The organism is Psychrosphaera sp. 1_MG-2023, from assembly GCF_030548245.1.
Lineage (GTDB): Bacteria > Pseudomonadota > Gammaproteobacteria > Enterobacterales > Alteromonadaceae > Psychrosphaera > Psychrosphaera algicola.
The window spans coordinates 115344-295858 of record NZ_JAUORW010000005.1 but is presented as its reverse complement, the minus strand read 5'-3'; the positions used below and the strand labels follow the sequence as shown (position 1 = coordinate 295858).

General features: G+C 40.4%; 149 protein-coding genes, 2 tRNA genes and 1 pseudogene (1 of these 152 only partly in view). 70 read left to right on the top strand and 82 right to left on the bottom strand.

Translation table 11 applies throughout. From position 1 onward, the window contains the following. Window positions 1-468 precede the first annotated feature (468 nt). The 10 genes from Q4575_RS06875 to Q4575_RS06830 form a co-directional block, all read right to left on the bottom strand. Entirely contained in the window at window positions 469-1368 is a 900-nt protein-coding gene (locus Q4575_RS06875; protein ID WP_303521836.1) for a tetratricopeptide repeat protein, read from the bottom strand. 307 nt (window positions 1369-1675) lie between these two features. Continuing rightward, entirely contained in the window at window positions 1676-3793 is a 2118-nt protein-coding gene (locus Q4575_RS06870) for a hypothetical protein (protein ID WP_303521834.1), read from the bottom strand. Window positions 3794-3939: 146 nt separating this feature from the next. After that, the gene (locus tag Q4575_RS06865) at window positions 3940-5172 is read right to left on the bottom strand and encodes a PAS domain-containing sensor histidine kinase (protein WP_303521832.1); all 1233 of its coding nucleotides are present in this window, start codon (window positions 5170-5172) and stop codon (window positions 3940-3942) included. A 62-nt stretch (window positions 5173-5234) separates the two neighbouring features. Next, the gene (locus Q4575_RS06860; protein WP_303521830.1) at window positions 5235-6581 is read right to left on the bottom strand and encodes a sigma-54 dependent transcriptional regulator; all 1347 of its coding nucleotides are present in this window, start codon (window positions 6579-6581) and stop codon (window positions 5235-5237) included. A 63-nt stretch (window positions 6582-6644) separates the two neighbouring features. Beyond that, window positions 6645-7850, bottom strand: coding sequence for an ABC transporter permease (locus Q4575_RS06855; RefSeq protein ID WP_215963189.1), 1206 nt, complete (start codon window positions 7848-7850; stop codon window positions 6645-6647). 8 nt (window positions 7851-7858) lie between these two features. After that, on the bottom strand, window positions 7859-9172 hold the full coding sequence (locus tag Q4575_RS06850) for an ABC transporter permease (protein WP_303521827.1): 1314 nt from the start codon (window positions 9170-9172) through the stop codon (window positions 7859-7861). Between the two features lies 1 nt (window position 9173). Beyond that, the gene (locus Q4575_RS06845; protein WP_215963187.1) at window positions 9174-9905 is read right to left on the bottom strand and encodes an ABC transporter ATP-binding protein; all 732 of its coding nucleotides are present in this window, start codon (window positions 9903-9905) and stop codon (window positions 9174-9176) included. Window positions 9906-9975: 70 nt separating this feature from the next. After that, a complete protein-coding gene (locus Q4575_RS06840; RefSeq protein WP_303521859.1) occupies window positions 9976-11232 on the bottom strand; it encodes an efflux RND transporter periplasmic adaptor subunit in 1257 nt (418 codons plus the stop codon). A 1266-nt stretch (window positions 11233-12498) separates the two neighbouring features. Further along, complete coding sequence (locus Q4575_RS06835) at window positions 12499-14877, bottom strand: DUF4238 domain-containing protein (RefSeq protein WP_303521825.1); 2379 nt, start codon at window positions 14875-14877, stop codon at window positions 12499-12501. A 224-nt stretch (window positions 14878-15101) separates the two neighbouring features. Continuing rightward, a complete protein-coding gene (locus Q4575_RS06830; RefSeq protein WP_272181495.1) occupies window positions 15102-15491 on the bottom strand; it encodes a Cd(II)/Pb(II)-responsive transcriptional regulator in 390 nt (129 codons plus the stop codon). An 80-nt stretch (window positions 15492-15571) separates the two neighbouring features. On the opposite strand from Q4575_RS06830, the gene Q4575_RS06825 reads away from it, so the two are divergent. The 8 genes from Q4575_RS06825 (at window position 15572) to Q4575_RS06790 (ending at window position 26620) form a co-directional block, all read left to right on the top strand. Then, window positions 15572-16291: a transglutaminase family protein gene (locus Q4575_RS06825; protein WP_303521822.1), complete on the top strand. Its 720-nt coding sequence runs from the start codon at window positions 15572-15574 to the stop codon at window positions 16289-16291. A 1-nt stretch (window position 16292) separates the two neighbouring features. Then, complete coding sequence (locus Q4575_RS06820; RefSeq protein WP_303521821.1) at window positions 16293-17180, top strand: cation diffusion facilitator family transporter; 888 nt, start codon at window positions 16293-16295, stop codon at window positions 17178-17180. 79 nt (window positions 17181-17259) lie between these two features. Beyond that, window positions 17260-17601, top strand: coding sequence for a hypothetical protein (locus tag Q4575_RS06815; protein ID WP_215963183.1), 342 nt, complete (start codon window positions 17260-17262; stop codon window positions 17599-17601). A 64-nt stretch (window positions 17602-17665) separates the two neighbouring features. After that, complete coding sequence (locus Q4575_RS06810) at window positions 17666-18895, top strand: efflux RND transporter periplasmic adaptor subunit (protein WP_303521819.1); 1230 nt, start codon at window positions 17666-17668, stop codon at window positions 18893-18895. 10 nt (window positions 18896-18905) lie between these two features. Further along, on the top strand, window positions 18906-22055 hold the full coding sequence (locus Q4575_RS06805) for an efflux RND transporter permease subunit (RefSeq protein ID WP_303521817.1): 3150 nt from the start codon (window positions 18906-18908) through the stop codon (window positions 22053-22055). A gap of 247 nt (window positions 22056-22302) precedes the next feature. After that, window positions 22303-22980, top strand: a complete 678-nt coding sequence (locus Q4575_RS06800; protein ID WP_215963180.1) for a response regulator transcription factor — start codon at window positions 22303-22305, stop codon at window positions 22978-22980. Continuing rightward, the gene (locus Q4575_RS06795; RefSeq protein WP_303521815.1) at window positions 22977-24395 is read left to right on the top strand and encodes a HAMP domain-containing sensor histidine kinase; all 1419 of its coding nucleotides are present in this window, start codon (window positions 22977-22979) and stop codon (window positions 24393-24395) included. Before Q4575_RS06800 ends, Q4575_RS06795 begins: the two co-directional genes overlap by 4 nt. Further along, window positions 24395-26620, top strand: coding sequence for a DUF5916 domain-containing protein (locus tag Q4575_RS06790; protein WP_303521813.1), 2226 nt, complete (start codon window positions 24395-24397; stop codon window positions 26618-26620). Before Q4575_RS06795 ends, Q4575_RS06790 begins: the two co-directional genes overlap by 1 nt. A gap of 37 nt (window positions 26621-26657) precedes the next feature. Here Q4575_RS06790 and Q4575_RS06785 read toward each other — a convergent pair whose 3' ends face one another. Together Q4575_RS06785 and Q4575_RS06780 are read right to left on the bottom strand one after the other, a co-directional pair. Then, a complete protein-coding gene (locus Q4575_RS06785) occupies window positions 26658-26981 on the bottom strand; it encodes a DUF3108 domain-containing protein (protein ID WP_303521809.1) in 324 nt (107 codons plus the stop codon). Between the two features lie 134 nt (window positions 26982-27115). Then, window positions 27116-27403 carry a hypothetical protein gene (locus tag Q4575_RS06780; protein WP_272181506.1) on the bottom strand — a complete coding sequence of 96 codons (288 nt, stop codon included), beginning with the start codon at window positions 27401-27403 and terminating at the stop codon, window positions 27116-27118. A gap of 168 nt (window positions 27404-27571) precedes the next feature. Here Q4575_RS06780 and Q4575_RS06775 point away from each other — a divergent pair, with 168 nt between their 5' ends. From Q4575_RS06775 to Q4575_RS06745, 7 genes are all read left to right on the top strand, one after another. Then, a complete protein-coding gene (locus Q4575_RS06775) occupies window positions 27572-28423 on the top strand; it encodes a phosphatase PAP2 family protein (protein WP_215964987.1) in 852 nt (283 codons plus the stop codon). After that, on the top strand, window positions 28420-30012 hold the full coding sequence (gene eptA, locus Q4575_RS06770; RefSeq protein ID WP_368392859.1) for a phosphoethanolamine--lipid A transferase EptA: 1593 nt from the start codon (window positions 28420-28422) through the stop codon (window positions 30010-30012). The genes Q4575_RS06775 and eptA overlap by 4 nt, the downstream gene beginning before the upstream one ends. A 90-nt stretch (window positions 30013-30102) precedes the next feature. Further along, window positions 30103-31707, top strand: a complete 1605-nt coding sequence (locus Q4575_RS06765; protein WP_303521806.1) for a hypothetical protein — start codon at window positions 30103-30105, stop codon at window positions 31705-31707. A 10-nt stretch (window positions 31708-31717) separates the two neighbouring features. After that, a complete protein-coding gene (locus Q4575_RS06760) occupies window positions 31718-33400 on the top strand; it encodes a phosphoethanolamine transferase (RefSeq protein ID WP_303521804.1) in 1683 nt (560 codons plus the stop codon). A gap of 3 nt (window positions 33401-33403) precedes the next feature. After that, entirely contained in the window at window positions 33404-33769 is a 366-nt protein-coding gene (locus Q4575_RS06755) for a diacylglycerol kinase (protein ID WP_215964983.1), read from the top strand. Between the two features lie 13 nt (window positions 33770-33782). Continuing rightward, complete coding sequence (locus tag Q4575_RS06750; RefSeq protein WP_215964982.1) at window positions 33783-33929, top strand: hypothetical protein; 147 nt, start codon at window positions 33783-33785, stop codon at window positions 33927-33929. Window positions 33930-34112: 183 nt separating this feature from the next. Continuing rightward, a complete protein-coding gene (locus tag Q4575_RS06745) occupies window positions 34113-36074 on the top strand; it encodes an LTA synthase family protein (protein ID WP_303521802.1) in 1962 nt (653 codons plus the stop codon). A 712-nt stretch (window positions 36075-36786) separates the two neighbouring features. Here Q4575_RS06745 and Q4575_RS06740 read toward each other — a convergent pair. Continuing rightward, complete coding sequence (locus Q4575_RS06740; protein WP_303521801.1) at window positions 36787-37977, bottom strand: NAD(P)/FAD-dependent oxidoreductase; 1191 nt, start codon at window positions 37975-37977, stop codon at window positions 36787-36789. A 216-nt stretch (window positions 37978-38193) separates the two neighbouring features. Between Q4575_RS06740 and Q4575_RS06735 the strand changes: the two genes are divergently transcribed. After that, a complete protein-coding gene (locus tag Q4575_RS06735; RefSeq protein ID WP_215964959.1) occupies window positions 38194-38982 on the top strand; it encodes a YdiY family protein in 789 nt (262 codons plus the stop codon). Window positions 38983-39130: 148 nt separating this feature from the next. Then, window positions 39131-39886: a YdiY family protein gene (locus Q4575_RS06730; protein ID WP_215964958.1), complete on the top strand. Its 756-nt coding sequence runs from the start codon at window positions 39131-39133 to the stop codon at window positions 39884-39886. 141 nt (window positions 39887-40027) lie between these two features. On the opposite strand, the gene Q4575_RS06725 is transcribed toward Q4575_RS06730, so the two are convergent. After that, a complete protein-coding gene (locus Q4575_RS06725; protein ID WP_303521800.1) occupies window positions 40028-40930 on the bottom strand; it encodes a diacylglycerol kinase family protein in 903 nt (300 codons plus the stop codon). Window positions 40931-41173: 243 nt separating this feature from the next. Here Q4575_RS06725 and Q4575_RS06720 point away from each other — a divergent pair, with 243 nt between their 5' ends. The 5 genes from Q4575_RS06720 (at window position 41174) to Q4575_RS06700 (ending at window position 48146) form a co-directional block, all read left to right on the top strand. Beyond that, on the top strand, window positions 41174-43003 hold the full coding sequence (locus Q4575_RS06720; protein WP_303521799.1) for an assimilatory sulfite reductase (NADPH) flavoprotein subunit: 1830 nt from the start codon (window positions 41174-41176) through the stop codon (window positions 43001-43003). 33 nt (window positions 43004-43036) lie between these two features. Then, window positions 43037-44764: an assimilatory sulfite reductase (NADPH) hemoprotein subunit gene (gene cysI, locus Q4575_RS06715; RefSeq protein ID WP_303521855.1), complete on the top strand. Its 1728-nt coding sequence runs from the start codon at window positions 43037-43039 to the stop codon at window positions 44762-44764. A 38-nt stretch (window positions 44765-44802) separates the two neighbouring features. Further along, window positions 44803-45576, top strand: a complete 774-nt coding sequence (locus Q4575_RS06710) for a phosphoadenylyl-sulfate reductase (protein WP_215964955.1) — start codon at window positions 44803-44805, stop codon at window positions 45574-45576. Further along, on the top strand, window positions 45576-47036 hold the full coding sequence (gene cysG / locus Q4575_RS06705; protein WP_303521853.1) for a siroheme synthase CysG: 1461 nt from the start codon (window positions 45576-45578) through the stop codon (window positions 47034-47036). Before Q4575_RS06710 ends, cysG begins: the two co-directional genes overlap by 1 nt. A 234-nt stretch (window positions 47037-47270) precedes the next feature. After that, window positions 47271-48146: a hypothetical protein gene (locus Q4575_RS06700; protein WP_303521798.1), complete on the top strand. Its 876-nt coding sequence runs from the start codon at window positions 47271-47273 to the stop codon at window positions 48144-48146. A 12-nt stretch (window positions 48147-48158) separates the two neighbouring features. Here the strand turns inward: Q4575_RS06700 and Q4575_RS06695 are convergent, their stop codons facing one another. After that, a complete protein-coding gene (locus tag Q4575_RS06695) occupies window positions 48159-49805 on the bottom strand; it encodes a DUF342 domain-containing protein (protein WP_303521797.1) in 1647 nt (548 codons plus the stop codon). 377 nt (window positions 49806-50182) lie between these two features. Here Q4575_RS06695 and Q4575_RS06690 point away from each other — a divergent pair, with 377 nt between their 5' ends. The 3 genes from Q4575_RS06690 to Q4575_RS06680 all read left to right on the top strand — a co-directional run bounded on the left by Q4575_RS06690 (window position 50183) and on the right by Q4575_RS06680 (window position 55914). Further along, window positions 50183-52972: a choice-of-anchor B family protein gene (locus tag Q4575_RS06690; RefSeq protein ID WP_303521796.1), complete on the top strand. Its 2790-nt coding sequence runs from the start codon at window positions 50183-50185 to the stop codon at window positions 52970-52972. 97 nt (window positions 52973-53069) lie between these two features. Continuing rightward, window positions 53070-53146 (top strand) — tRNA-Ile (locus Q4575_RS06685). Between the two features lie 317 nt (window positions 53147-53463). Beyond that, complete coding sequence (locus tag Q4575_RS06680) at window positions 53464-55914, top strand: hypothetical protein (protein WP_303521795.1); 2451 nt, start codon at window positions 53464-53466, stop codon at window positions 55912-55914. Between the two features lie 220 nt (window positions 55915-56134). On the opposite strand, the pseudogene Q4575_RS06675 reads toward Q4575_RS06680, so the two are convergent. The 3 genes and pseudogenes from Q4575_RS06675 to Q4575_RS06660 all read right to left on the bottom strand — a co-directional run. After that, window positions 56135-56548 (bottom strand): annotated as a pseudogene (locus tag Q4575_RS06675) (integrase core domain-containing protein); the annotation flags it as partial. A 328-nt stretch (window positions 56549-56876) separates the two neighbouring features. Beyond that, window positions 56877-57707 carry an ATP-binding protein gene (locus tag Q4575_RS19810; protein WP_368392854.1) on the bottom strand — a complete coding sequence of 277 codons (831 nt, stop codon included), beginning with the start codon at window positions 57705-57707 and terminating at the stop codon, window positions 56877-56879. 627 nt (window positions 57708-58334) lie between these two features. After that, window positions 58335-58643, bottom strand: a complete 309-nt coding sequence (locus tag Q4575_RS06660) for a hypothetical protein (RefSeq protein WP_303521794.1) — start codon at window positions 58641-58643, stop codon at window positions 58335-58337. Between the two features lie 936 nt (window positions 58644-59579). Between Q4575_RS06660 and Q4575_RS06655 the strand changes: the two genes are divergently transcribed. From Q4575_RS06655 to Q4575_RS06640, 4 genes are all read left to right on the top strand, one after another. Further along, window positions 59580-60830 carry a cytochrome C gene (locus tag Q4575_RS06655; protein ID WP_303521793.1) on the top strand — a complete coding sequence of 417 codons (1251 nt, stop codon included), beginning with the start codon at window positions 59580-59582 and terminating at the stop codon, window positions 60828-60830. A 179-nt stretch (window positions 60831-61009) separates the two neighbouring features. Further along, window positions 61010-61477, top strand: coding sequence for a hypothetical protein (locus Q4575_RS06650; protein ID WP_215964949.1), 468 nt, complete (start codon window positions 61010-61012; stop codon window positions 61475-61477). 897 nt (window positions 61478-62374) lie between these two features. Next, the gene (locus Q4575_RS06645) at window positions 62375-62752 is read left to right on the top strand and encodes a hypothetical protein (RefSeq protein ID WP_303521792.1); all 378 of its coding nucleotides are present in this window, start codon (window positions 62375-62377) and stop codon (window positions 62750-62752) included. A 95-nt stretch (window positions 62753-62847) separates the two neighbouring features. After that, window positions 62848-64866, top strand: coding sequence for a TonB-dependent siderophore receptor (locus Q4575_RS06640; RefSeq protein WP_303521791.1), 2019 nt, complete (start codon window positions 62848-62850; stop codon window positions 64864-64866). Between the two features lie 159 nt (window positions 64867-65025). On the opposite strand, the gene Q4575_RS06635 is transcribed toward Q4575_RS06640, so the two are convergent. Then, complete coding sequence (locus tag Q4575_RS06635; RefSeq protein ID WP_215964415.1) at window positions 65026-65682, bottom strand: Bax inhibitor-1 family protein; 657 nt, start codon at window positions 65680-65682, stop codon at window positions 65026-65028. A 251-nt stretch (window positions 65683-65933) separates the two neighbouring features. After that, complete coding sequence (locus tag Q4575_RS06630) at window positions 65934-67601, bottom strand: hypothetical protein (RefSeq protein WP_303521790.1); 1668 nt, start codon at window positions 67599-67601, stop codon at window positions 65934-65936. Between the two features lie 507 nt (window positions 67602-68108). On the opposite strand from Q4575_RS06630, the gene Q4575_RS06625 reads away from it, so the two are divergent. Then, a complete protein-coding gene (locus Q4575_RS06625) occupies window positions 68109-68303 on the top strand; it encodes a YwbE family protein (RefSeq protein WP_215964417.1) in 195 nt (64 codons plus the stop codon). 191 nt (window positions 68304-68494) lie between these two features. Here Q4575_RS06625 and Q4575_RS06620 read toward each other — a convergent pair whose 3' ends face one another. Next, complete coding sequence (locus Q4575_RS06620) at window positions 68495-69712, bottom strand: sensor domain-containing diguanylate cyclase (protein WP_303521789.1); 1218 nt, start codon at window positions 69710-69712, stop codon at window positions 68495-68497. A 471-nt stretch (window positions 69713-70183) separates the two neighbouring features. On the opposite strand from Q4575_RS06620, the gene Q4575_RS06615 reads away from it, so the two are divergent. Beyond that, window positions 70184-70798 (top strand): hypothetical protein, encoded by a 615-nt coding sequence (locus Q4575_RS06615; RefSeq protein ID WP_303521788.1) that lies wholly within the window; start codon window positions 70184-70186, stop codon window positions 70796-70798. 74 nt (window positions 70799-70872) lie between these two features. Beyond that, window positions 70873-74586, top strand: coding sequence for a hypothetical protein (locus tag Q4575_RS06610; protein WP_303521787.1), 3714 nt, complete (start codon window positions 70873-70875; stop codon window positions 74584-74586). Between the two features lie 187 nt (window positions 74587-74773). Here the strand turns inward: Q4575_RS06610 and Q4575_RS06605 are convergent, their stop codons facing one another. After that, window positions 74774-75469, bottom strand: coding sequence for a 2OG-Fe(II) oxygenase (locus Q4575_RS06605; protein WP_303521786.1), 696 nt, complete (start codon window positions 75467-75469; stop codon window positions 74774-74776). Between the two features lie 226 nt (window positions 75470-75695). Beyond that, on the bottom strand, window positions 75696-76286 hold the full coding sequence (locus Q4575_RS06600; protein ID WP_303521785.1) for a paraquat-inducible protein A: 591 nt from the start codon (window positions 76284-76286) through the stop codon (window positions 75696-75698). Between the two features lie 283 nt (window positions 76287-76569). Here Q4575_RS06600 and Q4575_RS06595 point away from each other — a divergent pair, with 283 nt between their 5' ends. Next, the gene (locus Q4575_RS06595) at window positions 76570-77034 is read left to right on the top strand and encodes a GntR family transcriptional regulator (protein ID WP_303521784.1); all 465 of its coding nucleotides are present in this window, start codon (window positions 76570-76572) and stop codon (window positions 77032-77034) included. Window position 77035: 1 nt separating this feature from the next. Beyond that, the gene (locus Q4575_RS06590) at window positions 77036-77923 is read left to right on the top strand and encodes a hypothetical protein (protein ID WP_303521783.1); all 888 of its coding nucleotides are present in this window, start codon (window positions 77036-77038) and stop codon (window positions 77921-77923) included. 65 nt (window positions 77924-77988) lie between these two features. On the opposite strand, the gene Q4575_RS06585 is transcribed toward Q4575_RS06590, so the two are convergent. Then, the gene (locus Q4575_RS06585; RefSeq protein ID WP_303521782.1) at window positions 77989-79293 is read right to left on the bottom strand and encodes a PAS domain-containing methyl-accepting chemotaxis protein; all 1305 of its coding nucleotides are present in this window, start codon (window positions 79291-79293) and stop codon (window positions 77989-77991) included. Window positions 79294-79924: 631 nt separating this feature from the next. Here Q4575_RS06585 and Q4575_RS06580 point away from each other — a divergent pair. The 3 genes from Q4575_RS06580 to Q4575_RS06570 all read left to right on the top strand — a co-directional run bounded on the left by Q4575_RS06580 (window position 79925) and on the right by Q4575_RS06570 (window position 81441). Next, on the top strand, window positions 79925-80413 hold the full coding sequence (locus tag Q4575_RS06580; RefSeq protein ID WP_215964423.1) for an arsinothricin resistance N-acetyltransferase ArsN1 family B: 489 nt from the start codon (window positions 79925-79927) through the stop codon (window positions 80411-80413). A 156-nt stretch (window positions 80414-80569) separates the two neighbouring features. Continuing rightward, window positions 80570-80803, top strand: coding sequence for a hypothetical protein (locus Q4575_RS06575; RefSeq protein ID WP_215964424.1), 234 nt, complete (start codon window positions 80570-80572; stop codon window positions 80801-80803). Window positions 80804-80826: 23 nt separating this feature from the next. After that, window positions 80827-81441: a YdeI family protein gene (locus Q4575_RS06570; RefSeq protein ID WP_303521780.1), complete on the top strand. Its 615-nt coding sequence runs from the start codon at window positions 80827-80829 to the stop codon at window positions 81439-81441. A gap of 95 nt (window positions 81442-81536) precedes the next feature. Here Q4575_RS06570 and traF read toward each other — a convergent pair whose 3' ends face one another. Further along, the gene (gene traF, locus Q4575_RS06565; RefSeq protein WP_303521778.1) at window positions 81537-83147 is read right to left on the bottom strand and encodes a conjugal transfer protein TraF; all 1611 of its coding nucleotides are present in this window, start codon (window positions 83145-83147) and stop codon (window positions 81537-81539) included. A gap of 191 nt (window positions 83148-83338) precedes the next feature. Between traF and Q4575_RS06560 the strand changes: the two genes are divergently transcribed. Then, window positions 83339-84145: a hypothetical protein gene (locus Q4575_RS06560; protein ID WP_303521777.1), complete on the top strand. Its 807-nt coding sequence runs from the start codon at window positions 83339-83341 to the stop codon at window positions 84143-84145. Window positions 84146-84188: 43 nt separating this feature from the next. On the opposite strand, the gene Q4575_RS06555 is transcribed toward Q4575_RS06560, so the two are convergent. The 6 genes from Q4575_RS06555 to Q4575_RS06530 all read right to left on the bottom strand — a co-directional run bounded on the left by Q4575_RS06555 (window position 84189) and on the right by Q4575_RS06530 (window position 91265). Then, window positions 84189-87137 (bottom strand): esterase, encoded by a 2949-nt coding sequence (locus tag Q4575_RS06555; protein WP_303521776.1) that lies wholly within the window; start codon window positions 87135-87137, stop codon window positions 84189-84191. A 132-nt stretch (window positions 87138-87269) separates the two neighbouring features. After that, complete coding sequence (locus tag Q4575_RS06550; protein ID WP_303521775.1) at window positions 87270-88094, bottom strand: hypothetical protein; 825 nt, start codon at window positions 88092-88094, stop codon at window positions 87270-87272. After that, the gene (locus Q4575_RS06545) at window positions 88087-89124 is read right to left on the bottom strand and encodes an MlaD family protein (RefSeq protein WP_215964430.1); all 1038 of its coding nucleotides are present in this window, start codon (window positions 89122-89124) and stop codon (window positions 88087-88089) included. The genes Q4575_RS06550 and Q4575_RS06545 overlap by 8 nt, the downstream gene beginning before the upstream one ends. Further along, window positions 89114-89785, bottom strand: coding sequence for an ATP-binding cassette domain-containing protein (locus Q4575_RS06540; RefSeq protein ID WP_215964431.1), 672 nt, complete (start codon window positions 89783-89785; stop codon window positions 89114-89116). The genes Q4575_RS06545 and Q4575_RS06540 overlap by 11 nt, the downstream gene beginning before the upstream one ends. Further along, window positions 89785-90531 carry an ABC transporter permease gene (locus tag Q4575_RS06535; RefSeq protein ID WP_215964432.1) on the bottom strand — a complete coding sequence of 249 codons (747 nt, stop codon included), beginning with the start codon at window positions 90529-90531 and terminating at the stop codon, window positions 89785-89787. Before Q4575_RS06535 ends, Q4575_RS06540 begins: the two co-directional genes overlap by 1 nt. Window positions 90532-90653: 122 nt before the next feature. Then, entirely contained in the window at window positions 90654-91265 is a 612-nt protein-coding gene (locus Q4575_RS06530) for a TetR/AcrR family transcriptional regulator (RefSeq protein ID WP_215964433.1), read from the bottom strand. 118 nt (window positions 91266-91383) lie between these two features. Between Q4575_RS06530 and Q4575_RS06525 the strand changes: the two genes are divergently transcribed. The 4 genes from Q4575_RS06525 to Q4575_RS06510 all read left to right on the top strand — a co-directional run bounded on the left by Q4575_RS06525 (window position 91384) and on the right by Q4575_RS06510 (window position 97473). Continuing rightward, window positions 91384-92499, top strand: coding sequence for an MBL fold metallo-hydrolase (locus Q4575_RS06525; RefSeq protein ID WP_303521774.1), 1116 nt, complete (start codon window positions 91384-91386; stop codon window positions 92497-92499). 29 nt (window positions 92500-92528) lie between these two features. After that, window positions 92529-93623 carry an efflux RND transporter periplasmic adaptor subunit gene (locus tag Q4575_RS06520; RefSeq protein WP_303521773.1) on the top strand — a complete coding sequence of 365 codons (1095 nt, stop codon included), beginning with the start codon at window positions 92529-92531 and terminating at the stop codon, window positions 93621-93623. Window positions 93624-93625: 2 nt separating this feature from the next. Continuing rightward, window positions 93626-96667, top strand: coding sequence for an efflux RND transporter permease subunit (locus Q4575_RS06515; RefSeq protein ID WP_303521772.1), 3042 nt, complete (start codon window positions 93626-93628; stop codon window positions 96665-96667). A gap of 101 nt (window positions 96668-96768) precedes the next feature. Further along, complete coding sequence (locus tag Q4575_RS06510) at window positions 96769-97473, top strand: SOS response-associated peptidase family protein (protein WP_303521770.1); 705 nt, start codon at window positions 96769-96771, stop codon at window positions 97471-97473. Between the two features lie 61 nt (window positions 97474-97534). Here Q4575_RS06510 and Q4575_RS06505 read toward each other — a convergent pair whose 3' ends face one another. From Q4575_RS06505 to gdhA, 9 genes are all read right to left on the bottom strand, one after another. Continuing rightward, window positions 97535-99268 carry a GMC oxidoreductase gene (locus Q4575_RS06505; RefSeq protein ID WP_303521769.1) on the bottom strand — a complete coding sequence of 578 codons (1734 nt, stop codon included), beginning with the start codon at window positions 99266-99268 and terminating at the stop codon, window positions 97535-97537. A 24-nt stretch (window positions 99269-99292) separates the two neighbouring features. Beyond that, window positions 99293-99910 carry a gluconate 2-dehydrogenase subunit 3 family protein gene (locus tag Q4575_RS06500; protein WP_272181090.1) on the bottom strand — a complete coding sequence of 206 codons (618 nt, stop codon included), beginning with the start codon at window positions 99908-99910 and terminating at the stop codon, window positions 99293-99295. Next, entirely contained in the window at window positions 99897-101177 is a 1281-nt protein-coding gene (locus Q4575_RS06495) for a sugar MFS transporter (protein WP_303521762.1), read from the bottom strand. The genes Q4575_RS06500 and Q4575_RS06495 overlap by 14 nt, the downstream gene beginning before the upstream one ends. Before the next feature lie 47 nt (window positions 101178-101224). Continuing rightward, window positions 101225-102280: a sugar phosphate isomerase/epimerase gene (locus tag Q4575_RS06490; RefSeq protein WP_303521761.1), complete on the bottom strand. Its 1056-nt coding sequence runs from the start codon at window positions 102278-102280 to the stop codon at window positions 101225-101227. Further along, the gene (locus Q4575_RS06485) at window positions 102280-103464 is read right to left on the bottom strand and encodes a Gfo/Idh/MocA family protein (RefSeq protein WP_303521851.1); all 1185 of its coding nucleotides are present in this window, start codon (window positions 103462-103464) and stop codon (window positions 102280-102282) included. Before Q4575_RS06485 ends, Q4575_RS06490 begins: the two co-directional genes overlap by 1 nt. 295 nt (window positions 103465-103759) lie before the next feature. Further along, window positions 103760-105607, bottom strand: a complete 1848-nt coding sequence (locus tag Q4575_RS06480) for a hypothetical protein (protein WP_303521760.1) — start codon at window positions 105605-105607, stop codon at window positions 103760-103762. A gap of 23 nt (window positions 105608-105630) precedes the next feature. Next, window positions 105631-106923, bottom strand: coding sequence for a transglycosylase SLT domain-containing protein (locus tag Q4575_RS06475; RefSeq protein ID WP_303521758.1), 1293 nt, complete (start codon window positions 106921-106923; stop codon window positions 105631-105633). Between the two features lie 315 nt (window positions 106924-107238). Next, window positions 107239-107553, bottom strand: a complete 315-nt coding sequence (locus Q4575_RS06470; protein ID WP_215964444.1) for a hypothetical protein — start codon at window positions 107551-107553, stop codon at window positions 107239-107241. A 261-nt stretch (window positions 107554-107814) separates the two neighbouring features. Then, a complete protein-coding gene (gene gdhA / locus Q4575_RS06465) occupies window positions 107815-109167 on the bottom strand; it encodes an NADP-specific glutamate dehydrogenase (protein WP_303521757.1) in 1353 nt (450 codons plus the stop codon). Window positions 109168-109718: 551 nt separating this feature from the next. Here gdhA and Q4575_RS06460 point away from each other — a divergent pair. Beyond that, window positions 109719-109949, top strand: coding sequence for a hypothetical protein (locus tag Q4575_RS06460; RefSeq protein ID WP_215964448.1), 231 nt, complete (start codon window positions 109719-109721; stop codon window positions 109947-109949). A gap of 426 nt (window positions 109950-110375) precedes the next feature. Here Q4575_RS06460 and Q4575_RS06455 read toward each other — a convergent pair whose 3' ends face one another. Further along, entirely contained in the window at window positions 110376-111650 is a 1275-nt protein-coding gene (locus tag Q4575_RS06455; protein WP_303521756.1) for a sugar phosphate isomerase/epimerase, read from the bottom strand. Between the two features lie 862 nt (window positions 111651-112512). Continuing rightward, window positions 112513-112587, bottom strand: a tRNA-Arg gene (locus tag Q4575_RS06450). A gap of 392 nt (window positions 112588-112979) precedes the next feature. On the opposite strand from Q4575_RS06450, the gene Q4575_RS06445 reads away from it, so the two are divergent. Beyond that, entirely contained in the window at window positions 112980-113162 is a 183-nt protein-coding gene (locus tag Q4575_RS06445) for a helix-turn-helix domain-containing protein (protein ID WP_215964451.1), read from the top strand. A gap of 15 nt (window positions 113163-113177) precedes the next feature. Here the strand turns inward: Q4575_RS06445 and Q4575_RS06440 are convergent, their stop codons facing one another. From Q4575_RS06440 to Q4575_RS06420, 5 genes are all read right to left on the bottom strand, one after another. After that, on the bottom strand, window positions 113178-114059 hold the full coding sequence (locus Q4575_RS06440) for an aminoglycoside phosphotransferase family protein (RefSeq protein ID WP_303521755.1): 882 nt from the start codon (window positions 114057-114059) through the stop codon (window positions 113178-113180). Next, window positions 114052-114711: a nicotinamide riboside transporter PnuC gene (pnuC, locus tag Q4575_RS06435; RefSeq protein WP_303521753.1), complete on the bottom strand. Its 660-nt coding sequence runs from the start codon at window positions 114709-114711 to the stop codon at window positions 114052-114054. The genes Q4575_RS06440 and pnuC overlap by 8 nt, the downstream gene beginning before the upstream one ends. A gap of 7 nt (window positions 114712-114718) precedes the next feature. Further along, the gene (locus tag Q4575_RS06430) at window positions 114719-114985 is read right to left on the bottom strand and encodes a YkoF family thiamine/hydroxymethylpyrimidine-binding protein (RefSeq protein WP_215964454.1); all 267 of its coding nucleotides are present in this window, start codon (window positions 114983-114985) and stop codon (window positions 114719-114721) included. An 84-nt stretch (window positions 114986-115069) separates the two neighbouring features. Next, window positions 115070-117193, bottom strand: a complete 2124-nt coding sequence (locus tag Q4575_RS06425; RefSeq protein WP_303521752.1) for a TonB-dependent receptor — start codon at window positions 117191-117193, stop codon at window positions 115070-115072. 210 nt (window positions 117194-117403) lie between these two features. Beyond that, complete coding sequence (locus Q4575_RS06420) at window positions 117404-117868, bottom strand: GNAT family N-acetyltransferase (RefSeq protein ID WP_215964456.1); 465 nt, start codon at window positions 117866-117868, stop codon at window positions 117404-117406. A gap of 121 nt (window positions 117869-117989) precedes the next feature. Here Q4575_RS06420 and Q4575_RS06415 point away from each other — a divergent pair, with 121 nt between their 5' ends. Next, the gene (locus Q4575_RS06415; RefSeq protein ID WP_215964457.1) at window positions 117990-118466 is read left to right on the top strand and encodes a DUF3299 domain-containing protein; all 477 of its coding nucleotides are present in this window, start codon (window positions 117990-117992) and stop codon (window positions 118464-118466) included. Here the strand turns inward: Q4575_RS06415 and Q4575_RS06410 are convergent. Continuing rightward, window positions 118463-118831: a hypothetical protein gene (locus tag Q4575_RS06410; protein ID WP_215964458.1), complete on the bottom strand. Its 369-nt coding sequence runs from the start codon at window positions 118829-118831 to the stop codon at window positions 118463-118465. The two genes, Q4575_RS06415 and Q4575_RS06410, sit on opposite strands and share 4 nt — an antisense overlap. Window positions 118832-119094: 263 nt before the next feature. Between Q4575_RS06410 and ccoG the strand changes: the two genes are divergently transcribed. From ccoG to Q4575_RS06390, 4 genes are all read left to right on the top strand, one after another. After that, complete coding sequence (ccoG, locus tag Q4575_RS06405) at window positions 119095-120513, top strand: cytochrome c oxidase accessory protein CcoG (protein WP_215964459.1); 1419 nt, start codon at window positions 119095-119097, stop codon at window positions 120511-120513. Next, entirely contained in the window at window positions 120513-121511 is a 999-nt protein-coding gene (locus tag Q4575_RS06400) for a serine/threonine protein kinase (RefSeq protein WP_215964460.1), read from the top strand. The genes ccoG and Q4575_RS06400 overlap by 1 nt, the downstream gene beginning before the upstream one ends. A 94-nt stretch (window positions 121512-121605) precedes the next feature. Beyond that, window positions 121606-122247 (top strand): thiol:disulfide interchange protein DsbA/DsbL, encoded by a 642-nt coding sequence (locus Q4575_RS06395; RefSeq protein ID WP_215964461.1) that lies wholly within the window; start codon window positions 121606-121608, stop codon window positions 122245-122247. Window positions 122248-122279: 32 nt separating this feature from the next. Beyond that, entirely contained in the window at window positions 122280-123062 is a 783-nt protein-coding gene (locus Q4575_RS06390; RefSeq protein ID WP_303521751.1) for a M48 family metallopeptidase, read from the top strand. A gap of 29 nt (window positions 123063-123091) precedes the next feature. Here Q4575_RS06390 and Q4575_RS06385 read toward each other — a convergent pair whose 3' ends face one another. The 3 genes from Q4575_RS06385 to bioH form a co-directional block, all read right to left on the bottom strand. Further along, a complete protein-coding gene (locus Q4575_RS06385) occupies window positions 123092-124111 on the bottom strand; it encodes a putative metalloprotease CJM1_0395 family protein (protein WP_303521750.1) in 1020 nt (339 codons plus the stop codon). A 21-nt stretch (window positions 124112-124132) separates the two neighbouring features. Beyond that, complete coding sequence (locus tag Q4575_RS06380) at window positions 124133-124438, bottom strand: hypothetical protein (protein WP_215964464.1); 306 nt, start codon at window positions 124436-124438, stop codon at window positions 124133-124135. Window positions 124439-124555: 117 nt separating this feature from the next. After that, window positions 124556-125290 carry a pimeloyl-ACP methyl ester esterase BioH gene (bioH, locus tag Q4575_RS06375; protein WP_303521748.1) on the bottom strand — a complete coding sequence of 245 codons (735 nt, stop codon included), beginning with the start codon at window positions 125288-125290 and terminating at the stop codon, window positions 124556-124558. A gap of 117 nt (window positions 125291-125407) precedes the next feature. Between bioH and Q4575_RS06370 the strand changes: the two genes are divergently transcribed. Then, the gene (locus Q4575_RS06370; RefSeq protein ID WP_303521747.1) at window positions 125408-126112 is read left to right on the top strand and encodes a ComF family protein; all 705 of its coding nucleotides are present in this window, start codon (window positions 125408-125410) and stop codon (window positions 126110-126112) included. Here the strand turns inward: Q4575_RS06370 and Q4575_RS06365 are convergent. Continuing rightward, window positions 126109-128652, bottom strand: a complete 2544-nt coding sequence (locus tag Q4575_RS06365) for a M14 metallopeptidase family protein (protein ID WP_215964467.1) — start codon at window positions 128650-128652, stop codon at window positions 126109-126111. The genes Q4575_RS06370 and Q4575_RS06365 overlap by 4 nt on opposite strands. A gap of 199 nt (window positions 128653-128851) precedes the next feature. Here Q4575_RS06365 and nfuA point away from each other — a divergent pair, with 199 nt between their 5' ends. After that, on the top strand, window positions 128852-129430 hold the full coding sequence (gene nfuA / locus Q4575_RS06360) for a Fe-S biogenesis protein NfuA (RefSeq protein WP_215964468.1): 579 nt from the start codon (window positions 128852-128854) through the stop codon (window positions 129428-129430). A 60-nt stretch (window positions 129431-129490) separates the two neighbouring features. Continuing rightward, window positions 129491-129772 carry a hypothetical protein gene (locus Q4575_RS06355; protein WP_303521744.1) on the top strand — a complete coding sequence of 94 codons (282 nt, stop codon included), beginning with the start codon at window positions 129491-129493 and terminating at the stop codon, window positions 129770-129772. Window positions 129773-129850: 78 nt separating this feature from the next. Here Q4575_RS06355 and Q4575_RS06350 read toward each other — a convergent pair whose 3' ends face one another. Continuing rightward, window positions 129851-131206, bottom strand: coding sequence for an MATE family efflux transporter (locus Q4575_RS06350; protein ID WP_303521743.1), 1356 nt, complete (start codon window positions 131204-131206; stop codon window positions 129851-129853). Between Q4575_RS06350 and Q4575_RS06345 the strand changes: the two genes are divergently transcribed. Beyond that, complete coding sequence (locus Q4575_RS06345; RefSeq protein WP_303521742.1) at window positions 131198-132232, top strand: polysaccharide deacetylase family protein; 1035 nt, start codon at window positions 131198-131200, stop codon at window positions 132230-132232. The two genes, Q4575_RS06350 and Q4575_RS06345, sit on opposite strands and share 9 nt — an antisense overlap. Before the next feature lie 107 nt (window positions 132233-132339). Here Q4575_RS06345 and Q4575_RS06340 read toward each other — a convergent pair whose 3' ends face one another. The 5 genes from Q4575_RS06340 to Q4575_RS06320 are packed head-to-tail and all read right to left on the bottom strand — an operon-like array spanning window position 132340 to window position 136226. After that, window positions 132340-132969 carry an SCO family protein gene (locus Q4575_RS06340; protein ID WP_303521741.1) on the bottom strand — a complete coding sequence of 210 codons (630 nt, stop codon included), beginning with the start codon at window positions 132967-132969 and terminating at the stop codon, window positions 132340-132342. A gap of 8 nt (window positions 132970-132977) precedes the next feature. Further along, window positions 132978-133877 carry a heme o synthase gene (gene cyoE / locus Q4575_RS06335; protein WP_215964473.1) on the bottom strand — a complete coding sequence of 300 codons (900 nt, stop codon included), beginning with the start codon at window positions 133875-133877 and terminating at the stop codon, window positions 132978-132980. Window position 133878: 1 nt separating this feature from the next. Continuing rightward, window positions 133879-134940 carry a heme A synthase gene (locus Q4575_RS06330; RefSeq protein ID WP_303521740.1) on the bottom strand — a complete coding sequence of 354 codons (1062 nt, stop codon included), beginning with the start codon at window positions 134938-134940 and terminating at the stop codon, window positions 133879-133881. A 46-nt stretch (window positions 134941-134986) separates the two neighbouring features. After that, window positions 134987-135487 (bottom strand): hypothetical protein, encoded by a 501-nt coding sequence (locus Q4575_RS06325; RefSeq protein WP_303521739.1) that lies wholly within the window; start codon window positions 135485-135487, stop codon window positions 134987-134989. A 13-nt stretch (window positions 135488-135500) separates the two neighbouring features. Then, entirely contained in the window at window positions 135501-136226 is a 726-nt protein-coding gene (locus Q4575_RS06320; protein WP_303521737.1) for an SURF1 family protein, read from the bottom strand. A 28-nt stretch (window positions 136227-136254) separates the two neighbouring features. Here Q4575_RS06320 and Q4575_RS06315 point away from each other — a divergent pair, with 28 nt between their 5' ends. Continuing rightward, a complete protein-coding gene (locus Q4575_RS06315) occupies window positions 136255-136470 on the top strand; it encodes a DUF2909 domain-containing protein (RefSeq protein WP_256448325.1) in 216 nt (71 codons plus the stop codon). A 3-nt stretch (window positions 136471-136473) separates the two neighbouring features. Here the strand turns inward: Q4575_RS06315 and Q4575_RS06310 are convergent, their stop codons facing one another. The 9 genes from Q4575_RS06310 to hemN form a co-directional block, all read right to left on the bottom strand. Beyond that, window positions 136474-137355: a cytochrome c oxidase subunit 3 gene (locus Q4575_RS06310; protein WP_215964476.1), complete on the bottom strand. Its 882-nt coding sequence runs from the start codon at window positions 137353-137355 to the stop codon at window positions 136474-136476. 11 nt (window positions 137356-137366) lie between these two features. Then, the gene (locus Q4575_RS06305; RefSeq protein WP_303521736.1) at window positions 137367-137951 is read right to left on the bottom strand and encodes a cytochrome c oxidase assembly protein; all 585 of its coding nucleotides are present in this window, start codon (window positions 137949-137951) and stop codon (window positions 137367-137369) included. Window positions 137952-137963: 12 nt separating this feature from the next. Next, window positions 137964-139565, bottom strand: a complete 1602-nt coding sequence (gene ctaD, locus Q4575_RS06300; RefSeq protein WP_215964478.1) for a cytochrome c oxidase subunit I — start codon at window positions 139563-139565, stop codon at window positions 137964-137966. 11 nt (window positions 139566-139576) lie between these two features. Then, entirely contained in the window at window positions 139577-140641 is a 1065-nt protein-coding gene (coxB, locus tag Q4575_RS06295) for a cytochrome c oxidase subunit II (RefSeq protein ID WP_215964616.1), read from the bottom strand. A gap of 449 nt (window positions 140642-141090) precedes the next feature. Next, window positions 141091-142317, bottom strand: coding sequence for a threonine/serine exporter ThrE family protein (locus Q4575_RS06290; protein WP_215964479.1), 1227 nt, complete (start codon window positions 142315-142317; stop codon window positions 141091-141093). A gap of 14 nt (window positions 142318-142331) precedes the next feature. Next, window positions 142332-142919 (bottom strand): hypothetical protein, encoded by a 588-nt coding sequence (locus tag Q4575_RS06285; protein ID WP_303521848.1) that lies wholly within the window; start codon window positions 142917-142919, stop codon window positions 142332-142334. Window positions 142920-142970: 51 nt separating this feature from the next. Next, window positions 142971-144032, bottom strand: coding sequence for a hypothetical protein (locus tag Q4575_RS06280; RefSeq protein ID WP_215964480.1), 1062 nt, complete (start codon window positions 144030-144032; stop codon window positions 142971-142973). 30 nt (window positions 144033-144062) lie between these two features. Further along, a complete protein-coding gene (rmuC, locus tag Q4575_RS06275) occupies window positions 144063-145679 on the bottom strand; it encodes a DNA recombination protein RmuC (RefSeq protein WP_215964481.1) in 1617 nt (538 codons plus the stop codon). Between the two features lie 158 nt (window positions 145680-145837). After that, complete coding sequence (gene hemN / locus Q4575_RS06270) at window positions 145838-147178, bottom strand: oxygen-independent coproporphyrinogen III oxidase (RefSeq protein ID WP_303521846.1); 1341 nt, start codon at window positions 147176-147178, stop codon at window positions 145838-145840. A 250-nt stretch (window positions 147179-147428) separates the two neighbouring features. Between hemN and Q4575_RS06265 the strand changes: the two genes are divergently transcribed. Continuing rightward, complete coding sequence (locus tag Q4575_RS06265; RefSeq protein WP_303521735.1) at window positions 147429-148139, top strand: DNA alkylation repair protein; 711 nt, start codon at window positions 147429-147431, stop codon at window positions 148137-148139. Window positions 148140-148196: 57 nt separating this feature from the next. On the opposite strand, the gene Q4575_RS06260 is transcribed toward Q4575_RS06265, so the two are convergent. From Q4575_RS06260 to Q4575_RS06240, 5 genes are all read right to left on the bottom strand, one after another. Then, window positions 148197-149390, bottom strand: coding sequence for an NRAMP family divalent metal transporter (locus Q4575_RS06260; RefSeq protein ID WP_303521734.1), 1194 nt, complete (start codon window positions 149388-149390; stop codon window positions 148197-148199). Window positions 149391-149421: 31 nt separating this feature from the next. Then, on the bottom strand, window positions 149422-151362 hold the full coding sequence (locus tag Q4575_RS06255) for a S9 family peptidase (RefSeq protein WP_303521733.1): 1941 nt from the start codon (window positions 151360-151362) through the stop codon (window positions 149422-149424). Window positions 151363-151491: 129 nt separating this feature from the next. Continuing rightward, on the bottom strand, window positions 151492-153741 hold the full coding sequence (locus tag Q4575_RS06250) for a GNAT family N-acetyltransferase (RefSeq protein WP_303521732.1): 2250 nt from the start codon (window positions 153739-153741) through the stop codon (window positions 151492-151494). Between the two features lie 32 nt (window positions 153742-153773). Beyond that, complete coding sequence (gene uvrD / locus Q4575_RS06245; protein WP_303521731.1) at window positions 153774-156134, bottom strand: DNA helicase II; 2361 nt, start codon at window positions 156132-156134, stop codon at window positions 153774-153776. A 58-nt stretch (window positions 156135-156192) separates the two neighbouring features. Beyond that, window positions 156193-156909, bottom strand: a complete 717-nt coding sequence (locus tag Q4575_RS06240) for an HAD-IA family hydrolase (protein WP_303521730.1) — start codon at window positions 156907-156909, stop codon at window positions 156193-156195. A gap of 313 nt (window positions 156910-157222) precedes the next feature. Between Q4575_RS06240 and Q4575_RS06235 the strand changes: the two genes are divergently transcribed. From Q4575_RS06235 to Q4575_RS06220, 4 genes are read left to right on the top strand one after another with little or no spacing between them, the layout of a single operon-like run. Next, window positions 157223-158110, top strand: coding sequence for a kinase (locus Q4575_RS06235; RefSeq protein ID WP_252736810.1), 888 nt, complete (start codon window positions 157223-157225; stop codon window positions 158108-158110). Window positions 158111-158112: 2 nt separating this feature from the next. Further along, entirely contained in the window at window positions 158113-158943 is an 831-nt protein-coding gene (locus Q4575_RS06230) for a mannosyl-3-phosphoglycerate phosphatase (RefSeq protein WP_215964488.1), read from the top strand. Window positions 158944-158955: 12 nt separating this feature from the next. Further along, window positions 158956-160200 (top strand): glycosyl transferase, encoded by a 1245-nt coding sequence (locus tag Q4575_RS06225; RefSeq protein WP_215964489.1) that lies wholly within the window; start codon window positions 158956-158958, stop codon window positions 160198-160200. 12 nt (window positions 160201-160212) lie between these two features. Continuing rightward, window positions 160213-161973, top strand: coding sequence for an alpha-amylase family glycosyl hydrolase (locus Q4575_RS06220; protein WP_303521729.1), 1761 nt, complete (start codon window positions 160213-160215; stop codon window positions 161971-161973). Between the two features lie 81 nt (window positions 161974-162054). Here the strand turns inward: Q4575_RS06220 and Q4575_RS06215 are convergent, their stop codons facing one another. The 5 genes from Q4575_RS06215 to Q4575_RS06195 all read right to left on the bottom strand — a co-directional run bounded on the left by Q4575_RS06215 (window position 162055) and on the right by Q4575_RS06195 (window position 166366). Further along, the gene (locus Q4575_RS06215; RefSeq protein WP_303521728.1) at window positions 162055-162519 is read right to left on the bottom strand and encodes an isoprenylcysteine carboxylmethyltransferase family protein; all 465 of its coding nucleotides are present in this window, start codon (window positions 162517-162519) and stop codon (window positions 162055-162057) included. A gap of 61 nt (window positions 162520-162580) precedes the next feature. Next, the gene (locus Q4575_RS06210; protein ID WP_303521844.1) at window positions 162581-162766 is read right to left on the bottom strand and encodes a DUF1272 domain-containing protein; all 186 of its coding nucleotides are present in this window, start codon (window positions 162764-162766) and stop codon (window positions 162581-162583) included. Between the two features lie 24 nt (window positions 162767-162790). Beyond that, a complete protein-coding gene (locus Q4575_RS06205) occupies window positions 162791-163315 on the bottom strand; it encodes a DUF1439 domain-containing protein (protein ID WP_215964493.1) in 525 nt (174 codons plus the stop codon). Continuing rightward, window positions 163312-163971 (bottom strand): HD domain-containing protein, encoded by a 660-nt coding sequence (locus Q4575_RS06200; RefSeq protein ID WP_303521727.1) that lies wholly within the window; start codon window positions 163969-163971, stop codon window positions 163312-163314. The genes Q4575_RS06205 and Q4575_RS06200 overlap by 4 nt, the downstream gene beginning before the upstream one ends. A 136-nt stretch (window positions 163972-164107) precedes the next feature. Beyond that, entirely contained in the window at window positions 164108-166366 is a 2259-nt protein-coding gene (locus Q4575_RS06195) for a S9 family peptidase (RefSeq protein WP_303521726.1), read from the bottom strand. A gap of 527 nt (window positions 166367-166893) precedes the next feature. Between Q4575_RS06195 and leuA the strand changes: the two genes are divergently transcribed. The 6 genes from leuA to glpG all read left to right on the top strand — a co-directional run bounded on the left by leuA (window position 166894) and on the right by glpG (window position 172923). After that, window positions 166894-168456, top strand: a complete 1563-nt coding sequence (gene leuA / locus Q4575_RS06190; RefSeq protein WP_303521725.1) for a 2-isopropylmalate synthase — start codon at window positions 166894-166896, stop codon at window positions 168454-168456. Window positions 168457-168480: 24 nt separating this feature from the next. Next, a complete protein-coding gene (gene leuB, locus Q4575_RS06185; RefSeq protein ID WP_303521724.1) occupies window positions 168481-169545 on the top strand; it encodes a 3-isopropylmalate dehydrogenase in 1065 nt (354 codons plus the stop codon). A 14-nt stretch (window positions 169546-169559) separates the two neighbouring features. Next, window positions 169560-170957, top strand: a complete 1398-nt coding sequence (gene leuC, locus Q4575_RS06180; protein WP_303521723.1) for a 3-isopropylmalate dehydratase large subunit — start codon at window positions 169560-169562, stop codon at window positions 170955-170957. An 11-nt stretch (window positions 170958-170968) separates the two neighbouring features. Further along, window positions 170969-171574: a 3-isopropylmalate dehydratase small subunit gene (leuD, locus tag Q4575_RS06175; RefSeq protein WP_215964498.1), complete on the top strand. Its 606-nt coding sequence runs from the start codon at window positions 170969-170971 to the stop codon at window positions 171572-171574. A gap of 187 nt (window positions 171575-171761) precedes the next feature. After that, entirely contained in the window at window positions 171762-172085 is a 324-nt protein-coding gene (glpE, locus tag Q4575_RS06170) for a thiosulfate sulfurtransferase GlpE (protein WP_215964499.1), read from the top strand. Window positions 172086-172092: 7 nt separating this feature from the next. After that, window positions 172093-172923, top strand: a complete 831-nt coding sequence (gene glpG / locus Q4575_RS06165) for a rhomboid family intramembrane serine protease GlpG (RefSeq protein ID WP_215964500.1) — start codon at window positions 172093-172095, stop codon at window positions 172921-172923. A 101-nt stretch (window positions 172924-173024) separates the two neighbouring features. Here the strand turns inward: glpG and Q4575_RS06160 are convergent, their stop codons facing one another. Beyond that, the gene (locus Q4575_RS06160) at window positions 173025-173420 is read right to left on the bottom strand and encodes a flagellar basal body-associated protein FliL (RefSeq protein WP_215964501.1); all 396 of its coding nucleotides are present in this window, start codon (window positions 173418-173420) and stop codon (window positions 173025-173027) included. A 167-nt stretch (window positions 173421-173587) separates the two neighbouring features. Here Q4575_RS06160 and Q4575_RS06155 point away from each other — a divergent pair, with 167 nt between their 5' ends. Then, the gene (locus Q4575_RS06155) at window positions 173588-174136 is read left to right on the top strand and encodes a chorismate lyase (RefSeq protein WP_303521721.1); all 549 of its coding nucleotides are present in this window, start codon (window positions 173588-173590) and stop codon (window positions 174134-174136) included. A gap of 3 nt (window positions 174137-174139) precedes the next feature. Continuing rightward, the gene (ubiA, locus tag Q4575_RS06150) at window positions 174140-175027 is read left to right on the top strand and encodes a 4-hydroxybenzoate octaprenyltransferase (RefSeq protein ID WP_303521720.1); all 888 of its coding nucleotides are present in this window, start codon (window positions 174140-174142) and stop codon (window positions 175025-175027) included. 10 nt (window positions 175028-175037) lie between these two features. On the opposite strand, the gene Q4575_RS06145 is transcribed toward ubiA, so the two are convergent. From Q4575_RS06145 to Q4575_RS06130, 4 genes are all read right to left on the bottom strand, one after another. Beyond that, entirely contained in the window at window positions 175038-175457 is a 420-nt protein-coding gene (locus tag Q4575_RS06145; protein WP_303521719.1) for an ACT domain-containing protein, read from the bottom strand. 85 nt (window positions 175458-175542) lie between these two features. Then, window positions 175543-175914, bottom strand: a complete 372-nt coding sequence (locus Q4575_RS06140; RefSeq protein ID WP_303521718.1) for a VOC family protein — start codon at window positions 175912-175914, stop codon at window positions 175543-175545. 9 nt (window positions 175915-175923) lie between these two features. After that, window positions 175924-177741 carry a PAS domain-containing sensor histidine kinase gene (locus Q4575_RS06135; protein WP_303521717.1) on the bottom strand — a complete coding sequence of 606 codons (1818 nt, stop codon included), beginning with the start codon at window positions 177739-177741 and terminating at the stop codon, window positions 175924-175926. 94 nt (window positions 177742-177835) lie between these two features. Continuing rightward, window positions 177836-178048, bottom strand: a complete 213-nt coding sequence (locus tag Q4575_RS06130; protein ID WP_215964507.1) for a hypothetical protein — start codon at window positions 178046-178048, stop codon at window positions 177836-177838. Window positions 178049-178254: 206 nt separating this feature from the next. On the opposite strand from Q4575_RS06130, the gene Q4575_RS06125 reads away from it, so the two are divergent. The 3 genes from Q4575_RS06125 to Q4575_RS06115 all read left to right on the top strand — a co-directional run. Then, a complete protein-coding gene (locus Q4575_RS06125; RefSeq protein WP_215964508.1) occupies window positions 178255-178947 on the top strand; it encodes a tetratricopeptide repeat protein in 693 nt (230 codons plus the stop codon). Window positions 178948-179106: 159 nt separating this feature from the next. Then, a complete protein-coding gene (locus tag Q4575_RS06120) occupies window positions 179107-180258 on the top strand; it encodes a sensor histidine kinase (RefSeq protein WP_303521715.1) in 1152 nt (383 codons plus the stop codon). Between the two features lie 5 nt (window positions 180259-180263). Continuing rightward, window positions 180264-180515: the 5' portion of a DNA-binding response regulator gene (locus Q4575_RS06115; protein WP_215964621.1), read on the top strand. Its footprint extends 351 nt past the window's final position; the window shows 252 of its 603 coding nt (coding positions 1-252); the start codon lies at window positions 180264-180266; the stop codon falls past the right edge of the window.

The following is a 180515-nucleotide window of genomic DNA, read 5'->3' as shown; positions in this document are numbered from 1 at the left end:
TATTTGGAATGACGGTTTTTTTGTTGATTTCCGACCTGTGGGGTCAGAGTCGCTGATTTTATTACTTCCTCTGCACTTGGTTGGAGATCCCTAATATCGCTGTGGCTCGACTCATATTACAAGCTAGGGGATGACGGTTTTTCCTGGGTATTTGGAATGACGGTTTTTTTGTTGATTTCCGACCTGTGGGGTCAGAGTCGCTGATTTTATTACTTCCTCTGCACTCGGTTGGAGATCCCTAATATCGCTGTGGCTCTTTTGGGATGACGGTTTTTCCTGGGTATTTGGAATGACGTTTTTGTTCTGGTTATTGTGAACCAATTTAGGGCGAATTATGAACTTCCTCTGCACTTGGTTGGAGATTCCAAATATCGCTAATGCTCTTTTGGAATGACGTTTTTTGTTCTGTTTAATTATTGCTTAAAATTGACGTTTTTCTGTTCTGATAATTTTATCGAATCAAAATCATTACAAGCGTTTTTGTAATTTATGAAACAATTCAATGTCGTGTGCCATAAAACGTTTTGTTTCAATGCGATTGAGTGACTCTCTCAAGCCTTCTACGTCATTCATTTCATTTGCAATTTCCGCCAGTCTTAAGTAGCTAAGACTTTGATATGAAATTTCTTTTATTAACGATGCTTGTTCAATCACTTCTCTCAATCTAATCTTAGCTTCATCAAATCGTCCTTGAAAATGTAAAGCTCGTGCCACGTTATAACTTGTCATCAATTGATAATGAATACCCACATCTTTATGTGCAAAATCATAAGCTAACGAAACATAGTTCAAGGTCGCATCACGGTCGTTTAAACGGTGGGAAAGATGACCAAGTATCGTATAAATCTGCTTCTTAATGTAATAGTTATTGTGACTCAAAAATTTTCGTTCTAACTCTAAAAGTAATGCTCGCCCTTTTGTGTAGTCACCGGTATAAATTTGAAAGGTAGCATAGTCGATAATGCTTTGTGGCGCGCTACTCGTTAAATTGGAAAACGCGTCATCTACACGTTTTATATAAGGAGTGAGATCTTCATCACCGTTGAGCTTACCCATTTTTACTTTGTACATCAGAGAATTGATTTCAACTCGGTGCGGCAACGATGGCAGCGATAACAAAGCGTTAGTTTCTTTTAGTACTGCAGGGTAATCTTGGGCTTGGAATAATAAATCTAATAAATTCAATTTACGATGAAACCACAAATGTGAAGCAACAGGAGTTTTTTCAATTCTCTGAGTTAAGTCATCAATGCATAGGGCCAAATTTTTATCACACACAGTACGTTTTGAGTCGTTCGCTTTGACCGGTAACGTGGCAACAAACAACACTAGAAATATTAACTGATGTAATCCGAGATATTTATACATGACCAACTTCAACAAACTCATTTCTATAATTGACTAATTATTTGCAGAATAGCAACAAAAACCGCGCATAAAAAGAAGCTTTTTAATCGGGATAGATTATCCATCTAAGCGCACGCCAACCCCTGCTCAACTCATAATAGCCGAAATTTTTGAGAACCTGTGGGCGAATTGTTTTTTTTAAATACTTACTAAAAAATAACTGACCGCAAACACATAAAACCTTGTGTATTTATTTATACTTAAACCCACAAAAATGTAACTTTGATCGCAAGAAAACAATTCCCATTGAAAAACCTCACGAGACAAATTATGGATGTTCAGAAACCAAGTCTGGATTCCATTTCCTGAATGTTTTATCCAGAATTTCATTCGCTCGTTTTTTGAAGTCGGGGTCATTGCCCATACCTATCAAACTAGGAAAAGTCAGTAGGTTCTTTTCAATTCCAATACTATAGCCGTCAAACAAAACGTTGCGGTTTAGCATGTTACGTATATTTTCAGATGACTCTCCGTCACGTAAATAAAAATAAATCGCACATGGCCAACCAGCACCACTTATTGCCTTGCCACACAAAATATTTGATTTGTTTAATATAGGTAAAACCGCCTGGGCATAACGGTCATCACCCTTCGATTTTTTTAACGCGGCATATAAATAGGGTTCATATGTGTTCAGTTCGACCTTATGTACAAACTCCTTTGCACTTAATCCAGTTAGGTCGTTTTGTATTTCATAATGCGTCTCGTCCCCCACTAACAGTTTGTTTAGAGCCAACAGTGTTAATTTTGTCGTTTTGGTGATTGGTAATTTGTCAAAAGAAAGACGCTGATTTTGATCCATTTTGCCATTCATATACAGCTCTTGTAGCAACAACAAAGAAAAATACAATTGTTCTTCATAATCGGCATTTTCTCGCAATTCCTTTGCAACATAAGTCAACGACGCATCTATATCGCCAATTAATACATAGAACGCTGCAATCGAATTTCTAACATCATAATTCACCGGACCATTGTATTGTTTCATGATACTAATCATAGCTGGTAAATTTTTGTCGTATCCATAAGTGTTAAAAATATTGTTCCCATAATTTAAAGGCGAATCTGGAAATTGTTGATTGGTCATCTCAACCAAATCTTTAGCCTCTTTTATGCGCCCTGATATAAAATAACCGTAAATAAGGTTCGAAATATTAACTTCACTTTGAGGGTTTGTTCTTAATATTTGCTCCCTAAGCTCAAGCCCTACATTAATATCATCCAACGCCAAAAGGCTGATGTTTTGAATTAATGGATCATTAGGTGCCTGATTGAAGGCCAGCATATAAGCCGAGTTTGCAATATCATACTTGCTATTATTTTCAGCTTGTTTAGCGATGACTAACGTCTTTAAAGGAAAACTAGGAGCAGTTAACAACTCCCAAAAGAGGCGTTCTTGTTCCAACTCAATTTGCTCTATTGCAAATCCACCATAAAATTGAGCCAATGAATAAACAAAATACAATTGAGCCTTGGCAAGATGAAAGTTTTCATCAAGTCCTATTGCTTCATTGAGCAATCTTGCCGCTTGTTGAAGTGAATCCGTGGTACGATGGTAAGAGTTTTCACGTCCTTGAAGAAATAATTCATACGCTTTGGAGCTTGAAGTCATTCCCGTTTCAACAGCGAGCTCGTCGGGTAATAAATTGAGTTTAAGGGCTTGGGTAATCGCATAGGTGAGTTCGTCTTGCAGAGCAAAAATGTTTGTTAATTCTCGGTCGTAAGTTTGCGACCAAATGTGAGCTCCTGAATCGACTTCAATTAATTGAGCGGTTATTCTCACGTTATCTTTATCTTTTCGAACACTTCCTTCTAGCACATAATTAACATTCAAAAGACGACCAATTTCACGGATATCTGCTTTTGAATCTCTAAAATTAAAAGACGAAGTCCGAGCAATAACCACAAGCTGTTTTAAACGCGCAAGTGTATTTAAGATCTCTTCAGAAATACCATCACCAAAATACCCCTGAGATTTATCTGAACTCATGTCCTGAAACGGAAGCACCGCAATTGAACGTTCTAGACTATCGTCAGCACTTGAGTCATTCCACTTATCGTATGAAATGAACCCCAGAGCAAGCAAAAGTGCCACTGCCAACATATAATTTATTTTGCTGCCTGTTTCATGTCGAATAGACTCCGCTTCGTCAACTTCATGAGAATATTTCAGCCCCTCTGGCGTTAGCTCAAATGCCCAGGCAAAAATGCAGGCTACAGGAAATCCGATCGCCAGCAACACAGTAATGATGGTGCTAAATACAGTGGGTAGATGTAATGCGGGGGAAATAACAGAAACAATTTGCAGAATTAGCCAGCTCGTTATTAGATAAACCGTAGCAACTTTAAATACGTTCCGTCGTTTGAGTTCGCTAATAAAGCTCATGCAACCTACTCCATTCGATTAGAGTAAATAACAATAACTAAGTTACCCAAACGGTGCAATTATTAATCAGATAAATGCAAACCGACAGCTATATGAATTTACAGCCTAAAGCTCGTGATGAATAGAACGGAAAAATCGCTGGCAGGTTACTGAAAAGGTAGTACAACCCTTACCGTCAATCCACCTTCATCACGGTTAAAAAGTCCGATGTGACCATGATGCGCATCAGCAATTTCTCGGCACAAAGCAAGTCCAAGTCCGCTGCCACTAGGTTTGGTAGAATAAAAAGGAATTAGTGCGTTTGCCATCACGGCTTCTGAGATGCCTTTTCCTTTATCCATAACAGAGATACAAGATTCGTTTTGGCGTTGTTCAAGTTTGATACACACATCCGCCGCTAGAGAACCAGACTCATGTGCATTTTTTAACAGATTAATTAGCAATTGTTCTAATTGCACAGGATCTGCATAGACAATTTGTCCGGGCTCAGATAAATCGACAAACTGCCATTGAGACTTCAACATCGCTATAATCTGTCCCCAGTCATTTGCTTGCACTTTGGGTTCAGGAAGTTTAGCGAATTTACCGTACCCCTGCACAAAGTCGCTCAAGTGCTGAATACGCTCATCAATGGTAGAAAAAACGCGAGCCAAACGAGCCTCTTTGATGTTTTCACTTAAAATTTGTCCACTGTGTAACATAGAGGAGATGGGGCCAAGTGAATTATTTAGCTCATGGCTTATTACTCGAATAACCTTTTTCCATACCGCCACTTCTTGACGACTTAACTCACGTGTCATTTGCTTTAAAATAAAAAGTGTATGACCTTGATTATTTAACGAAAAATATCCTGTAGACATGTGCCATGTTTGCGGCTCATCATCATCAAACGTAATAGAAAAAAGTCCCTCTCTTTTTTCTTCAATCGCAACTTCAACACCTTTGGGAGCTGACTTTAATAATGACGAGATTCGATTACCATCCAGCCCTTTTGAAGAATTAAAAAAACGTCTAGCCGCGATATTGCTAAAAATCACTTGCTGCTGATCATTTACAAGAAATAACACTTCTGGAGAACTTTGGGTTATTTTATCTAACAGCAATTCTCGCTGATATAACCAATGCTTTTCTTCGCGAAGATTCAGCGCTGTGCTGTTATACAACGAGCATAATTTGCCGAGTTCATCGTCATTTTGATAGGACAACGTTGTCGAGTATTCGCCATCTTTAAGATTTAATAAGCCTAGCTCTAGTGCAGATAGGCCCTCTCGGATATCCCTTAACAAATAACGTGCTAATAAAACACTTCCGATAACCACCGCGATTGCGCTTATTATTTTCGTATTTAAAGAAAGGTCGTCTAAAAAAAACAGTGGCATAGTGCAAATGCTGCTCACAATAACAACGACGGCTATAATTCTAGGAAGCACATTGGCAAACATCAGTAGGGTATCTCAAACTTATCTAAGCGCCGATATAGAGCTTGTCTACTTAAGTTAAAGTGACGAGCGACGCGCGCAATCACCCCTTTGTGCTCTCGCATTGCAATTTCTAATTGTTGTTTTGTAGGTCCCGCATTGGCTTGTTTTGCTACAGTTGGTTCAAGTCTGTTATTCACTTGCTCACTAAGCGCAAAATCTTCAGCTTCAATCACACCGGTTGGCTTTAAGACAGCGACCCTTTTACAGCCATTTTCAAGCTCTCTTACATTCCCTTGCCAAAGATGACTTTTAAGCGCATTTTCTGCAGATAAACTTAGCTCTCGATTTGGCAAAAAATGATGCACCAGAGGCATGATATCGTCTACTCTGTTGGCTAGTGAAGGCACGTGCAATTCAATTACATTCAGTCTGTAAAACAGATCTTCCCTAAATTCGCCAGTTGCAATGGCGTCTAGAAGATTACTGTTTGTTGCTGAAATAACTCTAACGTTGGTTTTTATTGTATTTACCGAACCGAGACGTTGAAACTCGCCCGTTTGAATAACCCGCAACAACTTTGTTTGCCCAGAGTAGGGAAGATTGCCAATTTCATCTAAGAACAAGGTTCCGCCATCGGCGGCTTCAAATAAACCAATTCGCTTTTTGTTTGCGCCAGTATAGGCACCCGCTTCAGCCCCAAATAATTCGGCCTCAATTAAGTCAGCAGGTAACGCACCACAGTTCACTTTGATAAAAGGCGCGTCAGGTATAAGGGAGTTAGCTTGCACGACTTCTGCTATTTTTTCTTTCCCGCTCCCGTTAGCACCTGTAATTAATACTGAAATGTCTGATTTTGCGACCTGAACCGCCATGTCAACAACACGCTGCATTGCAGGGCTCGCATATACGAGACCGACATTGTTCGCAATTGACTTTGTGCTTTCAGTTATCGCTTGTTGACGTTGTAGCTTCTCACTTGCCTGATTTGCTTTACCTAATGCCACTAAATTTACAATTGTATTTAGTAGCTTTTGGTCATCCCAAGGTTTTGCTATATAGTCCACCGCACCGGCTTTAACTAATTCAATTGCTTGCTCTAAATCAGTCCAAGCTGTGATTAGAATAACAGGCAGATGGGGATCTAAATGGCGCAGTTGGTAAAATAACTCTTTACCTTCATCGCCGGAAGTCGTGTCTCCGGTGAAATTCATATCTTGAATAACAAGGGAGACACGCAATTGATTCGCGTATTGTAAAGCCTGGACAGGTGATGTTGTTGTAATAACATCGTAACCATGAATTTCAAGCAATAACGACAGAGCTTGGAGAACTGCCGGTGTATCATCAACGATTAATATCTTATCCATTGCCTGCTCATTGCTTGAATATATCCTTTTTGGAATAAGCATATAGCCTACCAATTATGACCATTAAATACTACGAGTCGCAATGCTCGGAGATATGTTAGCAGCTTTAGTTGCCGGCATGACGACCGAAAGTAGACTCGCAATAAAAACAAATAGTGCGGTCATTAATACATAGAATGTATCAAGCGCTGGCATGGAATAATTTTCTAATAGCAACTGACCCATAAATATTGCAGCAATCGAACCAAGCACAAGCCCGAACACACAAATAATGGCGTTCTCAATTAAAAAGTAACGCACAATCGCTGACTTTCTAGCCCCTAATGCGCGCCGCGTTCCTATTTGTTTGGTACGTTTATTAATATTAAACACCGTGAGGCCAAATATTCCAAGACCCGTTATCAGCACAAGGACAATGATAAGAGTGATGAGCATACGTAACATTAAAATATCTGAAGCGTTATTATCTCGTTTATCTTCATCCATGCCTTGTAAGCCAATAATTACTCGCTTGTTGTGATCTTGGATCATCAAGTCTTCAATCTGGCGCATGATGGCAGTTCGTTGCTCAGGCTCGGTACGGACAATTATTTTCTGAAATATCGAGGCACCGACAAACGGTATGATGGATACGTTATCAGGACGACTGTCTTTCAACCAAGCACTCTTCATCGGCTCCGCAATACCGATAATTTTCAGTGGTGCAACGCCAAAATAAACGGTTTTTCCAAGTGCATCCCCGGTTGGAAATAGCTCTAAACCTAGTGCTTGTGTAATGATGGTAACTTCAGGGAAGACATCTCTACTTGCAGACATAATCACTTCATCTGGACGGAAATTTCGCCCTTCAAGTAAGTTTACACCAAGCGTATCTAATGCGTTTTCATCCGCTAAAAAATAGGCGGCTCGAACATCTGGGCCCTCTTCAGTCGCAGGTTTTAGGCTTAAACCACCCGCTGAACCACTGCCAGATAAAGGAACTGCGTTAAACAAACTTGCATTCTTAACGCCAGGAATATTCCGCAACATCGTTTCGGTTTCTTCAAATTTTTGCACTATGTCGAGTTCTTTATCAAACGTCATAGTGGTAAAACTAAATATCTCATCTTCTGGATAGCCAGTTTCTTGCGATAAAAAGTCTATTCGATCTTTTGCGATAAAAGCCGCGTTGCTCACAATAGCGGTTGTAATAGCGATTTGGATAAGCAACATTATTGCACCCGCTTTGGAGCGAAGCAGTGAATTAAATATAGGTTTAATTTCTAACATGATAGCTCCTATTGCGTTTTTAAGTAGATGGCAGGTTGCGTCTTACATACAAGCCAAGCGGGATAAAGACCGGCGATTATACAAGCGCCTATCGCTATTGCTGGCGCGGTTAAAACCATGGTCAGATCCATACCAGCAAGATCAGCATATTGGCTACTCGTCACTCGCACTCCCCATAAACCAAGCTGGGCGATACCAATACCAATAACTCCACCGAGTAAACCAAGTACCGAGACTTCCACAAGGTGCTGAAGAAAAATTTGACGCTTGTTTGCACCTAACGCTCTTCGTACTCCAATTTCAGGCGCTCTACGAATAAACTTACCAAGCAGCAGTCCCAAAATGTTAGCTAAACAGACTGCTAAGAACATAAAGCTGAGTCCGACCAATATTTTATTATCTTCCGATACCACTTTGTTGTATTCCATCCATTCGTTGACATCTTGTAAATTGAACTCTGGTTTTTCACGTGTATATCGGCCTTTAGTGCCTTGTTCAGTTAAATAGGAAAACAGAAAGTCATGATATTGTTTCACATCATTTTCTGTTGGTAATTCTGCCCAAAACTGCACCCAAAACATTTCAGACTGCAGTTGGCCTTCGAACGTAGTCACATTCTCATGTTTCCAGCCATTGGTATTGCCACGACTGACAAGTTGCATAGGTTCCCACAAAGAGATAGGGATAAAGATAGGCTCCGGCGCATTAAACGATCCGTTATTTAAGTCGTAGTACTTAATATGAATGTCCCACTGTTTAATTACACCTACCACCGTAAAAATGGTGTCATCAAGATACATTTGTTTACCAACGGAGTTTTCGCCGCCAAACAACTTATCGTTTATTTCTTCATTAATAACAACAACAGCTTCAGCGGTTTTTTCCTGCGCTGAACTCCAAGGTGAGCCATAAACAAAGTCTAAGTCAAACATGGTAAAGAAGTGACTTCCTGACGCCCTAACTGACGATAAGAAAGGTTTTACGTCTTGATTATTCATATGAACGGTAAAGGCAGTGCGAATAGACGCCGTTTTACGAACTGGCGTGTCAGCATTGTGCAAATACATTGCGTCTTTGTAGGTCAGCTGTAACGGCACATTGTCAGACGTCATCCACTCATTTCCGTCGTCCGTTGTATTAAGTTGCACCGCAAAAAGTTGGTCGCTCTTATGCGGAATAGGGTCCATCGACATCATGTGGTAAACCGACAAACTGGTCATCGTTATGCCAATGCCTATCGCAATGGCCATGACCATTAGGGCCGATACTAATGGTGTGCGCTTTAAGCTGCGCCAGCTTAAATCGATATAATGAAGAAACATGTTACACCTCTGCCATAGACTGTTGTACGCGCTCTGCAACAGAGTCCGAGGATTTGTTTTGATACAAGGTAAAATCCGCCAACTGCCCATCAACAACTTGAATATTACGTGGCGCTCGACGAGCGAGCTCTTGGTCGTGCGTCACCATAATGATGGTTGAGCCTTCACTGTTAATATTCTCTAACAGTTCCATCACTTGACGCGCCATTAGGCTATCTAAGTTACCGGTTGGCTCATCGGCAAGTAAAAACCTCGGTTTGCCGGCTAATGCTCTTGCAATTGCAACCCGCTGTTGTTGACCGCCTGACAATTGTTGAGGTAAGTGTTTTGCTCTGCTGGCTAATCCAACTTTCTCTAAACACTCTTCGATACGAAGTTTACGTTCCGCTGCCTTAATACCTCGATAGCGCAACGGAACTTCAATGTTTTCATATAAGCTTAAGTCGGGTATTAGGTTAAAGCCCTGAAAAATAAAACCTATTTTTTGGTTTCTTAGGTCCGCTCTTTCATTGTCACTAAGAGAACCAACATTCACGTTATCAAGCATAAATTCGCCACCAGAAAAGGGTTCTAACATGCCCGCTATATTTAAAAATGTTGTTTTTCCCGAACCCGATGGTCCTGTCACAGCGATGAATTCGCCTTCTTTAACTTCTAAATTAAAATCTCGTAACGCGTGGGTTTGAACTTTTTCCGTTTGATATACTTTGCTGATATTTTTCATGCTTAACATGGTTGTGTTCCTTTCTATGTTTAACTGGTTTGCTGCGCAAATTTTGTTTTATTCTTTATTAATCCGCTTCTTAATTTAATAAGAAGGAGTCGGTTTTACTGTATTCGTCATAGTTCGAAATAATAATTTGATCACTAGGGTTTAAACCGGACAGTATTTCTACCTCTCTCATGCTTTTAGCCCCAAGTTGGATCTCAACTTTTTTAGCAATGTCGCCCTCGACCTTAAATGCATAAAAACCGCCTGATTGCATAAAGCTGCCGCGGCGAACTTTCATTACGTTCGTTTTGCTTTCAAGCAGAACTCTTGCGGAAACTTGTTGATTCTGGCGAATACCGGTAAGTTGTTGCTGATCAAAACGCACTCTGGCAGTAACTTGTCGATTTTTTACTTCCGGCGATATGGCTGATAATTTGCCCAAGAAGGTAGTTCCCGCAATGTTAATTTCTGCCTGCATTCCAATTCCAAGATCATTGGCATAGCTTTCTGCTACGTTCAGCTCAACCTCATATGCACTTAAATCGACAAGAGTCATCAACGCGTCATTCTTTTTAACCAATGCACGCTGTTGAACTAATAAATTTCCCACTACGCCTTTTACCGTCGCGAGTATATTTAAGTCATTAATCTTACGTTTTAGTTCTTCCAACACTAAGGCCTGACGCGAGACGGTACTTTTGGCACTCGCCAATTCGAAAGCTAAACGCTCTTTTGCAACACTCACTTCTTCTTTTGCATGTTTATAAGTCAATTCTGCTCTAGCCAAATCATCAACCGCCATTTCAAAGTCGATTTCACTGATAAGGTTACTTTTCATAGATGCATGAGCACGTCGGCTTTCTCGTTCTGCCGCTTCTAAATCCACTTGTGCTATATCAAGCAACTTAGTCAATTGTAGTGTTTGGCTACGAGCATCTAGCTCCTTGCGTGCTAACTCACCTTCAAGGCGTTCTATTTCCGACGTTTCTTGTTTTAACAGATTGGCTAGTTCGGGGCTGTCCACTGTAGCAACGATCTGGCCGAGATTTACGGTATCGCCTGCTTTAACTTTGAGCGACACAAACCCTTGCTCAGGGCTGTAAACTTGTGGGGCGTTAGCAGCGACAATACGACCATTAGAAACGATATCACGCACTAACTCCCCCATTTCAACACGAGCGATTTGCATCGAAGCGCGATCAAATGAATGGCTAACTGCGGATTTGTTCATTAATGTTTTAACTGTAAAAGTAATCACAATTAGCGCTATGAGAATGATAATCGCTATTTTTTTAATGTTCGGTTTTGATTCAATAGCAACATCCTGCGCACTTGTATCCTTAATCATCTTCTCAACTCCATCGACCATGAATGCAGTCATTCATATGCCTTTTTAATAATTTAATACTCTGGTTAAAGCGAGGACCATGCCAACAGGTAAGTGACTGATTAATATGGGTATAAGAAAAATCACAATAAGAATAAAGTGTCCGCGGACAGTTTAAAGTGTCCGAGCGGACACTTTTGATTTAAGGACTAAGCTATGTTTATAGTTTTGAGTAAATACGCGCCATGGGGAGGAATTAGAGTGCTTTGTTTTCACTTGATGCTCTGGCATGCAAAATATCAACCCCCACAAAAATGAGAAGATTAGGGCAAGAAATTTAATTGGGTTTGTAACATTTAGAAATAACGCGGTACTGGGCAATTATGAGTTAGTATCAAAGGTTGGCTCTGTGCTATCAGCGGACCTTCAAGCGTAACTCCTTTCTGCCCCAAAGTTTGTTAGTGCATTTACTCATTCAAAACCTGTTCACGACAATTTGCCATACATTTTATTATTCATCTTGAACTCGTTATTTTAAGCAATAATATCTCTAACGACGTCTCCAGTTAAAGTATTCCGTTACACACTTTCATGCTATGATACATCGATTAGAGTGCATTGGCATGAAGGCGGTAACGGCGTCTGCCTAGCGTACAGCGTAGAAACACCAACGCCAATAAGCTTAGAGTTAGAAGCATGTATACTTGGAAGTTCAAATCTTCCTGAAACGACATCTGCCCGCAAGGGTAAAACAACTGTTCTGGAAACACCAACTGAGAGGAGTAAGCCTATGAAAAATAGTCTGAAAAACAAAATGTTGCGTTGGGTCAAGGCGACCGTTATTGCTGTTTCAATGGGGTTATCTGGTTCACCCAGCCTTCAACCCAATGCACTTTAATTAATCACACTAACCTGTACGAGTTCCGCCATCATATGCTCACGATTGACCAGATTGAAACTCAAAGTATAGTGAGGCCAAACGATTGTAATTAGTAGGGTCAGAGTAAAATTTATCAGGACTGGGCAGATTGTGCGGTTCAAAAAAGGATTTTTGGATAAATTAAGATACTTTTATAATCAGCATTAGGCCAATTAGAACTTACGTTCTAACCAATTTCTGTCCATAGGAGAGTTACAATCATACTGATTTTTGCCCTATGACGAGTTAGTGCCAAAAAAGTTTAAAGGGCAGCTTTGCTCTTGCAGTACAAATGTAATCTTTATCTCGTAATTGAATCAAATAGATAAAGTTATCATGTTTATAGGGATTAATTTGTATTCCTATTATTATATCTTTTTATTCAACTCAACCTTTACAAAGTAAACTGAACGAACGCTAGAGTCATAGTTGATACATCCTGACCTCACTAGTAACCTTTGAACATTACTATCAATTAACCCTCCTTCAGGTGACAAAACTTTTAATTCGGCGCTGACAAAAGAACTTGTGTCGAATTCAATGTCAATTTCACTAGCTTGAGCAATTAAATTGTTAATCCTTACTGCGTTATTTATTTTTTCCAATATTAAATTGTCCACAGATCTAAGCATTGTTCTGTATTTTTCAATAGAGCCTTCAGATTTAGTTAAGGTTTCAACCATTTGGTAATCCATTGGAATGGTATCCAAAATGTTGTAAATACCACTCCATGGGTGCGACGCTACTCCTAGATTACGACATTGTGCCTGTTCAAATTCTTTCCATCGTGTTTCACTATCTGTAACGATAACTGCTCCGGTGATCTGAGCTATAAACAATGCCATTTCATAATTAGGCCCCATACTTGATAGCATTAATTGGCTACCTTCAGGCGGTTGTAACATTGTGAGGGGAGAGGCTTCTGCATTTGCTTCTAAAGCATTGATAAGTTCTGTTGCTTGCTGCTCTGAAATATTAAACTGCTCTTTTACAGTTCTAATTTTCAAAGGGCGTGGCAACATATGCATGGAGTTCAATAAATCTTGAATTACTAGGTTAAAATGGATTTTCTTATCACTTTCACTGACGATATTTGTACCATCGCCCCTATTCCTAGCCATCCCCAACATCTCTCTCATTAGATGATTATCAAAGTTGCCTGGATCTGGAATAAGGTTGACCAAGCCATGACCTATATATGGTTCTAACTCCAGCATAAAAGCAAAGTCCTTTAGAGCTTGGTACTTGTATTGTTCCGGTGACTCAATGGGACTGAATTCTGGGTTAACATTATTCGGGTTAACTATTGGGTTTTGGATTAGAAATTCATCAAAATAAGAGGCCATGGGCAATGCATGGATGCCTATTTGTCTTGTGTCTAATGGGCCACTGTATAAACCTCGAAATTTTTCGTCAGATTTCGGTAATAATGAATAAATATCAGTATTTCTTGGCCACAAGAATCCGTAAAAACTATAAATTTGTACAATCTGCTCATTTGATAGTTCGCGCCTAACATCAAGCCACGTTTTTCCTTTATCAATATTTAGTACATCCTTGATACAGTTGCAGAACGCCAAATTTCGTTCCCTTATGCTCGCTACAGACCACGTAGTGCGGTATTCCGTGGGAACATTCAAACAACATTTTTTATATTTTCTTCCACTACCACAGCCACAAAAATCATTCCGGCTTAAGGTGGATTCATCAATGTTTTTACTCAGAGCATCGTGTTGCGGGCTTGTCCTACCGAATGCGTCTTGGTAATAAGTTGAGCCATCTTCAAATCCAGCAAACATTTCTCCACCAAATCGATGTAGTTCATTCAAGGGAGGTAGCAGTATGTGCCTAAGTTCAGCCCAATCTGTATCGATGTTTTTTTCTGGCTCAAGCCACTCATCTTTTCCAGCTGCAATAGATTCATTAGACCTAGATTTAATGATGAAATTAATTTTTTCGACTTCTTCCTCTGAAAGTTCGCGGCTGTTAATAAATTCAATAGTTTTCACCATGCTTTGGCGAACTTTAGTTGCATTTGTTCTCTGTTCTAATGGGTTTGCGTTATCAGGGTCTTTAGCATATTCAAGATTTGTTAGAATTAAACAGCGATTTTTGTCTAGTGGGTAAATTGTCTGAGTGCCCTTTAAGGCTATATCAGGATCATTAGGGTATTTACATATCTCCGAGTTAGGAGGACAAGCGTAATTATAAATTGTGACAGGATGGTCAGAGAGAATAAATTTTACAGTGGAATTCGTCGCAGAGACTAGCTCTCGTGCCCCTTCGCTCCAAAGGGTACAATGAATCGTTCGCAAAGCTTGCATTTCAGTCATCAATTGCAATTGGCTGAGCTCTGGATATTTAGTCTTAATCCAGTCTAAACCTTTAGGTGTTCTTAGTTTCTGTGCATCCAAATATGTAAAGAAATCTTGGAAGTTATGGTGCCACTTTGCCTGATCATCAGTTAAGAAAGCTCTTACCGCAGTAGAGCCATTTTCATCTATCGGGCCGAATAATTTCTTTTCTATGGCATCATTAACTTCCGAACCAAAAAATGTTGTGTATAAATCTTTCTGGTAAAGGGCTTGAGCTGGGCTATACCATTTTTTGGGTGTTAAAGTCTTTGACGTTCCATTTGGTAGGCTAATTACCTTTTTTTTGAGGTGACGAAGTTCATTATCGCGATCTTCCATGAAGCCAGTTTGATACCATTGTGGTACATAGTGATTATCCCTTGTAGTTGACATAAATCCCTCCAAAATATCTATATATAATCTGAGGGCAAAGACACTATTTATCAATGAGCTAAAGTAATTATGTCGTCATTAAGCATGAGTTTACTTTGTATAGGTGCTCCGAATTTAAACTCGTTTCTGTCCAAATGCGAGTTACAAACTAACTCGCCTTTGCCCCGTTATGAGTTAACGCAAATACTCTAAGGGCCCCATTAAACGGTCAACCGACCGTTCAATTACACCTCTAGCGTTTTCATTATCCCGCACCTTTCAACTGTACTGTCTGAAGAACAGGCTTTCTTCATTATTTGAAGTTCTGATTTTAATGCTTTTAACTCCTTTATTCGCTGGTTAACTAAATCGAGCTGTTTTGCAATCAAGTCATTTATCGAGGAGCAACTTTCCTCTGGTCTGTGCTTAAGGTCAATCAATGTCTTAATATCTAACAAAGGAATATCAAGGTTTCGACAATGTTTTACGAATTCTAGTTCTTTCAAAGATTTTTCATCATATAGCCGAAAATTTCCTTCGCTGCGGCTGGGTCGATTAAGCAACCCTTCCTTTTCGTAATATCTAATTGTCTGTATGGAGCATCCAGAAACCTTAGATAGTTGGCCTATTTTCATATTTTTTAACCCTTGCTTGACTCTATAGTTACTATAGGTTTTATAGTTGTGCAAAGCAAAACTAACTAAGTGATAATGATATGAACAAGAGCTATTTAGTTGAAACAAAAATACTAAATTTTAGTCACGATGCGATTCAACGATTGATTAAAGAACGAGGTTGGCAGAATTTAGACGATTACAATAAGGTTGGTGCCGCCTACACTTTTGTTAAAGACGAGATTCAGTTCGGATATAACCGCAGCGATGACATAGCCGCAAATGAAGTTTTGGCTGATGGATATGGACAGTGCAATACCAAAGGAAACTTGTTAATGGCCCTATTAAGGGCACTTAGCATTGAGTGCCGATTTCATGGCTTTACGATTGACCAGCAACTTCAAAAAGGCGCAATACCTTCATATGTATTTTGGCTTGCGCCTAAATATATTATCCATAGTTGGGTTGAAATATTCTTAGATGGTGAGTGGATCAATTTAGAAGGCTTTATTCTGGATGATACATATCTAACTTCAATCAAGTCTAAGTTTAGCCAAATTAAAGATAGTTTCTGTGGATATGGAATCGCTACAACATGTTTGTCAAATCCTGAGACCGAGTGGACTGGAAAAGATACATACATTCAAAAAGAAGGCATTCATGATGACTTTGGTTTATACAACTCGCCAGATGAATTTTACAGCCAGAAAGGGACTAATTTATCAGGAGTAAAACGTTGGTTATATCAATTAATGATTCGTCATCTTATCAATATGAATGTCAATCGACTGAGAAAGACTAGCAACCAAAGCAGAGGTTAGAATGCACAGCCACAATCATAGTCACCACCATGCGCATGATAAAAATGAGCGCATTGGTTGGACGTTTTTTCTTAATGTCACTTTTACCATCATTGAATTTATTGGTGGTTGGCTAACCAATAGTACTGCAATCATGGCTGACGCGGTTCATGATTTAGGTGACAGCATATCTATCGGTTTTGCTTGGTTGTTGAGTCACTTTTCAGATAAACAAGCGTCTTCAACGTACAGTTACGGTTATAAGCGTTTATCACTGTTTGGTGCTTTAATAAATAGCGTAGTTTTAATTGTTGGCTCTATCTTTATATTAGTTGAAGCTATCCCTAGGTTAGCTCATCCTGAAATGCCGATGGTAGGGGGGATGTTAGGATTGGCACTACTCGGTGTTACAGTCAATGGTTATGCCGTATATAAACTTAAGGCAGGAACTACGTTAAATGAAAAAGTATTATCGTGGCATCTCTTAGAAGACGCTCTTGGCTGGGTGGCAGTCCTAATTGTTTCTATTATCTTGATGTTTGTGGATTGGCCTATTTTAGACCCGTTATTATCGATAGCCTTCACACTGTATATTTTGTTTAACGTGGTCAAAAACTTAAAATCGACCTTAGCACTATTTTTACAAGCGTCACCTGATGAAGAAACACAAACCAAGATAACGGATGCCTTGTTATCTAATTCTGAGGTGAAAGAGATTCATCACATACACTATTGGTCTTTAGACGGGGAAAGCCATGTGTTAACTGCACATTTGCTATTAAAAGAACAATTTGATGTATCTACTATAAAATTGCTCAAAAAGACCATAGCTGAAGATTTAGCCACTTTTGACTTGTCTCATACAACCATCGAGTTTGAGTTTCCTGACGAAGTTTGCCGAGATGACTAACATAAATGCTATACAACGAATTTAGATTTGTACTCATAAATTTGTTATCTTACAGCCGTCTAACGAAGAGAATTTAATTTTGAACACTAACGTTGCTTTAAAAATACTGCTGATAATATTGATTGTTTTACAATCGTTTGTCACCGTATCTGCGAGTATGGAAACTCACCAGTTAGACGTTGAGCATCTACAAGTCATTCATGACCACGAAACAGATCACTTTTCTCAACTAGATATTGGTAACGAGCACGATATAGACGACTGCCACCATTGCGGACACTGTAGTGGCAAACATACCAGTTGGATTTTGATAAAAGCGCTTACACCAAACCTATCTTTAAATCACTCAGACAACTTTAACAAGTTAATTTTGTTGCCTCTAGGTACTTCAACTAGGCTCTATCGACCACCGATCAGTTAACTTTACTCCATGCAGTGCGCTTTTGCGCAAACACAATTTGGTTTAATAAAAGTTAAGAGTCATTATGAATAATATTTTTCGAATCACGGGCATTGCCTTAGTGATCATTATTGGCGTGTTTTCAATAAACACAACACTGGCTAATGAAAGTCAAAACATCACAACACCCGATGAACATTCACATGAGCATGAAAAGCCCACTAAGGAGCTTGCTCATGACCACGATCATGCTAACGACAAAGGAAATAACCCTGAAAATCTTGCAGTAGTTGAAGATGAGCATGAAGTTGGGGTTACCTTAAGTACTGAAAAAATTAATTTAGCAGGCATTAAAGTTAATGCTGTTTTCCCAAGGGCACATCTAAATACGGTGTACGCCCCCGGAGAAGTGAAAGCAAATGGCTATAAGAGCTATATAGTTTCACCTCGTACCGATTCTGTGGTTATTAATCGCCATGCGAGCTTGGGAGACCACGTCAAATTTGGACAACAATTGGTTACCTTGTTCAGTGAAACTATGGCTCAAACTCAAGCTGACTTTTTAATTGCGTCTTCTAACTGGAAGCGAACAAAAAAGCTAGGTACTAATAATATAAGCGAACGTGCACTTGTTGAAGCAGAAAACATCTACAAAGGTGTATTCGGCAAGTTGGTGGCTTTTGGTTTAACAAAGCAGGCAATCGAAACAATATCCCAACAAGATAGCGCTACGTTTGGACAGTATGATCTCGTTGCTGAGCGAGAGGGCGTTGTTTTACAAGATGATTTCATGCAAGGCCAACGTATTGAGGCGGGTGAAACCATCATGTTACTTGCTGATGAAAAAGACCTATGGGTAGAAGCGAATGTTCCCCCAAATAAAGAACTAAATTTATCATTAGGTAGTCCTGCATTAATTGATTTGAATGGTTTTAAATACCAAGCCAACGTTATACAAGAAGCTCACACAATTGACCCTATCACTCGAACCCGAATTGTTAGACTGTCGATTACTAACCCTGAACATAAACTTCATTCCGGTATGTTTGTGAAGGTCTATTTTCAGTTCGAGTCGAGTAATGAAGTCATTGCCGTACCAGAAGAAGCACTAATAAGAAGTAGCGATGGTGACTGGACAGTGTTTATTGAAGATCACCCAAATGAATTTAAAGCGGTTGAAGTAACAAGAGGTCGGTCTTTTGGCGATTATTGCGAAGTTTTGGGTATTGAAGCCGGAACGAAAGTCGTTACACGCGGTGCTTTTTTTGTCGCGTCTGAGATAGCGAAGGGCGGATTTGATCCGCACAATCACTAAGGAGGCCAGCATGTTTAATCGAATTATAGATTGGTCTATTAACAACAGATTGCTTGTATTGATCTCAGTAGTTGCTCTGATAGCAAGTGCTTCGTTCACTATACCTAAGTTGAATTTAGACGCGTTTCCAGACGTTACAAACGTACAAGTAGCCGTTAATACTGAAGCGCCGGGGTTAGCTGCTGAAGAAGTAGAGCAACTTATTACCTATCCAATTGAAGCTGTGATGTACGCATTACCAGATGTAGAACAAGTCCGCTCTATATCAAAAACAGGTTTGTCGGGTGTTACCGTAGTATTTAAAGAAGGGACAGATATATATTTTGCTAGGCAATTGGTTTTTGAACGCCTACAGGCTGCCAAGGAGCTTATACCTGTTGGAGTTGGAACCCCTGAAATGGGGCCTAACACTTCAGGCTTAGGGCAAGTATTTCAATATTTGCTGATTTCGGATGACACAAGCAAGTACGATTCAATGGCGCTTAGAAGTCTGAACGACTGGATCATTAAATTACTAATAATGCCTGTAGACGGTGTAACAGATGTGCTGTCATTCGGTGGTAACGTTCGTCAATATCAAGTTAATGTCGATCCTTCCATATTATTGTCCTACGAGTTAACTCAAGAGGATGTGGTATCAGCGCTTGAAAATAACAACGCCAATGTCGGTGGTTGGTATTTGAATCGTGGGCAAGAACAGCTAGTCATTCGAGGCACAGGTTGGTTTGAAAGTGGTGATAAAGGTATTGCTAATATTCAGCAAGTGCCTGTGAAAACACTTAATGGTGTCGTAGTTACAGTGTCTGATGTTGCTAAAGTAGAACTCGGTGCCGAGATTAGACAAGGTGCTGTCACGATGACACGTAAAGCTGACAATGGCGCTGTTGAAAACTTAGGTGAAGTGGTCTCTGGCATTGTTTTAAAACGCATGGGTTCGAATACCAAAGCGACGATAGATGGTATTAATGCCAGAACTAAGCTTATCAATCAGGCTTTACCTGAAGGTGTAAGGTTTGAGCCTTTTTATGACCAAGCTGACTTAATTGAAAAAGCGGTGGCAACTGTAGTTGAAGCCCTTACTTTAGCTTTTATCTTGATTACTATTGTACTGGCGCTCTTTTTAATGAATTTAAGAGCCACATTTTTAGTACTGATTTCTATTCCAATTTCTATTGGTATTGCATTAATGGTAATGGCTTGGTTGGGTATTTCAGCCAACTTAATGTCGCTTGGCGGTATCGCTGTGGCTATTGGTATGTTAGTCGATGGTTCAGTTGTTATGGTTGAAAACATGTTTAAACACCTAAATAGGCAACTAGAAAGCGACAGTGATGAAGCAAGAATTGAAACTAAGCAAAAGTTAAAATTGGCAGGTAAAGAGGTAGCTCGCCCGATCTTTTTTGCGGCTTCAATTATTCTCGTTGTTTTTACGCCATTGTTTAGTTTCGAAGGTGTAGAAGCAAAGTTATTTCAGCCAATGGCTATCAGCATTATGCTAGCAGTGGTGTCAGCTATTGTCGTTGCTTTATTTATTGTTCCTGCACTTGCCACTTTCATGTTTAAAAAAGGAGTCAAAGAAAGGGAAAGTTTGATTTTAAAGCCTATCGATATTTTGTATCGAAAGTCTTTAAAAATCGCGTTAAAGCAAACCAAGTCTGTTGTTTTTGTATCACTAGCATTCTTTGGATCGGCAGTGGTTGTTCTTCCACAAATTGGTACTGAGTTCGTGCCAGAATTAGAAGAAGGAACGATTAACCTGAGAGTTACGTTAGCGCCTTCTTCTAGCTTGGAAACGGCACTTTCTGTTACCCCAATATTGGAAGAGAAGTTGATGGCATTTCCTGAAGTGACTTATGCACTTAGCCGAATTGGTAGAGCAGAAATTGGTGGCGATCCCGAACCTTTGAACAACATTGAAATCTACATTGGCCTTAAGCCTGTTTCAGAATGGACAAGCGCCTCTAATCGTTACGAGCTACAAGACAAAATGGAACGCTCATTGGAAGAGTTTCCGGGGCTGTTACTAAATTTCTCTCAGCCTATCGCTACTCGTGTCGATGAGTTGTTATCAGGAGTTAAAGCACAGCTTGCCATTAAATTATTTGGCTCTGATTTACAGGTGCTTGCAAACAAAGGGCGAGAAATAGAAGCTGCCATTAAGTCAATTGACGGTGCCAAAGACGTTGCACTAGAGCAGATTGCAGGTGAAGCACAACTTGTTATTGCTCCAAATCGACTTGAGCTTTCTAGATTTGGCCTATCTGTTGGCGATGTCATGGAAGTGGTTCAAGATGGGATTGGAGGCGTTGAAGCAGGTCAAATTATTAACGGCAACGAACGCTATAACATATATGTGCGCCTAGATGAGGAATTTAGAGCGAACAGTGAAGCAATAGCCGATATAAGGCTTCAATCTCCTACTGGGGCATGGGTGCGAATTGGTGATGTAGCATCTGTCACTTTTGAGTCTGGACCTCCACAGGTTAGACGAGATGATGTGCAGCGTAGAGTGGTAATTCAAGCCAACGTCCAAGGCCGTGACATGGGAAGTGTAGTTGAAGATATTCAAGCAAGGATAACCTCTGAAGTAGAGTTGCCAGCAGGTTATTCAGTATTGATTGGTGGACAATTCGAAAGCCAGCAACGAGCGCAACAACGTCTTTCTATAGTCGTACCGCTATCATTGGCTTTGATTGCACTACTCCTTTATTTTGCATTTGGTTCAGTAGGACAGGCTATTTTGATCCTGCTAAATGTTCCACTAGCCGTTATCGGTGGTGTATTTTCACTTTACTTTTCGGGTCAGTACCTATCGGTTCCAAGCTCTGTTGGCTTTATTACCTTGTTTGGCGTGGCTGTGCTTAATGGAGTTGTCATGGTGGAAAGTATTAACCAACGAGTCAAAGATGGATTTGAAACCACTGAAGCAGTATTTGACGGTGCGACTTCGAGGCTACGCCCTGTGCTTATGACTGCAATTACATCCGCACTAGGCTTGATACCAATGCTGTTATCAAATGGAGTTGGTTCGGAAATTCAAAGGCCACTTGCTAGTGTCATTGTTGGAGGCTTAATTACAGCAACATTACTCACGTTATTTGTTGTACCAAGCCTATATCAGTTATTTTCTAAAGGAAAATTAAAAGATATTAGGTCTTAGCAACTCGATATAGCCCCATTCATCCTTTGCGCGGGGCTATTCAAAAGGTCATTATTTAATTTTGAATAAATATAGGATTAAGTCGAAGGTACAATCGCCCCCTACCGAGATAGAGCTAATCTTCACTCTTGCCGAGTTTATGAGCTAAACCAGTTCTCAAAATTAATAGAATTAAGGATAAATTCAGTTAATCTTAAGGTTTATGGGTTAACTTACGAGATATTTTATTTGTTAGGTAATACAGACTTTGAAAGTTTTAATTATAGAAGACTCAATCCCGCTAAGAAGAAGTTTAAGAGTTGGCCTATCCAACCTTGGTTTCACCGTTGACGACACAGGTGATGGTTCTGAGGGGCTAAGTATGGCGTTAGCAGGTAATTATTCATTGCTGATACTCGACCTTATGCTTCCTACCCTTAACGGTACTGCGATCTTAAAGGCAATTCGTCAAGCAAATAAAGATATTAGGGTATTAATATTATCTGCTAAAGATCTAACCGAAGACAAAGTGGACGGCTTACTTAATGGCGCTGATGATTATTTAACTAAACCTTTTTCTTTTGATGAACTTCATGTTCGTTTGCTGTGCCTAATGCGACGCGGCAGTTTAAACGTTAATGATAGTAGTATAAATATTGGTGCTATTTCATTAGACCTTCATTTAAAGCAGCTAAAGTGCGGAGGGACTGACGCTAATTTGACACCCAATGAATATAAAGTTGTTGAGTGCCTTTTTTCTAATCAAGGTAAAGTTATCTCACCAGAAAAGCTTAGCGAATATCTAGCGGGACAATATGATGCTGTAGCTAAAAATTCTATCGAAGCACATTTATCGTCAGCAAGAAAAAAAGTGAAAGCTCTGGGGTTCGAGTTACCTATTAAAACTAAACGCGGATTTGGTTATTTCGTAGAGAGTGATTTGTGATTTCTATTAAAAAGAAGCTCAGCCGCTACTTATCAATTTCGATATCAATACTCTTGGTTTCTATTCTTCTAGCAACAGATATAAGCGTTGACACGTGGATCAGTAGTGAATTTGATCGTGCTATGACTAACAAAGCTAGTTTACTCGAAACATTAGTCGAAGAAGACGAGCAAGAGGTTGATTTTGATTTTGCGGGTGAATTTATGCCTGAGTTTGAAGGTAAAGAAAATCCTGAATATTATCAGCTATGGCACAGAAATAAGGTATTTGAAAAATCTGATACTTTAGAGCTTTTTGAGGTCAATGAGCTACCCAGATTAACAGTTAACCTTGGGGGATCTAAGTTTAAAAATATTACTTTGCCTGATGGACGGCAAGGTAGGATGATTTTTACCAAATTCCTACCTCAAATTGACTCGGAATTGAGGAAAAAGCTTGGGGTAACTAGAGCTGAATTTGCAAAAACACAACAACCTATGGAATTTGCTTATGCCCTTAGTACAGAAGAGTTAGACTATATACTTTGGTACGTGGATATTATTTTTATTCTTGTTTCTCTACTTGCGGTATTCACAATAAAAAAAATAGTCTCAGTAGTTGTCGATAAAAGCTTAAAGCCAATCGATAATTTTAATAGTCAATTAGGAGAAATTAATCTTAACTCCGAGCAAATAAAAGTGCCTACCGACCAACTTCCAGAAGAATTACTACCTACGGCTAGCGCGGTAAATCAATTTATTATGGAAACTCACGAACTTTATAAACGTGAAAAACGGGTAACATCAGATATCGCACATGAACTCAAAACCCCTATTGCGGAGTTACTCAGCTTGAGTGAAGTTGCCATTAAGTTTCCACATGAAGAGCAAATCACCAGCCAGTTAGCCTCTGATGTGCAACAAATATCCAATAGGCTCAAAAATATAGTTAATGGAATTTTACTACTTCAAAAAAGCAGTACGACAACGGCTCTAGAAAAATCAGATATCAATCTAGTGCAACTAATTGAAAATACATTAAAAAGAGAAAACCTAAATAATAGAGAAATATCTTTCATAAAAAACCAAAATGGCTACACGGTAAAAACAAATAACGTTGCCCTTGATACTATATTATCAAACCTGATTAATAATGCTTTTTACTATAGTCCAGACAACTCACCTGTAACCGTTGATATTTCAGAAGATAAAGACAATACGGTAGTTCAAATTTCTAATCTCTGCACTAATGGTTGTAACGAGGAAGATCTTAACCGATTTTTTGAACCTCTTTGGCAGCAAGATTCATCAAGAACTTCTACACAAAGATATGGCCTAGGGTTGGCAATAGTTAAGTCTTATTGTGAAAGGTTAGGCGCTTCTATCTCTGTGTCACTTGGTCCAGACAAACAAATAACTTTCACCCTCGTTATTTAATGAAAGCGCTTATCTATCTATTTGTTTTATTAATGCTACCGGTGAGTTTCCCTAGTAAAGGAGCTGTTCGCGATATTGGAGTCGATGGTTTACTCGACGAAGAGTTATGGCAAAAAGCGACTAATCATGATGAAACTTACCAAGTATCGCCTCAAACATTTAGAAAATTAAATAACAACTTTTCTTATAAATTTATTACTTCTGAGCAAGGAATATATTTAGCTTTAACGGCAATTATAAAAAATAAACTGAGGTTAAGAACCCAGGAAAATGACAAACTTTTTACCAATGATCACTTCCAAGTAATGCTCGATATGGATAATTCAGGCCAGACTAGCTATGTATTTTCAGTTAACCATCAGGGCAACTATTTTGACGGTATTTATAAACAAGACAAAGAATTAGATCTGGACTGGAGTGCCCAATGGCAATATGCCGTTAATGTTACTGATGATTTTTGGACAGCAGAAATATTTATTCCTTGGTCATCAATGTCTTTTAGCATTCAAAAGCAAAACCAATTTGGCTTAGCAATTAGCCGCTTAGATGAAGCTAGTAATTCCACTTATGCATCTATTCCCGCCAATTCGACTATGAATAGTTTTTTACAACTTTTTTCCAAACACAATGTTGTTGTAAAAAGTCATTCAGGCTTTGATATTTACCCTCATATTTCACTTAATCGAGATATTATTAACAACGATGAATCTGCGGATATTGGCGCTGAAATATTTTGGAAACCCACAAAAAATCAACAAATAAGCGCCACGCTTAACCCAGACTTTGGACAAGTAGAATCCGATGAACTCGTTGTTAACTTTTCCGCTATCGAAAGTTTTTTCACCGAGAAAAGACCTTTTTTTAATGAAAATCAGAGCATCTTTGATGTATCAGGGCCTGAAACACTCAGAATAGTGCATACGCCAAGAATTGGCGGGGATGCATATTATGATGACGATTATTCCAGCGACCTTGATGCCGCACTTAAATACACCTATGCCAATGATAACTTTGCGTTAGGGCTAATGTCAGCTTTTGAAAGTTCGTTAGATAAAAACTCTACCGGGCGAGATTTTTGGTTAATGCGGGGGCAATATTATTTTGGCGAGAATAAATTAGGTATTTCTTTAAATAACGTTTCAACTCCCAGCGTAGAACGTCAAGCACAGATATTATCTACCGACTTTATATACACGCTTTCAGACAGTACAGAGTTTAATGTCGGTATTATAAATTCGAGAGTTGAGCAGCAAACTTTACCTATAGATGGCGTTGGTTGGTGGATTACAGGCAGCTCTGAGTTTTCAATAAATCATAGCCATGAGTTTAGCTTGTTTAGCTACGGTGAGAACCTACAGCTTAATGATATAGGTTACGTCAAACGAGTAAATAGAAAACAGTTTGAATATGAGTATCAATATCAAATTCCAGACTTAAACCTATGGTCAATTAGAGACATGGCCTTTTCCTTAGAGTCAGAAATAAAAACCAACTTTCAAGATAAAAAGTTACCACTTCTCTTTGGGTTTGGTATTGAATTTGTCACAGAAGATGAATTCGAATATCAGTTTTCTATTGAACATGGCTCATCAGGTTATGATGACTTCCTAACTCGCGGTTATAATTCATTATGGTTGCCCTCATTTTACATAACCGAATTAGAAGTTAGCTCACCAGAATACCTTTGGGGGAAATTTGGTTTCCAATTTGAATTAGGCACAGAAGGGTTTTCTGGTCGCTTTTACAATATACAAAGCAGTATTGAACAACAGTTCAATGATAATCTCTATGTTTCTTTTACTATGTCGCAATACAATAGTGACAGTTGGCTAGAGTGGGATGAAGGAAACATTATTGATGAGTTTGATTTTACTGAGCAAGGGTTTGAGATCAGCGTAAATTACCAAATAACGGATAATCATGAAATTAGAATAAAGTTAGAATCAGTGATTGGTAAAGCAAAGCACCTTGCAAATTATCAAGTTGATTCTAATGGCAAGGCTATACAAACCAATGAATCAGGTGATTTCTCTTTTGCAGAAAATGAGTTTCAACTGCGATACAAGTATTCATTTAGTAAGCTCACCGCCTTTTATTTAAGCTATGGTTTTGGCGGAGAATTCGAAGATGAGATTGCTAAGTTTGGTAAAAGAAATCTCTACAAAAAAGCGATTGAATCAAAAGAAGCACATAATATCTTCGCGAAGTTAAGGCTACATTTTTAAATTACTTGAATCACACTAGACTTTACTAATTGAGTGATTATTTTAACTCTATCGAGTCTATAATCATTGTTGCGACTTCATCACCATCTTTTTTCTGCAATACTTTAACGGGAACAAAATTATACTTTTCACTAAACCAAAACGTTGTTTTTCTAGTACTATTTTTGCGTACTCTTGTTACCTTCACGCACTCTGGCTCGCTAACATTAGTACTAATCACTTCTGTTCCTTCGTTAACGAAAAGGTAATCTTTAATTTTTGCGTCATCGTATACTTGATAACTGGTGTCAAAATTTTTACTGCTCAGATTTAACCTTAATATTTCAAAAACTAAAAGTGGGTCATACGTATTAGCTTGCAAGTTTTTTTACCAACCATTTCCTTTGCTATCGCCAACAACAATATTTTTTATGATCAAAAAGCATTATTTGCCGTTTCGCTTTTTTAAAACTTCAATCGTCTATGATTTTACAACTTATTTGTTAAAAATCATTGTCATACAAAGAGAATTTCCTCTTTTTTGTTTAGTGCAAATATTGTAAAAAATGCCGATAGTTTGGAAGTCAATTCTAATTTATATACTCCATTTGTATGAATTAGGGTTCGAGTAGCTTTACCATACTCTTTCCCTTTACGAAGTATTTTATAGTTTGCTGTGTACTGTGCTAATTGATTACCTCCAGCTATTGCATTTGGATTTATATTTTCTTTTGCTACTACAACCGATAGGCATAAAGTGAACATTATCAAGGAGAAAAACACACGCTTTACTGGCAGATTCATTATATTTTCTTCCTAAAACACTACTTAACGTCACGACTTGTATCACTTTTATCCGCAACATGTGTGCTTGGTCAAATTAAAAGTGCATCTATTGCCAAATTTCAGTTTTCACTAAGCGATTCTTAAGTTTCAGTTCATAAAATCAGCTCATCAAACTAGAGGTGATTTATGTTAATTAAGCCTGAACTTTGCAAAATAAATGTTCATTCCAACAAATCCTTTTATTGGAAGCCATTCGCTCTTTTTCTATTATTTTCGGCATTAGTTTCAAGCATTGCGTTGAACAAAGACCAATATATAGCCAGCCAACTAAAGGTATTTATTTTTGGTAATCAAACATTCCAGTTTTTACCTCAATACTTTTGGCATAACGTTACTTATTTAGGCGATGCGTTAATTCTCGTTCCTTTGCTTTCATTCATTTGTTTATTTAGCGTTAAAGCATGGGCTGCAATGTTTGGCTCAGTACCGCCTGCATTTATTATAAGTCATGCAGGAAAAGCATTTTTCGCTATTCCCCGACCAGCAGCAGTATTGGAGCATGACCAGTTTACTATTATTGGTCGTACTTTAGCCGCACACACAAGCTTTCCTTCTGGGCATACCATTACAATTTTCACTGCTATGTCAGCACTTATTTTTGTATATTTGAAGCAGGATAAACATCATTCGAATTTAAGAAACTCTGTAATAGCAATGCTACTGTTTATTGCAACCATCACTGCTATTTCAAGAGTTGCCGTTGGTGCTCATTGGCCTGCCGATTTACTCTTAGGCGCTCTTTTGGGTGGTATGGCAGGGATGAGTGGTGAGTATTTAAGTCGTCATTACTCAAAATGGTGGAACTGGGCAGTGACTAAGCCTATTTATCTAGGATACTTTATTCTTAATTTTTGTGCGCTATTACTTTATTTAACAATTAGCGGCGAAACCCCTGCATTATTTATAGTGTGGGTAGCGATAATTGTTAGCGGCACGGTCGGCACATACATTTCACTTAAAGCTATCCTATTAAAATGATATTAAAACTAAATTCATTATTCTTAATGATGAAAGCCAGTCATTATGTGCTAATAACTAGCATAATAAATACAATTTTTTTCAATCTAATTTTGTTCTCTTTTGTTGTAGAAAATACCGATGTATTAAGTGCCAGTGGTGCTGTCATTTTGTTGTCTGTGTTCCTCATCGCTTTTACCTTTACTTTTACATTCGCTTCCATTGTTACATTAATTTCCCCTATCTTACTTAAAATATTTCTTGGAGTGACCGCGATAATTAATGCCATGGCAATTTACTATATGGCTAATTACCAAGTGGTTTTAGATAAAACCATGATGGGCAATATATTTAATACTGAGTACTCTGAATCATCTGAACTTATTACCTTTAAGCTTTTATTATTTATAGTATTTATCGGCTTAATTCCGGCTTATTTTTATATAAAGCTTAAAATAAATCGACTAGATAGAGGAAAGGTCGCGATAAATGGAGTTATTGGATTAATTACTTCAATCCTTATCCTCTATTTAAACGCCTCAAGCTGGCTATGGATAGACAAATACGCAAGCTTGCTTGGGGGGAAAATATTGCCTTGGTCTTACATCATTAACACCAATCGATATTACGCTTCACTGAATAACTCAACTGACGGACAAATGCCCTTACCTGATGGGCAATTTAGCAATACTAAAAAGATGGTCTTTGTCTTAGTGATAGGTGAAACCGCTCGCTCAGACAATTTTTCTTTATATGGTTACCCGAAAAATACAAACCCTAAATTGCAACAAACGCCTAATTTACTTGTGTTTAAAAACACACAGTCATGCACCACGTATACTACAGGTTCACTAGCTTGCATGTTATCTCACACTGAAAAAGTCGCCAATTTTGAAGCATTACCAACTTATTTAGCTAGGCATGGGGCTGACGTGATATGGAGAACAAACAACTGGGGAGAGCCAGCAATCGACGTAAGCAGTTATGTTAAAGCTAGTGATTTACGTTCAAGTTGTCAGGGAGAAGGCTGTAGATTGGATGAGGCTCTATTAACAAACTTAATTGAAACTATTGAATCATCAACAAAACAAAAAATATTTATTGTTTTGCATACTAAAGGAAGCCACGGCCCTAGTTATTACTCTAGATATACAGCAAGTTTCAACCAATTTAAGCCAGTTTGTCGAGATGAGGAAATTAGTAAATGCACTTCACAAGAGCTGATTAATGCCTATGATAATACGATTTTATATACGGATCATTTTTTAGCAACTTTGATCGCCAAGCTTGAGAGTTTGCAGAGCATTCCATCAGCCATGATGTATATTTCAGATCACGGTGAGTCATTAGGAGAGCAAGGACTTTATTTGCACGGAACACCTTATTCATTTGCCCCTGACTATCAAAAAAACATCCCCTTTTTGTTATGGGCTTCAGATTCGATGCAATCGCATAAGCAAATAGACCTGGAGTTTATACAACAAGGCGAGAGTCATACACACTTCAATGTATTTCATACTGTATTAGGTGCGTTTGATTTTCAATCACCTATCTATAAAAAAGAACTAGATGTATTAAACCAAAATATTTCACCTAACCTGAGAGAATAATCAGTGTAATTTAGGTCAAATATCAGTTTACACTAAGCCGATCTTAAGGTTACCTCATTACTATAAAGTCACATTGAACGAGGTGACTTTATGTATAGAATTATTACTTCCACCGTATTAGTCAGCACATTACTAAATATTAGCTTTACATCTAAAGCTTCCGACCAAAAGCAAGTCTGTAACCAAACAAAAAATCTTGAACTGACCACTAACGATATTTTTGACCTAGAAGATCCTGACACTATTTTCCTCCATCGATGGGGGAATTTTCTACACATAAAAACCAAAAGTACAACCCTAATAAATGAAGCCGCATTTTTCATAAAAAAATGTGAAATTGATGAGCAAGACTTACAAGAGTTAGAGCGCCACCTTAGAAGCAAAAAGTATCTCAAAGATGCACGAGTTACCACTAACGAAAACTCATCCAAGATAAAGGTTGAAACGTGGGATAATTGGTCATTAATGCCTACGGTCGATTTTGGCAGAAAAGGCGGAAAAAATAAGTATGCCATTGGTATTAAAGATAGAAATTTTCTTGGCTTAGGCATTAATGCGGAAATTGAATCGTTTACCAATGATCAGCGCAGTGGATATAAATTTAAGTCAAGTTTCCCTCTGTTTTTAAACAACAACATCAATGCAAATATTCGCTTCACAAGCAATGATGACGGCACATCAGAAGCAATATCAATAGACAAAGACTTTGTAAGTTTCGACACAAATAATGCCTTTAATATTGGTTTCAATAATTTTAATCAAATTGATACTCAATACAAAAATGGTGAGGAATTTGACCGATACAACCATAAACAAAAGCTTTCTACCGCACGCTGGCAGTGGCTGTATAAAGATACGACTGCCAATACGCTAAGGTTTGGTATTGGCTATACCAGTGAAGAACATCAGTTTTCAAACGATGATATTACCCATTTAACCGCACCAGAATTCCTGCCTGAAAATAGAGAGTTTAACTACCCATTTCTAAGCGTTGAATTTTTACAAAAAGATTATAGAAAACTCACCAACGTCAATTTAATTAATCAGATTGAAGATTTTAACTTAGGTTGGCACCTAACAGGTAATGTTGGCTCCGATATCAGTGGGTCAAATACCTCACCAATACTCATCTGGCAGTCGAGTGTTTCCAAAGGCATAGATATTTTTGAGAACTCCTTTTGGTTTTTTACAGCTACTTTTGAAGGGGAAGCGTATAGCTTGTCAGGTAAAGAATCTAGAACTCTTCTAAATATTAGCAATGAGTACTTTCACAAATTCAATAACAATTGGGGCGGCTATTTTAAGAATGTAAGCCAAATTAGTCAGAACCAATTTAAAGACTCTCCCATCGTATTGGGCGGCGAAACTGGGTTGCGAGGCTACCCTCTTCAATATCAACATGGCGACCACAGTACGCTTTTCACTCTTGAAGCGAGGTATTACCCTCATATCAATATTTACAAACTTATAGAAGTAGGTGGTGCTGCGTTTATCGATGTAGGAAAGATTTTTAACCAGCAAGAAGCAACCTCAGAAAAAAACTCATGGATGAAATCAATAGGACTAGGTGCTCGATTTTATTCAACCCAAACGAGTGAGGCACGAGTCATTCATGTTGACGTTATTAAACCAATAAGCTCCGATGCCAATGTCAATGGCGTTGAGTTTCGCATAACAACTAAACATTCATTTTAAGGCCATAAAAGTGAACCGCGTTATTCCCTTTATCAAAAACCTCAAACTCACAACAAATCAACTAGTAATCTATACCTGCCTATATATTACTTTTATTGTGAATATCCCGTTTTTAACCAAAACGGTAACTGTCATTACAGCCTTAGATCAATATAACCTATTATTTTTAATTTCTGTGCCTTTTTTCTTATTGTCGTTATCAATCATAGTACAAAGCTTTTTCGCTTTTAGATGGATAACTAAGCCGCTCTTAATCTTAATAGTTTTATTATCATCAATACTATTCTATGCGACTCTTAATTACGGCATCGTTTTTGATTACGGCATGATTCAGAACACTGCTGAAATCGATACTGCTGAAGCGTTTTCATATTTCAATTTGTCTGCTATTTTCTTCTTTCTATTTTTTGGGGTTGTACCTTCTATACTCATCGCAAAAGTGCAGTTAACCTATAACTCATTTATAGGGGAATTGTTCACTCGTTTAAAACTACTCAGTGGTAGTATTGGTGTACTATTATTAATAGCGATAGTTTTCTATTCTAGCTATGCATCTGTCGGCAGAAATAACCGCGACCTTGTAGGCTATTTAACACCTTATGCTTTAATTGATTCAACAGCCAAATATATTAGGAAGAACTACTTATATCCTCCATTAAAATTTAGCCTATTAGACACCAAACCTGAAATTGTTAAGCCTACACAAAACAAACACGTAACTGTCATGGTATTAGGCGAGACAGCTCGCGCTCAAAACTTTTCGCTTAATGGTTATGATAAACCTACCAATCAGTATACCGACAAGTTGAATGTTGTTTCATTTGCAAACGTTAGTTCTTGTGGAACTGCAACAGCCGTTTCTGTTCCTTGTTTGTTTTCAAGATTAAATAAAGAAAACTATGACAAACGAATAGCAATTTCGCAGCAAAATGCTATTGATATTATTCATTTAGCAGGTGCGGACGTATTATGGATTAGTAACAATAACGGTAGCTGTAAAGATGTATGCAACCGGGTAAAAACACTAAAGATTGCAACTGAAAAGGCAAGTCCATTATGTGATGGAGAGTATTGTTTTGACGAAGCACTACTTCCCCCACTAAGACAGAAGCTGACTTCGTTAACACATGAAAACACGTTAATTGTGCTTCACATGATTGGCTCTCACGGTCCAACGTATTACAAAAGATATCCAGAAAAAAAACGTATTTTCACACCTGACTGCCAACGTAGCGATATTCAAAATTGTACGCTAGATGAGTTGGTGAATACTTACGATAATACAATAGCGTATACTGATTACGTGCTATCTAAAGTTATAGGTGAATTGAGTTCCTTAAGTGAACTAAATGATGTTGAAACCTCTATGCTTTATATCTCAGATCATGGAGAGTCATTGGGTGAAAGTGGCGTTTTCCTGCATGGCTTACCTTATGCTTTTGCTCCAAGAGAACAAACCCACGTACCTTTTATCTATTGGGCCGATTCATTACACTTGAAAGGTAAAGCAGATTGTTTAAAAGAAGCAAGAAATGTCGACCTTTCCCACGACAATATATTTGATATTTTACTCAATGAAATGTCGGTAAAGTCCGGCACCTACAAAGAACAAAACAATCCATTAAACCAATGTAAGCTATCGAGTTTAATAGCTCAATCAGCATACCAATCTACTTCTATTGGAGCCAAATAAGTCATGTTTGATAATAAAAATAAACCGAAAGGTTTAAAAAGAGTTTACTTAGCAACCTTAAACTCGTTAAGAGCTTTTAACTGGTTAGTAAAAAACGAAGCTGCGTTTAGACAAGAACTTGTACTCTTAATCGTAGTTATCCCAATTACCTTTTTATTTGATATTACAAATAAAGAGCAACTGATATTAATTATAGTGACTTTGTTCATCCTTTTTACAGAAGTACTCAATACTGCGATTGAATCTGTTGTTGATAGAGTAGGGTTAGAAATTCACCCTTTATCAGGCTTAGCTAAAGATTTAGGCTCTGCGGCAGTTTTTATAAGCCTAGTTATCGCAGTATGTACTTGGGCTGCGGTTTTGATTTAATAACGAGAAGAATATGAACCAAAACTTAAAAGATATAGTGGTTAAAGTACTTCAAGTTACCCTAGGTTTTTGGGTTATTAAAGTGCTTGCCACCACATTAGGCGAAACAGGTGGATTAGAATTGAGTAGGTACACTGCAAACTTAGGCATTACTGTTTGATATAATAGTTTTAGTTGTACCTCTACGGCCAGCCTTAACACAACGTTGAGAATTAATTTTCATTAATTCATAGAAAATTTCAGTAGAAATCTACTTACCTAGTTAAATATCAGTTTAAATTAAGCAAATTTTAAGCTTCATAAAATAAGGTAAACATCGTTTTATTAAGAGAGTTTTTCAACGATGTTTGCTCCTGTCTATAGTGTTTTAAGACCATTTGTTATTTTTTCTGCTGCATTGCTTATATTTCTTACGGCAACAAGATTTGGTTTAGCTATGTGGCAAGTTCAACGATTTGATACGGCTTCTAGCCTTATTCAGCTCTTCGTAAATGGTCTACGTATTGACTTAAGTCTGCTCGGCTACCTATGTGCATTACCAGCTTTACTTCACCCTTGGCTAGTAGCGACTAAATTCAGATTAATCTGGTTAAACTGTTTGAAAATTTGGTTTTTCATTGCCGCTTTTGCTGTCTTATTTTTTGAATTAGCAACACCTGCTTTCATAATCGAATACGGTTTTAGACCTAATCGTTTATTTATTGAGTATCTAGCTTATCCTGATGAAGTAACAAAAATGCTAGTTAATGGTCATTCACTGACGTTAATCGTAGTTTTTACCGCCTTAATTGTTGCTAGTAAATTTATATGGAAGTACTTAGGGAAATTCCTACCAGCAGGTACAAATACCAATTTAAAAATCTCTATCGTTTCGTTCTTTACGCTTTTTATCGTTTTGTTTTTGTGTGCAAGAGGTACTGTTGGTCATCGCCCAATTAATCCTGCATTGGTCTATTTTTCAACAGACCCATTAATAAACTCACTGACCTTAAACTCAACCTACAGCGTTGCCTATGCACTTAATCAGTTTGGCGATGAAAAAAATGCTGCCAAGCTTTACGGCAAAATGAGTGATGAGCGAATTATCGAATTGGTTAGACACCAAACGCAACAACCTAAAAGTAGCTTTAATAATAGCGAGTATCCAACTCTAACTAAACGTTCACCTTCTTACCAAGGCAAACCCAAAAATCTTGTGATCATTTTAGAAGAAAGTTTAGGCGCACAATATGTTTCATCATTAGGCGGAATACCAATAACGCCTGAAATAGACAAACTCAATGCACAAGGATGGGCGTTTAATCGATTATATGCCACAGGTACACGCTCAGTTCGCGGTATCGAAGCGGTCATCACTGGGTTTACTCCGACCCCATCAAGAGCGGTAGTCAAACTAGATAAGTCTCAAAAAGACTTCTTTACCATTGCATCATTATTAAAACGTAATGGCTATGAAACCCAATTCATTTACGGTGGCGAAAGTCATTTTGACAATATGAAAAGCTTTTTTCTGGGGAATGGGTTTACTGACATCGTTGATTTTGATGATATTGAAAACCCTCAATTTATCGCATCTTGGGGAGCTAGTGATGAAGATTTATTTAGTCAAGCTGATATAGAGTTAACTAAATTACACAAATCTAATAAACCTTTTTTTAGTTTTGTGTTTACCTCTAGTAATCACGACCCTTTTGAAATCCCAGAGGGTGTCATAAGCCCTATAGAATATACCAAAGAACAATTACAACGATATGATTCTAAAGAATTACTTCGCCATAAAGCAATTCAATATGCTGACTATGCTCTTGGAAAATTTATAGCCAAAGCTAAAACACAACCATATTGGGAAGATACCGTATTCCTTGTTGTCGCTGATCATGATGCTAGAGCAACAGGCAGTGACTTAGTGCCAATCAATAACTTTCATATACCCGGTGTCATTTTAAATTCAGGAAACAGCCCTCAGTCAGATGAGCGAATTGTCAGTCAAATTGACTTAGCACCAACATTGTTATCGTTAATGGGCGTAGAAAATCATTCACCTATGTTAGGGCAAGATCTTACCGAACCAAACTCATCAGGCAGAGCAATGATGCAATACGCAGAAAATTTTGCATATATGATCGATGATGAAGTAACCATATTACAACCAAGTAAACCTGCTTTAAATTTTGAATATAATATTAATGAAAATCAATTAAACCCAAAAGCAGAAAACGTTTATTTATCTGAAGTAGCTTTAGCTCATGTTCTATGGGGCAGTTTAGCGTATAAAAATGGCTGGTATTTTTCTTTGTATGACTAAAAATACAACCTATTCATTTTAGTGAGCTCTAGTTATTAAGTCCTACATTAATCAATCACAGAACTTTAAATACTGTGATTGATTACGAGCCTATTGCCTATACAGCCAACACAATTAATAGATAAGTTATTGCTTGAGCTAAAGCATCTATTTAGATCTCGCTTTGTTCACATTCAGGCTGAACTTTTGTACTGAACCTTATGTTTTAGAGTACTCATACTTTGTAATAAGTGCACGTAAACCCTATGGCGTAATGTGCCCGAAAGCATCAAAGAATCACAAAAATTTAATACCTAAAATCATCTTAATTGAATGTCCACTTCTTTTAGGTAACTTCTTTATCTAACGCTGGGAGAGTTGTATCGATTCAAATATCGTGAGAAATAACAAGGCTTATGTCCGCTACCGTATAATTGTTGCCTTAATCGTTAAGTGTCTCAAGGCTTGTTATTGGCACAAAGCACGCATTCGTTCTAACTCACAAGTGTCCAGAAATGAGTTTGAACGACCGTCCGCTTTTCGCTCAAAACTGCCTGTCGTCGGTTAATCAAAGTGTTATAGCAGATGTGAACCACGACACTTTAGGACGAATAAATTTTGAGCGGTAAGTGCAGCGCAGTATTAATGCGCACGATTCATTTTGTAACCTATTTGTCTATAATTGTCGCACTGCGATTATAATTATCTCAAGCTATAATGTTCGTATACTAACTTAACAATCTTGCCCGCACGCCCATCCACAGGCCCAGGCCCACTGGAAGTTATAGCCGCCTAACCAACCCGTTACATCTGTAACCTCGCCAATAAAATACAAGCCTTTTACTGATTTACATTCCATCGTTTTTGACGACAGTTGGTTGGTGTCTACGCCGCCTAAAGTGACTTCGGCGGTTCGGTAACCTTCAGTGCCGTTTGGTTTTACTTGCCACTGATGAATGGTGGCGATGGTGTTGTCTAAGTCTTTATGCTGGAGCTGCTTTATTGGCTTGTCAACGAGTTGTTTTGACTCGATTAATGCTTCGATAAACCGTTTTGGTAACCACTGCGCTAACGTATTTTTTAGGCTTTGATTTGACGACTGTTGTTTTAAATTATCCAGTTCTTGTTTTAAGTCGATATGAGGCAGCAAATCGATTGAAACCGCTTCGCCTGGTAACCAATAATTGGAGATTTGTAAAATCGATGGACCAGACAAACCTCGGTGGGTAAATAACATGTCGGCGGGGAACGAAGTGCCGTCTTTTGATTCCACTCGAATCGGGAGCGATACGCCAGATAAATCAGCATAAATCGCTTTGTCATGGTCATGCAGGGTAAATGGCACAAGGCCAGCGCGTGTTGGCAATACCGTTAACCCAAACTGCTCAGCCACTTTATAACCAAATGGTGTAGCCCCCAATTTAGGCATAGACAGCCCGCCTGTTGCGATAACAACAGACTCACATTGATAGTTAAGGCCAGATGTTTGCACCTCAAAACCTGAGTCGGTTTTTGTTACGTTTGTAATTTCGGTTCTAAGCTGAACTTTAACGCCGGCTTCGTTGCATTCGCCCATTAATAGTCGCACGATATCTTTGGCACTGTCGTCACAAAAAAGCTGACCAAAGTCGCGTTCGTGGTAAGCAATCTCATATTTGGCAATCAGACTTAAAAAGTCCCACTGGGTATAACGAGACAACGCCGATTTAACAAAGTGCTCATTGCTGCATAAATAGTTGCTAGGCTCGACATCCATATTAGTAAAATTACAGCGGCCGCCGCCAGAAATTAATATCTTTTTCCCGGCTTGCTTTGCGTGATCAAGCAATAATACACGACGTCCCCGATAACCCGCTTGTGCTGCACACATCAATCCGGCTGCACCCGCTCCGATAACGATTACGTCAAACTGCTGACCTGCCATAACTTACTCCAAAATTTTAAAGGCGCATTTTCCAATAAGCAGATCATTAAAACAACTGAATTCCTTATTCCGCCGAAATTTCGTTCAATAACAAAAATAAATAGCCCATTATTAAAAATATTTAGTGTTAATACTCGATTTGCTCTCGAAAAGTGGTGATTAATTAGTATACAATACGCGGCTTGTTAACAATTTAATATTTGCGTAGGAAAGTTCGTGACCTATAGAGTCTTTTTATTTTTTATTTTAGTTTTTTTGCCAATTGGAGCCGAAGCTCGCATGATGATGCTCGCATCACCTGGCAACTATAAACTTGAACCTATGTTCAAAGATAAAGAATGGGATATGTCGGCCGAACTTGGTGTCCTCCTCACATCTGGTAATACAAATTCAACGTCGTTTTTAAGTAAAATAACCGCTTCACACGAGATATTAAAATGGCGGTTCAAGTACGATTTAAATGCCTTATTAAAACAAGACGAAAAGTTTGATTCAGAAAAAAATAGAGAAGTACTAACGACTACTGCTGAAAAGTATTCATTTGATGCTCAAGGAAACTATGAGCTAACGCGAACCAATGGTGTCTTTGCATTGATTTCACACACCGACGATCGATTTGCTTCTTTTACTAAATACTCGATGATAGTTGCGGGTTATGCTTTCCGCGGCATCAACAAATCAAACATGTTTCTAGATCTAAACTTAGGTCCTGGATACGCAAGAGGCGTATTGAAAGCTGACGGGGCTGTTGAAGAAGGTCCTGTTGTACGCGCTTCAGCGGCCTATTCTTGGGTAATATCTAAAAGCGCTAAATTTGTTCAAAATGTAAGTGTGCAAACAGCTGGCTTTAATAACAGAAGCATCTCAGAAACATCAATCGTCACTAAAATTAGTGACTCAATGCAGATGAAAGTTGGTTTTCGAGCGATTCATAACAGTGAAGTGGCCACTAATCTAAAAAATTTAGATACTCAAACGTCTGTCACTCTAGTTGTTAACATTTAAAAAGACCCATTTGTCATGAATATGTAATTTATTCGATTTTATCGCGTGATAAATTGGACATATTCGAAAAGTCTTCTACTTTAATTAACAAATTCAAAATTTATATTTTATTAGTAACCACAAAAAACTTAACACGGAAATTTTATACATGAATAATTACTTGGTACTTGGCGCTGTTGCATCAGCATTGTTTTCAAATATTGCAACTGCTGCTGAGCCAGCAAAAACATCTAACTTTGACATAACTGCAGAGCTTGGTGTTCTATTAACATCTGGTAATACTGATACATCTTCATTCTTCACTAAGATTGTTGCTAAGCAACAACTAGAAAAGTGGACAAACAAATATACTTTCGACATGTTGAAAAAAGAAGCTGAAATCAAAGATTCTGACGGCAACAAAATGACTCAGGAAACTGACGACCGTTGGAATGCTTCTGCAAAAGGTAGCTACAAAGTTAGCGGTAAATCTTCAGCGTTTGTTTTAGGTAGTTATGCTGACACTCAATACGGTGCTTATGCTACATACGCAACTGTATCTGGTGGTTATAGCTTCCGTGCTCTTGAAAAAGAAAACCTATTTTTAGACTTAGATGTTGGTGCCGGTTTTGTTGACGCTAAAGTACAAGGTACTGACGACAGCGATGACAGTGAATTATACCGTGGTTCTGCCGCTCTAGAGTGGAAAATTAACGACATGACTAAGTTTGTTCAAAACGTAAGTATTGAGCACGCTCCTGGTTTAGACAATACTCAAACAATTACTGAAACGGGTGTTTCTGCATCTTTCAGTTCTTCTATGCAAATGAAATTTGGCTTTAAAACAATTTCAAATACCAATGTTGCTGAAGGCTTTGAAAAAACAGACACTGAAACAAGTGTTACTGTTGTTGTAAACTTCTAATATATCGTTGGTTTTTGGCCAACTAAATATTAGATATCAACCAATACGAAATAAGGGTGCTTTTGCGCCCTTTTTTGTGCCCGTCTTTTAATGAACATCACTTTGTTTTTATAGTGTCCCGCTAGCGTCATACCAATGGTATTACTGCTTTAAACGTAGCACTTGTTTTGAAACACCAATTTTACAGGGGCTTTGCCCTAGATACTCTCCGTCTGCTTCAATATCTAAGCCTGTTGTTTCAACCACAAGAGGTTGTGACATCGACTTAATTTCAACATGATCCGACCCAGAGTGTTTTGCAAACAGCAACTTTACTAATAAAGCTAACTTGGTCCATAAGTCTTGTTTTGCCAACTTGACCATTTGCACACTATTGTCCTCGGGGTTGGCCTTAGGCGCGATTGGTAAACCGCTTCCAAAAAAGCGACTGTTAGCAAAGGCCGTCATAAAGTTAAAATAGGTTTCCGTTTTATTGTCATACGAAATGGTACATTCGGGTTCCCGGTAAAGCGGGATATACCACAAAGCCGCGATAAGATAACTTAAACTCGGAACTGTCCCTTTGTTGTGTCTTAACGCCTTGGCGATAGCGGCGTCAAAACCAATACCTAATACATTATGGTAATACACCAACTCCGCTGTTTTAGAGCCTAGAAATTCACAATAGCCAAGGTGGATGGTTTTGTTTTCCTCGCCGGTGACGACGTTCAAAAGGTAATCAAGATTATTTCGGTTTTTCCCGTACCAGGCTCGGGCAAAGTCATTCCCCGTGCCGGCTGGCATTAACGCCACATTAAAGTTGTAATCAATCAGTACATTAATCATTAAGTTAAATGTACCGTCACCCCCCACAACAATAACATCGGTGTATTCGGTGTGGTGCTTAGCAAAAAATATTCTATTGGCACTAACGGTTGGCGCCGTTGGATAAAGCGTATAGTCAAACTGCATTTGACCAAGCTTCGCTACAAGTTTATTTAACCGGCGCGTTCGACGACGATTTGGTAGGGGATTAAAAACCACCAAATATTTTCTTGCTGTCATTCATTCTCTCGGGTACTTTAGGCCGTCAGTTGGCACTTTTGTTACAGCCTATCAGGTTAAACAAAAAAAGATCTATGTCATAGTAAAAAGTAATATCATCACCTAGTCTGACCACATCCAGTAAAAACAGCCACTTGCGGACCTTTATATCAAAAAGTAATAAACAGTATACTATTGATACTTTATCGTAGTAGTGATCCTTTTCTACAATCCCCCTCTGTAATCCATAAATCCGAGATCGTTATGAGTCCAACACAACTTGTACAACAATTGAATCAAGCTTCGTCGCCATTGTCGGCGCAGCAAGTGGCAGACCTGCAAACTTTGGTCAGCGCTTTAAACCCAATCCAACAGGCATGGGTAAGCGGCTATTTAGCAGCTACGGCCAATGCAGCTATGCCAGCGGCACAACCTGCGGGCGTTGCTACACAAACCAACGAAGCCTCAGTGCTAACTATTTTATATGGTTCGCAAACAGGTAACGCTAAAGGTGTTGCTAATCAATTGAAAGAACAAGCTGAATCTCGTGGTTTAGCAGTTAAATTGGTAAACATGGCTGACTACAAGCCTAACCAACTTAAAAAAGAAAAATATATCGCGATTGCTGTTTCTACCTACGGTGAAGGTGAACCACCTGAAGACGCAGAAGCATTACACGAATTCTTAGCGTCTAAAAAAGCGCCTAAATTAGCTGGCGTGAAAGTCGCGGTTATCGGCTTAGGCGATTCAAGCTATGAATTTTTCTGCAAAACAGCCATCGACTTTGAAGAACGCTTTAAAGCATTAGGTGCTGAAACGGTTGTTACTCGTGCCGAGTTAGACGTTGATTATGAAGACCAAGTACCAGCCTGGATTACTGGTGCCGTGGACGCATTTGAACCTGAACTCAAAGCAAGCTCACAAGGTAGCGCACAAGTGATACCAATGGCTGGATTTGGTGCGCCTGCACCTCAAGCGAGCCAGTACACAAAACAAAACCCATTTGCCGCTGAATTATCAGTTTCACAAAAAATTACCGGCCGTGACTCTACAAAAGATGTTCGCCACGTTGAAATCTCGCTTGAAGAGTCAGGATTAACGTATCAGCCTGGTGACGCACTAGGCATGTTCTTCTTAAACGACGAGACGCTTGTAGATGCACTGTTAACTCAAGTTGAATTAACAGGCGAAGAGCAAGTTAAGTTAGGCGAAGAGTCACTCACTGTGCGCCAAGCACTAATTGAAAAGTTAGAATTAACGCAATCTTACCCAGGATTTGTCGACAAGTATGCCCATGCAACAAATAATGCAGAGCTACTAAAGCTTGTTGAAGACAAAGCCGCATTGCGTGAATACATCGAAGCACGTCAAATATTTGATGTTGTCGCTCAAAACCCAGCTAAATTAGACGCTCAAACGTTAGTTGATTGTGCCCGTAAGTTACAAGCACGTTTATACTCAATCGCGTCAAGCCAAGCTGAAGTTGAAGATGAAGTTCATTTAACGGTTGGACTTGTCGAATTCGACGCGTTTGACAGCGAACATTTAGGCGGTTGTTCTGGTTATTTAGCACGTCGTGCTGAAGAAGGTGCATCGATAAAAGTCTTTATCGAGCACAACAACAATTTCCGCTTACCAAGTGACGACAATACTCCAGTGATCATGGTTGGTCCAGGTACGGGTATTGCGCCATTTAGAGCATTTTTACAAGAACGTGATGCACGTGACGCCGAAGGTGAAAACTGGTTGTTCTTTGGCAACCCTAACTTTACCCAAGACTTCTTGTATCAAGTTGAAATCCAAGGCTACGTTAAATCTGGCCTATTATCTAAAGTCGACCTAGCGTTTAGCCGTGACCAAGCCGAAAAAATCTATGTTCAAGACAGATTACGCGAGCAAGGCAAAGACGTATTTGCATGGTTAGAAAAAGGCGCGCATTTTTATATTTGTGGTGACGCAAACCGTATGGCAAAAGACGTACATCAAACCCTCCTTGATATTGTTAAAACTCATGGCGGTAAAGATGACGAACAAGCAGAGCTATACCTTAAAGAGTTGCGTAGCACCCATCGTTATCAAAAAGACGTGTATTAATAGTCGAACAGAATTTTAGGAATTAACGTGAGCATAGATTTAGAAAACAATGACATTAAGCCAAACAGCAAGCACGATGCCAATGCAAAGTTTGCTGATAACGAGCGCTTAAAGACACAGAGTAATTTTTTACGCGGCACAATTGAAGCCGATCTTACTGACCAACTCACTGGTGGATTCACTGCAGACAACTTCCAGTTGATCCGCTTCCACGGTATGTATCAGCAAGACGACCGCGATATTCGTGCAGAACGTTCTAAACAAAAATTAGAACCGTTACATAATGTAATGCTTCGTGCCCGTATGCCTGGCGGTATTATTCAACCAGCGCAATGGTTAGCCATCGACAAATTTGCAGATGACAAAACCATGTATGGCAGCATTCGCTTAACCACACGTCAAACGTTTCAGTTTCATGGGGTATTAAAGCCACATATCAGAGGCATGCACCAAATGTTAGACAGTGTTGGTATCGACTCGATAGCAACGGCTGGCGACGTTAACCGTAACGTGTTGTGCACAACTAATCCTGTTGAATCTGAGTTACATCAAGAAGCCTATGATTGGGCGACTAAAATTTCAGAGCATTTGTTACCAAAAACGAAAGCGTACGCTGAAATTTGGTTAGATGGCGAAAAACAAGCAACTACAGAAGAACCAATTTTAGGGTCAACTTACTTACCACGTAAGTTTAAAACCACAGTGACTATCCCACCAAACAACGAAGTGGATATTCACGCGAATGACTTAAACTTTGTTGCGATTGCAGAAGACGGCAAGTTAATTGGTTTTAACGTGCTTGTAGGCGGCGGTTTAGCAATGACTCACGGCGACGTAAACACCTATCCGCGTAAAGCAGATGACTTTGGGTATATTCCGGCTGAGCATACTTTGTTAATTGCAGAACATGTCGTAGGCGTTCAACGTGACTGGGGTAACCGAGCTAATCGTAAAAATGCCAAAACAAAATATACATTAGATAACTTTGGTGCAGACGCATTTAAAGCTGAAGTTGAAAAACGTGCTGGCATTAAGTTTGAAGCAAGCCGCCCTTACGAATTCACTCATCGTGGTGATCGTATCGGTTGGGTAGAGGGCATTGATGGCAAACACCATTTAACGCTATTTATCCAAAGTGGTCGTATTTTAGATTACCCAGAAAAAACCCTTAAAACAGGTTGTCGCAAAATTGCTGAAATTCACCAAGGTGATTTCCGCATGACAGCAAATCAAAACTTAATTATTGCCGGTGTCCCAGCTGATCAAAAAGCCATTATCGAGAAAATTGCTCGCGAACATGGACTTATTGACGACAACGATACTGAACAGCGCAAAAATTCTATGGCCTGCGTAGCAATGCCAACGTGTCCATTAGCCATGGCGGAAGCTGAGCGTTATTTACCAAGTTTAATAGAAAAAACTGAGGCGATATTAGCCAAGCACAACATTGCAGAAGACGACATCATCATGCGTGTTGTTGGTTGTCCAAACGGTTGTGGACGCGCTTTATTAGCAGAAATCGGTTTAGTTGGTAAAGGACCAGGTAAATACAATGTGTATTTAGGTGGTAACCGTGAAGGAACTCGTGTTCCTAAATTGTATTTAGAAAATGTTTCAGAAGACGTTTACTTGCCTGCTTTTGACGAACTCATCGGGTCGTGGGCAAAAGAACGTAATGACGGCGAATGTTTTGGTGACTTTGTTATCCGTAAAGGAATCGTCGCTGAAGTGAAAGTATCTAAAACAGACTTTCACGCCTAACAAATTTGGGCTCCTTTGAGCCCCATTGGGAAAAAATTATGACTAGTGCTACAGCTATCAATGAAAAAAATTCAGGACAAGGTTCTGAATTGATTACAGATCTTGCGCAAATTAATCGCGATCTGTCATCTTTAAATGCTGAAAAACGTGTTGAGTGGGCCTTAGAGAATTTGCCACAACAAGCGATGTTGTCGTCTAGCTTTGGGATCCAATCTGCGGTTATGCTGCACTTAGTAACCCAACAGATGCCAGATATTCCAGTTGTATTGACCGATACAGGTTATTTATTTCCTGAAACGTATCAGTTTATCGATCAACTTGCAGAACGTTTAAACCTTAACCTACAGATTTATCGGTCTGACCTTTCACCTGCATGGCAGGAAGCTCGATTTGGTAAATTGTGGGAAAAAGGTGCCAGCGGTATTAAGCAATACAACCAAATGAATAAAGTTGAGCCGATGCGCCGTGCGCTGCAAGAACTAAATGTAAATACATGGTTCAGTGGTATCCGTCAGGGGCAATCACAAAGTCGTGCGGAAAAACCAGTCGCAGAGTACAGTTTCATCCGTGGTGAAAGTCAGCCGGTTGTAAAACTTCACCCTATACTGGAATGGACAAATCGTGATATATATCAGTACTTACAAAAACACGACTTACCTTACCACCCGCTTTGGGAAGAAGGTTATGTCTCGGTAGGTGATATGCAAACAACACAAAAACTCGAAGCTGGCATGACCGAAGAAGAAACGCGTTTCTTTGGTCTTACACGCGAATGTGGTTTACACGAAGTAAGCGACGGCAGCGGCATTTAGTGCAAAGCTTACCGCTATTTTTTAATTTAGAAAACAAAGCCGTACTCGTTGTCGGTGGCGGTGATGTTGCGTTGCGTAAAGTGCAGTCGTTATTGCAGGCTGGGGCACAGGTAACTGTTGTCTCACCTGAATTTCATCACGCTTTAGAAGAAATAGCGGACTCAAAGCTCAATCGAGTCTTTAAAGAATATCAATCAACAGATGTTGAACAAAAACAACTGGTTATCGCCGCTACAGACCATTTAACATTAAACAAACGTGTTAAAGATGATTGTGACGCTGCGAACATTTGGGTCAATGTTGTCGACCAACCAGATCTCTGTGGTTTTACGTTTCCATCTATCATTGACCGCTCACCGCTTGTTATTGCCATTTCTACCAACGGCAAAGCGCCGGTTTTAGGCCGGTTATTAAAAGAAAAACTCGAGAAGATCATACCTCGCTGGACAGGCCAATTTGCCAAGCTCGCCGGCGAATTTCGAGCGCAAGCAAAACAGCAAATCAACGATTTTAAATCTCGTCGCCATTTTTGGGAACGTGTGTTCCGCGGTAAAGCATCACAATATGCCGCAGGCGAACAATGGGATTTAGCCACTAAAGAAATGCAAAACGAATTAAGTGCTGCGGCGTCAGGAACAAAATCAGCCAACAGTGACGGCCAAGTCTTTTTAGTCGGCGGTGGTCCAGGCGACCCAGATTTATTGACCATAAAAGCCTTACAAGTTATGCAATTGGCCGACGTTATCGTTTATGACTACCTTATTGCCGATGACATTTTGCGCCTATGCCGTAAAGATGCCGACATGATATCCGTAGGTAAAAAGGCCGGTAAACATACGTTACCGCAGGAAAAAATCAATCAATTACTTGTCGACTTGGCAAAAGAAGGAAAGGTTGTATGCAGGCTAAAAGGCGGCGACCCGTATATTTTTGGCAGAGGCGGCGAAGAGGCCCAACTCCTAGTAACGAATAATATCCCATTTAACGTTATCCCAGGCATTACCGCCGCGTCAGCATGTTCAGCCTCTACAGGCATTCCGTTAACACACCGAGATTACTCCCAGTCTGTGCAGTTTATTACGGGTCACTTTAAAAGTGCCGAGCAAAAAAACGAAGGTGATAAAGCGCCGGGCAAAGCCAATCAACCAAACTGGACAGCATTGGCAGCGTCGAATCAAACGTTAGTTATTTATATGGGCATCATTCGCAGCAGCAACGTTAAAGACAATTTACTCAAACATGGCCGTGCCGCTTCCACACCAGTGGCGATTATTGAAAACGGTACTCGTCCTAACCAAAGAGTCGTTACGGGCACACTAGCGCAGCTAGACACCTTAGCTGACGAACATAAAATTGGTTCGCCTGCACTTATCATAGTTGGTGAAGTTGTCGACCTACATCAAACGCTCCATGCGGCCAATCTCGACTCATCGTTTTATTTATCTGAACCAAAATTGTAGTTCAGCCGCCAGTCTCAAGCTTTATTTACTGCTTTTATTTGATGATGTTAATGCACGTTAAATGTTTGCAAACGTCTTTAAAACAAACCTAATGCCTTTGTATCGTTGCGCGGTCATGTACAATCATTGCTGGAATGGCGTTGCATGAAATGGTATTAATGTTGCCATAATTGGCGTCGCTTTTTAATTAACGCCTTTAAAACTCGTATTTCGTAGCTATATGGATAATACAAATTGAATAGCATCAAATTATTATTTTTCCTTGCCAGCATTATTTTCGCTTTTTCTTCGTCGGCCGAAGAACAATACCAACATGAAATTAATTTTGGACTTATCAATGTCGATACCTTTGAACTTTTTAGTACTGATTTCTCTGAATTTCCGGTATTTGGCGGGACATATCGTTATTACTTTGAAGGGTTAAGTGGCAATTTACCAAGCCATATTGAGTCTCATTTAGAACAAAAAAGCTGGGTGCAATACGACATAAATTTACTGTTTGGATTAGCACCTAGTTTAAGTGGCCAATATTATTTTGATAACGGCCTTAACCTAGAATATGACATTACTTATCTGCCAAATTTTTTGAGTCTTAACGAAGCCCGTAACTTCTCTGTGCTTTCAGACTTTGTTTTAAACAAAGCACTTAATAACCAATGGCAGCTAGGTGCCGGGTTTGTTGGCATATATAACAATGAAAGTTCTCATTCTTTTGGCTATGACAGAAACGATGTCGATCAGTTTTACATGCCAACATTCCAAGCAAGATATACCGATATTCAAGGCTCAACGGGTTGGGACATCAATAGTAGAATCGTCTTTTTTAGGGATTATTTATCCTGGTCTAACAAAGTGACTTATTTAGCCTCGAGCACTACAAGTTATAAGGTGACGGCCTCCCTCAGCCGTTTCCGAGATGATGAAAACTATGACTTTGATGATTTAGAGTTTGGAGAACTATATTTTCAAATAAGTGGTTCAAGGGAACATTGGTTTTCAAAACAGTCGTCTATCGACATTGGCATTGGTTTGCTTAACTTACTAAGCGAAGATCATGACGGCATTCCATGGTTACCCGTGTTTGAACTTAACGGCAAACACCGATTTTAAAGTTAACTGACGCTACCTCGGTTTTATTTCAATTTGATACTCGTCTAAGGTCACAATTGAAGGGCCACGTTCACGGTCGTTAATAATGGTCTTATCGCCTATTTCAAATGTCACCGCGGCATGTAACGTATTAGTTATCTCCACTGCCACTTGGCTCATGTATTCTTTGCGCTTCTTGGTGATCCGTTTACGCGCATTGTTTAATTTGTCTATTTTGTATTGTTGGTTAAGGATCTGCTCTTTAATCTCAGCCCGCTGCTGGTCGGTAAGAAACGACTGTAACCTATTTTTTAACGCATCTAACTCGTCTGACAATGGCTCAACTTTAGTCCAGATATCGAGCTCTTTTTGTTTAAACAAAACAAAGCTGCGGTTTAACGATACCGACGTTGCGGTGTCTGATGGCGAACCAAGTTTTCCAACCAACAAGCCCTTACTTAACTTAATCTTTCCACCGACAAGCTTGCCGTCGCCAAATTTACCTCGGCCAACTCGTAACGACGCGGCGGTTACATTACAATGCGAGAGCTGTTTATGAACATGCACATCACGCTTGGCAATAATGTCTATTTGATTTGCAAAGGCTACGTTAATTCGGTAGCCAGACTCCAATAAACAGTTACTCATTCGTCCGTCATAAGGTTCGTCTAGAGGCTTACCAGACGCACCAGAGATGATGGTTATTTCACCACGACAACGAATGGATGCTTGCTCTACAAAGCCACCGATAATGACATCGCCGGTTGCCACAATACGCATTTCAGGTGATACATCGCCAGCGATCATCACTGAGCCGTTAAATTTAATATGACCATGTTTAGGCGTTAATTCGGCTAGCGTATAAACGTCGTCGACTTCCATTCGATTTTCGATTAAACGCGCTAAACCTTCGCGTTTGGCCAACAGGATATTAGTGTCTTTCTTATCTATTGTCGTGCCGCTTGAAACTTCGAGTTCGGCGTCTTTCCCCGCTGTTGGAATTAAGACTTCACCAAGTAAATTTTTGCCCGGCGTACCGCCAGTTGCTGGGAATTTTTGGAATATTTTTTCACCCGGCTTAACCGTTTCAATGTCGCCTAAATCTTTTAGGTCGACCTTGCCGCCTTCAATTTCCATGGGCCGTCTGATCTTTTCAGTTAACAATTCCACTAGAGGTTTGAAATACGCATTTTTACCGTGTTTAGGCTCAAGTCCTAAAGCAATTGTCCCTTCGAGTAGGTCGCCTGGCTCAGCTTCAATAGTTTGATGCAACAATCTATCAACCAAAGACTTTTTAACACCAAATACAATACCGAGTTTTTTACATTCCGCTTTGATATCATTTATATCAATGTTTTTACCGCCCCAGGCCATTTCAATTGTGGCTTTAGCGGTCATTTTATTTGCAGATAAAAAGATTGATAATTTACCATCTCTAATCGCAGCAATTTGATGAACAAAGTCCCCTTCAGGCTCAAGTTCTTCTTTTACTGAAATTATAAACTCATTTCCAAGCTCAACAATGGATGGTAGTAATTCGTGAGATAAGCTGGCTTCGTAATATTGGCTGCGTTCAAATGCTGAAATAAGCAAGGCTTCAGTTAAAGGTGGCGTTTCTGCATTGCAAGCAACAATCAAATTGATATTGGTGTCTTCCTGCTCGAAATTAAAATCTTCCAAAGTACTACCTAATTAACCTATATGAACAAAAGTGACATTACACTTGCGATTAAAACATCTGTCGATATCAATTGAAGCGGCCCTATTTAAACCACGAAGTTCACGACCTGTAAGACAACATAAAACATGTAAAGTTATCGGCACGTTTTAAAAAATCATTAAACCGTTCGGGTCGCTCATCGACAAATTACCTCACAGACGAGTTTACTGCAAAGCAAATGTCCTGCACACTTAATGTATCACGCCAAAAGTATTTGGTTGTTTGATACTCGCAATGTTTTATTTATAGCCTTATTTCAAACTCGATTTAAAACCCAGTCTATAATTTAATAGAGTATAATCATGACTTTGGAACGTAACCCAAACAGGAATTTGATATGTTTAATCGCCATATTTGCGCCATTATTTTTCTTCTCACGCTAATGTACTCAGATGATGCTTTATCTCATGCAGAGCATGACAAGGCTCGTTATGTTGCCGTCGACGGCAAAGACCAAGGTTCATGCGAACAACCCGCCCAGCCTTGCCAATCAATTGGTTACGCCGCTAAAAAAGCAAACAAAGGGGATAAAATTTTAGTTGCCGGTGGCGAATACCAAGCCAAGAGTGTCGACGAGCTATTTTATCTCACCTCCGAACTTGTACCAAGTTACGGCGGCTATTCTAAAGCTGACCATTATAAAACCGCTAATCCTCAACAGAACCCAACATACATCAGTGGTGTCCCTGCGACTTATAATAAGCAGCTTAGCGAACGTGGCTTTATTCTCATCGTCGATAAAAAATCAAAGAGCTTGGCGGCGTCGGCAGCATTTCAACAAAAGCTTGGGCAATTTGATGCAATCAAACAATCCCAAAGCGACGTAAACTGTGTCAACGGCAATGCGGGAAGCTTCCCTTGTAATAATATTGATCTCGTTTCACACGTGCCACTTAGCAGCTTTGCAAATTCACCATCTGCAGCCAATGACATTTGGGGACACGTCGACCTAAATACAGATATTGAATACGCTATAATAGGCTTACGTAACGGTGCTTCGGTGGTATCACTCGAAGATCCAAGTAATCCGCAAGTTGTTGGCCACGTCACCGGATTAACGGCGATCTGGCGCGACATTAAAGTTTATCAGTATTTCGATTTCGAACAGGGCATGTGGCAAGCATATGCTTATGTCTCTACCGACGGTGCGGCGGATAGCGTCACAATTATTGACCTAAACGACTTACCCAATAGCATCCATTCTGTTGGTCATGCCAATGAAGACGCAAGTTTACATAATATCTACATCAGCAACGTCAACTATGGTACAGGCGTAGCGATTAACCACCGACAACCTTTGTTGCACTCTATGGGATCGAGTCGTTATGGTGGGGCTCACCGCAGCTACGACCTCATCAATCCTAAAGCCCCAACTGCTGTTTATACACCAGTGGAAGCAACACGAGACGATTACACCCACGATGGTACGTCTTTTGTGGTCACGGATGATCGAGTGGCAAACGACTGTCAGCGCCTAACCACAGACCAAACAACCCCAACCGAATGTGATATTTTTGTCGACTTTAACGAAAACGAAATGCGCCTTTGGGACCAAACCGATAAAACAGACTTAACCGAATTAGGACAGGGCATATACAACAACGCCGCTTATACCCATTCAGGTTGGTGGACCGAAGACAAAAAGTATATTTACGTTCACGACGAGCTAGACGAACAGCAATTTAATAACAATACCGCAGTGATGATATTTGATGTTTCTGATCTCACGGCACCGTTATCCAAAGGCCGTTGGAACGGCCCAACAAAAGCCATTGACCACAATGGTTTTGTTCGGGGTAATCGTTACTATATGTCTAACTATGAACGCGGCATGACCATTTTGGACATAACCGACCCAGTTAAGCCTGTCGAAATAGGTTACTTTGATACTTTTCCGTTTTCAGATGACGACCAGTTTAATGGTGCCTGGGGCGTTTACCCATTTTTACCCAGTGGTCTGATTTTGATCAGCGATATCAATTCAGGCTTGTACGTCGTTAAGGACAAGACCAAAAACGTTGCAGCGGGCCAGATTTCATTTAGTCAAATGAAGCAAAACTACCCAGAAGGCCAAACAGCCATAATCCATGTTCAACGACTGCTAGATAGCACAGGCGAGATTAGCGTTGAATACCAAACTCTTTGGGGCTCCGCCACCGGCGACGATTTTGTTGCACAAACAGGCAAGCTAACTTGGGCCGACGGAGATAACTCTGATAAAACTATATCTATCCCAATCAATTCCGACACTGACACCTTAGAATTCACCGAGCAATTTTCGGTCGAATTGTTTAACCCTCAAGGCGGCGCAACATTGCAAAACCCGGGTAACGCCTGGATCATAATTGACGGTAATAATGAAGTTAGCGGCGTTAAATTTGGTGCTGCAAGTGCCGAACTGATTGAAAACCAAACAAGCGACAAAACCCAAATTTTAATCCCAGTTAGTCGACTTCCGTCGTATGTGAGCGGTCTAAATGTCGGAGTCTCGATTGTTCAAACAGGCGACAGCCAAGCCACAAACAACTCCGACTTTGTATTACACGATACAATGTTAACGTGGGCTGCTGACGACAATTCTGACAAAACAATCACCGTCGATATTATCAATGACGATCAGCAAGAAAGCACAGAGACAGTAACTTTAGCATTTGATGTGGGTGATAATTACCGAATAGTAGGTACGAACGCGTTCACAATTACTATATTGGACGATGACTCAAATACCGCGCCAACCGTCACAAGCAATAATTATATCGGTGAAACCATCGAATCACTGCCGCTAGGAGACTTAGTCACGGTTAGCGACGATCAAACGAATTTAGCGTACCAATGGACACTGAACGCAAACAACAGCAATGCAACACTAAGCACGGCTAACACCTTAAATGCGAAATTTACAACATCAGTCGCAGGCGTTTACCCACTCACACTAGTGGTAACCGACCCATTTGGCGAATCGGCAACAACCTCGTTTACCGTCGAAAAAACCGAAGCAAAAAAGCAAGACAAGGGTGGATTTTCGTTTAATTACTTAACATTGTTTTTAACCACCGCCCTAATCTTCCTAAGAAGGCGCGCAGATATTAAAAAGATCGGTAAAATTGTTCAAACTATGAGCAAATAATTAAACAAACCTAAATCAGGGAGTGACAAGTAATTCGACTTTGCTTATACTCCCTGCCGTTTTCTGGGATTCTTATATTCCCAAAAACATATGGTATGCCCCCTTAGCTCAGTTGGTTAGAGCATCCGACTCATAATCGGCAGGTCCCCTGTTCAAGTCAGGGAGGGGGCACCATTTTTCTACTTTTTCCCAGTAATTTTCCACTTACAAAATTTTCCAAAACGCTATTTATAGCAGGTTTATAGCAATATTTAACTTTGGAATTATTCAATTTAAATCTTCAAGTGGAAATCAATAGCAAAAGGTCTCTAAGTATTTATATAGTTAGATTGCAATATTCTAAACTCTCTTATTTTTAGTAAAAAACATACCTAAAGCTCTTATATAGCAATGGGTTAGCTATTGTGATAAAACATTGGATAAATATCTAGGTTAGATAAGCCCAGCAGAGACCTACTAATCTTTTCCAGTCTAAAAAAGGATTCAAACGAATGGTTGCGACCCCACATGAGATTGCGATTTCAATTGCCAAATCGACTAAAGAAAGAGACTTCAATGAAGCTGACACTCGTCACAAAATCATAGATGAGGTATTACATGGTGTTTTGAATTGGCCAAAAACCCAAACATTACATGAAAGTTACATTAAGCCTGGTTACGCCGACTATAGATTGAAGCGTTCAAACGGTGATGATTTAGTGTTTTTAGAGGCAAAGAAGGAAGGAGTTTATTTCGAGTTGCCAAACAACTTCAATGGAGGGAAAAACTCAAGGCACATATTGGTAAAAACGCTAATGACAGACCCCAATATAAAGTCGGCCATTGAACAGGTTCGGGTTTATTGTATGGAAGAGGGATGTGAATTTGCCGGAATTACGAATGGGCACGAATGGGTATTTTTTAAAACCTTTGAAAGAGGAAAGAACTGGAGAAACCTGAAAGCTCTAGTAATTAAGAAAAATGATTTCTTCTCTGATAATTTTATTGAAGCCATCAACACGCTCGGTTATGAATCCATTAAGTCAGGATCTCTGAAACATAAATTAGGTACGATAGGACGCCAGAATAGAGAGCTGTTTTATCCAAAGGATAAAATAGTTTCATATGATCATGAGGTTAGCTCGAACATATATGCGCGAGATCTAAGACCTTTTGCAAGGAAGTATTTTGGTGCAATAGATGTATCAGAAAAAGAGTTTTTAGAATCTTGTTATGTCAACGAGAGAGAATATGAAAGTGCATTTGAAAACTTTAGAGGACTAATTAAAGACTCACTTACACCTTATTTTGAAGAAAGAGGAGTTCAAGACTTAAAAGATAATGAAAAAGGTGGCTCGTTTGGTAATAGAATAGCAAAAAGCCTTCAAAGCAAAAAAAATGGAGAGGTTATTGTTTTGTTTGGAGGTAAAGGTGCAGGTAAATCGACTTTCTTGAAGAAGCTACTTTATCATAACCCGCCTCAATATCTAGCGAAGCACTCTAGAGTTGCAATTGCTGATTTATTGAATGTTCCGGAAAATAAACCAGATATACATTTTAGTATTTGGGACCAACTGATCACAAGCTTAGATACCGAGGAATTGCTGTCAAAAGATCGTGTTGAATTGTTGGCTCTTTTTGATGACAGATACCAGCTTGCTAAAAGGCAAATTTTGTTTGGTTTAGAAGACGGTTCCGAGAATTATAATCTAAGATTGAATGAGTTGGTAAAAGAGTGGTTGGAAGACAAAAAGTATGTCGCAAACAGGCTAGTGGCCTATTGGAAGTCTAAACACAAAGGCTGCATTATAGCTGTGGACAATACGGATCAATTTCCACACGACTTGCAGGACTTTTGTTTCACTACTGCTCAAGAGATTGCTGACACTTTAGGATGTCTCGTAATTATATCTATGAGAGAAGAGCGCTTCCATGCTTCTAGAATTCATGGAACTTTAGACGCATACCAGAACTCAGGCTTTCACATTAGCTCACCTGTAACAAAAGCAGTTTTTGAAAAACGAATAGATTTTGTAATAAAGAAGCTTAATGATGACGCATTTTGTCAAAACGAATTCTACGTTGAATCGAGCTCGCCAAAAATTCAATCGATCAAAAAACTCTTTGTTATCTTGCGGAATGAATTTAAGAAAGGAGACAAGTCTCCACTCACCGATTTTCTAAATGCATGTGCTCATGGAAATATCCGCTTAGCTCTTGAATTATTTAGAGACTTTCTTAAATCAGGCTATACGAACGTAGACGAAATGGTTGGCATAACAGGATTATGGACATTGCGAATTCATCAGGTTTTAAAACCAGTAATGATTCCTTACAGATTCTTCTATGAAGAGGTTCAAAGTAGCATTCCTAATATTTTTCAAGTGAGAAACAAAAAAAATGGGTCTCACTTTACGGCTTTAAGAATTCTTCACAAATTGTCAGATGGGATCGATCCGGCCAACCCTTTTTATATTTCGATTGGAGAGTTAAAGGAACATTTTTCAGAAAAGTTCAATATGGTTGAAGACTTCGAGAAAAATATCGATATATTTCTTAAGTGGGATTTGGTTGAATCTAATAATCGTTTGGATAGTTATTCTAGCGATGTCGACAGCATTAAGATTACAAATTATGGCATCTATATCTATGAAACTTTGTCATCATTTTTCACCTATATAGAACTAGTAGCTTCGGATTGTGGGGTTTATGACGAAACTACAGCAAATGATATTGTTTCTCTATCTAACGAAGATTTTCGGCTTTTCAATAAAAGAAAAAGAGTCGATCGAGTAAAAACAAGATTAAAGAAAGCTCAACAGTTTATAGAATATTTGAGCCGAGAGGAGCTGTTGGAACTGGAATTCTACGGAGAGGATAATCACAAATTTATGCCGCAAATCGCCAAACGATTTGAAGATGAAAGTAATGCAGTTATGAAGAGTGCGACTCGTCAAAGGTAAGCGGTACAGTTATTTACAGAACTCCAAGTTAAAGAACAAAACCTGCTGGTTGCATACTCCATGTTCGGTGGCGAGTAACCAGCAACTTACCCAAATACCTAATACCTTTTATCGCTTTTATTATCGTTCGATCAAAGTAACTTATTTTAACTTCGCCAGTGGCAGTGTAACCCTCCCATATTTAGATCAAACATTAAGAGAGTTTTCCTGATCTAGTCGCTCATATTCTTTTGGGCGGTAGATCGTTCAATGATTCATGTGGTCGATCATAATTGTATTCGACCATCCAACTATCTGTTATTTCTCGTACTTCCGTCAAGCTGTTAAACAAATAACAGTCTAAGACTTCATTTCTATAGGTGCGATTAAATCTCTCAATAAACGCGTTTTGAGTCGGCTTTCCTGGCTTTATAAAATCTAATTTGATGCCATGAAATTCGGCCCATAGCTCAAGTTTATGAGAGATAAATTCAGGCCCGTTGTCCTGCCTGAGCCGTTTAGGATAGCCGCGATATTCAGCAACGCGGTCTAACACTCGTATGATCCTCTCTGCTGGCAGACTTGAATCAATTTCTATGGCGAGTGACTCGCGATTATAATCATCAATGACGTTAAACGTCCGAAACGACTTTCCTGAGTACTGTAGTGGCATAGTGATTTTGGCCACCTAATTAGAGGATGTTATGATTGAATCATAACAGTATTAGGTGAAGATAATGGCTAAGAAGTTAAGGCTTTATTTCATTGAGCATTGCTCAATGGGTTTCGATAACCACGTCGGGTTAGACTTACTAAAGTTTGCCTCTCCCCTTTTAAAAAGGGGAGAGGCAAACTTTAGTAAGTTCCAGTCAGGCAAATTCACAGCAATCATCACTTTAAAATTACAAAACCAAATATTTCGTCACCTGCATTCTTAGTTATTGGCTCAACTATTAGACGTCAACTAACTTGTCCGGTCGGCGTCAATTAACTTGGCCGGTTTTTGAATTGATTTTAATAGCCTGCTTTTTTCTGTAGCTTTCTCCTTCTAGTTTATAAATTTCGCTGTGGTGGACTAACCTGTCTATTGCAGCAACGGTCATCATGTTGTCGCCGAATATACTGTCCCACTCACTGAATGCCTGATTTGATGTGATTAACATACTGCCTCGTTCATAACGGTGAGCGATCAGCTCAAATAGCACTTGGCTTCGCGGCTGAGATTTATGACGACGAGCGACACCTTGAACAGGGTTAATCTCAACTACCTCTCTTTCGATAAGCCACTTAAACATTTTGGATAAGTAAGCCCTCAGATGGTTTGACTGCCCTGCGGTCTTGGCTGCAACCTTGTCTAATAATTCGACCACATCACGGCGGCGAATATCTTTAGCAGGTCTATCACCCCATGCAGGTATCGCAAACCGCTCTAATGCCCTATCAATGGATTTCCATGTTTTGAGGTTTGGCTTGCAGTAGCCTTCAACGAAGTTTTTGGCGCAGTTCTCAAAGCTGTATAGCTGGCGTTCTCGTTCTTCTGCCTTCTTGTCTTCGACAGGATCATTGCCGCGTTGAATTTCGGCTCGCGCATCTCGGGCGCGCTCTCTCGCTAACTTCAATGACACGCCCGGATATACCCCCAAGCTCAGACGCTTGGCTTTGCCTTTGACCCGATAAGTGTAACTCCAGCTTTTAGTACCAGACGGAAGCAACCGAAGTACAAGCCCCGCTACTTCTGAGTCATACACGTCTTTTCGTTTCTCTGGTGTCGCCATCTTCTCGATGCCAACAGCGGTTAGTTTTATACTACCCATGATTTTTTCCTCCATTGGGTGGTTGGTGTGGGGGTACAAATCCCATGAGATTTAAGTACCACCGTTGAGAGGGAAAAATACGAGCAAACCCGCTGAAAGGCACGGTTTACTAGGGTTTTGTCAGCTAAATGATAAAGAATAATATTGACTGAGAGGTTATCTTTCGGGACTCATAATCGGCAGGTCCCCTGTTCAAGTCAGGGAGGGGGCACCATTTTTCTACTTTTTCCCAGTAATTATCCACTTACAAAAATATCAAAAACGCTATTTATAGCAGGTTTATAGCAAACTATTTTTACTTTTCGGTACGACTTTTCTGTTTGGCATGCTCGATAAGGCTTAATAGCTGAATGTTTTAGGCAAATGGTTCTATATGGGCGAGGTGCGATCGTTTTTGTCTAATTAGTTGCTGGGCAGGAATGCGTTAGACCCGAAGAATGGCTCAGGTGCCAGCAAAGGCTGTTCTGCTAGTAAACAACGATAATTCTTGACCTGCATTAATAATACTTTGAGAAAGACCAGATTAAAATAACAATATCAATAACATAAAAAGCAAATCAAATATAATGTAGACGCGATCTACACATTGAGTAGCCACACAATATCGGCTATCCTGATGCATTATTTTTAATGTATGTTACTTCTTGTGCCGTCTTTACATAGCGTTACAGTTAGACCTGCTGTCAAACCAAGTCCATCATTATCTGGATGAGACCATGCTTTAACAGCACAGAGAATAACCCTTTTAGCATCAGTTGCACCACTGCATAGTTCTACAGCTTGACCAGCAGTAAAGCCCAACCCTCTATTAACTTTGCTACCAAATGCCATTTGGTAGCATTTTGTTGGTTCGGTATCAGGTATATTTTCTTCAGCGATTGAATTACAACTAAGACAAAAAAGTGTAAATACTAGGAAGTTAGACATTGATTTCATTAGCTTTTCCTTCATAAATATAAGGGGATACTCTAACAATTCAATCCTGAGGATTGGGTCACTCTTAGACCGATAGTGCTCTCGTTTTTGATTATTTTAACATTAGTATCAAATTAATTAGGGCATTACTAGCCAAGTACTTTCTATAATATTTAGTAGGTAAGCTAAATTGCCTCACTAATTCATTTATTTAAATTTGTAAGAGTCATAATAAAATTCTATTTTGAAAGCGGACCAACAGGCTCAGTGTCGCTGAACCGCTTTTATGATTAGTAAATGGTTGATTCAATAACTTCCTCTGCACTTGGTTGGAGATCCCTAATATCGCTTAGGCTCTTTTGGGATGACGGGTTTTCTGTTGATATTGCATGACAGTTGTTAACCTGATAATTCGAGCCAATTAAAGCGAACTATGACATTCCTCTGCACTCGGTTGGAGATCCCTAATATCGCTTAGGCTCTTTTGGGATGACGGTTTTTTCTGTTGATTTGGGACCAACGGGCTCAGAGTCGCTGAACCGCTTTTATGATTAGTTAATGGTTGATTCAATAACTTCCTCTGCTCTCGGTTGGAGATCCCTAATATCGCTTAGGCTGACTCATATTATAAGCTAGGGGAATGACGTTTTTTTGTTCTGGACTTTTGAGCTAATTGAAGGTGAATTATGAACTTCCACTGCACTCGGTTGGAGATCCCTAATATCGCTTAGGCTCTTTTGGGATGACGGCTTTTTTCCGCTCTTTTGGAATGACGTTTTTTGTTCTGGTAATTTGGGTTAATAAAACGAGCTATGAAATTGTCAGCTAATCACGTTGCACCAGCGTGTTCGACGACGTTGAATGTTTCTACCCCCAAAAAAGAAATCATGATACAAATAACACTTGCGCCAGTCGTTTGAAATCGAACTATTGGTATTTAATTTTGGGAGATTAGTCATGCGCAAAGTGATATTTAGCCTTTCATTCCTATTGTCGGTTTTTGCCAGTAGTCACGCTGCGGCTACAAATGTAAATATCAAAAACGACAAACACGCATACGCCAAAGGGCAAAAATTGGTAGAACGTTTATGTACTTCTTGCCATCGACACAATTTAATCACTCGTAGCTCCGGATATACCTATCAACAGTGGCAATCGCTAACCCGCACTATGATAGATTTATCTGCACAACCTGAAACAGAACAGTTAATTTTTAATTACTTGGCAAAAACTTACCCTCCGAACAGTCATCGTTCTCCAACTCTTGTTTCAGGCGATGTGCAAATTTCTTTTGAGCAATGGCACACACCAACGTTAGGACAACGTGCTCGCGATCCGGTTGAAGCCCCAGACGGTTCCATATGGTGGGCTGGGCAACGTGCGAACTTAATTGGCCGCATCGACCCAGATACCGAAGAAATGAAAGAGTTCTCGTTGCCACCGAATGCGATGCCTCACTCAGTGACCCCAGATAAAGACGGAAATATTTGGTATACCGGAAACAAAAATGGCTCGATTGGAAAACTTGATCCAAAATCCGGTGAAATTACTGTTTTTAAAATGCCAGACAAAAACGCCAAAGATCCGCACACGGCGACCTTTGACAGTAACGGCATCCTTTGGTTTACAGCACAGCATAGTAATATGATTGGTCGATTAGATCCTAACACCCGAGATATTAAGTTAGTTACCATGCCAACGGAGAATTCGCGTCCTTATGGCATTAAAATCGACGCCGACGGCAATCCCTGGGTGGCCTGTAATGGCAGTAATTGTTTAGTGAAAGTAAACCCAACTACGATGCAATTAAATGAAATTAAACTGCCGGATGCCGCTTCAAAAGTACGCCGTTTAGATATCGACAATGCCGGTAACATTTGGTTCGTGAATTCAGCATTAGGTCGTCTCGGACGCTATAGTCCAGACACCAGCGTAATAAAAGAGTGGCCCTCTCCCAGTGGCGCACAATCACATCCCTACGCAATCGCGGTTGTTGATGGCATCGTATGGTACAACGAATCAGGAAAACGCCCCGATGCGTTAGTGAGATTTGACCCGACAACAGAAGTGTTCCAAAGTTGGGCTATTCCCTCTGGGGAGATTTATGCTGGGATTATTAGGCACATGCGCGCAACTCAAAGTGGCGATTTGCTTATACATCAAAGTAGCACTAACAAAATTATAAGGGTCAAGATAACGCAAGATTAGAGTAACTAATTAAGGGCAATTTTTTGTCCCAGAACAATTACAGAGTCTGCATTATTCAGGTAAGATGAAAAATAGTAAAGTCTCTACCTGCTACAGACTTTGCTATTTAACACCAATTCAATCTATAAATTATTAATCCCCTTTGCAGGGGGATTTACACAAAAAGGGATTTGACGTTTATGCGTATTAATAAAGCTGTTTTACTTGCAACGAGCCTTGTCTTTTCAATTGCTAATGCTGAAGTCTTAGAGTTTCCAAAAGCCGGTTTTACAATCAATAGCTTGGATACAAGTCCTACAACGGGAATGTCGCAACCCCTTCAAATGTTTCTCCCTGCCAAAAATGGTTTTGCGTCAAACGTAAATGTTCAAATTCAACCTTACCCTGGCACCTTGACTCAATATAAAGAACTTTCGATAGGCCAATTTAAACAAATGGGTATCTCTATTGTTTCCTTTGAAGAAAGCGCAAATTCAATCTCATTTGAATACACAGGTATGATGCAAGGGCTTAGTCTTCATTGGTATGCCAAGGCTTTTAAAAAAGGCAATTATGTCTATTTAGTTACTGCGACAGGAAACGAAAAGGACTGGGCTGCAGACAAACAAGTCCTAATGGAAAACGTAAATAGCTTTAAACTTAAGTAAATATCATAATTTTTGAATCAACTGTGTCGGACCAACAGGGACCAATGGGGTCAGTGTCGCTGATTTTATGACATTCCTCTGCACTCGGTTGGAGATCCCTAATATCGCTTAGGCTGACTCATATTACAAGCTAGGGGAATGACGGTTTTTGTTCTGAACTTTTGAGGCAATTGAAGGTGAATTATGAACTTCCTCTACACTCGGTTGGAGATCCCTAATATCGCTATGGCTCTTTTGGGATGACGGGTTTTTGTTCTGAACTTTTGAGCTAATTGAAGGTGGATTATGAAACTCCTCTGCACTCGGTTGGAGATCCCTAATATCGCTGTGGCTGACTCATATTACAAGCTAAGGGGATGACGTTTTACTTTTTAAATTTTGAGTTATTGCACTTAAAGTTCAGACTGCATATTACTTCGTCTAAATCCCCCTTAGTTAAGATTTATATCTCGAAGTGAACGGCAGGGACGCCGTTGCAAGGAATGTGCATAGGGATGTGCGTACATTCCGTCTTCGACGATAATATAAATCTTAAATAAGGATTAGGGATTTGGTCGAAAGCGGCCTTTTTGCCTACTTTTGGGGCTGTTGCAAAAAGTATGGTCGACGAAGTCGAAATAGCCGCCTGCAAGGCAAAGAAAGGCGCAGCCTGCAGGGCGAATTATGAACTTCCTTTGCTCTCGGTTGGAGATCCCTAATATCACTGAGGCTGACTCATATTACAAGCTAGGGGGATGACGATTTTTTTCTGTGGTTTTGGGATGACGGCTTTTTCTGTTGATTTGGAATGAGGTTTTTGTACGTTGATAATGGCTGATAAAAATAAACTTAGCTGTGACTATTCACTTACCATTATGAAACTTTTAAAATGTTGTGCATATTGTGTTTGGGGTTTTTATGTATAAAGCGGTTTCAAGAATACTAGTGCTAGCGATGATGCTTGTTTCCTTTGCGGGGCAGGCACTTACCTACAATGCTGCCCAATTTTGCGAAACAAACGAAGACACGCACTCGCTATCTTACAACCTAACAGTCATAACCTCAAACGATTTACCTGCTTCCGATGTCGATAACCCAGCGGATTGCTGTGATGTCGAATGCTGTGATCTGGATTGTATCTGTATTGCCAATGCTTGTTCATCTGTGGCTTATTTTAGTACAGAACACATTTCTACTAAGACCCAATTGTCAGATGAAATGACTTACCTACAGCAATTTGAACAGCCTAATTCTGTTGCAAGTTTACTTTATCGACCTCCCATTTTTACCTCATAACGGGCGGGTTTCGCCCCCGATTTTTACAACACGTCATTTTTAACTGAATCAACACCATAGTGCTGGGTTATTGCCAGCATTGCCCGAGGCAAAAAATGTTTAAAAAATATATAAAATCAACAGTAGCAATGCTGTTAATTCCGGCGTTTGTTTACGCAAATGAAAGTGAACACGGCAAAGAGCATAGTGATGAACATCACGAAAAACATGAAGAGCATGGAGAACATCAACATAGTGAAAGTAGCATTGAACGGATCCAAGTAAGAGCTTCTCGATTAGGTCGTATTGTTACCGAATCAGCCACACGAACCGAAATAATTAATGGTGAAGAAATTCAGGAAAAAGCGTTAATGCGTCCCGGTAATATCTCTATGTTAGTTGCTGAAACCGGTGGTGTCAGAGTACAAACAACCTCGCCAGCGTTAGGCAGCGCCAATATTAGACTGCAGGGCCTATATGGGCGTTATACTCAATTGTTAAGCGATGGTTTGCCTTTGTACGGTGGCCAAACCGCGTCAATTGGCCTCCTGCAGATCCCACCAACCGATCTTGCAAATGTTGAAATAATCAAAGGGTCTGCTTCGTCACTTTATGGCGGTTCTGCGCTTGGGGGTGTCATAAATCTCATTTCACGGACGCCTTCGGATAACTATGAAGGGGAGGTGCTAGTAAACCTAACCTCCAAAGACGGCCAAGATGTTACGTCTTATTTTGCATCACCTTTAACAGATGCGTTAAGTGGTTCTGTCACTGCAGGTATTCATAACCAACAAGAACAAGATTTAGATAACGATGGTTGGATTGACATGGCGGGTTACCAAAGAGGCAGTGTCCGACCCCGTTTCTATTGGCAAAACGACAGCGGCGCAAATCTATACGTGACATTTGGCGCAATGACTGAGCAAAGAACGGCTGGAACTTTAGATGACGCACATCTCCCTGACGACAGTGCTTTCCCATTGACCCAAGACACGCTTAGAACCGACATAGGCTTCATTTACGACCAACCGATAGGTGATGAGCTAAACTTAAATATGCGTGGCTCTGCGATGAATCAAGAGCATCAGCACGAGTACGGCGCTATCCTTGAAGATGATAGTCATGAAAGTTATCTGATCGAGTCGAGCTTATCAGGGTATTCTGATCAAACCGCATGGTTAGTTGGCTTGGCACTTCAAACTGAAAGATTTGACTCAAATACCTTCTCAGAATTTAATTACTCTTATCAAGTACCAGGGTTGTTTTCGCAAGTGGACTACGAAGCGAGCGACGATATATCAATGTCGCTAAGCGCTCGCGCCGATTGGCATAGCGAATATGGAACCCAGTTAAGCCCTCGTGTTTCAATATTGTACAATCCTGATAACTGGACAGTTAGAGCGGCATACGGGCAAGGATTTTTTGCACCAAGTCCATTTATTGAGGACATCGATGAGGTGGGTTTATCTCGTCTTGCGCCATTAGGTAGCCTTGACGAAGAGCGAGCATCAACTGCATCCATCGATTTCAGCTATGTGTTGGGCAGTATAGAAGCCAGCATGACATTATTTGCATCCGACATCGATAACGTTACGGCATTAGAAGCAATTGAAAATGCTGACATATATGCGGAAAAACAAGTCCGCATTGTCAACTCTCTAGGTGAAACTGAAATCAGAGGGGCCGAACTATTGCTGCGCTACCGCTGGCGCGACATCAAATTTACGGGCAGTTATTTATATACCGATGCCACTAAAGAAGATGATTCCGGTCTTAGCCGTCAACCACTAACGTTAACACCAAAACATTCTGCTGGATTTGTGGTTATGATGGAGGAACATGGCAGTCATTTGTTGGGATTTGAAGCTTATTATACCGGCACACAACATCTTGAAAACAACCCTTACCGCACCAAAAGTAAACCCTATTGGCATTTAGGGCTTTTAGGGCAAATTACCGTTGGTCGAGTAAGCTGGTTTGTTAATGCCGAAAACTTATTAAACATTCGCCAAACTCGCGACGACTCATTGTTATTACTTGAACAAGCAGCCAGTGGCCGATGGACAACCGACATCTGGTCAAGAAACGATGGATTTACGGTAAACGCCGGATTACGATTTAAATTTGGTGGTTAGCGATTAAATTCGTTCACTGTTACTCGGTGTTATCTGTATTTTTACTTTTAACACCGACCTTTAAATATAACCACTCAACCAAAGAATAAAGCACTAACGAATAAGAACAACAATTTAGAAAAATCTATTCACCGTCCTGTACTACGGATTCAGAGTTACTTATTTTCTACCAAGAATTCTTAATATGCGTAGAAACAGATTAATAATATCCATATAAAGAGCAGCCGCACTATCTACAGCGTTGTCATAGGTTTTTGGTATCGCGTTAGCTCTTGCCCAATCATATCCGATATAGCCACAAAAAATAACAGCAACAACCCAATCTAAAATACCGTGATGCGTGTTAAATACAAAAATTTCAATAAGCTCAACCACAATGACGCAAAAAAGTGCGATGGTGAGGCCACCTGCAATTTTATTAAAAAAGGCCGGATACATAGACCCTAAAACCATCATGACAAAAGTTACCATTCCTGTAACTCTTATGGCTTCGAGTACAATGTCAGGATTATACTGGCTTACCACTAAATTAATAATTAACCCAAAAGGCACAACAACAAAGTTGTACCCAATGAAGCTAACCAGAGCACTAAGGGATTTGCTAAATAGATAAACACCAAAGAAGCAAGAGGCAAAGTAACCGATATAAAAGAAAATAGGATTAATACTACTAATTGACTCAACTGGAATATTTAAAACCATCCACCAATTAACAGCAAATCCCCAGATTAATGTAAGCCCAATAACAAAGTTATACGTTGAACCGCTTATTCGTTTATTTGCGGTTTCTGTTCTATCAAATACATTTACTTCCATTTTTACTTCCTGATAGTTTAATCGTCGATTCCTGACGCATGGCACGCCTTACTTCATTGATAACAAAATCCAATAGTGCATGCCAGATATAATTTGAGACGACTGGCTGTTCATAAACGACGTTTCATCAACTCTGACCCCGCAGCTTTTAACCCCATAGCTTGGACTCGCAGGCTTAATTTATGTTTTACAAAATAAAAAGGCAGACTCGTTGTCTGCCTTTAAAATGTAACTTTATGCGGATCTCTGGGTTATTTTAATGCCCAAATAGCGTCATAACCCAACTCGTTCTCTTTCTTTTCCATCATTTTAAAGCTTTGTGTCAAAGCTTCCATTAACTCTTTTTGACGCGTCACTTCAGGTAAAATATCCATCATAGTGGCCGCATTCATTTTCGCCTCATCTAAAGGCATACCAGTACCTGAAATAGTACCTTGGTGGAAGATAGTTGGCCCAGCTTTATAGCCATTTGGTGCGCCTGAAATTTGAATACTCATCACTGGTGACAAAGTAAAAGTATTCCAAGGCATTGCCAGGTCAATCGTTACCGAAATCAAACCATCAACACCTAACTCTCTGATTAGGTGAGCATCAACTCGGTCAGATGCAAATGTAGATGATATATTGCCAACGATAGAGGAAAATGATGTTGGAATAAGGTTTTTAGTCCCTTTATACGATTTTTCCACTTCAACAATGGTGTTTTCATCGGTGACGGCTTCTAATTTTTGATAAGAAGGTGCTCGCAATACGTTCTCTACAGGAATAAGTTTAATGTTGTATTGGCTTTTTAAGACTTTTTCCAAATCTACGTATAAACCATCAATATAACTATCCCAAAAAGCGTCCGGTAAGGTTGGAAAAGTTCGAGTACTCGTTGTAGTCGTAGTTGTTTTTACGCCACCTAATGTACTGCTCGACGAATCCGTTTTTGATTGTTTAAGTTTTGTACCTCGCACTGTAAACGATGCTAACGCAAATGTTTTTCCAGAACTCATTGGTCGGCCATAAAACGCATTTGGCTTATTCATTTTTACTTTCATTTCGCCATTTTTTATGGCGATTGTTTCTTCAATATTAATCCCATTGTCCTTAACAACCCCGGTAAATGCGGTTTCCACTTCACCTTTAATTGAAACAGGAACAACATCAATCGACGCACCAATAATTTGACTAGCGCCCACACCCTTTATCACTTTTAAGTTGGTATCAAATCGTTCAACTTTAAGCCAATTCGCACCAGACGTAGCTGGCACTGGCGTAATTGGATTCTTCCAAATTTCTGCAGGTAGCGTAATGTCATCTTTGTATTTAAAAATTCCCGACTCGATAAATGAGTTAATACCCATCACTTTCGTTACTAGCGACACAGAAAATTCAGTATTTTTATCATGTTGCGGGCTTTTCATTTTTAATCGTAAATCTGAATTTAGATCAATTTCCATTCCAGATTTTTTACCATTGACCGACACGATCTCGATTAAAGGTGGTGGTGTTATCGAGAATTCTGCAACCTGACCAGATACCGTTTCTATTCGAATCGTTTTAGGGGAGATATCATTTTTATCTATCCATTTACCATAAAAGCCATTCGCGGTATGAGGTATTTCTGTGCCATCTATAAACACTTTACCGTCTATAGTATACATACCAACACCATCACGTTTCAGAAAACTTACCGAAACTAGATTTGCCCCTTCGCGCCAATTTTCTCCTAGATATTCAACTTCAAATGTTTTTACATCTGCTGAATACATATTCCGAACAAACCCTGCGGAAATAGATACAACTGATAAATCGGAAGTTTTTGAAGTTAAAAGATTCGCAGTCAACTGCCCTACTTGCTTCATTACCGAACCACAGCCGACTACCAACAAAGCTACGAGAATAATACTGTATATTTTGTACTTTAATGTCATTGTTTTTCCTTAAAATTTAACACTACAATTTACCGCTAATGTACTACTCCACTTTCAAGTACCTAATGGAATAATCACCAAACAAACCAACGAGTTACAGCAGTCCTTTTAAATGACATTCGTTTGTTTTAGTTTGACTATTAGCCTTATTAAATAACTCGTTTTCCAATATTTAATTGGTTTCCCGGTATGGCCGGTTTTAAAAGTATAGCCAACAATTATATACTTGCTTCATTTATCCAATTAATAATTTTTATTATATAAAACAAGTAGATAACTATATTTTGTTAACAATAACAATTTTTCCATATAGCATACGTCGATTTTTACCCCGTAATTTCCGAACGCCACTTTTACTTTCTCTCGTTTTGTTGCAACTCGCCACTAACGCTGTATTTGGCAAACGATAATGCGGGGCAAATACCTATTTTGTTATCCCTGCACTAAGACGCCAAACTGTGACATAATTTAAAAAATTATTACTATGCATAAACTGGGAAATACATAATGGATGGACAAAATCGTTCGGATATAGAAATAGGTTCTGATGTGAAAATCGTGCTGAAAAAAGATCAACGCTCTGGTCGTCTGACTGAAGGGGTGGTAAAAGACATTTTAACTAATTCGCCATTTCATCCCCATGGCATTAAAGTTCGTTTGGAAAGTGGTGACGTAGGCAGAGTAAAAGAAATCGTCGGATAGCTATTAGACTTGTTTTAAACCGGTATCCAAAAAGGTTTGCGATTCAGTGGCAAACCCTTGAGTTTTATATTCGTCCTGTGTTGCAACCTTACACCTCGCCTTCCATTGCCAAGATTTTATTAAGTCGGTTTGCTTCTGCTTCAACAAATAGATGCTAACTAAGTCAGGCAATATGTTCTGTAAATTTAGACTTATTTAGCAACAACAACACGATTTTTACCTGTGCGCTTAGCTTGATATAAAGCGTCATCAACTCGTTTAAACAAGGAGTCCGCGTCGTCATTGTCACGAACTTCTGTTACCCCTAAACTCACTGTCACAGCCTTTTGAGCTTGTTGTTTTAATTCTGCATTGTTTTCAATATTTTGTCTGACCTGCTCAGCGATCTTGAGGGCATCTTCTGACTTAGTGTCGATTAACAAAATAATAAATTCTTCGCCGCCCCAACGAGCGATAAAATCACTTGTGCGAATGGTTGTCTTTAAGATATCAGCAATTTTAATTAAAACACCATCACCGACGTCATGACCTTCCACATCGTTTACCTTTTTAAAATCATCTATATCAAAAAAAACCACAGCTAATTCTTGTTGGCGGCGCTTTTTCATTACAATAAAGTGCTCCAACCTGCTGTAAAAGGTCCTTCTATTGGGTAGGTCGGTCAAACTGTCATTGCTAGCAAGTTCATTCAATTTGCCGTGAATTTTTCTCACATATAACACGACAATAATAGTGATCAATAAAGTGATTAGAACCGATACAATAATATTAAAATAAAACGCCTCTAGAACCGACTGAGTAAAATTATCAACTTTAGCTTCTACTACGACATAAAGATCTAATTCGGCGACATATTTTTTTGTTAACAAATACGCTTCGCCGTTCATAGTGTATTCAAATAACTGCTTATCTGGTTTGGTGATATCTGGTATTAATCGGCTTAATTCTTCATGCTGATTTAGGTGCGTTAAGTTATTCACCTCTTGCTCGGCGATAAATACCTGACCAGAAGCATTTATAAAATAAACATTAAAATTAAAACGTTCTCTAAAAAACTTAAGCATTTCATTGATGTAAGATGTTTTTAGGCCAATTCCAGTTGCCCCTAGCATGTTGTTATTATCATCATAAATTTTATGATTGATAAACATGATCAATGCTTCACCCATGTGCTTATTATAATCAATATTAACTTCGCTTTGTTCAGCCTTATCTCTGAAGGTAAAGTACCAATCATTGTGTTCATTGTTAATGTCGATTTTTTCAAGAAAACCATTGGCCGTGTAATAGTTGTGGCTTTTTTCTGAGACCAAAAACGCAGTAAACATATTATATTTATTTTGTATCGTGCCGAGATACTGAGTTATTTGCCCCACGTCATTTTCTTCATGCGCCAGCCAATCCTTCATGAACGTGTCATTAGACATAACGGAGGCAATGAGATTGGGTTCTATGATTTGCTTTTGAATTTTTGTGTAAATGTTGTCTACCGTTAAAGGTAAAGAGCTATTTTTTAACTGCTTGCGAGTGGAGTCCATAGACTCAATATAATTAAGAACCGTTAAACTAATTGATAAAGTAAACAAAAGGGCGGTAATTATAAAAACAATTCGGTAGTCAAAGCGCATAGGTTTAAGGTTCTGCAAGAAATAAAATGCTCGGCTAATGTTAACAAGTTAGCGTAGAAAAGTAACTCCCCAATTCATTTTCTAACCCCGCCCCCCACGCAAAACGTGTAATAACCATAAGTTCTTACTGTTAGATAGTTCAAATTAATCAAACATCATACCTATACATACATATAATATTATTGTACATTCCATTAAGAAAATAAATTGACGATATATTAAGCAATACACAACAGTGGTGGGAACAAAACGATGAAAACAAAAATAAAAACAAAAAGCCTTTTTAACACCGTGCTTCTAATAGGCGGATTAGTTTTAAGCAGTACTGCACATGCCAATCTTATAAACGGCGATTTTGGCGATGACCTAAATGGTTGGAGCGGTGACGTATTTAACTACGCGAACACCATTAATGGCGAATGGGAAACTGACATTAACTTTGATAATTATCAGGACAACTACTCTACGGTTGGCAACAGTGTCATCCTAACAACAGACTTTGATATTGCGGAAGTTTACCTTTACCAAGACTTTACTTTTGGCAACAACGTATCTGAATTGTCACTCAGCTTTAGCTCTTCTAGTATCGACGAATTTAGCCTCGTACTATTTGACGGATTTGGTTTTTATCACGACTTTGTCACTGATGGTTCGGTGGCCGACGTGAGCAGTTTGTCAGGTCAAAATGTATCTCTAGAGTTTGCCCTATGGGATTTTGACTTAATTGACGACACCTTAACGGTATCCGATATCTCTATCAGTGCCTTACCGGTTCCAGAACCTTCTTCTTTTGCCATTTTCATTATGGGATTATTTGTCCTACGACAAAAAGCATCAGCCCTTAATAATCGTATATCTAAGGGTTAGTAAATACCCACAATTAGTAATCAACAAAGCAACAGTCCGTTGATTTTTTTATAAATTGATTTTTGGAGAACAAAATGGGTAATCCCGATTTTGGCCGTAAATTATTAAACAAATGGCAGAGTACATTGTATAGCTCTGCGAAATTTTTCATGTTGGCATTAACCTGCCAATTGTCGTTCCAGGCATTCGCTATTGCCGATGGTTCATGGGTAACTGTTGAAGAAGCCACAATTGAACAAAGTCGTGTTGCAGCACAACGACGAGTTGGCCTTTATACCTTTAACAACATAACCCTGTCAGGTTCACCAGAATTATCCGGCTCTCTGCGTTTAGTGGTCACACAAAGTAGCCATAGCGTTATTTCGCCGGATGGGATTGACGACAGCAACAACCCGTATTTCAACATCGAACAGTTAGATGATGTAACTCAAATTTTCTTTACAAATAAACGCGTCGCGTTTTCCTATACCGCTGAATTACAACAGTTTGTGGCTGCAGCCACCGCCCCTATTGTTGGGGATCTCGTTCTCAATACGGAATACCAAACTATTCCTTCATGTACACCTGTTGAGTTAACGGCGATGTGGATCCATGACGGTTCGCCTATGGATTTCCCAAATGATAACTTAGCTGACATTAACGTCACTTTTATTGGCAACGATATTACGGTAGAGAATAAAACATTAAACGGTCTTTCTGGTGCAACAGCCCTAATCAAATTTGCACCTCACACTTTAGGCACGTCCACCGTCACCGCCGTATATACTGATACAAATGGTGAAGAGCACACAACGTCAATCGACTTCAACGTAGAGAATAACGCTGCGTGTGATGACCATCTCAGTACTTTATTTACTTTAGACACTGACTTTGAAAGCGATCCGATCGATCCGTTACTTAAGCCAATGAACGCAAATTTCGGTTCTATTGCAATTTCAAATGACGGTATTATTGGCCAAGCAATTGAATGGTCTAAAGGCGTTAACCTTGGTGGTAGCAACAACAATAACGGCCTGCAATATTGGAACAGCAACAATAACGCGGATTGGAATGAAACTGCGTTATTCGACCAACTAAGCGCCCCAATTAATATTGGAGAACAAGTAAAAGTATCCGCGTGGATAAAGGTTACTCATCCTTCACCTGAAGCAACTAAAATTGTACACACTATTTATCCAGAAAAATCACTATCAACTGGTGGCATAGGCGCTAGACGAAATGCAGGCATTTTATTGTCTACCACCATTAGTGTCGCGGAACATGGAAAATGGGTCTATAAAGAGTTTGTTGTGGACGCAACGAGTGCACCATCATTCACTATCCCAGATACTTGGGTTGTCTTTGGCTCAAATCCGACAATACCGACCCACATGGTGGCCGATTTTAGATGGAAGCAAACGTCACCAGGTGCAAAATTTGCAATTGACGAATACGCCATAGTAATTTCTGGGGCTTCTCAACTACCATATGTTCCAGCACCAGAGCCTATTCCAGATCCGGATCCAACACCTGATCCAGAGCCTGAGCCAATTCCCGATCCAGAGCCTGAACCAACACCTGATCCAGAGCCATTACCTGAGCCTTCAGACAACCTGTTGTTTGCCGAAAACATGAGTCCAAGTAGCCATTGGGACCGCAGCGAATTGACAAACGTTGTAAATAGTAACAATACACAAGAAGCGGTTGCGACCTTAGTTGGCGCAGCTAATTCAAACGTTTATGTTATCTTCAGCATTGAACAAAATGCCAGACTTGAATTTAGTTTTGTTCAAGACGATAACCCAGACAAACTTGTTACGAGCTGGGAAGTAGCTTACAAAAATGACAGTGGCTGGGTTGTTTTAAAAAGTTGGGGCGATGCGGCTGTAGGCCTTAACACTTTCACCGCCAACCCAAATGTTTCAGCAAATTTAATCCGGTTTAGATTTTCGACATCAGATGGGGCAAATTTAGGTATTAGCCAACTTTCTGTTGTTAGCTACGGTAGCATCAATGTTCCTGAGCCTTTGCCAGAACAAGACCCTAGTACCCTTCCATCTATCGATACAGACCTTACAGGTTATACTGGCTATACCGACGAGTTTGGTGTTACTACGGTTGATGTTGGATATTTTGAAAACAAAGTTTTCGACGACGCTCCTGCAGAATTAATCGCTGAAAGTGAATTTGTTGAAACTGTAAACGACACCGCACGTTTAAAAACCGCGTTAAACCAAGCTAAAAATGAGACCAATGGTGGCGTCGTTCGCTTACTTGCTAACGAAAATGGTCAAAATCGTTTTAGTCTTTCACATATCGCCGTTCCTTCTAATGTACGTATTGAAGTTGAACCGGGTGTTGTACTGGAAATGCGTGGTATTAAAGAAGATTTATACCCAACAAGTGCAAACGATTACCGTAATAAAAATAAGCCTAACCGACAGTTTTTGTTCTCATTTGGCCGCAGTAATGGCCCGAGTAACCTTCTTGCAAATCGTATTGAAAACGTAGAAGTTAGATCAACCGTCCCCGGTGAGAAGTTTACAATCGATGCTAAAACTAATATGCCGCATGACTATGGGTATATGGTTGGCGGGAATGGTAACGGTGTCGTTAATCTAACCCGTGCCATTCCGATTGGCCTATTTTATGTCAAAAACTTTGGGATATCAGACATCAACATAGTAGATAATCATACCGAATCTGTCGCCATACAAATGTTTGCCGACACGGACTATCAAGACGGATCTTATACCTATCGATTTGGGTCTACGCCACTCTATTTGCAAGACCGTTATGTTAAAAACCCTGAGGGCAGCGAAAACCTGAATAGACCAATGAACCCAGTCAATATTCCTTTGGCAACTAACGTCTACGGCGATTTTATTGATGACTCTGGGGAGATTATTCCAGACATGTTTGCGATACAACGCAACCCAACATATGCTCGTACACCAGTTAAAGGTTCAATCAAAAACATCAAAGCCAGTCACGCCCATACTGGTTATGGTGTTGTTCAAGTTTATGGTGGAGATTGGATAGAAATTGATAATATCGAGGCTTTTAATGGCATTGGCGTTCGTTTAGAAGCCGGGAACGGCACTGACAATGACAACTTTAATCGTTCTGGTCCTTATTATTCTTCCATGAATAAAATCCAGATCTCAAATGTCAAAGTAACTAATGGTTTCACCGGTGTTTGGTTAAAACCTCATTCAAAAATAATGAAAGACATTACCGTAGAGAACGTGGAGGCGATTGATAGTGGTACAGCTCTTTTGGTTGGCAAAGGCACGTTCAATTGTAAAACACGCTGTCGAGATTTAACCCGAGGCCGTATTAACAACTTAGTGATAAAGGGTGATATCACATTACGACAAACTGTGTTCGATAAACCAGTTGCTGAAGTAGGTAACAACATTACTTATTTGATCACCGATGCGCATCGTCAGTATTTAGCCAATTTGAATGGTAAAACTGTTGACCAACTCACACGTGGTGATTTACAAGAAAAAACCATAACAGGCGAACAAACACCTGAGCAATTGGCGTTATTAACGCCCGACAGCTTTGATAATCCATCGGGCACACGTTGGTACAAAATATTCCCAACAGCGCCAGTATTAGCATTATCGATGTTATCCGAGACAGAAGTTGGTGACGAGTCTGCCAAGATTGGTTTTTACCCAGTGGATTTTTCACAAGCAAATATTGTTTCAGATGGTTTACCAGCTGATACCTTAATATTGTACAGAGGCGACATGCGTCAACCAAATGGTGAGCCAGCAAGTGACTTTATTAACAAATGATCAATACCTGACTGTTAGTCACTTTAAATAAAGTGGGCTCAACTGGCCGACTAAAATCAAAAAGGGAAAACATACGTTTTCCCTTTTTTAATTCACTCAACATTATTTAAACCATACGCTTATAAATTTTTTTCAAAGCCGTTAACACCCTGTTGTGTAAACGACACTTTTAAAAACAAAAAAATTATTACTCTGACCAATACCAACTCGTAACGTTATAACGATAACCTGCGGCATGTTCAGCGTTTAGCTTGTTCACCCAGTGTTCTGAGCCTTCCGAGGCGGGATCGAATAGCACACATCGATTAAACAATGGCGTAATCGTAACTGGCTTGTCGTCTTTACCTAAAAAGACTAACTCGCCACCAGCATTTGTATTCCATGTTTTATTTAAGTACAGCAATAAACAAACTTCCCGGCCCGGAGAATCGTCCGCATGTAAGGATACAAAATCGGCTGAACCTAACCGGAAAAAATTAGTATTAATTTCGGGTTCACCAACATTGATGTCTGTTAGGTGAACGTTAAACACTCTAGATAAAAAAGACAAAAACGTTTGAGAACGCAGAAACCCTAAAAAGTCCTGAGCCGGCTTTGCCCTTGAACTGTTATTTATTGACGTTGGACGTTGCCATGAATCTCTCTGCACAAACCGTTCTTCGTCACTGACTTCATGCCATTTAGATTGATCAACATACAATTCAGAATAGGAATGTGTTTGAGTTTGCCAATGAGTTGGTTGGCTTAAGACGTCCATCACGTCATTAAGTTTGGCTTCGTCAAACAAGTTATCAATAACGACATAATTTGGGCTGGTGCTTGTCAACTTTGCCCGATAATGTCGTATTGCAGAATCGCTCACTTGTTCTTCATTCAACCACATTAACTCTACCTACTCGCCTTTAGCAATTTTGACTTTGAAGTGGATAATACAGGGTTAATCAAAAAAATGAATCGTAGGAAAAAGCTTACTTACTTATTTATTTACTCTGCCTTTAAACTAAATTCTGTAATGAACCCGAGGCACAAAACCCTCATATTTGATGAAATATTGATTTTTTAAGCCCACCCTCAATTTGTTTACAAATCCTTCCGAAAAAGTTATCGGGTTACCTTTTTAGGACCGGTTCGGTCACTTTAGATGCTGACATTAACTGCGTACCGGCAATAGATAACAGGCAATAGCTTGTGAAGAAATAGAAACCGTTGCCCAGTTGCGAGATGGTTTGACTGCTGATCTCCACGGCAAGTTGAAAGCCAAATACCGAAAACTCTTTCACCGTCGACGTTTCTGCATGGTTGGTTGATAATACGGCTAAAAATATTGCAACCACAAACACATCGGCCATCGACCACTTACCAATTGCATTAACAACATTCAGAAGCTTCGCTCTTAGTTGCTGTTCATGAATAAAATAGGCAATCGTTACCATCACCAATTTGATCAGTGGGATACATACCGAAAAGGCAAATATGAGTATCGCTACAAAAAAGCGCTGCTCCTGCCAAAGAGTATCTACGGTCGCCATAATCGACAATTCCTTGCCAACCAAGGGTGCTGTTAATTCAGAATTACTCAGCAAGACCATCATTTCCATATCAAATTCAAACATAGTGATAAAAATACCAGGGAAGAAAAAGCCCAATGCCAGCATATTTAACAAAAAACCAAAATGTTGACGTTTTGTTTTCGACCGCATTGTTCCTAACCCTTTTGTATCCGACCCCATACTGCTTCCTCACTTGTTCACTGTGTATTGAACACTAAATATTTCTAATAACGTATCTTAGTTTTCTAACGTTGAAGTGCAATCTCTATGTTTAAAAATGGAAAATTAGCGCATGTAGAAAAATAACAATGACATCCAATTTTGTTTAATCATTACGGAAAACAAAAACGTTGCATGTTTTTCATCCAACTGCTATCTTTCAATTCTATTGTACCATTTGACCCACGGGTACAATGGTACAAGGCTAAAATAGATGCAAGGTTACAACGATGCAAAGGTACAACAAACATTGGTACAAGAAGCCAATACGCAAGTACACACTAACGGAGGATTTATGATAGTTGTTGATTTAAACAGTAGTGAACCCTTGTTTAGTCAGTTAATTAATCAGATCAAAAAAGCAATTACCAACGACGAGCTACTTGCGGGTGCACCATTACCTTCTATTCGACAGCTCGCCAATGAATTGGACGTGAATAATAAAACCGTTGCTAAGGCTTATAAGCTTTTAGAACGTGACAATGTTATTGAGTCAAAGGGGTACAGAGGGACTTTTGTGCATCCAGAAGCAAAACAACATTGCACATTTAATTTAAACAATTGGTTGAATGAACAGCTCACCGACGTTGTTCAAACTCTTAAACAGTCTGGTGCGACCGACTCTGAAATTCGGATTGCATTTAACCAGGTAATGACACAGCAAACAGAGGCTAACTAACATGATGACGCCAGAAATCGCAGAATTAAGCACCCTACAAATCGCGTTTTACGCGACCATCTTTCTACAAGTTTTGATTACCACGATATTAATTCCAACAAATATTTACAGAACGTTTGTAACAATACTGTCGAATTTTGCCCTTGAACACCAATCAAAAAGCACAGAAATATCTGCACGAGACATCAAGTTCGCAAAAGCGAGTTTAACTATCTATTTAGTCTTATCTGTAGTTATCGCCTTGTTTTCGACCTACGTTGTGCTGAGTAGTTATGTAGAGCAGAAAGAGTTGTTAAATTGGGACAACCAAGCCGGTGCGATTGTCTTATTTTTCCTCGCCATATTACCTGTCATTACATTAGCTTTATTAAATAGGTCGTTCCTTAAACATATTAGACAAAGCGTCTCAAGCCTGCGCAGCGCGTCGTTGTCACCATTAACATGGCGGGACTTTATGTCGCCAATGGTCATTATATTATTGGCTATTGGTCAATTAACGTTTATAGGCGCGACCGCATATTTCACTTTGAACCCATTTGACGGATTTGGTGGCATGTGGAATATTTTAGGTTTGGTCTTTTTAAACTCTGTGATGGGCTTCACAGTTTATAGCGGCATGAACAATCGAGGGTTGTCGACCATTGCCAATGAACACGAAAGGCTCAGCGCAAAAAAATTGATCATCAACGTTAATGTATTTATTTGGGTCGTTGCATCATATTACCTTACGCTGTCTTTGCTATTGGCTGGCTTTGATTTAAAAAGCTATTCTTTGGTACTACAGAGTATCTATTTACAGATTATTTTTATTGCCATGATTAAGGCATTTAAAGTTGGTGAATATAAAGCGCTTGATGCAAATTCACAGTTAAAATCATCATTGAACTAAATTAAATAAGCCGCTATTTTCCATCGATAGCGGCCGATTTATGGCAACAAGCGCTGCATAATTTTTTATGAAAGCTGCTCCACGGCAGAACTAACCCCTACCATTCCTTGATTTATCTCTTTAAACACTCCGTCGACCTGGGTAATTAATTCAGTGCCCAAATTGGCCTTTTCTTGAGTTGCCATAATACTCTCCGACAAGGCTTGTGAAATCGCTTGGTTTTCTTTTACAACATTGGTGATTTCAGTTGTCGACTTGCTAGTACGGGCTGCTAATTGCCTAACTTCATCGGCGACCACCGCAAAACCTCGGCCTTGTTCACCCGCTCGAGCTGCTTCAATTGCCGCATTTAGCGCCAGTAAATTAGTTTGGTCGGCGATGGATGATATTGTGTTTACTATGTCACTGATTTGAGTTGATTGACTGCCTAGCTCGCCAATATTGTTAAACAAAACATTCACGTTTTCGACAATTTCATCCATGATCCCAACACTGTCCTGCAGTAACAATTTTGCTTGTTGAGAAACCGCTTCCGTTTGCATTACAGTAGCCTGCACAGAAGCAGATGCATTCATTACATTTGTGATCCGACTCGTAACGTCTGATGCAAATTTGACGATTCTGATCAGATTACCAGCGCTATCAACTATTGGGTTATAACTGGCTTCTAGCCAAATAACATTGCCATTAGCCGTTTTACGTTCAAATAAACCATGGATATACTCACCTCGATTTAAGGTATCCCAAAACTGCTGGTATTCATGACTATTTACAAATTCGCTCTGACAGAACATCGCATGCGACTTACCTCTAACATCCTCAAGCCGATAGCCAACCGTCTTTAAAAAATTATCGTTCGCGTCGACAATTGAGCCATCTAGATTAAAAGATATTGTCGCCATTGACCTATCAAGTGCGGTTAAAATTCCATCCTGTACATTTGCTTTGTTGACGTGTTGGGTTACGTCAGTGGCCATTTTCACCACAGATATAACGTTGCCAAAATCATCTTTGATTGGGTTATAGGTTGCTTCCAACCAAATGGGTTCATTGTCTCTAGTAAATCGTAAAAACCTATCACTTAATGATTTCCCCGACGCCAACTGACTCCAAAAGATTGAGTAATCACTCGTTCGTGTATACGCCTCGTCACAAAATATTCTATGATATTGTCCTTTTATCTCGTCCAGTGAATAGCCGATGACGTTAAGGAAATTTTCGTTCGCATCTAAGACCTCGCCATTTGGTGTAAACTCAATAAACGCAATTGACGCTTTTAATCCCTCTAAAATTTGCCGTGACTTAATATCATGTAATTGTTGAGGAGTCGGTGTATCTACTTGTTTTGGATTTCTTGAAAAAAAATTCATTTAAACAACCTTTGCACGTTCGCCATTTTGTTAGTTCATCCCTTTAGATCTGCTAAAACTATCATGATGGTTTTAAGAATGGCAGAAAGTTTGAAAATTACTAATTATCGAAGATATTTTTATCCACTAATGGTTTTAATAACAAGAGGTTCACTACCTTTTGACGGTGCTAAATTCTTACTGGAAATATGGATATTTTCGGCGGTTATATACGATAAGCTCAAGGTTTGTTTAGAGGAGAGGGGAAGTTGAATGAGTAATAAATTATCAGGTCACCGACTTCAATTCGATAACCTGACAATATTTAAATAACAATACCGCTACTCTTGTTATTCTTTTTAGACGCTTTAGCCGCCTTTTTTTCTTTGGCTGTTAAAAGCGGTTTCTTTTTAGCATTCTTTTTACTGTCTTGACCTTTGCTCATGATATTTTCCAATTGTTGTAACGTCATCAACCCAAGGTCAAACATTTAACCTCAGGACTCTTGTTAGCAATGAATCCAGTTAATAACCTAAACCAATGAATAACCTATTGAGTATGTGCGCATATCTACACAATAGATAGGCATTGCAAAAAATATCTAAAATGGCATCTTAGTAATTCTGTAATAATGAACAAAAGTGTCAGCGCTATGATAAGACCAATTAACACGTCAGATGCACAATTCGTAGCAGAAATTTACAATCATTACGTCTCAAATACGACGGTCACGTTTGAAGAACACCTGGTAACATCACAAGATATGGTCGCCAGAATTGACGAATGTAAAACGAATGGACTCCCATGGTTTGTGGCAATAGATGAAAACCAAATCATTGGCTACTGTTATGCGAGCAAATGGAAGGGTCGGTGTGCATATCGTTACTCCGTTGAAGCGACGGTATATCTGTCACCAACCGCGACTTCAAAAGGATGGGGAACCCAGCTTTACAACCAGCTATTATCGCAACTGACCGAACAAGGGATACATGCTGTAGTTTGTGGAATAGCATTGCCAAATGACGCAAGCATAGCGTTACACGAAAAATTTGGAATGGAAAAAGTGGCTCATTTTAAGCAAGTTGGACGTAAATTTGATACATGGATAGACGTTGGATATTGGCAGTGCTTACTTACCTAATTTTAAGGTATCGTTCGCTTTTGCACACTTAGATTAGTTAGCCCTATTTTTAAGATTTAAGTCTGTGGGCCATTTTACCGAGATAAAACAAGGGGGATCTGTGATCAACCTGTTTTCCAACACCATTTGTCACTAATCAATTAACAGGAAACATCAATGAATTTCGAATTTTTAGATCAGGAATTCCTCAATTTTGGCCCTCTAACAGACGCTTTTATTTTGCTATTCAGTGGTCTTATTGTCACATTGTTCGCTAAAGGAAAGCTGTTCATCAAAGCCAAAGACAATGAAGCGAAGAGTAATAAGTCGATGTTAGAAAATATTTTTTATCTCGGTTTGCTGCTTATTTTGGTCAGCTTTATTCAATTTTTTAGATATTTTCTTATATAACAAACTATAGGATGCGGTTAATTATGACGTCGGATTTACCATCGGAATTACCATCGGAATTACCCCCAAATATAGTAGCCATTTTAGAAAAATCAGAATGGCAGGATGAGCGTAAATTGCTGCGTGAGATTTTGCTGAACCACGACTTAGAAGAAGACGTAAAGTGGGGAAACTTATGTTACACCCACAACAACAGTAATGTTGCGTTAATTTATTGCCTCAAAGATTATTGTGCCATTGGATTCTTAAAAGGTGTTTTACTCAAAGACACACAAAATTTACTGCAAAAACCTGGGCCTAATTCACAATCGGCAAAATGGATGAGGTTTAACAACAAGCAAGATATTAAAACCCTTAAAACCACTCTCGATGACTACATAAAAAATGCCATTGATGTAGAACGCGCAGGTTTGAAAGTCGATTTCAAAGAAAAAAATGAATTGATATACCCCACTGAATTGCTCCAAGTTTTTCAACAATCACCGGAATTAGAAGTCGCTTTTGAAAACTTAACACCGGGCCGAAAACGAGGTTATATTTTGCATTTTACAGGGGCGAAACAATCCAAAACACGCACATCTCGAATCAATAAATGTGTCGCTAAAATAATGTCTGGCAAAGGCTTTAATGAACGTTAGTCACTTTAAAAATTAAAGTTTTTGACTTTGTTGGTAAAATTCAGAAGTCAGCTTAGGTGTAAATAAAATAGCGTGTTGGGAAACATTCAAGACCACTAAAATGTTAACCCAATTTGTAATGCAGCACCGAGTTCGTCGTTTTTTTCAGACTTTGCCACAGCAATATCGACATTAAGCTGATTAGTCGAAAAACCTAACCCAATAGAGGGCAATGTCGCCCCATTAACTAAGTTCTTTCGAACGCCAAAACGCAGTGCACCGTAACCTGTCATCGGTAATTCGATACCCAAACTGGCATATTGTTTGTTTGGGTCAAATCCAATGGGATCATTTGATGTTAAGTCTACATCCCCAACTAGATGAAAGAACGTTCCCTGATACGACACGCCGAATCTTGCAAGGGGTCGATATTTAATGGTGTTATCAAGCGCCGTTAAAAAGTCATAAGGTAAGACATTTTTGACCACCAGACCCATTTTTGTTGTGGAATTAAAATGGTAACTCACTCCAATATCGGCGTTGAATTTATTATATTCGGTTTGGTTTCCTTTTGATGTCACTTCGCCAGCACTGACATCTGCAATATCTGTTTCAAAGTCAATTGTCGTTAACTGTAACTGTTTTAAATTTATGCCCACTGTGACCCCCTGAAAATTAGCAAGGGCGGTCGCAAAACCAATACTCGACTCACTAATAAATGCGCCTTGCACAGCAATAGTCGACTGCAATTTATTACTTGGTTTATAACGAATATATTGATTTAGCTGTGGCGGGTTATTGATTGCATCTGGATCCTTCAAAGCGGCTTCTAAGTCATTTAATCGTAAGTATTCTTTAAGATCTGTCGCCAATCTACCGGTATCAATGGCTTCTTCGATAAGTTGCTGCATTCCAGGTAAGTAAAAATAGTCTTCAAGTTTTGAAGTTAGTTCTCCTGAATCGATCGACGTATTAATAAGCGCTTCAAGAGTGCTCAAATCAAGTTCATTTGCTAAAGCGATTGTATCTTCGACGTTGTCGGCAATATCGGCCATTATGTTTAAAATTCGAATTGCTTTACTGATTTGTTGCTGGTCATCCTGATTAAAATTAATTTGGGCACCAACAACATAATAACGACGGTAATGTGCGCCCCAAGCTGTTGCATGACCAGTTTTACCCGCTGATAGCTGGTAGGAAGCACTAACTCTTAGAGGTTTATTAGACAGGTTATTTAGGTCGTTTTGCCATTGTGCCGCGGCACCGGCTACAACTCGAATGTCATTTGAAACTAATGTACCTTGGTTAAAACGTGTTTTGGCGAGTTGCAGTTGAGTATCAAATGCCAATTGCGCATTATTTTTTTGGTACTCATCTACGGCGTTAATAAACCCATCACGGTCTAATATTCTCGCGCCTAAATAAGGCACCGAAAAAAACACATTGGATTTGCCAGAGGTGACCAATAAAGCAGGGTTAAACAAGGTTGCGTTGTAAATAGGCGAACTTGCAACTCCCGCACCTCCTAGCGCCATCGATCTAGGGTCGAAAGACAAAAACGAAACCGCAAAAACATTGCTAGAAAAAACCAGCAATAACAGGCCAGTATTCTGTATCGTAGAAGCTATTTTGAATGGATAAAAAATCTTAAAACCACTAAGAACCTTGTTCTTTTTTAGTCGAGTGTTTAATAGGCTTAGTGACAATTTGAGTTTACGCGGGATCATTTTTTCTTAGCCTAGTTTAACAGCATCATATAGTTTACACAGGTCACCAACGTTTGCCCCATTTTCTCACTGTTCAGACCGTTAAAGACGAACAACGAGCTCATTGCTGTCGCCAAACTTAAGGATGTTTTAGTTTTTATAATAAAAATATACACTGGTAAACATGTATTACTCGGTAATAAGAATTAAAAATGGAAACCAAACTCGTTGTTGCAATTATTCATGGCATGGGTGATATACACCCCGACTTTGCAGACCAATTTATCGAAGACGTTTGTGACCAAATCTCGCCTGATGTGTCACCTCAGGCTATAAAATTTGTCCCTATCCATTGGGGGTATATTACTCAACCAATTCAAGATCAGTTCTATCAAAGAGCAAATGCGGTGGCAGACTTAGATTACAAACCCGTTCGTAAATTTATTTTGTCAGCACTAGGCGACGCCGCGGCCTACCAAAAAAAGCCAAATCAAACGAATTCAACTTACCAACAAATTCATTCGGTTGTTAAGTCCAAACTTGATATTAATGTACCAGACAATACGCCACTAATTGTTGTTGCCCACTCTCTTGGCTGTCACATTATGTCGAATTACTTGTGGGACAAACAACACCACCCTGACCCGGCAGCCAGCCCGTTTCAAAATGGCAAGACGTTAGCTGGTATGTATACTCTCGGTTGTAATATACCGTTGTTTTCATTTGCTGAAAGCGATCCACAGCCGATAGCATTCCCGGGCAATGTCTTATCTTCAACGCTCAAACAAAACGCTCGCTGGTTTAATTATTTTGATAAGGACGACGTCTTAGGTTACCCCATTAAAGTCATTAATGAGGCCTACAATAAGGTGGTGGACGAAGATATTGAAGTGGATATCGGGGGCTTACTTCGAAGCTGGAATCCATTTTCACACGACGTTTATTGGTCGGACAAAGACATAATTAATCCAGTGGCCAAATACCTAAGCACAACACTCAAAATTCTCGATAACGACTAACTTTACAATACATTAACGAGAATATTGATTTAACCGCAGAGCTTTAATCAAGCGGCGTTATTACAATGCCGTAGAGATCAAATTGGTTAAGTTGTCCATCTACGCCACCAGCAGATGAATACGTCTCGTTTGTTGTTAGATAGCTCATGTTATAAAAATCGGTTAACGACAAGGTATATTGTCCGGCATTTAGGTCGAGGTATATGGGTGTCGACAAACTAATCCCAGCATCCGGTTTAGTATGCGGCATTTGTACAATCTTCTTAGCAACATGCATATCGCCTAGTCGAATATTAGCGGCTTTCACTCCAGCGGTTATACCGGTATTAATAGAGTGATTCAAATTGCGATATCTAAATTGCAAAGCGACCTTACCCGGCGTCGCTTGTTGCCAAGATAACTCAAACTTGTCGGTTGCTGAGCCCCAATTTTGTAGTGTATTGCCAAAGGCTGTTGGGGTGATTTTGATGTTGCTAACAACGGTGTTCGAATCAACATCCACTTGCGTAGCTTGCCCAGCACAAACCGTTTTACTCAAATGCGATACAGTCCCAGATTGCTTAAATTGGGCACTAACGTTGTAGCAGGCGTTTTCTTGATCGCTCAGCGGACTATCTTGCCATGTAGACTGAGTTAAATTTTCAGCCACTAATAAACCATTTTTATAGACATTAAATGTCACGGTTGCAGTGTTAACATCGTCTATACGAAGCTCAATACCGCTATCTGTTGCTTTCAAAGTTAAGTTAGGTTCAACCGGAGCAAAATGTTGAACGTTATCGTTCGATGGTAAACCCGTCACTAATGTCATTTTGTTGTCCGTACTTTGTTCAACAAGATCAACCGTTATCTCGTTGTTTTCTAACAACATAGCTGCCTCAAGGGTATTTGTTTTTAGCACTTGGTTATTGAGCTTAATAGTGCCTGCGCGTAAGACCTGTTTAGCGCTGTAACTCGATGGTAAGTTGAGCGTTAGTGTAATTGACTTCCCTAACCAATTAAGTTGATGCAATACCACTTCTGTTTGGCCTGAAAAATAATGTAGGGCGACGTCAGTCGGTAAATACGGATCAATTTTTAAGGTACTTTTTGCACTTAACCCATCTGAAGCACTATCGACACCAAAAATTCCGCTAACCACCATGTTGATGTATCCGGCTACTGACCATAGTTGACGCTTGGAGTTAATTGCGGGTCCCGATTGTTGTGGCTGCTCTCTATCTAGCCAAATTGATTGGCCAGACAACCACTCTAAATTTTCCATATTGGATAAGTTTAACGCCGCGCCTCGAACAATAGATTCAATTGCGTTCGTAGCAACCGCCGCGTTGTTGCCTCGTTTAGCCGCTTGCAAACCAAAGGCCGTGACAAAAGGCCAAATTGCACGATTATGATAAATTTGAATACCAGGTTGTTGTGGGAATATAACCGGAGCCCCCATCTTGCTGTGAGGGTATCGCTTAAGTATCATTTCCGTTTTTGTCTGGTCTGCAATACCAGTAATTATCGCCAAAGACTGACCAAGCCAGTCGTATTTTTGCATTGCGACTGGGTAATGATGGCCACTCGACAAACTTGAGTACAACCCCTGTTCTGGCAACCAGAAAAAATCATTAATATGTTGTTTTAGTTCATCAGCCCACTGTTGGTAACGGGTGGCGACTTTACTGTTGTTCGTTTCCCAGGCCAACTTAGCAGCCAACGTTAAGGCCTGATAATGGGCGACATTAGTTGAAAGTGACATTGAAGTTGCCATTGAAGATAAATCATCAACTATCCACTGGGCATAACTCTGTTCACGCCAATCGAGGAATGACTGCTCGCCTTGGTACAATCCTACGGTAGAATTAAAGATGGAGATGCGGTCTAATTCGATAGTATTGATTAACGCATCTAATGCTTTCCTAGCAAACCGCGAGCGTTCATTATCTGCGATATTGGCAAGGACTGACTCGGCACCAAATGCCCATGTCACTCTGTCCGTGCTAATTGGCCAGCTGCCGCCACTGCCAGTATCTTGTAATATTTGGGTTCCGGCATCAGTCATCAATTCACTTCCGGTCACTGAAACTTCATCTCTAAATGGCGATGTTTTAAAGAGCAGTGAATTAACTACGCGTTTGGGGTCAAAAAAGCCCAAACCTAACTGTGCCGCGTAAGATAAGTCGCGAGTCCAGACGTAATTCCATTTTTCTCCTGTTTCAAAACAGGGACATGCAATGGCCTTACCTAGGTTGTAGTTTCCATCTTTGATATTGGCAACCGAGTTTAATTTCATCTCATCCATAGAAAGCGCAAACAGAGCATCAAACGCGATATTGCCGCTGCGCACATAAGGCAGATTTGATGATTCGCTGTATGTTGAGTGTTGTGGTACAGGGTCACGTAATAACTGCGTGGTGGCATGTACATAGGTTTTTAATTGACCCGTCGTTTTAGCCACTGAAAATGTAGCGCGCTGCTCCTGTCCTAAAACATCCTCATACTGCAATTGAGTTATACCCTTGTCACCGTGAGGCTGTTCAATACTTGTCGCTTTGAACAAAACATTTTCAATAATAAGATTAACGGGCGTAACAGACGTATCTACGACAATATCAAATTGTGCTGGTTGTGGAGTGAGGATTTGGCTGTTGTAGTCGACGTTTTTTTTAGCCAACGCAAATGCAGTGTTTTGATCGTGCTCTAAATCAATAACATGATCGGATGCCAATAACATTTGAAGTGACCAGTCATTTGACGCCACTTTAAACGCGTGAATACCAAGGCCAACAGATATAGTACTGCGGTATTTGCCCGATGGCTGTTTTACCAGAGGGTTTTCAGTTCCCCAACCATTAAACGCGCCACGAATATACAAATCGTCCTGTGATAGATCAGTATTTGTTACAGCCTGTTTTGAACAAGACACGATAGTTGTCAGAGCCAATGTTGTTAAAACCAATGTAGTAATCGATACCATTAACCCTAGTTTCTTTGTGACCAGTTTCAAATTACACGTCCATTAAATTAATCTTTTACGTGCGTTTAGTGTATGCAGGGGGAAGGGGTGGAACAATATGTGATTGCGCCATAAACTTGATTTCATACGTATTCATCACCACAACCAACAAGATTTTTAGTTTTAGATGACTTTCAATTCGGTAATGCGCTTAGCTTGTTGTTGATAATACTGTGATTTTTCAGGTTGGTTTTGTTGTGCAAAAAAGTCCGATAACAACAAATAACAATCCGCTATTTTATTGCTTTGCTCTAACATCGAAAAATGCGCTATTGCGTCTATTAGAATAGGCTCAGCCAACTCGTTATTTTGAGCCGTTAAGTATTTCCCGTACTGAAATACCGCATAAGAAAATATTTCGATATTGTAAAGTCGACCTTCGCTTTTTAGTTCGGCAAGGACATTGTAGCCTGTGGCGATGGTAGTAACAGGAACACTCGAATTATCGTACACCCAACTAACAAACTGGTAAAAAATACGTTTTTCAGGTTCGTTTTTAAAAGCTTTTTGCAACGTGGACAAATGTTCAAGTGCGATATCGGTATTGCCTAAATACTGCTGATATTGGGCTTTTACATACAATAATGAATTTTTCAAACCAACAGGCTCAAATTGCTCGATTTGAGCCACAGCGTCCATTAGTTCTTTGGCTTTCTCGACCTCGTTCAATTTTAAATACACTGCTGCACGTTTTAATTGTGATAAACCAAAACCGTATTTGTCGTTTCGTTTTAATGCGTATTTTTCTGATTCTTGATAATAAACCAGCGCTTCTTTATATTGACCTAACTGACGTTTGTCGTCAGCTAACGTTAATAACGCATTGCCTACCGACTGCAATGTCGTCACTTCGTATTGTTGTTTATCTACGCTCGAACAAGACGTTAAACCTAAAACAACTGAGATAAGTGATCCTAAAAATATCAAAGATTTGATCGAATTAATCATTCATCTCTATTCCTTTTGGTGGTTTGTTTTTTTCTATTCCGCCTTTAAGTAATGGATTGTTGTTTACGCCCTGCAGCGTTTTGTCCATCCGGTTAAGTACTTTTAATAGGGTATTTACGGTCACAGCCAATTGCATTCGTTCAGCGTAGACTTCATCTATCATACCCTTCACTAAATTAAGGCTTTCGTTTACGTTAGTCATTATCTCTGGTAGCTGCCCACCTGTGGTTTGCTCCACTAATCCGATCGGATCTTGATATTGAGCAGACACCGATTGCAGTTCAGTTATTAAAGCTTCGGCTTCACTTAATAATCCATCAATCTTAGTTTGCGTTAAAGGGACATTAGCTAAAATTTGATTCGCGTTTGCGATCAGCAATTCCGTTTCATTCACCACAGAACTGCTGCTAAGTTGCTGACTTAAAATCAGTAAATGGTCACTCATCGACGCAACTCGATCGAGTATTTTAAACAACGAACCGTCTTCTGGGTTATCTGATTTTTGTAGGTTGGTGAGCAAGGTATTGACGCTTGAGATGATTGAGTCCACGCTGTTTCCTGGCTTAGAGATAATGCCTTTTTTAACAAACATACGGCCCACATCACTATCAATGTAAGGCACCATAGACCCTGCAAATAAGGGATCATAGCGATACCCAGCCAACTTGTTGGGCATGAGCAATTCAAATTCGGTAGCATTGTTCAAAAATACGTTTTGATTGCCTGATAAAACCGCGTGTTGAATTATTTTAGGCTGGTAATCAATAAATACGTAAAAGTCGACTTCGATATCGTTGGTCTCTTCATTTAAACTGAAATCTGAAATTCGACCAATTTCGAGCCCTTTGAAATAAATGGGCGGTTTTGCGCTTAACCCTTTAGCGTCGTTTAAAATCGTTCGGTAATAAACCTTATCTACCAATGCTTTAGTATTAATCAAAATGATCACAGTGAACGCAATAAGAAAGGCCAAACCTGCCGTCACAAAGGCAAATACGATACGGTTAGTACGATTAGCGTTATTTAACATCGTGTTGCCTTAAAATACCTTCCGATAATATAAAGTGTCGTGTTGCAAATTCTACAATAAGCTCATCATTATTTGACAATAATATGATTGTTGAACCTGCCCGTTTTAAATCGCTTAATAATGATTTGACCACATCTTCGTAGCGTTGGTCTATCTCTACTAAAGGGGCATCCCAAATTAAACATTTAGGTTCGAGTAACATTCCTCTTACAAAGCCCGCTAATGCTGCCTGCCCAACTGATAGAGCATCCATTCGTTGAGACAAAAACTTGGTTATACCGACCAGTTCAGTTAGATGATTTATTTTAGCCAGCTTATCCTCTCTACTTAAGTAAGGATAATGCAAATTGAGTGGTAACAAAAAGTTTTCTAACAAAGACAAATTAGAAATCAGTGCTGGACGTTGAAATATTGTGGAAAAGCACTTTCTAAAATGTTGATTTTGTTGCTGGTTCATTGAGTATATTGCTTGCTCATCGACCAAAACTCGACCTTTATCTGGTTGAATTAATCCACATAAAATTGAAAACAACAGCGATTTTCCGTTACCCGACGGTGCGGATATCACAATTGACTCCCCACTTTCGACATTAAAACTAACATTACGTAGCAGTTTTACGTCACCTCGATTGTGACTGACGTTTTGCATATTCACGTTCATTACATATTCACCAAAATCATGTAAAGCCCGGAACCGATGGCATTGACCATCACAACCGCGATAACTGAACCACCCACCGCTTTAATATTTCGCTGTGGAACCTCGGTAATTGCCCGTTGGACGCTGAGACCTTGAAAACTACTGATTACGCTGATGAAAAACCCAGACATCACAACCTTGAGCACCATCATAAATAAATCCAGCGCTTCGAGTTGGTCCATTAACCGAGTTACAAACTCCACCAAGGGGATGTTTTGAAATAAGTTACTTATGAGAAAGCCACCAAATATACCTGTCATCAAAAAATAGCTCATCAAAATAACCAAAGATAAAATCATTCCGATAACACGGGGCGTAACAAGATAGGAGATTGGCGCGACGCCCATGCAAATTAACGCGTCAATTTCCCGATTAACCCGCATATTGCCTAACTCAGTGCAAATGGCAGTTCCTGAGCGGGCTAAAATAATGAGACAAACGATAAATGGACCAAGATCACGAACCATGGCAAAGATAAGTATTTTGTAGATCCACTCTGTTTGACCAATCGAGGTCAACAAAGGATACCCTTCGGCAATAATGATGGCACCTAAGACCAAAGATAATAGGGTACATAGACCTAATGCCTGAACGCCAGTGAATAAAACCTGCTTGACCAAGACATCAAAACTGATGGCTTTATTACGGCGGAAGTGGATGAGGTCGTCGATAACCTCTGCGGAAAATATTGTTAGACTGTTTGTCATATTTATCGCGCTTTATCCAAAGAGTTTACAGCCAATATTGGCTATAAATTAAGTTAACTGCCTTATAATCATACGTTTCAGACCAACAATCAACCTCTAACTCAATGGCAATTTCAAATCGTTTATATTTGATAATAACCGAGGATCATACCAACTGTTGTTTTCGCTAATTGGTCAATTTGTTCAGCATTCAATTCTGGCTTCATTCGCATAAACTGCGGCCAAAATGCTTGCCCTTTAAGCAGGCTAATGATCTGCTCATTAATAAAATTCACATCAGTTAATTTAAGTCTTTTATCCGCTTGAGCGGCCTTAAGCCAACGCTTCATTGCGGTTTCTTGTTGAAAAAACTGCGCCATATTTTCCTGTAACGCTTCTGGGTTAAACAGCCAATAGCCCATGGAAACACGGATTAGTTCTGATATTTCAGGGCAGCACATAATACTTAATTCATTCTTAATTAAGATTAATAATTGCTCGTCGAGTGGTTTATCTGGCTGGTAGTTAAAATCAAATATTGCGATGTTTTTCTGCCAAATTTCTTGAATAAGTCCAGTAACCAAAACTTCTTTACTTGGGAAATGGTTATACACAGTACGTTTTGACACTTCCGCCATTTCAGCAATCTTATCCATACTGGTATTGTTCACACCAAATTGTTGAAATGCCTGCATTGCACTTGTCACGATAGCTTCGCGCTTTAATTCGCTTCGAGTTTTTTTTATATCAGTCATCACAAATCCTCAATTCCCAGACGCCAAACTTAGCGGCCAACATTTTTACACTAATCAGTTTACTTTTCAATTTATTCACTTAAACTACACCGTGCAGTGTACTTTGTGAAGAGATGTTATGATTAAATTATTAGGGGCAGTCATTATGGCGATTTTGTTAACTGGATGTGCAACCGAACCCACTAAAACTTTTGAAAATAGTGAAATTAAATACTCATCTGATTTGGGTCAACTTTGGCAAATTGCTAAAGCTTTCTGGAACGACGACCGAAAGTACGCAACCCCAAAAGAGGCTATTCCGATGGCCAAATTAACAACGGAAATGCTCACATCAAGCCACGAAGACGCTGTTTTTAAACTAGGTCATTCTTCGGTTTTACTTCGCATTGATGGTGAATTTATTTTATTTGATCCTGTCTTTAGCGAACGCGCCTTCCCGGTCCAATGGATGGGGCCTAAACGTTTTCATCAAGCACCAATTTCAATTGACGATTTGCCGCATATTACCGCTGTCGTTATCAGCCATGATCATTACGACCACCTAGATAAAAACGCCATTAAACAACTCGCTTCAAAAGTAGACCGCTTTATTACGCCCCTTAAAGTAGGCCAGCACTTAACTGATTGGGGCGTGGATAGTCAAAAAATTATCGAACTTGATTGGTGGCAACAAACTAATGTCAAAGGCGTCAATGTTGTCGCTACACCTTCACAGCACTTTTCTGGCCGAACATTAACCGACCGCGACGAAACATTGTGGGCAAGTTGGGTTATTCAAGGCTGGGAAAACAAAGTGTTTTTTAGTGGTGACTCAGGTTACTTCTCTGGCTTTAAAACTATCGGAGAAAAATTCGGACCGTTTGACGTCACGCTTATCGAAACTGGCGCTTACAACAAGCTTTGGTCAGAGATTCATATGATGCCAGAACAGAGTTTACAGGCGCATATTGATTTGAACGGTAAGGTAATGATCCCGATTCACAACGGTACTTTTGACCTATCTCTACATGATTGGTTTGCCCCTTTAGAATCTATTTTCCAATTGGCAAGTGACAATGACGTTCGATTAGCAACTCCTATTTTTGGCGAAGCACTTTTAATCAACAACGCTAAAACCAGCAAACAACCCGCGACGACTTGGTGGCGTAAATTTATGCCAATCGATGAGCAATCAGCGACGTCTGACTATGGACCTAAAAAATTAACTCCATCGTTGTCCTCTGGCGGCGAATAACCATATTTTTATTTTATTCGGAATTAAACATGATCTCTAACAATACGTTCACTACATCTAAATTGAAAAAACCAACCATTCTGCTAGGGGCATTTTTAGCGTCTATTTTTATTGCAGGTTGCGCAGAAGAAGAGGTGCAAACTGAAACTGCCATCATCGAACCGACTGTTAAATTGTCAGCCGCTACAGATATGCCAAACTTTTCTGAATTTGAATTTCCAGCAGAAGTTTCAGCGGTCAAAACTATCGACGTGAGTTTTGAAGTCGCCGGTCGATTGCAGGACGTAAATTTGCGCACGGGTTCTATCGTTAAAAAAGGTGACTTACTTGCTCAAGTCGATCCAACTGAATTCACTCAACGCCTTAATGAAGCTAAAACCCGTTTAGAACAGGCGAAGCGAGATTTAGATCGTGCCACCGCCACATTTGAAAAAGGCCTTGCAGCCCAAAGCCAACTCGATAATGCAAAAACAAATTACGAACTTGCTCAAATTGCAATAAATCGCGCGCAGAAAGATTTAAGTTATACCTCGGTTAAAGCGCCATTTGATGCACAAATTTCACAACGTCTTGTGGACAACAATAACTTTGTAAAAGCGGGGGACATCATTGCTAAATTGCAGGATGTGTCACGATTTTATTTTAATATTAATGTCCCTGAACGTTTATTAACTGGCTACAAACAAGGCGCAGAGATTGAAGCCGCCGCAAGCATCATTTCAGCACCAGAAAAAATGTATCAATTAGAATATGTTGAACATGCCACGCAAGCAGATCCGATTACTCAAACATACAAAGTCGTTTTTGCTGCGGCAACGACCGATCCTAGCCTGACACCTGGGGCACGAGCCAAAGTCTTACTAAAACTAGGTTATCAACGTTATGGCGATGGTTTATTAATTCCTGTTACGGCACTCGTTGGCAATAATAGCGAAGGGTTCCACGTATGGAAATTTGATCCAAAAAACCGTGAAGTTATAGCAACTGAAGTCGAGGTCTTGTTTGTTAAAAACCAGCAAGCACTAGTGAAAAGCACGCTAAACGCAGGCGATGAAGTCGTTGCTGCTGGTACTACGAAGATGCGCGAAGGCCTTGTTGTTAAACCTTACAATGCGGAGCTGTAATAATGGATATCGCTCGTTATTCCATTAAAAACCCAGTCAACATTTGGTTGATGGTAATCGTATTTATCATTGGCGGTTTAATCGCCCTTAACAATATCGGTCGACTAGAAGACCCCGCATTTACCATTAAACAAGTACAAGTTGTTACTCAGTTTCCTGGGGCCAGCGCGGTTAAAGTTGAACGGGAAATTACTGAACCACTAGAGATCGCTATTCAGCAGATGCCGCAACTGCGTCGCATTATGTCGATTTCTAAACCCGGTGTTTCAGAAATTACAGTTGAAGTAGAGTCGCATTACGATTCAAATGTATTGCCTCAAATTTGGGACGAACTCCGAAAACGTCTACGTGACGCTGGTAAAAATTTGCCAATTGGCGCACAAACACCAAGCGTTTACGACGACTTTGGTGATGTGTATGGCATGTATTACGCCTTAAGTGCTCCTGAATTTTCACCTCAAGAATTACGTGAGTTTGCTCGTATTATTCGCCGTGAGTTATTGGTTACCGAAGGCGTTGCTAAAGTGCAGGTTAGCGGAGTACAACAAGAACAGCTTGTTGCCTACATTAATCCTTATCAAATCGCCGGATTGGGCATTTCGTTCCCCGATCTGGCTCAGTTATTAGCCGAAAACCTAAAACCTTTTAATGGCGGTCGTGCCCAAGTTGGCGAGAAAAAAGTTCGTATACTGGTGGATAATGCCCTAGATAAAATTGACGAAATTTATAACTTGTCGTTAGTTGTCCCTGGTAGTTCACGTTCGATAAAAATTCGTGACGTCGCTGAACTCAAAATAGAACCCGTTGATATTCAACCTGTTTTAGTTCGCTATCAAGGCCATGAAGCCATCACATTAGCCATTTCTGCGTTAAACGATGTCAATATCGTTAACGTCGGGCACAGCGTGACCGACAAAGTTGAGCAGATAATTACGACGTTACCAGCAGGTATTACGTTAACCCCAATTTACGACCAAGCGGCACTTGTTGACCAATCTGTTAAGGGGTTTATAGATAACCTAATTTTGTCGGTTGTTGTGGTAACACTTACCCTTTGTATCTTTATGGGTTGGCGTTCAGGTGTTGTTGTTGGCGCAGTACTGTTAGTAACAGTAATGGGTACTGTGTTGATCATGTGGTTAATGGGTTTGCAGCTACAACGAATTTCACTTGGCGCTATGGTAATTGCCATGGGTATGCTGGTCGACAATGCGATAGTTGTGGCTGAAGGCATGATGTTAAGAATGAAGCAGGGCAAATCGGCCACAGAAGCAGCCAGCTTTATTGTTAAACGAACACAGTGGCCTTTACTAGGGGCGACAATTATTGGTATCGCAGCGTTTTCTGGTATTGGTTTGTCAGACGATGCAACAGGTGAATTTTTGTACTCATTATTTGCCGTCGTCTTAGTTTCTTTGTTGCTTAGCTGGGTATTAGCAACAACGGTTGTGCCTTTATTTGGTAAATATTTTTACCAAGTTGGTAACGACACAGCGGGCGAAACAAACAAAGGCGTGTTATATCGCGGTTATTTGGCTTTGCTGCACACCGCGCTTAAATTTAGATGGATAACGGTTGCTGCGTTATTAGCGATAACCGTTGTGGCTTATATGGGCTTTGGGTCAGTAAAACAAGGCTTTTTCCCAAGTTCTAATGCACCATTGTTTTATATCCATTATTGGGGTCCACAGGATCGTGATATTCGTCATACAACTGAAATTATGACTCAAGCTGAGTCGGCCATTTTAGAACATAAAGATGTTGATACCGTAACGACCTTTATTGGCCGTGGTGCAGACCGCTTTACCCTGACTTATGCGCCACAACAGCCAAACGAGAGTTATGGCTACTTTTTAATTAAAGCCACTGACCGAGACAAAATAGACTCGTTAATTAAAACATTAGTAAAACAACTTCCGCAGCTGGACTTAGATGCCAACTTTTATAGCGAACGTATGCAATTTGGTCCCGGTGGCGGCGCCAAACTTGCGGCACGTTTTTCTGGTCCAGACACTGAAGTACTGCGTGACTTAGCAGAACAAGCCAAAACCATCTTAATCAACGACGAAAAAGTTCGAGATATTCGTCACAACTGGCGAGAAAAAGGGCTGGCTATCAATACCCATTACGATGCGTTTAATGCTGGTATGACGGGCATTACCCGTTCTGACTTTAGCCAAGCGATTCAATACGCTAGCACTGGACTTGAATTAGGTAAATTGCAAGATGGTGACTATAGCTATTCGATAAAAGCCAAAATGGCGATGGCGTCTGATTCAGAACTTGATTCAATTAAAAACAGCCAAGTTTGGAGTTCGTCCCAACGTCACCATGTGCCGTTTTTACAAGTCTCCAATGGACTAGAGCTGGTAAACGAAGAAACACAAATTCATCGCCGTAACCGCTTACGCACAATAACGGTTAATGCTGACCCTGGATTTGACGAAACCGCTGGCCAGGCATTTGCCCGCATGAAACCGCAAATCGAAGCGATTTCATTACCCGATGGCTACAAACTGGAATGGGGCGGAGAATATGAGTCGTCAAAAGACGCTCAAAAAGCACTTGGTTCAGGCTTGCCGGCTGGGTTCTTGGCGATGTTTTTAATTTCGGTTTTACTGTTTGGTCGAGTACGTCAACCTTTGATCATTTGGTTAATTGTGCCAATGGCTGCAGTAGGTGTGGTCAGTGGTTTGTTGGCCACAGACATGCCATTTGGGTTTATGTCGCTGCTCGGTTTTTTAAGTCTGTTTGGTATGTTAATTAAAAATGCCATTGTTCTTATTGAAGAAATCGACCTGCAGATCCAAGAAGGACTCGAAGCCAAAGTCGCGATTATTACCGCCAGTGCTAGTCGTTTACGGCCTGTCGCATTAGCCGCCATTACCACCATTTTAGGTATGGCCCCGTTGTTATCAGATGCCTTTTTTGCTGACATGTCGGTGACCATCATGGGTGGATTAGCATTTGCTACGATATTAACAATGATTGCCGTTCCTGTATTTTATAGTATCTTTTATAAAGTAAGCTATAGAGCTAAGTAACGACAAACGCATAATGCTAACGGCGCCTTGTCATGACAAGTGCGCCGTTTTTTATGTTTGCTATTTGGCCAATGACGATATCCAACCTTGGGAGATAAATAATGTGTGGCAGATTAAACGTAACTGACGATCCCTGGGTACGCCAATTAGCACTGGATTTAGGGGTGAATTTAGATCAAACGCCAATTCAACCAAACCGTTTTGTGCGAGCGGCTTCAGAAGTACAAATTATCGTAGAAAAACCCGGCGCGCGATTTCTTCGTCCCGCGACCTGGTGGTTGCTTCTGGAACGTTCAGATAATGGATTCAAACCGTCAAAATACACATCCTTTAATACTCGATACGACAAGTTGAATGTCCCCCGAAGCGCCGGATATGCGCCATTTCGAGAATCACGTTGTGTTATCGTAGCTAAAGGCTTTGGTGAGACCGAGTTTGTGCAACACGGTAAACAAAAAGTCCCTAAACACTATTATGATTTGACCGCCAAAGACGGCGCTATAGCGTTTGGGGGATTGTATCGAGATTATTATAATAAACAGACTGGAGAAATCGTCACCGGTTGTAGCGTGATCACCTTACCGCCGCACCCTAAATTAAATGAAATTCACAGCAAAGCAAGCCCATTGATGTTACCTCAAGATGACACATTAAACGCTTGGTTAGATCCATACAATCAAGATGTTGCGATGTTTCAACACCTTTTGCAGCCAAATATTAGACAAACACTTGAAGCCACACAAATTGATAAACCAAGCTTATTTAATGCCATCGCCGAGCCTATTTTAATTCAAGCTGATGGCTAACGACTGAGATGTTGAATCGCCGCGAATACAAACTGATCGGCGACGATTTTTATTAGCGATTTTATATCCGTTTGTTATTCATCTCATTCACGCAATATTTAACTGCCCTGACCGTCATTGCCATAAAGGTTAACGATGGGTTTACTACCGCAGAAGAACAAAACGCTGCACCGTCTGAGACAAATAAATTATCAATGTCGTGGGTTTGGTTAAAGCCATTTAAGATTGAATCTTTTGGATCGCGTCCCATACGTGCTGTACCTACTTCATGAATCGCTAACCCCGGTGCGTTATGGTCATAGGTCGTGCGACTTTTAACATCCAAAATACCTGCTTTTCTAAGCATCTCGGCACCAACTTGTGCGGCATCTTCCATCATCAGTTTTTCGTTATCTGACCATTGGCAATTGATGTCCAATTGCGGAATACCCCATTTATCAGTTTTAGTTGGGTGCAATGCCACTTGGTTCTCAAATCTAGGTAACATTTCACCCTGGGCATAAAGCCCTAGTCGCCATTCTCCAGGTTCAGTTAGCTTAGACTTATAGTCGGCACCAATTCCGTCACTGCCACCTTTACCACGCCAATCGGTGCGATATGCCCCCATACCAAATGCATAACCACGTTTAAACCCTTCGCCATAAAGGCTCGGTTTATAACGAAAATTAGGAATGTAACACCCCGTTGGACGACGTCCCTGATAAAATTCGTCCTCAAACCCTTCAACCCTGCCATCGGCACTCGCATTGTAATTATGGTCCATTAGATAATGTCCCAATACGCCTGACGAGTTTGCAATACCATTAGGGAATTTCTTAGACTTACTATTGAGCATAATTTGGGTACTGCCCAGCGTACTTGCACACAAAAATACTACTTTGGCAAAGTATTCACGGGTGGTTAAATTGTCGTTATCGATGACTTTAACACCGAGCACTTTATTGGTTTTGTCGTCATAAATTAGACTATGAACCACACTATTTGGCGCGATATGCAGATTGTTTGTTTTCGCCGCCGCAGGCAGAGTTGAGCTTTGGGTAGAAAAATAAGCGCCAAATGAACAGCCTTTTTGGCATTCATTTCGGGCTTGGCATTGCACTCGGCCTTGCTCGATATGCAGCTGTGTCGGTTTAGTTAAATGGGCGCAACGGCCCATAACCACGTGTCGTTCAGTGTAATTTTTATCAACAAACTGTTTGAACATTTTTTCCGGTGAGGTCATTTCAAACGGCGGTAAAAATTCGCTGTCGGGCAAATTTACTAGCCCTTCGGCCTGACCACTAATGCCGACAAACTTTTCAACGTAGCTGTATTCATCTTTCAAATCATCATAACGGATTGGCCAGTCATTGCCTTCACCGTCACGTTTATTCGCTAAAAAATCGTCTTCACATAGTCGGTAGCTTTGTCGATGCCACAAAAGGGACTTACCACCGAGTTGATTGGCTCTAATCCAGGTGAAGTCGGTACCTTCTTTGGTCGAATAAGGCAATTCTCGGTCGTTACCAAAAAAATGCTTAGTGCTATCGTGAAACGCATAACATTTTTTTTGTTGATGGAAATCTTGTTCCACTAGTAAGTTATCGACCTTGCTTCTATTTGGAAACTCCCACGGGCCTTTACCTTCACCCGGATAGTCTTCACGGTGTTTTACCACACGCCCGCGCTCAATCATTAACGTATTTAATCCGCGTTCACAAAATTCTTTAGCTGCCCAGCCGCCGGTAATTCCAGAACCAACAACAATGGCATCAAAGACAGTATCGGTTTGTTCTATATACATTTTATCGTTCATATTTTACTCCACTGCCATTTGAGACTAATAAAAGGCATGTGAACCCCATGCTTTATCGCCCTTTTTATAAGGGATTGAACCGGTAAACCCACCCGGTACCGGCAGATATCGTAGCGCCTGTGTCGCGCCAACTTCTGACGTGAAAAAGCCGAACACGATAAGGTGTTTAATTAGCTGAAATTTGGACTTTTGATCGTGGTTAAAACCGTCAAGTCGTTCTAATTTAGTTAATAATTCATGACGTTGACTGTCAATTAACTGCGCAAATGACGTTGAAAAAGCATTGATGGCTGCACTTTCAATATCATCCACTATTTCTATTGCCAAACGTCGGTCATGCTCGTTGTAACAAACCGCTAATTGATGATCGATGAACCCATGACAATCAACATCTTCAGCACTTGGTGTATCTGTTTTTGGCAAAACGGTTCTGGCAATTTTTGCCAACGTCGCCATTTGTGACTGCGTAAAGGTTTTGCCTTTACGGTGGGCGCTGTTTGGTGTCATTTCGTAGGCAAATGCCTGATTTAACTTCACCCCACTGACAAGCGTAAAGGCTGCACTCGAACCAACTACTAGACCTAACTTACGCAGAAAGTCACGGCGCGTTGGTTCGGTTAATTCGTTATTAGATGGTTCCATGTTCACCTTCCGACTTTTCTACTGTTGAATCTGTGTCAGTAGATTGTTCTGGTTGTTTTTGTTGACCATTTGTTTGTCTTCTCACAATGACAAATAACACCGCAAATACAACGATTAAGACACTAGGGAATACCGTTAAGTTTGAGAGTACTTCTTGCCCGGCAACCAATCCAACTTGGTCTGGCGCGACATTTGACATTTCTGCAGTCTTTTTCGCGTCGTCAATCCATTGGCCAATAACCGGATTCCACATACTGACCGAAAACATGCCAACACCACCGGCTAAAGACAATCCTAGAGCGCCTGTTTTTGGCGTATATTCCACAACACAACCCAGCATAGTAGGCCAAAAATATGTCACGCCGACGGCAAATAATATCGCCGCTAGATATATCATTGGGCCGCTGACTTGGCTCATCATATAAATTCCGCTAAGTGCGATTACCGACGATACAAACAAGGTGCCAACAGGGCTTAAGCGGTGAACCAATGGCCCCGCATAATAACGACCAACCGCCATTAGACCTGTAATTAACGCTAGGATAAGCATTGGCGAAGCACCGCTTTCACCTAAAATGCGTTCAATCCATTGTTGTGTGCCAAGTTCGGTTGTTGCCGTCAAACTAAAACATAACAACAGTAAAAGGTATAACGGCGAAAATAGACTGCGCATGTTATTTATTGTTGAGTTCTGTACTTTGTCAAAAATTGGGAAGGTGCTTTTTAGCAACATAGTTCCGTAAATAAGCGTAGGAATTAGAATTAGTGCAACTTGCCATTGCCACGTTAACCCAATAGACGCCATAAATTGTGATGCTAATGCACCAATCAATATGCCCCCTGGGAACCACACATGAAAACGATTCAGCATTGTTGTTTTATTGCTTGAATGCAGATCCGCGATTAGTGGATTACAACCCGCCTCGACCGAGCCATTAGCAAAGCCAATTAAAAACGTTGAAATAAGCAGGCCCCAAAATCCACCAGCGGTTAGGGTAAAAATAATGCCAAACAAGTGACAGGTAAATGCCAAAACGATCAGCTTTTTAGCGCCAAGTGCGTTATACAAAATACCGCCAAACATAGTCGCTATAGGAAAACCCAAAAATGCCATGGCATTTATCCACCCCAACTCACGGCCGTTGAGCCCAAATTCAACTCCGAGTTCTCCTAAGATCCCCGCGCGAATTGCAAAGGTCATTGCAGTCACAATAAGGGCAATACAGCAGAGCCTAAAAATCTTATCCTTGTCGACGATATTATTCATAATGTTCTCTTTTTTGTTATTTTTATCTGTTGATTGAACTACTTGAATTAGCTGAGGCCAAGTACCTTATTATTAAATTCAACGTCTGCTGCTCCCCCAGCAAAATCGTCAAAAGCCTTATCTGTCGGTCTTATAATATGTTGTTCGATAAATTTAGCGCCCTCCGCGGCTCCATCTAAAGGATGTTTAATACAACATTCCCATTCCATCACTGCCCAACCTTCATAACCATAGGCTGTCAGCTTGCTAAATATGGCATTAAAATCTATCTGACCATCACCTAATGACCGAAAACGTCCAGGCCTATCGACCCAAGATTCATAACCACCATAAACACCAGCGCGTCCTGTTGCGTTAAATTCAGCATCTTTAACGTGGAATGCTTTTATTCGTTCGTGGTAAATATCGATAAATGCCAGATAGTCGAGTTGCTGCAATATAAAATGTGATGGGTCATAAAGAATATTGGCTCGTGGGTGATCATTAACCGCCTTCAAAAAGCGCTCAAATGTCACTCCATCGTGTAAGTCTTCACCTGGGTGTAACTCGTAACAGACATCAACACCTGCGGCGTCAAAGGCATCAAGTATCGGTAACCAACGTTTCGCAAGTTCGGCAAAGCCTTGTTCGACAAGACCGGCGGGGCGTTGCGGCCACGGATAAAACGTGTGCCACAATAACGCGCCAGAAAAAGTGGCGTGCGCGTTTAGGCCAAGCTGTTTACTGGCGGTTGCTGCCCACATCATCTGCTCAACAGCCCACTCTTGACGAGCGACTGGATTATTTTTGACGTGTTCAGGTGCGAAGCCATCAAACATCTCGTTATAAGCTGGGTGAACCGCCACTAACTGACCTTGTAAATGGGTTGATAACTCACTGATTGAGAGTCCATAACTTGCCACTTTTTTCAGTATTTCGTCACAGTACGAAGTGTCCTGAGCGGCCTGATTAAGATCAAAAAAACGGGCATCCCATGAAGGTATTTGAATGGCTTTAAAACCAAGTCCAGCCGCCCATTTACAGATATCATCTAGATTACTAAAAGGTATGTCGTCACTGGCAAATTGAGCAAGAAAAATACCTGGCCCTTTGATCTGTTTCATTATATTTGTCCTTCACTGTTAACGGTGAGCTTAAAGGGTTGCCATTTAGTTTGTTGTTTACTCGCCTCGACGACGTTTTCGATAAATGCCATGCCACGAATTGCCTGTTCAATATCAGGCGCAAGTTCACTAATGTCTGAATCCGATTGTTGTTCTAGTGCGATAATTTGATAGATAAACTGCAAATAAATATTAGCAAACGCTTCGATGTACCCTTCAGGATGACCAGCCGGTGTCCGTAAATACGCGTTAGTATTCGCGGCCAGCGTGCCGACGCCCGCTCGAATAATTTCCCTCGGCTGATTATTGTATTTTTTGATCAACGAGTTTGGCTCTTCTTGACGCCATTCAAATGAGGCTTTTGTCCCGTAAACTCTGATTGATAGATTGTTTTCTTCGCCAACCGATATTTGGCTCGCAATTAGTACGCCTTTGGCACCGTTATTAAATTTCAATAACACTGTGCCATCGTCATCGAGTACGCGTCCAGCAACGACAGAGGTTAAGTCCGCGCAAAGCTCGGTTATTTTGAGTCCACTAACATACTCGGCCAAATTAGCCGCATGAACGCCTATGTCGCCCATGCAACAACTCGCACCTGCACGTTTAGGATCGAGTCGCCAACTTGCCTGTTTGTTTTCTTCATTCGTTGTTTCCGCTAACCAGCCTTGACTATATTCAACAATAATCTTAACAACATCACCGAGCGCGCCCGCGGCAACCTGCTCACAGGCTTCTTTAACCATTGGATAACCGGTATAGGTATGCGTAAGCCCATATAATTTTTGCTGTGCAGTAACGATTTTTTCAAGTTCAAGGACTTGGTGTAGGTCCATTGTTGCAGGTTTGTCAGACAAAACATGGAACCCGTGTTCTAACGCGCATTTTGAGACTGGAAAGTGAAGATGGTTAGGGGTCACGACCGATACAAATTGGATCCGTTGCTCAGCGGGTAATTTGGCTTCAGCTTCAAACATCTGCTGATAGGAGGCATAACAGCGTGTTGGTTCAATCCCTAACATGTGTCCAGTTAATAAACAGTTGTCATGATTAGAGCTAAACGCACCAGCAACTAATTCTATCTTACCGTCTAAGAACGCGGCCATACGATGGATGTTGCCAATAAAAGCACCTTGGCCACCACCGACCATACCCATTCTGACTTTATTGCTGGTTTTTGCCATATTCTCAATACACATATAGATTACTAAACTTAATCCAGTATAAAGAGACATGGATTTAACCTATATAATAATATCGGTCAAAATTAAAAGGTTTTCGGCGTTGTGGTTTGTAATCTAACAAATAGAAAATCCCGAATCGCCTTTATTTATTGGGTTAGGTATATTTTGTCGGAGTTATGATTTGGTAATTTTTAGACTAATTACTTTAAAAGTAGATGCGAGATATTTAATGTTTGCCATGGAGTTGAGATTTAGGCTAAGCCCTTATTTTTCAAAATAAGGGCTTAGCCTATCCTTAGAAAATAACGTTTAGTCGGGCATACGGACCATGTATGATGTCGTCTCGGTCGTAATTAATGAAATATCCATCATCAGGGAAATCATCTTCGTCATCCCAATTGGATTGAACATGATAGTAGTCAACTTTATAACCGGCTTGAAAAGATGCACCAAACCCCTTTAATGCCCGAAAACGATGCTGCCATATATACCCCAATTCACCCGATACTCCCAACTCAATAGGATTTAGCCCGATGATGTCAGCTTTAGTTTCGCCTGTAACTTCAGTAACAGCATCTCGACCAACAGTCAGATTTGATAGGCCAATAAAGCCCGTTACATTGAGATAAAAACGGCTATAGTTTGTTTCATATCGATAACCATAGGCGGCTTCGTCAAAACCCAATTTAAATCCAAGTGAACTCATGCTAAAAGCTTCATCAAATGCCGAACCTAGATAAGCGCCATTGTGGGAACCAAAGCCAACAACACTTGGTGAATCAAACTGGTGATAATACATGCCCAAGAACAAACCTTTTTCGGCAATAATTAAGGCATCATATGTCTCTCGTTTACTGGTAAATGCATGTGACATATTGGTACCGTTTTGCATATAGCTTGCTGTACCGCCGGCATCCATTGTTGAATAACCTAATCGCAATGTGCTCGCGCCATTAAACAAGCCATGATAATCAAATTGAATAATATATTTATTCACGGCGGCTCGAATTAATTGGTTGTCGGTTAAGTTATCCAGCTGATCTTCTGCTTCGTTTTGTAATAACGTGACGGCTAACTGTGATTTTCCCCAGCGACCTTGAACAAAGAAAGATTTGAGAATATTGGTATTCATGTCATATTCAGTGGTAGCTTTTTCTACGTCATTAACGACAACACTTTGATTTACTGACCAATTAGCATATTGAAGCCCGCCCCCAGCCATAAAATCAACTACACTGCCCGATGCAAAGTCGTGTTGATTGTATTCCATCGTTTGTAAATCGCTTTTAGAATACTCAAAAGTGTCCAACTTTCGTTCCGACGTATTTCGGGTGGTTACAGTGATCTTATTACCAGTGACTTTGATTGTAGGTTCAAAGCCTATGTTTTCAACTTCAGAGGAATGTTCATTCCCTCTCGATACAAGACCTTTGTCATCAAAATAGTAGATGACTAACCCTTTGTTATAGGCGTTAACCCACTCGTACACTGCGGCAACATAACCAATATTTGGAACCACTTTAGCGTCAATGATCTGAGAATAATCACTGCGCTCATGCAACGCCGTTTTTGCAGATAACCATGGCTGATGTGATTTGACTCGGGGGAGATCAGATACATACAATTCAAAATCATCTTCACTGACAAAACTAACAGCCATTTCTCCAGAATAATTATGAGAAACCGATCCAACTTTACGCTCGGCTGGTAACTCAAAATACGTTTCTTTTTTACCAAAGTGACGGCCATCAATGAGGAGCTGAGTTGCCGACAGGCAAACAAGTTCGCCCTGAGGGGTTATGTCTCGTTCTTGGCCGTCACAAATGGACGACAACGACGCACGTTTGCGACCTTTTGAGCTATGAATAAAGTACTGCTTTTTATTGTCTTTTCCTTTAGAAACCCGAATGTAATCAGACACAATGGCCCACGCAACACCGTTGTAAAGAGCCTTAAGCTCCAATTTGGATTTGTCACTGTAACTCTGACGATATTTACCTATCGTCAGTTTCATCGAGCAGTTTTTTTTGCAATTAGAATTAGCCTGGCTAAAATCCACCATAGGCAGGGCTTCAACATTCGGAGCCAATCCTAATAACACCAATCCAAATAACCATTGTGTAATCGCTATCTTCATCTTCACTTAACTGTCCTTAATTGAGCTTTCTAAATAAACTGTTCGTAGTACTTTTTAGCTTTAAGTACTTTTTGAATATACCCTTGAGTTTCAGGGTGCGCATTTGCACGAAGCTTGTTGTAAACCTCCTGCGGTGCAAGTTGATTGATTGCTTTATAAGCTGGTTTAAGTTTTTTACTGCTTTTATCGTTAAAAACATAGGCAACATTGCCTGGGCCCGTATTGTAAGCCGCAATTGCGACATAAATTTTACTGGTTTCATTTTTTACTGGCGAAAAATAACGATTAACCAATAAATTCATATACGTCGAACCAAATTCAACATTGGTTTCAGGGACTAATAATGTTTTTTGATGCGGCGGTGTTTTTGATTTATTCAAATAGTCATTTACGTCTATGCCCGCGCTTGTTGGCACCACCTGCATTAAACCAAAGGCAGGGATGGGGGATTGGGCCATAGGATTAAAGCTAGACTCTGTTTCCATAATGGCATACAGGAGCGCCGGTGATAGGTTGTATTTATTGGCCTGCGAACTAACATAACGTCGATACGGTGTGGTTTTTTTCCACTGCGTACTACTGAATTTTATTTTCCGTGTCGCGGGTTGTTTTTTCTCTGGCGCCACACTGACTTGCTGTTGATGTTTAAGCGCATTACTGGTTTCCACATCAAAGGTATTAAGAAACATACGCTCTGGTAGTTGCTTCTCCACGGGCAACGTTTGGATATAGGCTTCGACTTTCTTTTTGGCCTTAACGAGTGCCTTAATATTTTCTTCAACGCGCTCAACTTCTTTCACGGGAATGGAACGCTTGGCAACCGATTTCACTAATGCCTTTAATTCACTTTGGCTAATACCAAGCGAATCCGCTACTGTTAATCCTTTACTCGGATCGTATTTTTTAATTTTTTTTGAGCTGAGCGACATGCCGTTTTTCAAATCAGCAATTGATGCATTAAGCGTATTATTTAATAAGGTTTCGGCTTGCTTTAAATTAGACGGTTTGATGCTGGAATAAAAAATTTCATCGGCGGCGTAATCAATGAGAACTTTCTCATTCATGTCTTGAGAATAAACAACTAGCCTTGAGCCACTGGACACATCGGCATACCCCCAAACTCCCGTAACTTGAGCTTTATACTGCGCTAACTCTTTCCTAAGATTGAGTTTGTAGTCAGCAAATTCCTTTTTCTCATTTTCTGCGAACGTTGTAAATTGTGCCTTAAAACGCTCAAATTCTGATTTTGGCGCGCTAACACCTTGAGGGAGTGCGCCTACCATGAAGAGCAAAATTGTCAAAATTTTGTATTTATTTTGCATGACATAACCTTTCTATACCCAGCAATTAGCTATTTATTAAATGAATGATGTCGCTGAATTAGTAAGGGGTAATTAGGAAGTTGTTGAAAAAATTGCATTTTCTTACTTACACTAATCTTTTGACAGGCTGTTTGCATCCTTACTAACGAGATTTAACATTACTATAAGCGTGGCAAAAAGGCACGGAAAGGTTACTGATAAGAGCGTAAATTTGCTAAAAAAACACACTTTATCTCACACTCGACTTTCTACCCATCGGTGAAGGGATCTGCTACGCACCGGTGACTGAATCTGACGATTGCTCATCAAAAAATTTTAAAAATGTTTTTGATTTTTTTCAGGTGCAGTTGTGAGAACAACGGTAGTCGTATAACGATAGATATAACAAGAGATGATTACGCACAAAATAAATGGGATGGTAGAAAAGAATGAATCACCGACAATCCAGAAATAGCCACTAATATGAATAATTAACATTGTGCCAAATATCACTGCTTTTCTATTTAACTTATCTTGTATTGAAAGTTCAGCTGAGCACTTAGAGCATTGAAAGTGTTCTGAAAATGACCAATAGAGTTGAAACCAACTAACTTTAGTTTTGCACTTAGGGCAAGCGTGATCTTTTTTCATAATCCTTGAACCTATCTTAATTTAATCCATTAAATAATGCCTAACAAGGCCATTTTATCTGTTTCGCTAAAACGAGTAAACATCAAATTCACCACGCAATTAGAAGAAACACAGAGCAAGTCACCGTTCTTTAATACATAATAAAACGGCATATGGATAACGAGTAAAGCGTCGTTAAGGCAATTAGAAAATTGTGGATACACATTGGCAACAGCGCCTATGTTTTATGTTTAATTGCAACTTACCTTAACTAACGCTTATTTAGACAACGCCTTGTTCTATCATGGCATCGGCAACACGTCGGAATCCCGCAATATTAGCGCCTAATACTAAATTTCCCTCATGACCAAATTCTTTCGCTGCATGACTTGAGCTAATAAAAATGTTTTGCATTATTTGCTTTAGCTGCTCATCTACCTGTTCAAATGTCCATTTTTGCATACTCGCATTTTGAGCCATTTCTAATTGGCTTGTTGCTACACCGCCGGCATTGGCAGCTTTACTCGGCCCATAAGCAATTTTAGCGTCAATAAATGCATCAACAGCCGCTTTAGTTGAAGGCATATTTGCCCCTTCACTCACCAATTTGCAATCGTTTGTTAATAAAGCCTTTGCATCCATCAAGGTTAACTCGTTTTGAGTGGCGCACGGAAATGCCGCATCGGCTCTATAACGCCAAACCGCGTGGCCGTCTTCAGGATAATGTGCGGCCTCTGTGTAGATAGCTTCTGGGTAACTTTCGGCATAATGAGCTAGGCTCACTCGTTGTTTTTCTTTAAGTTGTTTTACTAACTTTAGATCAATGCCGCGGTCATGATAAATTGTCCCCGATGAATCACTGCAGGTGATTGGTGTTGCTCCCAGCTGATAGAGCTTTTCCATTGTATATATAGCGACATTGCCAGCTCCAGACACTAAACAGCGTTTGCCATTTAAGCTATCTTTACGTTCTTTAAGCATGCATTCAGCAAAATATACAGTGCCATAACCTGTCGCCTCTTTACGAGCAAGTGACCCACCCCAAAGTAGACTTTTGCCTGTAAATACGCCGTCGTAATTTCCGGTTAATCGTTTGTATTGACCAAACATATAGCCTATTTCTCGCGCACCAACGCCAATGTCGCCCGCAGGTACATCCGTTGTCGGTCCGATATGGCGAAAAAGCTCTGTTATAAATGATTGGCAGAAACGCATAATTTCACCATCACTGCGACCTTTGGGATCAAAGTTTGCACCGCCTTTGCCCCCGCCTAAAGGCAGACCCGTTAAAGCATTTTTAAAAATTTGCTCGAATCCTAAAAATTTGATGATCCCCGCATTGACGGAAGGATGAAACCTCAACCCTCCTTTGTATGGGCCTAATGATGAATTAAACTCAATTCGATATCCCTTATTAACGTGTATTTGACCGTCGTCATCAACCCAAGGTACCCGAAACATAATCTGACGTTCAGGTTCAACAATACGTTGAATAATCGCTTGCTGTTGGTAGTGAGTATGTTTTTCTAAAAGAGGCGCTAACGAGTTAAGCACCTCTTCAACAGCTTGGTAAAATTCAGTTTGCGCCGGGCTACTGCGCATTAAATCAGATATCGTTTGGTGAATATATTTCATCAAATACGTCCTTTAAATTGAAAGATTACGTCTAGCTGTTGCCTTACAAATACAGTTTTAGCCGCATAAGGCTTGCCAAGTAATAACCCCCATGAAACCGACGTTCCTATGTTTAATTCAAGTCGGATTGGCCCCTTAGGCTTAACAACTGGATTTCGAGCCATGCAAGCGAACTAAGCAAAGAATCTCAATAGGAGCTCGATATTTTGTTTTGCGTTCCACTAATGCTGAGCTTTCTAATACAAATCACTAATGGACTTTGTAAATTGAGATCTTGCCTTCACTTTAGACAGAATTAGAGTCAATTAGGCAAAACGGGAAAATTAAGGCTTTGAAGACGTGTAATGAAATCTGAACACTGCGATGGCAACAACTTGTTCTTGAGCTTAGATAAAGTATAGAAAATCAATCCAGCAACATTTGCCGCCGTTTCAAAATTTAGGGAGAGAAAATTCAGGGTTTGAGCACTAACATTAGAGACACCCGCAAATAAAATGCATTCGTAATTTGTTGATAACCTAAATCTTCATTCATTACCTTTAGGATCGACAATGAGTAAAAACAAGACAAAATTCACGCCGTGTGAATTATATACTTTGGTTATACCAGCAAATGAAATAGCAGAAATTAAATGCGTTTTTAAATTAGACCACACATCCATTAATGAATATGAGCACCAAGCTATCACCCACGCCCGACAGGCAATTGAGGGTATCGAGGGTTACGCTTACATCCCCAGTTTAATGGAGTTCATTCTAAATAAAGTCCCGCCGCACAAATAAACGGTACACGTGTTGCTCGATAACATATGGATAATAATAGAACGCTGCTCACAAATAGCGACAAAAAATGGATTTTTACAAAATAGAAACACCTAACTCATTGTTAACGATAAGTTAGGTGTTAGTACTATTACATAATACGGCTAACATAACGTTTCTGTTAATCGCCATCTCCTCCTGAGCTGCCACCGTCAGAATCAAACCAACTAGAACTAGCATCCCCATGACGCAATTTGGAGCGTTTGGATCGGAATGCACTCACTAAAAATATAAGTGCTAATGCAACAACGATCCATAAGACTTTAGAGTGAGGTTCAACGGTGTATTTTTTATATGCCGCAATAAATAGAACTGTGGATATTATGAAGGGAACAAGTTTCATAAGCAGATCCGTGCCTTTTTGGGTGTTACGATAAAATCGAAAATTTAATTTAAGATCTTATAGTATAAATATTCCCATGCCAACTGAACGCTATATAAAGGCGGGTAGGTGTACTCTTCAACTTCGGCAACCATATACTTTGGCACGTTAAATTCAGCGTGATGAAATATCTCCATCCAATCAATATTGCCACTTGCCCCGAGCTCTTTATAATCTTTAATGTGCCAACTTAAAAATCGGTTTGGGTATTTTTTAAAATAATTCACAGGCTCTACCCCAGCGACTTTCATCCAATAAATATCAGCTTGAAAATACACATATGCAGGGTTGGTGTGTTCTAAAAAATAGTCATAGATCCGAGTGCCCTCGACATCGCCAAATTCGTCAGCGTGATTATGAAAGGCAAAGGTAATGCCCTTTTCGCGGCATAACTTCCCAATCGCATTATAATAATCGCTATAACGCTGCAGTTCTAATTTAGTCGTTACACCTTTGAGTTGATTATTGGACGTTGTCAGATAATGTACGCCCGCTTCTACATGGTCATCTATCGTCTTCGCCCACCATTTTAAGGCGCTTTCCCAATTGTCAGAAGCAGGCAGATCATGAAATGTCATGGACCCCATAAATTGCATTCCGTGTAACCTAACTTCCTGTCTAAACTCGGTTGGCGACATGCCATAAAAAGTTCCATTGTCATAAACGAAGGTTTCTATGTAGCTATAACCCATACGTCCTAGCTCTCTCAGCGTTCCTGCAGGGTCATTCAGCATTTCCTGATGTACCGAGACTAGTTGGATCCCAATATTTTTATCTTTAGGGTTAGACTTGATATAGCGGGTTTTCCAAAGGCTTTTACCTGTAACGTCAAACCCCTCTACTAATATATTGCTGGGGCTTTGAAACTCAAAATCGACTTGCAAATAAAAGTTACCAAGCATATCGACGTCTCGCATCGTCCATTTTTTATCCGATGAAAAAAGCCCTTTTCCTTTGAAAATAACCCCTTCTTGGTTTTGCCCTAATGCAATGATTTGGTCACTCTTAGTATCGTAACCAATCAATTCAGTTAATAAGGTTTTGTAATGGCCGTTTTGATATTGAAGTACTTCTACTTGCATCGACTGATTATTCATTGTTGAAATATTTTTCATCTTTATTGCAGGAAAGGCCCCAAAGTTTTCGGTTTCAATATTATCGCTGCTGACCCAATGCCCCGCATATTGATGTAGGCGATCAATTTGAGATTTGAGCAAAGGTTCTGCCAATAGGCTTTGGTTGAGAAAGAAAATGAATACAATCGAAATGATTAATCTCATGGTTAAGACCTGTCGTTTTATTAGTTTTAGGTCGCCCAATAACAAGGTAAACCTGCATGTTTATAAACCTCTCTCCCAATAAAAAAGCTTATAACAATTATTAGCATTTTTTGGAGTAAGGCCAGTCGCATTTACAAAATTTAGGAACGATAAATAAATCGATATAAATAGTAACGTAGGTTTCTACTTAACTATCTTTACGTATTTTTGTTTTAGGTATGCGATATCGATTACGATTACAGGAAGGTAATTAATAATTTAACGGTTCGTTAAGTTATAGTGGTACTGTGATTTTGGCCAAAGTATTAGACAATAAACATCGGCAATATCAGGCTAATAGCGTGAAAAATAATAAGGTATTGTCATTTCATAGGGTTAACAGTAGTAGCGGATAGATATGGAACAATCTCAAGAAAGGAATTAGCAGAAACAATTGAGCTGCTCCATGTTACTGGTGGAGCATATCAATTTTTTGTTCTACAAATTCGTGGGGTTCCTACAGACTCTGACCCTGCAGGTTTGTCCCTACCGGTTTTAACTTTTTGAAATTATCTTTTTATTTGGACTCGTTAGGTCCAATAGGAAGAAATGAAATTAAATAGCCCGCAACGACAACAAATAGCAGTATTGCCGGCAGAATTAATACCGGATATTCATTAAGTAACTCCATTATTACCCTCCGTTAGTCGCTACCAATTGTTTAAATAATAATTTATCGCTAATGACGATTATAGTAAACGATACCCAATTTTCACTTTTTCACAATACACTTTTTGCAATTCCAAAGAGCGTATGGTCAATTTCCACTTTAAGAATATTTGTCTTTATATTTGCTGGCGTATTATTTGGGGTATATAAGAATTGGCGCTCCCGGCAGGAATCGAACCTGCGCTTCAACCTCCGGAGGGTCGCGTGATATCCACTTCACTACGGGAGCAACTGGGCAGTAGTTTATGGAATAAGGGTGATAATTGCCAACATAAATCGATAAACGTTCCCTAACTGTTCAAATTTACAACAGTTTGTAGGTCATCATAATAAGCCAAACCTGACTCGCCGCAATGGGCTGCGCGATATATAGACAACCTAATATTGAGGTTAACTTGGTATTTTATTAGATGAATTTTTTATTGCGTACAACAATACGGTTATCACAAATTTAAAAAATCAGAGATAAACAATTGTTTTATCACCCTATTTTAGTTTACATTGGTGTAACCATGCTATTTACGTTTATTGCGAATTTGGCAAATTTAACTAGATATTTTGGCGTAATAAGCTTTAATTAACTCACCACATTCATATGATAAAAAGGGTAGGAGACGGGGTATGTCGTTAATGACAGTAGATCAAGTAGCTGAATTTCTTGGCGTGAAAGACGTTAGAGTTTTACGATTAGAACGCGAGCACTTGTTAAATGCAGCTGAAAAAGATGGCGGCGGTAACCCGTTGTTTAATCAAGAAGACGTTAAAAAATATAAAGAAATTGCTGAGCGACTCGGCGGCATCTAGTCTCTTCAGATACTACTATTGATAAAGCCTTAATGGGTGGTTGTGTTTTAACGCCCAGCAAAGGCAAGTTAGTCGGTAAAACTCAATCCAATGCTGTGCACCTTGCACAAATTCATTAGGCGCTAATTCATTGCTACCGCTTTTATCGAAAATTGCCGTTAAGTTAAATTGTTGTACATAACTTAGCAGCAACTTTTGAGTCTGTAGTTCGTTTAATTCAAATTCGACAATGATACTCGCGAGATCCCATCGAACGTCGGTGTACTGTGCACATTCCCAATCTAACAAGCCAACCTTAGTATGATCAGGTGTCATTAAGATATTGCCTAGATTTAGATCTCCATGAACTAACCCTTTGAAACACCCTGTTATATTTTCATTGTTATCCGTCAGACATTTAATGGCTTCAAATTTTTGTTTTAACTGCCATTGGTCGTTTCTTGTCGTTAATACTGAGTCTATTTCTTGTTTTAACTGCGTGATTGTCCAAGTTGCAGGACTTACCTGCTCTAACTTTGTTGTATGGGCTTCTATGAGCGCATCGACAACTAACGGTAACATTGTCAATAATAACTCTCGGCTCATCAACGCCCCAACAATTTCTTCTGTCGCTAATGACATCCCCTTATTATCACGCCAAGTGACCTTTGGAACGCTTAGATGTTGATGTGGTTGCGAGTTTAAATGTTGGGTAATATCAGCTTCATATTGCAATGAATCTGATGCTAGTTTTGTGCGTGCAGTTTTAAGATACCAGACTTGGCCATTATCAAAGTAACATTTTAAGGTGTTGTGGGTGCCTACAAACACGGCATCTAACCGAACGATTTGGTCAAGCAAAGTCTGGGGTAAATGCCTAACCTGAGGTGTGTCTACTAGATCAATGCCATTACGCATGGTCTAATAATTCATTGTCGTCTGTTTCTTGCTCTTCAATATACAACTTACGCCAACTTATATAGCCGTGGGCGGCAAATAGGGTATATAACATAAATAGGACGACGGTTGGGTAGTAGCCTTGTGTGACATATAGAAACAAGGATGCGATATCAATTACAACCCAATAGAGCCAATTCTCCAATACTTTTTGGGTTAGTAAATACGTAGCAAATAGCGCAAATACTGTAGTGAAAGTATCTAAGTATGCCATGTTTGCATGGGTAAAGTTGTCGAGCATAAATCCAACCACCAATACCATTAACGAAATAACAGTAATGTATTTTATGTGGGATGCCATACGCCACGATATAATTGGTTTTACGGTGGCGATATCTTCAAAAATCGCATTTTCTTCTGCACTTTTATCAACAGTGCGCCACTGGTGAAAACCAAAAACCGCCATCAACATATAATAAAAGTTTAGCAGGCTTTCCATTAGCAAGGCACCATGCCAAAAGAGTAGGGTGTAGATTGCCGTACTAACAAAAGCCGCTGGCCAACACCAACTATTTTGTTTTATGGCTAATATGACATATACAAGGCTCAAAATAGCGGCAATGTATTCCCATATCGACATTGCTTCGAATCCAGCTAAAACCCCATCAATCATTTTCCGATTAGCCCTTACCAACTGTGTTAGACAAGTCACCTGGAATAAACTTACAGACAAATACGGTTGTTCCAAACTGCTCGAAGCTTCGTTTTAGTTCGGTATTTAAAGCGCTCATAACTATGTCATAGTCACCAAAAATTTGAGTACTCATGCAATTTGTAGATACGTTAATTGCTGAGTACTGATTTAGCCTGGCGATAAAATCAGAGATAGCCGCTATATAATCAACTTCGCTTAGTGGGTACTTACTTATTTCGACGCTTAATTTCAATTTCGTGCTTCTCTTGATCTAATTTTTAAACTGCTTTTGGGGTCTAAACTCTTGCCTAAAATTATTGGGTTTTATCCCATTTTCTTAGAAAACGAAATCGACTTTTACACCATAAACAAATGGTTCGCCAAACTGTTCATAAAGTTTGTTCTCCCAACCGTCTCTTGGGTCATTGCCAAAATAGAAACCACGTACGCCGTACGTTTCGTCTGTTAGGTTTCGAGCCCAAAAAGTGATGTCCATGTTGTCGCCAATATAAATTACACTCGCATTAATCAATTGCATTGCTTCAGATTTCTGGTCATGGCTAAATGAGTAGTAAAACTCGTCTTTACCAGTAAGGCTAACACTTGCTTCAATACGGTCTGTAACTCTAAAGTTACCGCCTAAATGGAATTGATAGCTTGGGGCATGGGCTTGTTCGCGGTCTTGGATAACAATGATTTTGTCTTCCCATGTTTCTGGATCCGTGAACTTACGATTTATATTGTCTACTTCGGTTTCTAATAACGACAATCCAGCCGTAATAGACATAAACGAATTTGGTTCGTATTTAACATTGGTTTCTAAACCGTAATTAACGCCTTGCGGTGCATTAGAAATATAACCAATGAAAATAGGATTGGCTGAATTGTTTTGCACGTCAGCTTGATTTGTGAGCCATTGTTTTATTTGGATATTGTCACGAGTAGCATAAAAAATATTGGCGCTGGCTGTTAACGTATTTTTGTTATTGCTTGCTCTTATGCCCATCTCAATATTTTCAAGCACTTCGGGTCTAAACGTTGAATATTGACTCAATTCTGCTCGGTCCAAATCATTTTGTAAGTCACCCACGCGCCCTAATGCTTCACCATTAACACCGCCGGATTTAAAACCACGACTAATTCGAATATAGGTTAAGAAGTTATCACTGTATTTGTTACTCGCTGATACATGACCCCCCCACATGTTATCGTCAAAATCATGGGCTGTGCCTGCATTATCAACATACTCACCGCTATAACGTTCGAAACGCAATCCAGTAGAGATCTCCATAGTGTCCGAACCTTCAAAGCGTTTTTCACCATAGATAGCAAAATTATTAACCTCATTTTCGCTTTCAAATATACCAGCCGCGTAAACATAATCTCGAGTTAGCTCTTCTGTAATACTTCGGCCAAACAAACCAACAACTAAGTCGTCTTCTTTTGAGCTGAAAGCAACGTCAAATTGATATTGCGCTTTATCACGAAAATACGCATCAGTGCTGGTGTATCCATCTGGGTGGATGCCGTCATACGCCCAATCTTCATCATAGCCATATTCCGTGGTTGTATGAGAAGAGCTAAACGCCACTTTATTATTAAATTGCTCAGCACCTCGATAATAACTAATGACACCAACAGAAGTTGTGTCCTGGCGGTCAAAGCCTGGTTGGTCCGACAAGGTATTGCGATTGTTATCTAATGAAAAAGTGTCATAACCGTTGTCGATATCAAATTTGTGAAGCGTAGATGCGATGATCCAATCGTTCGTTATAATCGATTTCACATTTGCTCTAATTGCTAACTCATCAAAACCATTAGTGTCATCTCGGTTTAGGTGGGTATTATTAATGTAACCATCACCATCAACTTTATTGATAGAAACCCGATAAGCGTTGCTTTCGTTAATATCGCCGCCAGTAGCAAAACCAAGATTTGTGTAACCGTAATTACCCGCTTCAAGTCGAAGTCTTGTTGGGTGAGCCAAGCCTGTTTCTGCACTGCTTATGTTGACAAAACCGGCCATGGCATTGGCGCCAATGCTGGTGCCTTGAGGCCCTTTAAAAACTTCGATTTGTTCAACATCAAACATCATCGCAGCACCGCCAACACCAGAGTAATCAATACCATCGATTGCAATACCAACAGATGGGTTGACCGGGTCGACAAACTGACTGCGTTCTCCAATACCACGAATTTGTATAAAGCGGGCACGAGAGCTACCCGCAGAGAAATTTACATTACCCATTTGTTGTAACATATCTTGCAGATGAGTTGCGCCTAAACGCTCTATCTGTTGCATATTTACAATATCAACCGCATTAGCTGCGTCGGATGCAACTGTTGGTAGGATCTCACCTTTTACTTCAATCTTTTCAATTTCATCTGTTTCTTCGTATGCAAACGTCGAAACAGAGAACGTCAGTGCGATTAGAGATGTGACGTTACGAATCATACTCATTATATTAGTTGTCCCTGAAAATGTTGGTGTCCCGTGATTGGCGTGCCCAACCTGAGATAAAAGCTTAATTTAATGGATTAATTTTCGATCATACCTAAATTAGTATAGTTACTCCAATTACTGTTTTCTATGAATTATGCTTTTTAATGTGTTTAATTATCGGCGCTCACGCATTTATTGCCACTAAAAAGGAAAACTTAATTTGAATTGTTAGTATGTCAGTCGCATTCCAATATGCGGGATATCGTCTTCCAGGTACATTTCGGTGATTTGAACAAACCCCAAATTTTGGTAAAAAGCCTGCAGGTGCTGCTGTGCAGAGATATGGCAAGTGCACTGTGGCCATCGTTGTTTCACTTCGGATAACGCACTTTTCATTAACGTAACACCTAAGCTTTTTCCTCTATGATTCTGGTGGACGACAACCCGCCCGATAGCAGACTCTTTCGGATAAACAATGTCTGGCCCAATAAGTCGGCAATAGCCAACCATTTCGCCTTTTTCATAAGCAAAATGATGGTAAACGTTTGGCATTCGGTCAATGTCATCTAAATCTGGGTAATAACAGGTTTGCTCGACAACAAACACGTCAATTCTGAGTTTAAGCAGGTCATACAATTCGTCAGTCGACAGTTCGCTAAAGGACTTAGTTTGCCAATTTAGTTCTATTGTCATTATGTTCCTCATAAATTTATATTGTCGTTAAACGCAAATTACATGGCGATGATAACAAGCAACTTGGCAAAGCCCAATCAGCCAGTTATTCTTCTTTTAGTTCCAGTATTCTGAGTAATGTATGATTAAAAATGCCGTTTTACTAATTTGTTTTGTTATCTCAACTCACCTATTTGCACAGCAACCAGTCGAACTAGAATGGGAAAATTTGGTGCCTAACGATTTTCAGATCGAAGCACCCAACGTTGAGCATATTGGTCAAGCTATGGCAGGCCCACAAACGATTAACGCCCCTGTTGTAAAGGAGTTAGACGGCAAATTAGTTAAAATCCCTGGATTTGTTGTGCCATTAGAAGGTGATGAAACATCTGTTACTGAATTTCTACTCGTCCCTTATTTTGGCGCATGCACGCACGTTCCGCCGCCGCCCTCAAATCAAATTATCCATGTCACCTTTAAAAAAGGGGCGCCTGCTGAAGCGCTATACGACCCAATCTATCTAATTGGCACACTATCAACTAAAGAATGGAAAGGCGAGTTAGCACAAGTTGGCTACACTATGGTCGCAACGGCATTTGCACCGTACGACGACTTTTAATTATTTCGCAATCCTTCATTTTCAATCGCATCCAATTGTCGGTCAACAATGCTGCAAATTTTTCGACGATTTTGATCTGAAATTTCAGTATTAAAAGCATCGTGTTCACAATAATTGCGGTGAAACTTCATCAAACCTTCAGGTGTAAAAAGGTAAGGTTTCAAAAACTCTTCCTCGGCGTCATTTAGGGTATTAAAATGACTGACGATTTCGGCGCTTACGGTATCGGTAATTCTGTTTTCTGCGTATTCCGACGACGCAATATTACTCACAAATCCAAGAAGCTTCGCTCGGATATCGTTTATAAATGGGCTATCGATAGTGAGTAACGACCCTATCAATAATAAAAACAAAATAAATTTCATATTAATACCTACTAATTAAAATGAGAATATACGCCAAAAATGTGATTTCTTTGTTTAAATGTCATTTTGTTATGTAGCAGATCAAAGAAACGACAATTTTTCCAATAATATATCATTTTATGCTTTATAATCAGAACAATACTGCAACCATAATTGTGTCCCCTTTTTTAGGGTGTATTGTTGCTAGTTAATTCCCTAACATTGTTACAATGTTAAGGGGTTTTATTATTTATGGCCAAATCTCTCAAGCCACGGATCGTCCAATGAATCAAAAAATTGATATTAAAAACATCCCTTCCGACGTTAAAGTTCATCGTCCTGAACAATCTGACAATCATACTTATAATCTGCGAAGTCGTATTTATGTAAGAGCCGTAAAAGGTCTGCACCAACTGATACGTCGTAAAATAGGTATTATATCGTTAGGATTATTCGGATTATTACCTTGGTTAAAATACGGTGACCGACAGGCTATTTTACTCGACATCGTAAATCAAGAATTTAACATTTTTGGCCTAACACTGTGGCCTCAAGACCTTACCTTATTTGCCTCTATTCTTATTATTTCTGCCTATTTGCTGTTTTTTGTGACGACATTTTATGGTCGGGTTTGGTGTGGTTATTTATGTCCACAAACTGTGTGGACCTTTATGTTTATTTGGTTTGAAGAGAAAATCGAGGGGACAGCTAATAAACGTAAACGATTTGACGAAATGCCAATGAGCTGGACAAAAGTCTGGAAAAAAACGCTCAAGCATACCTCCTGGTGGGGTGTTTCGTTGCTAACCTCATTAACGTTCATCGGTTATTTTGTTCCTATCGACCAATTATTTGTCGACTTTTTTACGTTTGAAGCCTCATCAGCGATTGTTGGTTGGACCCTATTTTTTGCCGGCGCTACTTATGCTAATGCCGGTTGGATGCGTGAAGTTATGTGTATTCATATGTGCCCATATTCACGGTTCCAGTCGTCGATGTTTGACAAAGATACGTTTACAGTTACCTACGACACTGAGCGCGGTGAAAAACGTGGCCCTCGTTCACGTAAAGTTAACCGTGAAGAAAATGGTTTAGGCGACTGTATTGACTGTAATCTATGTGTTCAAGTGTGCCCAACAGGCATCGACATACGCAATGGCTTGCAATACGAGTGTATAAACTGCGGTGCCTGTATAGACGCCTGCGACGAAACCATGGATAAAATGAATTATCCACGTGGATTAATAAGTTACACCACCGAACATAGCTTAGAGGGTAAACCGACTAAGATATTGCGCGGTAAGTTGTATGGCTACCTTGTGGTTATTTCTATCATGTTTGCTGCCTTTATTTGGCAAATTTCGTCGCGAGTGCCGCTTGAACTTAACATCGAACGAGACCGTAACGCTTTGTATCGTGAAACAGATGAAGGTCTCATTGAAAACACTTATACATTGCAGATTATTAATAAAAGCCAAACAGACAACGAATATTTAATCGAAATCCAAGGGTTAGATCATTTCGATTTTATTGGCCTCAAACAAATTAAAGTTAAAGCCGGCGAAGTACTCAGACTGCCGATCAGTATTGCTGTTGATCCATTTGAGTTAAACAAGCCAATAACGGACATAAAAATTGTTCTTCATTCAACAAGTGGTGACTTAACCGTAGATGAAGAGTCCCGCTTCTTTAAGGGACGTTAATGTCGTCATTTAATTTTTCTGAACTTGGCCCCGACATGATATTGGACGCTATCGAATCACTCGGGGTGTATCCCGAATCGGGTTTATTAGCGTTAAATAGCTATGAAAACAGGGTTTACCAATTTAGAGCTGACGACCAACTAAAATATGTCGTAAAGTTTTATCGACCTGAACGTTGGACCAACGAGCAAATTCTTGATGAACATCAATTTGCTTTGCATCTCGATAGCGAAGATATTCCTGTTGTTCCGCCGTTAGTGATTAACGGCGAGACACTTTTTGAATATAACAATTATCGATTTTGTTTATACAATAGCGTCGGCGGACGAATGTTTGAGAATGATAACCTTGACCAGCTTGAGTGGTTAGGGCGCTTATTAGGGCGATTTCATAAGGCCAGCGGTGTTAAGAAGTTTAACAACCGCAGTACCATTAATTTCCGCCCTGAATTTGCCGAAGCTCGCGCTGAACTGCAGCAATCTGACTTTATTCCGTCCTATTTAAAAAATACCTTTTTCCATGACTTAGACATGTTAATTGACGAAACATTAACGCGCCTAGACCAGTCCTCAGCTGAATATGACGTGATCAGATTGCACGGTGATTGTCATGCGGGCAATATTTTGTGGCAGAGTCATGGCGACCAAGACGACGCGATTTTAGTTGACTTAGACGATTGTTTAAATGGTCCCGCCATTCAGGATCTGTGGATGATGTTAAATGGTGACCGGCAGCAACAAATGCTGCAACTCGATACCCTTGTTACCGCGTATGAAGAATTTAACGAATTTAATACAGCGGAATTGTCGCTTATCGAACCTTTGCGGGCACGTAGAATGGTCAATTATATGGCTTGGTTAGCAAAACGTTGGTCTGATCCTGCATTTCCAAGGAACTTTTCTTGGTTTGCATCAGACAAATACTGGGAGCAGCAAGTTTTAGCCATTAAAGAACAAATTTATTCGCTAAGAGAACCGCCGCTTAAGTTAGGTTATTAGTCGCATTCCAAATAAACTGGGTTGTAAAAATATTCTCTACAGGCATAATTTGGGTCAACACGATACCAAATCGTAATTTCAATTAGGATAATTCATGAAAAAGATCATCACTCTGTTAGCCACGTTTGTTTTCGCATTTAGCATTCAGGCCGTAGAACTTAAAGAAGGCGTTCACTTTGAAGTGATCGCTAAAGAGAAAACAGAAACTCCAGAAATCAAAGAGTTTTTCTCATACTACTGCCCTCATTGTTTATCATTTGAACCGTTGGCAGCTAAGTTAAAAAAGAGTTCTAAAGCTCAAGGTATCGAATTTAAAAAGAGCCATGTTGACTTTTTAAGAGCCGCAGGTCCTGATATCCAAGAGTTATTGACTCGTGCACTTGTTGCGTCAGACAAGCTAAATGTACCACAGGTATCAACCGCTATTTTTAACTATATCCACAAACAACGCGCGGTTTTCACTTCTGAAAAAGACGTTAAAAACTTATTTTTGGTTCATGGCGTAAGTGCCGAGCAGTTTGATAAAGCGTTTAATAGCTTTGCGGTTAAAGCGGCGTCGAAAAAAATGAAAAAAGACCAAGTTGAATTGTCGCAAGCGCGCGTATTAACGTCTGTTCCTACTTTCATTGTTAACGGTAAATACAAAATCCTAAGCAAGGGCTTTAAAGCGTCTACTTATGATGATTTATTTTCACAACTTGAAAACGCGGCACTAGAACTAGCCAAAAAAGACTAGTTGTTAGCCCTTACGGGAGCTAGCTCATAAAGTTGAAGTCATTAATATCAGCGGCGTTCGCGCCGCTTTCAAAACAATCACACGTTAAAAACATCAACCTGCCTTTACTTGGTGAAGTGCAATACCTTTTGAAGCTTTCTCCTAAACGCCGAACCGTATCTTTACAAGTTAAGTCCGGGCAAATTGTAGTCAACGCCCCTAGCTACATTCATTTATCGGACATCGAGCAGTTTGTTGTCGGCCGTGCTTCTTGGCTTAAATCTGTTTTGCAAAAACAAGCTCAGTTACCTAGCAATAAAATGACCTACAAAAACGGTTCCGCACTGTTATATGGTGGCATTTGGCATGACTTGTTATTTAACGTTGGATCGGACAACTCGATTGTACATGACGCCACAACACATACATTAACGTTAATTGGCCCGAGTCAAAGTCTCAAAAATCCCAGTTATATACGTCGTCGATTATTGGCTTTTTTTAAACAAGAAGCCGAAACCTTAATTGCGCAACGCTTAAACTACTGGATCGAACGGTCGGGTCTAACGCCAACTAAATTGAGTTTTAAGTTCTATAAAAACCGCTGGGGTTGTTGTTACCAAAGTGGCGAAGTACGGTTTAATCCGCTGCTGGTTTCAGCACCGCTTGAAGTCATAGATTGTGTGGTCATTCATGAGCTTTGCCATTTAAAACATATGAATCATTCAGCGAAGTTTTGGGCATTAAATAAAAAGATTTGTGGGCACTGTGACGAAACTAAAAATTGGTTACGGCATAATCATGAGGCTTTGCAATTACCAACCATCAAAGAACAATAAGACTCAATGCTGCATTTTAGTGTCGGGCTTTACGCAACTGCGTTAAAAGAAGTAGTTTCTGTTTGATACGATTGTGAATATCGATTTTGGATCACTTGGCCTACAGGACTCGACTCAAATCTCGATGAAGTTGGTTCTTCTGCCAGTTTTAATGTTTGGCTTTGTTGAGCTTCCATTTCAGAAGACTTATCGTTTTTAACAGCGTTATATTCACCCGCTAAGGCTCGTTTACGAGGCTCCTCACCTATAGGCGACTCTGTATTAACTTCAAACTTTTCATCGTCACTGGTTGAACTAGAGGCCGCTTGACTCGTCTCACGAATTAACTCAGCTCTGGCTTCGGAAATTTTTTGGCTCGCTTCAGCCGCAACCTTACGATCTTGACTTGATGGTTCAGCCGGCGCCAGTGCGGCAGCTCTAACGGTTTGCATTTTTTGAATCGTTTCTTGTGCTGTTGGCTCTTTAGATACATCAATTGGCACTTCGCCGCTTACTGCATACTTCTGACCGTTTGGACCAGTTTCATATTGATAACTTGGTGTTCCAGCATGTCCGCCGCCAACAGAAGCGTGTGCCTGTTCATGGGCGCGAACTTCATCGTCACGACGTTCGAGTTGCTGTACTTCTTGACGAACTGCTTCATTTTTAGCTTGTTCAGCACGTTCTTCAGCTTTCTTCTCTTGGTCGCCATCGGTTTGTTCACTGGTGTTCTGCTCAGCGCTTTCGTCTCCAACTGTATCACCCGTTTCTCCTGCCGACCCCTCCTGTGACGATTCTTGACCGCCCTGTTGGGAGTTTGACTCGCCCTCAGCAAGTGGATCGTCTGGAATTACCGAGCCGCCGAGTTGCTTAATGCCATCGTAAGTTGGATTATCAACCACTGGAGGGCGAACATCTTGTTCGCGCGATTTTTGCGGGACGATTGCTTCGGCTTGAACTGGCGCTGGGACAACTTCTTTAATTGCATTCGCGTGCGCAAGCGACTCCGTTGTCGGAGCAGCTGCATTCACAATATTGTGAGGTAACGGCGGTGCAATATTTAAAGACATTGTTGTATCTATCTCGCTTTACTAAACTTTGGTGTCAATGAGAGTGCCAACAACATCATCGGCAGTTTTAATCACATTTACATTTGCTTTAGCTAAATGTTCATTTACCACTAAGTTTACCGCTTCAGCATTAAGTGAAACAGGTGGTGGTGTATTTTCGCGCGGCGCATTTTCATTTTGGTCATTTGCCACATCTGTTTGTGCAACGACATCACGCTCAGCTTGCAGCTGATTGATATTTACGCTTGCTTGTTCTATGCCTTGCTCTGCAGCTTTATATCCGTTTAATCCAGACACCACTGCAGAAGACACATTTGAAATGTCCATCTTACCCCCTAATTTATTACCACATATTAATACACGCTATTTTGTAAACGTAATACGGGCCAATAAAAAAACTCTACCATGTACAATTATTAACCAATAGTAAAATATTGCAAGTCCTTACGTTAGATTAATTAGGTCTAAACACCATAAATTAAAGGCCTCAGGGTGCGAAATAAAAGGCGCATGAGAAGCTTTATCTAGTTCAGTGACATCAAAAGCTTGCGTAAATTCAGTAAGTTGTTTGGTCATTTTTATTGGCACTAAAGCATCTAACCGTCCTAATAAAACAGCTACTGGCACCTGGATAAGATGTAATTTTTGCCGTAAATCAGCATTTTTTAATATCTCCAACCCCTGTTTTAGCACATCACTCGTCGGAGTTGGTTTGGCCAAAACAGCGGTTTTAATTCTTTTTATATCTTGCTTTGCAGAAACACTGCCCATCGCTTGAATCGCCATAAACCGTTCTATAACCGCTTTATGTTCATTATCAAGTTGGTTTGCAAACTGATCCAAAACTGCTGGTTGAATACCCGGCCAGTTGCCGTCAGCCATAAATTTGGGTGAACTGGCCACCAAACCCAAATTGAGGATCTTTTCTGGTTGGGTAATGGCTAATTGCGTTGCCACTACCCCCCCTAACGACCAACCAATAATGGTGCTTGGTTCTTGGATTTGGTCGGCTAACCAATCACTTAAGGTTTCGACAGTGTGGTTATTTACGGTATTTGGTTCATCACCATAACCTGGCAGTTCAATGGCAACAATTGGTCGCTCAGTGAGTAACGACAACTGCTCGATGGTTTGCGTCCAAACATTATTATTCATTCCCCAGCCATGGATCAGTATCACTGGCGATTGAGATAAGGTAAAACTAGTGATGGCAAAACCCTCTTATTAAAAAATTAAATCACTCAGGGCATTAGGCAATTGGGTCTGAGAAATTAAAATACGGAACTTGAAAAACAAATGGATTTTAACGCGACAAAAAAATGGATACAAAGCTTTCTTATCAAGCACATGCCAACCGATTGTATTTTGTGTCAATTACCACTAGAGAAACCTCAGCGATTTACTCAATTGTGTGCAACCTGTGTGCTAGACATGCCAACTTATCCTTTGGGCTGGGATATTAAACAGCACGATCCCAAAGCCACCAGCGAGCTCACCTGCAGTAATCTAGCGGGGATCACAGCAATTGGAAAATATGATTGGCCTTTAGATCACGTCTTACTGCAACTCAAATTTGGCCGCAGATTGTGGGCCGCTCGACCAATAGGAGCTCTTTTGACCAAACAGTTGTCACAATTGTTCTGGCCCCAGATTGACTTTGTCTGCCCACTGCCATTACACAAAAATAGATTGCGAAGTCGTGGCTTTAACCAGGCATTTGTCATCTGCCAACATATCAAGTTTGACTTGCCGGTTAACATTTTGTGCTCTTTAAAACGGGTAAAATATTCGATGCCACAAAGTGAACTGTCGCGTCGTAAACGTTTGCAAAATGTTCGCAATATATTTCGTTGTTCTGAAGATTTAACCGGCAAAACGATTTTATTGGTAGATGATGTTGTCACTACTGGCGCTACTTTAGACAATGCCGCTAAAGCACTTTTAGAACAGAACGCAACCGCAGTTTATGCTGCGGTTGGTGCTATTAGAACGCTGGATTAGTAAGAAATACCTTTCGCGATAAATAAGGCATTGAACAACAAACGTTGGCTACCATAATTTATTGCTCTAAAGTTCGGATTGTCGGTCATGCCAATGACGACGCCACGGCCAAAACGATGAGCGACTAATGCCGTCGCTTCTGCGATTTTTTCAACATTGACCTGATCGGCATACCCTGAAATCAGTGGCTCTTTAGTATATTTAGCAACAACAGTGAAAGGCTTTTCAGGTTCGAGTAATAAATCGATGCTATTTTTAAACAACGGCATAGTTGCGTTACTGATACCAAATGACAAAGGATGTCCTAGGTCGATGTCTGCAGCAAAATAAGCGCCTGCAACACGTTGACGACCTTGCAATGCTTCTTTGTCGTTGTAGCTTAAACCTTCGCTTTTAAAGCGCTTGCGCATATCTTTTGCGTTTATATGTTCCGCACTGAGTAATTTTTGTTGAGACAACCACAGGGCAGCGCGTTTTTGCCCCCACAACACACCGCCGCTTTGTACCCAACCTTTTAGTTGTTTCGCTAAATTGTCATCGCTTTTACTGAAACTGCCGTCCGCTAAAATAATATGGGTATAACGTGACAAGTCCGTTGCTATTATTTTTCGCTTATCAATAATCGTTGGCGAAAAACCAACGTGGCGGTCAAGTGCATACCAAGTTTCACCTACTTCATATAAGTTCATTCCGTTGCCGCCAATGACTAGGACTTCAGGCAGTTCAACGTTTAACATTGAACGACTACCCAAATCGATGCCCTTAGCCGACAATCCGGTGGTGATTTGGATTAGCTCTATCCCATGCTTATCAGCTACCGCAGCTAATGTTTTGCGCCAATCGCCTTGTTGCAAACCGGCATGAATTAACATTGTGCCTGCCGCCAATTGCTGGTCACCTTGCTTTGTCGAAATATAAAGCGGCTTCATCGCAGAACGAACCTTGATGTTTTTAGACAACAATTCATAAACTGCGGGCGCAGCACTAGAATCACGCCAATCGATGGCATAGGAGTAAACGTCATCTAGTGTGTTGTTGTTTGTTACTTTACGTTGCCAAAGGTTATTTGACACGTTTAAGCTTCTTTGTGACTTAACAGCGCGGTATTCAAGGTTAAAGGCCATTGCCAAGTTCCAACTAGATACGTCGTAGAATGTATTATCGTTAAAACTGGTGGCTTCAGAAAATATAGAGCGAATTAACCGAGCTTGTGGTTGCTGCAGTGGAATGTACACACTGTTTTCGGCTGTAAATTGATGTTTGTCGATTTTAGCGTCTTTGTTTATCGCATAGGCTTGTATATTGTGTTGCTGCAACAAAGCCACAAAGTCGGCGACTCTTGATTTGTCAGCAATATCACCAACGATAAAACCATCTATGTCAGCTTTTTTAGCAACTTTTTTGGCATCTTGTTCAAATTGCCATTGGTAATCGAGTAATACTTGTTTGTTTTCCAAACTGCCTTTTAACGTAGAAAACGACGCAGTAATTTGATTTTTAATTGTTGCAGGGAAAGCAACATCGCCGTTTATCGACTCCTGCAAATGGCCACGTGACGAACCTTGCTCAAACAAAATCCCTATCGTGCCGTGTAGGTCGGGGTAAGTTGAGCCCTTACCTGCATAAAAATCGTCAAATGCTTCTTCGGTAAAATACAGTTGCTCTTGTTGGTCAAATGCCGCGGCGTGATACGTTGCTAATTCTTTAGTGAGTTCTACGTTGCGCTCAGGTGTAAATGGGTTTTTACGAGACGCTATGCCAGGTTGAAAAAAGAATGTGCTGTGTGTGCCCATTTCATGATGGTCAGTTAACACGTTTGGTCGCCATTGATGATACTGCGCGATACGAGCGCGAGATTCTGGATGTTGTAGCAATAACCAATCCCGATTTAAGTCAAACCAATAATGATTTACCCGTCCTCTGATCCAGTCTTGTACATGCTCACGATTATTCGGATCGCTATTTAAGTTCATGCCTTTATGTTGATTTGCCCATTGCGCAAAACGGCTTAATCCATCCGGATTTAAACTTGGGTCGAGTAATACCACCATTTGATCTAAATATTCCGCAACGGCAGGTGAACTCGATGCCGCTAAATAGTAGGCGACTAACATCGACGCATTACTGCCAGACGATTCATCACCGTGCACGCTGTAATTAAGATTAACAATCAGTGGAAACGCATCGTGATTTGGTTTGTTTCTTTGTTGTAACCGCTGAATGTGGTTACTTTGTATAGAAGAAATATTAGATTGATTCTTTGGTGCTGTGATCACCAATTGCAAAAGCTGCCTTTGCTCGTGACTTTGCCCAATAACATTTAATGTTACGCGGTCACTGCTCTTTGCTAATGCGTGATAATACTGTACTAGCTGATCATGTCGTACATGCCACTCGCCAACTTGATAACCTAAAACTGATTCTGGTGTTGGGATGTTTTTATTATAATCCTCATCTGGGAGGTAATAACTTAGCGGCACCGCATGCAGGCCAGAACTAAGAAAAAAAACTAAACTTATTGCTAAAACTCTAAGGTTCATTTTATCAATCTCTTTTATCAAACTTAACAACACATTAAACATAGCTATTGCCCATTCACAATACCTATTAGATAAATTCAAGGTTAATTACGACCACCGAGGGTCAGTACTATTGAAATTCGACATGTTGCACCCATATCTTTAACCAAGTATTATGCACGTAATTGCCAATAACCTAGTAAATTAGTCGGATATTCTCATGATCTCTATCTCCGAAGCGGCCCAAGAACACTTCGTAAAACTGTTAGAAAAACAAACACCAAAAACGCGTATTCGTATTTTTGTTGTTAACCCTGGAACAAAAAGCGCTGAATGCGGTGTGTCATATTGCCCTGAAGAATCATTAGAGGAAGACGACATTGTGCTTCCGTATACTGGCTTTGAAGCTGCGGTAGACAAAGAAAGCGAACCGTTTTTAGAAGACGCAGAAATCGATTTTGTTACCGACCAAATGGGCTCTCAGCTAACGCTTAAAGCACCAAACGCTAAAGCGCGTAAAGTTTCTGAAAACGCAACTTTAAGAGAGCGCCTTCAGTACTTCATCGATACTGAGGTTAACCCAAGTTTAGCGGGTCACGGTGGCAACTGCCAAATCGTTGAAATTACTAAAGAAGGTGTAGTTGTTCTGCAATTCGGTGGTGGTTGTAATGGTTGTTCAATGATTGACGTTACGTTAAAAGACGGCATCGAAAAACAATTATTGAAAGAATTTGAAGGTGAAGTGTCAGGTGTTGCAGACAGCACTGAACATGAAGCTGGCGAACACTCTTACTACTAAATTGCGACAAAGGGACGGACATAAACTCGGGTTTGTCCCTTTTTCATTTCGAGAGCTAATGTGACTCACGATAAACTGCAAGATTTTCTCCTTAAATATGGATCGACTCCGCAGGCCAGCGCAAAATGGTTTGGGATTGGCATCTTTTTATTTTTTACCGGGATGATTGGTATCTATCTTTCGGTCAACGCACCAACTTGGATATCTGTTGTTAGTTTTGCCACCTTAGTCGTTGGTGTATTAATCGCATTAAAGGGCTATATAGGTATTTTATTTAACCGCCTCGCTTATTTTCGCCATAACGCCGCTAAAAACAAAGCAAAATACAAACATATCAAATAATCTTTTTTTACAGTTCCGGCAATTTTAAAATCGCGCATTAGCAATATAAAAACTCGGTAATCAATATCTACTCTAGGTTTATCCTTGTGAGTTAACTTTACCCATAACATATTGGCTGTTTTGCAACATTGTTAATTGACTTGCTCCTCTGGCAAACAAAAACAACCAAAACGCTAGCCACAACCCTAGGTTTTCACCACCTAGTAAATGATTTAATGATACTGCGCAAACAAATACTATAGTAGCGATAAACATACTGTTGCGCATTGAACTAACCCAGCCTAATCCAATAAACACGCCATCAAAAATAAAACACATAAAACTGCCTAAGGGCATAAAAATGATTATCCAATAATAGCTACCCAGCGCTTGATGTAACTCTTCAATGTTGGTCATTAACTGAATAATGTCATTAGCAAATATCAAATAAACCAAGCTGTAAAAAATGGCAAACTTAGCCCCAAACCGAAACCCTTTGGTGATGAATAATCGGACTTTTTTCGCTTGTTTAGCACCAACTTGTTGACCCACAAGCGACTCAAGAGCAAAAGCGACGCCGTCTAGGGCAAACGATAAAAACAGAAAAAACTGCATCATAATCGCATTTACCGCAACCGCATTAGGTCCAAATCGGCTGGCATAAAGAGTCATAAACGAAATGCAAAACTGCAATAACGCGCTTCGCATAAACAGCACTCGATTCATTGCGATAAGCCCTACGATGCCTTCATAACTTGCCGCAACAAAAGGCTTAAGCCGTTTTAGAACTGACAAGTTATAGCTAATCAGCAGAACAAACTGACACGTTTCGGCAATGACTGACGCAAGTGCAACGCCACTCACTTCCAAGCCAAGTATAGGGACAAACACAATATCCCCAATTAAATTGACAAGGTTACAAACGATGACGGCAATAAGCACTTGTTTGGTTTTACCGATACCTATCAGGTAGCCCATAAATACAAGGTTAAGTAAGCTTACGGGGGCGATCCAAATTCGGATATCAAAATACTGTTGAGCGTAATACAGACTCGCTTCCATGTGCGCACCAGTGTCGACCAACAGTAACATGGCTTGAAACAACCAACTTTGTAGCGTCAAAATCACCACTGCTAATAAAATAGCGAGAACACAACCCTGTAATAAAACACGGCTTAAACCTTCACTATCTTGTCGTCCCCAAGCTTGAGACGCTAGGGCAGTGGTCGACATTCTTAGGAAACCCAATAGCCAAAATGCAATAGTTACGACTAAACTACCTAAAGCGGTCCCAGATAAAAAATCGCTACTGTTTAAGTGACCTATTACGGCCGTATCAACAAATCCTAACAACGGCACCGTAATGTTTGCTAAAATCATAGGCCAGGCAAGTTGCCATATTTTTAAATTAGCATGACCGCGAGGTCGCCAGAGGTGTTGAATATTTTGAATCATTTACTTTCTACTATTTTAACTGTGCTTTTAGCAATATTTGTTTTTGCTGTCAGTTCGACATCGGCCCAAGCCGCAACGGTTGTAATATACCATCATGTCAGTGAAAACACGCCAGCATCCACGAGTCTTTCACCGGAAGACTTTATTAAGCACTTAACTTTGTTCGAAGAGCTCGAGCTCGAAGTCGTGCCACTATCCAAATTAGTGAACGCTATTCAAGATAAGCAAGATGTCCCATCTAATTGGGTCGCGATTACCTTTGACGATGGGTTTACGAGCGTTTATGACAACGCTATGCCTGAATTACAAAAACGTAAATACCCGTTCACTGTGTTTGTTAATCCAGATAAAGTTGGGCCAAGTAAGCTGTACATGGACTGGCAACAACTCAGAGAAATAACAAAGGCCGGTGGAGAGATTGCGAACCATACGTTAGCCCATGAAAATTTGGTTCAAACCGGATTAACGCTAAACGAAATCAAAGCAAACCTCGCGGCGGCAGAAAAAGCCATCACCAAAAACACTGGGCAAGCCCACAATATGGTTGCCTATCCTTTTGGCGAGTATAACGACATCGTGAAAACCGCTTTAAAAGAATTAGGTATGGTCGGGTTTGCCCAGCATTCAGGGGCGATTGATAAATACAGTGACCTTCAAGCCTTAACGCGCTTTCCCGCTGCAGGTATTTACGCCAATCCTAAAACGTTGAAAAATAAAGTGCTAAGTCTGCCTTTTTCGGTTAAATCCTACAGCCCAACAGATACGACGCCAATTAACAACCCGCCTAAATTTGTTGTTGAACTGGCTAAAAAAGACTTTTATCAAAGTCAATTAGCCTGTTTTGTTTCAGGTTTTTCCGATCCAGTTAAACCAACTTGGATTGATGATTTAACATTTGAGATCACCGCAACAGATGTGATCGGACTTGGCCGAGTAAAATACAATTGTACCGCGCCTTCCATCAGCCACGCCGGTAAATATTACTGGATGTCCAAGTTATGGATTAACCTCGATGGTACAGACTGAGTTTTGTTTATACCAAGCGGATCTCGGCTGTTTTGTGGTTATATAGTTGGGATGGCGTGGCTAATCATAGAATTAGCCACGTACGGTCTCACTAAGTTAAAAATGCCTTACATCAACTTTTTGAAGTCTTCTAACATAGTTTGAGTATCGACAGTAGGAACTTGGTTTAATACAATTTCAGGCTTAAAAATAGCTTCTATTTGTGCGTCGGGGTTCACTAATATTATTGACGCACTGTGGTCAACAAAATAGCCATCTTCGATTTCCTGATCCGGTATTGAGTACATCAAACCTAGGTTTCTGACGAAAGGGAATAGGTTTTTATGTTCCGCTCTAACGCCTTTAATATTGCCACCAAAGTAGTCAATGTATTTAGCCATGTTTTCTGGTGTGTCCCGCTTAGGATCAACAGATACGAACACAATTCGCACGGGCTTGTCTGACACTTTCTGAAGCTCTGGTAAAATTCGACTGAGTTTAGCTAATGTCATAGGACATACATCAGGACAGGACAAGTAGCCTAAAAAGACTAAATCCCAATACCCTTTCAGGTTATCGTTAGTGAATACGGTATTCGTTTCGTCCTGTAACTCAAAAGGTTGGATCACGCGTTGGGGGTCGTATACAAACGTTGTTTCCGAAAACTCAATTTTGGAAGTATATTGAAATACAAACACACCAACACAAACAGAGATTAGAGCCGCTAATACAAGCAATACATTTTGTTTTAAGTTCATTCGAGGGCCTAAATAAAGTGGTCGACTAACAAGACCACAAATAACGCCAATAAATGCCAGATCGAAAACTTAAAGGTTTCCATCGCTAATTGTTTATTTTCTGTGGTTTTTAACAACCAAGCATAACGTAAAAAGACAACGTTTAAGCCTAAGCTTACAACCAAATACAGGATACCTGTCATACCCACCAGATACGGTAGAATACAAACTAAGGTCAGCAAAATGGTGTATAACATGATGGTATTTTTGGTAAATTCGTTGCCATGAGTTACGGGCAACATTGGGATATTAACCCGGGCGTAATCTTCTTTTCGGTGGATCGCTAACGCCCAAAAGTGCGGTGGTGTCCAAGTAAAAATGATCATTACAAGTAATAACGCATGTGGATGAATTTCTCCGGTAATCGCACACCAACCAAGTAGCGGCGGCATCGCACCGGCTAAACCGCCAATGACGATATTCTGAGGTGTGAGACGTTTTAGAATAAGAGTATAGACAACCGCATAACCAAATAAACTGGCAAGTGTTAACCAAGCTGTTAGTGGATTAACTTCAAAATACAATAAAACAAAGCCACTGAACGCCAAAAATAACGAAAATCCGATAGCTTGTTGATTAGTTAAACGCCCTTTGGCAATAGGTCTGTTGTATGTTCGAGCCATCTTGGCATCGATTTTTTGGTCAACGATATGATTCATCGCAGCGGCAGCGGCGGACAGTAAACCTATTCCTAAACTCGCGACAAATAATAAACTAAGTGAAGGCAATGTCGGTTGGGCTAAAACCATTCCAACGATAGCGGTAATCACTAACATAAAGACTACTTTTGGTTTGGTGATTTCATATAAATCTTTGACCAACCCAACTAAGCTAGTCAGTTGATTTGACTGTGTACGTTGTTCTATCATTTCACGCTCCTTCCACCAAGGTTTGACTTGACCTTACTGGCTTTTCTTGTGGCTCTATCGTCGGGCGACGTAACTTAAAGCCCGATAAATACCAAGTGGCAATTAAACTCAACAACAGGCAGACAGCAACAAAATTGTGCATTACTGCGACGGCCAATGGCAGATGAAAAACCACATTAGAGATCCCTAGCAATATTTGCAATAGCAAAAGCCCCGAAATCCCAAGGGCCACTTTTCTATTCGCTTGAAAATCTCTTTTTAGAAGCATAAAGATCAGCGTTAAACACATCAAAGTAACGGCAATTGCACCAAAACGATGGAGAATATGGATACTCATTCGCGCTTCATAAGGGAAAACACCAAACTCATAATTGGCATGCCCTGTTGGTATGGATAGGGCCTGACCTAAATCAAATCGTTGTTGCCAACCATCTTCACAAATAGGCAAATCTAAGCAAGCAACAGCTGAATAGTTGGCGGCTGTCCAACCGCCCAACGCAATTTGTAGAACCACAACAAACACCGCTGATTTAATCGCTAGATGAAGCTTTGATGAAGATGAAAACTTAGAGTTTTCGAGCCAAGCCGGATAAAGTTTTCGTCGTAATTGAATGGTTAATAAAAACAATATTGCGAAGGTCGTGAATCCGCCTAACAGATGACCCATTACAATTAGAGGCATAAGGTTCATAGTAACGGTTAACATGCCGAGTACGGCTTGCAGGGTAACTGTAATGAGTAGAATACTGGGGAGCAGGAGTCTTTGTTTGGCTTTGATGCTTAAAACAAAGATAGCTAATATCAATAACCCTAATGAGCCAGCAAAATAGCGATGGATCATCTCATTCCACGCTTTATGCGCTTCTACTGGACGCTCTGGAAACGCCAACTCCGCTTTAGTAATGTCAACTTCCGCAGTAGGGACTGACAAAAATCCATAACAACCTGGCCAATCAGGGCAACCTAAACCGGCGTGGGTCAAACGTGTATACGCACCTAAAACTATCACTACAGACGTTACACACAGTGCAACAACAGCTAATTTGTACAATGAACGAAGCATGGCACACCTCTTTTATTATTCTTCTTATTTTGTTCTTTTAATACCGTTAACCAACTCGCGCATAATTCAGCAGCTTTTTGATGTCGGCCAAAATATCTTTGCTGGTATTTATCGTATGTTCCCTGTCAGCTGCACCGGCATACTGCATAATCACCTTACCAAATGGGTCCACAATGTATAGATACTGCGAGGATAAATTTTTGTTCGTCAATTTTAACGTTTTTAACATAGGGTATTCTGCGGGCAACTTGGCGCTACCTAACACGTAAGCATTGACTCTTTTTTGTAATTTACCAAGCGCTATATAAGTTTGATTTAGACCATAAAATTGCTCCACACAAACCGCGTCGCAACTTTCTGTTGGCTGATAAACAATTGACCAGGTCGGCACATCGTGATGCAGGTCGAGTTCTGTTGTAAATTCAACAAACTCCCCCTTATTTGTCGCCCCGGGGGTGTACCATCCCATTTTTAAGACAACAAACGCGAGTATCAAAGGGACACCCGCCATAACTAAAAATATCGAGAAAAATGATTTGGTTTTCATTACTACAACTCTCCTAATTCGAATCCTGTGAATCGGGTTTGACCCGGCTAGCGAAAACAAAAATAACTAAACTGGCAAAGGCCAACAGAAACCACTGTAGCGCATACGCTTCATGTTTTTCAGGCATCATCACAACGGGCTTATACGTTTGAACTAAACCTTGAACTTGTTCATTATTTGCATAGACAATTAACGGCACAATTTTGGGCTGCCAATCATGTTCAAATACCATGTTAATTGATTGGATCCGCTGAGGCCATTGGTCTGTTAAAGGGGGATTTTCTAATACAAACTGTTGTAACTGTGTCGACTTAATCACCCCATGTAATTCAACTTCTGAGGGTAAATTGAACGTTGGAAGTTCAGATCGGTTATTTGGTGCTTTTAGCCAACCAAAATCAACCAGTATAGATTGGTTATATTTACTTGATAATACAGGTGCCAGAACTTTATAACCGGGCTGCCCTTGATGAACTCGGTTATCCAATAACATCATATACTGAGATAAGACTTGGCCCGTAATTACTGTATTTTGACCATTCAACAATTCGCTAGACTTGGCGTCAACGGGATTAAATAAATCATCCTGAGTTGCTAATTGTTCCGTGCCAAACGACAACAACCACTCGCGCTTCTCATCCGCACGCTGCAATTGCCAAAATCCCAACTTGCACAACAGAATAAAAGCGGTCAAAGTGACCAACACAGGCCAAAAAGATATCTTGATTCGTTTTAACACTACGACTACAACCTATAGGGAAAAACATATGCCATTGGTGATAAAAATTATTGCAGTAGCGCTACTACTACTTATTATTTTTAATTTATTTCGTGCCATGTTCAGTATGTTAAAACAAGATCCGAACAGACCACCAATGTCTTATTTTATTGGGCTAAGGTTAAAATTCACCGTTGCCTTAATTGTCTTATTGCTATGTTGTCTGGCGTTTGGCGTTATCACACCAAACCCCAGACCTTATTAATGTTTATAGAATATAAACAAACAAGAACAACAGTACCCATACCACATCAACAAAGTGCCAGTACCAACTTGCGGCTTGGAAACCAAAATGGCTTTGCGGCGTAAAGTGATCTTTTAACACGATTCTTAAGAACATAATCAATAACATGATTGTGCCTAAGGTTACGTGTAGTCCGTGAAAACCAGTTAACAGGAAGAAGGTATTACCGTAAATACCACTTGATAACATCAATCCCATTTCTTGATATGCATGAACGTATTCTTCAACTTGTAGAATTAAGAAAATAAATCCTAATAATACCGTCGCGCCTAGGGCAATTTTGAGCTGTTTACGTTTATTTTGTTCTAAACCTACGTGCGCAAAATGACAGGTAACTGACGACGTTAAAAGAATAATAGTATTGATTAGCGGTAAGCCATTCCAGCCCATTGCCTCTGTAACCGCACCTGAAGGGGTTGTTGTTAGCGGCCACATCGCTTCAAATGCAGGCCATAATACTTCGTGAGTCGAGACATTATTACTCGCTCCACCTAACCATGGAACCGAGAACACTCGGGCGTATAACAAGGCACCAAAAAAGGCACCAAAGAACATGACTTCGGAAAATATAAACCAGCTCATACCTTGCTTAAATGAACGGTCCATTTGCTTGCTGTACATGCCGCTCATCGACTCGTCGATAACGTTTCTAAACCAACCCACCAGCATGAATATAATTATTGCGATACCAGCTAATAGTAGGTAACCGCTGTATCCTGAAACGCCTTTAGTTACATCATTAACATAACCACCTGCGCCAAACGCAATACAGAATAATCCGATTGCGCCAACAATTGGCCAGTGACTCTGCTCTGGCACATAATAACTTTCGTATTTTTCACTCATTTTTTTGTCCCCTATGGTGCACTTAACGTGTCACCAGCAAACAATTGTTCAAATTCGTCATGCTCAATTTTTTCGCTGATATCAAAAAGGGTATAGGACAAGGTTACGATTTTATATTCTTCAGGTAACGCATTGTCGATATAAAACTGCAAACCTAAATCTGCGGTTTCACCTTTTTCTAGCGGTTGACGATTAAAACAAAAACACTCGATTTTGTTGAAATAGGCTGCAGCTATACCCGGACTTACCGAAGGTACAGCCTGCACAACCATGTCGTTTACTGACTTATTTTTTACAATAAAATTAAGTTCGTGCATTTCACCTGGGTGAACTTCTATCCGTTTAACTTCTGGACGAAAGTCCCAAGGTAAGCTGCCTTGAGTACGAGCAATGAATTCCACCGTAATTGTGCGCGACGTATCGACAAAATCCGATGTAACAGCCGCCGTAGTACTGGTTTTACCGTTGAGGCCCGTGATGTCGCAAAACACGTCATATAGCGGGACTAAGGCAAAACCAAATCCAAACATCAATGCCACTGTTAAGACTAATTTCTTAACAATTTTATTGTTATTTTTTGGCGAATTATTTTCCATTACGCGACTCGACTACTTAATCTCAGGTGGTGTTGAGAATGTATGATAAGGCGCAGGTGAAGCAACCTCCCACTCTAAACCTTCAGCACCTTCCCAAACTTGGTCAGACACTTTATCGCCACCTTTAATACATTTATAAACAACCACTACAAACAATATTTGAGATAAACCGAAGGCAAACCCACCAATACTGATAATGGCGTTAAAGTCAGCAAATTGCGTTGCGTAGTCAGGAATACGACGAGGCATACCCGCTAGTCCAACAAAGTGCATTGGGAAAAACAACACGTTCACTGAGATAAGTGACAACCAGAAATGCGCTTTAGCAAGACCGATATCAAACATATGCCCAGTCCACTTAGGCAACCAATAATACGCACCTGCCATAATGGAGAATATCGCACCTGTCACTAATACATAGTGGAAGTGAGCAACTACAAAATAGGTATCATGGTATTGGAAATCCACTGGGGTAATGGCCAACATAAGTCCTGAAAACCCACCTATCGTAAATAAGACAATAAAGGCGATTGAGAACATCATGGGGACTTCAAAAGTCAGTGCACCGCGCCACATAGTTGCAACCCAGTTAAAGACTTTCACCCCAGTTGGCACCGATATCAGCATGGTGCAGTACATAAAGAACAGTTCGCCCGCGAGTGGCATTCCTGTGGTAAACATATGGTGCGCCCAAACGACAAACGACAATAATGCGATTGACGCGGTGGCATAAACCATTGATGAATAACCAAACAGTTTTTTGCGGCTAAACGTCGGTACGATTTGCGACACAATACCAAAAGCAGGCAAGATCATGATGTAAACTTCAGGGTGTCCAAAGAACCAGAATATATGCTGGAACATAACCGGATCGCCGCCCCCTGCTGCGTCAAAGAAGGACGTAGCAAAGTATTTATCAGTTAACACCATAGTGACCGCACCAGCGAGTACAGGCATAACCGCAATCAATAGAAACGCAGTGATTAACCATGTCCAAACAAACAACGGCATCTTCATGTAAGTCATACCTGGCGCTCGTAAGTTAACAATAGTGACGATGACATTAATCGCCCCCATAATTGACGAGATCCCCATGATATGAACAGAGAAAACAAAAAACGCGGTGCTATCATTACTAAATGTTGTTGATAGTGGCGCGTAGAATGTCCAACCGAAGTTAGGACCGCCACCTTCCATAAACAATGACGATAACAAGATCAAAAACGCAAAAGGTAAAATCCAAAAGCTCCAGTTATTCATGCGTGGTAGGGCCATATCAGGCGCACCAATCATCATTGGAACCATCCAGTTCGCTAAGCCAACAAACGCCGGCATTACCGCACCAAAGACCATAATCAAACCGTGAACGGTCGTCATTTGGTTAAAAAAGTCTGGTTCAACTATTTGCAAACCTGGTTGAAACAATTCTGCACGAATAACCATTGCCATCGCACCGCCGATGAAAAACATCACCAGTGAGAAGATCAGGTACATCGAACCGATGTCTTTGTGATTGGTTGTTAGAAACCAACGTTTTATGCCTTTAGGCGCGCCGTGATGATGATCATCTGCATGATGATTCGAATCGACTGCATTGTTTTCAGTAGTACTCATTGTAACGCCTCCTATTGTCCAGACATATATTTGATAACTTCAGCCGCTTGAACCGCGTCTCCCGTGCTATTACCCCAAGCATTACGCTCATAGGTAATAATCGCCGCTAAGTCTTTCAAACCAAGTTGTTTGCCATACCCTTGCATTGCTGTGCCCGGCTTACCGTTAACAACAATATCGATATGAGCACCAAGGTCACCTATGGCAATTGCACTGCCTTTAAGCGCTGGGAAAACTCCAGGGATACCTTGACCGTTTGGTTGGTGACATGCTGCACAATTTGCGTTGTAGGCTTTTTCACCATGAGCCATAAGTTCGTCAAACGACATATTCATCGCTAACAACTTTTGCTCTTCTTCTTTGGCTTTTTTAGCAATCTCAACTTGCTCGCTAACCCACTTATCAAATTCAGCTGGCTCTTTAGCAATAACCACAACCGGCATGAACCCGTGGTCTTTACCACATAATTCAGCACATTGGCCGCGATAAATGCCAGGGACATCGACACGAGTCCACGCTTCATTGATGAAACCTGGGTTTGCATCTTTTTTGATAGCAAATTCAGGAACCCACCAAGAATGGATTACGTCGTCAGAGGTGATAAGGAAACGAACTTTTTGACCGGTAGGAATGACAAGAGGGCGGTCAACTTCTAGGAGGTAATTAACGGATTTTTCACGTTTATCGTAAATTTCGTCTTTCGTGGTGGCTAACAAGCTGTAATATTCTAACTCGTGGTCAAAATATTTGTAATGCCATTTCCACTGGGAACCTGTGACTTGCACCGTTAAATCCGCTTTGGAAGTGTCTTCCATTGCGATTAAGGTTTTAGTAGCAGGAAAAGCCATCGCAATCAAAATAACAAACGGAATAGCCGTCCAGAGTATCTCAACTTTTGTGCTTTCGTGGAAATTAGCGGGGGCAACCCCTTTCGATTTGCGGTGGTATAACATCGACCAAAACATGATCCCGAATACCACTGCACCAATGACGCAACATATGTAAAAAATGATCATGTGTAAGTCGTAAACATTACGACTAATCTCAGTCACACCTTTTGTAAGGTTAAGCGGCATTTCTTCGGCTACAGCATTATTAGCAAATACGGCAGCTGACAACAGCCAACTAGATTGCTTAGCAGTCACTCAGTATCCTCCCAATTATGGTCAAACTTAAGAGGAGACTGTACAACCCAAACCAGTACAAAAACCGACTGTGTATTTAACACTAGACCGTTTTTTTATTCCCCGAAAATTTGATTTCATCTATTAATTATTATTTTGTCCGTGTCCAATTTGTACTGTGACACCTGTTGATTTTTTATTATTTTATCGCTGATTTTTTATCCAACAAAAATAACCTATACCCTTTGTGAAACAAGTGCAAATTTAATTTGAACAAAAAAAAACCAACCGAACAATAATTGTTCAGTTGGTTTATTTTTAACTCGTATTGGAATAATTACTTTAAATTACAGGATCTTCCAAACTCTATAAAAAGAAACAATGCGACTGACATCAAAAAATCACAAACTTTTTCGAGGTGGCAATGCTGAGTTAGCGAAGATTAATCCCGCCACAAGCGACATAAAGATAACGAGCGACTGCTGCATTGCATGGTCACCGTAATCAAAACCACTACCTGCAATATAAGCATTTAAGCCAATAAACGTTTTGCTCCCAGGGACCAAAACAATCAAGCCAGGCATACCCACAATAACCGCAGGTGCCTTAGCGACTCGCGTAAATATATTGCCATATACCCCAACAACAAAAGCACCTAAAAATGCGCCCATGGCATAGTCGAAATATGAGGCCCCAAAGTTACTTGTACCAAAAGCAATAAAGCCAACGGCAAATGACCAAAGAATGTGCCTGCGTCTTGTTCTAAATGCAATAATTAGTGAAGTGGTTAACGCCGCAATAGCAATCCACGCCGTCCACGCAGGTAATACCGCTCGAGGTTGGAATGGCACTTCGCCAAATAACCAAAAACCAATTTCGAGACCTAAAAAAGCACCAAAATACAGTTTAAAGAGCATCATCATCGCATCCATGATCTTGGCTGTGCCCGACACTAAATGGCGCTCTGACAACTCTGCGAGCCCTATGGTTAATGCGAGTCCTGGTATAAACACAATAATCGACGACAACACGACCTTACGTATATCAATACTCGGATCGACATAACTGGAAATTGCACATGCTAAAATTGCAGACACCATAGCAACCAACGGCTCTAGCATATTAGTGATGCCTTTGGAACGACCCGACCACAGGACAAACACATAAACCACTATGCCCAATAAACCTGCCCAGATCACATCTCGAACACTACTGACCATGATCATTGAAAATGCGGCACTGGCCATCCAATAAGAAATGCCAGTAGCAACCTTGCCATAGGGATTTGGCATATTGTCGATTTCATCAAGGCGTAACGAAGCTTCTTCGATTGACAGAGTTTTATTTAATACCTGCTCAACAACTTCATCGGTGCGAGACAAACTGCCCATATCCAAATCACCAGGTGCCACACGCGCTGCATGGGTATATTCGTCCTCATGTCCTTCTGTCCACAACACAAATGTCATAGAGGTGGGAGAAACAATAAATGCGGAGCGCAACTCAAGCGCATGGGCCAATTCCATCAAATGCGCTTCTAGGCGATAGACCGGAGTACCGTATTTATGAAGCATCTTACCGATGCGAACAATAAATTTACGTCTGAGTTTAAAGAGATCACTTTGCACGTTTTTGTCCTGCGCTAATTATGGGTTTTGTCACTATATCCCCAGGGAGCTGGTGGATTAATGATTCGCGATGTTAAATCAAAATCGACTCGAAACTCGCGCCCTTGTCTGATCAATCGGTAACTAAATTTATCTGGGTATACAAACATTTGCCATGTATTGCCTACCGATTGTGGAATGCCAAGTTCAACAAACAGTTCTTTTGAGTACTGATCTGCAGGGAACGATTGCACATTATCCCAACCAGCATCAACCGTATGTCCACCATACATCGTCGACTTGTCATGACTACCGTCGTCATGACGATGATCATGCTTTAGCGACAATCCAGAACCCGTTTTAGTGATAATCCAAGTACGTGATGCGTCTTCGCCAACATGAAATGGAATTTGCAGTTCCGAGTCAGTGCATTTTCTAACATGCATCACCAATTTTTCTTCACTAAAACTACTTGGTCCGGCGTTATCCACCGTTACTTGGCCAACAAAAGATTGACCGCAAAGTTGTTTTATTTGATTAAAAAACGCATCTTGAGTGGCAATTGAAACAAGCGGTGCAGGTGAATAAGACATTTTAGCGTGGGCATACGTCGGGCTAATCATAAGAACGTTAGCCAATACCAATATACTAAGTAATTTTTTCATTTAAGTGACCTATCGTGTTTGTTCAAACTGTCTAAGTGCAATCGCGAGTTCTTCCGGTGTATCAACATTTAAATATAATGTGGATACTTCGTCTTTTATCATCGCCATACCACTAAGGTAAAGTTGTGGCGTACTAAATGACAACTTAACATTAGCAGGCTGTGCGCCAATATAAACTTGCTCTTTGTCATCAGCTTTGTGCCAGTTTCCTGTTTCGACCGACTGAATATCGGCTTTGCTAATGACGCAGAATCCCCACCACGAGTTATTAACAATCACTTTATCGTCAAATTCATAGAGTGAGTAATATCGGCTCACACGGTAATTCGCGACAAACATGACCAACAGGTAAAAGATAAATGTTGCAACAAAAGCAGCAACCAGTTCGCTCCATTCATATAACCACAAATAGCTTACAACGGTTGCTAACGATGTTCCAATCACAGTTAGTGCAAAATACCATCGACTAGCTGATCTCAGTTTAATATTGGCAAGGGCGGCAGTATGACGTCGAGAAAATCGTGGGATCGCATAATACCAACTTGCTGGTTCATGCGCCAAAGTCACGGCCAAGTCCATTTGAGTAGACGCTTTAGACGTGGAATTTCGCGCTTCGTCTGTATCATACTTGCTCAACATATGGATCCGTGGATCACCAGTCAAACTTCTTGCCTGCCACAATGCTTTTATAATCGTGACCAATAGGTAAAGTTCGATGACCAACAATACAGCAATAATTGGATAACGTAGCCAAGTTATAAATTCAAAATATTCCGCTAAATTTGCCGGATAAGTATACCGAGCAATCAAACTGCTTAACGACAATGAAACGATTATTTTCCACTTAGCTTGCTTGCCTATTTGGATCACCCAGAACCAATACAGTATTGGTAATAAAGCGAAGTACCAAGCTGATATTCCCAGCACTTTTTGCCACGCCCCATCGGCTAATATTAACGACCAATCGCCGGTAAACGCCATAACATGGTCAGGCATGAGTTGACTGCCAAGCCAATAACTTACAATAGCGACGACCACATAAATCAGTCTAAATTTTACAGGTGTTCTCACTTTTTTTTTCCGTTCTTTTGATGAGTATTATTATTTTGACGTTGTTGCTTTATTGTCGTCCGCCTCTAAAACGGCGGTAGTATGTTCGGCCAGTTTTTCATCTTCAGGTTCAGGCGCTGATGAAAAATCAGGGTTGTTTACGGGTTCTGCGATCAAATCCAATCGTTCATGTTCGACATCAATATGGCTTGGCTCAATCTTAGGCATCGATTTGGAGACTTTATTCGACAAACGACTAAAACGTTCCACTTTGCCCGCTAGGCCTTGTTTTCCAGCGAGTCCCTTAACCGTATCATTGTATTGTTTGCCAACGGTATCCAGCGTGCGGCCAAGTTTTTGCAAACGCTCGGCAACTAAACAGACTTGATTGTATATCTCTCCGGCTCGTTCACTAATTTCACGAGCTTCTTGGTTGCCTTGTTCTATCCGCCACAAATTAGCAACAGTTTTTAAAATTGGCATCAAGGTTGTGTGTGATACTAGGATGACATTGCGTTCGTATCCGTAAGTAAACATATCTTTGTTGTGCTTTAACGCCTCTATGTATGCGGGTTCAATTGGCATAAACATCAATACAAAGCTCGGACTGCGCATGCCGATTAAATTGGCATAATCTTTTTTAGTTAAATCGTCGATATGATTTTTAACGGCGCCGACATGTTCATCAAGGGCCACTTGAGTTTCAGCATCGGTTTTAGCGGAAATAGCGCGGTCATAGGCGACTAAGGAAACTTTGCTGTCGATAACAATATGTTTATTATCTGGCAATTTGATCACAAAATCAGGCAAACGACGTTGACCTTCCGCGTCGACAAATTTTTCCTGACTATCGTAATGATCGCCTTTGACTAAACCCGCGAGTTGTAAGGTGCGCTCAAGTTGAATCTCACCCCAGTTACCCGCCGTCTTTTTCTCACCTTTCAGTGCTGTTGCAAGGTTATTTGCCTCGTCAGACATTTGCACCCCAACGTCGAGTACTTTTTTCAACTCAGAGGCCAAATTAGCCTGACCTTTGACGGACTCGGAGTGCACTTCATTAACCCGCTTTTGAAAGCCTTCGACTTGTTCTTTAAACGGACGGAGAATGGCATCAAGTTCTGATTTATTCGACAGACTAAAGGATTTACCTTTTTCTTCTAAGATCTGATTAGCCAGGTTAGAAAATTCCATTTTGAGCTGGCCTTTTTGCGCTTCGATGTCTTTTTTCTGCTGTTCAAATTGATCTTCTTTAGCACTTAAATTTGTTCTCAACTCGGTCAGTTCATTCGACAACTCAAGTTGGATCCCTTGCATCCGGTGCAATTGCACCGCTGATTCTTTATGCTGTTGATTGGCAATAACCAATTGCTCATCGCGCTCAGAAATACGTGTTAGTAAACCTTGATTATCAGCTTGCAGTTTAGCGACTTCCTGCCGAGCTAGGTTGGTTTGCGTCTGAAAGTTTAAAACTGAATTGGTTTGTTGTGCCAGTTCGCTTTTTATCGCCTCTATTTGTGCGTCTTTTTCTATCAAATGCCGCTGTAATTGTTCGGCATGCATTTGTTGTTGCGCCATTTTAATTCGGCTCGTCACCAAAAGTATCAGCAATACAAAGACTACAACACCGCCCAAAAATGCGGGTAAATACGGGATAAATTGCTCAAGCACTCGGTTGTTCACTTTTGAGAAATTAGAATAAGACTATTGTGCCTTGTCGGGCACAAAAAGTCGTTAGCTATATCAAAGAATTAAAGGGGCAGAACCACTTTCAAAAACCAGAGGTTGGGCAACTCTAGCGAGAACGAAATAAAGGTGGTTCTGACCCGTTAAATTATGCGGGAAAAACGTTGTTGATTGAGTTGAGCCGCCATGTACTTATCGAACGTCATACAGATTGTACGTACAAATAACTTTCCGCTTTGAGTAACTCGAATGTGGTTTTCTTCTAGCTGAAGCATATGGTCTTTTATCATAGGATCGAGTGCATTTAATTCGTTTTCAAAGTAGGTTTTAAAATCAATTTCCCATCGTTTTTCGATATCTGAAATATTAACCAAAAAATTACACATTAACGTTTTAATCACATCGCCTCGAATTTGGTCATCTCGACTTAGCCACAACCCTTTTTCAACGGCATTTTTGTATGTATCAATAGAGGCATAATAGTCTGTTAACGACTTATAATTCTGGCTAAAACTATTCCCTATTGAACTTATCGAGGACACTCCAAGCCCTAGTAAGTCACTGCTGCCTAAGGTGGTATATCCCTGAAAATTTCGATGCAATTGCCCAGATTGTTGCGCCTGTGCTAAATCGTCATTAGGTTTGGCGAAATGATCCATGCCTATTGCGATATATCCTTTTTCGACAAACACATCCAATGCTCGCAACATTAATGACATTTTAACGTCTGGCGTAGGTAACCATTCATCTTTGATCTTTCGTTGAGCGGCGAAACGAGACGGCATATGAGCATAACTAAACAGTGAGATTCGGTCAGGATCACAGTCTAAAATATCATTTAATGTTTTCTCAAATAGCACAGGCGATTGATGCGGCAACCCATATATCACGTCTAGATTAATTGAACAAAAACCAAGATCTCTTGCGCGACGCAGTAAACTTTTAATAAATGTTAAATCCTGCACCCGATTAATGGCTTCTTGTACTTGCAGATTGGTATCTTGAACACCAAAACTCAAACGAGTAAATCCAAGGGAATACAAATGGTCTAAATAATCCAATTCGATTTCTCGCGGATCGATTTCAATGCTCATTTCCCACTTTTGGTCGAACTCAAATTGTGTATTGAGAAGTGCGATAATCCGTGAAAATTGCGCTTTTGATAAAAAACTGGGAGTTCCGCCTCCGAAATGAATTTGCACGACTTTGTGATCTTGAAATAAACTTGCCCGGCTTTCGATTTCTTTGGCTAAATAATCTAGGTATATATCTGCCTTATGTTTATGACGAGTCACTACTTTATTGCAACCACAGTAATAACAAAGCTTATGGCAAAATGGAATGTGGATATAAATCGATAAGTTGTCGGTTTCGCTCTGTGCCACAGCTTGACAAAAATTTTTGTTAGAGAAGTCGTACTGAAACTCAAGTGCTGTTGGGTAAGAGGTATAGCGTGGGCCATTCATATTGTATTTGTTCATCAATGGTAGATGAGATGTCGACACGTTTTGCACTCTAAGTTCCCAATTGTTTTTCACGATTGGCGCTACTTTAAAACAATAATAAATTGTCTGAGTTGATCAAGCTCAACAAAATAACCGTTATTATTATTTGTGCTTAGCGCTTAAGCGACTTAACTTATTAGATTAATATAGAATCTAGAAGGGTATTGAAGTCTACGTTTGGGCTTAAAAAGTAACGTATTTATCAATAATACATAAAGGGCAAAATAGAATGGTTATCAGCGACACACAAACTCTAGTTAATAGGTTAGCCGAATTAGCTTCTCCAGAAATAGCCAATACGTCTCAACGATTTTTTAAAACGCAAAAGGGGCAATATGGAGAGGGCGATCATTTTTATGGGATCCGAACCGCAACATTACGTGCCGTCGCCAAACAATGTAAATCTATGACCATTCCAAAGGTATTTGAATTACTTAATCATGAATATCACGAAACCCGAATGGTTGCGGTGTTTATATTAGTCGAACGTTATCAAAAATCTAAAATCGACACAGACAAACAAACCATCGCAGATCTATATATTCAACATTCTCAGAAAGTGAATAACTGGGATTTGGTCGATAGTTCAGCCTATAAGATTTTAGGCCCTCAGCTCCATGGCAAAGACACCGCAGTACTGTATGAATTAGCTCAATCCTGTAACCTTTGGCAGCGTCGAATTGCCATAATCACGACGTTGTATTTTATCAAACAAGACGACTACGCAGACACTCTGGCGCTTGCAGAAATATTGTTACATGACAAAGAAGACTTAATGCATAAAGCTGTGGGGTGGATGTTGCGAGAAATCGGGAATCGCAATAAATCGGTCGAAGTGGCATTTTTAGATAAATACCACAAGACTATGCCACGCACGATGCTCCGTTATGCCATTGAGAAATTTACGCCGCAGGAACGACAACATTACATGAAAAAGTAACCCGCCATAGCTGCTATTGCGCTTAAAACTGGGTTATAAGCGTCTTAACAGAAGCACTTAGCCAAATAACGATTTTGCTGAAAGCATCAGTGACACCAGTAATACCAAGCCACCCAAGATATTTTGACGTCGATTATTTTTATAAATACCAAGTAATTGACTATTCATGATCCATAGTAAAAACAACACAATCAAAGGCAACATGACGCCATTGGCAATTTGAGCAAACACAATTATAGATACCGGCTTAAAACCCAAACTCGCGGGAATAATGCCAATAATAAGTATGGTTGCCCAGACCAACTTAAATCGCTTGTCTGAAATATCAAACGCTTTACCTGTCAACCCTGTTAATGCAAATGCAGCAGCAAGAGGAGCGGTTACCGCAGAACTGACTCCGGCACAAAATAAACCAGTTGATAACAACCATTTTGCACTACTACCAAAAACCGGTTCTAAGGCTGGAGCGATATCCGCCGCGGATTGAATATTGATTTGATGTCCAAAAAATGCCGTGGCTGCGGTGGAAACAATGGCGATACTTAACACACCGCCAATAGGTATCGAAAAATAAAGATCACGATTGGCTAATTTAATGTCATCGGGGTTATGCCATTTTTTAGCAACACTCGCGGTATGTAAAAATAAATTGTACGGCACAACGGTTGTCCCGATAAGTGCAATTACGGTTAACATCGCGCCACTAGGCACTTGCCAGGTCGTTAGTCCAGACCACAATTGACCAATGTCGACACCGACTAAAACCGCTGTTACCACAAACGCCGTGCTCATCACTAAAACAAGAGCAATAAGTGCTGACTCAATTAATCGATAGCTGCCTGTAATTAACAGGCCGAAGGCAACTAAGCCAATAACCCAAGGCCATAAAGAAACGTCTGTTCCGAACTTACCAAATAACCCTTCTAGTCCTAAACTGGCCCCCGCAATATTGCCACCTTGATACGCGCCATTGCCAATAACAACTGCGCTTAAAATGAGACCACTGGCCGCCCACTTAAAATACTTGTTTGGCATTGTTGCCACAATGTTCTCGGCCAATCCGCGTTGGGAGATAATGCCTAACCTTGCCGTCATACCCTGTAAAATGATGGTGGCAATGACTGAAAATAATAGCGCCCAGACAAGGGCGTAACCATAATTGGCCCCCGCGAGTGTTGCGGTAATGACCGTGCCTGGCCCTATAAATGCCGCGGTCACTAAAAATGCCGGACCGATATTAAACTTTCTCATGTCATCACCATTTTGTTTAGTGCAGCGTTAGTTATATATGTTTTTCCACAAATGTTTCAATTGCTTTTATCGCTTTCATTCTATTTTCTGCTTTGCTCAAATGATGATTACCGCCCTTCAACTCAATTAAAGTGACATCTTTATCTTCATCTTCCAATTCATCTGCCATCTCTCGCGATTGCCCTACAGGGACCACTTCATCAAATTGGCCATGGATAAGTAAAATTGGCGCTTTAACATTTTTGACATGATTAATTGGCGATATTTGGTTTAAATGATCATCATCAAATTTGCCATTGGCAATCGCATTTTCCCAATAGGAGATAACCCAATGATCTGACCCATAATCACGACGTTCCGATTCCATCATTTCTGAAATATCTGAAACGCCATTAATTGAAACCACACACTTGTATAAATCTGGCGTGAATGTGGCACCGGCTAAAGCGGCATATCCGCCATAGCTAGAACCGACAATGCAAACTCGTTCATCATCAACAAGCCCTTCTTTGGCCAGAGTTGTGACTGAGTCCGTGAGATCATCTTGCATTTTTCGGCCCCATTCACCGTTGCCAGCTCGAATAAAATCTAATCCAAAACCTGTGCTACCTCTAAATTGCGGTTGCACAACCAAATAACCTTTTGACGCAAAAAATTGAGCAAAATAATTAAACCCTTTTGTATCGTGGGATTTAGGTCCACCGTGGGGCATTATTATGGTCGGTAAATTAGTCGGTTCTTTGCCATTAGGCATAGTGAGCAACGTCGGAATGGTAATTCCATCTCTGGCTTTAAATTCGGTTTCTACAACAGCATGCACAGCCTCCGGTGGGATCTTGGGACGACGTTGAGCCAGCATTGAGATTTCTCCTTTTGAATAAAGGATATAATCGCCCGAACTAAGTTCACCATCCATATAAAATACAATATTGTCCCAGCTTGGGGTGTAATCTCTAATGGAAAACCAGTTGTTAGGCAATGCCTTATTTATGCCTTTTATTCGAGCATTTAATTTAGGATCAAAAAATTCGTAAGCTGGCGTCATACCGGAGTATGATACGCCATATACGGTGCGAGTAAGATCCGTTAGCAATCCACTTACATCCATTTTGTCATGGATAAATATAGGTTCTGAAATTGCACCGTCTTTTAAAGACATAGTGTAATAAGCACGACGGCCATCTGAGTTATACGTTCTAAAAACTAAGCTCTTTTTATCCGGTGTTAGACCATTAAAACCTTTGGTTCTTATGTCAGTCACTTCGCGATAAATTTCGACCCAATCATCATCGTGACGGGCTTCTATGCGGTGCAGGTCAGACTTATTGTTATATCGTTCACGTGCGAGTACCTCGCCATCGTTTCCGACAAAAAAATCTACAGTATCCCCTGATCCTTTTTGGTGGATTCGAGGTTTACGACGCTTTTCCAAACTAACACGATACAAATTATATGAACCTGGATTTTCATAAGCTGGCATAAAAGCGTATTTTTTATCTTTGGATATACCTAAGATTCGGCCCAAGCGCGTTTGGCCTTTATATATCCCGTAATCTTGCTCTAATAATGCGTGGATTTTGCCAGTTTCAATATTAAACGCATAAGCCCAACTTGAGTCATGTCGGCCTCGATAGCCGCCAATTCGTACATTTTTAGTCGCCACAAAAATGACAATATTTTCACTAACAAAATATATATTATTCGGGTTGATATTTTCGATCGACGCCGCTTGAAGTAACTTGCCTTCAACCATGTCAACGGCCACAAGTAAATCGCGATCTTTTGATGTTGTGCGATACGCCATGCGATTAGCGCTCGGCGATATAGCGATTAGGCTTTTTTCAGGCAGCTCACCATACACTTCTGATGGCACAGACACCGATTGGGGGTAAGCAGAAAATGCTGACAATAATAAACTTGCTATAGCAAACCCACTGAATTTTATTGCTTTTAATCTCTTTCGAATTGACATCATTAGTCCTTTAAATACTATTTTCGCGTCTCAACTGTATAGAAAATTAACTTATAAATAAATTAAACTAATCAAAATACCTAATACATACGTATCAATAAGTTGCTAGGTGCTTTCTCACTATGTTTGCTACATTAAATTCATTCGATATTGTACTGCCTGTCGGACTGCGCTTTGCCATTGTTTGTCAGACGATAAACCAAACTGAGATTGCAACTCTGCTCGGCTGAGTCCGTCATTAAACCAGGCAGAAAGTAGGTCATTTGCTTTTGACTGTTTCGTCAGGCGATACAACGCCAATAGGCAGTTATCTGGTAATCGAAAATGCTGGGTCAGGTAGGTTAAATCCACCATGTCCTGATTTGTCAACGTATGGGGGATTTCTGGGCACTTATTTGACTGCGTAATATCGAGTTCAAATAATGCCGTAAACCAAGATTCGGTTAACCATTTTTTTCGTTCATCTATAAATTTTAACTCTGTCGTTAATGATGCAACAAAACGTTGATTGACTGTGTTGTAAAACGCTCTTGATGCCGAAGTTAGACATTTCCACATCATTAACGATAGCTCACCCGTTGAGGCTTCGGGCTTTAATCCTAACCTCGCCGCAACAAATCGATTATTTTTCCAAAAACGCAATAAACTCTCTGTTAACCCAAAACTGGTACACAAAAAATCTACGCCTGTTGCTATCGAATATGCTTCGATTGTAGAGACTAATTTACTGCCAATGCCAAAGCTCTGCAGTTTAGGGTGCACAGCAATACGCACAATTCGGCTGTAGTGGTAATTACCGGCGTGTTTAAACCCTCCGTGATTAAGTAAGGATTGAGGGAATAAATGGCCTCTTGGCCGACGTCGACCTTGACAGATCTGCTCAGCAAGCGGCCCTTCAATTTCACCTTCTTTAGCCACGAGTGCCGCAGCAACGACAACGCCTTGGTCCTCGGCAAGCCAAACGGTCATATTTGGACTGTCCAACAGTAGCCTTAAGTCGTTAGGTGATGTTCGATAATGGGCATGCACTAACAGCGCAAATATCTGATCAGTTAACGTTATATTGTTAGCGAGTTCTGCTTGTTCAACAGGATAAATATTGAGTTGGGTTAGGGCATTAGCCTCAGATTCTGATGTCGCCGGTACATGTGGCGTTAATCGAGTATGTATCGCCGTAATATCCGCTAACTCAACGTCTAATGCCAACAGGCGGTTTACAATTGGCTCTAAGTTGTCATGTGCTGACCATCGTATTGGCTGACTGAGTTCAATGTATTCGACAGTCTCAAAATAGGTGTGCAGCGCTGGCTTAAGTTTATATTCAAACCCGCGCCCCGTGCCTTCATAACCATGTTGGGTAGAAGCCAAAATACAACAGCTGTAATGATTAAAAACAGGCGACAGCATTTGAATTGGAATGGCGGCAGCTTCATCTATCAAAACATAATTTGCGTCAGGTAATAACAAGGCGAGTTGATCAGGTGCGACAAACTTCACTTGCCACTCATAAGGAGACTGACGGTTCGAATAAATGGAATTTCCTGAGCGCTCAACCGCTGATTGGCTTGCGCAAGCTAAGTGATAAAAGTGCGACATTAACCCCGATACAGAATCAACAAGTGGACACGTTAGAACAATTGTTAAGTCAGCTTCATTCGTTGAACAAGTGCTTAACTTTGCTTCAATTAACTGCCAAGCGGCAATCGCCAAACTTGTGGACTTACCCCTGCCTCGGTCGGCAGTTAATACCAGCGCCCGTTTTTGATTTTGGTTTGCTAACGCTAATATCGATGTAACAGCGTTGGTTTGATCGGTAGTAATACAACCAAAATCTAAACCTTGTTTTACGTTTATATCGGTTTTTACATCAATGCTTTGAAGCCGTACTGGCGCCAGTTGGTCGACTATAGAATGCTCAGATTGAAAGATCTTAATTACCGAAGGTGCGGCAGTCAAAAGTGTAACCAACCGCTGGATAAAATGATGTTCGATTTGGTCAAATTTAAACGGTTCAACACAAACTCGGTTCAATTCGGGATCTGCAAACATAGGCCAGTGTTCAATACTTGGCGTCACCAGAATAACCAAACCACCTCGTCGTACTGTGCCCGCCAATGCCCCAAAAGCATCGGGATTAAACCCAGCAAAAGCATCAAACATTATGATGTCCGATTCTTGGCCTAATTGCTTTTTATACTGCTTAGTTCGAATATCGTGAACTTGGTGGAAGGTACTTTGGTTATTTTCACGCGAACCAAAACGCACAATATCAAGGGGTTTGTCGCTATCAATTGCATTGAATTCACGAGATAACCAATTTAAAGTCCAATCCGCCTCGCCTGCGAGCCAAAGTAACCCACGCTGCTGACTGAGCCGCAATTGCGATAGGATACCTGGCAAGTACATCGAGGTTAGATTTTTGTTAATTTAGCGTAAGTTGTCACAAGCCACTTAGCACCAAACTGATCAAAATTAACCTGAATACGGGAGTTGTCACCATCTCCTTCACAGTTTAACACTGTACCTTCACCAAATTTTGCATGTTGCACGCGTTGGCCTAGACCAAAGGCACTTTCAGAAAACTTTATGTGGCTGGCTGAAGCACCATAGTTGCTTTTCGATTTTGATTGGCCAGATCCGTAGCCCGTCGAACTACCATACTGAGAACTCGGTTTGTAACCGCTGTTAGCATTTCCTGAGCCACTGCCGCCTTGACCGTAACTCGACTGTCTTGGCTGACTGGTAGTTAGCTTGATTTCATAAAGACACTCTTTTGGGATCTCTGAAATAAATCGCGATGGTCGGTGATAATGCTCTTGTCCATACATCCGGCGAGATTCGGCGTGTGTTATGAATAATTTTTCCATCGCACGGGTCATACCGACATACGCTAAACGACGTTCTTCTTCTAGTCGTTCCGGCGCATCCGAGCTTTGTTGACTCGGGAACATACCTTCTTCAACGCCAACCAAAAACACCATTGGGAATTCAAGTCCTTTTGCACTGTGCAATGTCATTAACTGCACCGCATCTTCAAAGGCGTCAGCTTGAGATTCACCAGACTCTAATGATGCGTGGGATAAAAATGCCGCTAACAGAGGCATTTCCTGCATGTTTTCGTCAGGTTCATATTGGCGACACGCGGTGACTAATTCCTCTAAGTTTTCGACTCGAGTTTGTCCTTTTTCGCCTTTTTCGGCTTGGTACATTGCTTTTAAACCAGACGACTGAATGACTTGGTCAGCTTGTTCATGTAGCGGTAAATCGGCAACACCGGTTTCTAGGTTTTGTACTAAATCCATAAATCCACGCACAGCCGTCATTGCTCTTGCTGCCATGGCTTTTTCGTCTATTAGTCGGCCAGCGGCCTGCCACATAGTTAAATTTTGGCTACGTGCGGCATCACGGATGGTTTGCAGTGATTTTTCACCGATACCACGGGCCGGAGTATTAATAACACGTTCAAATGCAGCGTCATCGTCACGGTTAGATACCATACGTAAATAGGCGAGTGCATCTTTGATTTCTTGACGTTCAAAAAATCGTAAACCACCGTAAATTCGGTACTTAATGCCACTTTGTAACAAGGCTTCTTCCAGCACACGTGACTGAGCATTATTACGATACAATATGGCGGTTTCTGATAATGAACCACCTTCTTCCTGCCATTTTTTTATATTACCCGCCACAAAACGAGCTTCGTCTAAGTCGTTAAATGCGGTATAAAGCCCAATCGGGTCGCCTTCACGCCCTTCCGTCCACAAATCTTTGCCAAGTCTGTCACTATTATTAGCAATAACTGCATTGGCCGCTTTTAGAATATTGGCGGTAGAACGATAGTTCTGTTCGAGCCGGATCATTTCTACCGATTCGAATTCTTTTTGGAAATTGTGAATATTTTCAACACGAGCCCCGCGCCAACCATAGATTGATTGGTCATCGTCGCCAACAATCATCACATGTGCTGCTGGAATATCATCTACCATTGCGCCGGGGTTACTCCCAGACAACAATCTGATCCAGGCATACTGAATGCTATTGGTATCTTGAAACTCGTCCACCAATATATGGCGGAATCGCTTGCGGTAGTGATTTAAAATATCGCTATGCGTGGCCAATATCTCATGACTGCGGAGCAGTATTTCGGCAAAGTCGACTAAGCCAGCACGGTCACAGGCTTCTTGATACGTTTTGTACACCTGCAACATGACCTGTTCCGTTGGATCAAACGACTCGATATGTTTTGGTCGTAGCCCTTCATCTTTTTTGCCATTGATGTACCACATGCATTGTTTTGGCGGATAGCGCTTTTCATCCAAATTTAGGCTTTTCATTACACGGCGAATTAACCGATGCTGATCGTCAGAATCCAAAACTTGAAAGCTTTCAGGTAAGTTGGCTTCACGAAAGTGCGTTCGTAAAAAGCGATGCGCCAAACCATGGAATGTGCCTATCCACATGCCACTTGAACCATAAGCAGAGCCCACCGCTCCGTGGCCTAATAGTGACTCTAAACGATGGCGCATCTCCGCCGCCGCTTTATTGGTAAACGTTACTGCCATAATTGAAAATGGCGAAACTTGATGAGCGCGGATCAAAAAACCAATACGGGAAATCAATACTTTGGTCTTTCCCGAACCCGCACCTGCCAAGATCAGCATATTTTGCGGTGCCGCAGTCACGGCTTCATATTGACGTTCATTGAGTTCGTTGAGCTTTAAAGTCTGAGTATCTGCCGAACCTGTATCGGCCGACGGAATATAAACGTCCATACAAAAATAACCTTTTAATGGCAAAAAGAGATCGAAAAACTGGATCTATAAACAGGTATTATAACAGCTGTAACAAATCATCCAAGTCTGAATATTCACCATCGGCTAAATGGCTTAAAGGATTGATTTTTTGCTCAGGGTTAAACCACAAACTTGAACAACCCGCATTTAGCGCGGCACCTACATCTGTCTCTGAGTTATCTCCCAAGTGCAGAATATGTTGTGGAGCAATATCCAGCTGCTCTGCCGCTTGAATTAACATATCAGGATAAGGCTTCATTCGAACACCAGGCTGCCCCGCTCGATAATACGCCGCAAAATAAGGCGCAAGGCCAATGCGTTCAATGTCAGCATTACCATTTGTTGCGGCGATCAATGGAAAGCGCTCAGCCAGTTTCGCTAGCACATCAAAAGTCTGTTGCGGCACCACAAAATCAGAACGCGCAGTATAAAACACATCAAATATGTGACTATTCAGCGCTTCTATATCATGACCGGATAAGTCAAACATGGCTAAACCTTGTCTAATCATGGTTTTTCGCCAATGCGTAACATCGTGACGAATTTCAGGATCGTCAATTGCCAGTTGCCACTTTAACGCTATCCAAGGGTCAATGCCCACTTCCTTAGCCGCGGGAACCCGTTCACAAACCGCGTCAAATTGGGCCTGTTCTGCACGGACAATCACTTCGTCGTTGTAATAAAGGGTGTCGTCCAAATCAAAGCTAATCGCTTTAATTTGCGCACCAAAGGGTCGATTAAAACGCAGTGCCACAAAAACCTCTCATTAAGAAATCAAATTCGCGTCAGTCTAACACGGCCGATTCGTCGACAACACTGTACTTGTAAGTGATAAATCTCATTTAACAGCTGAGCTTAAATGGCCTATAGATACGGCGCAAAGGTGTCAAAAACCGTGTATTTTTAAAATGAAAATGGCATTTAACCCGATACTGGCACGTTTGTTGAAGATTTGTTCACTATCAGATTTATTAAGTTCACTAATTTGTTGTGGCAACTGAGATACTCAAAATCTAACGAAAAGCCCTAAATCAGTAGGCAGAGACGCCAATAAAGGCGGAGGACAGATGGAAAATAGTTTTATAAAAGACTTTATCGCTAAACATAAACTCGGTGGATCATTTTGTGACATTGCACCAAAATGGTTCATTCCAGTAGCAAAACAAGTCTTACTTAAATCCACGACGAAATCTGCACCTCTGTTTATCGGTATTAATGGCTGCCAAGGTTCGGGCAAGTCAACTTTGACCGACTTTATTGCCGATTACCTTAGACAATCTGCAGGATTAACGGTTGCTGTTTTATCTCTTGACGACTTTTATTTAGATAAAGACGACCGCAATAAACTTGCAACGACAATCCATCCCTTATTTAAAACCCGTGGTGTGCCAGGTACACATAATACAAAATTAATGCGCCAAGTATTAATGGGATTACGACAAAACAACTTACCCATTGCGCTGCCTCGATTTAATAAGGCCACTGACAATCCACATCCAAAATCTAGCTGGCCGGTGATTTCTGAGACACCTGACATTGTAATCTTTGAAGGCTGGTGCTGGGGCGTTCCCCCACAGACTGAGGAAGAACTTGCTTCTCCAACAAATACATTGGAAACCGATTTAGATAACACAGGGGCTTGGCGAACATACAGTAACTCAATGATTGAGAAAGAATATTCGCCCCTTTATTTAATTATGGATTATTGGCTGATGTTAAAGGCACCTTCTTTCGAATGTGTCTCCCATTGGCGAAAAGAACAAGAACATAAACTTGCGGAAAAAACGCAAGGAACCGGTACTGCAGTGATGTCCGATAGCGAAGTAGAAACTTTTATCCAACACTATCAACGCCTTACTGAACACAGCTTAGAGCACGTGCCATTTATCTCTAATATCGTACTAGAGCTAGATCACAATCGAAATATTTTGTCCGCCAACGGACTGGAGCAATAAAGTTGTACAGACAATTAATCATATTCACCGACCTCGATGGCACATTACTTGACCATCACAGCTACAGTTATGCTGCTGCATTGCCAATGCTAGAGAAGTTACAAGAACACCATATTTCGGTTATCCCAAATACATCTAAGACTTTTGCAGAAGTACAACAACTACGTAATGAATTAGCGCTGCAAACTCCTTTTGTCGTCGAAAACGGCGCGGCAATTTATATTCCCGACGGATTTTTTGACCAACCACCAGCAGATTGTGAGTTAAAAAATGGGTATTGGCGAAAAGCCTTTAGCCGGGAACGTAATTACTGGCTTGAGCTTATAACTGCCAATAGCAAAGACTTAGACGGTGCGTTTAAAGGCTTCTCCAAAATGTCGGATGAAGAACTGAGCTTAGCGACTGGGCTGTCAACAATCGATGCGAGCCAAGCCAATGACCGTCAATTCAGCGAACCCTTACATTGGTTGGGTACAGAACAACAAAAAACCTTATTTAGTAATCGCATGAAAAGTGCCGGTGCAAACGTGCTACAGGGCGGTCGATTTCTACACATTAGCGGTCAGTCGAATAAAGGCATAGCACTGCGTTGGTTAACTCAAGAATTTTCGCGTCAAAATACAAATACTCAATTCAAGTCTGTTGCTTTGGGGGACAGCTTTAACGACAACGACATGTTAGAAAGCGCTGACATAGCCGTACAGATCAAGACATCCAAACACGATTTTCCAAAGCTCTTTCGCACTGATGCCATTTGGCAGAGCACTAAGATGGGCCCCAAAGGCTGGGCCGAATGTCTGGATCAAATATTAACTCAAGAATTACAAATCTAATGGAGCAATAACATGGCTGACTTTTATCAAAACGGTATAGTTACAACACTGCATAACCTGACAAATCGCAGTATCGAAGATCTCGAGTCTGAACTTACCGAGTTCTCTAAAAAGCGGCCTCTAGGTCTCATTTTACCTTCGCTTTTTTCTGAATTAGAAGGTAAAGCATTACCCGATATCATCAGTAAAATAGCTGAAGTCCCTTATCTTTCTCAAATTGTAATCGGCCTCGACCGTGCAAGCCTTGACGAATACAAACACGCAATCAACTTCTTCTCTACCTTGCCTCAACACCACAGGATCCTATGGAATGATGGCCCAAGATTGCAAGCACTAGACAAAAAATTACAAGCATTAAATCTAGCGCCTACGGAGTTAGGTAAAGGCCGAAATGTTTGGTATTGCATGGGTTATGTATTGGCCTCTGGTAAAGCAGAATCGGTCGCCCTGCATGACTGCGATATTTTAACCTATGAACGCAGCCTACTGGCTCGTTTGATTTATCCAGTGGCAAATCCACAATTTAACTACGAATTTAGTAAAGGCTATTACGCCCGCGTCGCTGACAAAAAACTCAATGGCCGAGTCGCTCGACTACTCGTTACTCCGCTGTTAAAAGCCCTCAAAAAGGTATTAGGCGACAATGATTATTTAGAATATATGGACAGTTTCCGATATTCATTATCTGGCGAATTTTCGTTCCGTCGTGATGTATTAACTGACTTAAGAATTCCAAGTGACTGGGGCTTAGAGATTGGGGTGTTATCTGAAATGCACCGCAACTTTGCATCAAACCGCATTTGTCAGGTCGATATTGCAAATAACTACGACCATAAACATCAGGACTTATCACTTGAGTCTACCGATGGTGGTCTAAGTAAAATGTCGATAGACATTTCCAAAGCACTGTTTAGAAAATTGGCGACTCAAGGTTATATTATAAATGCTGAAAACATGCGTACCATTAAAGCGACTTACTTCAGAATTGCATTAGACTATATAGAAACCTATCGAAATGACGCGATGATTAACGGCTTAACGTTAGACACCCATACCGAAGAAAAGTCAGTTGAGATGTTCGCACGTAATATCATCGAAGCCGGTGAGAGCTTTATCGCTAACCCAATGGAAACGCCATTTATTCCGTCTTGGAATCGTGTCGTGAGCGCCATGCCAAATGTATTAGAAGAATTGAAGCAAGCTGTTGAAGAAGACTTTGAAGAGTTTTCCAAGATAGCACAACCAAACGCAGTATAAAAAGGAGCCACTATGAACGACGCTGTTACCGAGCTTAGTCAAAAGTTAGAACATCAGTTAGGGCTCATCTATGCCGATGTTACATTGGACCGTTCTATCCAAGAATTTCGCCAGCAATTGCTAGACGAAATGCGATTAGGTGCCGAGGTAAAATCCCCGGTTCCTTTTGCCAATCATTGGGACGAAAAAGACATGATCTTGATCACCTACGGTGACAGTGTCATTCAGTTAGGTGAAAAGCCATTAAAAACCCTTGATGGCTTTATGGATAAACACTTTGGCTCAAGTATTAACAGTGTTCATATATTGCCGTTTTTTCCTTATAGTTCAGACGATGGGTTTTCCGTCATAGACTATTCGAGTGTTAACGAATCACTCGGTGATTGGTCTGATATCTCAGCTATCGCTGGCAAACGAAAGCTAATGTCCGATCTGGTAATCAACCACTGTTCTAGTCGTAGTGTGTGGTTTGAAAACTTCATAAAAGGCGAGGGCAAAGGTAGCGATTACTTTTTTACGGCCCAACCAGACGATGACTTATCTGCCGTAGTTCGGCCTAGAACCAGCCCTCTGCTTAGAGAAACAGAAACAGCACAAGGCACAAAACATGTTTGGTGTACCTTTAGTCACGATCAGGTCGATTTAGATTTCCGCAATCCCGACGTCTTGATCGCGTTTGTTTCCATTATTCGCCAGTATCTCGATGCTGGCGTATGTATTTTCCGCATGGATGCCGTGGCGTTTTTATGGAAAATTGTTGGTTCAAACTCAATAAACTTAATGCAAACCCATGAAATTATTAGGTTATTGAGAACCTTGATCGAACATGCCGTTCCAGAAGCCGTGATCATTACCGAAACCAATATCCCTAACACCCAAAACTTAACTTACTTTGGCAACGCCAATGAAGCGCATTGTATCTATAATTTCTCGTTGCCGCCGTTACTGGTCAATACGTTAATTACCGGCAGTTGTTTGTACCTTAAACGTTGGTTAATGAGTATGCCACCTGCACAAAATGGCACATCGTATTTCAACTTTATCGCATCGCACGATGGGATCGGTTTAAGGCCTGCAGAGGGCTTGTTGAGCGATCAAGAGCTCAATAGTCTCGTTAGCACAATGCAAAACTTTGGTGGTCGCGTCAGTTGGCGGACAAGTGAAGATGGTGAGCAAAAAGCCTATGAAATTAACATTGCCTTATATGATGCATTGCAGGGCACTGTAAATGGTGAAGATAAATGGGGATTGGAGCGTTTCATCTGTGCACATGCCGTCATGTTTGGCTTAGAAGGGATCCCAGGGATTTACCTCCACAGTATGCTGGGTACTCGTAATGACTATGAAAAGTTAAAAAATACTCATCATAATCGTGCGATTAATCGACATCGTTGGGATTTACCAAGCTTAAACGAGCAATTGGAACAACCTAAAAACGCACACTCTAAAGTGTTGTCACGGATGTTAGAGCTTATCGACATCAGAACAGCACAACCGGCGTTTCACCCAAATGCCACCCAGTTTGTTTTGCACTTAGGGTTACAATTATTTGGTTTTTGGCGACAAAGCTTAGACCGAAAACAAAGTATCTTTTGTGTCAGTAACATTAGCGATCAACCACAAACTCTCAGATTAAGTGAAATCAATTTAATCGCAACAGATCCATGGGTTGATTTAATAACAGCACAAACCATTGAAGACACAACAGAAGATGTGACGTTAACACCATATCAAACGGTGTGGCTGACAAATTACACAGTTGATAATAGCTAAAAAAGTCGCTATTTGATTTTTGAGATTGCCGCGATAGTAGTAAATTCACTGTCGCGGCTTATTAAAGAAGCTTTTAACATGTTATATCCAGCGTCGAACTCGAGTTACATACTCGTCATATTCCTCACCAAACATCTGCCTTAATATTTTTTCCTCTGGCTTAATTTGAAACTGAACCATATACAGAACAAATATCACCAAAAATGCTAGGTTAGCAATAATGCCGAGATAAACACACCAGCCCGTCAATACAAACAACATTCCAAGATACATTGGATTACGAGTAATACTGTATATGCCGGTCGATACAACTCGGCTTGTTTCATTAGGCTTAACTGGGTTTACTGTGGTTTTAGCTTGATCAAATTGCATCACACCTGCGGCAATTACAACAAGTCCAAACCCAGCTAAAATACCGCCAACTTCTGTCTGTCGTGCAAATTCAAATAAACTGAGATCCAATGTTTTAACAAGTGTCATAACTACCATCAAAATAATGACTAATAACACGGGTGGTAATTTCAGCTCTAACCAAGTTAACTTCATATACTTCCTTGCTTGTTGTTCAATTTTTAATATTTAAGTTTCTAATGCTTACGAATGGCACTTATTCGTTTATCTGATTCGGCTTATTTTCCCTTGTTGGTCTAAGTACCAGTGTTCCTTGACAATTGGGGCACACGTTCGCCATTGCCGTTGTACAGTCTTCACAAAAGGTACATTCGTATGAGCAAATATACGCTTTTTTTTGTTCTAACAGTGAGCCAGTACATTTTTCACACGCGGATTTCATTTCTAACATAAGTGTCTCTATTTGTTAAAACAGACTCAGCTCAACTTCAACGGCTTCGTCAATAACCTTAATGCTTTTGATGGTCGACTTAGCTAATTTTTGTTTCATGTCGGTATCGTCTAATTGATAAATTGGGTATTTTTTTAACGCTTTAGCGACCAGCTTCTCCACCGATTTTTTAATCTTAGGTTGTATAGCCGTTGGCACATCATTAAACGCCAATTTTGCGACCTTAGGGTTTTGTAAATAAAACGCACCTTCTTTGGTGCGATATTCAACATCACCTGTAACTCCAACCAAACCTGAACCGCCTAAACCACCAGGGCCAGAAGCGGTGATCGTCGCTTCAATATATAGCGCGTCCTGGCCAGATTTCAAGGCGATTTTGGGGTCGCTTATTTTCACCTTAACAAAGTACTTTGTGCGTTCCAGCGGCATCATTTGATCTAACTTTTGTTGGATCTCACTTTGCTGAATTGTTTTGGTCAATCCCAAAGCCCACAAATTACAACTAGCGACTAACAACAAGAAAACGAATACAACTTTCATAAATTACTCTCCAACACCTTTTCGGCGTCTATCTCTTTACTTAACTGGGACAAAAACAATTTCATAAAACGCACCCTTTTATCGGCTTCGGTCTTACCAGCATTTGTTTTCATGGTTTCAGCGGTTTTAAATAGTTTCTCATAAAAATGGTCTACCGCGGCTATTTTGCTATTGGGTTCGCGTTGTTGACAGAACGGATCGTCATTGCTGTATATTTTACTGTCGAGCTTACCCGCCACCAGCATACACCGGCTTACACCTATGGCGCCTAATCCATCAAGCCTGTCAGCGTCCTGTACTACTTGCGCTTCTAAAGTTTCAGTCGGTATTTTAGCACTGTAACTATGGGCACAAATTGCGTGATGAATCGCTTCATTATATTGGCTGTCGTAGTTCACCGAAGTTAAAAACTCAATGGCCTTATCTGCAGCACATACCGATGCACGCTTGTTATCTGGATGATTTTTTGGAAATGACACACAATCGTGTAACCAAGCCGAGGGAACAACAACATTCAAATCAGCGTTTTCAGCATAGGCAATTTGTTTAGCTGATTGCACCACACGTTTTATATGATTCAGGTCATGGGCAGCGTCGTGAATTTGTTGCTGTTGAATAAAGTCGGCAAATTGAAGTTCGAACTGAGATAAATTCATAACTACCATTTATCAAGAAAGAGATGACGTTATGGTAATCCTTACTGAATTGTGGGTAAATAAAAAAACACCACATCGAGAAATAATACCCGATGCGGCGCTATACAATTTTGCGTTCTAATCACATTTATTTAAGCTATTTTGTTATACCAACAAGGTCGAAGAAAAACGCAGTTTCCAAAGCTCGCTCTTTATAGGCTCTAAAACGACCTGATGAACCACCGTGTCCAGCCTCCATATTGGTCACAAACAGCAATTTGTTATTATCGGTTTTATACTCTCTTAATTTTGCTACCCATTTCATTGGCTCAAAGTATTGTACTTGAGAGTCATGCAAACCGGTTGTCACTAACATGTGCGGATAATCTTGTTTAGCGACTTGATCGTAAGGTGAATAGGATTGTATATACTCATACGCTTCTTTATCAGCTGGGTTCCCCCACTCGCCATATTCACCGGTCGTTAGTGGAATCGTGGCGTCTGACATAGTGGTCACAACATCAACAAATGGGACATGTGCGCCAATACCTAAATATAACTCTGGTGCCATATTAGCAATTGCGCCCATGAGTAAGCCTCCGGCACTGCCACCACCGGCGTAAACCTTGTTTTTGTCGGCATAACCTAGTTGTGTTAGTCCTTTAGTCACATCAATAAAGTCATTAAACGTATTCATTTTATTCATCATTTTGCCGTCTTCATACCAAACGCGACCGAGTAGCTGACCACCTCTAACATGGGCAATGGCAAACACAACACCTCGGTCGAGTAAGCTAATACGCGACGCGGAAAAATACGGGTCTACAGTAATGCCATATGAACCATAGGCATATTGATATAGCGGGTTGGTGCCGTCTTTTTTAAACTTATCTTTGCGATACACCAGCGACACTGGGACTTCTTTTCCGTCGCGAGCTTTAACAAAAACACGCTCACTGCCGTACCAATTAGAATCAAATTCACCTATGACTTTGTCTTGTTTTAAAGTTTTTGCGTTAAGTGTTTTTAAGTCGTATTCCAACACCATATCCGGTGTTGTCATCGAACTATATTCCAACCGCAGTTTTTGGCTGTCCATCTGTTTGTTAACCGAAAAGGTCGCGTAATACGCTGGGTCATTAAATGGCAACATAGACGTTTTGCCTGTTGCTAACTCAATGACCCGAATTTGGGTCAAACCGCGTTCTTTTTCTTCAACGACGAGATAATCATTAAGTACGATAAAATCTTCGATAAAGACGTTTTCTCGGTGCGCCAGAACTTCCTGCCACTTGCTTTTGTCATGGCTGTCTTGTGCTTTAACTTTCATTATTTTGAAGTTTTTGGCGTTGTCGTTGGTGTAGATATAAAACCAATCTTGTCTGTTTTCATACGTGTATTCGTGACCTTCAACCAAAGGATACAACAATTCAAATTGACCTAAAGGCTTACTGGCATCCAGTAGACTTACGCCTAACGTGGTATTAGAAGTGTGGTTAATTTCAATAAAACGGCCATCTCGGCTTTTTGAAATACTGGTATAAAACGTTTCGTCTTTTTCTTCGTACATCAGTACATCTTGGCTTTGCTCTGTACCGATTTTATGGCGATATACCTGATACGCTAAAAGGGTCTGTGGATGTCTTTTAATGTAAAAGAGATGTTGATTGTCGTTCGCCCAAATGAGTGACCCATTAGAACCCGTCAATTTGTCCGCGTATAACTTCCCCGTAACTAAGTCTTTAAATTGGATATCATAAATACGACGCCCAACTGTGTCAGACGAGTACGCCATAATTTGGTTGTTAGTGCTAACGGAATAACGGCCAATATCAAAATAATCGTGTCCCTTGGCTAGCTCGTTAACATTGAGCAATACTTCTTCTTTGGCGTCTTTGACATCTTTTTTACGACTATAAATTGGGTATTCGGACTCGCCTTCATAAATTGTAATCCACCAATAACCTTGTTGTAAAAATGGCACTGTTGAATCGTCTTTTTCAATTCGACCAATCATTTCGTCAAACAACACTTGTTGAAAGGCTTCCGTATGGGCCATTTGAGACTTGGCGTAGGCATTTTCCGCCTCAAGATGTGCCAATATTTCTGGGTTTTCACGCTTATCGTCACGCATCCAATAGTAGTCATCAACCCGAGTGTGACCATGTTGAGTCATTGGATAGGGTATTTTTTTCGCAACAGGTGGAGTTAATTGCGGTGTATGCTGCGTCGATGATTGTTCGACTGAGTCGGTAGTTGATTCTGGAGTCATATTAGTAGATTGATTACATCCGATGAGTGAAAAACTAAGTACACTAAGTAATAAAAAATTAAGTGACTTAATATTACGTCGAACTAACAATACTGAGTGTGTGAATAATGTTGTGGCGTTTGTCGCCCATTGCCTAGTGACCATTGTGCTTATTTTGCCTTTTTATTTTACCTAATCAAATGATAGTCCGCTAACGCATATTTAAATAGGTGCAGTATCGTATATTGCATTCAATTTATCGACTTAACCTCGTATTTTTGCGATTTTGGCTTAGCGACTTGCCAATATTGGCCGTTTTCTGCTAAAAATAACTAGAACGTATAATAAAGAAGAAAGTTTTTAGGGCATTTTTAAATTAGAGCTTGCACTCCAATTTCATGAATGTTAAAAATTAGGTTCTAAATAGAAAAGAATATTTATTTAAAAAAATGACACATTTATTCAATACAACATCTTTTTTACTACTCAACCTGCTGCTGTTATCTAAGCGCGGGTCGTTTGTTGTTGTTTGAGATAAAAACAAATTCAATGAAACCCCGCCTAAGCAGCGGGGTTTTTTTATACCGAAAGTAGAATCCTCGCCGCTTTAGACAAAGTGTATAAACGACAGTAAATACACAAAAGATAGGGTATAGATCAAAACGTCTTTGGCGAACTACAGGAGAAGTAACATGGCTACAACAGAACAAGATAAGGTTGTCATCTTCGACACCACATTGCGCGACGGTGAACAGGCCCTTAGAGCCAGTTTAAGTAAGCGTGAAAAACTGCAAATTGCCCACGCCATCGCCCGTCTAGGTGTTGATGTTATGGAAGTTGGTTTTCCAGTTTCATCGCCAGGTGATTTCGACGCCGTACAAACCATTGCCAAAGAAGTTAAAGGCCCAACAATTTGTGGTTTGGCACGCGCAGTTGACAAAGACATCATCGCCTGTGGTGAAGCGTTAGCGCCAGCTGAGAAACGTCGTATTCATACGTTTATCGCAACCTCCCCAATCCATTTGGAACACAAATTACAAAAGACGTTAGAACAAGCAACTGACATGGCAGTGAAAGCCATCACGTTAGCAAAAACCTATACCGACGACGTTGAGTTTTCCTGTGAAGATGCTGGTCGTACTCCGGTTGCAGATTTAGCCTATGTTATCGAGCGTGCTATAGACGCTGGTGCAACAACCATCAATATTCCAGATACGGTTGGTTATACCGAACCTACCGAATTTGCCGAAATCATCCGTGGTATTCGAGAGCTAACACCAAATATCGACAAAGCCGTGATATCAGTCCATTGTCATAATGACTTAGGCTTAGCTGTAGCTAACTCTGTTGCTGCGGTGCAAGCTGGCGCACGACAAATTGAATGTACCGTTAATGGTATCGGTGAACGTGCAGGTAACTGTGCACTTGAAGAAGTTGCGATGATATTGCGTACCCGCGCAGAACGCTTTGGTGTTACGACTAATATTAAATCGGAAGAAATCTTCCGGACATCAAAATTAGTTAGTCAACTTTGTAATATGCCGGTACAACAAAATAAAGCCATTGTCGGCGCGAACGCGTTTGCACACTCTTCTGGTATTCACCAAGACGGTATTTTGAAAGCCCAAAATACCTATGAAATCATGAAGCCAGAACATATCGGCATGCAAAGTAACGAACTAAACATGACATCCCGTTCAGGTCGCCATGTTATTCAACATCGAATGACCGAAATGGGTTATGACAAAAATGATTATGACTTAAATGACATATACGACGCATTTTTGAAATTGGCCGACAAAAAAGGTCAGGTTCACGACTATGACTTAGAGGCAATCGTCTTTAATCAATTATTGGAAGAAGAATCTGATTATTACCAATTGGCGTCTTTACAAGGGTTGTCGAGCAACTTGCCGGTAAATACAGCAACCGTTGGCATTCGAACCGGTGGCGAAGATGTCAAATACAAATCGGAAACCGGCAACGGACCAATTGAAGCTTCATATAAAGCAATGCGCCATATCACGGGTGTTGAGCTAAATATCATTGACTTCAAGTTGGGTTCTAAAGGCGAAGGCGCTGACGCAATTGGCCAAGTGGATATTATTGCTGAATTTATGGGGCGTAATTTCCACGGTACTGGATTGGCAACCGACATCATCCACGCCGGGGTTAAAGCCTACATTCACGTATTAAATTTAATTCGCCGAGCGCAGCAGGTCGAAGACATTAAAGAAAAGCACCAAGGTGTTTAAGCAAAGCAATATTTAGGAAGTAACATGACAAATAAATACAACATTGCTGTTTTACCAGGTGACGGCATAGGTCCAGAAGTTATGGCAGCGGCAATAACCGTGTTAGAAAAAGTACAAACTAAGTTTGGATTTTCTCTTAACTTTGAATTCGCTGACGTAGGTGGCATTGCCATCGACAATCACGGAAGCCCGTTGCCACCAGCAACATTAGAACTTTGTGAAAAATCCGACGCGATTTTGTTTGGTTCTGTTGGTGGTCCTAAATGGGAAAACCTAGCGCCAAACGACCAACCAGAACGCGGTGCGTTATTACCGTTACGTAAACACTTTTCGTTATTTTGTAATATGCGCCCAGCGGCATTAGTTTCATCACTTGCACCTATCTCTCCGTTGCGTGCTGATATCAGTGCCAAAGGGTTTGACGTATTAGTTATGCGTGAATTAACGGGCGGTATTTATTTTGGTGAAAAAGGCCGTGAAGGCGATTCGGCATTTGATACTCAGCGTTATTCAAAACCTGAAATTCAACGCATCGCTAAACTTGGTTTTGAAGCCGCTCGCAAGCGTCGTAACAAAGTCACTTCGGTTGATAAAGCAAACGTATTACAAACCTCTATTTTGTGGCGCGAAACCGTTAACGAAATGGCAAAAGATTACCCAGATGTTGAAGTTGAGCATATCTATATCGACAACGCGACAATGCAGTTGATAAAAGATCCATCTCAGTTTGACGTGTTGTTGTGCGACAACTTATTTGGTGACATTTTGTCTGATGAATGTGCAATGATCACAGGTTCTATGGGACTGCTACCGTCTGCAAGCTTAAATGACAAAGGATTTGGCATGTACGAACCTGCTGGTGGCTCCGCCCCTGATATTGCAGGCCAAGGCATTGCTAACCCAATAGCGCAGATCTTAAGTGCTGCTTTATTATTACGTTACAGCTTAAACCAAAACGATGCAGCTAATGCAATCGACCAAGCTGTGGCTGACGTAATTAAGCAAGGCATCGTTACTGGTGACATCGCGCAGGGCGGCAAATCATATTCTACTTCTGACGTGGCAAACGCCATTGCAGCAGCGATCTAATTAAGGCAATCGACATGGCAAAAACATTATACGAAAAAATTTGGGATGCACATTACATCTCCGAAATTAACGGCGATACAAGTTTGATATATATCGACCGTCATTTGGTACACGAAGTCACGTCACCTCAGGCATTTGCGGGACTACGTGAAAAAAATCGTCCTGTGCGTCGTTTAGACAAAACATTTGCAACGATGGATCACAACGTATCGACTCAAGTTCGTTCGTTTGACGCTGCCGGTGAAACCTCTCGTAAACAGTTAGAAGCATTAGCTAAAAACTGTGAAGAATTTGGTGTAACGTTATTTGATTTAAACCACAAAAACCAAGGTATTGTGCACGTAATTGGTCCTGAATTAGGGATCACTTTGCCAGGTCATACTATTGTTTGTGGTGACTCTCATACAGCGACTCACGGAGCATTTGGGGCTTTAGCTTTTGGTATAGGTACCTCTGAAGTTGAACACGTTTTAGCGACTCAAACGTTGCAACAGAAAAAAGCCAAAACGTTAAAAATTGAAGTAAACGGACCGTTGCGAACTGACATTACGGCAAAAGACATTATCTTAGCGGTAATTGAAATCTTAGGTACGGCTGGCGGTACAGGTTATGTAGCAGAGTTCTGTGGTCAGGCAATTGAAGAATTGTCGATGGAAGGCCGCATGACATTATGTAACATGGCAATTGAAATGGGTGCCAAAGCAGGCTTGGTTGCGCCGGACCAGACAACGTATGATTATGTTGAAGGTCTTGATTACGCGCCAAAAGGCGACGACTTTACCCAAGCCGTTGAATATTGGTCTTCTTTAAAGACCGACAGTGACGCGACGTTTGACCATACCATTACGTTACACAGTGACAACATCATTCCTAAAGTCACTTGGGGCACTAGCCCAGAACAAGTTGTTAGCATTGACGCAATAGTCCCAAATCCAGATAAAGAAACTGATTTGGTTAAAGCCGATGCAATTCGTCGTGCGATTGCCTATATGGGATTGGAAGCGGAACAAAAGATCACCGATATTCATGTCAACACGGTATTTATTGGTTCTTGTACCAACTCTCGTATCGAAGACATGCGCGCTGCGGCTGATATAGCGAAAGATAAAAAGGTCGCCTCTGGCGTTCGAGCATTAGTAGTTCCAGGCTCAATGCGTGTCAAATACCAGGCTGAACAAGAAGGGTTAGACCAAATATTCAAAGACGCTGGATTTGAATGGCGTGAGCCGGGTTGTTCAATGTGTTTAGCCATGAACGACGACCGCTTAGAACCAGGCGACCGTTGTGCATCAACGTCAAACCGTAACTTTGAAGGTCGTCAAGGCCGTGGTGGTCGTACGCATTTAGTAAGCCCAGCAATGGCCGCTGCCGCTGCTATTCATGGTCACTTTGTTGACATTCGTAACGCGTAAGGAGCAAGACAATGACTGAAGCTGTTTTTCATCAGGGTATTGTATGCCCATTAGACAAAAATAATGTCGATACTGACCAAATTATTCCTAAGCAATTTTTAACTTCGGTTGAACGTGATGGATTCGACAAAGCGCTGTTTTTTGACTGGCGTTATTTAGACAACGGCGAACCAAACCCAGAGTTTGTTTTGAACTTTCCTCAATATCAGGGTGCGTCGGTGCTATTAACTCGCGAAAACTTTGGTTGTGGTTCGAGCCGTGAACATGCCCCTTGGGCATTGAAACAATATGGTTTTCAAGTGGTTATCGCTCCAAGCTTTGCGGATATTTTTTACAATAACTGCATTAACAATCAAATTGTTCCAGCAAAAATTAGCAACGCTCAAATCGATGCGTTGTTTGATTTAGGCCAATCTGGTGAACCATTTGAATTAAAAGTGGATCTTAAAAACCAACAGTTATTGGTTGATGGCCAAGCGGCTATTGATTTTGAAATTGCTGAAGATGTGCGTGAACGTTTACTTAAAAACTTAGATTTTATCGGTGTAACCGAAGAGTTTAACGACCAAATAAGTGCATTTGAGCAAAACTTAGAAGCGCAACGAGCGTGGCAATAAGCCACTCCTTGAGTCAGTATTTCAACTGATAACAAGACAATTTGAGGTGCTCTTACCCTGATCGTCTTGTCACTTAAACCGCATCCTATTAAGGGTTGCGGTTTTTTTTCATCTAAGCTGCGGTGAACAATCGACAAATACGTGGGTTTTGGTACTATTTGATCAATCTCGCTTATAGGAAAAAATTATGACTGACTTTAAACGGATCAGCGTTACTGAAGCAAACGACTTGATTGCAAAAGGCCATGTTGTCATCGCTGATATACGTGACGACCAGTCATTTGCAAACGGTCACATCGCCAATTCATTCCATTTATCTAATGGCTCTATGACTTCGTTTAGCCAGAAATACGATTACGATGTTCCGGTATTGGTTTTTTGCTATCACGGCAACAGCTCGCAAGGTGCAGCGCAATACTTGGTTCAACAAGGATACGAAGAAGTCTATTCTGTTGATGGTGGTTTTGAAATGTGGAAGCAAAACTTCCCATTTGTTACGTTAAGCGAATAATTTATAGATGCTATTACTTGCCAGTATCCCTAATCAACGTGCCGCTCAGGCATTTATCGATTACCTGAAACTACAGCACATTCACGCAAATTTACAAAACGAGTCAGCTAATGAACTGGGACGGCTCGAATGGGAGATTTGGGTTGACCCCGATGGATTTCATCAGGCACAAACGTTTTATCAAGAGTTTGTTAGCAACCCAAATGACCCTAAGTATTTAGATGCCTCTTGGCAAGTGGGGCAACCGCAAACACAGCAAACACAATCATTTGGCATGGCCCGTATTTGGCGAAGTGCTGGACCACTTACTCGATTTATCACCTTGTTGTGTGCCTCTGTCTTTTTATTATCTTGGTTTGGTTTTTACGGATTTTTTAAAGCTCACTTTAGTTTTTCGTTTGAACTTACTGAGTTTTACCGTGTAGTAACCCCCGCATTTATCCACTTAAGCGCAATGCATATTGCATTTAACTTATGCTGGTGGTGGTATTTAGGTGGTCGAATTGAGAAGGTCTTGGGTAAACAAACTTTACTCATCGTTGTGTTATTAAGTGCCGCCTCGTCTAATATTGCACAGGCTTTATTAGTCAATGCTAACTTTGCTGGTTTATCTGGAGTTAACTACGCGTTGGCTGGTTTTACATGGTACTGCGGAACCTTCCACCAATCTAAGAGCATTTTCCTACCGAATAATATTTTTATCTTTTTAGTGGGTTGGATGATTTTAGGCTTTCTCGAAATATTACCCGTCGCAATGGCAAACTGGGCGCATTTGTTTGGCTTAATATCAGGCATAGCGTTAGCTCAAATCATGGTAAAACCTGAACCTCGCACCTAGCACAGTTGATAAACACTGTGCTTTTGCAAGCGCGTGTGGTTGAGTTATCGAGTTATTTATAAAGAACCTTGGCTAACGTTCGCCGAGTTGTCTTGGTGTTATTAATGATAAAGATATTTAGTAAACAAAATATCTTTCACTAAAGTCTGGCCCGTTTCTTTCTTCATTAATTCTTGTAAGCGGTCCAATATTTTTAATCGAATTTCTTCACGTCCCGTCATAGATTTAACTTTCTGTTCAGGTTGTCTCATTAAAATATCAATAATTGCGTCGCGCAATAGTGGTGAATGATGTTCAACAATGCCAACATTGGCAACGTCGGTTATCATCAACTCCGCCGTGATACGAATAAACCCAATGTTACGTTTATTACTGACATAATTTGTGATGATGTCCGGTTCAAAACCAAAGTAACCTATGTTTTTAGGCTCAGCTTGCGCCGGTGCGGTAAATAACAAAACAAAACTGGCAATTGAAACAAGCAGTAAACGCAACATGTAGGTTTCTCTAAGATGGCTTTAAGTATAATGTCTAATTTTAGTGAATTAATTAACAACTACCAGCCTTAATGCCAATTTGTTGCAATAAATATTATTCTGCGACCTTTGAGCTTTAGCAACATTGTTTGTTAACATGTGCCCAGACTCATAAATGGAAGACGCTGTTGCACCCTTTAACTTTACCGGAAACTTGGTTTTCGCTGGATTCCGAACAATTTACAAAGCTCCGATCCGACGTCGCCCAATGGATAAAGGGTGAAAGCTCACTAACGGTTAAAATTAAAGAGCTAGGCATCGCATTTAATGTTGCCGTACTGGCGCAAACGACATTGCCAAACAGGGCACTTTTACATCCAGCCTTACCCAGTCAAGAAGGTAGCGCCTTATTTCGAGAGGTTTTGTTACAGCAAGGTGATGTGCCGTTAGTTTATGCCCAAACCATTATGCCTGACACCACCACGACCGGCACAGAAACGATGTTAACAGAGCTTGGTAATCAATCCCTAGGCCAAGTATTATTTCAGTCCCCACAGGCGATACGAGGCGATATAGAGTTTGCAGAGGTCACTTCAACGTCTCAACTCGGGCTGTATATCCAACAAGAACTGCAACAAACGATTAACGAGCCGTGTTATATTCGTCGTTCGTTATTCCATCTCAATCGTAAGCCACTTTTGGTTTGTGAATGTTTTTTACCGTCATTGTTCCAATAGCTTATGAAATTACTCCTAACGTTTTCTAATTACCCTGCGTACCACCGTTTAATGCGGATGGATAAACCCATCGGTATTTATTTATTATTATGGCCGACGTTTTGGGCCCTGTGGATAGCAACAGAAGGTGTTCCTAGTCTGCACCTTTTTACTGTTTTTACCTTAGGTGTGATTGTCATGCGGGCGGCGGGCTGTGTGATCAATGACTACGCAGACCGAGAAATAGATGGTCATGTAAAGCGCACAAAACAACGACCTATACCAGCGGGGGAAGCCACTGCAACAGAAGCATTACAACTGTTCGTTTTATTACTATTGATAGCCTTTGCTCTGGTACTGACCCTAAATATTGAAACTATTGTATTGTCGTTTGGAGCCTTGATATTGGCGTCTGTGTATCCGTTTATGAAACGTTACACTCATTTTCCACAAGTCGTATTAGGGGCTGCCTTTAGCTGGTCAATACCAATGGCATTTATGGCCGCAACGGCGCAACTTCCTGCGGTGGTTTGGTATCTATATGGGGCGAACCTGTTATGGACCGTGGCCTATGACACATATTATGCCATGGTAGATAAAGACGATGATCTCAAACTTGGCGTTAAATCAACGGCCATCGCTTTTGGCCGTTTTGAACTACAGGCTATTGTATTGTGTCAGTTATTAACGGTTGCAATATTTGCTGTGTTGTATCATCAATTGGGTTGGCAATGGCCAATGGACATTGCCTTGACTGTGGTTATCGTATTGTTTGGTCAACAACTATGGCAAGCTAGAGAAAAACAACGAGATGCGTGTTTTCGCGCTTTTCTAGCCAATCATTATGTTGGATTAGTTGTCTTTATTGGCCTGATTGGTCAATACAATCTGTTGCCTCTACTAGCGAACTAAAGTTATCTCTTTAGTTCGTCATGTCGGCACTGTTTTTACTCAACAAACGTAAGGTGTTAAGCGCTTTTTCAGCGTCGTTTTTATTTACAAATACGTGGTCGTGGTAATAAGCTGCAACAACATTTGCACTTATGCCTTGCTCCCCTAATGCCGTTGCTATTGCCGCTGTCAGGCCAACCGCGTCTAAACTTGAATGCACATTTAACGTAATGCAACTGAAAACACTTTCTATCAACATTTGATGTTCTTGCGCTATCGTCAACGGCACTATCGCTGTCATGCCTTCAGATTCCATAAACGTTCCTATCGGCTTTAGGTCCTTGAGGGACGACAAATCATCCGTTTTAATATGGCTAAATACATAATCAATTGTATGTAATTCAGGTTCCATCGTTGCGATAAGTTTATGTAAATCGGTCTCACCTGCCATGATTAAATTTGTCCTATTTGTTTTGTTAGATATTTAAGTTCACCTAACGCAAAGTTACTCTTGATAGGACCTTGTCTTAAAGCCACTAGACGTGTTGGTCGATTAAAATAACATTGCCGTCTGGATCCTTTAACGCGAAACTAGCAGGCCCCTTTGAGTCAGGGTCAACAGTACTGTCAAGCTCACAACCGGCTTGTTGTAAATGGTTTTGAATTGCCCTCACATCGTCAAATTCGGCTAAGGCTTGAGCATCCTGATCCCAACCTGGGTTGAAAGTCATGATGTTACTTTCAAACATGCCTTGAAATAAACCAATGATATGATCCCCGTTTTTAAGAATAAGCCAGTTTTGATGCTCGACCCCACCAAAAACCGTAAACCCTAAATTTTCATAAAAGATCTTTGACTTGGCTAAATCTTTTACCGCCAAACTCACTGAAAATGCACCTAATTTCATATTCGTTTCCTATCCATTATCCTGCTGTTTATTTTTGTTTTCGATGTTATCAACAGACAATAAAGGCATAGTGACAATAAATCGACAATATTCATCGTGTTTGCTGCGGCATACCACCTGTCCGTTCAGTTTTTGCGTTACTAGGTTATAAACAATACTGAGCCCTAAACCTGAGCCTTTATTATGATTCACAGAAGTTGAATAAAAAGGTTCAAATATTTTAGTTTGAAGCGTTTCATCAATTCCACGGCCATTGTCTTCAACGGTAAATTCTAAGGTGTCTTTAAGAAGTTTATAGCCAATTTTAATTTGCCCGACCTCTATCCCTTCGAAGCCATGTATAAATGCATTTTCTATCAAGCTTGAAATAATTTGTGCCGTTGTAACCGGATAAACTGATACAGAAAGGTTTTCATCACCTGTTAATATTATCTTTATATTTTTTTCTTCGGCATTCGGCGCCTGAGCAGCGACGATATTATGCAAATATGAACTCAGAACGACATTCTCTGGTTTATCGCTGGATTGATCAACGGCTATCATTTTGAAGTTTCTAACCAGATCCGCCGCACGTTCCAGGTTTCGTAAGATTAAGTCGCTACTCATCTCAATTTCGTCGCAGTTACTGGTAAATACCTTTTTACTAAGGTTGCCACCGAGCACATTTTGTTTCAGTTCTTTAGCCAAAACCCCTAAATGACTCGCCCCAGTTACTGCGATACCCAGTGGGGTGTTGATTTCATGAGCAACACCTGCAACGAGATTGCCTAACGCGGCCATTTTTTCGGTTTCAACTAAATGATCTTGAGTTGCTTTTAGCTCCTCAATGACCACTTCAAGTTTTTTATGGGATTCGGTTAATTCCGTTGTACGGTCTTTAACTCTTTGTTCTAATTCGTTTTTAGCGACACCAAGTTCATGTTGTATTGTTTTTAGTTGGGTAATGTCATCGTAAGTCCCGACTAATCCAACAACAACATTTTCATCAGTAACAATTGGACGTTTTGATGTTCTTAACCAAATTGTTTTGCCATTTTTATGGGTTTGTGGCTCTTCTGAACACAAAAGGTGTTCTCGTGTTGACATTGTTACTGCATCATCAGAGCGATATAATTCCGCTTGTTCGGGGAATATATCGTGATCTGTAACGCCAATAATCGAGGCTGGGTTTGGTAAAGATGCGTCTTTAGAAAACGCTTCGTTACAACCTAAATACATCGAATCACGGTTTTTCCAAAACACCCGCTGTGGCATCAAATCAAGTACGGTTTGGTAAGTTTGCAGTTGAATTTCCGCTTTTGATAAACGATAACTCCCGCCCAATATCGACTTTAAAACATAATAAGCGGAACTAAAGGTTTCTTTAAACTGTGCTGTTTTTGGCGCGACATAGCTTAATAAGCCAACAATATCACCTTGAGAAACAAAAGGGATTACAAATATCTGCTCTGAGTCTCCCCGAAAAATATTAGTTAAATGATCAGGCAATAGACAAGAGAGCACATATTGTTTGTCCATTACCTGCTCAATGTCATTTTGCAACCAATCTTCCAACTGCGGTGGGCAATCACTAAAGCGATACTTAACAAATAGGTGCTTGTCTGAATTATTGGGCTTACCCGTAGCATAAAGGTGACTTTTAAACTGATATTCAAGATTGTGTTCGTCTTTAAAAACAGTAGTTAACATGACAAAAGATGCATTTAATATTTCACTTAGGCACTCAATTGCCCGCGGAAAATCTTCCATTTTAGTAAAGGACGCTGTGGCATCATGTGAAATCAGCCGGATAAAATCCAATTGGTCCTGTAAATGTTTGTCGTCCACTGGAACTCCTAACTGTGTCTTCTCGTCTTAGATTAGCCCTGCTTGTTTATTTGTTCAAATCACTTTTGATTCAAAAACAAACTATTGCGACAGATTAGTCTTGCTCAACTTCCTTTTTTTGCTTCTGATAATCTTCAAAGGGCACCGTTTCGAGTTTATCGCACTCTTCTAACTGCCACGCTGTTTTCGCTTCTTTAATACACTCGTTTTTTTGATAATTTTTACCAAACTGATACATAGATTTATTTGTACAAGCCACTGCCGATAAGGCAACAATAACTACTAATGCGTTTCTAAAGTGTTTCATTAACTCTATCTCCTTTTATATTTCTACCTCAAAGAGTAACGAAAGGATCAATAAGTTCATAAAATAATTTCAACAATACGGTTCAATAAATACCGTACAACGTCAAATGTCATGACATTTGTCACATCAAATTGGTGACAAACCTCTCTACAATCATTTCATCGAATAACGAATACTTATCCCGTCAAACAAACAGGAGAACTGACATGAACATTAAATCTAAATTACTTACTTTATCAATGACAATCGCAATCTCTGGTAGTGCACTTGCTGGACAAGCTGAAATAGACCGCATCGAGCAAGCTGCAGGTGTATTGGACATTACGCAACTCAAAACAATCGCGGCGGATTTATCCGGTTATGACCTTGCTTTAGCATATTATCGAATTGCTTTAAGCGCTAATTTAAAGGGCCAAACTCCCGTTGCTAAAGAGTCTATCGACCAAGCTATGGAATTACTTGAAAAACTAGATGAATCGTCACCAGATAATGTAGAAATCAAAGCCTTACTTGCTCAGGTTTACGGATACAAAATTGCGTTAGACCCAATCAAAGGTATGTATTACGGTCCAAAATCAAATTCAACGCTTTCATCTGCTGAAACCATACAACCAAATAACCCAAGAGTGTTATTAGTTAAGGGGATAAGCAAATTTAATACGCCGGGTGTTTTTGGGGGCAGTACAGAAGCAGCTTACCAAGCATTTGATCAAGCGATAACGGCGTATTCAGAAGACCAATACTCTGATTATCACTGGGGCCAGGCAGAAACGTACACTTGGCGCGGATTGATTTCGATGCAACAAGGTGACGTAGAAAAAGCCAAAAATGATTGGGAACAGGCTCTAACCATTAATCCTGATTATGGCTGGGCGAAAATGTTACTCGCTGCACAATAATCATCATGCAGAAATCGTGAGGGCGACACCACTTCTTGTATCGCCCATCACTTAATATTAGTAACACGCTCAACCAATATTACCGGCTAATTTCATTTTAACATTGACCATAGTGACCATAGTGGTCGACACTAAGTGTCGGAAAAAATAGGAAAAAACATGACTCAAAACAGTTCAGAAACAATACTTACGCCAACAGGCAGCGCTGCCGCTTTTTCGGTAAGTCCGATTGCCGCGACAGGTGCGGCTAAGTGGAGTTATTTTTCACTTGTTTTTTCGGTGTTCTATTTTTTCAATTTAGTCGCCCAATTTGAACACTTTTCCACAAATGAAGTTGCCATATCGTTTTTCATTTACGCTGTATTTATTGTGTTGTTTTTCCAAGCTACTCGCTTAACCGGTATAGCGGTAATTCGTCCTATCTTGGCTATTATTCTTTTATCTGCTGTTGGCGCGTCTGTGCAGCCTGGTACCAATGCGTTATTTGGCTATGCGGCATTTTTTGCGGGATACTATTTTCAATTCAGAGGTTCATTCACACTTTTACTATGCAACCTTGGATGCCAATTTGCGTCAGCTTATGCCTTTGACTTACTTAGCCCTTATTATTTGGGACCATCGATAGCCGTATCCACAAGTCTTTTTGTATATGGGGTGTTTAGTCAAAAAGAATATTTAAACGCCTGTTTGCAAAATAAAAAGAATCAGCAAATTGAACAACTTGCGGCCATCGCTGAGCGGGAACGAATTGCCCGTGATATGCACGACTTACTCGGGCATTCACTTTCGTCATTGGCATTAAAGTCCGAACTCGCTGAAAAGCTGGCACACAGAGCGCAATTTGACGCAGCAAAAAAAGAAATAACCGAAGTGGCAGAACTTGCGAGGCAAACCCTTACAGAGGTTCGTTATGCCGTAACTGGATTAAAACAGCGAGGGCTAAACGGCTCGCTAGAAAAACTCACGAAACAACTACAACATATGAATTTTGAAACCCAAACATTTATTGAAGTCACCACCTTGCCGCCAAAAGTCGAGTCGACCGTGATCATGTTATGCACCGAATGGATCACGAATATATTACGCCACAGTAAAGGTGATCGAGTTTCAATTTCAATAACAAATACCTCTGACTCTATAGAGCTTAATATTGGGGACAACGGAAAAACCTCAACATTAACACCGGGCAATGGCATAGACGGCATGAAATCTAGAGTTGCAGAGCATGGTGGCACCATTGATATCCAGCAAAATGGTGGGGTTAAATTGCGAATTGTTATTCCACTCGGCCTAGAGGAACAAACAATATGAGCCAGGTGGTAAAAGTCTTAGTTGTTGAAGACCAAGCATTGGTGCGCGGCGCAATTTGCAGCTTGTTAGGTTTAGAAGACAACATTGAGGTTGTTGGTCAGGCCGAAAATGGCGCTGTAGCACTGCAAATGTTAGAACAACTTAATGTCGATTATGTGCTCAGTGACATTGAAATGCCGGTAATGTCTGGCCTTGAGCTTGCTGAAGAGATACACGATAAACACCCTAAAATTGGGGTATTAATCATGACGACTTTT

Coding starts and splice junctions, on each gene's coding strand:
- Q4575_RS06525 (WP_303521774.1), top strand. CDS start 91,384: ATGATTAAATTATTAGGGGCAGTCATTATGGCGATTTTGTTAACTGGA.
- Q4575_RS06505 (WP_303521769.1), bottom strand. CDS start 99,268: ATGAACGATAAAATGTATATAGAACAAACCGATACTGTCTTTGATGCC.
- Q4575_RS06640 (WP_303521791.1), top strand. CDS start 62,848: ATGTTTAAAAAATATATAAAATCAACAGTAGCAATGCTGTTAATTCCG.
- Q4575_RS06195 (WP_303521726.1), bottom strand. CDS start 166,366: ATGGTCACTAGGCAATGGGCGACAAACGCCACAACATTATTCACACAC.
- Q4575_RS06235 (WP_252736810.1), top strand. CDS start 157,223: ATGGAAAATAGTTTTATAAAAGACTTTATCGCTAAACATAAACTCGGT.
- Q4575_RS06660 (WP_303521794.1), bottom strand. CDS start 58,643: ATGAAATCAATGTCTAACTTCCTAGTATTTACACTTTTTTGTCTTAGT.
- Q4575_RS06410 (WP_215964458.1), bottom strand. CDS start 118,831: ATGAAATTTATTTTGTTTTTATTATTGATAGGGTCGTTACTCACTATC.
- Q4575_RS06595 (WP_303521784.1), top strand. CDS start 76,570: ATGCAAGGTTACAACGATGCAAAGGTACAACAAACATTGGTACAAGAA.
- Q4575_RS06350 (WP_303521743.1), bottom strand. CDS start 131,206: ATGATTCAAAATATTCAACACCTCTGGCGACCTCGCGGTCATGCTAAT.
- Q4575_RS06560 (WP_303521777.1), top strand. CDS start 83,339: ATGGAAACCAAACTCGTTGTTGCAATTATTCATGGCATGGGTGATATA.
- Q4575_RS06535 (WP_215964432.1), bottom strand. CDS start 90,531: ATGACAAACAGTCTAACAATATTTTCCGCAGAGGTTATCGACGACCTC.
- Q4575_RS06455 (WP_303521756.1), bottom strand. CDS start 111,650: ATGAGATTAATCATTTCGATTGTATTCATTTTCTTTCTCAACCAAAGC.
- Q4575_RS06545 (WP_215964430.1), bottom strand. CDS start 89,124: ATGTTAAATAACGCTAATCGTACTAACCGTATCGTATTTGCCTTTGTG.
- Q4575_RS06725 (WP_303521800.1), bottom strand. CDS start 40,930: ATGACAGCAAGAAAATATTTGGTGGTTTTTAATCCCCTACCAAATCGT.
- Q4575_RS06580 (WP_215964423.1), top strand. CDS start 79,925: ATGATAAGACCAATTAACACGTCAGATGCACAATTCGTAGCAGAAATT.
- Q4575_RS06805 (WP_303521817.1), top strand. CDS start 18,906: ATGTTTAATCGAATTATAGATTGGTCTATTAACAACAGATTGCTTGTA.
- Q4575_RS06260 (WP_303521734.1), bottom strand. CDS start 149,390: ATGAGAAAGTTTAATATCGGTCCGGCATTTTTAGTGACCGCGGCATTT.
- Q4575_RS06570 (WP_303521780.1), top strand. CDS start 80,827: ATGACGTCGGATTTACCATCGGAATTACCATCGGAATTACCCCCAAAT.
- Q4575_RS06590 (WP_303521783.1), top strand. CDS start 77,036: ATGATGACGCCAGAAATCGCAGAATTAAGCACCCTACAAATCGCGTTT.
- Q4575_RS06790 (WP_303521813.1), top strand. CDS start 24,395: ATGAAAGCGCTTATCTATCTATTTGTTTTATTAATGCTACCGGTGAGT.
- eptA (WP_368392859.1), top strand. CDS start 28,420: ATGATATTAAAACTAAATTCATTATTCTTAATGATGAAAGCCAGTCAT.
- Q4575_RS06720 (WP_303521799.1), top strand. CDS start 41,174: ATGAGTCCAACACAACTTGTACAACAATTGAATCAAGCTTCGTCGCCA.
- leuB (WP_303521724.1), top strand. CDS start 168,481: ATGACAAATAAATACAACATTGCTGTTTTACCAGGTGACGGCATAGGT.
- Q4575_RS06285 (WP_303521848.1), bottom strand. CDS start 142,919: ATGATTAGCCCGACGTATGCCCACGCTAAAATGTCTTATTCACCTGCA.
- Q4575_RS06615 (WP_303521788.1), top strand. CDS start 70,184: ATGAAAACAAAAATAAAAACAAAAAGCCTTTTTAACACCGTGCTTCTA.
- Q4575_RS06860 (WP_303521830.1), bottom strand. CDS start 6,581: ATGGATAAGATATTAATCGTTGATGATACACCGGCAGTTCTCCAAGCT.
- Q4575_RS06140 (WP_303521718.1), bottom strand. CDS start 175,914: ATGAAATTAGGTGCATTTTCAGTGAGTTTGGCGGTAAAAGATTTAGCC.
- Q4575_RS06365 (WP_215964467.1), bottom strand. CDS start 128,652: ATGAACCTTAGAGTTTTAGCAATAAGTTTAGTTTTTTTTCTTAGTTCT.
- Q4575_RS06380 (WP_215964464.1), bottom strand. CDS start 124,438: ATGGACATTTCAAATGTGTCTTCTGCAGTGGTGTCTGGATTAAACGGA.
- Q4575_RS06420 (WP_215964456.1), bottom strand. CDS start 117,868: ATGACAATAGAACTAAATTGGCAAACTAAGTCCTTTAGCGAACTGTCG.
- Q4575_RS06510 (WP_303521770.1), top strand. CDS start 96,769: ATGTGTGGCAGATTAAACGTAACTGACGATCCCTGGGTACGCCAATTA.
- Q4575_RS06460 (WP_215964448.1), top strand. CDS start 109,719: ATGAGTAAAAACAAGACAAAATTCACGCCGTGTGAATTATATACTTTG.
- Q4575_RS06530 (WP_215964433.1), bottom strand. CDS start 91,265: ATGACTGATATAAAAAAAACTCGAAGCGAATTAAAGCGCGAAGCTATC.
- Q4575_RS06515 (WP_303521772.1), top strand. CDS start 93,626: ATGGATATCGCTCGTTATTCCATTAAAAACCCAGTCAACATTTGGTTG.
- Q4575_RS06385 (WP_303521750.1), bottom strand. CDS start 124,111: ATGTCTTTAAATATTGCACCGCCGTTACCTCACAATATTGTGAATGCA.
- Q4575_RS06305 (WP_303521736.1), bottom strand. CDS start 137,951: ATGGAAAATAATTCGCCAAAAAATAACAATAAAATTGTTAAGAAATTA.
- leuD (WP_215964498.1), top strand. CDS start 170,969: ATGACTGAAGCTGTTTTTCATCAGGGTATTGTATGCCCATTAGACAAA.
- Q4575_RS06610 (WP_303521787.1), top strand. CDS start 70,873: ATGGGTAATCCCGATTTTGGCCGTAAATTATTAAACAAATGGCAGAGT.
- Q4575_RS06775 (WP_215964987.1), top strand. CDS start 27,572: ATGTTAATTAAGCCTGAACTTTGCAAAATAAATGTTCATTCCAACAAA.
- Q4575_RS06840 (WP_303521859.1), bottom strand. CDS start 11,232: ATGATTAAGGATACAAGTGCGCAGGATGTTGCTATTGAATCAAAACCG.
- Q4575_RS06500 (WP_272181090.1), bottom strand. CDS start 99,910: ATGGAACCATCTAATAACGAATTAACCGAACCAACGCGCCGTGACTTT.
- Q4575_RS06160 (WP_215964501.1), bottom strand. CDS start 173,420: ATGTTGCGTTTACTGCTTGTTTCAATTGCCAGTTTTGTTTTGTTATTT.
- Q4575_RS06425 (WP_303521752.1), bottom strand. CDS start 117,193: ATGAGTATGATTCGTAACGTCACATCTCTAATCGCACTGACGTTCTCT.
- Q4575_RS06655 (WP_303521793.1), top strand. CDS start 59,580: ATGCGCAAAGTGATATTTAGCCTTTCATTCCTATTGTCGGTTTTTGCC.
- Q4575_RS06440 (WP_303521755.1), bottom strand. CDS start 114,059: ATGCGTAATGGCATTGATCTAGTAGACACACCTCAGGTTAGGCATTTA.
- Q4575_RS06830 (WP_272181495.1), bottom strand. CDS start 15,491: ATGAAAATAGGCCAACTATCTAAGGTTTCTGGATGCTCCATACAGACA.
- leuC (WP_303521723.1), top strand. CDS start 169,560: ATGGCAAAAACATTATACGAAAAAATTTGGGATGCACATTACATCTCC.
- ubiA (WP_303521720.1), top strand. CDS start 174,140: ATGAAATTACTCCTAACGTTTTCTAATTACCCTGCGTACCACCGTTTA.
- Q4575_RS06875 (WP_303521836.1), bottom strand. CDS start 1,368: ATGTATAAATATCTCGGATTACATCAGTTAATATTTCTAGTGTTGTTT.
- Q4575_RS06490 (WP_303521761.1), bottom strand. CDS start 102,280: ATGAAACAGATCAAAGGGCCAGGTATTTTTCTTGCTCAATTTGCCAGT.
- cyoE (WP_215964473.1), bottom strand. CDS start 133,877: ATGATAGAACAACGTACACAGTCAAATCAACTGACTAGCTTAGTTGGG.
- Q4575_RS06870 (WP_303521834.1), bottom strand. CDS start 3,793: ATGAGCTTTATTAGCGAACTCAAACGACGGAACGTATTTAAAGTTGCT.
- Q4575_RS06370 (WP_303521747.1), top strand. CDS start 125,408: ATGGATTTTAACGCGACAAAAAAATGGATACAAAGCTTTCTTATCAAG.
- Q4575_RS06395 (WP_215964461.1), top strand. CDS start 121,606: ATGAAAAAGATCATCACTCTGTTAGCCACGTTTGTTTTCGCATTTAGC.
- Q4575_RS06740 (WP_303521801.1), bottom strand. CDS start 37,977: ATGGCAGGTCAGCAGTTTGACGTAATCGTTATCGGAGCGGGTGCAGCC.
- Q4575_RS06635 (WP_215964415.1), bottom strand. CDS start 65,682: ATGGAAGTAAATGTATTTGATAGAACAGAAACCGCAAATAAACGAATA.
- Q4575_RS06550 (WP_303521775.1), bottom strand. CDS start 88,094: ATGATTAATTCGATCAAATCTTTGATATTTTTAGGATCACTTATCTCA.
- uvrD (WP_303521731.1), bottom strand. CDS start 156,134: ATGGACGTTTATATTCCGTCGGCCGATACAGGTTCGGCAGATACTCAG.
- Q4575_RS06330 (WP_303521740.1), bottom strand. CDS start 134,940: ATGCTTCGTTCATTGTACAAATTAGCTGTTGTTGCACTGTGTGTAACG.
- ccoG (WP_215964459.1), top strand. CDS start 119,095: ATGAATCAAAAAATTGATATTAAAAACATCCCTTCCGACGTTAAAGTT.
- Q4575_RS06200 (WP_303521727.1), bottom strand. CDS start 163,971: ATGAATTTATCTCAGTTCGAACTTCAATTTGCCGACTTTATTCAACAG.
- Q4575_RS06750 (WP_215964982.1), top strand. CDS start 33,783: ATGAACCAAAACTTAAAAGATATAGTGGTTAAAGTACTTCAAGTTACC.
- Q4575_RS06820 (WP_303521821.1), top strand. CDS start 16,293: ATGCACAGCCACAATCATAGTCACCACCATGCGCATGATAAAAATGAG.
- Q4575_RS06845 (WP_215963187.1), bottom strand. CDS start 9,905: ATGTTAAGCATGAAAAATATCAGCAAAGTATATCAAACGGAAAAAGTT.
- glpE (WP_215964499.1), top strand. CDS start 171,762: ATGACTGACTTTAAACGGATCAGCGTTACTGAAGCAAACGACTTGATT.
- Q4575_RS06415 (WP_215964457.1), top strand. CDS start 117,990: ATGATTAAAAATGCCGTTTTACTAATTTGTTTTGTTATCTCAACTCAC.
- Q4575_RS06255 (WP_303521733.1), bottom strand. CDS start 151,362: ATGTCAATTCGAAAGAGATTAAAAGCAATAAAATTCAGTGGGTTTGCT.
- Q4575_RS06125 (WP_215964508.1), top strand. CDS start 178,255: ATGAACATTAAATCTAAATTACTTACTTTATCAATGACAATCGCAATC.
- Q4575_RS06485 (WP_303521851.1), bottom strand. CDS start 103,464: ATGGCAAAAACCAGCAATAAAGTCAGAATGGGTATGGTCGGTGGTGGC.
- pnuC (WP_303521753.1), bottom strand. CDS start 114,711: ATGATTGATGGGGTTTTAGCTGGATTCGAAGCAATGTCGATATGGGAA.
- Q4575_RS06475 (WP_303521758.1), bottom strand. CDS start 106,923: ATGCAAAATAAATACAAAATTTTGACAATTTTGCTCTTCATGGTAGGC.
- Q4575_RS06690 (WP_303521796.1), top strand. CDS start 50,183: ATGTTTAATCGCCATATTTGCGCCATTATTTTTCTTCTCACGCTAATG.
- Q4575_RS06680 (WP_303521795.1), top strand. CDS start 53,464: ATGGTTGCGACCCCACATGAGATTGCGATTTCAATTGCCAAATCGACT.
- traF (WP_303521778.1), bottom strand. CDS start 83,147: ATGATCCCGCGTAAACTCAAATTGTCACTAAGCCTATTAAACACTCGA.
- Q4575_RS06120 (WP_303521715.1), top strand. CDS start 179,107: ATGACTCAAAACAGTTCAGAAACAATACTTACGCCAACAGGCAGCGCT.
- glpG (WP_215964500.1), top strand. CDS start 172,093: ATGCTATTACTTGCCAGTATCCCTAATCAACGTGCCGCTCAGGCATTT.
- Q4575_RS06645 (WP_303521792.1), top strand. CDS start 62,375: ATGTATAAAGCGGTTTCAAGAATACTAGTGCTAGCGATGATGCTTGTT.
- Q4575_RS06470 (WP_215964444.1), bottom strand. CDS start 107,553: ATGAAAAAAGATCACGCTTGCCCTAAGTGCAAAACTAAAGTTAGTTGG.
- Q4575_RS06340 (WP_303521741.1), bottom strand. CDS start 132,969: ATGAACTTAAAACAAAATGTATTGCTTGTATTAGCGGCTCTAATCTCT.
- nfuA (WP_215964468.1), top strand. CDS start 128,852: ATGATCTCTATCTCCGAAGCGGCCCAAGAACACTTCGTAAAACTGTTA.
- Q4575_RS19810 (WP_368392854.1), bottom strand. CDS start 57,707: ATGGGTAGTATAAAACTAACCGCTGTTGGCATCGAGAAGATGGCGACA.
- Q4575_RS06850 (WP_303521827.1), bottom strand. CDS start 9,172: ATGTTTCTTCATTATATCGATTTAAGCTGGCGCAGCTTAAAGCGCACA.
- Q4575_RS06755 (WP_215964983.1), top strand. CDS start 33,404: ATGTTTGATAATAAAAATAAACCGAAAGGTTTAAAAAGAGTTTACTTA.
- coxB (WP_215964616.1), bottom strand. CDS start 140,641: ATGCCGCTTAACCTTACAAAAGGTGTGACTGAGATTAGTCGTAATGTT.
- Q4575_RS06400 (WP_215964460.1), top strand. CDS start 120,513: ATGTCGTCATTTAATTTTTCTGAACTTGGCCCCGACATGATATTGGAC.
- Q4575_RS06585 (WP_303521782.1), bottom strand. CDS start 79,293: ATGAATTTTTTTTCAAGAAATCCAAAACAAGTAGATACACCGACTCCT.
- Q4575_RS06620 (WP_303521789.1), bottom strand. CDS start 69,712: ATGAAGGATTGGCTGGCGCATGAAGAAAATGACGTGGGGCAAATAACT.
- Q4575_RS06810 (WP_303521819.1), top strand. CDS start 17,666: ATGAATAATATTTTTCGAATCACGGGCATTGCCTTAGTGATCATTATT.
- Q4575_RS06540 (WP_215964431.1), bottom strand. CDS start 89,785: ATGAACGTGAATATGCAAAACGTCAGTCACAATCGAGGTGACGTAAAA.
- Q4575_RS06765 (WP_303521806.1), top strand. CDS start 30,103: ATGTATAGAATTATTACTTCCACCGTATTAGTCAGCACATTACTAAAT.
- Q4575_RS06625 (WP_215964417.1), top strand. CDS start 68,109: ATGGATGGACAAAATCGTTCGGATATAGAAATAGGTTCTGATGTGAAA.
- Q4575_RS06630 (WP_303521790.1), bottom strand. CDS start 67,601: ATGACATTAAAGTACAAAATATACAGTATTATTCTCGTAGCTTTGTTG.
- Q4575_RS06745 (WP_303521802.1), top strand. CDS start 34,113: ATGTTTGCTCCTGTCTATAGTGTTTTAAGACCATTTGTTATTTTTTCT.
- Q4575_RS06145 (WP_303521719.1), bottom strand. CDS start 175,457: ATGGCAGGTGAGACCGATTTACATAAACTTATCGCAACGATGGAACCT.
- Q4575_RS06865 (WP_303521832.1), bottom strand. CDS start 5,172: ATGCCACTGTTTTTTTTAGACGACCTTTCTTTAAATACGAAAATAATA.
- Q4575_RS06220 (WP_303521729.1), top strand. CDS start 160,213: ATGAACGACGCTGTTACCGAGCTTAGTCAAAAGTTAGAACATCAGTTA.
- Q4575_RS06780 (WP_272181506.1), bottom strand. CDS start 27,403: ATGAATCTGCCAGTAAAGCGTGTGTTTTTCTCCTTGATAATGTTCACT.
- Q4575_RS06205 (WP_215964493.1), bottom strand. CDS start 163,315: ATGAAAGTTGTATTCGTTTTCTTGTTGTTAGTCGCTAGTTGTAATTTG.
- Q4575_RS06855 (WP_215963189.1), bottom strand. CDS start 7,850: ATGTTAGAAATTAAACCTATATTTAATTCACTGCTTCGCTCCAAAGCG.
- Q4575_RS06520 (WP_303521773.1), top strand. CDS start 92,529: ATGATCTCTAACAATACGTTCACTACATCTAAATTGAAAAAACCAACC.
- Q4575_RS06495 (WP_303521762.1), bottom strand. CDS start 101,177: ATGAATAATATCGTCGACAAGGATAAGATTTTTAGGCTCTGCTGTATT.
- Q4575_RS06575 (WP_215964424.1), top strand. CDS start 80,570: ATGAATTTCGAATTTTTAGATCAGGAATTCCTCAATTTTGGCCCTCTA.
- leuA (WP_303521725.1), top strand. CDS start 166,894: ATGGCTACAACAGAACAAGATAAGGTTGTCATCTTCGACACCACATTG.
- Q4575_RS06225 (WP_215964489.1), top strand. CDS start 158,956: ATGGCTGACTTTTATCAAAACGGTATAGTTACAACACTGCATAACCTG.
- ctaD (WP_215964478.1), bottom strand. CDS start 139,565: ATGAGTACTACTGAAAACAATGCAGTCGATTCGAATCATCATGCAGAT.
- Q4575_RS06310 (WP_215964476.1), bottom strand. CDS start 137,355: ATGAGTGAAAAATACGAAAGTTATTATGTGCCAGAGCAGAGTCACTGG.
- Q4575_RS06710 (WP_215964955.1), top strand. CDS start 44,803: ATGACTAGTGCTACAGCTATCAATGAAAAAAATTCAGGACAAGGTTCT.
- Q4575_RS06605 (WP_303521786.1), bottom strand. CDS start 75,469: ATGTGGTTGAATGAAGAACAAGTGAGCGATTCTGCAATACGACATTAT.
- Q4575_RS06730 (WP_215964958.1), top strand. CDS start 39,131: ATGAATAATTACTTGGTACTTGGCGCTGTTGCATCAGCATTGTTTTCA.
- Q4575_RS06130 (WP_215964507.1), bottom strand. CDS start 178,048: ATGAAACACTTTAGAAACGCATTAGTAGTTATTGTTGCCTTATCGGCA.
- Q4575_RS06265 (WP_303521735.1), top strand. CDS start 147,429: ATGGTTATCAGCGACACACAAACTCTAGTTAATAGGTTAGCCGAATTA.
- Q4575_RS06445 (WP_215964451.1), top strand. CDS start 112,980: ATGTCGTTAATGACAGTAGATCAAGTAGCTGAATTTCTTGGCGTGAAA.
- Q4575_RS06650 (WP_215964949.1), top strand. CDS start 61,010: ATGCGTATTAATAAAGCTGTTTTACTTGCAACGAGCCTTGTCTTTTCA.
- Q4575_RS06215 (WP_303521728.1), bottom strand. CDS start 162,519: ATGAAGTTAACTTGGTTAGAGCTGAAATTACCACCCGTGTTATTAGTC.
- Q4575_RS06325 (WP_303521739.1), bottom strand. CDS start 135,487: ATGAAAACCAAATCATTTTTCTCGATATTTTTAGTTATGGCGGGTGTC.
- gdhA (WP_303521757.1), bottom strand. CDS start 109,167: ATGAAATATATTCACCAAACGATATCTGATTTAATGCGCAGTAGCCCG.
- Q4575_RS06835 (WP_303521825.1), bottom strand. CDS start 14,877: ATGTCAACTACAAGGGATAATCACTATGTACCACAATGGTATCAAACT.
- Q4575_RS06825 (WP_303521822.1), top strand. CDS start 15,572: ATGAACAAGAGCTATTTAGTTGAAACAAAAATACTAAATTTTAGTCAC.
- Q4575_RS06210 (WP_303521844.1), bottom strand. CDS start 162,766: ATGAAATCCGCGTGTGAAAAATGTACTGGCTCACTGTTAGAACAAAAA.
- Q4575_RS06600 (WP_303521785.1), bottom strand. CDS start 76,286: ATGCGGTCGAAAACAAAACGTCAACATTTTGGTTTTTTGTTAAATATG.
- Q4575_RS06315 (WP_256448325.1), top strand. CDS start 136,255: ATGCCATTGGTGATAAAAATTATTGCAGTAGCGCTACTACTACTTATT.